At 56.5% G+C, this 230686-nt stretch carries 204 protein-coding genes, 2 tRNA genes, 1 other RNA gene and 1 pseudogene (1 of these 208 running past the window's edge); 120 read left to right on the top strand and 88 right to left on the bottom strand.

Going from position 1 to position 230686, the window contains the following annotated elements; translation table 11 throughout:
* Positions 1 to 45: 45 nt before the first annotated feature.
* Together OQV00_RS01295 and OQV00_RS01290 are read left to right on the top strand one after the other, a co-directional pair.
* Positions 46 to 1698, top strand: a complete 1653-nt coding sequence (locus tag OQV00_RS01295; RefSeq protein ID WP_004868695.1) for an alpha,alpha-trehalase — start codon at positions 46 to 48, stop codon at positions 1696 to 1698.
* Positions 1699 to 1766: 68 nt separating this feature from the next.
* Entirely contained in the window at positions 1767 to 2306 is a 540-nt protein-coding gene (locus OQV00_RS01290; protein WP_004868697.1) for a GNAT family N-acetyltransferase, read from the top strand.
* Between the two features lie 42 nt (positions 2307 to 2348).
* On the opposite strand, the gene OQV00_RS01285 is transcribed toward OQV00_RS01290, so the two are convergent.
* Entirely contained in the window at positions 2349 to 3107 is a 759-nt protein-coding gene (locus OQV00_RS01285; RefSeq protein WP_004868698.1) for an SDR family NAD(P)-dependent oxidoreductase, read from the bottom strand.
* 119 nt (positions 3108 to 3226) lie between these two features.
* On the opposite strand from OQV00_RS01285, the gene OQV00_RS01280 reads away from it, so the two are divergent.
* The 3 genes from OQV00_RS01280 (at position 3227) to OQV00_RS01270 (ending at position 6871) form a co-directional block, all read left to right on the top strand.
* Positions 3227 to 4126, top strand: coding sequence for a LysR family transcriptional regulator (locus tag OQV00_RS01280; RefSeq protein ID WP_004868701.1), 900 nt, complete (start codon positions 3227 to 3229; stop codon positions 4124 to 4126).
* Positions 4127 to 4246: 120 nt separating this feature from the next.
* Positions 4247 to 5278, top strand: a complete 1032-nt coding sequence (gene yhjD, locus OQV00_RS01275; RefSeq protein WP_004868703.1) for an inner membrane protein YhjD — start codon at positions 4247 to 4249, stop codon at positions 5276 to 5278.
* 270 nt (positions 5279 to 5548) lie between these two features.
* Positions 5549 to 6871, top strand: a complete 1323-nt coding sequence (locus OQV00_RS01270) for an MFS transporter (protein WP_266279717.1) — start codon at positions 5549 to 5551, stop codon at positions 6869 to 6871.
* 47 nt (positions 6872 to 6918) lie between these two features.
* Here OQV00_RS01270 and OQV00_RS01265 read toward each other — a convergent pair whose 3' ends face one another.
* Positions 6919 to 8970: an AsmA family protein gene (locus OQV00_RS01265; protein WP_075808165.1), complete on the bottom strand. Its 2052-nt coding sequence runs from the start codon at positions 8968 to 8970 to the stop codon at positions 6919 to 6921.
* Between the two features lie 194 nt (positions 8971 to 9164).
* Between OQV00_RS01265 and kdgK the strand changes: the two genes are divergently transcribed.
* On the top strand, positions 9165 to 10094 hold the full coding sequence (gene kdgK / locus OQV00_RS01260) for a 2-dehydro-3-deoxygluconokinase (protein WP_183114476.1): 930 nt from the start codon (positions 9165 to 9167) through the stop codon (positions 10092 to 10094).
* Between the two features lie 52 nt (positions 10095 to 10146).
* On the opposite strand, the gene OQV00_RS01255 is transcribed toward kdgK, so the two are convergent.
* The 9 genes from OQV00_RS01255 to bcsR all read right to left on the bottom strand — a co-directional run bounded on the left by OQV00_RS01255 (position 10147) and on the right by bcsR (position 26123).
* A complete protein-coding gene (locus tag OQV00_RS01255) occupies positions 10147 to 11640 on the bottom strand; it encodes a M16 family metallopeptidase (protein WP_004868711.1) in 1494 nt (497 codons plus the stop codon).
* A 220-nt stretch (positions 11641 to 11860) separates the two neighbouring features.
* Entirely contained in the window at positions 11861 to 13147 is a 1287-nt protein-coding gene (locus tag OQV00_RS01250) for a dicarboxylate/amino acid:cation symporter (protein WP_004868713.1), read from the bottom strand.
* Positions 13148 to 13304: 157 nt separating this feature from the next.
* A complete protein-coding gene (gene hmsP / locus OQV00_RS01245; protein WP_004868715.1) occupies positions 13305 to 15314 on the bottom strand; it encodes a biofilm formation regulator HmsP in 2010 nt (669 codons plus the stop codon).
* Between the two features lie 308 nt (positions 15315 to 15622).
* A complete protein-coding gene (bcsC, locus tag OQV00_RS01240) occupies positions 15623 to 19102 on the bottom strand; it encodes a cellulose synthase complex outer membrane protein BcsC (RefSeq protein ID WP_143959078.1) in 3480 nt (1159 codons plus the stop codon).
* Entirely contained in the window at positions 19084 to 20193 is a 1110-nt protein-coding gene (gene bcsZ / locus OQV00_RS01235; protein ID WP_004868720.1) for a cellulose synthase complex periplasmic endoglucanase BcsZ, read from the bottom strand. The genes bcsC and bcsZ overlap by 19 nt, the downstream gene beginning before the upstream one ends.
* A gap of 3 nt (positions 20194 to 20196) precedes the next feature.
* Positions 20197 to 22560 (bottom strand): cellulose biosynthesis cyclic di-GMP-binding regulatory protein BcsB, encoded by a 2364-nt coding sequence (gene bcsB, locus OQV00_RS01230; protein WP_032718368.1) that lies wholly within the window; start codon positions 22558 to 22560, stop codon positions 20197 to 20199.
* Between the two features lie 10 nt (positions 22561 to 22570).
* On the bottom strand, positions 22571 to 25189 hold the full coding sequence (bcsA, locus tag OQV00_RS01225; protein WP_004868725.1) for a UDP-forming cellulose synthase catalytic subunit: 2619 nt from the start codon (positions 25187 to 25189) through the stop codon (positions 22571 to 22573).
* Complete coding sequence (gene bcsQ / locus OQV00_RS01220; protein ID WP_004868727.1) at positions 25186 to 25923, bottom strand: cellulose biosynthesis protein BcsQ; 738 nt, start codon at positions 25921 to 25923, stop codon at positions 25186 to 25188. The genes bcsA (OQV00_RS01225) and bcsQ overlap by 4 nt, the downstream gene beginning before the upstream one ends.
* Before the next feature lie 11 nt (positions 25924 to 25934).
* Positions 25935 to 26123, bottom strand: coding sequence for a cellulose biosynthesis protein BcsR (bcsR, locus tag OQV00_RS01215; RefSeq protein WP_004868728.1), 189 nt, complete (start codon positions 26121 to 26123; stop codon positions 25935 to 25937).
* 170 nt (positions 26124 to 26293) lie between these two features.
* Here bcsR and bcsE point away from each other — a divergent pair, with 170 nt between their 5' ends.
* The 5 genes from bcsE (at position 26294) to map (ending at position 30900) form a co-directional block, all read left to right on the top strand.
* Positions 26294 to 27850 (top strand): cellulose biosynthesis protein BcsE, encoded by a 1557-nt coding sequence (gene bcsE / locus OQV00_RS01210; RefSeq protein ID WP_015585555.1) that lies wholly within the window; start codon positions 26294 to 26296, stop codon positions 27848 to 27850.
* Entirely contained in the window at positions 27847 to 28044 is a 198-nt protein-coding gene (gene bcsF, locus OQV00_RS01205) for a cellulose biosynthesis protein BcsF (RefSeq protein WP_266279711.1), read from the top strand. Before bcsE ends, bcsF begins: the two co-directional genes overlap by 4 nt.
* On the top strand, positions 28041 to 29711 hold the full coding sequence (gene bcsG, locus OQV00_RS01200; RefSeq protein WP_015585554.1) for a cellulose biosynthesis protein BcsG: 1671 nt from the start codon (positions 28041 to 28043) through the stop codon (positions 29709 to 29711). The genes bcsF and bcsG overlap by 4 nt, the downstream gene beginning before the upstream one ends.
* A gap of 210 nt (positions 29712 to 29921) precedes the next feature.
* On the top strand, positions 29922 to 30140 hold the full coding sequence (locus tag OQV00_RS01195; protein ID WP_004868736.1) for a ParD-like family protein: 219 nt from the start codon (positions 29922 to 29924) through the stop codon (positions 30138 to 30140).
* Positions 30121 to 30900, top strand: coding sequence for a type I methionyl aminopeptidase (gene map, locus OQV00_RS01190; protein WP_004868737.1), 780 nt, complete (start codon positions 30121 to 30123; stop codon positions 30898 to 30900). The genes OQV00_RS01195 and map overlap by 20 nt, the downstream gene beginning before the upstream one ends.
* A 59-nt stretch (positions 30901 to 30959) precedes the next feature.
* Here the strand turns inward: map and OQV00_RS01185 are convergent, their stop codons facing one another.
* From OQV00_RS01185 to OQV00_RS01105, 17 genes and pseudogenes are all read right to left on the bottom strand, one after another.
* Entirely contained in the window at positions 30960 to 31952 is a 993-nt protein-coding gene (locus OQV00_RS01185; RefSeq protein ID WP_015585553.1) for a glycosyl hydrolase family 8, read from the bottom strand.
* An 11-nt stretch (positions 31953 to 31963) separates the two neighbouring features.
* Positions 31964 to 32440, bottom strand: a complete 477-nt coding sequence (gene bcsD / locus OQV00_RS01180) for a cellulose biosynthesis protein BcsD (RefSeq protein WP_160873410.1) — start codon at positions 32438 to 32440, stop codon at positions 31964 to 31966.
* Complete coding sequence (locus tag OQV00_RS01175; RefSeq protein WP_032718371.1) at positions 32440 to 36492, bottom strand: cellulose biosynthesis protein BcsC; 4053 nt, start codon at positions 36490 to 36492, stop codon at positions 32440 to 32442. Before OQV00_RS01175 ends, bcsD begins: the two co-directional genes overlap by 1 nt.
* The gene (bcsB, locus tag OQV00_RS01170) at positions 36489 to 38972 is read right to left on the bottom strand and encodes a cellulose biosynthesis cyclic di-GMP-binding regulatory protein BcsB (RefSeq protein WP_266279707.1); all 2484 of its coding nucleotides are present in this window, start codon (positions 38970 to 38972) and stop codon (positions 36489 to 36491) included. The genes OQV00_RS01175 and bcsB (OQV00_RS01170) overlap by 4 nt, the downstream gene beginning before the upstream one ends.
* Positions 38969 to 41080, bottom strand: a complete 2112-nt coding sequence (gene bcsA, locus OQV00_RS01165) for a UDP-forming cellulose synthase catalytic subunit (protein WP_004868748.1) — start codon at positions 41078 to 41080, stop codon at positions 38969 to 38971. Before bcsA (OQV00_RS01165) ends, bcsB (OQV00_RS01170) begins: the two co-directional genes overlap by 4 nt.
* Before the next feature lie 19 nt (positions 41081 to 41099).
* Positions 41100 to 41892, bottom strand: a pseudogene (locus OQV00_RS01160) (cellulose synthase operon protein YhjQ/BcsQ).
* A 1-nt stretch (position 41893) separates the two neighbouring features.
* A complete protein-coding gene (gene bcsO, locus OQV00_RS01155; protein WP_032718373.1) occupies positions 41894 to 42526 on the bottom strand; it encodes a cellulose biosynthesis protein BcsO in 633 nt (210 codons plus the stop codon).
* Positions 42527 to 43022: 496 nt separating this feature from the next.
* Entirely contained in the window at positions 43023 to 44036 is a 1014-nt protein-coding gene (gene dppF, locus OQV00_RS01150) for a dipeptide ABC transporter ATP-binding subunit DppF (protein ID WP_004868756.1), read from the bottom strand.
* The gene (dppD, locus tag OQV00_RS01145; RefSeq protein ID WP_015585548.1) at positions 44033 to 45016 is read right to left on the bottom strand and encodes a dipeptide ABC transporter ATP-binding protein; all 984 of its coding nucleotides are present in this window, start codon (positions 45014 to 45016) and stop codon (positions 44033 to 44035) included. Before dppD ends, dppF begins: the two co-directional genes overlap by 4 nt.
* A gap of 10 nt (positions 45017 to 45026) precedes the next feature.
* On the bottom strand, positions 45027 to 45929 hold the full coding sequence (gene dppC / locus OQV00_RS01140) for a dipeptide ABC transporter permease DppC (RefSeq protein WP_015585547.1): 903 nt from the start codon (positions 45927 to 45929) through the stop codon (positions 45027 to 45029).
* A gap of 9 nt (positions 45930 to 45938) precedes the next feature.
* Complete coding sequence (gene dppB, locus OQV00_RS01135; RefSeq protein ID WP_004868763.1) at positions 45939 to 46958, bottom strand: dipeptide ABC transporter permease DppB; 1020 nt, start codon at positions 46956 to 46958, stop codon at positions 45939 to 45941.
* Positions 46959 to 47064: 106 nt separating this feature from the next.
* Positions 47065 to 48672 (bottom strand): dipeptide ABC transporter periplasmic-binding protein DppA, encoded by a 1608-nt coding sequence (gene dppA, locus OQV00_RS01130; RefSeq protein WP_004868766.1) that lies wholly within the window; start codon positions 48670 to 48672, stop codon positions 47065 to 47067.
* 839 nt (positions 48673 to 49511) lie between these two features.
* A non-coding RNA gene (locus OQV00_RS01125) (RtT sRNA) lies at positions 49512 to 49643 on the bottom strand.
* Positions 49644 to 49676: 33 nt separating this feature from the next.
* A tRNA-Pro gene (locus OQV00_RS01120) sits at positions 49677 to 49753 on the bottom strand.
* Between the two features lie 90 nt (positions 49754 to 49843).
* The gene (eptB, locus tag OQV00_RS01115; RefSeq protein WP_004868768.1) at positions 49844 to 51535 is read right to left on the bottom strand and encodes a kdo(2)-lipid A phosphoethanolamine 7''-transferase; all 1692 of its coding nucleotides are present in this window, start codon (positions 51533 to 51535) and stop codon (positions 49844 to 49846) included.
* A gap of 363 nt (positions 51536 to 51898) precedes the next feature.
* Entirely contained in the window at positions 51899 to 53101 is a 1203-nt protein-coding gene (locus OQV00_RS01110; protein WP_015585546.1) for an L-lactate MFS transporter, read from the bottom strand.
* Positions 53102 to 53340: 239 nt separating this feature from the next.
* Positions 53341 to 53949 carry a lipase gene (locus tag OQV00_RS01105; RefSeq protein ID WP_015585545.1) on the bottom strand — a complete coding sequence of 203 codons (609 nt, stop codon included), beginning with the start codon at positions 53947 to 53949 and terminating at the stop codon, positions 53341 to 53343.
* A 264-nt stretch (positions 53950 to 54213) separates the two neighbouring features.
* Here OQV00_RS01105 and tag point away from each other — a divergent pair, with 264 nt between their 5' ends.
* A complete protein-coding gene (gene tag / locus OQV00_RS01100; RefSeq protein ID WP_004868774.1) occupies positions 54214 to 54795 on the top strand; it encodes a DNA-3-methyladenine glycosylase I in 582 nt (193 codons plus the stop codon).
* The gene (locus tag OQV00_RS01095) at positions 54773 to 55213 is read left to right on the top strand and encodes an N-acetyltransferase (RefSeq protein ID WP_004868776.1); all 441 of its coding nucleotides are present in this window, start codon (positions 54773 to 54775) and stop codon (positions 55211 to 55213) included. Before tag ends, OQV00_RS01095 begins: the two co-directional genes overlap by 23 nt.
* Here the strand turns inward: OQV00_RS01095 and OQV00_RS01090 are convergent.
* Positions 55182 to 57512, bottom strand: a complete 2331-nt coding sequence (locus OQV00_RS01090; RefSeq protein WP_064356590.1) for a molybdopterin guanine dinucleotide-containing S/N-oxide reductase — start codon at positions 57510 to 57512, stop codon at positions 55182 to 55184. The two genes, OQV00_RS01095 and OQV00_RS01090, sit on opposite strands and share 32 nt — an antisense overlap.
* A 168-nt stretch (positions 57513 to 57680) precedes the next feature.
* Between OQV00_RS01090 and OQV00_RS01085 the strand changes: the two genes are divergently transcribed.
* The 6 genes from OQV00_RS01085 (at position 57681) to ghrB (ending at position 63646) form a co-directional block, all read left to right on the top strand.
* Complete coding sequence (locus tag OQV00_RS01085) at positions 57681 to 58343, top strand: OmpA family lipoprotein (RefSeq protein WP_004868780.1); 663 nt, start codon at positions 57681 to 57683, stop codon at positions 58341 to 58343.
* 123 nt (positions 58344 to 58466) lie between these two features.
* Positions 58467 to 59483, top strand: a complete 1017-nt coding sequence (locus OQV00_RS01080; protein WP_266279704.1) for a LacI family DNA-binding transcriptional regulator — start codon at positions 58467 to 58469, stop codon at positions 59481 to 59483.
* Positions 59484 to 59593: 110 nt separating this feature from the next.
* Positions 59594 to 60343 carry a sugar phosphate isomerase/epimerase family protein gene (locus OQV00_RS01075; RefSeq protein ID WP_004868783.1) on the top strand — a complete coding sequence of 250 codons (750 nt, stop codon included), beginning with the start codon at positions 59594 to 59596 and terminating at the stop codon, positions 60341 to 60343.
* A gap of 3 nt (positions 60344 to 60346) precedes the next feature.
* Complete coding sequence (locus OQV00_RS01070; protein WP_004868786.1) at positions 60347 to 61285, top strand: sugar kinase; 939 nt, start codon at positions 60347 to 60349, stop codon at positions 61283 to 61285.
* A gap of 84 nt (positions 61286 to 61369) precedes the next feature.
* A complete protein-coding gene (locus tag OQV00_RS01065) occupies positions 61370 to 62650 on the top strand; it encodes an MFS transporter (RefSeq protein WP_004868788.1) in 1281 nt (426 codons plus the stop codon).
* Positions 62651 to 62674: 24 nt separating this feature from the next.
* Positions 62675 to 63646 carry a glyoxylate/hydroxypyruvate reductase GhrB gene (gene ghrB, locus OQV00_RS01060; protein ID WP_015585542.1) on the top strand — a complete coding sequence of 324 codons (972 nt, stop codon included), beginning with the start codon at positions 62675 to 62677 and terminating at the stop codon, positions 63644 to 63646.
* Between the two features lie 57 nt (positions 63647 to 63703).
* Here the strand turns inward: ghrB and OQV00_RS01055 are convergent, their stop codons facing one another.
* Positions 63704 to 64414: a DUF3053 domain-containing protein gene (locus tag OQV00_RS01055; RefSeq protein WP_104897008.1), complete on the bottom strand. Its 711-nt coding sequence runs from the start codon at positions 64412 to 64414 to the stop codon at positions 63704 to 63706.
* Positions 64415 to 64854: 440 nt separating this feature from the next.
* Between OQV00_RS01055 and OQV00_RS01050 the strand changes: the two genes are divergently transcribed.
* From OQV00_RS01050 to cspE, 3 genes are all read left to right on the top strand, one after another.
* On the top strand, positions 64855 to 66213 hold the full coding sequence (locus tag OQV00_RS01050; protein ID WP_004868795.1) for an MFS transporter: 1359 nt from the start codon (positions 64855 to 64857) through the stop codon (positions 66211 to 66213).
* Positions 66214 to 66455: 242 nt separating this feature from the next.
* Positions 66456 to 66746 carry an HTH-type transcriptional regulator gene (locus OQV00_RS01045; protein WP_004868797.1) on the top strand — a complete coding sequence of 97 codons (291 nt, stop codon included), beginning with the start codon at positions 66456 to 66458 and terminating at the stop codon, positions 66744 to 66746.
* Between the two features lie 261 nt (positions 66747 to 67007).
* A complete protein-coding gene (gene cspE / locus OQV00_RS01040; RefSeq protein WP_004868803.1) occupies positions 67008 to 67220 on the top strand; it encodes a transcription antiterminator/RNA stability regulator CspE in 213 nt (70 codons plus the stop codon).
* A gap of 101 nt (positions 67221 to 67321) precedes the next feature.
* Here the strand turns inward: cspE and OQV00_RS01035 are convergent, their stop codons facing one another.
* Positions 67322 to 68941 carry an ABC-F family ATP-binding cassette domain-containing protein gene (locus tag OQV00_RS01035; RefSeq protein ID WP_266279701.1) on the bottom strand — a complete coding sequence of 540 codons (1620 nt, stop codon included), beginning with the start codon at positions 68939 to 68941 and terminating at the stop codon, positions 67322 to 67324.
* 378 nt (positions 68942 to 69319) lie between these two features.
* Between OQV00_RS01035 and OQV00_RS01030 the strand changes: the two genes are divergently transcribed.
* A complete protein-coding gene (locus tag OQV00_RS01030) occupies positions 69320 to 69529 on the top strand; it encodes a YdgH/BhsA/McbA-like domain containing protein (protein ID WP_004868808.1) in 210 nt (69 codons plus the stop codon).
* A gap of 75 nt (positions 69530 to 69604) precedes the next feature.
* A complete protein-coding gene (locus OQV00_RS01025) occupies positions 69605 to 69793 on the top strand; it encodes a hypothetical protein (RefSeq protein WP_004868809.1) in 189 nt (62 codons plus the stop codon).
* A 98-nt stretch (positions 69794 to 69891) separates the two neighbouring features.
* On the opposite strand, the gene glyS is transcribed toward OQV00_RS01025, so the two are convergent.
* The 3 genes from glyS to OQV00_RS01010 all read right to left on the bottom strand — a co-directional run bounded on the left by glyS (position 69892) and on the right by OQV00_RS01010 (position 73319).
* Entirely contained in the window at positions 69892 to 71961 is a 2070-nt protein-coding gene (glyS, locus tag OQV00_RS01020) for a glycine--tRNA ligase subunit beta (RefSeq protein WP_004868810.1), read from the bottom strand.
* 9 nt (positions 71962 to 71970) lie between these two features.
* Positions 71971 to 72882: a glycine--tRNA ligase subunit alpha gene (gene glyQ / locus OQV00_RS01015; RefSeq protein WP_004126458.1), complete on the bottom strand. Its 912-nt coding sequence runs from the start codon at positions 72880 to 72882 to the stop codon at positions 71971 to 71973.
* A 137-nt stretch (positions 72883 to 73019) separates the two neighbouring features.
* Positions 73020 to 73319 (bottom strand): YsaB family lipoprotein, encoded by a 300-nt coding sequence (locus OQV00_RS01010; RefSeq protein ID WP_004868812.1) that lies wholly within the window; start codon positions 73317 to 73319, stop codon positions 73020 to 73022.
* Positions 73320 to 73504: 185 nt separating this feature from the next.
* Here OQV00_RS01010 and OQV00_RS01005 point away from each other — a divergent pair, with 185 nt between their 5' ends.
* A complete protein-coding gene (locus OQV00_RS01005) occupies positions 73505 to 74500 on the top strand; it encodes an acyltransferase (protein ID WP_015585539.1) in 996 nt (331 codons plus the stop codon).
* A 40-nt stretch (positions 74501 to 74540) separates the two neighbouring features.
* Here OQV00_RS01005 and xylB read toward each other — a convergent pair whose 3' ends face one another.
* A complete protein-coding gene (gene xylB, locus OQV00_RS01000) occupies positions 74541 to 75998 on the bottom strand; it encodes a xylulokinase (RefSeq protein WP_004868816.1) in 1458 nt (485 codons plus the stop codon).
* 87 nt (positions 75999 to 76085) lie between these two features.
* On the bottom strand, positions 76086 to 77408 hold the full coding sequence (xylA, locus tag OQV00_RS00995) for a xylose isomerase (RefSeq protein ID WP_004868817.1): 1323 nt from the start codon (positions 77406 to 77408) through the stop codon (positions 76086 to 76088).
* Between the two features lie 375 nt (positions 77409 to 77783).
* On the opposite strand from xylA, the gene xylF reads away from it, so the two are divergent.
* From xylF to xylR, 4 genes are all read left to right on the top strand, one after another.
* Complete coding sequence (gene xylF / locus OQV00_RS00990; RefSeq protein WP_004868818.1) at positions 77784 to 78776, top strand: D-xylose ABC transporter substrate-binding protein; 993 nt, start codon at positions 77784 to 77786, stop codon at positions 78774 to 78776.
* Positions 78777 to 78840: 64 nt separating this feature from the next.
* Positions 78841 to 80382 carry a xylose ABC transporter ATP-binding protein gene (locus OQV00_RS00985; RefSeq protein ID WP_064356585.1) on the top strand — a complete coding sequence of 514 codons (1542 nt, stop codon included), beginning with the start codon at positions 78841 to 78843 and terminating at the stop codon, positions 80380 to 80382.
* Positions 80360 to 81541 (top strand): xylose ABC transporter permease XylH, encoded by a 1182-nt coding sequence (gene xylH, locus OQV00_RS00980; RefSeq protein WP_266279698.1) that lies wholly within the window; start codon positions 80360 to 80362, stop codon positions 81539 to 81541. Before OQV00_RS00985 ends, xylH begins: the two co-directional genes overlap by 23 nt.
* A gap of 125 nt (positions 81542 to 81666) precedes the next feature.
* The gene (gene xylR / locus OQV00_RS00975) at positions 81667 to 82845 is read left to right on the top strand and encodes a D-xylose utilization transcriptional activator XylR (protein ID WP_004868824.1); all 1179 of its coding nucleotides are present in this window, start codon (positions 81667 to 81669) and stop codon (positions 82843 to 82845) included.
* A gap of 53 nt (positions 82846 to 82898) precedes the next feature.
* Here xylR and OQV00_RS00970 read toward each other — a convergent pair whose 3' ends face one another.
* Positions 82899 to 83717 carry a protein bax gene (locus tag OQV00_RS00970; protein ID WP_071824661.1) on the bottom strand — a complete coding sequence of 273 codons (819 nt, stop codon included), beginning with the start codon at positions 83715 to 83717 and terminating at the stop codon, positions 82899 to 82901.
* A 315-nt stretch (positions 83718 to 84032) separates the two neighbouring features.
* On the opposite strand from OQV00_RS00970, the gene OQV00_RS00965 reads away from it, so the two are divergent.
* Both OQV00_RS00965 and avtA read left to right on the top strand, forming a co-directional pair.
* Positions 84033 to 86066: an alpha-amylase gene (locus OQV00_RS00965; RefSeq protein ID WP_004868828.1), complete on the top strand. Its 2034-nt coding sequence runs from the start codon at positions 84033 to 84035 to the stop codon at positions 86064 to 86066.
* A gap of 175 nt (positions 86067 to 86241) precedes the next feature.
* Positions 86242 to 87501, top strand: a complete 1260-nt coding sequence (gene avtA / locus OQV00_RS00960) for a valine--pyruvate transaminase (RefSeq protein ID WP_004868832.1) — start codon at positions 86242 to 86244, stop codon at positions 87499 to 87501.
* An 82-nt stretch (positions 87502 to 87583) separates the two neighbouring features.
* Here avtA and OQV00_RS00955 read toward each other — a convergent pair whose 3' ends face one another.
* Both OQV00_RS00955 and yiaJ read right to left on the bottom strand, forming a co-directional pair.
* The gene (locus OQV00_RS00955; RefSeq protein ID WP_004868835.1) at positions 87584 to 88072 is read right to left on the bottom strand and encodes a 4Fe-4S binding protein; all 489 of its coding nucleotides are present in this window, start codon (positions 88070 to 88072) and stop codon (positions 87584 to 87586) included.
* Between the two features lie 117 nt (positions 88073 to 88189).
* A complete protein-coding gene (gene yiaJ / locus OQV00_RS00950; protein WP_004868836.1) occupies positions 88190 to 89008 on the bottom strand; it encodes an IclR family transcriptional regulator YiaJ in 819 nt (272 codons plus the stop codon).
* A gap of 223 nt (positions 89009 to 89231) precedes the next feature.
* Between yiaJ and OQV00_RS00945 the strand changes: the two genes are divergently transcribed.
* The 12 genes from OQV00_RS00945 (at position 89232) to araD (ending at position 101533) form a co-directional block, all read left to right on the top strand.
* Positions 89232 to 90752: a sugar ABC transporter ATP-binding protein gene (locus OQV00_RS00945; protein WP_004868839.1), complete on the top strand. Its 1521-nt coding sequence runs from the start codon at positions 89232 to 89234 to the stop codon at positions 90750 to 90752.
* Positions 90753 to 90765: 13 nt separating this feature from the next.
* Positions 90766 to 91836, top strand: coding sequence for an ABC transporter permease (locus OQV00_RS00940; protein WP_044023579.1), 1071 nt, complete (start codon positions 90766 to 90768; stop codon positions 91834 to 91836).
* A gap of 63 nt (positions 91837 to 91899) precedes the next feature.
* On the top strand, positions 91900 to 92967 hold the full coding sequence (locus tag OQV00_RS00935) for an ABC transporter substrate-binding protein (RefSeq protein ID WP_048756834.1): 1068 nt from the start codon (positions 91900 to 91902) through the stop codon (positions 92965 to 92967).
* A gap of 1 nt (position 92968) precedes the next feature.
* On the top strand, positions 92969 to 93832 hold the full coding sequence (locus OQV00_RS00930) for an SMP-30/gluconolactonase/LRE family protein (protein ID WP_004868844.1): 864 nt from the start codon (positions 92969 to 92971) through the stop codon (positions 93830 to 93832).
* Between the two features lie 112 nt (positions 93833 to 93944).
* A complete protein-coding gene (gene yiaK, locus OQV00_RS00925; protein ID WP_004868847.1) occupies positions 93945 to 94943 on the top strand; it encodes a 3-dehydro-L-gulonate 2-dehydrogenase in 999 nt (332 codons plus the stop codon).
* An 11-nt stretch (positions 94944 to 94954) separates the two neighbouring features.
* Entirely contained in the window at positions 94955 to 95422 is a 468-nt protein-coding gene (locus tag OQV00_RS00920; RefSeq protein ID WP_004868849.1) for a NanQ anomerase/TabA/YiaL family protein, read from the top strand.
* A 45-nt stretch (positions 95423 to 95467) separates the two neighbouring features.
* A complete protein-coding gene (locus tag OQV00_RS00915) occupies positions 95468 to 96403 on the top strand; it encodes a DUF4862 family protein (protein WP_044350498.1) in 936 nt (311 codons plus the stop codon).
* Between the two features lie 53 nt (positions 96404 to 96456).
* A complete protein-coding gene (locus tag OQV00_RS00910; RefSeq protein ID WP_088402348.1) occupies positions 96457 to 97776 on the top strand; it encodes an MFS transporter in 1320 nt (439 codons plus the stop codon).
* A 47-nt stretch (positions 97777 to 97823) separates the two neighbouring features.
* Positions 97824 to 99329 carry an FGGY-family carbohydrate kinase gene (locus tag OQV00_RS00905; RefSeq protein ID WP_266279695.1) on the top strand — a complete coding sequence of 502 codons (1506 nt, stop codon included), beginning with the start codon at positions 97824 to 97826 and terminating at the stop codon, positions 99327 to 99329.
* Complete coding sequence (gene ulaD, locus OQV00_RS00900; RefSeq protein ID WP_071359838.1) at positions 99326 to 99988, top strand: 3-keto-L-gulonate-6-phosphate decarboxylase UlaD; 663 nt, start codon at positions 99326 to 99328, stop codon at positions 99986 to 99988. Before OQV00_RS00905 ends, ulaD begins: the two co-directional genes overlap by 4 nt.
* Positions 99981 to 100841, top strand: coding sequence for an L-ribulose-5-phosphate 3-epimerase (locus OQV00_RS00895; RefSeq protein WP_004868862.1), 861 nt, complete (start codon positions 99981 to 99983; stop codon positions 100839 to 100841). The genes ulaD and OQV00_RS00895 overlap by 8 nt, the downstream gene beginning before the upstream one ends.
* Positions 100835 to 101533: an L-ribulose-5-phosphate 4-epimerase gene (gene araD, locus OQV00_RS00890; protein ID WP_004868864.1), complete on the top strand. Its 699-nt coding sequence runs from the start codon at positions 100835 to 100837 to the stop codon at positions 101531 to 101533. The genes OQV00_RS00895 and araD overlap by 7 nt, the downstream gene beginning before the upstream one ends.
* Positions 101534 to 101575: 42 nt before the next feature.
* Here araD and OQV00_RS00885 read toward each other — a convergent pair whose 3' ends face one another.
* On the bottom strand, positions 101576 to 102391 hold the full coding sequence (locus OQV00_RS00885; protein ID WP_266279692.1) for a helix-turn-helix domain-containing protein: 816 nt from the start codon (positions 102389 to 102391) through the stop codon (positions 101576 to 101578).
* A 252-nt stretch (positions 102392 to 102643) separates the two neighbouring features.
* Between OQV00_RS00885 and OQV00_RS00880 the strand changes: the two genes are divergently transcribed.
* Positions 102644 to 104044 carry an MFS transporter gene (locus OQV00_RS00880; protein ID WP_004868866.1) on the top strand — a complete coding sequence of 467 codons (1401 nt, stop codon included), beginning with the start codon at positions 102644 to 102646 and terminating at the stop codon, positions 104042 to 104044.
* A 10-nt stretch (positions 104045 to 104054) separates the two neighbouring features.
* A complete protein-coding gene (locus tag OQV00_RS00875) occupies positions 104055 to 106016 on the top strand; it encodes a glycoside hydrolase family 127 protein (protein ID WP_004868869.1) in 1962 nt (653 codons plus the stop codon).
* 126 nt (positions 106017 to 106142) lie between these two features.
* Here the strand turns inward: OQV00_RS00875 and selB are convergent, their stop codons facing one another.
* The 5 genes from selB to OQV00_RS00850 all read right to left on the bottom strand — a co-directional run bounded on the left by selB (position 106143) and on the right by OQV00_RS00850 (position 111961).
* Positions 106143 to 107984: a selenocysteine-specific translation elongation factor gene (gene selB, locus OQV00_RS00870; protein ID WP_152292503.1), complete on the bottom strand. Its 1842-nt coding sequence runs from the start codon at positions 107982 to 107984 to the stop codon at positions 106143 to 106145.
* Positions 107981 to 109369, bottom strand: a complete 1389-nt coding sequence (gene selA, locus OQV00_RS00865; RefSeq protein WP_266279689.1) for an L-seryl-tRNA(Sec) selenium transferase — start codon at positions 109367 to 109369, stop codon at positions 107981 to 107983. Before selA ends, selB begins: the two co-directional genes overlap by 4 nt.
* Positions 109370 to 109475: 106 nt before the next feature.
* Positions 109476 to 110084 carry a glutathione S-transferase gene (locus OQV00_RS00860; RefSeq protein ID WP_015585527.1) on the bottom strand — a complete coding sequence of 203 codons (609 nt, stop codon included), beginning with the start codon at positions 110082 to 110084 and terminating at the stop codon, positions 109476 to 109478.
* A 381-nt stretch (positions 110085 to 110465) separates the two neighbouring features.
* Positions 110466 to 111602, bottom strand: a complete 1137-nt coding sequence (locus OQV00_RS00855) for an HlyD family secretion protein (protein WP_004868880.1) — start codon at positions 111600 to 111602, stop codon at positions 110466 to 110468.
* A gap of 2 nt (positions 111603 to 111604) precedes the next feature.
* A complete protein-coding gene (locus tag OQV00_RS00850; protein ID WP_004868882.1) occupies positions 111605 to 111961 on the bottom strand; it encodes a DUF3302 domain-containing protein in 357 nt (118 codons plus the stop codon).
* A gap of 664 nt (positions 111962 to 112625) precedes the next feature.
* Between OQV00_RS00850 and OQV00_RS00845 the strand changes: the two genes are divergently transcribed.
* From OQV00_RS00845 to mtlR, 3 genes are all read left to right on the top strand, one after another.
* Positions 112626 to 114545: a PTS mannitol transporter subunit IICBA gene (locus OQV00_RS00845; protein WP_075808152.1), complete on the top strand. Its 1920-nt coding sequence runs from the start codon at positions 112626 to 112628 to the stop codon at positions 114543 to 114545.
* A gap of 122 nt (positions 114546 to 114667) precedes the next feature.
* Positions 114668 to 115816, top strand: coding sequence for a mannitol-1-phosphate 5-dehydrogenase (mtlD, locus tag OQV00_RS00840; RefSeq protein ID WP_048022810.1), 1149 nt, complete (start codon positions 114668 to 114670; stop codon positions 115814 to 115816).
* Positions 115813 to 116412: a mannitol operon repressor MtlR gene (gene mtlR, locus OQV00_RS00835; protein ID WP_015585526.1), complete on the top strand. Its 600-nt coding sequence runs from the start codon at positions 115813 to 115815 to the stop codon at positions 116410 to 116412. The genes mtlD and mtlR overlap by 4 nt, the downstream gene beginning before the upstream one ends.
* Here mtlR and OQV00_RS00830 read toward each other — a convergent pair.
* Complete coding sequence (locus tag OQV00_RS00830; protein WP_044346788.1) at positions 116401 to 116625, bottom strand: hypothetical protein; 225 nt, start codon at positions 116623 to 116625, stop codon at positions 116401 to 116403. The genes mtlR and OQV00_RS00830 overlap by 12 nt on opposite strands.
* Before the next feature lie 275 nt (positions 116626 to 116900).
* Here OQV00_RS00830 and OQV00_RS00825 point away from each other — a divergent pair, with 275 nt between their 5' ends.
* The 5 genes from OQV00_RS00825 to trmL all read left to right on the top strand — a co-directional run bounded on the left by OQV00_RS00825 (position 116901) and on the right by trmL (position 121783).
* A complete protein-coding gene (locus OQV00_RS00825; RefSeq protein ID WP_004868892.1) occupies positions 116901 to 117263 on the top strand; it encodes a YibL family ribosome-associated protein in 363 nt (120 codons plus the stop codon).
* A 342-nt stretch (positions 117264 to 117605) separates the two neighbouring features.
* On the top strand, positions 117606 to 119261 hold the full coding sequence (gene lldP / locus OQV00_RS00820; RefSeq protein ID WP_004868894.1) for an L-lactate permease: 1656 nt from the start codon (positions 117606 to 117608) through the stop codon (positions 119259 to 119261).
* On the top strand, positions 119258 to 120031 hold the full coding sequence (lldR, locus tag OQV00_RS00815; RefSeq protein ID WP_004868896.1) for a transcriptional regulator LldR: 774 nt from the start codon (positions 119258 to 119260) through the stop codon (positions 120029 to 120031). The genes lldP and lldR overlap by 4 nt, the downstream gene beginning before the upstream one ends.
* Positions 120031 to 121215, top strand: a complete 1185-nt coding sequence (lldD, locus tag OQV00_RS00810) for an FMN-dependent L-lactate dehydrogenase LldD (protein ID WP_004868899.1) — start codon at positions 120031 to 120033, stop codon at positions 121213 to 121215. Before lldR ends, lldD begins: the two co-directional genes overlap by 1 nt.
* Positions 121216 to 121309: 94 nt before the next feature.
* A complete protein-coding gene (gene trmL, locus OQV00_RS00805; RefSeq protein WP_004868901.1) occupies positions 121310 to 121783 on the top strand; it encodes a tRNA (uridine(34)/cytosine(34)/5-carboxymethylaminomethyluridine(34)-2'-O)-methyltransferase TrmL in 474 nt (157 codons plus the stop codon).
* Positions 121784 to 121960: 177 nt separating this feature from the next.
* On the opposite strand, the gene cysE is transcribed toward trmL, so the two are convergent.
* The 5 genes from cysE to OQV00_RS00780 form a co-directional block, all read right to left on the bottom strand.
* Entirely contained in the window at positions 121961 to 122782 is an 822-nt protein-coding gene (gene cysE / locus OQV00_RS00800) for a serine O-acetyltransferase (protein WP_004106845.1), read from the bottom strand.
* A gap of 80 nt (positions 122783 to 122862) precedes the next feature.
* Positions 122863 to 123879, bottom strand: coding sequence for an NAD(P)H-dependent glycerol-3-phosphate dehydrogenase (gene gpsA, locus OQV00_RS00795; RefSeq protein ID WP_004868903.1), 1017 nt, complete (start codon positions 123877 to 123879; stop codon positions 122863 to 122865).
* Complete coding sequence (gene secB, locus OQV00_RS00790) at positions 123879 to 124346, bottom strand: protein-export chaperone SecB (RefSeq protein WP_004868904.1); 468 nt, start codon at positions 124344 to 124346, stop codon at positions 123879 to 123881. Before secB ends, gpsA begins: the two co-directional genes overlap by 1 nt.
* Before the next feature lie 58 nt (positions 124347 to 124404).
* A complete protein-coding gene (gene grxC, locus OQV00_RS00785) occupies positions 124405 to 124656 on the bottom strand; it encodes a glutaredoxin 3 (RefSeq protein ID WP_004868906.1) in 252 nt (83 codons plus the stop codon).
* Positions 124657 to 124765: 109 nt separating this feature from the next.
* Complete coding sequence (locus OQV00_RS00780) at positions 124766 to 125197, bottom strand: rhodanese-like domain-containing protein (RefSeq protein WP_004868909.1); 432 nt, start codon at positions 125195 to 125197, stop codon at positions 124766 to 124768.
* 245 nt (positions 125198 to 125442) lie between these two features.
* Between OQV00_RS00780 and gpmM the strand changes: the two genes are divergently transcribed.
* Genes gpmM through OQV00_RS00765 form a run of 3 tightly spaced genes read left to right on the top strand, consistent with a single transcriptional unit; the run spans position 125443 to position 129222 of the window.
* Positions 125443 to 126987 (top strand): 2,3-bisphosphoglycerate-independent phosphoglycerate mutase, encoded by a 1545-nt coding sequence (gene gpmM / locus OQV00_RS00775; protein ID WP_128319003.1) that lies wholly within the window; start codon positions 125443 to 125445, stop codon positions 126985 to 126987.
* Positions 126988 to 126996: 9 nt separating this feature from the next.
* Positions 126997 to 128268, top strand: a complete 1272-nt coding sequence (gene envC, locus OQV00_RS00770) for a murein hydrolase activator EnvC (protein ID WP_104896412.1) — start codon at positions 126997 to 126999, stop codon at positions 128266 to 128268.
* 3 nt (positions 128269 to 128271) lie between these two features.
* Entirely contained in the window at positions 128272 to 129222 is a 951-nt protein-coding gene (locus OQV00_RS00765) for a divergent polysaccharide deacetylase family protein (RefSeq protein ID WP_044346796.1), read from the top strand.
* Here the strand turns inward: OQV00_RS00765 and OQV00_RS00760 are convergent.
* The 3 genes from OQV00_RS00760 to kbl form a co-directional block, all read right to left on the bottom strand.
* Complete coding sequence (locus OQV00_RS00760; protein ID WP_004868916.1) at positions 129219 to 130016, bottom strand: glycosyltransferase family 2 protein; 798 nt, start codon at positions 130014 to 130016, stop codon at positions 129219 to 129221. The genes OQV00_RS00765 and OQV00_RS00760 overlap by 4 nt on opposite strands.
* Before the next feature lie 193 nt (positions 130017 to 130209).
* Positions 130210 to 131235 (bottom strand): L-threonine 3-dehydrogenase, encoded by a 1026-nt coding sequence (tdh, locus tag OQV00_RS00755; protein WP_004868917.1) that lies wholly within the window; start codon positions 131233 to 131235, stop codon positions 130210 to 130212.
* Between the two features lie 9 nt (positions 131236 to 131244).
* Entirely contained in the window at positions 131245 to 132438 is a 1194-nt protein-coding gene (kbl, locus tag OQV00_RS00750) for a glycine C-acetyltransferase (protein ID WP_004868920.1), read from the bottom strand.
* A gap of 212 nt (positions 132439 to 132650) precedes the next feature.
* On the opposite strand from kbl, the gene rfaD reads away from it, so the two are divergent.
* The 5 genes from rfaD to OQV00_RS00725 all read left to right on the top strand — a co-directional run bounded on the left by rfaD (position 132651) and on the right by OQV00_RS00725 (position 137802).
* Positions 132651 to 133631: an ADP-glyceromanno-heptose 6-epimerase gene (gene rfaD / locus OQV00_RS00745; protein WP_004868921.1), complete on the top strand. Its 981-nt coding sequence runs from the start codon at positions 132651 to 132653 to the stop codon at positions 133629 to 133631.
* 79 nt (positions 133632 to 133710) lie between these two features.
* Entirely contained in the window at positions 133711 to 134769 is a 1059-nt protein-coding gene (gene rfaF, locus OQV00_RS00740; RefSeq protein ID WP_004868923.1) for an ADP-heptose--LPS heptosyltransferase RfaF, read from the top strand.
* Positions 134770 to 134772: 3 nt separating this feature from the next.
* The gene (rfaC, locus tag OQV00_RS00735; protein WP_128319004.1) at positions 134773 to 135744 is read left to right on the top strand and encodes a lipopolysaccharide heptosyltransferase RfaC; all 972 of its coding nucleotides are present in this window, start codon (positions 134773 to 134775) and stop codon (positions 135742 to 135744) included.
* On the top strand, positions 135744 to 136652 hold the full coding sequence (locus OQV00_RS00730; RefSeq protein ID WP_004868927.1) for a hypothetical protein: 909 nt from the start codon (positions 135744 to 135746) through the stop codon (positions 136650 to 136652). The genes rfaC and OQV00_RS00730 overlap by 1 nt, the downstream gene beginning before the upstream one ends.
* Positions 136630 to 137802 (top strand): O-antigen ligase family protein, encoded by a 1173-nt coding sequence (locus OQV00_RS00725; protein WP_032718394.1) that lies wholly within the window; start codon positions 136630 to 136632, stop codon positions 137800 to 137802. Before OQV00_RS00730 ends, OQV00_RS00725 begins: the two co-directional genes overlap by 23 nt.
* A 46-nt stretch (positions 137803 to 137848) precedes the next feature.
* Here OQV00_RS00725 and OQV00_RS00720 read toward each other — a convergent pair whose 3' ends face one another.
* Both OQV00_RS00720 and OQV00_RS00715 read right to left on the bottom strand, forming a co-directional pair.
* The gene (locus tag OQV00_RS00720; RefSeq protein WP_004868932.1) at positions 137849 to 138931 is read right to left on the bottom strand and encodes a glycosyltransferase family 9 protein; all 1083 of its coding nucleotides are present in this window, start codon (positions 138929 to 138931) and stop codon (positions 137849 to 137851) included.
* Between the two features lie 20 nt (positions 138932 to 138951).
* Positions 138952 to 139914, bottom strand: a complete 963-nt coding sequence (locus OQV00_RS00715; RefSeq protein ID WP_004868934.1) for a polysaccharide deacetylase family protein — start codon at positions 139912 to 139914, stop codon at positions 138952 to 138954.
* Between the two features lie 111 nt (positions 139915 to 140025).
* Here OQV00_RS00715 and rfaQ point away from each other — a divergent pair, with 111 nt between their 5' ends.
* The 7 genes from rfaQ (at position 140026) to coaD (ending at position 146958) form a co-directional block, all read left to right on the top strand.
* Positions 140026 to 141102 (top strand): putative lipopolysaccharide heptosyltransferase III, encoded by a 1077-nt coding sequence (gene rfaQ, locus OQV00_RS00710; protein ID WP_044346800.1) that lies wholly within the window; start codon positions 140026 to 140028, stop codon positions 141100 to 141102.
* Positions 141099 to 142226: a glycosyltransferase family 4 protein gene (locus OQV00_RS00705; RefSeq protein WP_004868936.1), complete on the top strand. Its 1128-nt coding sequence runs from the start codon at positions 141099 to 141101 to the stop codon at positions 142224 to 142226. Before rfaQ ends, OQV00_RS00705 begins: the two co-directional genes overlap by 4 nt.
* A gap of 2 nt (positions 142227 to 142228) precedes the next feature.
* Positions 142229 to 143323: a glycosyltransferase gene (locus OQV00_RS00700; protein WP_004868939.1), complete on the top strand. Its 1095-nt coding sequence runs from the start codon at positions 142229 to 142231 to the stop codon at positions 143321 to 143323.
* Positions 143324 to 143353: 30 nt separating this feature from the next.
* Positions 143354 to 144343, top strand: coding sequence for a glycosyltransferase (locus tag OQV00_RS00695; RefSeq protein WP_004868941.1), 990 nt, complete (start codon positions 143354 to 143356; stop codon positions 144341 to 144343).
* Positions 144344 to 144434: 91 nt separating this feature from the next.
* A complete protein-coding gene (waaA, locus tag OQV00_RS00690) occupies positions 144435 to 145709 on the top strand; it encodes a lipid IV(A) 3-deoxy-D-manno-octulosonic acid transferase (protein ID WP_004868944.1) in 1275 nt (424 codons plus the stop codon).
* On the top strand, positions 145709 to 146479 hold the full coding sequence (locus tag OQV00_RS00685; protein ID WP_004868946.1) for a glycosyltransferase family 2 protein: 771 nt from the start codon (positions 145709 to 145711) through the stop codon (positions 146477 to 146479). Before waaA ends, OQV00_RS00685 begins: the two co-directional genes overlap by 1 nt.
* Before the next feature lie 2 nt (positions 146480 to 146481).
* On the top strand, positions 146482 to 146958 hold the full coding sequence (gene coaD / locus OQV00_RS00680; RefSeq protein ID WP_004868947.1) for a pantetheine-phosphate adenylyltransferase: 477 nt from the start codon (positions 146482 to 146484) through the stop codon (positions 146956 to 146958).
* Positions 146959 to 147047: 89 nt separating this feature from the next.
* Here the strand turns inward: coaD and mutM are convergent, their stop codons facing one another.
* The 4 genes from mutM to radC form a co-directional block, all read right to left on the bottom strand.
* Complete coding sequence (mutM, locus tag OQV00_RS00675; RefSeq protein WP_004868948.1) at positions 147048 to 147857, bottom strand: bifunctional DNA-formamidopyrimidine glycosylase/DNA-(apurinic or apyrimidinic site) lyase; 810 nt, start codon at positions 147855 to 147857, stop codon at positions 147048 to 147050.
* A 147-nt stretch (positions 147858 to 148004) separates the two neighbouring features.
* Positions 148005 to 148172: a 50S ribosomal protein L33 gene (gene rpmG, locus OQV00_RS00670; protein ID WP_003024094.1), complete on the bottom strand. Its 168-nt coding sequence runs from the start codon at positions 148170 to 148172 to the stop codon at positions 148005 to 148007.
* Between the two features lie 20 nt (positions 148173 to 148192).
* Positions 148193 to 148429, bottom strand: coding sequence for a 50S ribosomal protein L28 (rpmB, locus tag OQV00_RS00665; protein WP_002436699.1), 237 nt, complete (start codon positions 148427 to 148429; stop codon positions 148193 to 148195).
* Positions 148430 to 148645: 216 nt separating this feature from the next.
* Positions 148646 to 149311 (bottom strand): RadC family protein, encoded by a 666-nt coding sequence (gene radC, locus OQV00_RS00660; RefSeq protein WP_004868949.1) that lies wholly within the window; start codon positions 149309 to 149311, stop codon positions 148646 to 148648.
* 173 nt (positions 149312 to 149484) lie between these two features.
* On the opposite strand from radC, the gene coaBC reads away from it, so the two are divergent.
* The 3 genes from coaBC (at position 149485) to slmA (ending at position 151854) form a co-directional block, all read left to right on the top strand.
* Positions 149485 to 150696 carry a bifunctional phosphopantothenoylcysteine decarboxylase/phosphopantothenate--cysteine ligase CoaBC gene (gene coaBC / locus OQV00_RS00655; RefSeq protein ID WP_032718458.1) on the top strand — a complete coding sequence of 404 codons (1212 nt, stop codon included), beginning with the start codon at positions 149485 to 149487 and terminating at the stop codon, positions 150694 to 150696.
* Positions 150674 to 151132, top strand: coding sequence for a dUTP diphosphatase (gene dut, locus OQV00_RS00650; RefSeq protein WP_004868951.1), 459 nt, complete (start codon positions 150674 to 150676; stop codon positions 151130 to 151132). The genes coaBC and dut overlap by 23 nt, the downstream gene beginning before the upstream one ends.
* Positions 151133 to 151257: 125 nt before the next feature.
* Positions 151258 to 151854, top strand: coding sequence for a nucleoid occlusion factor SlmA (gene slmA / locus OQV00_RS00645; RefSeq protein WP_004868952.1), 597 nt, complete (start codon positions 151258 to 151260; stop codon positions 151852 to 151854).
* Positions 151855 to 151893: 39 nt separating this feature from the next.
* Here the strand turns inward: slmA and pyrE are convergent, their stop codons facing one another.
* Positions 151894 to 152535 carry an orotate phosphoribosyltransferase gene (gene pyrE, locus OQV00_RS00640; RefSeq protein WP_004868953.1) on the bottom strand — a complete coding sequence of 214 codons (642 nt, stop codon included), beginning with the start codon at positions 152533 to 152535 and terminating at the stop codon, positions 151894 to 151896.
* Positions 152536 to 152710: 175 nt separating this feature from the next.
* Positions 152711 to 153427, bottom strand: coding sequence for a ribonuclease PH (gene rph, locus OQV00_RS00635; protein ID WP_004868954.1), 717 nt, complete (start codon positions 153425 to 153427; stop codon positions 152711 to 152713).
* A 239-nt stretch (positions 153428 to 153666) separates the two neighbouring features.
* On the opposite strand from rph, the gene OQV00_RS00630 reads away from it, so the two are divergent.
* Together OQV00_RS00630 and OQV00_RS00625 are read left to right on the top strand one after the other, a co-directional pair.
* Positions 153667 to 154530: a YicC/YloC family endoribonuclease gene (locus OQV00_RS00630; protein ID WP_004868955.1), complete on the top strand. Its 864-nt coding sequence runs from the start codon at positions 153667 to 153669 to the stop codon at positions 154528 to 154530.
* Between the two features lie 207 nt (positions 154531 to 154737).
* Positions 154738 to 155355 carry a trimeric intracellular cation channel family protein gene (locus tag OQV00_RS00625; protein WP_004868959.1) on the top strand — a complete coding sequence of 206 codons (618 nt, stop codon included), beginning with the start codon at positions 154738 to 154740 and terminating at the stop codon, positions 155353 to 155355.
* A gap of 5 nt (positions 155356 to 155360) precedes the next feature.
* Here OQV00_RS00625 and ligB read toward each other — a convergent pair whose 3' ends face one another.
* Positions 155361 to 157040, bottom strand: a complete 1680-nt coding sequence (gene ligB / locus OQV00_RS00620; protein WP_048022788.1) for an NAD-dependent DNA ligase LigB — start codon at positions 157038 to 157040, stop codon at positions 155361 to 155363.
* 256 nt (positions 157041 to 157296) lie between these two features.
* Between ligB and gmk the strand changes: the two genes are divergently transcribed.
* The 7 genes from gmk to fpr all read left to right on the top strand — a co-directional run bounded on the left by gmk (position 157297) and on the right by fpr (position 165424).
* Entirely contained in the window at positions 157297 to 157920 is a 624-nt protein-coding gene (gene gmk, locus OQV00_RS00615) for a guanylate kinase (protein ID WP_004868963.1), read from the top strand.
* A 54-nt stretch (positions 157921 to 157974) separates the two neighbouring features.
* Positions 157975 to 158250, top strand: a complete 276-nt coding sequence (gene rpoZ, locus OQV00_RS00610; RefSeq protein ID WP_004868966.1) for a DNA-directed RNA polymerase subunit omega — start codon at positions 157975 to 157977, stop codon at positions 158248 to 158250.
* An 18-nt stretch (positions 158251 to 158268) separates the two neighbouring features.
* Complete coding sequence (spoT, locus tag OQV00_RS00605) at positions 158269 to 160389, top strand: bifunctional GTP diphosphokinase/guanosine-3',5'-bis pyrophosphate 3'-pyrophosphohydrolase (protein WP_004868967.1); 2121 nt, start codon at positions 158269 to 158271, stop codon at positions 160387 to 160389.
* Between the two features lie 172 nt (positions 160390 to 160561).
* Positions 160562 to 161323, top strand: a complete 762-nt coding sequence (trmH, locus tag OQV00_RS00600) for a tRNA (guanosine(18)-2'-O)-methyltransferase TrmH (protein ID WP_015585515.1) — start codon at positions 160562 to 160564, stop codon at positions 161321 to 161323.
* Complete coding sequence (recG, locus tag OQV00_RS00595) at positions 161324 to 163405, top strand: ATP-dependent DNA helicase RecG (protein WP_004868972.1); 2082 nt, start codon at positions 161324 to 161326, stop codon at positions 163403 to 163405. It begins immediately after the preceding gene.
* 67 nt (positions 163406 to 163472) lie between these two features.
* The gene (glpX, locus tag OQV00_RS00590) at positions 163473 to 164483 is read left to right on the top strand and encodes a class II fructose-bisphosphatase (protein ID WP_004868975.1); all 1011 of its coding nucleotides are present in this window, start codon (positions 163473 to 163475) and stop codon (positions 164481 to 164483) included.
* A 194-nt stretch (positions 164484 to 164677) separates the two neighbouring features.
* Positions 164678 to 165424: a ferredoxin--NADP(+) reductase gene (gene fpr / locus OQV00_RS00585; protein WP_004868977.1), complete on the top strand. Its 747-nt coding sequence runs from the start codon at positions 164678 to 164680 to the stop codon at positions 165422 to 165424.
* On the opposite strand, the gene OQV00_RS00580 is transcribed toward fpr, so the two are convergent.
* Positions 165425 to 165853 (bottom strand): DUF805 domain-containing protein, encoded by a 429-nt coding sequence (locus tag OQV00_RS00580; protein ID WP_004868978.1) that lies wholly within the window; start codon positions 165851 to 165853, stop codon positions 165425 to 165427.
* 112 nt (positions 165854 to 165965) lie between these two features.
* On the opposite strand from OQV00_RS00580, the gene OQV00_RS00575 reads away from it, so the two are divergent.
* Positions 165966 to 166565: a DUF1454 family protein gene (locus OQV00_RS00575; RefSeq protein ID WP_004868981.1), complete on the top strand. Its 600-nt coding sequence runs from the start codon at positions 165966 to 165968 to the stop codon at positions 166563 to 166565.
* A 110-nt stretch (positions 166566 to 166675) separates the two neighbouring features.
* Positions 166676 to 167443, top strand: coding sequence for a triose-phosphate isomerase (tpiA, locus tag OQV00_RS00570; RefSeq protein WP_015585511.1), 768 nt, complete (start codon positions 166676 to 166678; stop codon positions 167441 to 167443).
* Positions 167444 to 167555: 112 nt separating this feature from the next.
* Here the strand turns inward: tpiA and OQV00_RS00565 are convergent, their stop codons facing one another.
* The 4 genes from OQV00_RS00565 to zapB all read right to left on the bottom strand — a co-directional run bounded on the left by OQV00_RS00565 (position 167556) and on the right by zapB (position 171211).
* Positions 167556 to 168860, bottom strand: a complete 1305-nt coding sequence (locus OQV00_RS00565) for an SLC13 family permease (RefSeq protein ID WP_004868985.1) — start codon at positions 168858 to 168860, stop codon at positions 167556 to 167558.
* A gap of 108 nt (positions 168861 to 168968) precedes the next feature.
* Complete coding sequence (locus OQV00_RS00560) at positions 168969 to 169724, bottom strand: CDP-diacylglycerol diphosphatase (RefSeq protein ID WP_004868986.1); 756 nt, start codon at positions 169722 to 169724, stop codon at positions 168969 to 168971.
* 91 nt (positions 169725 to 169815) lie between these two features.
* On the bottom strand, positions 169816 to 170805 hold the full coding sequence (locus tag OQV00_RS00555) for a sulfate ABC transporter substrate-binding protein (protein ID WP_004868989.1): 990 nt from the start codon (positions 170803 to 170805) through the stop codon (positions 169816 to 169818).
* A 160-nt stretch (positions 170806 to 170965) separates the two neighbouring features.
* Complete coding sequence (gene zapB / locus OQV00_RS00550) at positions 170966 to 171211, bottom strand: septal ring assembly protein ZapB (RefSeq protein WP_086815662.1); 246 nt, start codon at positions 171209 to 171211, stop codon at positions 170966 to 170968.
* Between the two features lie 557 nt (positions 171212 to 171768).
* Between zapB and OQV00_RS00545 the strand changes: the two genes are divergently transcribed.
* The gene (locus OQV00_RS00545) at positions 171769 to 172614 is read left to right on the top strand and encodes an MIP/aquaporin family protein (protein ID WP_004868993.1); all 846 of its coding nucleotides are present in this window, start codon (positions 171769 to 171771) and stop codon (positions 172612 to 172614) included.
* Positions 172615 to 172635: 21 nt separating this feature from the next.
* Positions 172636 to 174141: a glycerol kinase GlpK gene (gene glpK, locus OQV00_RS00540; protein ID WP_004868997.1), complete on the top strand. Its 1506-nt coding sequence runs from the start codon at positions 172636 to 172638 to the stop codon at positions 174139 to 174141.
* 178 nt (positions 174142 to 174319) lie between these two features.
* Here glpK and gltS read toward each other — a convergent pair whose 3' ends face one another.
* Positions 174320 to 175522, bottom strand: coding sequence for a sodium/glutamate symporter (gene gltS, locus OQV00_RS00535; protein WP_004868999.1), 1203 nt, complete (start codon positions 175520 to 175522; stop codon positions 174320 to 174322).
* Between the two features lie 286 nt (positions 175523 to 175808).
* Here gltS and OQV00_RS00530 point away from each other — a divergent pair, with 286 nt between their 5' ends.
* From OQV00_RS00530 to OQV00_RS00515, 4 genes are all read left to right on the top strand, one after another.
* Complete coding sequence (locus OQV00_RS00530; RefSeq protein WP_004869002.1) at positions 175809 to 177200, top strand: nucleobase:cation symporter-2 family protein; 1392 nt, start codon at positions 175809 to 175811, stop codon at positions 177198 to 177200.
* A 153-nt stretch (positions 177201 to 177353) separates the two neighbouring features.
* Positions 177354 to 179069, top strand: a complete 1716-nt coding sequence (locus OQV00_RS00525) for an AsmA family protein (RefSeq protein ID WP_064356574.1) — start codon at positions 177354 to 177356, stop codon at positions 179067 to 179069.
* Positions 179070 to 179296: 227 nt separating this feature from the next.
* Complete coding sequence (locus tag OQV00_RS00520) at positions 179297 to 180856, top strand: PTS transporter subunit EIIC (protein ID WP_015585509.1); 1560 nt, start codon at positions 179297 to 179299, stop codon at positions 180854 to 180856.
* A 13-nt stretch (positions 180857 to 180869) separates the two neighbouring features.
* Positions 180870 to 182249 (top strand): family 4 glycosyl hydrolase, encoded by a 1380-nt coding sequence (locus tag OQV00_RS00515; protein ID WP_004869008.1) that lies wholly within the window; start codon positions 180870 to 180872, stop codon positions 182247 to 182249.
* A gap of 92 nt (positions 182250 to 182341) precedes the next feature.
* Here the strand turns inward: OQV00_RS00515 and OQV00_RS00510 are convergent, their stop codons facing one another.
* Positions 182342 to 183079 (bottom strand): MurR/RpiR family transcriptional regulator, encoded by a 738-nt coding sequence (locus OQV00_RS00510; protein ID WP_004869009.1) that lies wholly within the window; start codon positions 183077 to 183079, stop codon positions 182342 to 182344.
* A gap of 337 nt (positions 183080 to 183416) precedes the next feature.
* Between OQV00_RS00510 and OQV00_RS00505 the strand changes: the two genes are divergently transcribed.
* The 3 genes from OQV00_RS00505 (at position 183417) to OQV00_RS00495 (ending at position 185823) form a co-directional block, all read left to right on the top strand.
* Positions 183417 to 183511 (top strand) — tRNA-Sec (locus OQV00_RS00505).
* A 162-nt stretch (positions 183512 to 183673) separates the two neighbouring features.
* On the top strand, positions 183674 to 184846 hold the full coding sequence (locus tag OQV00_RS00500) for a tyrosine-type recombinase/integrase (RefSeq protein WP_048979341.1): 1173 nt from the start codon (positions 183674 to 183676) through the stop codon (positions 184844 to 184846).
* Between the two features lie 14 nt (positions 184847 to 184860).
* On the top strand, positions 184861 to 185823 hold the full coding sequence (locus OQV00_RS00495; RefSeq protein ID WP_048979340.1) for a HEPN domain-containing protein: 963 nt from the start codon (positions 184861 to 184863) through the stop codon (positions 185821 to 185823).
* Positions 185824 to 185926: 103 nt separating this feature from the next.
* On the opposite strand, the gene OQV00_RS00490 is transcribed toward OQV00_RS00495, so the two are convergent.
* From OQV00_RS00490 to OQV00_RS00475, 4 genes are all read right to left on the bottom strand, one after another.
* Entirely contained in the window at positions 185927 to 186988 is a 1062-nt protein-coding gene (locus tag OQV00_RS00490) for a hypothetical protein (RefSeq protein WP_048979339.1), read from the bottom strand.
* 667 nt (positions 186989 to 187655) lie between these two features.
* Entirely contained in the window at positions 187656 to 188222 is a 567-nt protein-coding gene (locus OQV00_RS00485; protein ID WP_266279674.1) for a phage polarity suppression protein, read from the bottom strand.
* Between the two features lie 17 nt (positions 188223 to 188239).
* A complete protein-coding gene (locus tag OQV00_RS00480; protein WP_004185270.1) occupies positions 188240 to 188485 on the bottom strand; it encodes an ogr/Delta-like zinc finger family protein in 246 nt (81 codons plus the stop codon).
* The gene (locus OQV00_RS00475; RefSeq protein WP_266279671.1) at positions 188482 to 189219 is read right to left on the bottom strand and encodes a glycoprotein 3; all 738 of its coding nucleotides are present in this window, start codon (positions 189217 to 189219) and stop codon (positions 188482 to 188484) included. Before OQV00_RS00475 ends, OQV00_RS00480 begins: the two co-directional genes overlap by 4 nt.
* A 560-nt stretch (positions 189220 to 189779) precedes the next feature.
* On the opposite strand from OQV00_RS00475, the gene OQV00_RS00470 reads away from it, so the two are divergent.
* The 10 genes from OQV00_RS00470 to OQV00_RS00425 all read left to right on the top strand — a co-directional run bounded on the left by OQV00_RS00470 (position 189780) and on the right by OQV00_RS00425 (position 199524).
* On the top strand, positions 189780 to 190046 hold the full coding sequence (locus OQV00_RS00470) for a helix-turn-helix transcriptional regulator (protein ID WP_023339334.1): 267 nt from the start codon (positions 189780 to 189782) through the stop codon (positions 190044 to 190046).
* Entirely contained in the window at positions 190043 to 190591 is a 549-nt protein-coding gene (locus tag OQV00_RS00465) for a host cell division inhibitor Icd-like protein (RefSeq protein WP_266279669.1), read from the top strand. The genes OQV00_RS00470 and OQV00_RS00465 overlap by 4 nt, the downstream gene beginning before the upstream one ends.
* Positions 190588 to 190815, top strand: coding sequence for a hypothetical protein (locus tag OQV00_RS00460; protein ID WP_064152985.1), 228 nt, complete (start codon positions 190588 to 190590; stop codon positions 190813 to 190815). The genes OQV00_RS00465 and OQV00_RS00460 overlap by 4 nt, the downstream gene beginning before the upstream one ends.
* A complete protein-coding gene (locus OQV00_RS00455) occupies positions 190812 to 191132 on the top strand; it encodes a DUF5375 domain-containing protein (protein ID WP_014837515.1) in 321 nt (106 codons plus the stop codon). Before OQV00_RS00460 ends, OQV00_RS00455 begins: the two co-directional genes overlap by 4 nt.
* Before the next feature lie 13 nt (positions 191133 to 191145).
* Complete coding sequence (locus OQV00_RS00450; RefSeq protein ID WP_266279666.1) at positions 191146 to 193479, top strand: primase-helicase zinc-binding domain-containing protein; 2334 nt, start codon at positions 191146 to 191148, stop codon at positions 193477 to 193479.
* A gap of 373 nt (positions 193480 to 193852) precedes the next feature.
* Entirely contained in the window at positions 193853 to 194962 is a 1110-nt protein-coding gene (locus OQV00_RS00445; RefSeq protein ID WP_023339338.1) for an HNH endonuclease, read from the top strand.
* A gap of 748 nt (positions 194963 to 195710) precedes the next feature.
* Positions 195711 to 196598, top strand: a complete 888-nt coding sequence (locus tag OQV00_RS00440; RefSeq protein WP_227499890.1) for a hypothetical protein — start codon at positions 195711 to 195713, stop codon at positions 196596 to 196598.
* Between the two features lie 340 nt (positions 196599 to 196938).
* Positions 196939 to 197946 carry a zinc-binding alcohol dehydrogenase family protein gene (locus tag OQV00_RS00435; RefSeq protein ID WP_015585507.1) on the top strand — a complete coding sequence of 336 codons (1008 nt, stop codon included), beginning with the start codon at positions 196939 to 196941 and terminating at the stop codon, positions 197944 to 197946.
* A gap of 1 nt (position 197947) precedes the next feature.
* The gene (locus tag OQV00_RS00430) at positions 197948 to 198247 is read left to right on the top strand and encodes a putative quinol monooxygenase (protein WP_004869015.1); all 300 of its coding nucleotides are present in this window, start codon (positions 197948 to 197950) and stop codon (positions 198245 to 198247) included.
* Positions 198248 to 198474: 227 nt separating this feature from the next.
* Positions 198475 to 199524 (top strand): NAD(P)-dependent alcohol dehydrogenase, encoded by a 1050-nt coding sequence (locus OQV00_RS00425; protein ID WP_004869018.1) that lies wholly within the window; start codon positions 198475 to 198477, stop codon positions 199522 to 199524.
* Here OQV00_RS00425 and OQV00_RS00420 read toward each other — a convergent pair.
* Positions 199521 to 200474: a GlxA family transcriptional regulator gene (locus OQV00_RS00420; protein ID WP_004869020.1), complete on the bottom strand. Its 954-nt coding sequence runs from the start codon at positions 200472 to 200474 to the stop codon at positions 199521 to 199523. The genes OQV00_RS00425 and OQV00_RS00420 overlap by 4 nt on opposite strands.
* A 26-nt stretch (positions 200475 to 200500) precedes the next feature.
* Complete coding sequence (locus OQV00_RS00415) at positions 200501 to 201280, bottom strand: MBL fold metallo-hydrolase (RefSeq protein ID WP_004869022.1); 780 nt, start codon at positions 201278 to 201280, stop codon at positions 200501 to 200503.
* Between the two features lie 168 nt (positions 201281 to 201448).
* Between OQV00_RS00415 and OQV00_RS00410 the strand changes: the two genes are divergently transcribed.
* A complete protein-coding gene (locus OQV00_RS00410; RefSeq protein WP_004869023.1) occupies positions 201449 to 202003 on the top strand; it encodes an NUDIX domain-containing protein in 555 nt (184 codons plus the stop codon).
* Here OQV00_RS00410 and OQV00_RS00405 read toward each other — a convergent pair.
* The 3 genes from OQV00_RS00405 to OQV00_RS00395 all read right to left on the bottom strand — a co-directional run bounded on the left by OQV00_RS00405 (position 201995) and on the right by OQV00_RS00395 (position 204911).
* On the bottom strand, positions 201995 to 202855 hold the full coding sequence (locus OQV00_RS00405; RefSeq protein ID WP_004869025.1) for a DMT family transporter: 861 nt from the start codon (positions 202853 to 202855) through the stop codon (positions 201995 to 201997). The genes OQV00_RS00410 and OQV00_RS00405 overlap by 9 nt on opposite strands.
* A 24-nt stretch (positions 202856 to 202879) precedes the next feature.
* A complete protein-coding gene (gene nlpA / locus OQV00_RS00400) occupies positions 202880 to 203689 on the bottom strand; it encodes a lipoprotein NlpA (protein ID WP_015585503.1) in 810 nt (269 codons plus the stop codon).
* A gap of 316 nt (positions 203690 to 204005) precedes the next feature.
* Positions 204006 to 204911, bottom strand: a complete 906-nt coding sequence (locus OQV00_RS00395) for an AraC family transcriptional regulator (RefSeq protein ID WP_064359687.1) — start codon at positions 204909 to 204911, stop codon at positions 204006 to 204008.
* Positions 204912 to 205028: 117 nt separating this feature from the next.
* On the opposite strand from OQV00_RS00395, the gene OQV00_RS00390 reads away from it, so the two are divergent.
* Positions 205029 to 205565 (top strand): carboxymuconolactone decarboxylase family protein, encoded by a 537-nt coding sequence (locus OQV00_RS00390; RefSeq protein ID WP_004869032.1) that lies wholly within the window; start codon positions 205029 to 205031, stop codon positions 205563 to 205565.
* A 17-nt stretch (positions 205566 to 205582) separates the two neighbouring features.
* Here OQV00_RS00390 and OQV00_RS00385 read toward each other — a convergent pair whose 3' ends face one another.
* Both OQV00_RS00385 and OQV00_RS00380 read right to left on the bottom strand, forming a co-directional pair.
* Positions 205583 to 206053 carry a nuclear transport factor 2 family protein gene (locus tag OQV00_RS00385; protein WP_266279662.1) on the bottom strand — a complete coding sequence of 157 codons (471 nt, stop codon included), beginning with the start codon at positions 206051 to 206053 and terminating at the stop codon, positions 205583 to 205585.
* Positions 206054 to 206055: 2 nt separating this feature from the next.
* Positions 206056 to 206682: a pyridoxamine 5'-phosphate oxidase family protein gene (locus OQV00_RS00380; RefSeq protein WP_004869035.1), complete on the bottom strand. Its 627-nt coding sequence runs from the start codon at positions 206680 to 206682 to the stop codon at positions 206056 to 206058.
* Positions 206683 to 206784: 102 nt separating this feature from the next.
* Between OQV00_RS00380 and OQV00_RS00375 the strand changes: the two genes are divergently transcribed.
* On the top strand, positions 206785 to 207699 hold the full coding sequence (locus tag OQV00_RS00375; protein WP_004869036.1) for a LysR family transcriptional regulator: 915 nt from the start codon (positions 206785 to 206787) through the stop codon (positions 207697 to 207699).
* On the opposite strand, the gene OQV00_RS00370 is transcribed toward OQV00_RS00375, so the two are convergent.
* Positions 207696 to 209189, bottom strand: coding sequence for an MDR family MFS transporter (locus OQV00_RS00370; protein ID WP_004869040.1), 1494 nt, complete (start codon positions 209187 to 209189; stop codon positions 207696 to 207698). The two genes, OQV00_RS00375 and OQV00_RS00370, sit on opposite strands and share 4 nt — an antisense overlap.
* A gap of 80 nt (positions 209190 to 209269) precedes the next feature.
* On the opposite strand from OQV00_RS00370, the gene OQV00_RS00365 reads away from it, so the two are divergent.
* On the top strand, positions 209270 to 209917 hold the full coding sequence (locus OQV00_RS00365; protein ID WP_004869043.1) for a TetR/AcrR family transcriptional regulator: 648 nt from the start codon (positions 209270 to 209272) through the stop codon (positions 209915 to 209917).
* Between the two features lie 28 nt (positions 209918 to 209945).
* Here OQV00_RS00365 and OQV00_RS00360 read toward each other — a convergent pair whose 3' ends face one another.
* Positions 209946 to 210362 (bottom strand): GNAT family N-acetyltransferase, encoded by a 417-nt coding sequence (locus OQV00_RS00360; RefSeq protein ID WP_004869045.1) that lies wholly within the window; start codon positions 210360 to 210362, stop codon positions 209946 to 209948.
* Positions 210363 to 210562: 200 nt separating this feature from the next.
* Between OQV00_RS00360 and OQV00_RS00355 the strand changes: the two genes are divergently transcribed.
* The 11 genes from OQV00_RS00355 (at position 210563) to OQV00_RS00305 (ending at position 222658) form a co-directional block, all read left to right on the top strand.
* Entirely contained in the window at positions 210563 to 211132 is a 570-nt protein-coding gene (locus OQV00_RS00355) for a TetR/AcrR family transcriptional regulator (protein WP_004869046.1), read from the top strand.
* A 135-nt stretch (positions 211133 to 211267) separates the two neighbouring features.
* Positions 211268 to 212392, top strand: a complete 1125-nt coding sequence (locus tag OQV00_RS00350) for an efflux RND transporter periplasmic adaptor subunit (RefSeq protein WP_004869049.1) — start codon at positions 211268 to 211270, stop codon at positions 212390 to 212392.
* The gene (locus OQV00_RS00345; protein ID WP_004869050.1) at positions 212392 to 215499 is read left to right on the top strand and encodes an efflux RND transporter permease subunit; all 3108 of its coding nucleotides are present in this window, start codon (positions 212392 to 212394) and stop codon (positions 215497 to 215499) included. Before OQV00_RS00350 ends, OQV00_RS00345 begins: the two co-directional genes overlap by 1 nt.
* 3 nt (positions 215500 to 215502) lie before the next feature.
* Positions 215503 to 216867: an efflux transporter outer membrane subunit gene (locus OQV00_RS00340; RefSeq protein WP_004869053.1), complete on the top strand. Its 1365-nt coding sequence runs from the start codon at positions 215503 to 215505 to the stop codon at positions 216865 to 216867.
* A 47-nt stretch (positions 216868 to 216914) separates the two neighbouring features.
* Complete coding sequence (locus OQV00_RS00335) at positions 216915 to 218078, top strand: multidrug effflux MFS transporter (protein WP_004869055.1); 1164 nt, start codon at positions 216915 to 216917, stop codon at positions 218076 to 218078.
* Between the two features lie 164 nt (positions 218079 to 218242).
* Positions 218243 to 219145, top strand: coding sequence for an N-acetylmuramic acid 6-phosphate etherase (gene murQ, locus OQV00_RS00330; RefSeq protein ID WP_064359684.1), 903 nt, complete (start codon positions 218243 to 218245; stop codon positions 219143 to 219145).
* Between the two features lie 24 nt (positions 219146 to 219169).
* Positions 219170 to 220603, top strand: a complete 1434-nt coding sequence (murP, locus tag OQV00_RS00325) for a PTS N-acetylmuramic acid transporter subunit IIBC (RefSeq protein ID WP_266279658.1) — start codon at positions 219170 to 219172, stop codon at positions 220601 to 220603.
* Between the two features lie 105 nt (positions 220604 to 220708).
* On the top strand, positions 220709 to 220945 hold the full coding sequence (locus tag OQV00_RS00320; RefSeq protein WP_004869059.1) for a type II toxin-antitoxin system CcdA family antitoxin: 237 nt from the start codon (positions 220709 to 220711) through the stop codon (positions 220943 to 220945).
* Between the two features lie 2 nt (positions 220946 to 220947).
* Positions 220948 to 221256: a CcdB family protein gene (locus OQV00_RS00315; protein WP_048025274.1), complete on the top strand. Its 309-nt coding sequence runs from the start codon at positions 220948 to 220950 to the stop codon at positions 221254 to 221256.
* A gap of 115 nt (positions 221257 to 221371) precedes the next feature.
* Positions 221372 to 222274 carry an EamA family transporter gene (locus tag OQV00_RS00310; RefSeq protein ID WP_015585496.1) on the top strand — a complete coding sequence of 301 codons (903 nt, stop codon included), beginning with the start codon at positions 221372 to 221374 and terminating at the stop codon, positions 222272 to 222274.
* A 93-nt stretch (positions 222275 to 222367) separates the two neighbouring features.
* On the top strand, positions 222368 to 222658 hold the full coding sequence (locus OQV00_RS00305; RefSeq protein WP_004869061.1) for a YicS family protein: 291 nt from the start codon (positions 222368 to 222370) through the stop codon (positions 222656 to 222658).
* A 94-nt stretch (positions 222659 to 222752) separates the two neighbouring features.
* On the opposite strand, the gene OQV00_RS00300 is transcribed toward OQV00_RS00305, so the two are convergent.
* A complete protein-coding gene (locus OQV00_RS00300; RefSeq protein ID WP_015585487.1) occupies positions 222753 to 223694 on the bottom strand; it encodes a LacI family DNA-binding transcriptional regulator in 942 nt (313 codons plus the stop codon).
* A gap of 294 nt (positions 223695 to 223988) precedes the next feature.
* On the opposite strand from OQV00_RS00300, the gene OQV00_RS00295 reads away from it, so the two are divergent.
* The 4 genes from OQV00_RS00295 (at position 223989) to OQV00_RS00280 (ending at position 227690) form a co-directional block, all read left to right on the top strand.
* Positions 223989 to 224303, top strand: a complete 315-nt coding sequence (locus OQV00_RS00295; RefSeq protein WP_004869063.1) for a PTS sugar transporter subunit IIB — start codon at positions 223989 to 223991, stop codon at positions 224301 to 224303.
* 11 nt (positions 224304 to 224314) lie between these two features.
* A complete protein-coding gene (locus OQV00_RS00290; protein ID WP_266279656.1) occupies positions 224315 to 225640 on the top strand; it encodes a PTS sugar transporter subunit IIC in 1326 nt (441 codons plus the stop codon).
* 134 nt (positions 225641 to 225774) lie between these two features.
* Positions 225775 to 226077, top strand: coding sequence for a PTS lactose/cellobiose transporter subunit IIA (locus tag OQV00_RS00285; RefSeq protein ID WP_015585486.1), 303 nt, complete (start codon positions 225775 to 225777; stop codon positions 226075 to 226077).
* A gap of 227 nt (positions 226078 to 226304) precedes the next feature.
* Entirely contained in the window at positions 226305 to 227690 is a 1386-nt protein-coding gene (locus tag OQV00_RS00280; RefSeq protein ID WP_004869066.1) for a carbohydrate porin, read from the top strand.
* A gap of 89 nt (positions 227691 to 227779) precedes the next feature.
* On the opposite strand, the gene phnV is transcribed toward OQV00_RS00280, so the two are convergent.
* The 4 genes in view from phnV to phnS are tightly spaced (at most 5 nt apart) and all read right to left on the bottom strand, a layout consistent with a single transcriptional unit that may run on beyond the window.
* The gene (phnV, locus tag OQV00_RS00275) at positions 227780 to 228577 is read right to left on the bottom strand and encodes a 2-aminoethylphosphonate ABC transport system, membrane component PhnV (protein WP_015585484.1); all 798 of its coding nucleotides are present in this window, start codon (positions 228575 to 228577) and stop codon (positions 227780 to 227782) included.
* A 2-nt stretch (positions 228578 to 228579) separates the two neighbouring features.
* Positions 228580 to 229440: a 2-aminoethylphosphonate ABC transporter permease subunit gene (gene phnU / locus OQV00_RS00270; protein WP_123629312.1), complete on the bottom strand. Its 861-nt coding sequence runs from the start codon at positions 229438 to 229440 to the stop codon at positions 228580 to 228582.
* A gap of 2 nt (positions 229441 to 229442) precedes the next feature.
* A complete protein-coding gene (gene phnT / locus OQV00_RS00265; protein ID WP_004869069.1) occupies positions 229443 to 230552 on the bottom strand; it encodes a 2-aminoethylphosphonate ABC transport system ATP-binding subunit PhnT in 1110 nt (369 codons plus the stop codon).
* A 5-nt stretch (positions 230553 to 230557) separates the two neighbouring features.
* Positions 230558 to 230686, bottom strand: the 3' portion of a protein-coding gene (phnS, locus tag OQV00_RS00260; RefSeq protein WP_015585482.1) for a 2-aminoethylphosphonate ABC transporter substrate-binding protein. 885 nt of this gene lie beyond the right edge of the window; only the last 129 of its 1014 coding nucleotides appear in the window; its start codon lies beyond the right edge, outside the window — the gene reads right to left on this strand; it ends in the stop codon at positions 230558 to 230560.

Raw genomic sequence — 230686 nt, 5'->3', positions numbered from 1 at the left:
AGGCCCGGCGCCCTGAACTGACGCGAACCGGAGGTCCGTATCACTATGTCCAGCCAGACACTACGCAACGATAATGGCGATGAACCGAAGATCGGGCGCGATCTGTGCTATGAAGCCGATCCGTATGAGTTAAAACTGGATGAAATGTTCGATGCCGAACCGGAGCCGGAGATCATCGAAGGCCTGCCGGCCTCTGATGCCCTGACGCCCGCCGACCGCTATCTGGAACTCTTTACGCATGTGCAGAAATCACGCATCTTTGCCGACAGCAAAACCTTCCCCGACTGCGCGCCAAAGCAAGACCCGCTGGATATCTTGATCCACTATCGGCGGGTGAAGCACCAGCCTGGATTCGACCTGCGCCAGTTTGTTGAAGAGCACTTCTGGATGCCGGACAACCGCACTGACGACTACGTGTCAGATCCCCGGCGATCGCTGAAAGAGCATATCGATCACCTCTGGCCGGTTCTCACCCGCGAGCCGCAGGATCATATTCCCTGGTCATCGCTGCTGGCGCTGCCGCAGTCGTATATCGTGCCCGGCGGGCGCTTTAGCGAAACCTACTACTGGGACTCCTACTTTACTATGCTGGGGCTGGCGGAAAGTGGCCGCGAAGACCTGCTGAAATGTATGGCGGACAACTTCGCGTGGATGATTGAGACCTACGGCCATATTCCTAACGGTAACCGCACCTACTATCTCAGCCGCTCGCAGCCGCCGGTGTTTGCCCTGATGGTAGAGCTGTTTGAAGAGGATGGCGTGCGCGGCGCGCGGCGCTACCTCGATCATCTGAAGCTGGAGTACCAGTTCTGGATGGACGGCGCGGATTCATTAATTCCCAATCAGGCCTATCGCCACACGGTACGTATGCCGGACGGGTCGTTACTCAATCGCTACTGGGACGACCGCGATACGCCGCGGGATGAATCGTGGCGGGAAGATGTGGAAACGGCAAGACACTCGGGCCGCCCGGCCAACGAAGTCTACCGGGACCTGCGCGCCGGTGCGGCCTCCGGCTGGGACTATTCCAGCCGCTGGCTGCGTGATATCACCCGGCTGGCGAGCATCCGTACCACCCAGTTTATTCCGATCGATTTAAACGCCTTTTTATTCAAACTGGAAAACACCATCGCCAATCTTTCCGGCCTGAAAGGCGACCGGGAAACGGAAGCGGCTTTTCGCCAGAAGGCCAGCGATCGCCGGTCAGCGGTAAACCGCTATTTATGGGATGAAGAGGGCGGTTGTTTTCGTGATTACGACTGGCGACGCGAACAGCAGGCGCTCTTCTCCGCCGCCAGCATCGTAGCGCTGTATGTCGGCATGGCCACGCACCAACAGGCAGAACGGCTCGCCGATGCGGTACGCGCTCGTCTGCTGACCCCCGGCGGCATCATGGCCACCGAATATGACAGCGGCGAACAATGGGATAAGCCCAACGGCTGGGCGCCGCTACAGTGGATGGCGATCCAAGGCTTTAAACTGTACGGCCAGGACCCGCTCGGCGACGAAATTGCCCACAGCTGGCTGCAAACGGTGAACCATTTCTACAAGCAGCACCATAAGCTGATTGAGAAGTACCACATCGCCGGCGGTGTTGCCCACGAAGGCGGTGGCGGTGAATACCCGTTACAGGATGGCTTCGGCTGGACCAACGGCGTGGTGCGCCGGCTGATAGGGCTGTACGGCGAACCCTTATAACCAGGTGCTGTTCCGACAATTCATGTCCTGCTATGGTCATAGCATCTCATTCCGCAGGAATTGTTTTCATGACCGAATTGCTTACGCCACGGCTGCACTGTTCACAGCTGAAGCAGGAGGACTGGTCTTTTTTTCTCGCTCTGCAGAGAGATCCGCAGGTGATGCTTTATATAGCCGATTCACGTCCGCTGTCTGAAATACGCGAGGCCTTCGATTCGCGTATTTCACCGTGGTCGCCAGGGGCAAAACAGTGGCTGTGCCTGGTCGTGCGCGACAGGGAAACCCGCATACCGCTGGGTCTGACCGGCTACCTGCACCATGAAGGCGGCTGCGCCGAAGTGGGCTTTTTATTTACCCCGGCCGCGCAGGGGCGCGGCTATGGTTATGAGTCCCTGCGTGCGCTCTGTGATTTTGCCTTCAGCGCCGGAGGCGTACGTCGGCTGACCGCCACGGTCACCGCCGGAAATATAGCCTCGCGAAATCTGCTGCAGAAAACCGGTTTCCTGCAGGAGGGTGAGCTGCGCGAATGCTACTGGCTGAACGGACGCTGGCATAATGACTGGCTGTTTGGCCTGCTGCGTCGCGATTATCACACGCTGAAGATATAAGCTGAACGCGGCGCCTCTCCGCAGACGGAGAGGCGATTACGATTACAGGAACATGCCGCCGGAAACTTCCACGCGCTGCGCGTTCATCCATCTCAGGTCATCGCTCAACAATGCCGCGATCGCATCGCCGATGTCATCTGGCAGCCCTACCCGACCCAGCGCCGTTTGCGCCGCAATATGCTGATTAACCTGAGCATTATCCCGTACCACCCCACCACCAAAATCGGTTTCTATCGCTCCTGGCGCGATAATATTAACGGAAATCCCGCGCCCTCCCAGCTCCTTGGCCTGGTAGCGCGTCAGCACCTCCATCGCCCCTTTCATCGCCGCATAGGCGGCATAGCCCGGCAGCGCGAAGCGGGCCAGCCCGCTCGACACGTTGAGGATACGTCCCTTATCCGCCAGCAGCGGCAGCAGGCGCTGGGTCAGGAAGAACGGTCCTTTAAACTGGATATTCATCAGCTCATCAAATTGTGCTTCGCTGGTCTCTGCAAAGGGGACGTTTAAACCGATCCCGGCATTGTTTAATAAATAATCAAAGGTATCGCGCTGCCAGCGCTGTTGCAGCAGCTGAGCCACATTCTGAGCGAAAGTGTCAAAGCTCGCCGTATCACCGACGTTCAATGCCAATGCCGCGGCTTTCACCCCTTTTTGCTCAATTTCATCCACGACGTCCTGGGCAGCCTGCGGGTTGCTATGCCAGGTGAGAATAATATCGGTTCCCTTCTCTGCCAGCTTCAGCGCTGCATTTTTTCCCAGTCCACGGCTGCCGCCGGTCACTAAAGCGATACGTTGTGTCATCAGAAAACCCCTTCTCAGTTGCGTTTGTCTGGTGAAAGAGCTTATTAGCTGCCAGCGAAACAATAAATGCGCTAAATTACGTTTTACTGTTCCAGTATTAACAACAATAGGGTTTCGGTATGGATAAAATTCACGCAATGCAGCTGTTCATCCGCGTCGCGGAGCTGGAGAGTTTTTCCCGCGCCGCCGAAACCTTAAGCCTGCCTAAAGGGAGCGTCTCGCGCCAGATTCAGGCGCTGGAAAACCATCTGGGGGTGCGCCTGCTGCACCGCACTACGCGCCGGGTTCAGCTCACCCAGGACGGGATGGTCTATTACGAACGCGCCAGAGATCTGCTCAGCAATCTCGATGAGCTGGACGGCATGTTTCAGCACGATCCGGCCACCATCAGCGGCCGCCTGCGGGTGGATATGCCGGTCGGGCTGGCCAGGAAACTGATCATTCCGCGCCTGCCGGCTTTTTTACAGCAGTACCCGGGGATTGAACTGGAGCTGAGCAGTAGCGACCGGCTGGTGGATGTGATTCGCGAGGGATTTGACTGCGTGGTGCGCGTCGGCACGCTGAAAGACTCCGGCCTGATCGCCCGTCCGCTGGGTAAGCTGACGCAAATTAACTGCGCCAGCCCGCAGTATTTATCACGCTTCGGCTACCCGACCACGCTCGACGATCTGGCCGGTCATGCCCTGATCCACTATGCCAGCACCCCCGGCGCCCGGCCGCTGGGGTTTGAGGTGATGAGCGATGGCGTCGTCCAGTGGGTGAAAACCGGCGGCACGCTTACCGTCAACAGTACGGAAACCTATCAAGCCGCCTGCCTGGCCGGACTGGGGATTATCCAGGTTCCACGTACCGGCGTCCGCGAAGCGCTGCGCACCGGCGAGCTGATTGACATCCTGCCGCAGTATCGCGCGGAACCGCTGCCGGTATCGTTAATCTATCCGCACCGACGCAACCTTTCCCGCCGGGTACATCTGTTTATGGAGTGGCTGGGGAGCGTGATGAAAGAGTACGTCGATTAGGCGACGCCGCCCTTTATCCGCCGGGTCCCAGGCTGTCGTGCGGACGCTTCACAGGTCGATGAAGGATTTTACGTATATAATTTTGAAGAATCTCGCTGTAAATAAAGGAAGAAATCACTCATGACATCGGAAAACGACGCGAAACGCCCGACCCAGGATCCGGGCCAGCCGCCGGAAAAAAGTAAAAGCCCGCTGGCCGCCATCAACGACTCAGCCGTGGCGCAGAAGGCGAATCAGGCGTTAAAAACCGTCACCGGAACAGCAGAAAAAGTTCAGAGAAACCCGATTATTGCGCACCTGCTGCGCGCAACCGAACGTTTTAACGACAGAATGGGAAACCAGTTCGGCGCCGCCATCACCTACTTCTCGTTTCTGTCGATGATCCCGATTCTGATGGTCTCCTTCGCCGCCGCCGGTTTTGTGCTGGCCTGGCACCCGACGCTGCTGCAGGATATTTTCGATAAAATCCTGCTGAATGTCAGCGACCCCACGCTGGCCGCCACGCTGAAAAACACCATTAATACCGCCATCCAGCAACGCACCGCCGTTGGCCTGGTCGGTCTGCTGGTCGCGCTCTATTCCGGTATTAACTGGATGGGCAACCTGCGGGAGGCGATTCGCGCCCAGTCGCGCGACGTCTGGGAGCGAGCGCCGCAGGACCAGGAAAAGATCTGGATGAAATACTTCCGCGATTTTATCTCGTTGATCGGCCTGCTGGTGGCGCTGGTGGTGACGTTATCGATAACCTCCGTCGCCGGTTCCGCGCAGCAGATGATCATCTCCGCGCTCTATCTCGATAATATTGAGTGGTTAAAACCGGCCTGGCGGCTGATCGGCCTTGCTATCTCCATCTTCGCCAACTATTTGCTGTTTTTCTGGATCTTCTGGCGTCTGCCGCGCCACCGCCCGCGGCGCAAGGCGCTGATTCGCGGCACCCTGATTGCGGCTATCGGTTTTGAAATCATAAAAATGATCATGACCTGGACGCTGCCCGCGCTGGTGAAATCGCCTTCCGGCGCCGCCTTTGGCTCCGTATTAGGCCTGATGGCCTTCTTCTATTTCTTCGCCCGCCTGACGCTGTTCTGCGCGGCGTGGATCGCCACGGCCGACTACAAAGATGACCGTCGGATGCCGGGCAAAGCCCACGATTGACGCCCTTTCGGGCTGAAGAGAGGTACAAAATTCAGCCCGAATCATCATTTCAGCAGATAAATCCAACGTGTAACTTTTATTTAACTCAAAACTGGTTTTATCTACTATTTTTTTATTTATGTGAAGCATTTCATAGAAGTTATTTTTCCGGCACACAAATTATCCGCTTTTTGGCCATTTTTTCACCGACAGCGCCCTCTGTTACAGATTGAAATGTCCCTTTTGCTGTGGCTATATGACCTTTCGTTCGCTAAAAAATAAGAAAGATCTATGCAAGCCACAGCCACCACACTCGACAAGCCGCAGGAAACCGCTCCGGTTAACTCGCGCAATAAAGTCGTCGTCGCCTCCCTCATCGGCACCGCCATTGAGTTCTTCGACTTTTATATCTATGCCACCGCCGCGGTGATCGTCTTCCCGCATATTTTCTTCCCGCAAGGTGACCCGGCCGCAGCTACGCTACAGTCGCTGGCGACGTTTGCCATTGCCTTTATCGCCCGTCCGATTGGCTCTGCGCTATTTGGCCACTTCGGCGATCGCGTTGGCCGTAAGGTCACGCTGGTCGCTTCGCTGCTGACCATGGGGATCTCCACGGTGGTTATCGGCCTGCTGCCCGGCTACGAGAGCATTGGTATTCTTGCACCGATGCTGCTGGCGCTGGCGCGCTTCGGCCAGGGTCTGGGACTGGGCGGCGAATGGGGCGGTGCGGCGCTGCTGGCGACCGAAAACGCCCCTCCGCGCAAACGCGCGCTGTACGGCTCTTTCCCGCAGCTCGGTGCGCCTATCGGCTTCTTCTTCGCCAACGGCACCTTCCTGCTGCTCTCCTGGCTGCTGACCGACCAGCAGTTTATGGCATGGGGCTGGCGCGTACCGTTTATCTTCTCCGCTGTGCTGGTGATTATCGGGCTGTATGTGCGTGTGTCGCTGCACGAGACGCCGGTGTTCGCCAAAATCGCCGCCGCGAAGAAACAGGTTAAAATTCCGCTGGGAACTCTGCTGACCAGGCATGTGCGCGTCACCGTTCTGGGCACCTTTATCATGCTGGCAACCTATACCCTGTTCTATATCATGACCGTCTACTCCATGACGTTCAGTACCGGCACCGCGCCGGTGGGTCTCGGCCTGCCGCGGAACGAAGTGCTGTGGATGCTGATGATGGCGGTGATTGGCTTCGGCGTGATGGTGCCGGTGGCGGGCCTGCTGGCCGACGCGTTTGGTCGTCGTAAGAGCATGATCGTGATTACCTCGATGATCATCCTCTTCGCGCTGTTTGCTTTCAAACCACTGCTGGGCTCCGGTCAGCCGGTGCTCGTCTTTGCCTTCCTGCTGTTGGGCCTGAGCCTGATGGGGCTGACCTTCGGCCCGATGGGAGCGCTGCTGCCGGAGCTGTTTCCGACGGAAGTTCGCTACACCGGCGCCTCGTTCTCGTATAACGTTTCGTCGATTCTCGGCGCCTCCGTCGCACCGTATATTGCCGCCTGGCTACAGGGCAACTATGGTCTGATGGCGGTCGGCCTCTACCTCGCGGCCATGGCCGGGCTGACGCTGATTGCGCTGCTGTTGACCCACGAAACGCGCCATCAGTCGCTGTAATCCCTTACTGCCCGGCGCGCCGCGCCGGGCACGCGTCCTCCGTCCGCTTACTTTTTCATCTGCGATAAAATCGCCCGGCACTGATTGGCATCCCCTTCCGCAGGCGATACCAACGCCAGCAGGGCCGCCGCCGGCGTGACTAATGTCGCCAGCGCCGCCGCTACCGCGCCGCGCGCAATCAACGGCCCCGCCTTCACCCCGGCATTCGGCGATTGAAAGGTCCCGCGCACGTACAGCGGAGAACGTAGGGTAATAATACGCAGCCCCTTACTCTCCGGATCAATGGTCAGATCGAGCTGTTCCGAAGCAAAGCTGGCGGTACCGGTCACGTTAATCAGCGCATTTTCGGTATCAAAGGCAAAAATCTGCGGCCGCGCCACGCCGTTAGTTACATTGATGTTTGCCGCCGCGCAGTTCACCCGGACCTCATCATCACCAAATATCTGCCCGATAACGTAGTTACCCACGTTCAGGCCGAGGATTTCCATCAGGTTGCGGCTAATCAGACCGTCGTTCATCAGCAGCTTGAGATTCCCGTTGCTGTTGCCCAACAGCGCCGCCACCGAATTACCGCTCCCGCGTAGCTGTACGTCGCCATTCATCTCCCCGAGCGTCTTCTGCATCATCTCGACTTTCGGCATCAGGGCCTTCAGCTTCAGACGCCGCGCCTGCAGGTTGGCTTCCCCCTGCAGCGGTTTCTTATTGCCCTGCAGATGGAGGCTGCCGGCAATGGTGCCGTTCGCCAGACCAAAGCGCAGCGGCTGCAGACGCAGGTCACCTCGTTGCAGGATCACATGGGTAGAAAGGTCGCTAATCGGCAAGCTGCCGCCGTGCTCAATTCGCCCGCCTTTAAAGCGCACATCGGCGTCCATCAGCTGCCATTTATCGGTGTCAAAGCGATCGTAGGGCAGCACTTTCCCGGCAGGCTGCGCTGAGGCCGTGCCTTTACGTTGCTCGCCTCCGGCGGCTTTTGTGCTCGCATTCACGCCAATGAGCGGGCCGAGATCCGCCAGCCGTAGCTGTCGTGAAGCAACATCGCCCTCCAGCTTCGGCCGCGGTTTGCCGGTGCTGTAGGTCAAGGAACCGTGGATATCACTCTCGCCAATCCGCCCGTTAAAATCACGATAGGCGAAACGTGCGCCTTGCGGATCCTGAAAAGTGGCCCGCAGATGGCCGTCGGTCGAGAAGGCCGGCGTATCCGGGAGCACGACGCCGGTCAGGTCGTACAGGTCCCGCAGCGACGCCCCGGAGAACTTCAGGCGCAGATCCACGCCCCCGAGATTGAGGGGATCGCTGACCGTGCCGCTAAAGGCGACCCGGGTATTTCCGGAGCGAAAGTCCCCCTGCAGCGGGAACGGCTCCCCCTCGCTGCGCAGCGCCAGCATGCCGCCGATTTTACCGCTGCCCTGCAGCGGCTGCCCGTTATAGGTCCCCTTCGCCTGCAGACCAAAAATATAGTCTCCGGCTTTTTCCGCCCCCTCTTTGCCCTTCTCGCCGCTCACCTCGCTGAAGGGCAGCGGCTTGCCGAGGGGATCGACCAGGATCGTGATATCCGCGCGCGTCACCTTGTCATCAATGGCGATCCGTCCGCGATCGAACAGAATATTATCCAGGCGGAAAGACCAGCCGGAAGAGGCGGAGTGCTCAGTAGACGCGGTGTCGGAGGCCAGCGTAAAGGTCCAGTTATTATTTTTTTCCGACAGCCGAATCAGGCGGGCATCGGGCTGTTCCAGCTTAATCCACGGCAGATAAACGGTTCTGGTAAGCAGCGCCAGCGGCGCCAGGGTGGCTTCAACTCGCGGCAGATGCACCATAGTGACCTGAGGGATCGCCGGCGGGTTGCCGAGAACAATATCTTCGGCATGGACGTGCGGCCAGGGGATCCAGCGCCGCCAGCCGCGCTCGCCAGGCTGGCGCTCCCAGACAACGCCGAGGTCGCCGCGAATCGCAAACGGACGATTCAGCTCGGCTGAGACCTTCTGGTTGATCGTCGGTTTCAGGCGATTCCAGTCAAAGGTCGCCAGCACGATGAAAAACAGAACGATCGCTACAAGTATCGTTCCCGAGATAATGGCAATCGTTTTACGGGTTCTGGTCATCCCCTCTCCGCTCCTTTTGCGTCTCGTCAGTCCTGAATATAGTTGAAAAGCACATCTTTCTCTGACAAATGCGCTTTTCGTCACATTCCACGCGTCAGGTCAAAAAAATAATGGAACATTGTTTTAATATAATTGACCATAAAAACGGCGCGGCGCACACTGGCGCGCATTCGATTCCATCTCAGGTCATGATTATGTCTAAAAAAATTGCCGTCATTGGCGAATGTATGATTGAGCTGTCAGAGAAAAACGCGGCGGTAAACCGCGGATTTGGCGGCGATACCTTAAACACTTCCGTCTATATTGCGCGCCAGACCGATGCCAGCGCACTTGCCGTCCACTACGTTACCGCGCTCGGTACGGATGGATTCAGTCAGCAGATGCTGGACGCCTGGCAGCAGGAGAATGTCCACACCAACCTGATTCAGCGTATGGCCGACCGCTTACCCGGGCTGTACTACATCGAAACCGACGATACCGGCGAGCGCACCTTTTATTACTGGCGTAACGAGGCGGCGGCAAAATTCTGGCTGGAGAGCGGGCAGGCAGCCGCAATCTGCGAAGAGCTGGCCACCTTTGACTATCTCTATCTCAGCGGAATCAGCCTGGCCATCCTCAGCCCGACCAGCCGCGACAAGCTGCTGACGCTGCTGCGCAAATGCCGCGCTAACGGCGGGAAGGTCATTTTTGATAATAACTACCGCCCGCGCCTGTGGGGCAGCCAGGAAGAGACTCGCGAGGTCTATCAACAAATGCTGGCCTGCACCGATATCGCCTTCCTGACGCTGGATGACGAAGATGCGCTGTGGGGTGAAAAGCCGGTCGATGAAGTGATTGCCCGTACTCATGCCGCAGGCGTGCAAGAGGTGGTGGTGAAGCGCGGCGCGGATTCATGCCTGGTGGCGATCGCCGGCCAGCCGCTGCTGGACGTACCGGCCGTGAAACTGGCAAAAGAGTGCGTAGTGGATACCACCGCGGCAGGCGATTCGTTTAGCGCCGGCTATCTGGCGGTGCGTCTGACCGGCGGTGATGCGGAGTCTGCCGCCAGACGCGGCCACCTGACGGCCAGCACGGTCATTCAGTATCGTGGGGCGATTATCCCGCGCGACGCGATGCCGCAGTAATCCCGGAAAGAGCGTTACGCTTCAGCCCGGGAACTCCCGGGCTGTGGCTGCATTACTGCGCTGAGGGGATATCCGAGGCATCGTTATGCACGTCAGCTGCGCCGCCGCTGGTTGCCGCAGCCGGGGCTGGCATCATCAGCCTTTCCCATGTCGCCTTCAGATCCTTCATATTGTATTCCGGCTCACCCTGCGGTTGCTGCAGTACCAGCGCCATATCCTGCGACAGCTGCTGGCGCAGATACTGGTTCAGCATATCCACGGTCAGAGAGTCCAGAAACTCCTGACGCAGCTTCTGATACTGCTCCGGCGCGATGTCCACCACCTGGTTTTGCAACGAACGGATACGCTGGCTAATCAGAATATCGGTATCGGTGCGCGCGTAGGTGGCGAACAGCTTTTGCAGCTCCAGATTTTTCTGCGCAATCAGCGCATCAAACTCTTCTTCCGGCAAGCCGTTATCGCGTACCTTCGCCAGTTCGCGGGAGACGGCGGTCAGGTTTGCGTTGAGTTTGTTGCCCGGTGATTCAATATTAATGGCGCACTGAGCACGCTGATACAGCACCCGGCAGTCAAAGCCGAGGTTAACGTCTTTCGCGTTGCTCCTGCTCAGGCTCTGTTGCACATGCCAGAACAGCGCCTCACGCGCCAGATCGTCACGCCAGTAGCGCTGCAGAGCCACCGAGTCGCGAATCGGCTGCCACGGGGAATCCCACATGATCGACAGCTTATCCTGACGCACCGTCCTGGTCATGATGCTCACCGGTGTCGTCGGGAGCGGCGCCAGCGTCGGCACCGCCGCCGGCGTTTCGCGTTTGCCCTTCAGCTCGCCAAAGGTCTTGTTGATCTGCTCCGCCACGCTGCGGCTATCGACGTTCCCCACCACGATCAGCGTCATGGCATCCGGGGTATACCATTTCTGATAGAACGCCTTCAGCTGGGCAATATCGACCGGTTTTTTCAGCGGGGCGCCTGGATCATGTCCCAGCATCGTGGAACCTTTCAGGCGATAGCGCCACCAGCCATCTTTCGTGTCCAGCGGCCAGGTCGCCACCATGTCATCTCCCTGCAGGGCATGATTCACCGACTCTGGCGTCACGACCAGCTTTCCGCTGGCATCCGACAGCCAGCTCAACGCCTCTTTCAGCAGATCGTTGCGGTTATTCGGCAGGCTGAGATTAAACATGGTGTAGTTATACGAGACAAGCGCGGGCGGCATCGGACGATTGGGGTCAATGCTTTGCTGCCATAGCGAACGCGCCTGCATTGTCGGCAGACTGCCGCTCTGCGTCAGCGCCAGACGAGGAATAAAGTGGCTAAAGCCGCTCTGCTGAGTGCTTTCGCTCAGCGAGCCAATATTTACGAACAGACGGACTTCAATACGATCGCTAGGGCGCTGCGGCGTGGCTAAAACCTGCCACTGAAGTCCATTAGCGAGAGTCCCCTGTTGCCAGGCCGGGTCCGGCTGGAGCGCTTCTGCTTGCACATAACCGGCTGCTGCCATCATCAGCAAACCACCCGTTAACAGTCGAATTTTTGTGCCCTGCATGTGAACCCCTGATGAACATTCCTGGTTACAAAAGCAACCCGCGCACGGGCTGCCAAAAAATATGGTGAACGAAGTACGTCGGTTAGACCACGCGGAGATGAAAATGTCGCACGGAGACGTAAAATAATCATTTCGTATCATTCCCCTGCGGCGGGGAATGATACCTAATTATGCGCAGGAGCCCGGAGTCCAGCAAGGACAACGGGCCTAACAGAAGGATTTAAGAGGATAATTCGTGCGATTTGTTGGTCGGCTCGCGATTATTCAGGACATCATCCAGCTGCTTGCTGTCCAGTTCTTTCACCCATTTTGCCACCACGATAGTCGCCACACCGTTGCCCACCAGGTTGGTCAACGCGCGTGCTTCAGACATAAAGCGGTCAATCCCGAGGATTAGCGCCAGACCGGCGACCGGTAAATGCCCGACCGCAGAAATCGTTGCCGCCAGAACGATAAAGCCGCTCCCGGTCACCCCCGCCGCTCCTTTTGAGGAGAGCAACAGCACGACCAGCAGGGTAATCTGGTGGAAAATATCCATATGGCTGTTCGTCGCCTGGGCAATAAACACCGCCGCCATCGTCAGATAGATCGAGGTCCCGTCAAGGTTAAAAGAGTAGCCGGTTGGAATCACCAGCCCCACGACCGATTTACGACAGCCCAGCTTCTCCATCTTGTCCAGCATACGCGGCAGCGCCGATTCGGACGAAGAGGTCCCAAGGACAATCAGCAGCTCTTCACGGATGTAGCGGATGAACTTGAAAATGCTAAACCCGGTCACGCGGGCAATCGAACCCAGTACCACCACCACGAACAGGATACAGGTGATATAGAAACAGACGATCAGCTGGCCCAGTTGCACCAGGGTGCCGACACCGTATTTCCCGATGGTGAAGGCCATGGCCCCGAAAGCACCGATTGGCGCAAGGCGCATAATCATATTGATGATGCCGAAGATCACCTGCGAGAAACTTTCGATGACGTTAAAAATGAGCTGGCCTTTGCTCCCGAGACGATGCAGCGCAAAGCCAAACAGCACGGCAAACATCAGTACCTGAAGGATATTGCCGCTGGCAAAGGCGCCGATGACGCTGCCGGGGATAATATCCAGCAGGAAGGCGACAATGCCCTGTTCTTTCGCCTGCTCGGCGTAGACCGCTACAGCATGGGCATCCAGGGTCGCCGGGTCGACGTTCATTCCGGCGCCGGGTTGCACCACGTTAACAATAATCAGGCCGATAATCAGCGCAGCGGTACTGACCACTTCGAAATAGAGTAGCGCCACCGCACCGGTACGGCCGACGGCTTTCATACTTTCCATCCCGGCAATGCCGGTCACAACCGTACAGAAAATAACCGGCGCGATAACCATTTTTATCAGTTTAACGAAGGCATCGCCGAGAGGTTTCATCTGCGCGCCCAGTTCCGGGTAGAAATGGCCCAGCAGAATACCGATCGCAATGGCCGACAAAACCTGCACATAGAGGCTTTTGAAGAGAGAGGTTTTCATAGGGTGTCCTTTGGGTAAAACCACAGACCTTGAAGGGGTATAGGCTGTCTGTGGCTTAAAAGTAACACCAGGGAAACATTTCAGAAATAACTAACCGCAAAAATGCAACGGAATTGTTAAAAACTTTGAGCTGACACGCACAAGTTCACCACCCGCGTTACAAGCTTGCACCCCCTTCATTCTTGCCGCGCAAGAACTGCGTCATAAAGGCCTCCTGCGACAAAGCGCAACCAAACAGGAACCCCTGAACAACATCCACACCGGCCGCCTGCAACCAGTGATACTGCGCTTCTTTTTCCACTCCTTCCGCCACGATGCGCAGATTAAGGCCGCGTGCCAGCTGGATAATCGCCGGAACCATGCTGGTATCCTCGGGCAGCATATCGATAAAGGCTTTATCGATTTTCAGGATATCGACCGGCAGCGATTTCATATGCTGGAGCTGACGCAGCCCGGCGTAGCCCATCCCGAAATCATCCAGCGCAATCCGCACGCCCGCCTCACGCAGCGGACGCAGCAGCGACACCACCGTCTGCGGGTCGTCCAGATGACGGCTTTCCGTAATCTCCAGCACCAGCGTCCCAGGCGCGATGCGATAGCGATCCAGTAATGTCAGCATCTCGGTACCGCGATCGTGGTGCAGCAGCTGCAGCAGCGAAACGTTCACCGACAGCGGCAACATGATGCCCAGGCTTTGCCATGCGGCCAGCTGGCGGCAGGCTTCTTCCATCACCCAGTAACCCACCGGCACCATCAGCCCACAGGCTTCAATGCGTTCAATCAGATCCGTAGGGAGCGACCAGCTTCCGTCGGGCTGGCGTTGTCGCAGCAGCACTTCCGCTCCGCAGACCTCACCGCTGGCGGCATCAACCTGTGGCTGGAGCCAGATAGCGAACTGATGATTATCCAGCGCGGTAAGGATGTCGTGTTCTTCCATCAGCCGACGCTGGGCTTTTTCCATCTGGGCCGGATCGAAGAATTCAATCTGGTTTTTACCTTTATGCCGCGCGGCGATAGCGGCAGAAAATGCCCGACGATAGAGCTGTTCCGCGCTCAGTTCGCCGTTAAACATCGCAATACCCACGCTGGCGCAGGGGCGCAGTTGAATACCCTGCAGCGGCAGCCGTTCATTTATGACAGTGAGCACTTGCTTACTTAATGTCACCGCGTGCCACGGCTCGCTCATTCCGTGGGCCAGAATGGCGAAGTCATAGCCGCTAATCTGAGCCAGCACCATCCGCGGCGGGATGATCCCCCGCAGCTTCTCCACCAGCGTCAGCAGCAGGATCTCGCGCTGGGTCTCTTTCAGTACTCCCGCGGTGTCCTGCAATGTTTCACAGGCGATAACCAGCAAAGCTGAGCTTTGCGGCCGGGCGACGGTCTGCTCCAGCAGGGCCATCAAAAAGGCCTTATTCGGCAGCTCGGATACCGGGAAGCGGGTGGACTGTAAGGTCAGCTCATCGTGCTGACGCAGCAGGGTCTGCTGGTTTCGGTTATAGCTGCGCACCAGCAGGCCGATTTCATCATCATGGTGCAGACGCGGCAGCGTCAGCTGGTGCCCGAGCCGGTCCTGCGGCGCAACATCATTGAGCTCACGAGCCAGCTTACGCAGCGGACGGACGATCAGACGGTTGATACACCATGTGATAGCCACCGTCAGAATAAGCACCAGCAAGAAGTAAGCAGTCACTAACGTAGAAAGTACGCTCATGACGAATTTGTAGGTCTGCCAGGAGTCGGCCTGCAGCACCAGATAGGCTATCGGCTGCGGGTTGGCTGGCCTCTCCAGGGAGTAAATCGGCAGGGAGATCTGTACCGGGAGTTCGAAAACGCGGGTCACCATCACCGGTACCGGACGCTCCGGGATAAACCGCATCCGCAGCGCCTGAAATTGATTGGGCAACACCACATCCGCCCGGCTGACAATACCAGCAGGCTGGATACGCCCCAGAATGGCTTCCGCCTCGGGGATATCCGCTTTCAGGATAGCCGCCGACAGGGGTTCGCGAACGGAACGAGCGATACTTTCTAATTGCGTGGCCGTAATGAAGCGACTCTGTTGCACAAAGTGAAACAGCAAAATAGAACAAAATACCAATACAAACGCCATGGACACGCCCGCGACCATCGCCATCTGTTTAATTGTAAGTGAGCGGCTGACGCGCAACTGGGTTCTCCACTGATACTTAACACCTACCCGGTTTCATTCCATCAAAACCGGTCGTTTTCAGGCTGATTATATACTTAAATCCTTCGCCCACGTCCGCAAGGGGTGACGCGACGTCTGCGGGTTATTTTCCCGGATTGCCGCTGCCCCCTTACCGGAGCCAGGCGACAGCATGGGTCTCTCTCCCCGATAAGCGTAGCGCCACCGAGGGAAAGACGGCCAGAATGAACAAAGACGGGCGAAGTTTGACGAGTATACGCGAACCGGCGGCTGGAGTGACGCCCGATCGCGTAATTCAGGCTATTCTGCTACCAGTCCGCGTAGGGTACCAGCGGCTGCGGCGGCATATCCATATCACCCTGCCAGCCGGCGGCCGAATAGCGCACGTAGAGCAGCGCATGGCTCGGGGTATAATCCTTCGCCTGTTGAATATCCACCGCCGCCCCCACGAACCAGTTGCCGGTAACTCGTCGCTCAACCAGCGCCCGGGCGGTGTAACCAAAGCCCTGACTGCTGCTGCCTTGCTCCGTCAACTGACTGGCATCGGCCCGATAGTCTGAGGGAATCAAATTCAGCAGCGGGTAGCGCGGCATGGTTTTGGTACGCGAGTGCGACCAGGAGACGGATCCCCCCAGTTCCCATGACCAGTTTTCCGTCCGCTGCCGCCAGGTGACCGGTACCGCGAACGAGATATACTCCTGCGGGCTATAGTAGCCGCCCTGGCCGAGGGTATAGCCGCTCAGGTCTTTGTCATAGTGCCAGAGCATATTGTTCAGGCCCACCGTGACGCGGCGGTTATCTTCATTGATGACTTTATAGTAGTAACCGGTCATCCAGCGCACGCGCCAGTTGTCGGCCACGTTTTTTCCCGTGAGTTGATCGACGCCCAACGAAGACCAGACGCCGTTGGCCTCGCCCTTATCGTAGCTCATGCTCACGCCGCCGCCGTCAGCCCGGACGCCGCCCCAGGTTGTCCCGGTATGGCTGCTGCTGTCTTTCTGTCCGCCAAAGGCAAGCAGCGAGCTGGAAATCGGCCGGCGATGCATATTGAGGGTGTAGCCGATCGGCCCGAGATCGTTGCTGTAGCTCAGGCCGCCTACCACATCCACCACGTTAAAGCCCATCGGAGTGGTACCGATATCCGCGCTCCAGGTCTCGTTCTTCCAGCCCACCGCAACGCTGGCGCCACCGTCGGTCTGGTTTTTGCTACCGCTGGTGCAGGCAATTTCACCGCAGGTCCCCCAGTTTGGCGAATAGCTACCGTCGCTGTTCGTTGAGAAGCTGCCGGCATCCATATTGACCAGGTCGGTACGGAAGAACATGCGTCCGTCGGCGAGCGGCGCATCCACATGCAGCATCGTGGTGTGCGCTTTGAGATCGGAATAACCGCCGGTGCCGCTGGATCCCCAGAAATCATGCTCCAGGGTGACGTTAAGATCCTGCTGGCGATAGAGATCCGCGGCGTCGCTGCGGATCCCGCGCTTCAGCCAGTCATCGCTGCTGTCGTTGCGGGTCAGGCGGGTAAAGGCATCGTTATCCTGCGGGCGGACCGGGGTCACGCCAGAAGCCACCATGGCATCTTTATAACTCTCCAGCGCCATCTGCGGCTGGCCGTTCTGGGTCTGGAACCGGGCCGCATCGCGCAGCACCAGCGCACTTTCCATTGACGGAGGCTGCGCTTTCGCCTGCGGGATAATACGGTTAAAAATCTGCTGTGCCTGGGCTGTATCGCCAAACCCCGCATTCGCCAGGGCCACCCGCCGCTGCATATTGATGGAATCGGTCTCTCCGCCTTTCAGCTGGCTGACCTGCGCGCGCGCGGCATTTTTATCGCCTTCGGCAAGATAGACTTCCGCCAGTCCCAGACGGGCATCACCGTTGTCGGCCTCCTGACTCAGCACCGCGTTGTACTGCGCAATCGCCGTCTGGCTATCGCCGCGCTGCTGCGCCCAGTCCGCAAGCGTAAGCTGGTAGCGAACCAACGGCGGCTGCTGTTGAATGAGGGCGATAGCCTGTGTTTCCCGGCCGCTGTCGCGCAGCTGGTTAGCCTGGCGTATCACCTTATCGCTCTGTAAGCGCGCATCCAGCTCACGAATGTTATCCGTCCACTGGCCGCGCGGCAGAGTAGCGAGCTGCGCCAGCGCCAGATCGTCCTGATTATTGCCGGATAAATAGAGACCCCAGGCATAAACCCGCTCGGCATCCCCCGGCTTACGGCTGACCATATTACGCATCAGCGTATCGGCCTCCGCCTGTTCGCCTGCGCTGACTAAATCACGGGATAAACGATAGGTAATCCACACGCTATCCGGGTCAAGCGCCAGACGCCGACGCTGGACCTCCGCCGCCTGCGCCCAGTTGCTTTGGCTCTCCAGCGCTTCGGCTTGTTTTTCCAGTCGTTCATTGGTCAGGCTGCGCTCGATATCATCAATGCTGCGCCGCTGGGCAGGCGACAGACTGGCGATATAGGCGCTGGCTTTTTCCGGCGATTGCGCACGATAAAGATTAGCCAACCCGCGAACCGCCAGGTTGTTGCCGCGATCCATCCGCAGGGTACGCTGATAATAGCGCTCCGCTGCCGCATTATCTTTGCGCGCTGCCGCCACATCCCCCAGCCCAAGCACCGCATAGCTATCGCTACTGTCGACCCGCTGAGCCTGCGCATAATAGTTTTGTGCCCGATCCAGCTCGCCGGCCTTCAGCGCATTATCGCCCTGCTTGATCAACAACCAGTAGCGGTTCGTCTGTAGCAGGCTGTCCCATTTATCGCGATTCGGGCTTTTCGGATCCATCGCGATCGCTTTGTTCAGCTGTGCGACGGCACGGGCTCTGTCGCCACGCTGCGAATAGGCCTGGCCCAGCGCGCCCACGGCGTCGCTGTCCCTGGCATCGGCCCGCACGGCCTGCTGTAAATTGGCCACGGCCTGGGCGGGGTTGTCATTTTTGACCGCCGCCAGTCCTTCGGAACGCACGCGAAATGCCGGATCCTGAAGCTGCGCCTGCTGCTGAGCCAGCAACACGCGAGCATTCGCTGCCGATTCACCGGTGGTGAACAGGACCAGAAAACGCTGCAGTTGCTGCACGCTGGCCCGGCTGACCGGTATATCTTTGATTTCGCTAAGCCACATATCGGCCGCAGCGCCGCGACCGGCGGCCGAACGCGACATTTGTTCTAAATAGGCAAACCCTTCCGCCGGTTTATCGTCAGCAAACATCTGTTTGGCCAACGCCGCCTGCAGGTCGGCATTGCCCGGGGAGCTAGCATCCAGCTTCTTCAGCTGAGCAACGGCTTCTTTATGTCGCGCCGGGAGGCGCGCCACCAGCGCCCAGTATTCAATCGCGAGGGTCTGATCGGGCGGCACGCCGCCGAACAATTTTTCAAAGGCGGCCACCCCCTCTTCTACACGTCCCGACACTCCCAGCAGGCGCGCCTGCTGCAGCTCCTGCCTCCCGTCGCCGGTGTTGAGGTTCATTTCGCTACGGGAGGATTTCAGTTCTGCGGAATCGGGGGCCAGTTTTGCCAGCCTGTCGAGCTGTTTTTTGGCGCCGTCGGTGTCGCCCTGGCGCAGCAGGTAACGCATTCGCGCGGCAATTAATTGCGGATTATTCGGGTCAATCAGCTCCAGGCGATAGAGGGATTGCTTAACCAGATCTTCACGATGGCTCGCTTCGCCCAGCCGGACCTGCTCCAGCAGATGCTCCTGGGCAGGGGTTGTCGCCGCCTGCGCCAGCGGCAGCAGGGCGATCCCGAGAGACAAGGTGATAATACTTAATCTGAACTTACGCATTCCTGGTCCCAGTCAGGTCGTAATTCGCCACCCGCAGTGAAACGAAAACGATGTTGATCCCATCCCTGGCCAAAAAGCGTCAGGACCGCACTATAGTAGGCATCGGCGCCCGGATAGTGGTCTGCGACGCGCTGGCGCTGTATCGCCCGGGCGTCGTCATTTTGTAAAAACGGCAGCATCGACGCTGAAAATCCGACTGGGCCGTTGCCGGTCGTTTTCCCGGTTGCGATATTCGCTTTTTCCGGCGGTACGCCCTGGCGAATCGTCTGCGCTTCCATCGGTTTAAAACGCGCCAGCAGTCGCGCTTTCTGTTTATCCCCATCATCCAGCATCCCGACCCACAGATAGACGCGAATCGCGTCGTAGCTGCCGATTATCGGTTTGTCCGCATTCAGCTGCCAGCCTTGTCCTTTTTCGTAACGCACCCAGTCAGGAGAAAAACCTTTGGGCGCCGTCTCCAGCAGAAAACGCAGGTTGCTGTCGCGCAGTTTCGGCCACGGGGCGCCAAACCGGCTGAAGTAGCTGGCAAGCTGTGGCGGAAGGTAGCTGGGGTTAAAGCGCCAGCCTTTATCGTCGACAAAGCCAACTTTACCGGGGAGCACCATCGGTCCGAAACCCGGCACATCCGTCACTTCTTCATCGGCGATACGTGACAAGAGCGCCTTGCCCACCTCGGTGTACTGCGGCATCTGCCACAACCGCCCGGCTTCCAGCAGCGACCAGGCTATCCATAAATCGGAGTCGGACGCGGAGTTGCTGTCCAGCAGCGTCCACTCCTCATCGCTCTTTTTGCCCCACAGCCAGCCCGGCAGGTGCGCACGCAGATCGCCCGCCGCCAGGTTGTTCTGGGTCCACTGGAACAGCTTGCCGAAAGCGTCGCGATCGTTTGCCGCCAGCGCGAAGAACAAGGCGTAGCTTTGCCCTTCGGAGGTGGTGATTTTTCGCGAATCGGCGGGATCAACCACCCGCCCTTCGGTACTCACATACTCTTTTTTAAATTGCTCCCAGGCCGGCCACTGGCAGGCGGCGCTTACCTGTGCCGCCGCCAGCATCAGAACCGACAGGATGACTCCGCGAATCGGGTTCATCATCGCTTACTCATCATCAAGGTGGAGACGACGACGGCTGACAATACGCAGCATGCGCCACAGCACCCAGGCCAGAAGCACAATGCTCACCGCAGCCAGAATGGCCAGCAGCACCGGGTGGCTGGACAGCGCAAACCAGATTCGCTCAAACCACGGCAGGTGTCCGACATAATAGACGTCGCCCACCCGCAGGCTGTTCACTCCGGATTCACGAATCACCGCAGCGGAACCAAACATCGCCGCCCGCTTGCCGCTGTCGTTCAGCGCACCGTTCAACAGCTCGTTACCGCGTGGGCTGTCCGCCAGCAGCGCCACGACGCTGCGTTGATCGTAATACGGCGACTGGAAGCTGATAATGGCCGCCATTGGCCCGGAGGAGGTGATATCCGTGCGCGTATTGGGCGTTCTGGCCTCATCATCCGGATAGATGCTCGGCAGATCGTAATGGCGCATCGGCATCTTCACCCAGCTCTTTGTCGCATCGACCAGCAGGCTAATTTTGGTCTCATCTTTCAGCGCTGGCGGAATCGCGCCAATCAACAGCAGGTCGGCGTCTTTATCCTTAATTTTGCTGCCATCATCGGTGACCTGCACATTGATAGCCGCCAGACCAGTCTGCGCGCCGATACCGCCAACGGATTCCAGCAGCGTCGCCACCTGACCCTCAGTCGGTGCGGATGGCACTACAATCAGCGTGTCAGCAAGATCGGCCATCCGGCTATACGGGAAGCCCGCATTGGCAAACACGCGCAGATCCGGCATGGCAATAAAGTGGTAATACTTCGAGAAGTCGATGGTTGAATCGTCACCAATCACCACGTGGTTCTGTACCGGCTGGAAGGTAATACAGTTATCGATAGAGCCGCCCGGCATCGGGTTCATGTACTGGAAATCAAAACGCAGCTGGTTCATCGCCCCGAGGCGCAGCGCCGGGATACTGACGTTCGTCTTACCATCCAGCAGCCCCTGCAGTACCGGCAGACGCAATATCAATTTATTCACGTCCTGAGAGCTGTTCAGGCTGAAGGATTGCAGGAACTGGTCGTTGAGGCTGATATCCATGCGCGAACTGTCTTTGATCGGCGGCATGGTGTAGCGATAGTTCAGCCTCATGTCGATGCCGTTGGCACGCAGCAAATAGAGATCCGGCGGCAGACTCAGCGCCACGTTAATGGAATCCGGCACCAGACCGCTGGACTGCAGCTGCTGTTCGTAGGTTTTCAATTCGCCGAAGGTGACTTCACGATCGGTACGCACCCAGTTCGGCGCATCATAGGGTTTGCGCGCCTGCAGCTCTTTGACGTCGTCGACCACGACGCTGCTGCCGCGGAACAGAATATTGCCCTGCGCAATCCCCCTCGCGGCCAGCAGCAGGTCTTTGTCATCGCGCCCAAAGACCACCAGCAGCTTGACGTAAGGGTTGTCCGGATGGTTAATCATTTCGATGGTCGGCGCCTTCACCGGCGGATGTTCACGCAGGAAGTCCGGGCGCTTATCGTTGGTCGCAAACACGATGGCGTTGCGATCCGGCAGTTTGTTAAACAGTACCGGGAACGCCTGGCCGCGCCAACCGGCTTTGCTGCCGAACCAGGAGGCCACAATCGCCGCCGCCTGCTGCTGCTGCGCATCCGGTGAGGAGGCGAAAACCATCGGCAGCGTCAGCGAACGGTTGTCCCGGGGATCGTAGAACGGCACCGGGAAATGGGACAGATCGTTACGCACCGCCAGCGCCTGATAGGTCAGGTCCAGGTTACTGTCACGCCCGACGTCCAGCCATAACGTACTGCTGGCCGGGTTCTCACACACATCGCGATAATGGCCGACGAACACCAGACGCACGCGGTTAAAGTCGGTGATATACAGGGGATCGATAGGGATCTGCGCGCTGACTTTTTTACCCAGCTGCTCTTTGGTAACCGGCAGGACGCCCATCAGCTCATCATTGAGGTACACCTTCAGCTGCGACTGCACCGGCAGCAGCGAAGGGGACGGCGTATAGTCGAGATTCAGCAGGGCTTTCGTCACGACCTCATCGCTGCGCATACCAAACTCTACCGAGCCGTCGGGATGCGCCCCGCGCAGTATCATACTGCCCGGAGCCGGGGCGATACTGGCGAAAGAGAGCTTCACGTCGCGGGACGGAACATTCTCCATGACCACCGCAGGCGCCGGCGGCGCGGCAAGGGTTGCCGTCGGCTGGCTGTCGGCAATGACCGGGGCCGGAGCCGTCAGGCCCCCGGCTAGCGGGTCCGTCGCCGCAGGCGCTGGCGCCGCAGCCACGGCTGTCGCCGGCGCCGCAAAAGAGGCGAAGGATGACCAACCAGCCATTCCCACTGCCACTGCACAAATCAAGGAGAGTTTTCTTTTCATCGCATTATCATCATTGTTGAGCCATTTCTGGTTCTGAAGAGAGTATCGCCGCGGCACGTTCAGGCCGACGGGGAACAAACGAGACTATCCAGGCAACCAGCATGGTGAGCGAGCGGAAAATAACCTTCACCGACGGCGGCGAGAACTCCGCCAGGTGACGATATCCACGGAACCCCAGCTTCAGGATATCCAGCAGGCTTTCCATCGGTTTATCTTCCGGGAAGCTATCCTGCCAAAGCGCCCACGTATCAGCACGGGCAAACGTACACTGTACAAAATCAATATGTTGTTGATTGGTCAACGGCATCAGCTGCAAACCGACTTCGCTGCCATTCACGCGCGCAACCCGGACCGGGAAGGCATATTCCTGCTGTCCGCGTTTGAGCAGCAGATTCACCTTTTGCCCTTCCAGCACCTGCGCCTTACCGTGAATTTTTATCCCCAGCCCGCCATCGGAATAGTCATGTACGGTACAGGAGAACAGGTGGCCATCTTCGCGCGCAATTGCCGCCGGCATGCTCATTTCGACGCGATGCGAGCGACGGACCTGTTTACTTTCCACCGACACCGCCACCGCGCCGCCAAGGATAATCAGGTTATAGAACACCCAGACGATGCTGACCCAAACGGTCAGGATCTCATTTTCCGGGCCGTAGAGGTGACGCCAGATCCCCGCCGCCACGCCCACCAGGTTCAGCAGCACCAGATAGATATAGGGACGGGAAATGACCCAGTCGACATATTCGTCTTCCACCAGTCCCCCTTTCGCCGTCACGTTGAACTTCCCTTTATGCGGGTTAATCAGCGCGACAAAGGTCGGTGGCGCGATATACCAGGCCAGCGTCGTTTCGTAGATTTCGCTCCAGAAAGAGTGGCGATATTTGCCCTGAATCTTCGAGTTCGTCAGGCTCGCATGAATCATATGCGGCAAGACGAAGAGCGCGATCATCAGCGCCGGCGCATAGATGATATAGGCGTGCAGCAGTAAAAATGCCAACGGCGCGACGAGGAAAATCAGCCGGGGAATGCCGGATAAAAAGTGCATCATCGCATTGACGTAACAGAGCCGCTGCGCAAACTTAAGCCCTTTACCAAACAAGGGGTTATCGAGGCGGAATATCTGCACCATGCCACGCGCCCAGCGAATACGCTGGCCAATATGCGCCGAAAGGCTTTCGGTCGCCAGGCCCGCGGCCTGCGGAATACGCATATAGGCGGACGTGTAGCCGCGACGGTGCAGACGCAGGGAGGTGTGGGCATCCTCGGTCACCGTTTCCACAGCGATACCGCCAATCTCATCCAGCGGGGCACGACGAATGACCGCGCAGGATCCGCAGAAGAAGGTGGCGTCCCACATATCGTTACCATCCTGCACCAGACCGTAAAACAGGGTCCCCTCGTTCGGCGTTTTCCTGAAACGTCCCAGGTTGCGTTCAAACGGGTCGGGTGAGAAGAAATGGTGCGGCGTCTGCATCATCGCCAGCTCTTTCTCTTTCAGGAACCACCCCATGGTCATCTGCAGGAAGGAGCGTGTCGGCACGTGGTCGCAGTCGAAGATCGACACAAATTCGCCTTTGGCGTACTTCAGCGCGTTGTTGATATTCCCGGCTTTGGCATGCTCGTGGGTGGTGCGGGCGATGTAATGCACGCCGACGTCTTTGGCGAACTGACGAAACTCTTCGCGCCCGCCGTCATCGAGGATCCAGATATTGAGCTTATCTTTCGGCCAGTCGATACCTTGCGAGGCATAAATGGTGTTTTTCACCACGTTAAGATCTTCGTTGTAGGTGGGAACGAAAATATCCACCGTCGGCCATTCGGCCATATCTTTAGGTAACGGAACCGGCTGGCGATTCAATGGCCATATCACCTGGAAATAGCCCAGCACCAGCACCAGCCAGGCATAGGTTTCAGCAAACAGCAGCACAATGCCGCACACCAGGCTGACAGGATCGTCCCAGTTCAGCGTCGAGGTATAGCGCCACCAGATGTAGCGGCAGGAGACGGTCAGCGAGAGGACAATCAGCATCAGGGCCGAAAAACGGCCGGGAATACGGCGTACCAGCAGCGCCACGCCCCACAGCAACATCAGGAAAATAAACTGTGAAAGCGGGTTAAAGGGCTGGGTAATACACAGCAGCGACAGCACCAGCGAGAAAGTGACGACCACGCCAAGAATCGCCTTGCGCAGTTTCGGACTGACGTGCGCCAGCTCTTTGTGTTTATTCAGATGGGCTGTGCGGCTGTTCGTCCGTTCGGGAAGCGTATCCAGCCACTGGGTATAGCGCCCGTGAACCCCTTTGATGGCGGCAAACGAACGCCAGTTCGCCTTTTTATCCGCCCCGGGTACATGCGTCACCAGCAGCCACAGGGACTGCAGCAGATAGCGCAGCGGATCCAGCAGCCGCGGGCGATGGGGATTAATATGCGGGAAGTAGTCATGATGGTTGTTCAGAATCGCCTGCCAGCGCGGTGTTTCCAGCGGCATCAGCGCCCAGACCAATGACGCCCACAGGCAGCCCAGCGATGCGGACAGCCACGATGCGCCGTGGCGGCGATAATCGCTGTAGCGTTCGCTCAGACGTTCCGCGACCGGCGGCGCCAGTAGCAGGGTACTCAGGCGCATCATTGCGCCCCCTTGCCGGAATAGTGCAGCAAACACCAGTTGGCGAGGGTCAGGATCTCTTCGGCGGCCAGCGAATCAGAACGATATTCCCCGAGCGGCTGCTTCGCCGCCAGACACTCCGCCATCGCCTCATCACGATGGACCGTGACCGGCAAAATACGGCGCTGGCTCTCCAGCCACAGCTGGTATAAATCTTCCTGTAGCTGGCTACCGACGCGCAGATCGTTAATCAGAATATCGCCTTTTGCCGGCAGCGCCTGTTGATGCAGGCGAATATGGCTGTTGCCGTCCGGATGCACCACCACCAGCGTGCGATCGCAGGCGCTAAGCAGTGAACGCGTCAGCGGGGAATAACCTTCCGGTAAATCCAGCAGCAGCCAGCGATGATCGCCCTGCTGCTCCAGCTTCTCCACCATGCCGACAAAAGATTCCAGCATTGGATAGAGCTTATCAACGTTCTCTCTTTCACCGGGCGAAAGCAGACCAAAAGGCAAAATATCAATATGCGAGGTATAACGGATGCCGGCGTCGCGCCAGTCGCCTCCGTCAATTAACGAACGTGCCCAACCGTCGCGATGCGTCGCATCAACGTTGAAAAAATAGCGCAGCATATTATCCGGGCTGGCGTCGATCGCCAGAACCGTTTCCCCGAGGAGCTGTAATGCCCAGGCGAGCGCGGCGGTAATCGACGTGGTGCCCACGCCACCGCGGATACCCTGTAATCCAAGAATAGCCATCGACGGCGTCCTTACTTTTTCTCTGCGAGTTCCGCCAATAGTGGCCAGCGTTTCAGCGCCGCGGCTAACTGCTCGCGCCGGGAAATGTCGTGGTAATCAATTTCGGGCAGGGAAAATGCCCGGCTTAACGCCAGGAAATCATTTTGAAAGGTATAACCCAGCGTTGCATCTGAGGGTACTGAAGGCTCTTTTCCCGGCATTTCGCTGTCCATTCAAAAAAACACATAAATAAAACCCGATGTATAATAGGCTCAGTCTTAACTCACCTATATATGCTAAAACTGATACCCTTTAAATTCAATGTTAGGTTTACTCTGACGCTTTCGCTAGTAAACTGATCCAGTATGAATCAGGGCTGACGAGGAACGACGTGAATATCGTTTATACTTTAGGTATTTCATCATTATGGGACGAGGTCTGTCATATGCCCGTCGGGGGCGTGTGGTGGCTTAACGTCGATCGCTATCCTGACGCGGTAAGCCTGCTCAATCAAACCCTGGCGGCCCAGGATAAAGAGTGCAAAGTCGCCGCCATCGTCATGGGTGAGAAACCAAATAAAATCATATCATTAAAAAAAGATTGCGGCCCGGAAAAAGTGGCATTATTCAGCATGCCTGACCTGACGGCAGGGCTGGAAGAAATGCATCGTGATTTACTCTGCTCGGTCGATCCGGCCAATTACTTTTTTATTTTGCTGTGTGCCGAAAATGCATGGAAAAACATAAAAAGTGAGAAAATAAGCGCATGGGTTGAAAAATCTCACCAATGGGCTAAATATCATAAGTGTTCGTTATTAATTCTTAATTCCGATAATGATATAGACAAGCAGCTTTCGCCATTATTACACGAGTACCGCGCCCTTTCCGGGCTGGCGAGCATTCGTTATCAGGGCGATAGTTTTCTGTTTGATATTGCCTGGTGGGGCAGCGAAAAAGGAATGAGCGCACAGCAGCAGCTGACGGTAATCCAGGATGACGACGGCTGGCGACTGGCAGAAGAAGAAGAGGCCACGGTGCAGCCGCGCAGCGATGAGAAGGTTATCCTGAGTAACCTGCGAGTCCTCGAAGGCGCGCCTGCCCTGTCTGAATACTGGACGCTGTTTGATACCAATGACGGCGTGTTTAATGCCGCCCGCACCGCGCAGGCGGCAACGTTGTTATTTTCCGTGACCCAGAACGAACAGATTGAGCAGCTGGGTCGCTATATTCATACGCTGCGCCGGCAACGCGGCAGCGCGTTGAAAATTGTGGTGCGCGAACAGCTCCCCAGCCTGCGTACCACCGATGAGCGACTGCTGCTCAGCAGCGGCGCGAATATGGTGATCCCCTTCAGCGCACCGCTTTCCCGCTGCCTGACGCTAGTGGAAAGCGTGCAAAAACAAAAGTTCACCCGCCATATTCCGGAAGAGTTCGCCACCCTGCTGACCTGGAGTCAGCCGCTCAAACTACGCGGCTACCAAAAGTGGGGGGATTTCTGCGCCGCGGTACATAACATTATGGCCAACACCATGCTGCCTGCGGACAGCAAGGGCGTGATGGTGGCGCTGCGCCCGGCGCCGGGGCTGCGCGTCGAGCAAGCGCTGACCCTGTGCCGGCCGAACCGTATGGGCGATATCATGACGATCGGTAACAACCGATTAGTACTGTTCCTGTCGTTTTGTCGCGTCAATGACCTGGACACCGCGCTAAACCATATTTTCCCGTTGCCCACCGGCGATATTTTTTCCAACCGCATGGTCTGGTTTGAAGATAAACAAATCACGGCGGAAATTGGGCTGATGCGGGGTATTTCGCCGGCGCAGTGGAACACGCCGCTGCCTATTACGATGGAGAAAAACAACCCCATTAACGCGGCCCATGACGGACGCAGCTGGCGACGCATTCCGCAGCCGCATCGTTTGTCTACCGACAGGGAGAAAACGTCATGATGTCCATCAGTGATATTCTTCAGCTGATCATACTCTGTGCCCTGCTGTTTTTTCCGCTGGGATACCTGACGCGCCATTATCAGCGTCGAATTCGCACCACCTTACGCTTAATGTTCTTTAAACCTCGTTATGTCAAACCGGCTGGCGTATTACGCCGGGAAGCAACAACTCAGCAAGGCAAACTGAATAAATGACGAATCCAAAAACAAATGCGACGCCGCTGCCGCTTTGGCAATACTGGCGTGGCCTGGCCGGTTGGAATTTTTACTTCCTGGTGAAGTTTGCGCTGCTTTGGGCGGGATATCTTAATTTTCATCCCATGCTCAACCTGGTCTTTCTCGCGTTTTTACTGGTCCCGCTGCCGAAATATAAACTGCACCGTCTGCGGCACTGGATTGCTATTCCGATCGGCATCGGATTGTTCTGGCATGATACCTGGCTACCGGGGCCGGAAAGTATTTTCAGCCAGGGTTCGCAGCTTGCTGGCTTCAGCGCCACCTATATCTGGGACCTGGTCACCCGCTTTATTAACTGGAATATGGTCGGCGCCTTCTTCCTGCTGCTGGTTCTGTGGATGTTCATCAGCCAGTGGCTGCGCGTCACGGTAGTGGTCTCCGCCATTATGGTGTGGCTGGCGGTCAGCCCACTGCTTCCGGCCTTTACGTTATGGCCTGCGGGCCAGCCGACGGCAGCGGCGACCACCGTGAAGACCACGACCACGACGGCGGCCCCGGCGGGCACCTCTGCCGCCAGCGGCGATATTCCGGCACAGACCGAACCGCCCACCTCGGCGAATTTGACCAACTGGCTGAACGCGTTTTACGCCGCAGAGCAGAAGCGCAAAACGCCGTTCCCGGATCGGCTTCCGGCCGATGCCCAGCCGTTTGACCTGCTGGTTATCAACATTTGCTCGCTGTCGTGGTCCGATATCGAAGCCGCCGGGCTGATGGATCATCCGCTGTGGAAGCATTTTGACATTGTGTTCAAAAACTTTAACTCGGCGACCTCCTACAGCGGCCCGGCGGCGGTACGGCTGCTGCGCGCAAGCTGCGGCCAGCTGTCGCATTCGAACCTCTATCAACCGTCGGGCAACGACTGTTACCTGTTCGAAAATCTGGCCAAACTCGGCTTTACCCAACAGCTGATGCTCGGCCATAACGGTCAGTTCGGCGACTTCCTGAAAGAGCTGCGTAGCTTAGGCGGGATGCAAAGTCCGCTGATGGATCAAACGGGGCTGCCGGTCAGCCTGCAGGCTTTTGATGGCTCGCCGGTCTATGACGACTTAGCGACCCTCAACCGCTGGCTGGAAACCGAAAATAAACAGGGTAACGCCCGCAACGCCACCTTCTACAACATCCTGCCGCTGCACGACGGCAACCACTTCCCGGGCCAGAGCAAAACGGCGGATTATAAAGTTCGCGCGCAGAAACTCTTCGACGAGCTGGATAACTTCTTTACCGAGCTGGAAAAATCGGGCCGTAAAGTGATGGTCGTGGTCGTACCGGAGCACGGCGGCGCGCTGAAGGGCGACAAAATGCAGGTTTCTGGCCTGCGCGATATCCCGAGCCCGTCCATTACCGACGTGCCGACGGCGGTGAAATTCTTCGGGATGAAGGCACCGCATCAGGGGGCCCCGCTGATTATCGACCAGCCGACCAGTTACCTGGCCGTGTCGGAGCTGGTGGTTCGCGCGCTGGACGGCAAGATGTTTACCGAAGATAACGTGGACTGGCAGCAGTACACCGCCAACCTGCCGCAAAGCGCCGCGGTATCGGAAAACGCCAACGCCATCGTTATGCAGTACCAGGGGAAACCTTACGTTCAGCTGAACGGCGGAAGCTGGGTACCGTACCCGCAGTAATCCCGCCAATGGCCGCAGGGGCGTTCCCTGCGGCCATGATACGCCAGCAGGTCAACTGCCCCTCGCGAATTCCCCGCTGAAAACTCCAATCACCACCCAGGGTCGCTATCTCTGATGGCGCACTCCGGACGACCGCCGCCGGCAAAAACGCCGTGACAGCGTCCGCCCGGGGATATACGATATATATATGAATCATTACGGAACATATATATGGGAATCGTAAAAATCTCCGACCTGCTGCATGACGACATCCGCGACGCCAGCAAGGCCATGTCACGCTCAGTGAATGCTCAGGCGGAATACTGGATTCGGCTGGGGATGATGAGCGAACTCTACCCGGAGCTTAACCACCAGCAAATCAAGATGATGATGCTTAAATCGGGATCCGATCGTTTACTGGAGGTGATCAATGCCATCAATTCCCATTAAAACGGCGGACGAATTAGCCCGACAGCGCCGGGCAGGCGCGCTGCTGGCCTCGGTGTTCGACATGCTGGATAAACATATTCAGCCCGGCATAACCACCATGGAAATCAACAACCTGGCGGAAGATTTTATCGTCAACCAGCTCCATTCCCGACCGGCCAGCAAAGGGCAATATGATTATCCTTTCGTCTTAAATACGTCGGTGAATGAAGTGGTGTGCCACGGCATGCCAAAAGAAACGGAGCATCTGAAATCAGGCGCGATCGTCAACGTCGACATTACGCTGGAAAAAGATGGCCTGATTGCGGACTCCAGCAAAATGTACTTAATCGGCGACGTTTCGCCGCTGGCCCGTAGACTGGTGAAGAAAACGTACGAAGCGATGTGGAAAGGTATCAAGGTGGTCAGGCCCGGCGCCACGCTGGGTGATATCGGCCATGCGATTCAGAGCTATGTCGAAAGCAACGGCTACAGCGTCGTGCGGGAGTATTGCGGTCACGGTGTCGGGCAGGAGATGCACGAAGAGCCCCAGGTGCTGCACTACGGCAAGCCGGGTGAAGGCGCCGTGCTGCGAGAGGGGATGGTTTTTACCATCGAACCGATGGTCAATCAGGGCGATAGCCGGACAAAAATCAAGAAGGATGGCTGGACCGTAGTGACCCGCGATAAGAAGCTCTCGGCGCAGTGGGAACACACCGTCGCCGTTACCGCCGACGGCGTAGAAGTCCTGACGCTACGCCAGGACGAAATTATCCCGTTCTGAGCCGTTCCGCTGTCGATATCGCCTTCAGCAAGCCATAGCGCCTGGCGAAGGCGCTAAAATTACCGATCGCGCCCTGCCAGCCAGACCAGCAGTTTCAGGCTGGCGGAGTAGTAATCATCCTGGGCGGTAATTTGCGGATCCTCCGGCGTCTCGCCCATGGTCAGATCGCGCACCGCCAGCAGGCCGCCGGTCATAAACCACGGAGAGACGTTATTGGTGCTGACGTTAATCCACGCCGGCGTTTGCAGCCGCGGATAGCTCTGGAACCAGTTTTTCCACGGCGTCAGCAGCGGGCTCTGTGGATTGGCCCAGGTGAGATACAGCGGGATACGAATCGCGTCATAGCTCATCCGCGGCGGCCACTCTTTCGCCGGCTCCATCTTACCGTCAGCTTTCAGCGCAACCCAGTCGGTAGGGAGCTGGGTTTTGCCCCATGCCATTTTGCCCAGCAGCGCCTGAGCGTCGCTTTGCAGCTTACGCCAGGCGATCAGATGCGTGCGCGCGGCAAACGCCTGCCATGCCGGGAAGATAAAGTAGGAGGGGTTAAGATTGAGATGGTCGTTGCGGTTGAAGCCTTTGGCGCCAGGCAACATGACCTGATAGCCGGCAAAGGTCACCACCGTATTTTTCAGCAGCGATGCGGTAATGGCATCAGACGCGTTACCGTAGGATTTGTCCCCCCACTGCTGCTGTGCGCGCAGCAGCGCCCATGCAATCAGGGTATCGCCGTCGGTGGCATCGTTCTTATCGGCAATAGGGTCCGGCGCCACAGGGTTATAGCGCCAGTAAAAGAGCCCGTTGTCTTTATTGCGTAGCGTTTTATCGGTCCATTGCCATAGCTTGTCGAAGGCCGGCCGATCGTTTTTCGCCACCGCCAGCAGCATCGCGAATCCCTGCCCCTCGGTATGCGAAACGTTACCGTTGCCCGTATCCACAATGCGCCCGTCAGCCATCATAAAACGCGATTTATAGCTTTCCCAGGCGGTGTCTGCCCACGCGCGGGGCAGCAGCACCATCGTCACCATGACTGCGATTACAACACGCAAAGACATATGTTCACCCGTTATGGATGGAAGTAGAGGAACTGAACATCAGACACCGAGAACAACCGCTCACGCTGTAACACCACATGTGCACCGCCCCCTTGTCCCTGTAGCCAGCGAGAATAAAGCCCCTCGAGTATGGCACAAAATGCATTGCACCAGCGCACGCGGCGCGCATCGTCACGACTCACCGGCAGCGCGCGATGACGTAAGCGCAGGCCGTCATCGCCCACATCCACGCTGACGACGCCCCACTGAAAGCGGCTGAGCAGCTGGTTGATATTGGCCTCCAGCTGACCGACGGTTTCTGACTCGGGCAGCGGGTAGCGATCGGCCAGGGCTTCACCCATCTGACGTAAAAATGGCTGGCTCTCCAGCTCGCCGGCATTGTTCAGCATCCCGTCAATCATAATGAGCAGCAGATCAAACCATCCCGCGGGGGTTTGCTGCTGTTGAAACCAGGCCATGACTTCCGCGTTGTTTTTGTCCGTCATGATCAGTTATCTCCCAACATATAGCGGATATAGAGACCGGCGGTACTCTCGTTGTAATCACCGAAGGTGTCGTAGCCAATCTGGCCGCCCAGCGTCATCTGTTTGTTCACCTTGTAATCCGCCCCGGCGCGCAGCGTGTAGCCGATGCCGCTCTTCGAGGTCGCTGAATAGTACGCCTCTTTGGCAAAACCGTTGGCTACCGCGGTCTCCAGGGTCTGCTGCCATTCGGAATTGGTCGGGAAGTAGGCGCTCTTATCCTGACTATAGGATTGATACCCCACCGAGCCACCGAGCTTCATGGTCCAGTTGTCATACTTCTCGGTCAGGTTAACCGGCAGCGAAACGCTCACGTAGTTTTGCGGGCTGAAGTAGCCCCCCTGACCATAGGTGAAGTAGCTCAGGTTCTTCGAGTAATCCATGTAGCTCATACTCAAACCGGCCTGCAGCTGGCGATATTCATCATGATAAGGCCGCAGATAGACCCCGGCATTGGCGTTGACACTGGTGTTGCTGGCCACATCGCTGCCAATGTAGCTGTAGCCCCCGCCGCCGACGTAGAAACCGGCGTCGCCATCATCGTAGCTGAGCTGCAGGGTGCCGCCGTTTTTCGTCACCTGCCCCCAGGTTTTCCCGGAGTAGCTATCTTTCAGCCCCACGTAAGAGAGCAGGCTGTCGGTCAACGAACGGCGCTCACCGGTGAAGATCAATGACAGGTAGTTGGTGAGTTTCGGCGACCATTTCACCCCCCCGACTACGGTGTTGAGATCCTGGCCCAACGGCGTGCTGCCGATATCCACGCGATAATCATCGCCGCTCAGCGCCAGGGCTAATTCGACGCCATTCGCCTTCTGCGAATCCGTCGAACCGCTGGTCTGATCGACATTCGGTTTCAGGCTGGAAGAGGCCAGATAGCTGGCGACCTGTCCGGAGTCATAGGCGCCAAGTTTCGCCAGATTCTCCATCCCGCTGCTGGTCGTGGCGTTAAAGTCTGCCGCATTCAGCGTCCCCAGCGAACTTAAGGCTTCGGCCCCCGGATTGCTGGCAAAGTACGCCGTGCGCTCCGTATCCGTCATCGCCGCAATCGCCGCCTGTTCGCTGGTGGCAGTGGAAATCATGTTGGACACCGCATTGGAGAGCGGATTCGCGCCGTAGCGCCGCCAGGCGTCGCCGCTGGCGGTGCCGGCATTCAGCGAAATCGGCGTCACGGTAAAGTCAAAACGCGAGTCGCCAAACGGCGATGAAGACCAGGTCAGCGGCGTTTTCATCTCGGTCAGCTTACTTGTCCCGGATTCACCGTCGCGCCCACGCACCTCCATTCCCCCCTGGAGCCAGGTGCCGGTTTTCTCCTGCAACGACTCCATCATGGTATCGACCTGACGCAGCATGCGGGTTTGCGCGGTCTCCACCGGAAGATCGGGACGTTGGATGCCGGGCAGCGTGGTTCCGCTGCCAGTTGACACCTGGGCAACCTGCCATGGCATATACTGGCCGTAAGCCGATGCCGTTCGCGTCGTGGACGGCGTGCGGGAGACGCCCACAAAGGGGTTATCCGCCGCCAGCACGCCGCCAACGGTGGGCGTTTGTGCGCTGTTGCTGCTCTGCAGCCCCAGCAGTTTGCCGCGCGCGCTGCGCAGATACGTCATCGCCTGCTGATGGTGTCCCTGCGCTTCCGCGACGCGCGCCAGCAGCAGCAGGCGATCCGGTGTATTGTCCTGACGCAATCCGCCGGCCAGCTGTTCCGCCCGGTCGTTATCGCCGGACGACAGCGCAACATCGATAGCGCCGGATCGCGCCGCCTGATCCGGCGTATCGCGGGTCATCAGGTAGTCATAGACCACCCCGGCTTCTTTGTTCATTTTGCCGCTCTGGTAGAGGCGCGCCATCGCGAACATCAGATCGGTATTCTGCGGATCGCTTTGCATCGCCCCCATCAGCTTGTCATACGCCGCGGCGTAGTTGCCCTGCTCCCGCAGTCGATCGGCTTCGTTGATCACATAGCCGTTGCGGATACTCGCCAGCTGCGTTGGCGTGCTGCCGGCCTGCAGCTGCGGGTTCGACAGCAGCGTCTGCGCTTCATTGGTCAGCCCCGCCTGGTTGAGGACCGCCACCTGATCGGCATAGTCGCCGGCGTTCCCCGTGATTCCGCCGCTGATATTGTTGCGCACCAGCGTTACCGCCGTGGAAACATCGCCGCTCTGCGCCAGCAATCGCGCCAGTTTCCCCACGTCAGCCGGTGATTTTGGCGGCGTGGCCGACATCGCTTTCAGGGTATTGGACGCCGCCACCGTATTGCCCTGGGCGAGATAATCTTGCGCGGTGGTCAGCTGCAGGTTGTAGTTTACCCGCTGACGCAGGTCGCGCATCTGGCTGGTCTGGCTGGCGGCGGGAATCCGCCCCAGCAGCGTCTGCGCCTGCTGCCAGCCGCCGTTCTCACTGGCAAACAGCGCGGCGGCATAGAGGGCGTTACTGCTGGCGCCGGGACGATAGGCGGCAGCCATCGTTGACGCGGCCTCGCTGTCATTGCCGGATTTTTGCAGTAGCCGGGCTAAGTCGAGGCGCATCCAGGCGTCATCCGGATAGCGGGAGACCCCCTGGCGCAATGTCGCGATAGCGCCGCTGACGTTGCCGCTGTTGGCCTGCTCCTGCGCCTGGCGACGAAGCGAATCTCCCGGCATACCGGTCACGATGCGCGGCTGCAGTTTTTGCTGCAAACTCTCCGGCAGCGTGCGTAACATCGCCTGCGCTTCCGCCGTTTTATTTTGCTCGCGCAGGATGTAGTAAAGGTTCTCGCGCGCCGGGCCATTTTGCGGCTGCTCGCTGAGCAGCGAGCGCAGCGTTTGTTCGGCCTGAGGGAGATCTTTGTTATGACGCAATACATCGGCACGGAACAGTTTGGCCGATGTGCCGCGCGTCCCGCTCTGCTGAGCCAGCGGAGCAGAGAGCGCCAGCGCCTGGCTAATATTGCCCTGCTTGTACGCCTGCTGAGCCTGGGCCAGCTGCCCATAGAATAGCGCGTCCGCCGCCTGCTGACGGCGCGCCGCTGAATCATTACCGCCGAGATCCGCCGCCCGGCTTAAATATTGCGATGCGGCCTGGAAGTCACCGTTGCGCTGGGCGATATATCCCATCCCGGCCAGCGCGTCCGCATCCTGCGGGTTGGTTTGCAGCACTTGTTCAAACTGCTGCTTCGCCGCCGCGGTATTGCCGCTATTCAGGTTAACGAACCCCTGACCGCGCGCCTGGCCGCTTATCCGCTGACGATAGTAATTCTGTACTTCGGTATCCTGCGGGTGACGCTGCATCCAGGTATCGTAAAACGCCCGATCGCCCTCCTGCGGCCCCAGCCACAGCAGCGCCTGGCGTAGACCGCTGTCGGCATCTTTACTGCCGCTGGCCATCGATTCCAGCATTGAAATCCCTTCCCGCCGGGTATCTTCCCGCCAGGTCAACGCCTTGCCTAAAGCCACGCGCGGGGCGTTCTCCTGCGGATACCGCGCCACGTACTGACGCAGTTCGCTGACCGCCTGGGGATAGAGCGCTTTGTCGCTGGCCATGGTCATGTAGTACTCACCGGCCAGCCCCGGTGGCGGGGTGTTGCCGTTGAACATGCTGCGCCAGGTCGTCAGCGCAGCCGGAATATTGCCGCTGCGCGCCTGCTGTCTGGCCAGACTCAGCTGCCCCTGCGGCACCTGCGCCATTTTTTTGGCATTATCCAGCTCCTGCAGGTTTGGGCTCTCTGGCGACACTTTCGCCAACCGCGCCCGCCACTGGGCCGCCGCCTGAAGGTCGCCGCCCTGCTGTGCCCACAGCGCCATCAGATACATGGCCTGCGTGTTATTGGCATCAACCAACAGAACTTTCTGCAGCGATTCCATCGCCAGCTCATCGTGCGATTTTTCGTGCCAGTAGTTCGCCTGGGCAAACAGCGCCTGCAATGCGGCATCATTCCCCGCAGCCATGGCATCACCGAGGGTGCCGAGGGTCAACGCGCCGGACAGGCAAAACGTGGATAATCTGCGGGTCGCCCTGCTGTTCATTTTAATGGCTCGTTTCATTGGCTATCCCCCGAACTCAGACGCTTGCGTGCATGGCGTTTAAACATGGCGGTAAGCGCCAGGCCGATGATCGTTGTCGCAAGCAGTCCCAGCAGCGCAAGCAGACCGGAGTGCTGGTTGGCATACCAAACGGCCATCATGTACCACGGCATCTGCCCGCTCGGGAATGGCGTACTCACCTGGAAGCTGCGAACCCCATTATCGCTGGTGATAACCGCCGTATCGCCGCGGATACCGGCGTTGATTCGCGGTGAATCAAGGTCGCTTTTCAGCTTCGTCAGCTGATCATCGTTGCTGGCCATCGCCACCACCACCGTGCGCTGTGGATTCCACGGTGAACGGTAGCTGATAAAGCCGCGCCAGGCGCTGCTGGAAGAGAGATAGCGATCGGCATCCAGGCTGGCGGATGTCCAGTCGCCGGCCAGCCACCGCTGTACTTTTGAACTCAGTCCCGACTCGCGTACGCCCAGCTGATTATCCGCCTGATAATAAGGAGAATCTTCTAACAAGCGCTGGTTAAACGTTTTCTGATCGAGGGCGCTGACCGCCAGCACATCGCGATTGTGCAGGTACTGAAGGCCGGCGCCACCGCTGGGGATGCCTAAAACAACGCGGTTGTTCGCCAGCGCCATGCCGGTGGCATTACCCGATCGGGCGGCGAGGTTTAACAGCGTAGCGACCTGCGTTTCCGACGGTTTTTCCGCCAGCAGCAGCGTGGTTTGTGAATAGTCCGCCAGCCGCGAGAACGGGAACGAAGCGCCGACGAAATAGGAGAGATTCGGCAGCAGCGAGAAGTGTCGCGTATTGCTCAAATCAATCCACGAATCATCGGTAATCCGGCTCTTGATATTGTTATTAAGCACCACCGAACAGGGGGCGTTTTGTTTCGGCACCACGTTGAAATAGAGCGACAGCTGGTTATCCCCGTAAATCAGATACGGCGCCAGCGGAATGGTAAACCGCTCCTGACGCACGTCGCCGCCCAGATGACGCCATAATTTCTCCAGCGGCCCCTGCTTGTTCAGCGGCAGGTTGTGCAGGAAAGTGTTATTGAGCGTTACGCTTAATAACGACTGCTCCTCATTAATCCAGTTTTCCGACGGGAAACGGTAGCCAATCTGCAAGGGAATCGTTTCCCCGTCCCACAGATAGAGGTCCGGCGCCGCGCGGAAAGCCACGCGCAGCGGTTCATGCCAGACGCCGTTTACGGTCATACTCTGATCTTTACGCAGCAGCTCGCTGATTTTTACCGGCCGATCGGTTGGGATCCAGCGCGGGGCATCATACGGCTTGCCGATCGGGATCGCCTGCGGATCCACGCTCAGGCTCGCGGTCTGCGCGGCAATATTACCGCGGGTCAGCCGCCAGGCTGCCGCACGCAGCGCCGCATCATTCTGCCCGACGATCAGCAGCAGTTTGTAGGTGGGGTTACCCGGGTTATCGACAATCTGCAGCAGCGGTTTATCGGTTTGCGGCAGCGTCAGCCCGCCGACCTGGTCACCCGGATGGCCGATAATAATACCGTGACGCTCCGGTAAACGGTCGCGCAGCGCGCTAAAAGCAATCCCGCGATAATCCGCCTGAATACCCAGCCACGACGAGAGCAGCGCTGCGGCGCTGAAGATATCCGCTCCCGATTTCTCCGGGTAGGCCACCGCGATGTCCGCCGGGGTCATCTGCATGCTGTCGAAGAATGGACGCGGGAAGTGACTCAAATCGTTGCTGAGATTCAGCGGCTGGCTTTCCCAGTTAAAACGCGAAGCCGGTAAAATCGTGACGCCCGACGTGTCATGCATGTTGAGCTGGCACTGCATGTTGTCGCCATCATTCACCTTAAAGCTCAGGTTGTTGCTGGAGACCATTAGCGCCGCCGGAATATCCAGCTGATAGTGAGAAACGTCCGCCCCGTCGGTGCCCAGCGGCACCGTGCCTAAAGGCTGGCCGTTGAGCATCAATTGCAGCGTGGCGTTGCGGGTGGCCATATCCGGCGAGACCTGAACATCCAGCATCAGCTCGGCATGGGTCACCACCTGGTCTGAAGGCAGCGTAAACCCCGCGCCGCCCTGCTGTTGGCCGCCGCTGAGGATAATGCCATCCGGCATCCCCATTTGAGCCAGATTAAGACTGCCCCCGACCACCGGCGTTAACGGCGCCACATCCGGCATTGCCGTATGAGTCGGCGGTGGCATGACGGGGAGCGAGGCGCCCGGATCCGCCGCCGCGGGTTCTGCTGTCGCGGGTGTCGATGCGATCGACGACTCGGACGCGACAGCGGGTTCTGAGTTCACCGGAACCTCCGCTGCGGCCGACGACTCCGCTGCGGCGGTCGACGCCGACTCATCGGCGGGAAGGCCGCCCGTGGTCGCGCCTGGTAACGGGAAATTCAGCGGCGCAGAACGATCGGCCGGCGCCTCTTCACCGTGCAGCGCCGGTATGGAAAACATGCCGGCCAGCAGCGCAAGCGTGGTTAATCGCTTCATAATTGGCCATCCTCCTGCGCGGTACTGGCGACAGGTTTCTGCTGGCGACGGCCGCGTCGTGTTTTCCAGCTCAGCCAGAACAGTTCAAACACGCAGCGTAAGATGGTGAAAAATGACCGGAACGGGTTGTCCTGCGGACGCGGCGGGTTAATCCATGCATCGGCGCGCGCCAGCACCACTCGCACCAGTTCACGGCGCAGCGAGAGGGGAATATTTTCATCAAACTTGAGGCGAATAAAGTTTTCATCCGCGGTCACCTGTTCGGCGGGAATACAAATCGCACCAGATTGCAGGATCAGCTCAATCTCTTCGATATCATCCTGCAGATGGCGATCGTCCGGGACCGCGATGCGGCATCCGCCCATCGACAGGTCTGCGGTGTGGCTACGCGACACGATGCCGCTGGCGTAGTGAATCAACACCGGAATATTGACGTCGATACGGATCGTTTTCCGCACCTGGCGGGTTTCCCGCGCGACGGCAATCGCCGCCAGCAGGAAGATCAGGCTGTACAGCCCCCAGCCAACGTTCAGCGCGATAACGTTAGGATCCGAGCCGAAATAGTCATGGCCAATGGCCCTGACAATACCGACAATCACGCCAACCGCGAGCAAACACGCCACCACCAGATGCGGCCTGACGACGGTAAAGTCGAAGTAGCCCACATCCAGCAGCCCCCCTTTGTCGGTCACGTTGAATTTACCGCGTTTGGGGAAAATCATCGTCACCAGCGTCGGCAGCACCAGATGGAATGCCAGCACGATGTCATAGATTTCCCCCCAGAAGCTGTAGCGATAGCGGCCGTTCATCCGCGAGCCGACATAAATCGCAAGGAACAGATGCGGGAGCGCATACGAGACAATCAGGCTCGCTGAGGAGTAGATAATATTCAGGTTAAACAACAGATAAGCTAACGGTGCGGTGACAAACACGACCCGTGGCAGGGCGAACTGATAGTAGAGCATGGCGCTGAGGTAACACAGGCGCTGCTGGAAGGTCAGCCCGCGGCCCAGGAGCGGGTTATCGAGGCGGAAGATTTGCGTCATCCCACGCGCCCAGCGGGTCCGCTGAATGACGTGCACGACTAAACGTTCGGTGGCTAAACCCGCTGCCAGCGGAATATCGAGAAACGACGATTTCCAGCCCAGGCGCTGAAATTTAAGCGCGGTGTGCGCATCTTCGGTCACGGTTTCCACCGCAAAACCACCGATATCATCCAGCGCTTTACGGCGAATCACGGCGCAGGAGCCGCAGAAGAAGGTCGCATTCCAGTTATCGTTGCCCTGCTGAATCGGGCCATAGAACAGCATCCCTTCATTGGGGATGTTGCGGCCGACGGAGAGGTTGCGTTCAAACGGGTCCGGCGAATAGAAATAGTGCGGGGTCTGCACCAGCGCCAGCATCGGGTCTTTGAGGAAGCCGCCAACCGTCGCCTGCAGGAACACGCGGGTCGCCACGTGGTCACAGTCGAAGACGCAAATCAGCTCTCCCTGAGTCAGGGTCATCGCGTGGTTCAGGTTACCCGCTTTGGCGTGTTTATTATCATTACGGGTGATATAGCCGACGCCGACATCGGCGGCGAACACCGCAAATTCGCTACGTTTCCCGTCGTCCAGCAGATAGATTTTCATTTTATCCGCCGGGTAATCGATACACTGCGCAGCCAACACGGTATCGCGCACGACTTCCAGCGGTTCGTTATAGCTGGGAATATAAATATCGACCGTCGGCCACGTGCTCATATCATCGGGCAGCGGGACGATTTCTCGCTTCAGCGGCCAGACCGTTTGCAGGTAGTTCAGCAGCAGCATTACCCAGATATAGACTTCCGCCAGAAACAGCCCCATCCCCAGCACCGTCTCAATGGTGGAGTTAAAATGCAGGGTCTGCGTCAGGCGAAAATACATATAGCGGGTAGACATCAGCAGCGAAGTCACGACCATAATGACCGAAATACTGCGCTTTTTGCTAAATCCCATTAAGAACAGAATACCGATACTTAACAGACCAAAAAGATACTGCTTTTGGCTGTCCATCGGCGTAATAATGACCAGAACGGCAATCGGCGACAGCACCAGTGCCAGCAACCAGAAAAGAGACTTTTTCATTCAGCAGCCCTGCAATAAGTTAAAGCCCTGACATACGAGGCTGGCTGTGCACCGTGCCGTCGCCAATTTTAATACCCAACAGCGCAGAGATTTTTTTTGCCATAATTTCAATATCAAAGGCGGCTGCAGAGGAAGAGCTAAAGTCGAGAATCGACTTCTGGGAAGCATTCGCTTCAACGACGCTCTCATCACGATGGATAATACCCAACAGACGATCGCCCAGTTTATCCTCCATCAGAGCGGTGACGTCACGGCTGACCTGACGGCGGTTATCACTCTGATTCAGCACGAAAAAGTGCCCAAGTTTGTGGTTTAGCTTACCGCCGGTTAAACGCTGCTTTTCGACGTGCGACAGGGTCGACATCGAGGCGGTGTCCGCCAGCAGCGGCACCAGGTGCAGATCGGCCAGCGGCGTTAAGGCCGTCAGCGCCGGTGAAGGGCCGGGTGGCAGGTCGGCGATGATAATTAATCCGGGATAATTCAATAATGCCGCCAGCCCGCGGGTGAGGAAATGGGCGTCCGTGGCAAGGTGTTCATCAAAAGCCTGATGCTGCGCCTCGCTGACGTCGCCATACGGCAGGACAAAAATATTGCTGCCCGCGCTCAGTACGCACTGGCTCCAGTCATGAAGCTCCAGCGCTTTCGCAACATAGCCGCGCTCATCGCTAAGAGGGACGCCAAAATGCAGACGCAGCGCATTTTGCACGTCAAAATCGATCGCCAGGACTTTGCTGCCTGCGCGAGCTAATGAATAGGCCAGATTTGCCGCGAGGGTCGTTTTTCCTACGCCGCCTTTGGGAGAACACACGCAGATCAACGGCATGTCGCAATCCTTTCTAAAAGTGATTTCAGCGGCTGATCTTTATTTTTCGCCACCGGTTCAACGGCTTTTGCCGCAAATAAATGAGCATAGCCTTCCGCCGCCTGTGCAGACGGCACGACCGGGCGAACCGCTACCGGTGGTGCAGGCGCAACGGCTGGTGCGGGCGCAACGGCTGGAGCAGGCGCAACGGCTGGAGCAGGCGCAACGGCTGGAGCGGGCGCAGCGGCTGGAGCGGGAGCAGGCGTATGGGGTACGGCCATTGCCGGCACAGATTCTGCTGCCCACGTATGTTCTGCAACCGAAAGGGGGTCATGTGGCGCTGAAACGGAGACAGGGGGTGGCATGACCGGAGCCGGGGCTGCAGGTGACGTTGGTTGCGGCGTGTGCGCGGATTCTGCCTCGACCCAATGAAACATATCCGTCGGCACCGGCTGCGGTATCGGTAACGATACCGATCCTCCCATGGCCAGCGAGGATTCTTTTTCTTCCCCAGGAGAGAGCTGATTGAGAATAACCCAATCTCCCTGTTCTCTGGCGGCTGCGTGTGATGAAAGGTCCTTGAAATCCAGACTTTGCGTACGAGTCTTTTCCTTGAAGCGCTGCAAATCATCATAATGGTTCATGGATAACCTCATGATTCTAATAAATAATATTTTAGCTGTTTTTATTTTGATACTACGCCTTTAGAGCATAGTTTATTTTATTGTTTTTCATCAACTTAAGTTGGTCAGAATGACCAACAATACAATGACGTTGTAGAGGAGTATCGTTCAAGGTGGCGTAAATCACTGATAATTTTGCGGTTACCCTATCATTTCTTATAAGAAATGATAGCTCCATTTTTTAGGAGGTCCTGTGATCCCACCAAACCTGAGCTCAGCGCCCCCTTAAAATAACCAGGTTTTTCTCTAATTGATCTTTAGATAATGCGCAGAACAAAATAACTATGATGCGTGATGGAATATATTTTAGACTTTTTATATCGTTGTATAAATAGGTCAAATTAATTATTTAAGTCGAAAAACAGCAGTCAGGTACTTTCTCAAGCCTGACTCTTCTCCGGGCATAATAAGCGGCTGCTGCCGAAAGTTTTGACGCCTTCGACAGCAGCAGGGAACATCAGGCGAGCTGTTTTTGCTGATTTTCATCCTGGTCAACGGCAAAACAGGCGACCAGCTGACCCCGGTAATCTTTCAACTGCGGCTGTAGCTGGGTACACGGGCCGAAACGACGGCGGCAGCGGGCGTTAAACGCGCAGCCCGGCGGCGGATTCAACGGGCTCGGCAGTTCGCCGGTCAGCTTAATACGTTCGCGGCGATCGTCCGGATTCAGGCGTGGCGTGGCCGACAGCAGAGCCTGAGTATACGGATGCTGCGGATTGTTGAAGATCTGATCCTTGGACCCTTTCTCCACGCAGCGGCCGAGATACATCACCATCACTTCATCCGCAATGTGCTCCACGACCGACAGGTCATGGGAGATGAACACATACGACAGCCCCATATCCTGCTGCAGATCCATCATCAGGTTCAGCACCTGCGCGCGGACCGACACATCCAGCGCGGAGACAGGTTCATCGGCAATCACCACATCCGGGTCCAGCATCAGACCACGGGCAATCGCGATGCGCTGCCGCTGACCGCCGGAGAACATGTGCGGATAGCGATCGTAATGCTCCGTTTTCAGCCCGACCTTCGCCATCATCGCCAGCGCTTTTTCACGGCGCTGTTCTTTGCTCAGCGACGTATTGATCTGCAACGGTTCTTCCAGAATCTGACCCACTTTCTTACGCGGATTCAGCGAGCCGTAGGGGTTCTGGAACACAATCTGGATTTTCTGCCGACGCAGCTTTTGCGCCGTGGCATCTGGCTTTAATAAGTCCTGACCCTGATAGTAAAGCTCGCCGCCGGTCGGGATCTCAATCATCGTCAGCAGACGGCCCAGCGTCGATTTTCCACAGCCGGACTCGCCAACCACCGCCAGCGTTTTCCCGCGTTCGAGGGTAAAGGAGACCCCGTCCAGCGCCTTAACCAGCCTTTCCGGCGCAAACAGCCCCTTCTTCACCGGGTAATATTTTTTCAGATCAATGGCCTGCAACAAGAACTGTTGCGTGGTGGCCTCATGGGTACTCATAGCGTAGGCCTCCCGGCATCATCCAGTGGGTAGTGGCATTTCGACTGACGGGCGCCGTCGACGCGGTTCAGCTCAGGCTCCTCGCTGCGGCACTTATCCGTGGCATAGGGGCAGCGCGGGTTTAACAGACAGCCGTTGGGGCGGTCATATTTCCCTGGCACGACGCCCGGCAGCGACGCCAGCCGCGCTTTATCCTGGGCAAACTCCGGCAGCGCGCGCAGCAGCGCCTGAGTATAAGGATGGCGCGGTGCGCGGAAGATATCCTTCGCATCGCCCGTCTCCACAACCTGACCGGCGTACATCACAATAATTTTGTGTGCCGCCTCAGCCACCAGCGCCAGATCGTGGGTGATCAGGACCAGCGCCATGTTCTCTTTTTGCTGCAGCTCCAGCAGCAGCTCAATGATCTGCGCCTGGATGGTCACATCCAGCGCGGTGGTCGGTTCATCCGCAATCAGCAGCTTGGGCCGGCAGGCAATCGCCATGGCGATCATCACGCGCTGGCTCATCCCGCCGGAAAGCTGGTGCGGATAGACATCAAGACGCGATGCCGGGTCAGGGATGCCAACCAGCGTCAGCAGATCGATCGCCCGCTGGATACGGGTTTTCTTATTTCCGCCCTGATGTACTTTAATGGCTTCCATAATCTGATAGCCGACGGTGTAACACGGATTCAGGCTGGTCATCGGGTCCTGGAAGATCATCGCCACTTCCGCCCCCACCAGCTGGCGGCGCTCTTTTTCTGAGATACGCTTCAGATCGCGGCCATTAAATTCCAGCTTATCCGCCATCACGCGGCCGGGATAATCAATCAGCCCCATGATCGCCAGTGAGCTGACCGATTTACCTGAGCCGGACTCGCCGACAATGCCAACCACTTCACCCTGGTTCACGCTGTAACTCACGCGGTCTACCGCGCGAAACGGTGTCCCTTCGTCGCCGAAGTGCACCGATAATTTATCCACATTCAATAACGCCATCTCGAACCTCTTACTGCTTCAGTTTGGGATCGAGCGCGTCACGCAGACCGTCACCCATCAGGTTAAATGCCAGCACCGTCAGCAGAATCGCGACACCCGGGAAGGTGACGACCCACCAGGCACTCTGCGCGAACTGCAACACGTCGGAGAGCATCGTGCCCCACTCCGGTGTCGGCGGCTGCGCACCCATGCCAAGGAAGCCAAGAGCGGCCATATCGAGAATGGCGTTAGAGAAGCCCAGCGACGCCTGAACAATCAGCGGAGCAAGGCAGTTAGGAAGAATGTTGATGAACATCTGACGGATTGCCCCCGCGCCTGCCACCCGTGAAGCGGTGACGTAGTCGCGGTTCACTTCCACCAGCACCGCCGCACGAGTCAATCGCACGTAGTGCGGCAGGGCGACAAAGGTGAGCGCCAGCGAAGCGTTCACGATCGAGGGGCCGAAGATAGCCACCAGCACCAGCGCCAGCAGCAGGCTCGGCAATGCCAGCATGATATCGACAACACGCATGATGATGGAGTCGATCACCCCGCCGAAGTAGCCGGCAATCAGGCCCAGCACCACGCCGAGAATCAGCGACAGCACCACGACCAGACAGCCAACCAGCAGCGACAAGCGCGCGCCGTACATCAGTCGCGACAGAATATCGCGGCCCACGTCATCGGTCCCCAGAAGATGCGCAAAGCTTCCCCCCTCCTGCCAGGCCGGCGGCGCCAGCAGCACGTCGCGGAACTGATCCGCCGGGTTATAAGGGGCGAGGAAGTTAGCGAACACGGCGATAATAATCATAATCGCAACGTAGACCAGGCCGACAACCGCCCCTTTGTTGCGTTTGAAATAGTGCCAGAACTCCTGCAAAGGGGTCATTGGCACCGGTGCGGCGACAACTTTATTTTCAGTAATTTGTGACATGATGGCCCCTTACTTCTTATGCCGAATACGCGGGTTCACCACGCCGTACAGCAGATCGACCAGCAGGTTGACGAGGATAATCATCGTCGCGACCAGCAGTACCCCACCCTGAACCACCGGGTAATCACGGCGTTGCAGCGCATCGATCAGCCAGCGCCCTAAACCAGGCCAGGAGAAGATGGTTTCGGTCAGAATGGCGCCCGCCAGCAGCGTCCCTACCTGTAGCCCAATCACCGTGACCACCGGCAGCATAGCGTTACGCAGCGCGTGGACCACGATGACGCGCATCCGGGTCAGCCCCTTGGCGCGCGCGGTGCGAATATAATCTTCGCCCAGCACTTCCAGCATCGAGGAGCGGGTCATACGCACGATAACGGCCAGCGGAATGGTGCCCAGCACCACGGCTGGCAGAATCATGTGCATTAAGGCATCAATAAAATCGCCCGGCTCGCCCCAGATAGCGGTATCGATGAGCATAAAACCGGTCAGCGGCAGGGTATCGTCAAGGAACACGGTATCGCTGATACGTCCGGAGACTGGCGTCAGGTTGAGCTGGACTGAAACCAGCATGATCAGCATCATTCCCCACCAGAAGATCGGCATGGAATAACCGGTCAGCGCGAGGCCGACGGAGGTGTGATCGAAGATAGAGCCGCGTTTGACCGCCGCCAGTACGCCCACCGGAATACCGACGATAACGGCGAAAATCATCGCGCACACGCCCAGTTCCATCGTGGCTTTAAAGCGCGGCACGAACTCCTGCCACACGGGAATACGGCTTTTCAGCGAGATGCCTAAATCCCCATGCAAGACACCCCAGATATAGTGGGCATACTGCTGCCACATCGGCTTATCAAGGCCCATTTCAGCCAGCAGCTGAGCGTGACGTTCAGGGGAAATACCACGTTCGCCCGCCATAATCATCACCGGATCACCGGGAATCATATGCACAAAGGCAAAGGTGAGAAGGGTAATACCGATAAATGTCGGGATGACAAGTCCCAAACGTCGGAGGATGAACTGCAACATAACCCGGATTCTCTATAGTGACGCCCCGCCTGGTGACAGGACGTCTGTATTGCTCACAAATGAAATCCCCCCTCCCCTTTAAGGGAGAGGGGAAACATACTGTTTATTATTCGACAGAGACGTTTTCGAAGTGGTGCTTGCCTAACGGGTCAACCACGTAGCCTTTGACTTCTTTACGCACCGGCTCATAAACGGTGGAGTGAGCGACGATCAGCGCCGGAGCCTGGTCATGCATCACAACCTGAGCCTGCTTATAAAGCTCGATACGTTTGTTGTGGTCATCGGTGGCACGTGCCGGCTGAATCAGATCTTCAAACGGCTTGTAGCACCAGCGAGAGTAGTTCGAGCCGTCTTTTGCTGCTGCGCAGCTGAACAGGGTAGCGAAGAAGTTATCCGGATCCCCGTTGTCGCCGGTCCAGCCCATCATCACGGTCTGGTGCTCGCCTGCTTTCGCACGCTTCAGATACTCGCCCCATTCGTAGGTGACGATCTTGGCCTGGACGCCAATTTTGGCCCAGTCAGCCTGGATCATCTCAGCCATACGGCGCGCGTTCGGGTTGTACGGACGCTGTACCGGCATTGCCCACAGATCGATGGAGAAGCCTTTTTCCATGCCGGCTTCTTTCAGCAGCGCTTTCGCTTTTTCCGGATCGTAAGTGTAGTCTTTAACGTCGTCGTTATAGCCCCACATGGTCGGCGGAATCAGGTTTTTCGCGGACTGGCCAGCGCCCTGGTAAACGGCTTTGATAATCGCTTCTTTATTTACCGCATAGGTCAGCGCCTGGCGGACTTTCACGTTATCCAGCGGTTTCTTCTCGGTGTTGAAGGAGAGATAGCCGACGTTCAGGCCCGGCTGTTCCAGCAGGTTAATGTTCTTATCTTCTTTCATGCGCGCGATGTCGGCCGGGTTCGGGTACGGCATCACCTGGCACTCATTCTTCTGCAGTTTGGCATAGCGCACGGAAGCATCAGGGGTAATGGAGAAGACCAGGCGATCGATCTTCGGCTTGGTGCCCCAGTAGCCCGGGAAGGCTTTATAGAGAATACGAGAGTCTTTCTGGTATTGCAGCAGCTGGAACGGCCCGGTACCGATTGGGTTCAGGTCCACTTTTTCCGGCGAGCCGGCTTTCAGCATATTGTCGGCATACTCTTTGGACAGAATAGAGGCGAAGTCCATAGCCAGGTCAGCGAGGAACGGCGCTTCCGGGCGGGTCAGCACAAACTGGACGGTTTTATCGTCGACTTTCTTCACTTCGCTAATCAGGTCAGGGAGGCCCATCCCTTCGAAGTATTCATAGCTGCCGCCGGACACTTTATGGTACGGGTTTTGCGCGTTTTTCTGGCGATCGAACGAGAATACAACGTCGTCGGCATTCAGGTCGCGAGTGGGTTTAAAGTCTTTATTATCCTGCCACTTCACGCCCTGACGCAGGTGGAATGTATAGGTTTTGCCGTCCTCGCTCACTTCCCATTTTTCCGCCAGCCCCGGAATAACTTCCGTAGTACCGGTTTTGAATTCAACCAGGCGGTTATAGATGGGCACCGAGCTGGCGTCATAGGTTGTACCAGAAGTGAATAGCTGTGGGTTAAAGCCTTCCGGCGAACCTTCAGAACAATAAACCAGGGTCTTAGCCTGAACGCTTGCTGCAACGGTCAGGGCGACCAGGCTCAGACCAAGCTTCAGCATCCCTGACTTTTTCAAGGAAATACTCATTATTCTGCTCCAAATGTGATGTTGTTTGCATATATCCGCCAGGCCTTTATTTATTTTTTACCCGGTCTGGTCGGTGGTGCCCGAAGGCCTGGATGAGAGATGGGGATTCCTTTCACAAAAACGCCTGAGTTGCAGTGCGGATTCTCCATGAAATGCCCCTCATGCCCTACAATCTGTCAACAGAATGCGTAAACGTCAATACAGCCAACCGGGTTTTACATCCGGGGTGAGAATCAGCAGGCAAAGATTAAAAAAACTTCAAGACGCTATTTTCAGCAGAGAAATTTATGCTAGCGGCGAGCAGGCAGCATAAATGTCTTAATACTTCTTAACAGCTAGTGATAAGCAATTCTGGTAAATGGTGAAAATTTATTACGATGTGGCCAATATGTGAGCGATTAATAGCGCGAACGTTAAAACGCACAGCGGAAAATGCTGCAGTTATCCATAAGCTTCGCGAAAAAAGAACCTTAGATATATAAAAAAATACAATGGAAGATGTCACAAAATAGTTAACAGACAACATGAAACAAGGATTCGTGCTTTTTTTGTGACTTTGGTTAACTATCACACTCCGACATCGTGGCGCCCGGCGCGCTGCTCAACGCCATTGATGGAAGGGATCTCATTTTTACGGTGGTTTGGGCAGAGGTCTGTTTTTCCTGCCGGCAGAGGGAGACTGGCAAATAGGCCTGAGGGGCGTTAAGCCAGCTAAAAATTGCTGAGGTACACATGACCGGTCAGGGCCGCAGGCATCGTCGAACCTCTGCCCCCGGAGGTTCTCATCCTCACCGGCTTCAGATGCAAAAAAGCCTGCTCAATGAGCAGGCTTTTAAATTTGGTCGGTGATAGAGGATGACTCACCACTACGTGGCTCGCCCTGCGGGCCGTTGCTAAAGCAACGTTCCCTCGCTACGCTCGGGTCGAACCTCTGCCCCCGGAGCTTCTCATCCTCACCGGCTTCAGATGCAAAAAAGCCTGCTCGTTGAGCAGGCTTTTAAATTTGGTCGGTGATAGAGGATTCGAACCTCCGACCCCTTCGTCCCGAACGAAGTGCGCTACCAGGCTGCGCCAATCACCGAATGCGGGCGCATCTTACTGCTGAGACTCACACCCGTCAATGCCTTATTTGGAAAAAATAGCTCAAGCGGCGAGAAACTCGCCACTCCCGCTATTTCGCCACGGTTTTCCCCGCATCGGCAACGCGGCACCAGTTGTTATGCTCATTAATTCCACCGTCCGGCGAGGTGTAGCCCAGACAACCCATGATGGTGTCATACAGCTCAACATGACGACGCGGAACTTTCATCGCCGCCTGCTCTTTGAGGCGGGCAAACGAAGCAGCATGATCCGGCGCGGCCAGATATTTATCCGACATCCACACCATCATCGGCACACGGAACTGTTCCGGCGGCGCCATCTTACGTGGCGTACCGTGCAGGTGTTCATGCTCGTTGATTGACTCCCCGTGATCGGCGGCATAGAACACAATCGCCTTCTTATCACGCAGCTGGTCCAGCACGCTCACGATAAAGTGATCGACATAGGTCACGCTATTATCGTAAGAGTTGATCAGCTCCGCTTTCGAGCATTTACTGTCCACGCCCACACACTCCGGCTGCCACTGCGCAAAGCTGCGCGGGTAACGCTGGGTATAGTTAAAGTGCGAACCTTTGGTATGGAGAATAATCAGGTGTTTACCATGGTCATTCTTCATCAAAGAGCGCTTAACCTCATCCACCAGCAGCATGTCGTCCACGCTTTTGCCGCGGTTACGCGGTTCAGCGCCAATCTGCTCACGATAGGCAATGCTGTTCGCCATGGTATTGCTGTAGAACCACATCTCGCTCTGCATCGCATACAGGTCGCCGGTAAAGCCGAGCTGGTGCAAGACAGCAAAGACGTTTTGCTCTTTCAGCGTTCGCTGCGGGTTGTCTTCCGCCCCACCCTCACGCACAAACATGCAGCGCAGAGAGAGTTTGGTCGCGGTATCGCAGGAGTAGCCGCGGAAGGCCACCAGGTTTTTCTCCTGAGCCAGCTTCGGCGTGGTATTGCGGTTATAACCCAGGATCCCCATATGGTCCCAGCGGGTGGTTTCACCGATAATGAACACCACGTAGGTATCATCCAGGCCCTGCGGCTCGACATAGGTGAATTTTTTGGCAGGGTTTATCAACGACTTGTTATCTGAGGACTCATCCACCTGCGCCCAGGCGTACAGCCCCAGCGCGGAAAGCCAGTTCGATGGCAGATACGAGTTGGCAATCACCCCGCCGTAGCTCGGCATATCGACTTCAGAGCTACGCTCAACATCCTTCTGCCGCAGTTCGAGCAGGCGAATCGGTCCCCAGACCATTAACCCGGCGAGAGCAACGATGGCGATATTTTTTACCCGCTGGCCCGGCGTCCGAATTTGCCGCAGCAGAGTATGCTGGCAGCGGTTACTCCAGATAAGCAGCAGCGGCGGAGCGCTGACCAGCGCCAGCCACAGAATCAAATACCAACCCACCACCTCCTGAGAGAGGTCGATATCCGTGGTCATCACCGACGCAATGATGCCGTAGCCAATCACCACGTTCAGGAAGGTCATGTAATAGCTGGCGGCAGCGGAGAAAATCACCACCAGCGTGGCGAGTATTCGCCAGACGCGCCGCCCCAGCAGCGACAGAACACGTAGCAGGAAAAACGTCACCAGCACGGTGGCAACCAGTTCCACAATCCCGGAAAGCCCTTTCCAGAGGGTAAATTCCTGCGCATAACCATCAAGGCGACGGAAAAGCACAGCAACGTTCATAAACCAGCCGATGTACAGCGCCAGCCAAAGGCTGACTTTCTGCTGTGTCATCGTTCTAATATAATTCATGCATGAAACCTGGAAAAAGAAGAGATAAAACCACCTGACTTACGCGATATAAGCGGGCAGGTTAATAGGGTGCGTTCAGGTTGATTAACTACTCAAACCCATTCGAGATGCCTTGAGGCGACGGGCTCGTGAATCCTCTGGAGCTTACTCAAGTAAGTGACTGAGGCGAACGAGCGCAGTCAACAATAAGGCAGTTTGAAGGACGGAGAGTATAAGAAACCTCTACAAAGCGCGCTAAGTAGACCACAGAGAAAGGAAAAAGTACCAGGTGGGAGTGTGATCCAACCAAACATTTACAAAACATTTGGTTGGACAGGCACAAATAGCTCAGGAATATCGGTATGACGCCGCAAAGAGGGCGTATCAGGCGTGGGCTTCGCTGTAAACTTCACCTTTCGGCTGGCGAATCGTCGTCGAGAGCGCCAGGGAGAGAATCAGCAGGGCAAAGATAACGCAGAAGGTCACGTAGAACCCACCGAACAGCGAGGCAATCAGCGATCCGCAGATGCTGCCGATACCAAAGCCCAGATAGATGACGCCGTAGTTTTTTGCCAGATTATTCAGACCGAAAAATTCACTGACCAGCGACGGGAACACGGTAATCGTTCCACCGAAGTTAAAGGCGACGCAGGCAATCGCGGCAAAGAAGGTTGTGGCGTTCAGCGGCGCGAACAGCAGCGCAGCCATGCCGACCAGGGAAACCACCTGACCGATAGTAATGACGCGGATACGGGAAATTTTATCCGACAGAATCCCCAGAACCAGACGTCCGCTCAGGTTGGCGATAGAGATAACGGTGACCGCATTCGCCGCCGTCGCGACATCCAGATGCACCATCCCTTGCGCGATATCTTTCGCGACGCCAATAACATACAGACCGCTCATGCAGGCCGTCAGGAACATCACGGCGAGCATCCAGTACTGCGGTTTACGCATCGACTCGGCCAGCGTGAAGTCATTCTCCACCACGCCATTATGCGAGGCGGCGGTATGATTCGGCGCATCTTTCATTAAGGTGGCGCCGAAGACAATCATCACCAGGACAATGGCGCCCCAGATAATAAAGGTTTTCTCCAGCCCGACGGTGGCCAGCAGGTGGCTATCGATAAATTTGAACCCGAGGCTACCGAGGCCATAGGAACCGATGGAAAAGGCGGAAATCAGCCCTTTACGCTCCGGGAACCACTTCACGCAGTTGGAGAGCGTCAGTAGATAGCCCGCGCCGTCCGCCAGGCCCACCAACAGGCCTGCGCTGAGCCAGAGCATCATCAGGCTGTTGGCGTGAGCGGTCAGGAAAAAGCCGAGCCCCAGCAGAACACCGGATGCCATCGTGACGCGTCTGACGCCAAAGCGTTCCTGCAGTTTACCGGCGACAGAAGAGGATAGCGCCAGACCGAGGCTTAACAGACCGAAGGAGAAAGCCACCTGGCTTACCGGTTCGTCCAGTTTTGCGGAAAGGGAACTGTTGAACAAACTCCATGTATAAACCGATCCCAGCGCGAATTGTGTGACGATCGTGCCGGCCAGCGTAAGCCAGCGGGTATATTGACTGTTTGCAGCGTTCATAGCAGATATCCTGAATAATTAACTGCCGCCACAATAGCGAAGTCACCTGAACGCCAGGGTAAAAAAGGCATGAAATGCCATCAGCAAGGAATGAAATGCATGTGAGCCGGAATGAATGACATTGAAAAAGGCAGGCGCATGACCGCAGCAGAAATAAGTTAGTGACCACTATCTTACAACAATGCGCCATTACTGTGTTTTTTAGGTAACAAGAACGTTTCACGCATGCTAAATAAAGGCTAAAAGTTAGCGCTCACCCCCATCACATAGAGATAGTTGGCGCCCGTTGTCGTATTCTCCGCCTGCGATAATGCCGCCCAGGCCGCAAGGTGTGAATTGAGGGCCATATCCGCCCCGAAGGTGACATCGCGCCAGGCGCCATCCTGACCGCGATTAGGGCCAATCAGATCCGAAGAGAGCGGCTGGTTGTAGCTCACCTGCGCCCACGGATGGACGCCCCATAGCGCCTGATAATCCATACGCCAGCCAAGCGTATTCACGTAGGGGTTGTCTGGCGCGCGGCGCGCGGGTGCGGTCGATATCACTTCGCTACGCAAACTCGCCACCGGGCCGGAAGTGACGCCGTTGGCCAGGGTAAAATTCCATCCCACGCTCATCCCGCGGCCGCTATCCGGCGGCGCCACCGCCTGATTCAGCGCAATACCGGGAAGATCGCCGGACGCATTCATCCGCTCCGCCAGAATATCTTCATAGCGGGGTTGGTGATCGCTATCCCACGTATAGCGTTCAGGGGTATTACTTTTGGTATCGATAGCGATATATTCCTGTTGCCAGGCATTCGCGCCACTGATAAACGAGACCCAGACAACTGCGCACGCCGGGAGCATAATCCCCCGAAGGCCATTGCATTTCTTTATTATCATTAATGCGACTCCAGAAAAGAGCCAAACCGGCATTATTGCTGTGTTTTTATGGGACGGGCTTCCCTGAATACCCTGAATTATGTGATTGGGCGAACGAATGCAGCCAATGCACATGCAACCTGAATAATGGCGGGTATATTTGAGAGTGGTATCCCTGTATTAACTATTATCTTTATCTTTCAGCCGTCAAGGCGAACGCGTAAGTTTTATTGCTAAAGGGAGAGAGACATGCAGCGCTGCGGTTGGGTAAGCCAGGACCCGCTTTACATCCAGTACCATGATAACGAGTGGGGCGTTGCGCAAAGAGATGCCCGCAAACTGTTCGAAATGATCTGCCTTGAGGGCCAGCAGGCCGGTCTGTCGTGGATTACGGTGTTGAAAAAGCGTGAAAATTATCGCCAGGCCTTTCATCAGTTCGATCCGGTTCGCGTCGCCGCCATGAATGAGGCAGATATCGAGCGCCTGCTCCAGGACGCGGGAATTATTCGCCATCGCGGGAAAATTCAGGCCATTATTGGCAACGCCCGCGCCTTCCTGACCATGGAAGAGAGCGGCGAATCGTTTAGCGACTTTGTCTGGTCTTTCGTCGAGAATCAGCCACAGATCTCCCATGCCGCCACCCTGGCGGAGATACCCACCACCACACCGGCCTCCGACGCCCTCTCAAAGGCGCTGAAAAAGCGCGGTTTTAAGTTTGTTGGTTCCACCATCTGCTACTCCTTTATGCAGGCCTGCGGGCTGGTCAACGATCACCTGACGAGCTGCTTCTGTCACCCGGGAGGCGATGATGATCCGCAAGTGGGACGCTAAAGAGACCCGGCCGCTGCTCACGCTGTGGCTGGAAAGCACGATTCATGCCCATCCCTTTATCAACGAAACGTACTGGCACGAGAGTGTCGCCGTTGTACGCGATGTCTACCTGCCTGCCGCCAGCACCTGGGTGTGGGAAGAGAACGCGACGATAAAAGGTTTTGTCAGCGTGATGGAGTCCCGCTTTATCGGTGCGCTGTTTGTCGCGCCGGACGCAATTCGCCGCGGCATCGGCAGCGCGCTGCTGGACGAGGTCAAACAGCATTACCGCTGGCTTAGTCTCGAGGTTTACCAGAAAAACGTTCAGGCGGTGAATTTCTACCATGCGCAAGGCTTCCGGATAGAAGACTGCGCATGGCAGGACGATACGCTACAGCCGACCTGGATTATGCATTGGCCGGCGGATCAAACGCCGTAAGCGTCAGCGCAGGGCCGTCATATTTTTCCAGCCACGCCAGCGCCGTATTCCCGGCGCAGCCGTTGCCCAGCCGCGAAGTCGGAATATCTTTGGTCAGAACATTCACCGCGCCGTTTTTGCAGATACCGGCCTGCGGGTCGATATCAGGCCAGGCCCCTTCGTGTAAACAGATAACCCCTGGACGAATACCTTCCGTCACCACGGCACCGGCCAGCACCTGGCCGCGGGCATTCCACACCCGCACGACATCGCCGTCAGCAATATTGCGCGCCTGTGCGTCCAGCGGATGAAGGGTTAATGGCTCACGACCGGCAACTGCGTACTTTTCTCGCAGCGACGTATGGTTCAGCTGGCTGTGCAGACGATGCGCCGGATGAGCGGACAGCACCTGCAGCTGGCCGGGCTGAGCATTGCCGTGCCACTCGTCCGGTTCCAGCCACATTGGATGCGGTGGACAGTCCGGGTAGGCAAAGCCGGCAATCGTTGGAGAGTGAATTTCAATTTTGCCGCTCGCGGTTTTCAGCGGACTGGCCTGCGGATCGGCACGAAATGCCGCGAAACGGGCAAAACGGGCATTTTCCGGATTTTCCGGCATTTCTATCAGCTGGTTAGCCTGCCAGAACTGGTCAAATGGCGGTAGCGTCACCTGCTGGCTCGCCCCGCGTTGCGCGGCAATCTGATAGAAGGTCTCCAGCCACTGTAGATCGGTTTTCCCTTCGGTAAAACGCGCGCGCCCTCCCTCTTCCCAGCGCTCGCTGAGATCGGCAAAAACGTCAAAATCATCCCGGGCTTCATCGCGCGGCGCGACCACGCGCTTCATCGGCACCAGGTGCTGGTTACTGTAATCGCCGGTCATGGTCATATCGTGACGTTCAAACGAGGTTGTCGCCGGCAGGACAATATCGGCATGGCGGGCGGCGGCGGTCCAGAAGCACTCCGAAATGACGATAAGCTCCGGCTTCTGCCAGGCCCGAATCAAGCGGTTAGTATCCTGATGGTGGGTAAAGTTCGCGCCGCCGCACCACCAGACGAAGCGAATATCCGGAAAATGCCGGTCCATTCCGTTGTGTTGATACGGCGCGCCGGGGTTTTCCAGCGCTTCCACAATACGCGCCACCGGTATTTTTTCGACCGCCTCGGTACCGCCCGCCACGCAGCCTTGCATCGAAGCCAGCACCGCCGCCCGGCGGGTCGGGTTGCCGCCGTTGGCGAAGTGGTAGGAAAGGCCAAAACCGCCGCCGGGGGTACCAATCTGCCCCAGCATCGCGGCAAGCGTCACCAGCATCCAGTGCTTCTGCTCGCCAAACTGCTGGCGCTGCATCCCCCAACCAGACATCAGCATGGTGGTATTGTCATGGAATAGCGCTGCCAGCTCGCGGAGCTTATCCGCGCTGACGCCGCAAATCTCCGCCGCCCACTCTGCGGTTTTCGGCGTGCCATCGCTTTCACCGGTCAGATAGCGGGCAAAAACGTCATAGCCGCTGGTACAGCGGGCGAGAAACGCCTCATCCTGCCAGCCGTTTTCCACCAGCGTATGGGCAATGCCGAGCATCATCGCGACATCCGTACCCATATGCGGAGCGATCCATTCGCCCGCCTCGCCAAAGAATTCCGCCGTTTCCGATCGCATCGGATCGATGCAGATCACCCGCTTCCCGCTTTTGCGCAACCGATCGAACCATGGGATCCCCTGCTCATCGGAAGCGTTCCAGGCAATTTTTAGCGTATTCAGCGGGTTGGCGCTCCAGAGTACCACCACATCGCTATGTTCCAGTACCATCGGCCAGCTGGTCTGCTGCTGATAAACCTCATTGCCGCCAACCACATAGGGCATGATCGCCTGTGCCGCGCCGGTGGAATAATCTCCCAGATGTCCGGTATATCCGCCAGCCAGGCTCATGTAGCGCTGCAGCAACGTCGCCGCCTTGTGGAGTACGCCGTTAGAACGCCAGCCGTAGGAGCCGGCAAAAATCGATGCCGGGCCGTAGCTTTCCCGAATCCGCCGATGCTGTGCGTGGATAAGATCCAATGCCTCCTGCCAGCTCACCCGCACAAACTCGTCCTGGCCACGCACGCCCTGCGGACTATCCGGCGAAGCAAGGAAACCTTTACGTACCATCGGATAGCGGACGCGGGTTTTGCTGTGTACCTGCTCGCGCACCGCGGTTTGCAAGGAGTTGGCGAAAGAGGTCTCCAGCGCACCGCGGGAAGAGAGGACATTTTCACCATCCGTTTCAACCAGCATAGGCCCCCAGTGAGCCGCGGTTAAGATGGTTTTGGTTGCAGATGAGGTTGGCAAAGCGAGCTCCTGGTCAACGAATGCAGGTGTTGTGACGGTCAGTGACACTGACCGTTCAATGTTATTTACAAAAAGAGAGCCGGTCCGGGGAATTTTCTACGTAATTGGGCGTCATAATCAACCGTCACGCGCGCTGTGACAAAGAATAAAAAGGATTAAGGAAATAACATGAAAAAACGCGTACTCATGATTGCGGCTGTGGTTAGCGGCACCCTGGCGATTTCTGGCTGTACCACCAATCCGTATACCGGCGAACGCGAAGCGGGGAAATCCGGCATCGGCGCCGGGATCGGCTCGCTGGTCGGCGCGGGCGTCGGCGCACTCTCCTCGTCGAAAAAAGATCGCGGCAAAGGCGCGCTGATTGGCGCAGCGGCCGGGGCGGCGCTGGGCGGCGGCATCGGTTATTACATGGATGTGCAGGAAGCAAAACTGCGCGAGAAAATGCAGGGAACGGGCGTCAGCGTGACGCGAAATGGCGATAACATCGTGCTGAACATGCCAAATAACGTCACCTTTGACAGCAGCAGCGCCAACCTGAAACCGGCCGGGGCGAACACCCTGACCGGCGTGGCCATGGTGCTGAAAGAGTATGAGAAAACCGCGGTTAATGTCGTGGGTTACACCGACAGCACCGGCGGTCAGGATCTGAATATGCGCCTGTCGCAGCAGCGCGCCGACAGCGTTGCCAGCGCCCTCATCACCCAGGGCGTGGCGGCAAACCGTATTCGCACCAGCGGCATGGGCCCGGCGAACCCCATCGCCAGCAACACCACGGCGGAAGGGAAAGCGCAAAACCGTCGCGTAGAGATCACCCTGAGCCCGCTCCAGTAAGTCCGGCGGTCGACCCCGACCACCGCATCCTTCGCCCGGTAAGCGCCGCTTGCCGGGCAAAATGCTTGATATAGCAGATTTTCGCGCTAAGGTGTTCTCCAGATTTCAGCAAAGGAAGCCATCATGGCGAAAGCGGCGCGAGCAACCATTAGCGATGTGGCGAAAGCCGCAAAGACCGGAAAAACCAGCATTTCACGCTACCTCAATGGCGAAAAGCACCTGCTTTCCGACGACCTGCTGGCGCGCATTGAAAAAGCGATTGCCGAACTTAACTACCGCCCCAGCCTGATGGCCCGTGGCCTGAAACATGGCCGTACCCGGCTGATTGGTCTGATCATCGCCGATATCACCAACCCCTACTCGGTCAATGTCCTCAGCGGCATCGAAGCGGCCTGTCGCGAAAAGGGCTTTACTCTGCTGGTGTGTAATACCAATAACGAGCTCGACCAGGAGCTGCACTATCTCGACCTGCTGCGCAGCTACCAGGTTGAGGGGATCGTGGTCAACGCCGTCGGGATGCGCGAAGAGGGGCTGAATCGCCTGCAGCAGTCGGCGCTGCCGATGGTGCTCATTGACCGCAAGATTCCGGACTTCGCCTGCGATGTCGTCGGTCTGGACAACACCCAGGCCGCGACGACCGCCACAGAACATCTGGTGGAGAAAGGGTTTGAAGCCCTGCTGTTCCTCAGCGAGCCGCTCGGTTCGGTGAACACCCGTCGCGAACGTCTGAGCGCGTTTCGCGCCACCCTCCAGCGCTACGCCGGCATCGTCGCGGAAAACGCGGAAGTTCCGCTTAACGACGGCGCTATGCTCGATACGGTGCTGCGCCAGTTTCACTCCCGCCACCGCGGCATGCGCAAGGCGCTGATTTCCGCCAACGGCGCCCTGACGCTACAGGTTGCGCGCGCGCTCAAGCGAATCGACCTGGTTTGGGGCAGCGACATCGGCCTGCTCGGCTTCGACGAACTGGAGTGGGCGGAGCTGGCGGGCGTGGGGATTACTACGCTCAAACAGCCCACGTGGCAGATTGGCTATGCCGCGGTTGAGCAGGTGGTGCGCCGAATTGAAGGCGCTAACGACCCCATCTGCGAGCGGGTCTTCTCCGGTGAACTGATCGTGCGCGGATCGACCTCCCGATAACTCTCCTTCGTGATGGTGATCATAAATCAGACATCCTCTCCTTTTCTTTGGAACCGGTACCATCTAGCGTAATAGAGTGATTTGCTACAGCGCTACCGGGAGTTTGTCAGATGGCCAGAAAAATTATTGTCGTGACCGCCGCCTATGGTCATGATTGCATTAAAGAACTTGGCGGGCAGTCCGCCGTACTGCCGTTTATCGCCGGCTCCGGCGCCGACGGCGTGGAAATCCGCCGTGAGTTATTCAGCGCTGACGAGCTCAACCAGCTGCCGGCGCTGGCCGCTACCATCGAGCGCCACAACCTGCTGGCCTGCTACTCTGCGCCGGAAGCCCTGTTTGAAGCGGATGGCGCCCTTAACCCGCGCCTGCCGGCGCTGTTGCGCGAAGCGCAGACCCTCAACGCCCTGTGGTTAAAACTGTCGCTCGGCCATTTTATCCATAACAACGAACTCGAATCGCTGCGCCGCATCCTGCAGGAGAGCGGCATGGCGCTGGTGGTGGAAAACGACCAGACCGACTGCGGCCAGCTGGCGCCGATGCAGCGCTTTAAAGCCTCCTGTCGGGTGAATCAGCTGCCGGTTACCTTAACTTTCGATATGGGTAACTGGCTGTGGGTCGGCGATTCGCCGGAAGAGGCCGCACGGCATCTGGCCCCCGCCGTCAGCTATATCCATGTCAAAGCCGCAGAGCCGCATCATGCGCACTTTCGCGCCGTCCCGCCCGATGAAGCTCCGGCACGCTGGCTGGCGCTGCTCGACAACCTGCCCGCCGATGCCCCGCGCGGTATCGAATTTCCGCTGGTGGGTCACGATCTGACGGCCGTAACCCGTCGCTATGTGAATTTGTTACGCGAGGAGTAAGCCATGGAAAACGCATTAGATGTCATCACCATCGGAGAAGCGATGGCGATGTTTGTCGCGACGGAAACCGGCGATCTGGCCGCAGTAGAACACTTTATGAAACGCGTAGCCGGCGCAGAGCTGAATGTCGCCACCGGCCTGGCTCGTCTGGGGCTGAAAGTCGGCTGGGTTAGCCGCGTGGGTAAAGACAGCTTCGGCCGTTTTGTGCTTCATTCGCTGGCCAAAGAAGGGATTGATGCGCGCGGCGTCAGCGAAGACAGCCGCTATGCAACCGGCTTCCAGATGAAATCTAAAGTTGAAAATGGAACCGATCCCATTGTGGAATACTTCCGCAAAGGTTCTGCCGCCAGCCATCTGTCGCCCGAAGACTTTCGCGCCGAATACTTCGCCAGCGCTCGCCACCTGCACCTTAGCGGCGTGGCCGCTGCGCTGTCGGAGAGTTCATACGCCCTGCTGGAGCAGGCGGCCACCACGATGAAGGCCCAGGGGAAGACCATCTCGTTCGATCCGAATCTGCGCCCGGTGCTGTGGAAAAGCGAAGCCGAGATGGTGGAAAAACTTAATCAGCTGGCGTTTCAGGCCGACTGGGTTCTGCCGGGTATCAAAGAGGGCATGATCCTCACCGGCCAACGGACCCCGGAGGGGATTGCCGATTTCTATCTCACGCGCGGCGTTCAGGCCGTGATCATTAAAACCGGCTGCGACGGCGCCTGGTACAAAACCGCCGCGGGCGAACAGGGCGCAGTCGCAGCCATCAAAGTCGATAACGTCGTGGATACCGTGGGCGCCGGCGATGGTTTTGCCGTCGGCGTGATTAGCGCTCTGCTCGAGGGCAGAACGCTGCAGCAGGCGATACGGCGCGGCAATAAAATTGGTTCGCTGGCCATTCAGGTCCAGGGCGACAGCGAAGGATTACCCACACGCGAGGCGCTGGGCGAATAGCCTGGACCCGCGTCATAATAACGGCCTCCTCTGTACCCTACATACGGCGGCGGCGTCATGAACCTCAACTTTAGAGGCAAGCCTATGAACAGCTCTACCAATGCAACGAAACGCTGGTGGTACATCATGCCTATCGTGTTTATCACGTATAGCCTGGCGTATCTCGACCGCGCAAACTTTAGCTTTGCTTCGGCAGCGGGCATTACGGAAGATTTAGGCATTACCAAAGGCATCTCGTCGCTCCTTGGCGCCCTTTTCTTCCTCGGCTATTTCTTCTTCCAGATCCCGGGGGCGATTTATGCTGAACGCCGTAGTGTACGTAAGTTGATTTTCATCTGCCTGATCCTGTGGGGCGCCTGCGCCTCGCTGACCGGGATGGTGCACAATATCCCCGCGCTGGCGGCGATCCGTTTTATTCTCGGCGTCGTTGAAGCGGCCGTTATGCCAGCAATGCTGATTTACATCAGTAACTGGTTTACCAAATCAGAACGTTCACGCGCCAACACCTTCTTAATCCTCGGTAACCCGGTCACGGTACTGTGGATGTCGGTGGTCTCCGGCTACCTGATTCAGTCCTTCGGCTGGCGTGAAATGTTTATTATTGAAGGCGTGCCGGCCGTCCTCTGGGCTTTCTGCTGGTGGGTGCTGGTCAAAGATAAACCGTCGCAGGTGAACTGGCTGTCGGAAAACGAAAAAGCCGCGCTGCAGGCGCAGCTGGAGAGCGAGCAGCAGGGTATTAAAGCCGTGCGTAACTACGGCGAAGCCTTCCGCTCACGCAACGTCATTCTGCTGTGCATGCAATATTTTGCCTGGAGCATCGGCGTGTACGGTTTTGTTCTGTGGCTGCCGTCCATTATCCGCAGCGGCGGCGTCAATATGGGGATGGTGGAAGTCGGCTGGCTCTCTTCGGTGCCTTATCTGGCCGCGACTATTGCGATGATCGTCGTCTCCTGGGCTTCCGATAAAATGCAGAACCGTAAACTGTTCGTCTGGCCGCTGCTGCTGATTGGCGGACTGGCTTTTATTGGCTCCTGGGCCGTCGGCGCTAACCATTTCTGGGCCTCTTATACCCTGCTGGTGATTGCCGGAGCGGCAATGTATGCCCCTTACGGCCCGTTCTTCGCCATTATTCCGGAAATGCTGCCGCGTAACGTCGCCGGCGGCGCAATGGCGCTCATCAACAGCATGGGGGCATTAGGGTCATTCTTTGGTTCGTGGTTCGTGGGCTACCTGAACGGCACCACCGGCAGCCCTTCAGCCTCATACATTTTCATGGGAGTGGCGCTTTTCGCCTCGGTATGGCTTACTTTAATTGTTAAGCCTGCTAACAATCAAAAGCTCCCCATCGGCGCTCGTCACGCCTGACTTTTACAACTTACGGAGATCCGCATGAAGCCGTCCGTTATTCTCTATAAAACGCTTCCCGACGACCTGCAGCAACGTCTGGAAAAACACTTTACCGTCACTCAGGTGAAAAACCTGAGCCCTGACACCGTCCAGCAGCACGCGGAAGCCTTTGCCCAGGCGGAAGGTCTGCTGGGGTCGAGCGAAAAAGTTGATGCCGCGTTACTGGAGAAAATGCCCAGGCTTCGTGCGACCTCCACGATTTCCGTCGGCTATGACAACTTCGATGTAGAGGCGCTGAATGCACGCAAAGTGCTGCTGATGCATACGCCGACCGTGCTGACTGAAACCGTAGCCGATACGGTGATGGCGCTGGTGCTCAGCACATCCCGTCGGGTGGTGGAGGTCGCCAACCGGGTGAAAGCCGGGGAGTGGACGAAAAGCATCGGCCCGGACTGGTTCGGCAGCGATGTGCACCATAAAACGCTGGGGATCGTGGGCATGGGCCGTATCGGGATGGCCCTGGCGCAGCGCGCGCACGCCGGTTTTGGCATGTCGATTCTGTATAACGCCCGCAGCCGTCACCCGCAGGCGGAAGAGCGCTTTAACGCGCGTTACTGCGATCTGGATACGCTGCTGCAGGAAGCCGACTTTGTCTGTCTGATCCTGCCGCTGACCGCCGAGACTCATCACCTGTTCAACGCGGAAAAATTCGCGAAAATGAAGCCCTCCGCCATCTTTATTAATGCGGGCCGCGGCCCGGTTGTCGACGAAAAGGCGCTGATCTCGGCCTTGCAAAAGGGCCAAATCCACGCGGCCGGTCTGGACGTTTTCGAGCAGGAGCCACTGGCGAAAGAGTCGCCGCTGCTCACGCTACCGAACGTCGTCGCGCTGCCGCATATCGGTTCGGCCACTCATGAGACCCGCTACAATATGGCGGCGTGTGCGGTCGATAATTTGATTGATGCGCTGAATGGTCAGGTCGAGAAGAACTGCGTCAATCCGCAGGTGAAGTGAAGGTAAGCTGAAGTCACCCGGGTCGAGGTCAATACCTGACCCGGGTTGACGAACCGGTTAACGCGTTGCGTTAACTGCCGCCGTCCACGCCTGGTTGAAAGCCTGATGCTGGGCAGCCAGCGGGCCAATCAGAGCGTTATACTGGCTGGCCTGCTGCGAGGTCGGGAACTGAATCCCGTTTGCCACGAAGCTCACCTGAGTATTTTGCTGAGCGATAAAATCACCCACCTGCACCAGCTGCTGAGTAAAGACCTGCGCGGCTGGAATCAGCGGCTGCAGCGCGTTTGCCGGTGCGGTCACGACTTTATTGTAAACCTGGTCAAAGACCGGTTTCAGATCGTCACTCTGCTTCAGCGCGCTATGTGCGCCATCGGCCTGCATTTTCGCATTTTCCAGCTGCTGGCTCAGCACGCCCAGCGCGCCGTTTGCCTGGCGCAGCGGTTCACGCTGAGTCATATAATCCTGCGGAACGCGAATCGCATTCACGCTGTCTACGACCGGACGCAGACCCGCATCCATCGCCTGACTTACCTGCTGTGAGTAGCCGTAAATCACCGCGTAATCGGAAACAAAAGGACCGAACTGTTTTTTCTGATCGGCTGTCAGCGTCGGCAGACGTTCGCCGCTACGCATTGCCGTATTTTGCAGGAAGTCGATAAACGCTTTGCGCTGATCGCCTTCTTTATCAAAACACCCACTCAGGCTAACCACCATTAATAAGGCCGCAATAGCCGCAAACCAGCGAGAGCAGGACTTTCCTGTCGCCATTTTTTTACTCCTTTCAGCCAAAAAAAGCGCACACAGACACACACGTGCCAGACGCTGACAAGGATAGTCCAGGTCGGCCTTGCAGGATACTCTTTCCTGACAATCTTACGCAGGAAAAGTACCGTTCGCGGCGTTTGACGGGTGAACGCGGGCGTCTGTTAAGCCCATCACAATTAACGCCATAACTCGCCCGCGAAAAATGACCAGCAACAAATTGATTTCATTATAAATAAAATCATTATTGCGGACCTAACCCGTGAAAGCGAACGATAATCGCACGCTTCCTGGGCCGACTGCGTTGCCTGAAGCCAGGTTCAGTGATTTGATAAATGAGCGATTAACGGCGATACGTTCGATTATCGCACACATCACATTAACGACAGCGAGGGAGGCGATAATCGCCCGGCTCCGTCCCCCGCTCTGGCTGCCAGGAATGCTGTATGCATAAAACAACCATCGATATTCAGGCTTTTATCAACGAACATCCGTTTACGAAGTACCAGTGGATGATTCTGGCCCTGTGTTTTATCACCGTCGCGATGGACGGGTTTGATACCGCCATCATCGGTTTTATTGCCTCCGACCTCGTGCAGGAATGGGGCGTGGAAAAATCCGCATTAGGCCCGGTGATGAGCGCTGCGCTCGTCGGTCTGGCGGTGGGCGCGCTGACCGCAGGCCCCTTGGCCGACCGCATTGGCCGAAAAAAAGTGCTGCTTATGTCGATTGTGGTTTTCGGTAGCTTTAGTCTGTTAACTGCCTTCGCCACCAGCCTGAATCAACTGACGCTGTTGCGCTTTCTGACCGGCCTCGGGCTGGGTGCCGCCATGCCAAACGCGGCAACGCTGATGAGCGAGTATGCGCCGGAACGCCGTCGCGCGTTGCTGGTCAATCTGATGTTCGTCGGGTTCCCGATGGGATCTTCGCTGGGTGGATTCCTCTCGGCCTGGATGATTCCGCATTACGGCTGGCAAAGCGTGCTGATACTGGGCGGCGTGATGCCTCTGCTGCTTGCCGTCGCGCTGGTGTTCTTACTGCCGGAATCGGCGCGCTATCTGGTGGTCAAGCGCCAGCCATCGCAGCGCATTGCCGCCATTCTGCGCCGTATTGCCCCGCTGCCTGACCAGGTTGAATTCGAGCTGCGCGAAGCCGGCCAGGTGAAAGACAAATCGGCCCTTGCGGTTATTTTCTCCCCCCGTTATCTCGTCGGTACCCTGATGCTGTGCATGACCTACTTTTTGGGGCTGCTGATTTTCTATTTATTGACCAGCTGGCTTCCGCTGCTGATTCGCGAAACCGGCGCGTCAATGAGCCAGGCTTCGATTATCACCGCGCTGTTCCCGCTGGGCGGCGGCATCGGGGTGCTGATCCTCGGCGCCCTGATGGACAAGATTAACCCCAATAAAGTGGTCGCCGTAGGCTGGCTGCTGACCGGCGTTTTCGTCTTTCTGGTCGGCTTCTCAACCAACAGTCTGGTGCTAATGGGCGTGATGGTCTTTATTGCCGGCAGCATTATGAACGGCGCGCAATCATCAATGCCGGCCCTGGCCGCCGGATTTTATCCCACCCAGGGCCGGGCGACCGGCGTCGCCTGGATGCTGGGCATCGGCCGGTTTGGCGGGATCCTTGGTGCCTTCAGCGGCGCCTTCCTGATGCAGGCGCAGCTCTCCTTCGTGACCATCTTTACCTTGCTGTCGATTCCGGCGTTTTTATCCGCCATCGCGCTGCTGGTGAAATATAAGACCAGCAAGAGCCAGCCGATATCTGCGCAGGCGAAAGCCGACAATATGCAAAAAGCCTGACCCTCAGGCCAGCGGGCAACCGCTGGCCTGGCAGATTTCTTCTCTGTTTACAAAAATTTTCTCTTGCGACACGTCTGATGATTAATCATCACCTTATCTGCCGTTTTCATCCCCGAATACCCGTTCAGACGATAGGCTGTCTGCACATAATCACCCCCGTGACTATTTTTTGCGTTTTTTCTGACTATTCTTAATAGGCTTCACTAAATATCTCTTTTGCTGTGTGACAGAAGGAGTTCTCAATGGAATATAAAGATCCCGTGTTTGAACTGCTTAGCAGCCTGGAACAAATTGTTTTTAAAGATATTTCGCAAACGATCGCCCAGCCTCGTAAGCAGACCGCATGTAGCGAGTTTGAACAGCTTCGCAAAGGCACTGGCCTGAAAATTGATGATTTTGCCAATGCCATGGGCGTCAGCGTGGCGATGGTACAAGAGTGGGAGTCAAGACGGGTGAAGCCCTCACCCACGGAACTCAAATTAATGCGCCTGATTCAGGCAAACCCGCAGCTTTCAAGGCAGCTTATTGACTAAAGTTCTATAATAAGAATCAGGTCTGGTTACGGTCCTTATATCGGGACCGTTTTTATTTCTGTGAAAAAAGGTTTGCTATCGCACCGCAAAAATGAGTTAATGCTCGCAGGTTTGATGTACAGACCACAGAGCATTAGTATAGAGTAGTCCTTGAGCGGTTATCATAGATACCCCGGTAGTGAACTTTCCCTTTATAGCTTCAAATCTGTAGTCCAGACCGTATCGCCGAAAGGTTCATTTATTATTTAAAGGTATTTCGCTATGTCCGGTAAAATGACTGGTATCGTAAAATGGTTCAACGCTGACAAAGGCTTCGGCTTCATCACTCCTGATGACGGTTCTAAAGATGTATTCGTACACTTCTCCGCTATCATGAACGATGGCTACAAATCTCTGGATGAAGGTCAGAAAGTTTCCTTCACCATCGAAAGCGGCGCTAAAGGCCCGGCAGCTGGTAACGTAACCAGCCTGTAAGCTTAAATTAAGCTCAGAATTTAAGATCCCTGCCTCGCGGCGGGGATTTTTTTTATCTGCTAATAAAAAACCGCCGCTCATCAGAGGGCGGTTTTTTGTCTTTAAAGCGCTGAGAAATGCCAGCCATCCTCCTGCCACGCCAGAGAGTGGGTCAGCCGCAGGCCGCGCAAAAAATCCTCATCATGAGAGACGACAATCATCGCGCCAGGAAAGGTGGCTAAAGCCGACTCAATAGCCCGAACGGAAGCCAAATCAAGATGGTTTGTCGGCTCATCCAGCAGCAGAAGCTGCGCCGCTTCACGCCGCCACAGCACGCAGGCCAGCGCGGCTTTGAGCCGTTCGCCGCCGCTTAAAGCCGACAGCGGCAGATTAATTTTATCCGCGCCCAGCTGCAGCCGGGCAAGGCGGCTGCGTAATACACCCGCCTCCAGCGGTGTGTCATCAAGATTAAGGTGCGCCATTACCGACAGCGACAGGTCCAGCTGCGTGAGATGCTGATCCAGCCAGGCCGCCTGCACCGACACCCGGCACTCGCCGGATAGCGGTGATTCCAGACCGACCAACGTTTTCAGCAGCGTGGTTTTCCCGCAGCCGTTGGGGCCACGTAACGCCACGCGCAGCGGCCCGTCAAGACGCCAGTCGAGTGGCGGCATGGCAGAGAATGCCAGCTGCAAAGCTTCCAGGACCAACACCTGTTTGCCAGCGGCAACCTGGCTTCCCGGCAGAGTGAACATCACCGCGGCGTCCTCCTCCACCCGCTCACGAGCCTGAACAACCGCGGCATTCAGCGCGCTATTTTGCTCCCGGTGCTGGCGATGCAGTGTGCCAGGCCGCTCCTTCGCCGCCCCTTTATATTTTACCCGTTCAAAAGAGGCGATATTCAGCGTATCCACCACGCGCAGCGTCTGAGCAGAACGCCTCTGGCTGGCATCGTGTTCTTTTTGCATCCGCGCGCGCGTGCGACGACGCTCGGTGGCGGCATGGTCTAGCGCCGCGCGCGCCGCCTGCTGCTCCGCATCGCGCTGCAGTTGATAATCGGCATAGTTACCGCCGTAGCTTCGCAACGCACCGGGCGTCAGTTCGAGTATGCGCGACATGCGGGCCAACAGCGCGCGATCGTGACTGGCTATCAACGCCCCGCCAGGCCAGCATTCAAGCTGGTAATACAGCCAGTCGCGCCCCTGCCTGTCCAGGTGATTGGTTGGCTCATCCAGCAGCAGGTAATCGGCCGCGGAGAGAAAGGCGCCGCACAGCAGAGCTTTCACCCGCTCCCCGCCGCTCAATGATGATGCGGGTCGGTCAGGATCGAAATCCGCTAAACCGGCCTGGCGGAAACCTGCACTCAGGCGATCCGGGAGATTCCAGAAACCTTCGAGGCAATCGACATCGTCAGCCAGGGCCTCACCGCGCCCGAGGCGCTGCAAGGCAGCAAAGTGTGGTCCGTAGCCCAGCAGTGCGGCTAACGTGGTCTGCGGGGTTATCGTGTGCTGCTGAGCAACACAGGCCAGAGAAACGGGCCGTTCAATATGTCCGCCAGAAGGCGTATCGATACCGGCCAGCAGGCGCAGAAGGCGGGTTTTCCCGACGCCATTACGCCCGACCAGGCCACAGAGGGAATTTTCCAGCGAGACATTCAACGGGCCAAAAAGCGTTTCTCCCGTCGCAAACTGACAGGTGACCTGATGCAAAATAAAAGAGGGGGATTGGGCACAATGGGCCATAAGCACTCCTGAATGAAATTCATACTTCCCCTACAGACGCAGTGCGCCAGCAAGGACCGAATTCAGCAGGTGTGTTTATCCATTTTCAGTGTGCTCTCTGTGAGACGAGGGGTTCGTCGGGGCACAGGATAGCCATACTCGCCCCTTCATTTCAAGATGAATTTTTCAGCAAACGCGTTCGGGCTGAGCGGTTCTCCCGCAGCAGGAACGTCAAACGGCCTCGAAATAACCCCGTTTTACACGCTTACTTTTCATTCTATTTTTTTGAATGAGATGCGCAAATTGTTCCAATTTTAATCGATCGATAATCGTTCTATTATTTATCACATCAGAGCAACAACGCTCTATATCAAACAAAATCATTTAAGGAATACGACCATGAAATCCATCAAAACTTTCGTTGCAGTTTCTGCTCTTTCTCTGATGTCTTTCGGTGCTTTCGCACAGAGCGTCAGCTCCACCGCCTCCACGCTGGATCGCGCTGAAGCAAAAATTGCCGCCCAGGCCGCAGAACAAGGTGCCTCTTATAAAATTACCAGCGCCCAGTTCAATAACCGCGTGCACATGACCGCAGAACTGACCAAATAACGCAATCTGCTCTGCCGGGCCGCCGAAGGTTAACCAGACAGGCGACAACGACAGCACGATGAAAAGGAAGATAAAATGAAAAATCTCAGCGCGATCGCTGCCCTGTTTCTGGCCGCTTCATTGTCATCCGGTGCCATCGCCGCAGAGCATCGCCCCGCGCAGCCGGAAGCCGGGTCCAACATGGATACCTCAGTGCATCAGAACCGTATTAACGTCAGCCACGCTTTTGATAAAGAGAGTCTGACCGCGGGGAATTTGCAGTAAATCTGGCCGCCGAAAGGCGTCCGGGTGGGCGAGAGAGTCGCTTACCGGCATAAAAAAACCTGCCCCAGGGCAGGTTTTTTGTTATGCAAAACAGGCGATTATTGCAGCAGGGAAATATCCGCCACCTGCAGGAACAGGTCACGCAGTTTCGACAGCAGCGTCAGACGGTTGATACGGACCTCTTTGTCTTCCGCATTGACCATCACGTTTTCGAAGAACTCATCTACCGGTTCACGCAGGGAAGCCAGTTCGATCAGCGCTTCCTGATAACGGCCTTCGGCGAAGAACGGCTGCAGTTTGTCGCGCAGTACCACCAGATGGGTCGCCAGCTTGATCTCTGCGGCTTCTTTCAGCACGGAAGCGTGGACGGCGTCGTTCAGCGTCTCTTCGGATTTCGCAAGGATGTTGGACACGCGCTTGTTGGCTGCTGCCAGCGCGGCCGCTTCTTCCAGCGTACGGAAGTGAGACACCGCTTTCATGCGCGCGTCGAAATCAGCCGGACGAGTCGGACGACGTGCCAGTACCGCCTGGATGGTGTCGACCGTGTAGCCTTCATCCTGGTACCAGGCGCGGAAACGACCCAGCATGAAGTCAATGACGTCATCGACTACGTTGGCGTTCGTCAGCTTATCACCGTACAGACGCGCCGCTTCTTCGGTCAGCGTTTGCAGGTCCAGGTTCAGGTTCTTCTCAACGATGATACGCAGCACGCCGAGCGCGGCACGACGCAGCGCAAACGGGTCTTTATCGCCCTTCGGATGCTGGCCGATGCCGAAGATGCCCGCGAGGGTATCCATTTTATCGGCGATCGCCACGGCGCAGGCGACAGGGTTAGACGGCAGGTCATCACCGGCAAAGCGCGGCTGATACTGCTCGTTCAGCGCCACCGCCACATCTTCGGCTTCACCATCGTGACGCGCGTAGTGCATGCCCATGATGCCCTGGGTGTCGGTAAACTCGAACACCATGTTGGTCATCAGGTCACACTTGGAGAGCAGGCCCGCACGCGTGGCGTGGTTCACGTCTGCGCCAATTTGGCCCGCAATCCAGCCCGCCAGGGCCTGAATGCGGTCAGTCTTGTCGCGCAGCGTACCCAGCTGCTGTTGGAACAGCACGGTTTGCAGACGCGGCAGATGATCTTCCAGACGCTTTTTACGGTCGGTGTTGAAGAAGAACTCGGCATCCGCCAGACGCGGACGAACCACTTTTTCGTTCCCGGAGATAATCTGCAGCGGATCTTTCGACTCGATGTTGGTGACGAAAATAAAGTTCGGCAGCAGTTTGCCGTCATTGCCATAAACCGGGAAGTACTTCTGGTCGCCTTTCATGGTGTAAACCAGCGCTTCTGCCGGTACCGCGAGGAATTTCTCTTCGAATTTCGCGGTCAGCACCACCGGCCATTCCACCAGAGAGGCCACTTCTTCCAGCAGGCTTTCGCTCAGATCGGCGTTGCCGCCAATTTTGCGCGCCGCTTCTTCGGCATCGGCCTTAATTTTGGCTTTACGCTGCTCGTAGTCAGCAATGACTTTGCCGCGCTCAACCAGAATTTGCGGGTATTGATCGGCATTGTCGATGGTGAATTCCGGTTCGCCCATAAAGCGATGGCCGCGAATCACGCGATCGGAGGCAATGCCCAGAATGGTTGCCGGAACGACTTTGTCGCCCAGCAGCAGGGTCACGGTGTGAACCGGACGCACGAACTGCACGTCGGACGCGCCCCAGCGCATCAGTTTCGGGATCGGCAGTTTTGCCAGCGACGTCGCCACCATGTTCGGCAGCAGCGCTTCCGCGCTTTCGCCCTTCACATGCGCACGATACAGCAGCCATTCACCTTTGTCGGTGACCATGCGCTCGGCCTGGTCAACGGTGATACCGCAGCCACGCGCCCAGCCTTCGGCCGCTTTGCTCGGTTTGCCTTCCGCGTCGAACGCAGCAGAAACCGCCGGGCCGCGTTTTTCGACTTCGCGATCGGGCTGAGCCGCCGCCAGGCCAGCGACTTTCAGCGCCAGACGGCGAGGAGCAGCGAACCACTCGACGTTGCCGTGAGCGAGGCCAGCGTTATCCAGCTCCGCGGTAAAGTTCGCAGCAAAAGATTCCGCCAGGCTGCGCAGGGCTTTTGGTGGCAGCTCTTCGGTGCCGATTTCCACCAGGAAAGTTTTTTCAGACATGGCCGCCTCTTATTTATTCTTGTTGCACATCGGGAAGCCCAGGGCTTCACGGGAAGCGTAATACGCTTCTGCCACGGCTTTGGTCAGAGTGCGAATGCGCAGAATATAGCGCTGACGCTCGGTGACGGAGATGGCTTTACGCGCGTCCAGCAGGTTGAAGCTGTGGGCGGCTTTCAGAATGCGCTCGTAGGCAGGCAGCGGCAGCGGGTTTTCCAGCGCCAGCAGCTGCTGCGCTTCTTTCTCATACTGCTCGAAGCAGGAGAACAGGAAGTCGACGTCTGCGTATTCAAAGTTGTAGGTGGACTGCTCCACTTCGTTCTGATGGAACACGTCGCCGTAGGTGGTTTTACCCAGCGGACCGTCGCTCCAGACCAGGTCGTAAACGCTGTCAACGCCCTGAATGTACATCGCCAGACGTTCCAGACCGTAGGTGATCTCGCCGGTCACCGGCTTACACTCCAGGCCACCGACCTGCTGGAAGTAGGTGAACTGCGTCACTTCCATCCCGTTCAGCCACACTTCCCAGCCGAGACCCCAGGCACCCAGCGTCGGGTTTTCCCAGTTATCTTCCACGAAGCGGATGTCGTGAATGGTCGGATCCATACCCAGCTCTTTCAAAGACCCGAGGTACAGCTCCTGAATGTTGTCCGGCGAGGGCTTAATGACCACCTGGAACTGATAGTAGTGCTGTAAGCGGTTCGGGTTTTCGCCGTAGCGGCCGTCGGTCGGGCGACGGGAAGGCTGCACATAGGCAGTCGCCATCGGCTCTGGCCCCAGCGCACGCAGACAGGTCATTGGATGAGAGGTGCCGGCGCCAACTTCCATGTCCAGTGGTTGAACAATGGTGCAGCCCTGACGAGCCCAGTAATCCTGTAAGGTCAGGATCAGGCCCTGGAAGGTCCTGGTATCAAACTTTTGCATATTATTTCGTGCTGGATACGTGTGGATTTAAAGGAAGGGATCAGTATACCCGCTGGCTGCGAGATATACAGTACGAAACGGCGCTGTTTAAATAAAATTGCGGAAATTAACGCCATCACGCGGCATCAGGGGCCGATTTAGCGCATAGAAAGATGTAAAAACTGCCCGTCTGGATCGAAAGAACAGATAAAGTGCTCATTCTGCGATGTCAGCCCCGATAGCTCGTAGCTCCCCTGGAACTGCTCGAAGCGGCTAACGTCGACCATGCGGGGCCCCGTGCTGTAGCGTTTTGCCGCCTGATCCTTGCAAAGTTGCTCCATGTTCAGGGTAATTTGCGGCGTAATCCGCGCACGTTGCGCTTTCTGCACCGGCTGAGGCGGCTGTTGGCTGCAGCCCGCCAGCAGGAGCAATAACAGTCCAGAAAAGAAATATTTCATCACTATTTTCCTCAACCGCCTTGTTAGCAAATTGTTATCGTGCAGGTTACGTGAAATTACCGGGGCATTGTGCGAATCTCTCCGCATCTCTACAAGAGCGTCGCGGCAAACTCGGAATTTTCCATTGCGACGTGGCCGGCCTGGAGGAGTCAGACCCTCTTTAAGAAGGAGCAACTGAGGTACCGATGCAGGAAAAAATAAACTGGATAACAAGTTTGCGCGGCATCGCATGCCTGATGGTGGTGATGATTCACAGCACAACCTGGTATATCACTCACCCTCATGCCATCAGCTTGCTGAACTGGGACATCGCCAACCTGCTTAATTCGGCTTCCCGCGTCAGCGTTCCGCTGTTTTTCATGATCTCCGGCTATCTGTTTTTCGGTGAGCGCAGCGCCCAACCGCGACATTTTCTGCGGATCGTACTGTGCGTGGTGTTTTACAGCGCCCTGTCCCTGCTCTACATCACGCTGTTCACCCATATCAACGTGGTGCTGTCGCTGAAGCATTTGCTGCAAAAACCGGTGTTCTACCATCTGTGGTTTTTCTTCGCGATTATCGTCATTTACCTGCTCTCACCGTTGCTGCAGGTTAAGCAGGTCAGCGGCAAGATGCTGCTGATTCTGATGCTGGTAATTGGTCTTCTGGCAAACCCCAACATGGTGTCGGTTAAGGCTGGCGGCATCGAATGGCTACCGCTCAATCTCTATATCAACGGCGATACGTTTTACTATGTTCTGTATGGCGTGCTGGGGCGGGCGATCGGCATGATAGATACCGATAAAAAGTGGCTCACGCTGCTGTGCGCCGCGCTTTTCGCTACCGCGGTGTGGGTCATTTCCCGCGGGACACTGCATGAGCTGAAGTGGCGCGGCGACTTCGGCGATACCTGGTACTTGTATTGCGGGCCGGCGGTTTTTGTCTGCGCGATAACCCTGCTCACGCTGGTGAAGAATACCCTTAATACACGTCCGCTTCCTGCCCTGGCGCTGATTGCGCGCCATTCGCTGGGGATCTACGGATTTCATGCCCTGATTATTCATGCGTTACGCGCCAGCGGGCTGGAGCTGACGCGCTGGCCGCTGCTGGATATCTTCTGGATTTTCGGCGCAGCGTTGGGAGGCAGCCTGCTGCTGTCGATGCTGGTACAGCGCCTGGATAGTCGACGCCTGGTCAGCTAGCGCGGCGTAAAAGTTAACCCGCCCCTTCCGGGGCGGACGTTTATGACGACATCAGAGGCAGCAGCTGCTGATAAATCTGCCGGAACGTTTCGCGGCGCGGCGCATAGCGAGCAACACGCCCGGCATCCGGTCGATGAGCCTGTTCCAGCGGCAGCTGCGGCAGCAGATCTGAAAAAGCCGCCTCTTTGTGCTGCGCCAGCTGCGCTAACCGGGCGGCCCCAAGCGCAGGTCCAACGTCGCCGCCGGTACGGTAATCCAGCTGCTGGCCGCTGATATCAGCCAGCATCTGCCGCCACCAGGCGCTGCGGGCGCCGCCGCCAATCAGAGTGATGCTCTGCGGGGTCACGCCGCAGGCATGCACCACATCCATCCCATCGGCTAATGCGTAACCCACCCCTTCCAGTACCGCACGCGCCAGTTCTGCCGGGCCGTGCTGATGCGTCAGGCCAAAAAACACGCCTTTAGCATGAGGGTTGTTATGCGGCGTGCGCTCGCCGGAAAGATAGGGCAAAAACCAGATGGGATCGGCATTTTCACTCGCCGATTCCGCCGCCGCCAGCAGCGCAGGCACCGTACCGAGACCGGTCAGTTTTGCCGCCCAGTCGAGGCAGGAAGCGGCGCTCAACATCACCGACATCAAATGCCAGCGTCCCGGCAGGGCGTGGCAAAAGCTGTGTACGGCGCTTTCAGGTTTGCTGAGAAAACCATTGCTGACGGCAAAATAGACCCCGGAGGTTCCCAGGGACAACATCGCCTGTCCGGCATCCGCCATGCCGACGCCTACCGCACCGGCAGCATTATCGCCGCCGCCAGCGACCACCAGCGCCTGTGGCATATTCCACGCCTGGGCGATAGCGGGGCGCAGTGTTCCCGTCACTTCACAGCCTTCAAATAACGCCGGCATATTATCGCGGCTCAGGCCGCAGGCGGCGAGCAGCTCATCGCTCCAGTCGCGTTTGGCCACATCCAGCCACATCGTCCCGGCGGCGTCCGACATATCGCTGGCAAACTCACCGGTCATGCGCAGGCGGAGATAATCTTTCGGCAACAGCACCTTATCCACCTGGCGGAAGATATCGGGTTCATGGTGCTGCACCCAAAGTAATTTTGGCGCCGTAAACCCCGGCATCATCAGGTTACCGGCAATTTGCCGCGAGCGGCTTACCGCTTTTTCCAGCTGGACACACTCGTCGCCGCTGCGGCCGTCATTCCACAAAATAGCCGGGCGCAGCACCCGCTGATGTTTATCCAGCAGCGTTGCGCCGTGCATCTGCCCGGCGATCCCTACCGCTTTTACATCGCGCAGAGCGTGCTGTTCACCCAACGCTTTCATTGCGCGGTCCGTCGCCTGCCACCAGTGCTCCGGGTCTTGCTCGGACCATAGCGGGTGTGGGCGCGATACGGTGAGGGGCGCAGTGTGCGAAGCCAGCACCTCACCTTGCTCATTGAGCAAAATGGCCTTGACGCCCGAGGTGCCCAAATCAATCCCGATGTACATACGGTCTCTCCTTAACAGTGCGCCACGGCTAACCGTGGCGCAAGAAAGCGTGCTCTCACTCATACCCGGCAACGCCGGGTATCCTTATTACTTATCAAAGAGATAATGGTTAACCAGGTTTTCCAGCTGCTCCTGATGGCCGCTCTGATGCTGGGGAGCCAGATTATGCTGCGCCGCGTACTGCGCAATCTCCGTTAGCGTCATCTGCCCTTTCAGGATTTGCTGACCCAGGTCGCCATTCCAGCCGGCATAGCGTTTCGCGACCCGCTTATCCAGCTCGCCCTCTTCGATCATACGGGCCGCCACTTTCAGCGACAGCGCCATCGTATCCATCGCCCCAATATGACCATAGAACAGATCGTATTTATCGGTGCTCTGACGACGAACTTTGGCATCAAAATTCAGGCCGCCGGTGGTAAAGCCACCGGCTTTAAGAATTTCATACATCACCAGGGCATTCTCTTCCACGCTGTTCGGGAACTGATCGGTATCCCAGCCCAGCTGCGGATCGCCGCGGTTGGCATCCACGGAGCCGAACAGACCCAGCGCAATAGCGGTCGCAATCTCATGGTGGAAGGAGTGTCCGGCCAGGGTCGCATGGTTCGCTTCGATATTCAGTTTGATCTCTTTTTCGAGGCCAAACTGCTTGAGGAAACCGTAGACGGTAGAGGCATCATAATCGTACTGATGTTTGGTCGGTTCCTGCGGTTTTGGCTCAATCAGCAGCGTGCCCTGGAAGCCGATTTTATGTTTGTGTTCCACCACCAGCTGCATAAAGCGACCAATTTGCTCGCGCTCCTGGCGCAGATCGGTATTGAGCAGGGTTTCGTAGCCTTCGCGGCCGCCCCACAGAACATAGTTTTCCCCGCCCAGTTTGTGTGTGGCATTCATGGCGGTCACCACCTGAGTCGCCGCCCAGCTGAAAACCTCTGGATCCGGGTTGGTTGCCGCTCCAGCGCCGTAACGCGGGTTGGTAAAGCAGTTTGCCGTCCCCCACAGCAGCTTCACGCCGCTCTGTTCTTGCTTCGCCGCCAGGACATCGACCATCCGGGCAAAATTGTCCAGATACTCCTTCAACGACGCCCCTTCCGGAGAGACATCCACATCATGGAAGCAGTAGTACGGCACATTAAGCTTATGGAAAAACTCAAAGGCGACGTCGGCTTTACGTTTCGCCATTTCCAGCGCCTCGCCCGGCTGCTGCCACGGACGATTGAAGGAGCCCACGCCAAACATATCTGCCCCGTTCCAGCAGAAGGTATGCCAGTAGCAGGCGGCAAACCGCAGATGCTCTTCCATGCGCTTGCCCAGCACCATCTCGTCCGGGTTATAGTGACGGAACGCGAGCGGGTTGGTGGTTTTTGGGCCTTCATAACGAACGCGATCGAGTTGATCGAAATAGGTTTGCATAATGAACTCCATATTCAGGGAATGCGGCGGGTAACAAGTCATAAGCCAATATAGAATTCATGTTTTACTTTCCTCAATTACGTTATTTCACACCGCGATTGAGAGAATCCACAAACGTGCGCCAGATCGCACAACTGAATATTATCAACGCCCTCTCCACCATCCTTTCAATGACATATCAACGATATAGCTGTTTTATTTATTTTTAAAAACCAGATCGCGGTCATAAATCAGAAAACAAACTAAATTTCGTAATCCCAAAATAAGCACAGATAATTGCCAGTCCTCCGTTCACTGTTAAGAATCTACTACGTATCAGGCCGTTTCTTTACCCCGTTCGTCTTATCCTGCACTTTACAAAAAAGGCTGATTATTATGAAGATAAAGAACCTTTGCCTCACGCTCTGTGCTTCGCTCCTGCTGACCAGTATGGCGGGGATTGCGAAAGAAGTTAAGATTGGTATGGCCATTGACGATCTCCGCCTTGAGCGCTGGCAGAAAGACCGCGATATATTTGTCAACAAAGCCGAATCATTAGGCGCGAAAGTATTTGTTCAGTCCGCCAATGGTAATGAAGAAACACAAATGTCGCAAATTGAAAATATGATAAACCGCGGCGTTGATGTTCTGGTTATTATTCCCTACAACGGTCAGGTCTTAAGCAATGTGATTAAAGAAGCGAAACAGGAAGGTATTAAAGTTCTGGCCTACGACCGTATGATAAACAACGCAGATATTGATTTCTATATTTCCTTTGATAATGAAAAAGTGGGCGAAATGCAGGCCCAAAGCCTGGTGGATAAAACCCCTCAGGGAAATTACTTTCTGATGGGTGGTTCTCCGGTGGATAATAACGCCAAGCTGTTCCGTGCCGGACAAATGAAAGTCCTCAAGCCTTATATTGACGAAGGTAAAATTAAGATCGTTGGCGACCAGTGGGTTGACGGCTGGCTGCCGGAAAATGCATTAAAAATTATGGAGAACGCCCTCACCGCTAACAATAACAAAATCGATGCGGTTGTCGCTTCCAACGATGCTACCGCCGGCGGCGCGATTCAGGCATTAAGCGCGCAGGGTCTGGCGGGGAAAGTCGCCATTTCCGGCCAGGATGCCGACCTTGCTGGCGTGAAGCGCATTATTTCCGGCACGCAGACCATGACCGTCTATAAACCGATTACCACCCTTGCCACCACCGCCGCTGAAATTGCTGTCGAGCTCGGCAATGATAAAGCGCCGCATGCTGATACCTCGTTGAATAACGGACTTAAAGATGTCCCGTCCCGCCTGCTCACCCCGATCGAAGTGAATAAAGACAATATTGAACAGACGGTCATCAAAGACGGTTTCCACAAAAAGAGCGAATTATAATTCCTGACGCCCCTCGCCGGGGCGTCATTCTCGTCCAGCCGGATATCGCTTATGCGGAGCATCTATGTCCTGGTTACTAGAAATGAAAAATATCACCAAAACCTTCGGGACCGTGAAGGCGGTAGACAATATCAGCCTGCGGCTTAACGCCGGAGAAGTTGTCTCACTTTGCGGCGAAAACGGTTCTGGTAAATCCACGCTCATGAAAGTCCTGTGCGGAATTTATCCGCACGGCAGCTATGACGGTGAAATTATTTTCGCCGGTGAAACGCTTAAGCCCAATCATATTCGCGACACCGAACGCAAAGGTATCGCCATTATTCACCAGGAGCTCGCGCTGGTTAAGCACCTGAGCGTTCTGGAGAATATTTTTCTTGGCGCGGAAATCTCCCGCTATGGTCTCCTTGATTATGAAACCATGACCCTGCGCTGTCAGAAGCTGCTGGCGCAGGTGAATTTAACGATTTCACCCGATACCCGCGTCGGCGATCTCGGGCTGGGGCAGCAACAGCTGGTTGAAATTGCCAAAGCGCTCAATAAGCAGGTGCGTTTATTAATACTTGATGAACCCACCGCCTCATTAACCGAGCAGGAAACGGCCATTCTGCTGGATATCATTCGCGATCTGCAGGCCCACGGCATCGCCTGTATTTATATTTCCCACAAGTTGAATGAGGTGAAAGCCATCTCAGACACCATCTGCGTCATTCGCGACGGCCAGCATATCGGCACCCGCGACGCCAGCGGCATGAATGAAGATGATGTGATAACCATGATGGTTGGCCGCGAACTCACCGCCCTCTACCCGAACGAGCCGCACGACTGCGGCGACGAAATTCTACGCGTCGAGCATTTGACCGCCTGGCATCCGGTCAACCGGCACATTAAGCGGGTCAACGATATCTCTTTTTCACTGCGTCGCGGTGAAATCCTCGGCATTGCCGGACTGGTCGGCGCCGGGCGTACCGAGGCCGTACAGTGCCTGTTTGGCGTCTGGCCGGGACGCTGGGAAGGGAAAGTGTTTATTGACGGTCAACCGGTGGCTATCCACCACTGCCAGCAGGCTATCGCCCACGGTATTGCCATGGTCCCTGAGGACCGCAAGAAAGACGGGATCGTGCCGGTGATGGCGGTAGGTAAGAACATCACTCTGGCGGCGTTAAGTCAGTTTACCGGCCCGCTGAGCAGCCTGGATGACGCCGGGGAGCAGCACTGTATCCAGCAATCTATCCAGCGGCTGAAAATCAAAACGTCATCGCCAGAGCTGGCCATTGGCCGCCTGAGCGGCGGCAATCAACAGAAAGCGATTCTGGCCCGCTGCCTGTTGCTGAATCCGCGCATCCTGATTCTCGATGAACCCACTCGCGGCATCGATATCGGTGCGAAATACGAAATCTACAAATTGATTAATCAGCTGGTGCAGCAGGGGATCGCCGTCATCGTCATCTCATCAGAGCTGCCGGAAGTTCTCGGGTTAAGCGATCGGGTGCTGGTCATGCATGAAGGCAAGCTGAAAGCCAATTTAGTCAATCATCATCTGACCCAGGAGCAGGTGATGGAAGCCGCGTTGAGGAGCGAACACCATGTCGAAAAACACGTCGTCTGAGATAAAAATCATCCCGCCCGCCCCTGCCGGTCTGTCTGGATTCAAAGGGCTGAACCTTCAGGTTTTTGTGATGATCGCCGCGATTGTGGTGATTATGCTGTTCTTCACCTGGGCCACCGAAGGCGCCTATTTAAGCGCGCGAAACATTTCTAACCTGCTGCGGCAGACGGCGATCACCGGCATCCTGGCGGTCGGGATGGTGTTCGTCATTATTTCCGCCGAAATCGATCTTTCCGTGGGCTCGATGATGGGGTTGCTCGGCGGCGCGGCGGCAATTTTTGACGTCTGGCTCGGCTGGCCGCTGCCGCTGACCATTGCGGTCACCCTGGTGATGGGGCTGGTACTCGGCGCCTGGAACGGCTGGTGGGTCGCCTACCGTAAAGTCCCGTCGTTTATCGTCACCCTCGCCGGAATGCTGGCGTTCCGCGGTATTCTGATCGGGATAACCAACGGCACCACCGTCTCCCCCACCAGCCCGGCCATGTCGCAAATTGGACAAAGCTATCTGCCTGACGGCCTGGGTTTCGGTATCGGCGTCATTGGTATGGCGGCCTTTATTGTCTGGCAATGGCGCGGTCGCCTGCGTCGTCAATCCCTGGGATTAACCACACCAGCGCCAACCTCGACGGTGGCACGCCAGAGCATTACCGCGGTTATCGTGCTCGGCGCCATCTGGCTATTAAACAATTATCGCGGCGTCCCGACGCCGGTTCTCATCCTGGCAGCTCTGCTGCTGGCGGGGATGTTTATGGCCACCCGAACGGCCTTTGGCCGGCGAATTTATGCCATTGGCGGTAACCTGGAAGCGGCACGCCTGTCGGGGATTAGCGTTGAACGAACCAAGCTGGCCGTTTTCGCCATCAATGGTCTGATGGTGGCCATCGCCGGTCTGATCCTCAGTTCGCGTCTCGGTGCCGGTTCGCCTTCAGCCGGTAACATCGCCGAGCTGGATGCTATCGCCGCCTGCGTTATCGGCGGCACCAGCCTCGCCGGCGGGGTAGGCAGCGTCGCCGGCGCCGTCATGGGGGCATTTATCATGTCGGCGCTGGATAATGGTATGAGCATGATGGACGTCGCCACCTTCTGGCAGTACATCGTCAAAGGTGCCATTTTACTGCTGGCGGTATGGATGGATTCGGCGACAAAGCGCAGAACGTAAGCCCGCTTAATGGAAGAATGCCCGAATTCTATGCGCTACCACCAGATTTACGCATAAGACGCTTGTCATGATTCGGGCATTGGCCGGTATTGTATGGCCAGAAAGAGAGACCAGGAAAAGAGACTATGTTTGCAAAGCGCCACCGTATTACGCTGCTATTCAATGCCAACAAAGCCTACGACCGACAGGTGGTCGAGGGGGTAGGAGAATATTTACAGGCATCGCAACAGGAATGGGATATCTTCATCGAAGAGGATTTTCGGGCGCGTATCGAGAATATCAGGGAGTGGCTGGGCGACGGCGTGATTGCTGATTATGACGACCCGGAAATCGAAAGACTGCTGGCCGACGTCGAGGTCCCGATTGTCGGCGTCGGCGGCTCCTACCATCGCCCCGAATGCTATCCCCCGGTGCACTATATTGCGACGGATAACGCCGCGCTGGTCGAAAGCGCCTTCCTGCATCTGAAAGAAAAGGGCGTCCAGCGCTTCGCTTTTTACGGGCTGCCCACTTCCAGCGGAAAACGCTGGGCTGTCGAGCGCGAACACGCGTTTTGCCAGCTGGTCGCGAAGGAGAAATATCGCGGCGTGGTTTACCAGGGGCTGGAGACCGCGCCGGAAAACTGGCAACACGCGCAGAACCGTCTCGCGGACTGGCTGCAAACGCTCCCCCCGCAAACCGGAATCATCGCCGTGACCGATGCCCGCGCTCGCCACGTGCTTCAGGCCTGCGAGCTGCTGCATATTCCGGTGCCGGAAAAGCTGTGCGTCATCGGTATTGATAATGAAGAGCTGACCCGCTACCTGTCGCGCGTGGCGCTCTCCTCCGTCGCGCAGGGAACCCGGCAGATGGGTTACCAGGCGGCCAAGCTGCTGCATCGACTGCTGGATAAAGAGCCGCTGCCGCTGCAGCGCCGGCTGGTGCCACCGATGCGCGTCGTTGAACGACGCTCTACGGACTATCGTTCGCTCACCGACCCGTCGGTGATTCAGGCGATGCACTACATCCGCAATAACGCCTGCAAGGGCATCAAGGTCGAGCAGGTGCTGGATGCCGTCGGCATCTCCCGCTCTAACCTCGAGAAGCGCTTCAAGGAGGAGGTCGGCGACACCATTCACTCCATCATTCACAGAGAGAAACTCGAAAAGGCCCGCAGTCTGCTGGTCTCCACCACGCTATCGATTAATGAAATTTCGCAAATGTGCGGCTATCCGTCGCTGCAATATTTCTATTCGGTATTTAAGAAAGAGTACGACGTGACGCCGAAGGAGTACCGGGATCGGCACAGTGAAGTGATGATGTAGGGCCGGTGAGATGAAAAGAAAATGCCCGGGGCTTACGCTCCGGGCATTCGCTATTACATATGGGCAGCGATCAGCCGCTGGTTGTCCTGATACATCGCGAAGAGATAGTTGTTGTAGCTCGACCCTTTCGTCGAATAGCCCTTCAGCTTATGAATCATGGTGCTGGCCGTCACTTCCTGATCCGTTTTACGCAGCTGCGCACGGGATTTACGGAAGGACTTGTATGCCGGATGCGTGTTCAGGTTCGTCACATAAGCCTGTACAGACTCCTCCACGGAATCAAACTGGGAGTAGCCTTTCATCGCACCGCGGCAGTTTCCGCCGCCGCATTTCATACCAAACAGATTGTTGTTCATCCGCGCCAGTTTGGACGTCCCCCAGCCGCTTTCCGCCGCCGCCATGGTCGCCACCATACTGTTCGGAATGATGTCAACGCGTTCCATCAGCGTGTTCCAGGGAATATGGCGCGTATTACCAGACCATTTCACCTTATAGCGTGCCGTAATATCCTTCAGACGCGTGCGCTCTGTCGGTGACCAGCGCGAGTCGTATTGCTTGGCAACAAGCCAGTTACGATCGGCGGTAATCACCTGATTCTGTTTAGTAATATAAGGCATTACTGTCCGGAGAAACGCTTTTTTCCTTGGGGTTCCGGAAGGGTATTTTCGCAAATCAGGAAGTGAACTACTCTTTACACTATTGCGAGAATACTCTTGTTTACTGCTTACCTTAACTTGACTACTTTTCTTTACTTGTGAGGCTTTATGACTCGTTGTTGCTGTGTGGGTTGTTGCCAACACACTACCTGAAAATATGCAGGTAAGTAACATGAGTATCGCAGCCCCATATCGTCGCATGGGAATCGATATCATTAGGTCTCCTGGTCGGATTTAATCATTCCAACACCTTGTTTTACGCAAAAAAACGTTAATTGAGTCGCGAATAGTATCAAAAATACCCAGTGAGAGCACTAACAGAAATAGTCCAATTCCTAAAAGCTGTCATCTGAAATCGGTTTCCGCACCGTCATCAGGGGGCAAAAATGCTAGCGCCGTCTCATTTTTTGCCTGTTTTTTGACCGCTGTCACTCACCCCTTTTTGTCATCCCTGCAAAAGCGCAGATGGGATGAGTTCATTACCCGCTTTGCCGGGCAAACTGAACAAAAAACCGCTCACAGGACTCCAGAATGAAACTCGCTGCGCTAGCGTCGCTCTTGTTGCCAGGAATGGCCTTCGCCGCCTGGACCACCGCCGATTTTCCGGCCTTTACCGAAGAGGGCACCGGCAGGTTTATCAGTCAAAACGAGGTGGCGAAGGGTACACGTCCGCTACAAATTAATTTTGACCAACAGTGCTGGCAGCCCGTCGGCGCCATCAAACTCAACCAGATGCTCTCCATGGAACCCTGCCGCGGCACCCCTGCACAATGGCGGGTCTTCCGCGAAGGTCGCTACACGCTTGAAGTCGATACTCGCTCCGGTACGCCGACGCTGATGCTTTCTCTGGAGGAAAAAGAGGCGGCGACAGCTTCCGCGCCGCAGCTGCGTCAGTGTCCAAAATGGGATGGTAAGCCGCTGACGCTGGATGTCAGCAAGACCTTTGCCGAGGGCAGCAAAGTCCGTGATTTCTACAGCGGCAATGTCGCCACGGTCAGCGCCGGGAAAATTACGCTGCAGCCGGCCCCCAACAGCAATGGTTTACTGCTGCTTGAAAGTGCGGAAACCACCGCCGACGCGCCTTTCAACTGGCATAACGCCACCGTCTATTTCGTGCTGACCGACCGTTTCGTCAACGGTAACCCGGCCAACGACAACAGCTATGGACGCCACAAAGACGGTATGCAGGAAATCGGCACCTTCCACGGCGGCGACCTGCAAGGGCTGACCAGCAAACTCGACTACCTGAAAGCGTTGGGCGTTAACGCACTGTGGATAAGCTCGCCGCTGGAACAAATTCACGGCTGGGTCGGCGGCGGAACCAAGGGCGATTTCCCGCATTACGCCTACCACGGCTACTACGCCCAGGACTGGACAAAGCTGGATGCCAATATGGGTACTGAGGAGGATTTGCGTCGCCTTGTCGATGAGGCGCACAAGCGCGGTATTCGCATCCTGTTCGATGTGGTGATGAACCACACCGGCTACGCCACCCTCGCCGATATGCAGACGTTCAAATTCGGCTCGCTGTATCTGCAGGGCGACGAACTGAAAAAAACGCTCGGGGAACACTGGACCAACTGGAAACCCGGCCCGGGACAGACCTGGCACAGCTTCAACGACTACATCAACTTCAGCGATAAAGCCGGCTGGGAAAAATGGTGGGGGAAAAAATGGATTCGTACCGATATCGGCGACTACGACAACCCAGGCTTTGACGATCTGACCATGTCCCTGGCTTTTCTGCCGGATCTGAAAACCGAATCAACCGCCCCTTCCGGGCTGCCGAATTTCTATCAACAAAAGCCTGATACGGCGGCAAAAGTGATTCCAGGCTATACGCCGCGCGATTATCTGACCCACTGGTTGAGTCAGTGGGTACGTGATTACGGCATTGACGGCTTCCGCGTCGATACCGCCAAACACGTCGAGCAGGCTGCCTGGCAGCAGTTGAAAACCCAGGCCACTGCGGCGCTGGCGGAATGGAAAAAGGCCAATCCGGATAAAGCGCTGGATAACGCGCCTTTCTGGATGACCGGTGAAGCCTGGGGTCATGGGGTAATGCAGAGCGATTACTACCGCCACGGTTTTGATGCGATGATTAACTTCGACTACCAGGATCAGGCGGCGAAAGCGTCAGGCTGTCTCTCCAGTATTGACCTGACCTGGCAGCAGATGGCGGATAAACTGCAGACGTTTAACGTTCTGAGCTACCTCTCCTCCCACGACACGCGCCTGTTCCGCGAAGGCGGCAGCACTGCGGCAGAACTGCTGCTGCTCGCACCAGGCGCGGTACAGCTCTTCTATGGCGATGAGTCCGCGCGGCCATTCGGACCTACCGGCTCAGATCCGTTGCAGGGGACACGTTCGGATATGAACTGGCAGGACGTCGAGGGTAAAGCCGCGCTCAGCGTCACCCACTGGCAGAAACTCGGCCAGTTCCGCGCCCGCCACCCGGCAATCGGGATGGGTAAACAAACCACGCTCTCTATGCCGCAAGGTTACGGTTTCGTCCGTGAAAACGCCGATGACAAAGTCATGGTGGTATGGGCAGGCCAACGATAGCCCCGCTTCTGATGGCTCCCCGATCTCTTTGGGGGAGCCTTTGCAGAATAAAAAACTAATTCCCATCGATAATCCAGCATAAAAATGAAATCTTCGACTTTCCTGCCGATTTGCACCGCGTCGAGGCTGGCGTTATGGTTATCCACTTTCCAGGAAGACCGATAGATTATCCGCAATGACATTTTCACTTTTCGGCGACAAATTCACCCGTCATTCAGGCATCACCCGCTTGATGGAAGACCTCAATGACGGCCTGCGCACGCCGGGCGCAATCATGCTGGGCGGCGGTAATCCCGCGCAGATCCCGGAAATGAACGAATACTTCCAGAACCTGCTGGCTGACATGCTCGCCAACGGCAAAGCCCTTGATGCGCTTTGTAATTACGACGGTCCGCAGGGAAAAAGCGAGCTGCTGACCGTGCTGGCGCAGATGCTGCGTGAAGAGCTGGGCTGGGAGATCGAACCACAGAATATTGCGCTAACAAATGGCAGTCAGAGTGCGTTTTTCTACTTATTTAACCTCTTTGCCGGGCGCCGTGCGGATGGCACTACCCGCAAAGTCCTGTTCCCGCTGACGCCGGAATATATCGGCTACGCCGACTCGGGCCTCGAAGAGGATCTGTTTGTCGCCACCCGCCCGAATATCGAGCTGCTGCCAGAAGGCCAGTTTAAATACCACGTCGATTTCGAGCATCTGCAGGTCACCGAAGAGACGGGGATGATTTGTGTCTCTCGCCCGACCAACCCGACCGGTAACGTGATTACCGACGAAGAGCTGATCAAACTGGATGCGCTGGCCCACCAACACGGCGTCCCGCTGGTGATTGATAACGCGTATGGCGTGCCTTTCCCGGGAATTATTTTCAGCGACGCCAGGCCGCTCTGGAACCCGAATATTGTGCTGTGTATGAGCCTGTCCAAGCTGGGCCTGCCGGGCAGCCGCTGCGGGATCATCATAGCCAATGAGAAAATCATTACCGCCATCAGCAACATGAACGGGATTATCAGCCTTGCGCCGGGCGGAATGGGGCCGGCGATGATGTGCGAAATGATCAAACGTCATGACCTGCTGCGCCTGTCGGAAACGGTCATCAAGCCGTTCTACTATCAGCGCGTACAGGAAACTATCGCCATTATCCGTCGCTATCTGCCGGAAGATCGCTGCCTGATTCATAAACCTGAAGGGGCGATTTTCCTCTGGCTGTGGTTTAAAGATCTGCCGATCTCCACCGAACTGCTGTACCAGCGGCTGAAAAAACGCGGTGTATTGATGGTTCCGGGCGACTACTTCTTCCCGGGGCTGGATAAACCCTGGCCGCACACGCATCAGTGCATGCGTATGAACTACGTGCCGGATCCGCAAAAAATCGAAGCGGGCGTGCAAATCCTCGCCGAAGAGATTGAGCGGGCCTGGAGTGAACAGGGCGCCGCGTAACCGGCTCATCGCCATCGGCCAACCCGTAGCCCGGACAGGCGCGCCAGCGCCGCTTCCGGGGAACACGCCGCAAGCATCATCGCTACATCGCCAGCGCCATGCGCTGGCGACGCTCGGCGCTAAGTCTTTCCAGTTCGCTCGGTTCCATGCAGCGCAGCGCCTGGGTCGGACAGGCCGCCACGCAGGCCGGGCCTTCGTCGGTGTGGCTGCATAAATCGCATTTCAGCGCCTGCACCCCTTCCCCGGTCATCATCACGCTCATCGCCCCGTACGGGCAGGCCACCATACAGCTTTTACAGCCAATACAGCGCCGCTGATCGACGCGCCAGACCCCACGGTCGCGCTGGATAGCCTCAACTGGACAGACATTGGCGCAGGGTGCGTCTTCACATTGCCGGCACAGGGTGGCCGTAGACAGCGCATCGCTTTTCACCACCCGGATACGGGGCGCAAACTGAGTCGCAGAAACCGTCGAACAACTTTGGTCGTGCTGATGGGAGACCACGCAGGCCACTTCACAGGTACGGCAGCCAATACACTTCTGGGCATCCGCGATGATAAAACGGTTCATCCACTGCTCCATTGGGGATAAAACGGCAGCGTGCCAGAAATATCCTCCTGCGCGCCTTGATCCTGAATGGAGTCAGCGGTTTTTTTCCGTTACGTCAGCGGAATTTGGTCATCTGCCTTAGCTTTCCCGTACGGCAAAACCCAGCTCACGTGAAATCGCCTCTGCGGTATCGCGCAGCGGTTTCAGCAAGTTCTTTTCGCCCACCTGCTTCAGGCGCGAGGTCGACAGGGAGATAGAAATTGCATAAGGCACCCGACGATGGATATCAAACACCGGGACCGCCAGACAGGAGACGCCTAGTTCGTTCTCTTCCCGGTCCATCGCCATATTGCGCTCGCGGATCTGCGCCAGCTCATCATGCATTGCGGGCAGCCCGGTGATGGTATTCCGGGTCAGTGGCTGAATAATATCCTGGTGAGTTTCCCAGTAGTTCTCGACATAGTCAGGGTGCCCAAAGGCCATGTAGATCTTGCCCATCGCCGAGCAGTACAGCGGCATATGCTGGCCGATATAGGCCCGCGTGCGCAGCATCCCGGTGGTGGGTTCCAGCTTGTAAATCAGAATGGCGTGGTCATCTTCCCGACTGGAGAAGTTCACCGTTTCGCCGGTAACCAGGTTCAACGTCTCGAGATGCGGCGCGGCAACGTGGATGATATTCAGCGAGGAGAGCGCTTTTTGCCCCACCGCAATGAACTTGGTGGTCAGCCGATAGCTACCGGCTGCGGGTGCGGGCGTCACATAGCCGCAGGATTGTAGCCCCTGCAACAGGCGATGGACGGTGCTTTTATTCAGGCCCGCCAGCTCCGAAAGGTGCGCCAGCGGGCAACCGTTCGGATAGTTACTGAGGATTTCAATCAGCATCAACCCGCGGAACAGGCTCTGGCTTCCCGCAGGCCTTTCTTTGTCTTGCGTCATTTCTCTCTCTTTTGTGTCCATCGCGTCAGCTCCCCTTTTCGACCCGCACTGATGGTAGCGCAAAGTGTGTTTCACTTCACGATCTGAACAGAAATTTTGTAATTGACTGATTTTATTGAATTTCAAAAACAACCTCTTCGATTGCTTTGTGAAATCATGATCGATATATTTGAAATCAGATTTCGCATAGTGAAATTTATAGCGTGCAAAACGTTCTTTCCCACACGGCGGGAGGTCACCTTAAATGGCAGAAGCAGCAGTGTTGTCTCCGTTGTTATCCATGCGCCACATTATCAAGCGCTTTGGTGGAAATGTGGCGGTCAATAACGTCAGTCTGGATATTTATCCGGGCCAGGTTGTGGCACTGCTGGGAGAAAACGGTGCCGGTAAATCGACGCTGATTAAGGTGCTGGCGGGCGTCTATTCCCGCGATGGTGGCGAGATCCTGTTTCGCGGTCAGCCGGTGGATTCCGCCGCCGCGTTACGTCAGGGTAACGAACAGCCTATCGCCTTTATTCATCAGGATTTAGGCCTGGTAGAGTGGATGACCGTCGCCGAAAACATGGCGCTGGTGATGGGTTTCCCCCGTCGCTTCGGCCTGATTGACTGGGCGGCCACCAAACGCCAGGCGCAAAAAGCGCTGGAAGATATCGGCATTCAGCTCGACCCGGATGACCGCGTGTTTGACCTTTCCCGCACCGAAAAATCCCTGCTGGCGATTGCCCGCGCGGTGGCAGTTGACGCCTCGGTGCTGGTGCTCGATGAACCGACAGCCTCACTGCCTGCCGACGATGTCCGCCACCTGTTCCGCGTGATGAACATCCTGCGCGAGAAGCAGGTTGGCATGATTTACATCACCCACCGCCTGGATGAGGTGATGGAGATGGCGGATACCGTTTGCGCGATGCGCGACGGCTGCTACGCCGGGGGCGGCGATATCGCTCGCTATAGCTTGCGTGGTCTGGTCGAGCTGATTGTGGGCGAAAGCCTCGGCGGCGATCGGCGTCAGGCCTTACCCGATGCCAGCGCGCCGGTGCTGTTGAAAATGGACAACGTCAAAGTGGGCGATACCGGGCCGGTCTCCTTTGAGCTGCGTGCCGGTGAGATGGTGGCACTCGCCGGTCTGCGGGGTGCCGGTCAGGAAGAGATTGGACGTTTACTGTTTGCCTGCAGGCCGCAGGAGAGTGGACAAATCACGTTAAGTGGCGTGCCGTTTACGGCGACAACACCAGGGGAAGCGATGTCCGCAGGCATCTCTTTTGTCGCCGGCGACCGTCTTCATGAAAGCCTGATTCCGGGCATGATGGTGCGTGAAAACCTGTTTATGAACCCTTGTAAACACGGCCATGCGCTGTTTTCCCGCTATAACGAAAAAAGCGAAGCGCCGCTGAGCCGGGAGAAAATCCGCCAGTTCGACGTGCGCCCTGCGCAGATAAATATTGAAATCAGTGCGCTGTCGGGCGGCAACCAGCAAAAAGTAGTCATGGCACGCTGGCTCTCGCTCAATGCCCCGCTGCTCATCCTGGAAGATCCTTCTGCTGGCGTTGATGTAGGCGCACGCGCAGAAATTTACGATTTACTCAATCAGGCGCTGCAAAACGGCGTTGCCATTCTGGTCATCTCCAACGACCTGGAAGAGGTAGCGCACATCTGTAACCGGGCATTGGTGTTTAACCGCGGGCAGATCGTCGGCGAACTTCTCAACCAGGATGTCACCTTTGCCAGATTGCTTGAGCTGGCATCAGGCAGCGGCACCATACATTAAGTCGGAGTGCGTTATGGCTAAAACATCAATGAAATCGACGGCCCTGGAATCACGCGTATCACTTCATGAACACGGTGCGGCTACCTGGCTTGGACAATTGACCACGCGTTACGGTTTACCCGCGATCTGCGTGGTGCTGGTTATCGTTTTTTCACTGACAACGCCTTCGTTTGCTTCCCTGTTGACGCTGCAGGCCATTCTCGATAGCAAATCGAAAATTGCCCTGCTGGCGCTGGCAGCAACCATCCCGATGATTGTTGGCAAAATCGACCTGAACGTCGGCTTCGGCATCGTGCTCTGGCACATCCTCGCCATTACTTTGCAGGTTGAATATGGTTTCTCCTGGCCCGTCGCTGTGGCGATCGTGCTGGTGCTCTCTGCGCTCTACGGTTTGCTGAACGGTATTCTGGTGGCGCTGGCGGATATCGACAGCTTTGTTGCGACCCTGGGTTCCGGTACGGTGCTGTACGCCATCGCGCTCTGGCACTCTGGCGGTCGGCAGATCGTCGGGGACTTACCGGACGCCTTTATCGCCCTGCATCACTCCGACCTGTTCGGCATTCCGGTGGTGGCCTTCTACGTCCTTTTTGCCGCCGTGGTGTTGTGGATCATCACCGAACATACCCCGATTGGTCGCTGCATGTATGCGGTGGGCGGCAACCCCGTCGCCGCAGCGCTCAACGGCATTTCCGTTAATCGTTACATCATCGGGGCATTTATGACTTCCAGCACCTTAACCGGCTTTACCGGGGTGATCATCGCCGCCGAGCAGGGTGTGGGCCAGGCCAGCGTCGGGATGGATTATCTGCTCCCGGCTCTGGTGGGCGCCTTCCTTGGCAGCACTACCATTCGTCCTGGCCGGGTGAACGTCTGGGGCACGGTGGTCGGTATTGCGGTGCTGGCGATAGGTATTGCGGGTATCCAGCAGTTCGGCGGCGCGTTTTGGGTCGAACCACTGTTTAACGGCGCGACGCTGCTGCTGTCGATTACCCTGGCAGGCTACGCCCAACGCCGTCGGGCATTAAATAAAAAACTGGTGCAGCGGGCACAATCGCCAGCATCAGGCTCCTCCGTTACCCAATGACTCTCGCGTAAGGAACTGAAAATGAATAAAAAAATAGTTCAATGCTGTCTGGCTGCCGGGTTGATGATGGCAAGTGGTTTCAGCCTCGCCGACGATGCCTTTGTTCAGCAAGCGAAAACGGCGATTGCCAAAGCGACCGCACCAGTCACCACATGGGACGGCCCAACCCAGGGTCCGGCGCTGCAGCCGAATAAGAAGATCATTTTCATCGCCTCGGACATGAAAAACGGCGGCGTGCTGGGCGTTAAAGAGGGACTGGAGGAAGCGGTGAAAGCCGCAGGCTGGCAGCTGGATGTACTGGATGGTGCAGGTTCGGTGAAAGATCAACTGGCGGCGCTAAACCAGGCAATCGCCCGTAAACCGGACGGTATCGTCATTGGCGGCTGGAACCCGAACGTCGCCAAAATTCCGCTGAAAAAAGCCGTGAAAGAGGGCATCGTGCTGACCGCATGGCACGCGGTTCCCGCGCCTGGCCCGGTTCCGGCTTACAACATTTTCTACAACGTGACCTCCGACTCGAACGAAGTCTCGCGCATGGCGGCGCTGTATGCGGTGGCGAAATCCAACGGCACCGCCAAGGTGCTGATTTTCACCGACTCGCTGTACCAAATCGCGCTGGATAAAGCCAACGCGATGAAGAAGGTGATTGAGCAATGCAGCGGTTGCCAGGTGGTGGAGTTTATCGATACCCCGCTGGCCGATACCTCCAACCGCATGCCGGGCATGACCTACAGCCTGATCCAAAAATATGGCGATAAATTCGAATACTCGCTGGCGATTAACGACCTGTACTTCGACTTTATGGCCCCTGCCCTGCAAACCGCGGGCAAAGGCAGCGGAGATAAACCACCGTACAACATCTCCGCTGGCGACGGTTCCGTCACCGCCTACCAGCGCGTACGTGAAGGCAAAGCGCAGATCGCAACCGTACCAGAACCGTTGAAACTGCACGGCTGGCAGCTGCTGGATGAATTTAACCGCGCCTTCGCGGGCAAAGCGCCGTCTGGTTATGTCACCCCGGCGCATCTGGTAACCAAAGAGAACATCGCCGCCGACGGCGGCCAGAACAACGAATTCGACCCGGACAACCATTATCGCGATCGCTACAAAGCCATCTGGGGCGTGAAGTGAAATGTTAGCCGTCACGGGAAGTATTGAACGCCTGTGCTCACCGGCGATCTGGGCGGAAGGCCCGGTGTGGCTGGCAGACCAGCAGTGCCTGATTTTCAGCGATGTGAAAGGCAACAGAATGTTCCGTTGGGATGCGCAAAATGGCGTCAGCGTGTTTCGTGCCGAATCCCACTTTGCCAACGGCAACGCGCGGGACTTACAAGGGCGCTTGTTAACCTGCGAGCACGGTCGGCGCGGGATCAGCCGTACCGACGCCGCAGGCAATCACACCCTGCTGGTGGATAAAGTCGATGGGCTGCGTTTTAACTCCCCCAACGATATCGCGGTGCGCCAGGACGGGTCGATTTGGTTTACCGATCCGCCCTACGGCATCGTCGGTGACGAAGAGGGCTATCGCGCCGCAAGTCAGGTCATTGGCTGCTACGTCTATCGCTTTGATGAAGCGCGTCACCAGGTCGCTATTGCCATCAGCGATACCCAGCGCCCCAACGGGCTGGCCTTTTCGCCAGATGATAAATGGCTATACGTGGCAGATATGTCGGTTATTGATTTTCCGAGCCAGGGTCGCCGGGAAATTCGTGCTTACCGTCTTGAAGGCGATAACGCGCTATTTTCCCACGTTGTAACCCAGGTCAAACCGGGTATTCCGGACGGATTTTGCGTCGACCAGGACGGGAATATTTACTGCAGCTGCGAAACGGGGATTTTGATTTTCTCCGCCGCAGGCGAATTACTGGACACCATTGCGGTCCCCGAGCGCGTCTCTAACTGCACCTTTGGTGGCCCCGACGGGAATGCGCTTTTTATTACGGCGACGACATCGCTGTACCGGGTGACCTTCACCCCGTCCCGCCTTCAGGGATAAACCAGAATCACACCGACACGCACCGGTCCTGCCGGCGTGTTTTTGCAACCCGACACTATTTAGTGGAACCACATTCCACTATGTGAAACATAAGATGTAATGGAGAAAACGTATGTTATTGAGTTTTTCTGACCTTAAAAATGAGTTTACCCGTGTCCTGCTGGCACGCGGCGTGGCGGCTGAAACTGCCGATGCCTGTGCAGAAATGTTCGCTCGCACCACCGAGTCAGGGGTCTATTCACACGGCGTAAACCGTTTCCCGCGCTTTATTCAGCAGCTGGAAAACGGCGATATCATCCCGGAGGCCCTGCCAAAACGTACCGCTTCATTGGGGGCAATTGAGCAGTGGGATGCCCAGCGTTCAATCGGTAACCTGACGGCGAAAAAAATGATGGATCGGGCTATTGAACTGGCTTCTGACCACGGTATTGGTCTGGTTGCGGTACGCAACGCCAACCACTGGATGCGCGGCGGCAGCTACGGCTGGCAGGCGGCGGAAAAAGGCTACATCGGTATCTGCTGGACCAACTCCATTGCCGTGATGCCGCCGTGGGGCGCCAAAGAGTGCCGCATCGGGACGAACCCACTGATCGTCGCTATTCCGTCGACGCCGATCACCATGGTGGACATGTCAATGTCGATGTTCTCCTACGGCATGCTGGAAGTGAACCGTCTGGCGGGCCGCCAGCTGCCGGTTGACGGCGGATTCGATGACGAAGGCAACCTGACCAAAGACCCGGCACCCATCGAGAAAAACCGCCGTATTCTGCCGATGGGCTACTGGAAAGGTTCAGGCCTCTCCATTGTGCTGGACATGATCGCCACCCTGCTCTCCGATGGCGCTTCCGTTGCTGCAGTAACTGAAGACAACAGTGACGAATTCAACATTTCGCAAGTCTTTATCGCTATCGAAGTGGACAAGCTGATCGACGGAGCCACTCGCGACGCCAAGCTGCAACGCATCATGGATTACATCACCAGCGCCGAACGTGCCGACGAAAACGTGCCGGTCCGTCTGCCCGGTCATGAGTTTTCCCGTCTGCTGGAAGAGAACCGCCGCAACGGCATCACCGTTGATGACAGCGTGTGGGCAAAAATCAAAGCGCTGTAAGGAATATCATCATGATTTATGGACATATTTCCCAACCCAACGCCTGCCGGTACCCGGCGGCGATTGAAAAAGCACTGGATTTTTTGCGCACCACGGACTTCAGCAAGCTGGAGACCGGGGTGGTCGAAATCGAGGGGCGCACGATCTTCGCGCAGATCCTCGACCTGACCACCCGCCCGCACGATGAATTGCGCCCGGAAGTACACCGCCGCTACCTGGATATCCAGTTTTTATATTCCGGTGAAGAGCAGATCGGTGTTGCTATCGATACCGGCAATAATGTCGTCAGTGAAGAATTACTTGAGCAGCGGGATATTATTTTCTATCACCACAGCGAAAATGAATCGTTAATAGAAATGAGGCCGGGGAACTACGCCATATTTTTCCCGCAGGATGTTCACCGACCAGCCTGTAATAAACACCGGGCAACGGCAATCAGGAAAATAGTGGTTAAAGTTGCTATTTCCGCTTTAGATTAATCCGTAATTTATTTGTCGCACGACGATAAATAAAAGGAGTGAAAAATGGAAAGAAATGACGCCGGTTATATCATCGGCGCATACCCTTGTGCGCCCTCATTTCACCAAAAGAGCGAACAAGAAGAGACGGAATTCTGGCGCTTACTCGCGGACACGCCCCACATCCGTGGGCTCGAGCAGCCATGTCATGAGAACTTTCACCCCTATGGCGATGAGTGGTTGCTCCAGCATACGCCGCAGGAGTGGCAGATGGTGGTGACTGCCATCCCGGAAACCATGCGTCGCCGTGGCGGCGGCAACACGGCTTTCGGCCTGGCCTCCAGCGATGAAGAACAGCGCCTGGCATGCATCGAATTCCATCGTCATTTACACAACAAAATCAATGCGCTAAACAAACGTTTTGCTGGCAAGGTGATCGCCCTGGAACTGCAGGCAGCGCCGCTTGCAGGCAATGCGAACGTAGAGCAGGCAACCGATGCTTTCGCCCGCTCAATCAAAGAGATTGCGGCCTGGGACTGGTCATGCTCACTCGTACTGGAACATTGTGATGCCATGAACCAGCCGGCGCCACGCAAAGGCTTTTTGCCGCTGGAAAACGTGCTGGAGGTCCTGGCAGGTTACCGCATTGATATCTGTATCAACTGGGCGCGGTCGGCGATTGAAGGGCGTAACGCCGCCCTGCCGCTGACGCACGCTCAGGCGGTACATGCCGCAGGAAAACTGGGGGCGCTGATGTTCTCTGGCACCGCGACCGAAGGGCCGTATGGCGAATGGACTGACCTGCACACACCGTTCGCCCCGTTCTGCCCGCACAGCCTGTTAACGGCGGCGCACGCCAAAGAATTATTTAATGTGGCTGATTCAGCAAAATTACAGTTTGCCGGTATTAAGTTACTGGAAATTGATGAGAATGCTGATGCGAATCATCGCATAGCCATATTACGCGATGGCATTAACGCGTTAAACATAGCCCAACAATAAATATAAAGCGTCAATTTAATCGCAACGTCAGTTACTTTAAACACGAGATTAATATGAACACTTCCTCTTACGCTACAACCGCGGATATTCCGCGCCAACGCTGGTTAAGAATTATTCCCCCTATTCTTATCGCGTGTATTATTTCCTATATGGACCGGGTCAACATTGCCTTTGCTATGCCCGGCGGGATGGATGCCGAACTCGGTATTTCCGCCACCATGGCAGGGCTTGCGGGCGGGATATTCTTTATCGGCTATCTGTTTTTACAGGTGCCGGGCGGGAAAATCGCGGTCCACGGCAGCGGCAAGAAGTTTATTGGTTGGTCGCTGGTCGCCTGGGCGGTCATTTCGGTCCTGACCGGGTTAATCACCAACCAGTATCAGCTGCTGGTCCTGCGTTTCTTACTGGGTGTCGCCGAAGGGGGCATGCTGCCCGTGGTGCTGACGATGATCAGCAACTGGTTCCCGGATGCTGAACGTGGCCGCGCCAACGCGATTGTGATTATGTTTGTCCCGATTGCCGGCATTATCACCGCCCCGCTCTCCGGATGGATCATTACCATCCTCGACTGGCGCTGGCTGTTCATTATTGAAGGCTTGCTCTCAGTGGTGGTATTAGCCCTGTGGGCCTATACCGTCTACGACCGTCCGCAGGAAGCCCGGTGGATTTCTGAAGCCGAAAAGCGCTACCTGGTCGATACCCTCGCCGCCGAACAACGCGCCATCGCCGGAACCACCGTCAAAAATGCGTCTCTCAGCGCTGTACTGGCCGACAGAACCATGTGGCAACTGATCGCCCTGAATTTCTTCTATCAGACCGGTATTTACGGCTACACCCTGTGGCTCCCCACCATTCTCAAAGAGCTGACGCACAGCAGCATGGGGCAGGTTGGGATGCTCGCTATCCTGCCGTACATCGGGGCGATTGCCGGGATGTTCCTGTTCTCTTCCCTCTCTGACCGTACCGGAAAACGCAAACTGTTCGTCTGCCTGCCGCTGGTTGGCTTTGCCCTGTGCATGTTCCTGTCGGTGGCGTTGAAAAACAACGTCTGGCTGGCCTATGCCGCGCTGGTGGGTTGTGGCTTCTTCCTGCAGTCCGCGGCGGGGGTGTTCTGGACCATTCCGGCCCGCTTGTTCAGCGCTGAAATGGCCGGCGGCGCCCGTGGCGTCATCAACGCCCTCGGCAACCTCGGTGGCTTCTGCGGCCCCTACGCGGTGGGCGTACTGATCACCCTTTACAGCAAAGACGCCGGCGTTTACTGCCTGGCGATCTCCCTGGCGCTGGCTGCGCTGATGGCCCTTCTGCTGCCGTCGAAATGCGATACCGGCGCAGCCCCGGTAAAGACGATGAGCCCACGTAAACACGCGGCGTAACCCCTGCCGGGGGGTCTGCGCCTCCCGGCAACAAAGAGAATGCAAAGATGAGTGAGAAAAAGACCTTCTGGCTCGGTATCGACTGCGGTGGTACCTATCTGAAAGCCGGTTTATATGACGCCAAAGGTCATGAGCATGGCATTCATCGGCAATCGCTGCAGACGGCGTCGCCCCTGCCGGGCTATGCCGAACGCGACATGCACCAGCTCTGGCAACAGTGCGTGGCGACCATTGCCGGGCTACTACAACGCACCGGCGTCGTGGGCGAACAGATTTCCGGGATCGGTATTTCGGCGCAGGGCAAGGGGCTGTTTCTCCTGGATAAACAGGATCGGCCACTGGGCAATGCCATGCTCTCCTCCGATCGCCGGGCGCTGGATATCGTCCAGCGCTGGCAGCAGGACGGCATCCCTGAGCAGCTGTATCCGGTCACCCGCCAGACGTTGTGGACCGGGCATCCGGCCTCGCTGCTGCGCTGGGTAAAAGAGCATGAACCTCAGCGTTACGCGCAAATCGGCAGCGTCATGATGGGCCACGACTACCTGCGCTGGTGCTTAACCGGCGTTAAAGGCTGCGAGGAGAGCAACATCTCCGAGTCCAACCTCTACAACATGGCAACCGGCCAGTACGACCCACAGCTGACCCGCTGGCTGGGCATCAGTGAAATCGATAACGCCTTACCGCCCATCGTCGGTTCAGCAGAAATATGCGGGGAAATCACCGCTCAGGCAGCCGCTATCACCGGTCTGGCGGCGGGAACTCCCGTCGTCGGCGGTCTGTTTGATGTGGTTTCCACCGCACTCTGCGCGGGTATCGAAGATGAGTTTACCCTCAATGCGGTAATGGGGACCTGGGCGGTGACCAGTGGAATAACCCACGGCCTGCGCAATCACGAGGCCCACCCTTACGTCTACGGTCGCTACGTCAATGACGGGCAGTACATCGTTCATGAAGCCAGCCCAACCTCTTCCGGCAATCTTGAATGGTTCACGGCCCAATGGGGCGACCTCTCTTTCGATGAGATCAACCGGGCCGTCGCCGGGCTGCCGAAAGCCGACGGCCAGCTCTTTTTCCTGCCGTTTCTCTATGGCAGCAACGCCGGGCTGGAGATGACCTGCGGGTTTTACGGCCTGCAGGCGCTGCACACCCGCGCCCATCTGCTGCAGGCGGTCTACGAAGGAGTGGTCTTCAGCCATATGACCCACCTGAACCGCATGCGTGAACGCTTTACCGATGTTCACGCCCTGCGCGTCACCGGCGGCCCGGCGCACTCTGACGTCTGGATGCAGATGCTGGCCGACGTCAGCGGTCTGTGCATCGAATTGCCGCAGGTCGAGGAGACCGGGTGCTTCGGCGCGGCGCTTGCCGCCCGCGTCGGGACAGGCGTCTACCGCACCTTCCAAGACGCCCAGCACGATTTACAACATCCGGTACGCACGCTGCAGCCCGACATGGCCGCGCACACGCGTTACCAGCACAAATACCAGCAATACCAACATTTGATTCAGGCACTGCAGGGCTATCACGCCCGCATTAAGGAGCACGCACTATGAGCCGTCCATTACTGCAACTGGCGCTCGACCATACCCATCTTCAGGCGGCACAGCACGATGTCGCCCTGTTACAGGACCACGTCGATATCGTCGAAGCCGGCACGATCCTGTGCCTTGCCGAAGGGCTGCGCGCGGTGACCGCCCTGCGCGCCCAGTGTCCGGACAAAATTATCGTCGCCGACTGGAAGGTGGCCGATGCCGGCGAAACCCTCGCACAGCAGGCGTTTAACGCCGGCGCCAACTGGATGACTATCATCTGCGCCGCCCCGCTCGCCACGGTAGAGAAAGGCCACGCCGTGGCGCAGGCCTGCGGCGGAGAAATTCAGATGGAGCTGTTCGGCAACTGGACGCTGGAGGATGCCCGTGGCTGGTATCGCACCGGGGTTCGTCAGGCGATCTACCACCGCGGACGCGACGCCCAGGCCAGCGGGCAACAGTGGGGTGACGCCGATCTGACGCGCATGAAGGCGCTGTCGGATATTGGCCTCGAACTGTCGATTACCGGCGGGATCACCCCCGCTGACCTGGCGCTGTTCCGTGATATTAACGTTAAAGCGTTTATTGCCGGACGTGCATTATCAGGCGCCGCCCACCCGGCACAGGTTGCCGCCGAATTCCACGCACAGATTGACGCCATCTGGGGAGAACAGCATGCGTAATCATCCGTTAGGTATCTATGAGAAAGCGCTGGCCAAAGATCTCAGCTGGCCGGAGCGGCTGGTGCTGGCAAAAAGCTGCGGGTTTGATTTTGTCGAAATGTCGGTAGATGAGACTGACGAACGCCTGTCACGCCTCGACTGGAGCCCCGCTCAGCGCGCCTCGCTGGTGACCGCCATGCTGGAGACCGGAGTAGCCATTCCGTCGATGTGCCTCTCCGCCCACCGCCGCTTCCCCTTTGGCAGCCGCGATGAGTCCATCCGCCAGCGGGCGCGGGAGATCATGACCAAAGCCATCCGTCTGGCGCGCGATCTGGGCATCCGCACCATTCAACTGGCGGGCTATGACGTCTACTACGAGGAGCACGATGAAGGCACCCGCCAGCGCTTTGCCGAAGGGCTGGCGTGGGCAGTGGAACAGGCCGCAGCTGCACAGGTGATGCTGGCGGTGGAGATCATGGATACCGCCTTTATGAACTCCATCAGCAAGTGGAAAGCGTGGGATGAGATGCTCTCTTCCCCATGGTTCACCGTTTATCCGGACGTCGGCAACCTCAGCGCCTGGGGCAACGACGTGGCCGCCGAACTCAAACTGGGTATCGATCGCATCGCCGCCATCCACCTGAAAGATACCCAGCCGGTCACCGCGCACAGTCCCGGACAGTTTCGTGACGTGCCGTTTGGCGAAGGTTGTGTCGATTTTGTTGGCATTTTCAAAACCCTGCACGAACTGAACTATCGCGGATCGTTTCTGATTGAAATGTGGACGGAGAAAGCCAGCGAACCGGTGCTGGAAATTATCCAGGCACGTCGCTGGATTGAATCGCGGATGCAGGAAGGAGGATTTACATGTTAGAACAACTCAAAGCCGAGGTCCTGGCTGCCAACCTGGCGCTGCCGGCCCACCAGCTGGTGACGTTTACCTGGGGCAACGTCAGCGCGGTCGATGACACGCGCACGCTGATGGTCATCAAACCTTCCGGTGTCGAATATACGGTAATGACCGCCGACGATATGGTGGTGGTGGAGTTAGCCAGCGGCAAGGTCGTTGAAGGCAGCAAAAAACCGTCGTCCGATACCCCGACCCATCTGGCGCTCTATCGCCGCTATCCGCAGATCGGCGGGATCGTGCACACCCATTCCCGCCACGCGACGATCTGGTCGCAGGCGGGCATTGACCTGCCGGCATGGGGCACCACCCATGCCGACTATTTCTACGGCGCCATTCCCTGTACCCGTCTGATGACCGTGGACGAAATTAACGGCGAATACGAATATCAGACCGGCGAAGTGATCATTAAAACCTTTGAAGAGCGCGGGCTGGATCCGGCGCAAATTCCGGCGGTCCTCGTCCACTCACACGGCCCGTTTGCCTGGGGCAAAGATGCCGCCGATGCCGTGCATAACGCGGTGGTGCTGGAGGAGTGCGCTTACATGGGGCTGTTCTCGCGCCAGCTGGCCCCGCAACTGCCTGATATGCAGTCTGAACTGCTCGATAAACACTATTTGCGTAAACACGGCGCCAATGCCTATTACGGGCAAAACTGACCACCCTACCACCGCGCCTTCTCCGCCCGGAGGAGGCCGTTCCTACGCCGAATTCACGTGCTCCTTACAGTAGCGACGCTTCCATGCCGCCGGGGTCAGACCGGTGTGCTTGCGGAAAATTTTGCGGAAATAGCCCACATCATTAAACCCGCATTTCGACGCCACGTCGGTCAATGACAGCGAATCGCTGATCAGCAGCTTTTCCGCCGCCCTCACCCGCTGGCGATGCAGCGCTTCGGTTAGCGTCAGCCTGAAAGCATGGCGATAGACGCGCCCGAGGTAGTCCGCGTTGCAGTGCAGCTCCTTCGCCAGCGTGGAGGCAGAAATGGGCAGATGAAACCGGGTGAGGATGATTTGCTGCGCTTTCCAGGCCAGCGCGGTGCCGGGACTATCGGCAGGCTGTTCGCTGGCCGCCGCCGCAATCTGCTGCAAAATCAGCAGCAGGATCAGCTCCAGCGCGACGCTACGATGAATATTTTCCTGTTCGTGCAAGAATTGCCTGAACAGGGAGATAATATATTGCGGCTCACTCACCCGCATGTGCTGGGGCACCGCCAGCAGCGCTTCGGGCGGCGAGGCGGCCTCGTCTGCTACCACTTCGAAATGCAGCCAGTAGAATTTTAAATCCGCCGGAAATTGCCCTACCCCGACATGCAAGCGCTCTGGCCACAGCAGCAAACTTTCCCCGGCATTCACGCTAAATACCTCGTTATCTTCGCGAATCGTTAATGTCCCTTTTTCAACGAAGATAATTTCCCAGGAACGAAGCTGTCGTGCCGGATGGCTACCAATACCGCGAGAAATAAATAACCCGCCATTTTGGACTTTAATCGGTAAAGACATGGATAATTCAAGCATAGATATGAAAATCTCCGCTATTTGCATCACCAGATATTCGCTTTACCTTTGATTATTCACGATAAAACAGCATGATTCAGGATCGCAATCACACTTTTATCATGAAGTCGGAATCGTCACCTTTTTATACTTTTCCCTTCCCTTGTTAGCCCAGGTATTTAGTGCAGAATAAATAACGTACTTTGCAAATGACAAATAAAAGCCCGCACTTCAGCGGGATATTATTCCGCACATCATCTCCGGGAGTTATTTATGACTTCGGCTCCGATTACCACAAGTGATTTAGCACAACGCACTCAGGACGATTCCCTCACGCTCCGTGAAAAAATCGGTTACGGCCTGGGCGATGCGGGCGGGACGGTCATTACCTGCCTGATCATGAACTTTTTAACTTTCTTCTATACCGACGTGTTTGGACTGACGCCGGCGCTGGTCGGGACGCTATTCCTGGCACTGCGCGTGTTTGACGCCATCTCCGACCCGATCATGGGCGTGTTGGCCGACCGCACCCAAAGCCGCTGGGGACGCTTTCGCCCGTGGCAGCTATGGATAGCGTTGCCCATCGGCATTATCGGCGTACTGACCTTTACCGTGCCGGATGCCGGTATGGGCGTAAAAATCGCCTGGGCTTTCGGCACGTATCTGCTGCTGTCGGTGAGCTATACCGCGATTAACGTGCCCTACTGCGCGCTGATTAACACTATGACCACGCGCCACAGCGAAGTGATCTCGTGCCAGGCGTGGCGTTTTGTCTTGTGCGGCGTGGCAGGATTCCTTGTATCCGTTGGGCTGCCGTGGCTGGTGAAGGCGCTCGGTCAGGGCAACACCGCACAGGGCTATCAGTATGGCGTCGGCGTACTCTGCGCCATTGCGGTGGTGATGTTCCTGTGCTGCTTCTTCTGGGTTCGCGAACGCGTCTCGTTGGACATGATGGGGAAATTCACCCTGCGCGAACATATCGCCGGACTGCGCCAGAATGACCAGCTGTTGCTGATGCTGGTGATGTCGTTCCTGCTGATCAACGTCTTTAATATCCGCGGCGGCGGCTACATGTACTTCATCACCTACGTGTTGGGCGGCTCGACCGGCTATACCTCGCTGTTCTTCACCATGGTGACCTTCGCCTCGATTGGCGGCTCGGTGATTATCAACCTGCTGTCGCGCCGCTTTGATACCGTCAAACTCTATTACTACACCAACCTGGTGTTAGCCGCGATCGCCTTCGCGATGTGGTTTTTACCGACCGGCCCGGCCTACCAGACCTTATGGCTGGTGGTGATCCTCAGTAACGGCATCATTCTCGGCTTCACCCTGCCGCTGCACTTCTCGCTGATGGCCTTCTCCGACGATTACGGTGAATGGAAAACCGGCGTGCGCTCTTCCGGCATGAACTTCGCCTTTAACCTGTTCTTCATCAAGCTGGCATGGGCCTCCAGCGCCGGCATTATCAGCCTGGTGTTTATCTATGTGGCCTATCAGCCGGGCGCGGAAAACCAAACCGCATCATCGCTGGCCGGCATCTCCAGCATGGAGACCCTGTTGCCGGCCCTGTTCCACCTGCTGCTGGCCTTCACCATTCGCGCCTGCAAGCTTAATAATCCTATGATGGCGCGCATTGCCAGCGACCTGCGCACGCGTCACGTCCAGTCTTAAGGAGTCCGTTATGTCTGTTATGGAAGTCGATCTGCACAAACTGAAAATCAACGACCCGTTCCTCGGCCAGTACCAGCAGCTGGTGCGCGATGTGGTGATCCCGTATCAATGGGATGCGCTAAACGACCGTATTGCCGAGGCGGATCCGAGCCATGCAATCGAAAACTTCCGGATTGCCGCAGGGCAGCAGGAAGGAGAATTTTACGGCATGGTCTTTCAGGACAGCGACGTGGCTAAATGGCTGGAAGCCGTTGCCTGGTCGCTATGTCAGAAGCCGGACGCCGAACTGGAAAAAACCGCTGACGAGGTGATTGAACTGGTGGCGGCCGCCCAGTGCGAAGATGGCTACCTGAACACCTACTTCACGGTCAAAGCCCCGGCGGAACGCTGGACTAACCTTGCAGAATGTCATGAGCTGTACTGCGCGGGCCACATGATTGAAGCGGGCGTCGCCTTCTTCCAGGCCACCGGCAAACGCCGCCTTCTGGAGGTCGTTTGCCGTCTTGCCGATCATATCGACAACGTGTTCGGCCCCGGCGACAACCAGCTGCACGGCTACCCTGGCCACCCGGAGATCGAGCTGGCGTTAATGCGCCTGTACGACATTACCCAGGAGCCGCGTTATCTGGCGCTGGTGAACTATTTCGTTGAAGAGCGCGGCACGCAGCCGCACTTTTACGATATCGAATATGAAAAGCGTGGCAAAACCTCCTACTGGAATACCTACGGCCCGGCCTGGATGGTGATGGATAAGCCCTACAGCCAGGCGCACCAGCCGATTTCCGAACAGCCTGTCGCCATCGGCCATGCGGTACGTTTTGTCTACCTGATGACCGGCGTCGCCCATCTCGCCCGCTTAAGTCAGGACGAGGGCAAACGTCAGGACTGCCTGCGCCTGTGGAACAATATGGCTCAGCGCCAGCTGTATATTACCGGCGGCATTGGTTCGCAGAGCAGCGGCGAAGCCTTCAGCAGCGACTATGACCTACCAAACGACACGGTCTACGCGGAAAGCTGCGCGTCTATCGGACTGATGATGTTTGCCCGTCGGATGCTGGAGATGGAAGCCGACAGCCAGTATGCCGATGTGATGGAGCGTGCGCTGTATAACACCGTGCTGGGCGGGATGGCGCTGGATGGTAAACACTTCTTTTACGTTAACCCGCTGGAAGTGCACCCGACATCGTTAAAATTCAACCATATCTATGACCACGTGAAGCCGGTGCGTCAACGCTGGTTTGGCTGCGCCTGCTGCCCGCCAAACATAGCCCGCGTACTGACCTCGCTGGGGCACTATATCTACACGCCGCATCAGGATGCGCTGTACATCAACCTGTACGTGGGTAACAGCGCGGAGATCCCGGTGGGTGATGAAACCCTGCGCCTGCGGATCAGCGGTAACTATCCGTGGCAGGAGCAGGTGAAGATAGCTGTCGACTCACCGACGCCGATCAATCACACCCTGGCGCTGCGCCTGCCGGACTGGTGCGATAACCCGCAGGTGACGCTCAACGGCAAGCCAGTGGCCCAGGATGTACGCAAGGGGTATCTGCATATTAGCCATCGCTGGCAGGAAGGCGACACGCTTCTGTTAACGCTGCCGATGCCGGTGCGCCGCCTTTACGGTAATCCGCTGGTGCGTCATCAGGCCGGCCAGGTCGCTGTCCAGCGCGGTCCGCTAGTGTACTGCCTGGAGCAGGCGGATAACGGCGAGCAATTGCATAACCTGCAGCTGCCGCGCAACGCCGGGTTCAGCGCCTTTGAAGGGAAAGGGATTTTTGCCCACAAGGTGATCCTGCAGGCGCCAGGTTATAAGCAGACAGCGGAAGACGCCGGCCAGCAGGCGCTATGGCATTATGATCGTGCGCCGACAACCCGCCAGCCGCAGACCCTGACCTTTATTCCGTGGTTTAGCTGGGCCAACCGTGGCGAAGGCGAGATGCGCATTTGGGTAAAAGAAGCAGAGGAATAAGCGCGAAGGTTGTCGCTGAACCACTGGCGGATTCAGATTTCCCGGTAGCGCTGCGCTGAGCGGGCTACCGGGTCGGTCTGGTAGCCCGGACAGGCGGGTCAAGCACCGCCTCCGGGATTTCCCTGGCTACAGGAACAGTGCCTTATCACGCAGGATATGGTCGTTGCCACGTCGGCGGGTAAAGCCAATCCGGTCGAAATATTCAAGAATCTGAATCGCCAGCTTGCGCCCGACGTTCAGGGTATCGCGGAAATCGGCCGCACAGGTGGATCCACGAGCCAGATCCAGTTCGCGGATCATTCTGGCAAAGGCCACGATCCGATCGTTGCGGTAATAACGATCTTTGACGATCGCGGTAATCATCCCCTGCTGCGCCGCCTGACGCAGCACCGCGCGCATCAGCGCCTCTTCAACGCCCGCCTCTTTCGCCAGGTCACGTACCCACCAGGGCTCGTCGGCAAACAGGTCGGCAACCCGCAGCCAGATGCTCTGCTGTTCTTCGGTAAAGCCCGCTTTGTGTTCCGGCAGATGTAACCATCCGTGATGGCTATCGATAGTCCCGCTGGCGCGCATCTGCTCAATCAGCAGCAGTACCAGCGCTTCGTCCTCCATCGGCAGCGCAATACGCCGCAGACGTTCGCGGCCCGGTCCAGGCTCGTCGCGATGCTGATCGTGGTAGCGCGCCAGGGCATCAAGCAGCTTGCGCTGCCAGCGCGCGGCCAGCGGAGCGCTGAGCAGACTGTTGCCCGCCTGCAGGTAATCCGGGCGGTTAATCAACACGTTCAGGCCTTCATCGCTGAGCTGGCGCGCCCAGGCAAAATCATCGAGACGGACGGCATCGCGTTGCAGATGAATATCCAGCGCCTGAGCATCATCCCCCTGCGACGCGGCTAACGCCGCCAGCCATTGTAAATATTCAGGCTTACGCTTGCCGCGCCGCGGCGGATTTAGCGTCACCACGCGGGCACCCGCCAGGGTAACGCGAGCGGAGATATCGCGCAGCACCAGGCGGTCGTTATCTGCCAGCCACAGCGGAGTATCGAGTACCAGTTCGGCGAGATCCCCCTCCAGCAGCGATACGCGTCCGGTAATATGGCTGGCGGCATGATGGATATGCAAAGATTGCCATTGCGTCAACGGCGTGTGGCACTGCAACTCAACGATCACCCGTTCAGAAGCCTCCGGCGGCCGCACCGAGAGCAGCCAGTCGCCGCGATTCAGCGCCTCTTTTTGCGCATCGCCAACAATATTCAGGGCGATACGCTGGCCTGCCCAGGCCTGCCCGACGGCCTGGTTCTGGGCGTGCAGACCGCGCACGCGCATCGGTTTATCGACCCCTGTCAGCCACAGCGTATCACCCACATTGACCTCTCCCGACAGCGCCGTTCCGGTCACCACCAGCCCGGCACCTTTAACCGTAAAGGCCCGGTCGATCGCCAGGCGAAAACGCTGGTGCTGCGGGTGCGCACGGGCGGACAGCTGCAGTAAATGCTCGCGCAGTTCGGCGATCCCCTGGTTTTCAGTGGCCGCGGTGGCAAACAACGTGGCGTCGGTAAAACCAAATTCTGCCAGCACCGCCGTCACGTCGCCACGCACCTCTTCAACGCGCTGCGCCTCGACGCGGTCCGCTTTGGTCAGCGCGATGGTCAGCGACGGCTTTCCCGTCAGCTGCAGGATGGCCAGATGCTCGCGGGTCTGCGCCATCACGCCATCATCGCAGGCCACCACCAGCAGCGCGTGGTCAATGCCACCCACGCCCGCCAGCATGTTAGACAAAAACTTTTCGTGGCCAGGCACATCGATAAACCCCAGCACGCGACCGTCGGGCTGCGGCCAGTAGGCGTACCCCAGATCGATCGTCATCCCGCGTGATTTCTCTTCCGGCAGGCGGTCAGCATTAACGCCGGTAATCGCCTGCAGCAGCGTTGTTTTACCGTGGTCAACATGTCCGGCGGTGGCAATAATCATTGTAATAACATCTCCATAAACCGGGGTTCATCTTCAAGACAGCGCAAGTCCAGCCACAGACGCCCATCGTAAATCCGTCCGATAACCGGGATCGTCAGCCCGCGCCAACGGGCCGCCAGCGCCTCCAGCTGACTACCACGACCATCGCGCGGCGTAAAGGTCAGCGCCGCCCCAGGCAGACGGTCTACCGGTAGCGAACCGCTGCCAATTTGCGACTGACATGGCTCCACCCGCACCTCAAACTGCGTGTAGTGCGCGGCCAGCAACGGCTGCAGGCGCAACCCCTGCGCCTGAATCGCCTCCGCCGTGCGGGTCAGCAGGCGCAGGGTGGGCAGCCGATCGGCCAGCGTTTCCGGATGCAGATAGAGCCGCAGAGTGGCTTCCAGCGCGGCAAGGGTCATTTTATCCGCTCGCAGCGCGCGCTTAAGCGGGTGCTGCTGCAGACGGGCAATCATCGCCTTCTCACCAACGATAATCCCCGCCTGCGGACCACCCAGCAGCTTATCGCCGGAGAAGCTCACCAGACTGACTCCCGCCGCGATCATCTCCTGCGGCATCGGCTCTTTCGGCAGACCATACTGGCTCAGGTCAACCAGCGAACCACTGCCCAAATCAGCCACCACCGGAATCCCCGTTTCGCGGCCAATCGCCGCCAGTCCGGCCTCATCGACGGCCGTCGTGAAGCCCTCGATGCTGTAATTGCTGGTATGGACCTTCATCAACAGCCCGGTATTCTCATTCACGGCCTGACGATAATCTTTCGCATGGGTGCGGTTGGTGGTGCCGACTTCATGCAGGATACAACCCGCCTGGCGCATCACATCGGGAATACGGAATGCACCGCCGATCTCCACCAGCTCGCCGCGCGAGAGCACCACTTCTTTACCGCCGGCGGTGGCCGCCAGCATCAGCAGCACCGCCGCAGCGTTATTGTTGACGATGCAGGCATCTTCCGCGCCGGTTATGCGGCACAGCAGCTCCGCCAGCGCCCGATCGCGGTGGCCGCGCCCGGCATCATCCAGGCTGTACTCCAGCGTGACCGGCGCACGCATCGCCTGTGCAACTGCGTCAACCGCCGCTTCTGCCTGAATTGCGCGCCCCAGGTTGGTATGCAGCACCGTGCCGGTGAGATTGAACACCGGGCGCAGCGCGCTTTGCAGCGTTTGCGCCAGCCGTCGCCCGGTTTCCTGCGGCCAGTCATCGCACCAGGCCGGCAGCGCCTGCTGCTGACGAATGTATTCCCGCGCCTCCTCCAGCATCTGGCGCAACAGCGCCACCACCTGAGCATGGCCATAGCGGGCCAGCACAGCAGAAAAAGCGGGATCGCGAAGCAAACGGTCGGTGGCCGGCAGCCGGGTGTAAAGCGCACGAATATCGGTAGTCATGAATGGACCTGGCGGTAAGTTATTTACCCCCCTCCCGACGGGAGAGGGAGTCAACAAATCAGCGGTGATTGTAACGTCTCCGGGAGGAAACTGTTACCTGCCTGGGTCAAGTCCTTGGCGGTTCGGTACGGGCAAAACTGGCGCGCTGGAAAAGCGCATCGACCAGCTTAATCAGCTGAGGCCGCGTCGCGCACCAGCCGGGCGCAACCCGCCGAAAGTTGAGATAGGCAATCGCGCACGCCGCTGAAATCGTGGCCAGATTGACCTCGTCGATACGCAGACTGCCATCGGCGACATAGGCTTCCAGCGCATCGAGTCCCCGGGTCACTTTCTCCCGCTGGCGCAGCAGCTCGCTTTCTGACTGCTGCGCAGCCGGACGGCTCTTTTCGCGCACCAGCGCCTGCGCCGCCTCCATTACGCCGTCGGCCAGCGCCTCCAGCTGACGCATTTTCAACGCCGCTTTCGGGTCCGCTGGCACCATTGCCGGCGCAGCGCCGAGTTGATCAAGGTATTGCGCGATAATGGGGGAGTCATACCAACATTCGCCGCCGTCCGTGACCAGCACCGGCACCTTACCCAAGGGATTGTATTTCCCGACGCCGTTCACGTCCTGGTAGGGAAATTCATTGACGAATTCGAAGGGGAGGTTTTTCTCCAGCAGAATGACGGAGATTTTACGCACAAAGGGACTGGTGTAGCTGCCGATCAGTTTCATTACCTGCTCCTTTCGCCAACAAAAAAGTAGAAGCCTGATGGGACAGGCTCTATAGCCAAAATAGTTCGAGTTGCAGGACCACAACGCTTTCGACGTTGTTGAACAGCGTTTACGCTGCCCCCACAGGGGCGAGGCCGAAGGCCGAGTAACGCGGCGACGCAGAGAATCCCCAGTCACTTACTCAAGTAAGTGACTGGGGTGAACGAGGACAAATTCGTCAGGAACGAATTTGAACGCTGTTCGCAGCGCCCGTAGGGCAAGGCCCAGGGATGGGCCGAGTATTGCCAACGACCATGCAACTTGAAGTATGACGGGTATAAGTATGGTTCAGGCGCAGGCAAAAGGCAGGTCAGACTTAACGTCAGCCTGCCTTCATCGCAATTAATGATCCAGGTAGAGGTAGTGCATCCAGCTGGTCATGCGCAGCAGGACCTTTCTCATGACCGATACATGGCTGAAGTGGTCGGAATAGACCGCCACCTGAGCATAAATACCGTCCGGCAGCGAGTCGACATCCGCGTTGGGATCCAGCTCAATTGTCGCCAGTACGCCATCGGTTCCCGGTAAGACCGTCAGCGACTGTAATGCCCCTTGAGCCTGGTAAGATCCACCCGGGACCACCGGAAGAATATTGGTCAGCTTGCCATGGAATACCTGGCCCGGCAGCGCGTTAAAGACCACTTCGGCATCATCGCCTGGCTTCAGTCGCAGCAGCGAGTTTTGGCGGAACTGAGCAACAATCTGCCGTTTTTGTTCCGGGATAAAGACCATCACCGGGCGCAGCGGCAGCGCTGCCGCATAGGTGCCGGGACGGATCAGCACCTGGGTAACATAGCCGTTGCTTGGCGCGCGAATAACGGTCTGGTCGAGGTTATATTTCGCCTCCGCTAACTGCGCGCGCAGACTGACAACCTGCGACTGCTCACCGCCCACCATGCTGTCCAGTTGACTCTGAATCTGTGCCTGCTCGGCAACCGATGCTTTTACTAACGCATCCTGCGCCAGATAGTTTTGCCGGGCATTATCGATATCGCTTTCTGAGAACGGGTTGACCCGCGCCTGGCTGCCTTTCAGGTAGCGTTGGTAGTCTTTGTAGAGCCGATCGCGCTCGGCGGAAACACGCACCGTGTTTGCCTGCGCTTCTGAAAGCTGCGCCTTCAGAGTGTTGATGCTGTGCAGCGCGGTCACCAGATCGGCCTGCAGTCTATCTACCCGGGCCTGATAGCGCACGGGATCAATCGTAAACAGGACATCACCCTTATTAACACGTTGATTCGTTTTATCCGTCACGGTACTGACGATACCGGTCACCTGTGGCGTAATGGGAATCGAAATAACCGCCTTTTGTGCAGTAAATGTATAAGGATGGTTATAGTTCATTAATAAAATAAGGGCGCTGACGAGAAATATACCGCCTAATGCCGCCGTGGCGAGAGTCCACTGGTTAACCGGAATGCGAAATATCTTAAAAACCGCCCATGCAATCGCCACATAGGTCAATACAATTAACAGATCCATGATTAGCGCTCCGGGGTCTCTTTATCTGCGGATGATGGCACCGCACCCAGTCTTTTTTCCAGCTCGGCAACACGTTGTGAAAGCCGATCGATATCGGGATCGCGTTCAGATGGAGGAAGATGAGATTTCATTCCCCACCCGCGCTCAGGCTGATAGAGAGTGGCCCAAATCCACAGGAATGGCCAGATAACATGCAGCGTAAACAGGCTCACCCACCCGGCGGTATGGATGGCATCAGCGTGGGGATGATTACGTTTTTTAGCCATTAAATAGGGAATATCATGAATCGCGATAATTCCATAAAAGAGAACCAGAAAAACGAAGATCAATACACCCAGCGCAAAATAGTTGAGAAACATATGTGCCTCACTAAACACGACGTCAGCTCATCAATGATATAAAATGGTAAGCAACCAAATTAATTAATGAAATTTAAGTAAAAGGAAAATGCACTTATAATTTAAGGCCGGGGAGTATTGTTTTTAGTTATTCTCCTTGCAAGTTTTTAAGCGTGACAAAATATATCCTGAAGAACTATAGACTTATCTTTACATGTTGAGCTTAAGCCACATTCTGACTTTTTTCCATACGGTACGCCGATGATGTTTTTTCATTCTGCAGCCTGTTTACCGACGCCGGCCGCAGTGCGAGCGAACAGAGTTTGCCGGCGATCACATCCGCAAAATTCAGCGAATTATTTTTTGTGAACAAAGTCACAATATCGAGACAAACTGAAAACAATATTATGTGATGCGATTCACATTAATTAGCCTAATCAGGCGAATTTTGACCCATTGTCTTTTTTTTGCACACCCATTTTGTGATACACGTCACTACAAATACCTGCCAGATACCTATATTCATGTGATCAGAATCACACTAAAACCCACCGACTGGACAGTTTAACGATTCAGTGCCAGATTCGCTTTATCAATCAGGGTCCGGCGACCTCTGCCGCCATATTCACAACAAGCCTCGGGCTTTTAGCCTACGCGATAAGCAAAACAGAAGAAGGGGTGTTTTATGTCATCCGATATCAAGATCAAGGTGCAAAGCTTTGGTCGTTTCCTCAGCAATATGGTGATGCCAAACATCGGCGCGTTTATCGCGTGGGGTATCATCACCGCATTATTCATACCGACAGGGTGGTTACCGAATGAGACGCTGGCGAAGTTAGTCGGCCCGATGATCACCTACCTGCTGCCGCTGCTTATCGGCTATACCGGCGGTAAGTTAATTGGCGGTGAGCGTGGCGGCGTCGTCGGTGCCATTACCACCATGGGCGTCATCGTCGGCGCGGACATGCCGATGTTCCTCGGCGCCATGATCGCAGGTCCACTGGGCGGCTGGGCGATTAAACATTTTGATAGCTGGGTAGACGGTAAGATTAAGTCCGGTTTCGAGATGCTGGTGAACAACTTCTCCGCCGGTATTATCGGGATGATCCTCGCCATTCTGGCATTCCTCGGCATTGGCCCGGCGGTTGAAGTCCTGTCCAAAATTCTGGCGGCGGGCGTTAACTTCATGGTTGTCCATGACATGCTGCCGCTGGCATCTATCTTCGTTGAACCGGCGAAAATCCTGTTCCTGAACAATGCTATCAACCACGGCATCTTCTCGCCGCTGGGTATTCAGCAGTCTCATGAGCTGGGCAAATCAATCTTCTTCCTGATTGAAGCCAACCCGGGCCCGGGGATGGGCGTACTGCTGGCATACATGTTCTTTGGTCGCGGTAACGCGAAGCAGTCTGCAGGCGGTGCGGCAATCATCCACTTCCTGGGCGGTATCCACGAAATCTACTTCCCGTACGTACTGATGAACCCGCGTCTGATCCTTGCCGTTATTCTCGGCGGTATGACCGGCGTGTTCACCCTGACTATCCTCAACGGCGGTCTGGTTTCTCCTGCTTCCCCAGGTTCTATCCTTGCGGTGCTGGCGATGACGCCGAAAGGGGCGTACTTCGCTAACATCGCGGCCATTATTGCCGCAATGGCCGTCTCCTTTGTGGTCTCCGCCATTCTGCTGAAAACCAGCAAAGTGAAAGAAGAAGATGATATCGATGCTGCGACCCGTCGCATGCAGGATATGAAAGCTGAATCCAAAGGCGCGGCTACTCCGCTGTCTGCAGGTACCGTGGCTAACGATCTGAGCCACGTGCGCAAAATCATCGTGGCCTGCGATGCCGGCATGGGTTCCAGCGCCATGGGTGCCGGGGTGCTGCGTAAAAAAGTGCAGGATGCGGGGCTGGGCAATATCTCCGTCACCAACTGCGCCATTAACAACCTGCCGCCGGATGTCGACCTGGTGATTACCCACCGCGATCTGACCGAGCGGGCGATGCGCCAGGTGCCGCAGGCCCAGCACATTTCGCTGACCAACTTCCTCGACAGCGGCCTGTACACCAGCCTGACCGAGCGTCTGGTTGCGGCGCAGCGCCATACTGACAACGAAGAGAAAGTCCGCGGCAGTCTGAAAGACAGCTTCGAGGCCGCCGATACAAATCTGTTTAAGCTTGGCGCAGAGAATATCTTCCTCGGTCGCAAAGCGGCGACCAAAGAAGAGGCGATCCGCTTCGCGGGCGAGCAGCTGGTGAAAGGCGGCTACGTTGAGCCTGAATATGTCCAGGCGATGCTGGATCGTGAAAAACTGACCTCCACCTATCTGGGCGAGTCCATCGCGGTACCACACGGCACGATTGAAGCTAAAGATCGCGTCCTGAAGACCGGCGTGGTGTTCTGCCAGTACCCGGAAGGGGTTCGCTTTGGCGAAGACGAAGATGACGTAGCCCGTCTGGTTATCGGTATCGCGGCACGCAATAACGAGCACATTCACGTGATTACCAGCCTGACTAACGCGCTGGATGATGAGTCGGTGATTGAGCGCCTGACCCGCACCACCAGCGTTGAAGAAGTGCTGGCGCTGCTGAAAGGCACCAAAGCGTAAACGGTCCCGGCCACGCCGGGAGACGAATCACCCTCTCTCTCTGACTGGAGAGAGAGGGTTCGGGTGAGGGGCAAGCCTCACCCGAACCCTCTCAGGTAAAAACATTAATGAAGGTTAATACTATGAATGCATTACATTTTGGCGCAGGTAATATCGGACGTGGCTTCATCGGCAAATTGCTGGCTGACGCGGGGATCGCGTTAACATTCGCCGATGTGAATCAGGTGGTACTTGACGCCCTGAATGCCCGTCATAGCTATCAGGTTCACGTCGTCGGCGAAAACGAGCAGGTCGATACCGTTTCCGGCGTCAATGCCGTCAGCAGCATCGGCGATGAAGTGATTGACCTGATTGCCCGCGTTGACCTGATCACCACCGCCGTCGGCCCGGTTGTGCTGGAGCGCATTGCGCCGGCTATAGCGCAGGGGCTGGCGAAGCGTAAAGCGCAGGGACTTACCGCCCCGCTAAACATCATTGCCTGTGAAAACATGGTGCGCGGAACCACACAGCTTAAAGGCCACGTGTTTAACGCTCTGGCGGAAGAAGACAAAGCCTGGGTAGAAGCCAACGTCGGCTTTGTCGATTCCGCCGTTGACCGTATTGTTCCCCCGTCCGCCTCTGCGACGCATGACCCGCTGGAAGTGACCGTGGAAACCTTCAGCGAGTGGATCGTCGATAAAACTCAGTTTAAAGGCACTTTGCCGGCGATCCCTGGCATGGAATTAACCGACAACCTGATGGCATTTGTCGAACGTAAGCTATTCACCTTAAACACCGGACATGCTATAACCGCCTACCTCGGAAAACTGGCCGGGCACCAGACGATCCGCGACGCGATTCTCGATGAGAACATTCGCGCCGTGGTGAAAGGGGCGATGGAAGAGAGCGGCGCGGTACTGATCAAGCGCTACGGCTTTGATGCACAGAAGCACGCCGCCTACATCCAGAAAATCCTCGGCCGTTTCGAGAATCCGTACCTGAAAGATGACGTTGAGCGCGTAGGTCGTCAGCCGCTGCGTAAACTGAGCGCGGGCGATCGTCTGATTAAGCCGCTGCTTGGTACGCTGGAATATGCTCTGCCGCACGTCAATCTGGTCAAAGGGATCGCTGCGGCAATGCACTTCCGCAGCGAAGAAGACCCGCAGGCGCAGGAGCTGGCAGCCTTGATTAACGAGAAGGGCCCCCAGGCTGCGCTGGCACAGATTTCTGGTCTGGATGCAGCAAGTGCCGTGGTGACCGAGGCCGTTAACGACTACAACGCCACCAAATGAGGCAAGACCTGGCGCGGTACGAACCGCGCCCATTACTACTCCTGTCAGATATGCAGGCAATAATGGAAGAAACACAGGCATTTGAAAACCGCGTGCTTGAGCGTCTGAATGCTGGCAAAACCGTACGAAGCTTCCTGATCGCCACCGTCGAGCTACTCACGGAAGCGGTCAATATTCTGGTGCTTCAGGTGTTCCGTAAAGACGACTACGCGGTGAAATACGCAGTGGAGCCATTGCTGGATGGCGATGGGCCGCTGGGGGACCTTTCTGTACGCCTGAAGCTGATTTACGGCCTTGGGGTGATTAGCCGCGCCGAATACGAAGACGCCGAGCTGCTGATGGCCCTGCGTGAAGAGTTGAATCACGACGGAAATGAGTACAGTTTTACCGATGATGAGATTCTTGGGCCTTTTGGCGAACTGCATTGTGTGACCGCCCTGCCGCCGACGCCGCTGTTTGATGACAGCGACGAAGAACTGCTGGCAATGCAGAAGCTGCGCTACCAGCAGGTTGTACGTTCAACAATGATGCTGTCTCTGACCGAGCTGATTTCCCGAATCAGCTTGAAAAAAGCCTTTCAGAAATCAACGCTCTGACCCGGATTCCACCTGGTCACAAGCCGGCCGGTAAAGCTGCCTGTAATACTCCAGACGACTCAGATACAGCGCCTCTTTGTTCTGCGGAATTTCCCGCGGCACGTGCTGCAAACGCGGGGATTTTTTCAGATACTCCATAAAAGCCTGGCTTGAAGCCATAAAATCAACTGTCTTGTCGATAATACGCGGTACGCCGTCACCGATTTTTGCCATCTCGCCCTCCAGTTTTCAGGGATCATCCTGTAAAGGATTAGCGAAAAGCGAGGTCAGGGTTGAGGAAAACGTGCGGTATAGACGACAGACTTCACAGAGATGAAAAACAGGCCACTCTTAGTCATAATATTATTAACATTCATATAATTAGAAATCATTACCTCTGAGACTTCCGCGGAAAAAACGCCGGATTGTGGATAAATGACTACCCACAACAGAAGTCACAGCACATACTATATGTTGTCGAAATCCCTTTATTAATAGATTAAGTCATCATGAAAGAAGTCGAAAAGAATGAAATCAAGCGTTTGAGCGACCGCCTCGACGCCATCCGCCACCAGCAGGCAGACCTGTCTCTGGTGGAAGCTGCGGACAAATACGCCGAGCTGGAAAAAGAAAAAACGACCCTCGAAGCCGAAATTATTCGCCTGCGCGAAGTTCAGGGCCAGAAGCTGAGCAAAGAAGCGCAGAAGCTGATGAGCCTGCCGCATCGCCGCGCGATTACGAAAAAAGAGCAGGCCGATATGGGCAAGCTGAAGAAAAGCGTTCGCGGACTGGTGATTGTTCATCCGATGACCGCCCTCGGTCGCGAGATGAACCTCAAAGAAATGACCGGCTTCGCTAAAACCGAGTTCTAATCTTTTAGTCCCGAGGCCTCCCCGGTGGCGCTGCGCTGACCGGGGCTACGGAAACACATTCGCTGCCAGCCGCTGGCCGGACAAGCGCTGATTCACCTGTCATTCACATCCATGATCTTTCTCCCTGCCCTATTGGCCCTACCAATTATTTCTTAAACCACTCAACGGTTCACATATCCATCATTTTTAGTCACAGATATATTGCCTGCCAATAACATTTGGTTAACCATTCGTTGTCGTTAACCCTACAACTCAATTTTGGCTGGGCCAGTTTTACAAAAGATGTGATCTGCAAGGAGCGCAGACTCAGCACCACATCTTTGCGGCCCGATGGAGACCTGCATGAACCTCTGGCAACAAAATTACGATCCGGCCGGTAATATCTGGCTCTCAAGTCTTATCGCCTCGTTACCGATTCTGTTTTTCTTTTTTGCCCTGATAAAGCTCAAGCTCAAAGGGTACCTGGCGGCGACATGGACCGTAGCCATTGCGCTGTCGGTCGCGCTGCTGTTCTATAAGATGCCCGTTGACCGCGCGCTGACTTCCGTGGTCTACGGCTTCTTTTACGGCCTGTGGCCCATCGCATGGATTATTATCGCCGCGGTTTTCGTCTATAAAATTTCGGTCAAGACCGGACAGTTCGACATTATTCGCTCGTCGATTCTCTCGATTACCCCTGACCAGCGCCTGCAGATGCTGATTGTCGGCTTCTCCTTCGGGGCTTTCCTCGAAGGTGCGGCCGGCTTTGGCGCTCCGGTGGCGATTACCGCCGCGCTGCTGGTCGGCCTGGGCTTTAACCCGCTGTATGCGGCGGGGCTGTGTCTGATTGTCAACACCGCGCCGGTGGCCTTTGGTGCGATGGGCATTCCGATTCTGGTCGCCGGCCAGGTCACCGGTATCGACAGCTTTGCCATCGGCCAGATGGTCGGTCGTCAACTGCCGTTCCTGACCATCATCGTCCTGTTCTGGATTATGGCGATTATGGACGGCTGGCGCGGTATCAAAGAGACCTGGCCGGCGGTCATGGTCGCCGGTGGCTCGTTCGCCATCGCGCAGTACCTCAGCTCTAACTTCCTTGGCCCGGAACTGCCGGACATCATCTCCTCTCTGGTGTCGCTGGTTTGCCTGACCCTGTTCCTCAAACGCTGGCAGCCGGTTCGTATCTTCCGCTTCGGCGATATGGGCGCCGCCCAGGTCGATCAAACGCTGGCGCGCACCCATTACAGCGCCGGGCAGGTCGTCCGCGCCTGGTCGCCGTTCCTGTTCCTGACCGCCACCGTGACTTTGTGGAGCATCCCGCCGTTTAAGGCCCTGTTTGCTCCCGGCGGGGCGATGTATGACTTCGTCATCAATATCTCCGTGCCATTCCTCGATAAAATGGTGGCCCGCATGCCGCCGGTTGTCAGCGCAGCCACCCCTTACGCTGCGGTGTATAAGTTCGACTGGCTGTCTGCCACCGGCACCGCCATCCTGTTTGCGGCTATACTTTCCATCGTCTGGCTGCGTATGAAGCCAAAAGATGCGCTGGTCACCTTTGGCAGCACGTTAAAAGAACTGGCTCTGCCGATTTACTCCATCGGTATGGTGCTGGCGTTCGCCTTTATCTCAAACTATTCCGGGCTATCGTCGACGCTGGCCCTCGCGCTGGCGCACACCGGCCACGCGTTTACCTTCTTCTCGCCGTTCCTCGGCTGGCTGGGGGTGTTCCTGACCGGTTCAGACACCTCGTCTAACGCGCTGTTCGCCGCGCTGCAGGCAACCGCGGCACAGCAGATCGGCGTCTCCGATATTCTGCTGGTCGCGGCCAACACCACCGGCGGCGTCACCGGCAAAATGATTTCGCCGCAGTCCATTGCCATCGCCTGTGCGGCGGTAGGCCTGGTGGGGAAAGAGTCGGACCTGTTCCGCTTTACCGTAAAACACAGCCTGATCTTTACCTGCATGGTTGGCGTTATTACCACGCTACAGGCCTATGTCTTAACCTGGATGATCCCATGATAGTGATGCCCCGGCGCCTTGCAGACGATGTAGCCCGTCGTGTGCGGGCGCTGATTGAAGAACAGAAGCTGGAGGCGGGCATGCGACTGCCCGCCGAGCGCCAGCTGGCCGCCCTGCTTGGCGTATCGCGCAACTCGCTGCGCGAAGCGCTGGCGATGCTGGTGAACGAAGGCCTGCTGGTCAGCCGCCGCGGCGGCGGGACTTTCGTGCGCTGGCAGCACGAAGCGTGGTCGGAACAGAATATCGTTCAGCCGCTAAAAACGCTGCTTGCCGACGATCCCGATTACAGCTTTGATATTCTGGAAGCCCGCCACGCCATCGAAGCCAGCACGGCCTGGCATGCGGCGATGCGCGCCACCGACGCCGAAAAAGAGCGCATTCGCCTGTGCTTTGAAGCGACCCAGAGCGAAGACCCGGACCTGGCCTCGCAGGCTGACGTTCGCTTTCATCTGGCGATTGCCGAAGCCTCGCACAATGTGGTGCTGCTACAAACCATGCGCGGCTTTTTCGATCTCCTGCAATCCTCGGTCAAACAGAGCCGCCAGCGGATGTACCTTGTCCCGCCGGTATTCGCCCGTCTGACTGAGCAGCACCAGGCCGTGATGGAGGCCATTTTCGCCGGTGACGCCGAAGGCGCGCGTCAGGCGATGATGGCGCATTTAGGCTTTGTCCACGCCACGATTAAACACTTTGATGAAGACCAGGCCCGCCAGGCGCGAATTACCCGCCTGCCCGGTGACCACAATGAAAATGCCAGGGAGAACCCGTGATGATTATTTCAGCCGCCAGCGACTATCGCGCAGCCGCACAGCGAATCCTGCCACCGTTCCTGTTCCACTATATCGACGGCGGCGCCTATGCCGAGCACACGCTGCGCCGCAACGTTGAAGACCTGTCTGATGTGGCGCTCCGCCAGCGGGTACTGAAGAATATGTCGGACCTGAGCCTGGAGACGACGCTGTTCAAAGAAAAGCTCTCCATGCCGGTGGCGCTGGCACCGGTCGGGCTATGCGGGATGTACGCTCGCCGCGGTGAAGTACAGGCGGCAGGCGCCGCGGATGATAAAGGCATTCCGTTTACCCTCTCCACCGTTTCCGTGTGCCCGATTGAAGAGGTCGCTCCGACCATCAAGCGCCCGATGTGGTTCCAGCTGTATGTCCTGCGCGATCGCGGCTTTATGCGCAATGCGCTGGAGCGCGCCAAGGCTGCGGGCTGTTCAACTCTGGTCTTTACCGTTGATATGCCGACGCCGGGCGCCCGCTATCGCGATGCCCATTCCGGCATGAGCGGCCCGAATGCGGCGATGCGCCGCTACTGGCAGGCGATGACCCACCCGCAGTGGGCATGGGACGTTGGCTTAAACGGCCGCCCGCATGACCTCGGCAATATTTCCGCCTATCTGGGTAAGCCGACCGGACTTGAGGACTACATTGGCTGGCTGGCCAACAACTTCGATCCGTCCATTTCCTGGAAAGACCTTGAGTGGATCCGCGAATTCTGGGACGGCCCGATGGTGATCAAGGGGATCCTCGATCCGCAGGATGCGCGGGATGCGGTGCGCTTCGGCGCCGACGGGATCGTGGTCTCCAACCACGGCGGCCGCCAGCTCGACGGCGTTCTCTCCTCAGCCCGTGCGCTGCCGGCCATCGCCGATGCGGTAAAAGGCGATATCACCATCCTCGCCGACAGTGGTATTCGTAACGGTCTCGATGTGGTGCGCATGATCGCGCTGGGCGCCGATAGCGTGCTGCTGGGCCGCGCCTATCTGTACGCGCTGGCTACCCACGGTAAGCAGGGCGTAGCCAACCTGCTGAATCTGATCGAGAAAGAGATGAAGGTGGCGATGACCCTGACCGGAACCAAAACCATCGGTGAAATCAGCCGCGACTCTCTGGTTCAGAACGCCGACGCGCTGCAAACCTTCAATGCGATTAAGCAGGGTAACGCTGCGTAATCCCCCCCGCCCGGCGCTCACCCACAGGGATGAGGGCCGGGCAAATATCTGCTATTCTGCCCGCGCGATTAAGAGCCTAATGAGACAGGGCAGCATGCTGAACATTGTACTATTCGAACCTGAGATCCCGCCAAATACCGGGAACATCATCCGCCTGTGCGCCAACACCGGCTTCAATCTGCATATTATTGAGCCGATGGGTTTCACCTGGGACGATAAACGCCTGCGCCGCGCCGGGCTGGATTACCATGAATTTACCGCCGTTCAGCGCCATCGTGATTATGCTGCCTTCGTGGAAAGCGCCAGGCCGCAGCGCCTGTTCGCCCTGACCACGAAAGGTACACCGGCTCACAGCGCGGTCAGCTATCAGGATGGCGATTTTTTGATGTTTGGCCCGGAAACGCGCGGCCTGCCGGCCAGCATTCTTGATGCCCTGCCGGCACAGCAGAAAATCCGTATTCCGATGATGCCGGACAGCCGCAGTATGAACCTGTCAAATGCGGTGTCGGTGGTGGTGTACGAGGCCTGGCGCCAGCTGGGGTATCCGGGCGCGCTATTGCGCAGTTAGCCTGAGTCATTCCCGGATTGCGGCGCGCTGCGCCTTATCCGGGCGACCCGATGTCACGGGTCCGTAGCCCGGCTAAGCGCCAGCCGGGGGAAAGCAGTACGGCAGCGGATTCCGCGATAGCGGCGCAGGCGCCCGATCCTCGCTACGCAGGCAGCGCGTTATCGGGATAGCCCGCTTCTAGATACCATCGCCGTACTCAAAGGTATGGTGAATACCATTAAAGTGCTGATCCATATCCATCGCCGGCTTGTCGCTCTCTGGTTTACCGACGATACGCGCCGGTACGCCGGCAGCGGTGGTGTGCGGCGGTACGGGCTGTAGCACCACGGAACCGGCGCCAATTTTCGCCCCCCGACCCACTTCGATATTGCCGAGGATCTTCGCGCCGGCGCCAATCATCACGCCTTCACGGATTTTCGGGTGACGATCGCCGCTGGTTTTACCGGTACCGCCGAGGGTCACGGACTGCAGAATCGACACGTCGTCCTCAATCACCGCCGTTTCGCCAACCACAATACCGGTAGCGTGATCGAGCATAATCCCACGGCCAATTTTCGCCGCCGGATGGATATCCACCTGGAAAGAAACGGAAACCTGATTTTGCAGGAAAATCGCCAGCGCCCGGCGCCCCTGATTCCACAGCCAGTGGCCAATGCGGTAGGCCTGCAGCGCGTGGAAACCTTTCAGGTACAGCAGCGGCGTGGAGTACTTATCAACCGCCGGGTCGCGGGTGCGCACGGCCTGAATATCGCAGGCGGCGGAGGCGATCATCTCCGGATCGGCGGCATAGGCCTCTTCCACCACCTCACGAATGGCGATGGCGGGCATAATCGGCGACGCCAGCTTATTCGCCAGCATATAGCTCAGGGCGCTGCCCAGATTTTCGTGCTTGAGGAGCGTTGCGTGGTAAAAACTGGCGAGCATAGGCTCACAGTCGGCCAGAGCCCGGGCTTCGGCTTTAATATTGTTCCAGACGATATCCAGTTCTTCACACGGCATTGCTGACTCCAGGCGATAGCAGAATGACCGGCCAGTTCTACGCTGACCGGGTCATCGAGGTGACAAAGGTTCCTTTAAGATTAATTGCTGCGCTCGTCCTTGCGTGCGCGGCCTAATAAAGTCAATGCTGCCTCGCGCGCAATTTTTCCGCAATACAATACCTGATAAATTTCCTCGGTTATTGGCATTTCGACACCTAAACGCTGTGCCAGAACGCGAACTTCCTTGGTATTGCGATAGCCTTCAACCACCTGGCCAATCTTATCCTGCGCGCTTTGCACATCCATACCCTGGCCGAGCATCATGCCAAAACGGCGGTTACGCGATTGGTTATCGGTACAGGTCAGCACCAGATCGCCCAGCCCCGCCATCCCCATAAAGGTTTCCGGATCGGCGCCCAGCGCGGTACCGAGACGCGACATTTCAACCAGACCACGGGTTATCAGGGCCGTACGCGCATTGGCGCCAAAGCCGATGCCGTCAGACATCCCGGCGCCAATGGCGATGACGTTTTTCACCGCCCCGCCAAGCTGCACGCCGATAAAATCCGGGTTGATATAGACGCGGAAGCTTTTACCGCAGTGCAGCAAGCGCTGCAGGTCGTCGGCAAATTGCGGCTCCGTGGATGCCAGCGAAATGGCCGTCGGCAGCCCTGCCGCCAGCTCTTTGGCGAAGGTCGGGCCGGAAATAACCGCCAGCGGGATCGTGTCGCCCAGCGCTTCGCGCGCGACATCCTGCAGCAGGCGACCGGTTTCAGCCTCAAGGCCTTTCGTCGCCCAGACCAGGCGCGCATCCGGACGCATCAGCGGTTTAATCTGTCGCAGAACCTCACCAAAGACGTGGCTTGGCACCACAACCAGAATGTCGCGGCTGGCAGCCAGCGCGGCAGACAGATCGCTTTCAAGATGCAGCGTGTCAGGGAAAGGGACGTCAGGAAGGAAAGCGGCATTGCAGCGGTCATGTTGCAGCGTCGCGATATGTTTCGGGTCATGGCCCCAGAGCACAACATCGTGGCCATTTCTTGCCAGTGTGATGGCAAGAGCGGTGCCGTATGAGCCGGCACCGATCACAGTCATTGCAGCATTAAGTGCGTTCATCAGGCATCCTGATGTTGTTCGGCACCTTCGCCAGCTTGCTGCTGCAGATAGTTCATGAACAGCGCATCGAAGTTCACTGGCGCAAGGTTCAGTTGCGGGAAGGTACCGCGAGACACCAGGCTGGTAATGCACTCACGAGCATACGGGAACAGAATGTTCGGGCAGTATGCGCCGAGGCAATGCGCCATCTGGTTGCCGTCAATGCCGTCGATAGAGAAGATGCCGCCCTGCTGTACTTCACACAGGAACGCGGTTTCTTCGCCCAGCGCAGCGGTTACGGTTACGCGCAGCACCACTTCGTAGACGCCTTCAGCCAGCTGGCTGGAAGCGGTGTCCAGATCAAGTTTAACTTCCGGCTGCCAGTCTTTCTGGAAAACTTGCGGCGCATTTGGCGCTTCAAAGGAAATATCCTTGGTATAGATACGCTGGATCTGGAAAGTCATTTCGGTGCTGTTTTGTTCTGACATAGTAAAACCCTTTCGTGTTGTCCTTAAATACGCCTACCCGGCCTGGGTGGACGCAAAATTAGCGCAGCAGGGGATCAAGTCCACCACGTGAATCAAGCGCATACAAGTCGTCACAGCCGCCAATGTGCTGCTCATCAATAAAAATCTGCGGAACCGTCGTGCGACCGCTGCGTTGAATCATCTCTTCACGCTTCGCGGCATTGCCATCAATCGGCAGTTCATTGAACGTTACGCCTTTGCTGTTCAGCAGTGCTTTCGCACGGATACAGAACGGACAGGTCGCTTTGGTGTAGATATCAATATTGGCCATGACTTCACTCCTGTTTTTACCCGCAGGATGTTACGCCGCAGACAAGGCTGCCCCCAACGGATCGCCGCAGCGGGGGAAACCTGACTACGTCATAAAGACGTGGGTAAATTTATTTGCCGCGTACCAGCGGAAGGTTTTCGCCGCTCCAGCCAGCGATGCCTTCTTTCAGTACAAAGACCTTTTCGAATCCGGCTTTATTCAGCGCGCTGGCAGGCTCTTGCGCCTGCATACCGGAACCGTCTACCACTATAATGGGTTGTGCTTTGTGTTTTTCCAACTCACCAACGTTATTTGCCTTGATTTCGGTCGGCAGCAGGTTGATGGAGCCCGCGATATGGCCTTTACGGAAGTCGTCACGCTGACGCAGGTCGACAACCACGGCATCTTCTTTGTTGATCAGACGCGTCGCTTCACCACGGGTAATGACTTTAACTTTCGACATCAGCCCCTTAAAGGTGGTGAACAGCACCGCCACCAGCAGCGCGATCCACGCGATGCTCAGGACGGGGTGACGGCCGACGAATTGCATAATTTCTTGCATGGGGGGTTACAACTCCCGACTAAGTGATAAAAAAACCAGGGAAGGAGTATACCTGTGCATTGCGGCAAATACAGCCAGTGAGCGCGATGTAATGTATTTTCTGCGGCCCGTCACGAAAAAATCCCCTTCCGACGACTTTCGTGCGGGCCCGACGCTCTCTTTCTTTGATCTTTTACGGTGCTTTGAACGATTCAGCTGTAGTAAAATTACGCAAATTTTCTGTCTTTGAGCATGAGGTTGTCGCAATGTCGAATTCTAAAAAGCCGATGGTACTGGTCATTCTTGATGGCTATGGCTATCGTGAAGACCAGCAGGATAACGCGATTTATAGCGCGAAAACGCCAGTCATGGACGCATTGTGGGCGAAACGTCCCCATACGCTGATTGATGCTTCTGGCCTGGAGGTTGGTCTGCCGGATCGCCAGATGGGCAACTCTGAAGTGGGTCACGTTAACCTCGGCGCCGGTCGTATCGTTTACCAGGATCTGACCCGTCTTGATGTCGAAATCAAAGAACGCACGTTCTTTGCAAATCCGGTGCTGACCGCCGCGGTCGACAAAGCCGTTGCTGCGGGTAAAGCCGTGCACATTATGGGCCTGATGTCCCCTGGCGGCGTTCACAGCCACGCAGACCACATTATGGCGATGGTAGAGCTGGCCGCCGAGCGCGGAGCAGAAAAAATCTACCTGCACGCTTTCCTCGATGGCCGCGACACGCCGCCGCGCAGCGCTGAAAACTCACTGGCGAAATTTGAAGAAAAATTTGCCGCTCTCGGTAAAGGCCGCGTGGCTTCCATTATTGGCCGCTACTACGCCATGGACCGCGACAATCGCTGGGACCGCGTTGAGCAGGCATATGATCTGATGACCCTGGCGAAGGGCGAGTTCCAGGCCGACACCGCCGTTGCCGGTCTGCAGGCCGCTTACGCTCGCGATGAAAACGATGAATTCGTGAAGGCGACCGTGATCCGTGCCGAAGGCCAGGCCGATGCCGCGATGGAAGACGGCGACGCGCTGATTTTCATGAACTTCCGTGCTGACCGCGCCCGTGAAATCACCCGCGCCTTCGTCAACGCCGATTTCGACGGTTTCGCCCGTAAGAAAGAGGTCAAACTCGACTTCGTGATGCTGACCGAATATGCCGCCGACATTAAAGTCGCCTGCGCATACCCGCCGGCGTCCCTGGCCAATACCTTCGGCGAGTGGATGGCAAAGAACGACAAGACTCAGCTGCGCATCTCCGAAACCGAGAAATACGCGCACGTGACCTTCTTCTTTAACGGCGGCGTTGAAGAGCCGTTCAAAGGCGAAGATCGTATTCTGATTAACTCGCCGAAAGTCGCAACCTACGACCTGCAGCCGGAAATGAGCTCCGCCGAGCTGACCGAAAAACTGGTTGCTGCTATCAAGGGCGGTCAGTACGACACCATCATCTGTAACTATCCGAACGGCGATATGGTCGGTCATACCGGCGTCATGGAAGCGGCAATTAAAGCCGTTGAAACGCTGGACAACTGCATCGATCAGGTTACCAAAGCGGTAGAATCCGTCGGCGGCCAGCTGCTGATTACCGCCGATCACGGTAACGCTGAACAGATGCGCGATCCGGCAACCGGCCAGGCCCACACGGCCCACACCAACCTGCCGGTACCGCTGATCTACGTTGGCGATAAAGCCGTGAAAGTCGCCGAAGGTGGCAAGCTTTCCGATATCGCGCCAACCATGTTGTCGCTGATGGGAATGGAAATCCCGCAAGAGATGACTGGCAAGCCGCTGTTCATCGTGGAATAATCCTTCCCCATGAGGGGAAAGGCGACTTATTCAAATACATGGATCGCAACGGCTGTTCGATCCGTCCTTTACGCCAGCGCACTCAGCGCTGGCGTATTGCTGTGCGCCGCACCTGCTCAGGCGGATGACCGCGACCAGCTCAAATCTATTCAGGCCGATATCGCCGCAAAGCAGCGGGCGATCAAGCAACAGCAACAGCAACGCGCCTCCCTGCTTGCCCAGCTCAAAGTACAGGAAGAGGCCATCTCTGCCGCCGCCCGCAAACTGCGTGAAACCCAGGATACCCTGAACCAGCTGAATAAGCAGATTGACGAAATGAACGCTTCAATCGCAAAGCTGGAACGTCAGCGCGCCACTCAGGAGCGTAACCTGTCGGCGCAGCTTGATGCCGCGTTCCGTCAGGGGCCGCATACCGGGATGCAAATGATCCTCAGCGGTGAAGAGGGTCAGCGTAACCAGCGCATGCAGGTTTACTACGGTTATCTTAACCAGGCCCGCCAGGAGACCATCGCCCAGCTGAAACAGACGCGTGAAGAGGTCGCCGCGCAAAAGGCGGAGCTGGAAGAAAAGCAGAGCCAACAGCAGACGCTGGTTTACGAGCAGCGCGCACAGCAGGCAAAACTGGAACAGGCGCGGAACGAACGTAAGAAAACCCTTTCAGGCCTTGAATCGTCTATTCAGCAAGGTCAGCAGCAGCTGGGCGAAATGCGGGCCAACGAATCGCGCCTGCGCGGTCGGATCGCGCAAGCAGAAGCCGCAGCGAAGGCCCGCGCAGAGCGAGAAGCTCGCGAGGCTCAGGCCGTGCGCGATCGTCAGCAGGATGCATCCCGTAAAGGTACCACCTACAAACCGACCGAAAGCGAGCGTTCGCTGATGTCCCGCACCGGCGGTCTGGGCTCTCCGCGCGGTCAGGCCTACTGGCCGGTTCGCGGAACGTTGCTTCATCGTTATGGCGAACAGCTGCAAGGTGAACTACGTTGGAAAGGGATGGTTATCGCTGCGTCTGAAGGTACCGAGGTCAAGGCAATTGCCGATGGCCGGGTGATTCTCGCCGACTGGCTACAGGGCTACGGCCTGGTTGTGGTCGTTGAACACGGTAAAGGCGATATGAGCCTTTACGGCTATAACCAAAGCGCGCTGGTCAGCGTCGGCACTCAGGTCCGGGCGGGCCAGCCGATTGCTCTCGTAGGCAGCAGCGGCGGTCAGGGCCGTCCGTCGCTCTATTTCGAAATTCGTCGCCAGGGTCAGGCGGTCAATCCACAGCCGTGGTTGGGAAGATAAGTTTTGCTTCAATTTCGCAGAATTGCATTCGCGGTAGCCGGTACGCTGGCTATGGCATCGCCGGCATTTGCCGGTAAACTCTCCATTGTTATTGACGACTTTGGCTATCGTCCACAGACTGAAAATCAGGTACTGGCGCTGCCAGCGACCATCTCCGTCGCCGTCTTACCCAACGCGCCACACGCCCGTGAAATGGCGACTAAAGCGCACAATCTCGGCCACGAGGTGCTTATTCACCTGCCGATGGCGCCGCTCAGCAAGCAACCGCTGGAAAAAGATACGCTGCGCCCGGAGATGAGCAGCGACGAGATCGAGCGCATCATCCGCGACGCCTATGGCAAAGTGCCGTACGCCGTGGGCCTGAACAATCATATGGGTAGCGCGATGACCTCCAGCCTGTTCGGAATGCAAAAGGTGATGCAGGCGCTTGAGCGCTACAATCTCTATTTCCTCGACAGCGTTACTATCGGCAACACCCAGGCCATGCGCGCGGCGCAGGGTACCGGGGTGAAGGTGATCAAGCGTAAGGTGTTCCTCGATGACACGCAGAATGAGGCCGATATTCGCGTGCAGTTCAACCGTGCCATCGCGCTGGCGCGCCGCAACGGTTCCGCCATTGCTATTGGTCATCCGCACCCCACCACGGTGCGCGTCCTGCAGCAAATGGTCTATAACCTGCCGCCGGATATCACCCTGGTGCGTCCGAGCAACCTGCTGAACGAGCCGCAGGTCGATACCTCAAGGCCCGACAGCGGGCTACCGCCGTCGAAAACGACGCCGCCAACATCGCCGCGTAACCCGTTCCGCGGCGTGAAGTTCTGTAAACCGAAGCATCCGCCGGAGCCGGTATACGCCAGCCGCTTCTTCAGCATCCTGAGCGAAAGTATCCGCCAGAGCCCTCTGGTGCAGTACTACCAGCTGAAATGGCAGGGCTGGGACAACCCAACGAACTAAGCGGATCGGGAATCTGTTCGTTTTTCAGCGGCAGATTCCCGTTTATCTTCAAAGGCATACCAGGCTTTAAAATACTTCATAAAACTGTACAGGGTTGCATATAGCCCGGTCACGGCCCCCACCTTCCCATTCCGCCATGCCCCGCTAAACAGATACCACTTAAAAAAGGCGCCAATCGCGCTGATGATCCCGCGGCCCAGAGAGGGCCTGATCTTCTGATGTTTCACCAGCCGGGTGGTATAACTATTGAGCTTACTAAAGACTTCGTGCAGCGAATAAAAGGTATCGTGACGCACCCGACCCGGGAGTTTGAGGGATCGGGCGTGACCAACCACCTGATCGTCAACCGCGCGGTTGTTAAAGGCCGCCGTAGTACGATTGAATAAGCGAACCGGATAATCCGGCGATGAGACGGGATAAATAGTCCTGACGGGTTCGCCAAGCACATACCAGTAGCGCGGCAGGCGCCAGGCACAGGCGGGGTCGAGATCCTCGCCGGCTTTAAGCCTCAGAATCTCAGCGACAACCTCATTATCGAGAATTTCATCGCTATCCATGCACAGCACCCAGTCATGGCTGGCCAGCGTCGTCGCGTAGTTCATCTGCGCCCCGTGAGCGGTATAGGGGTGATGATGTACCGTCAGCCCAAACTGGCGACAGATATCCAGCGTCGCATCGGTGCTGCCTGAATCCACAACAATGCACTCATCCGCCACCTTCAGGAGCGGAGGTAAAACCTGGCCTAGCAGGCGGGCAGAATTACAGGTCAGTAAGCATACAGAGAGTTTAAGCATGGTGTTTATAAAATTAAACGGTAGTTAAACGAACTGTATAAACGAATAGGCCAAAAATCGATTTAGAAAAAGTGCGTTCACGATGAAGGATCTGTGAAATGTTATCCAAATCTAAATAAAAAAAAGCGCCCGCAGGCGCTCAGCGTATCTCAGCATAAAACCCGGCCGCAGCCGGGCTGCCGTTTTATCAGATTTAATCCCAGCTCAGCACCACTTTTCCGGACTGGCCGGAGCGCATCGCATCAAAGCCCTGCTGGAACTCATCGATGCCAAAACGGTGGGTAATGATCGGTGACAAATCCAGCCCGGACTGGATCAGTGCGGCCATCTTGTACCAGGTCTCGAACATTTCCCGGCCATAAATCCCTTTGATAAACAGCCCCTTGAAAATAACTTTTGTCCAGTCGATGGACATATCCGACGGCGGAATACCGAGCATCGCAATACGACCGCCGTGGTTCATGGTATCCAGCATGGTGCGGAATGCCGGCGGCGCGCCGGACATTTCCAGGCCCACGTCGAACCCTTCGGTCATCCCCAGTTCGGCCATCACATCGGTCAGGCTCTCTTGCGCAACATTCACAGCACGCGTCACGCCCATTTTACGCGCCAGACCCAGTCGATATTCGTTCACGTCAGTAATAACCACATTACGTGCGCCGACGTGTTTCGCGACCGCAGCCGCCATGATCCCAATCGGGCCTGCGCCGGATACCAGTACATCTTCGCCAACCAGATCGAACGAGAGCGCCGTGTGGACCGCGTTGCCAAACGGGTCAAAAATCGACGCCAGATCGTCAGAAATATTGTCCGGGATTTTGAAGGCATTGAAAGCCGGAATGACCAGATATTCCGCGAAACAGCCCGGACGGTTCACGCCTACGCCGATCGTGTTACGACACAGATGTGTACGGCCAGCACGGCAGTTGCGGCAGTGGCCGCAGGTAATATGCCCTTCGCCGGAAACGCGATCGCCAATCTTAAAGCCGCGTACTTCCTGGCCGATACCCACGACTTCACCCACGTACTCATGCCCTACTACCATCGGCACCGGGATGGTTTTTTGCGACCACTCATCCCAGTTATAAATGTGTACGTCGGTACCGCAAATCGCGGTCTTGCGGATTTTGATCAGCAGATCGTTATGGCCGACTTCCGGTTCCGGTACGTCGGTCATCCAGATGCCTTCTTCCGCTTTCAGTTTGGATAACGCTTTCATCTCACGCCCTCAGGCAATCACGCCCAGTTGTTTACCGATGCGGGTAAAGGCTTCTACCGCACGTTCAATTTGTTCAGGGGTATGCGCCGCAGACATCTGGGTGCGAATACGCGCCTGGCCTTTTGGTACCACCGGATAGAAGAACCCGGTGACGTAAATCCCTTCTTTTTGCAGCTCGCGCGCAAAGTTTTGCGCAATCACGGCTTCGCCCAGCATAACCGGGATAATCGCGTGGTCGGCACCGGCCAACGTAAAGCCCGCGGCGGTCATTTTTTCGCGGAACAGGCGCGCGTTGGACCACAGGCGATCGCGCAGTTCAGCACCGGATTCCACCATCTCCAGCACTTTGATAGAGGCAGCAACAATCGCCGGGGCCAGCGAGTTGGAGAACAGATACGGACGCGAACGCTGACGCAGCCATTCAACGACCTCTTTACGTGCAGCGGTATAGCCGCCGGATGCGCCGCCCAGCGCTTTACCTAATGTCCCGGTGATGATATCGACACGGCCCATCACATCGCAGTATTCATGAGAGCCGCGGCCGTTTTCACCGACAAAGCCGACGGCGTGGGAATCGTCGACCATCACCAGCGCATCGAACTGATCCGCCAGATCGCAGACGCCTTTCAGGTTGGCGATCACGCCGTCCATGGAGAATACGCCGTCGGTGGCGATCAGCACGTGGCGTGCGCCGGCTTCACGGGCCTCTTTCAGACGTGCTTCCAGCTCCTGCATATCGTTGTTGGCATAACGGTAGCGTTTTGCTTTGCACAAACGCACGCCATCAATGATGGAAGCGTGGTTCAGGGCATCAGAAATAATGGCATCTTCCGGGCCCAACAAGGTTTCAAACAGGCCGCCGTTGGCATCGAAACAGGAGGAGTAGAGAATCGCATCTTCCATGCCGAGGAACTCAGCCAGCTTCTTCTCAAGCGCTTTGTGGCTATCCTGCGTACCGCAAATAAAGCGCACGGAAGCCATACCAAAACCGTGGCTGTCCATCCCCGCTTTCGCGGCGGCAATCAGCTCCGGATGGTTAGCCAGACCCAGATAGTTATTGGCGCAGAAGTTAATCACGTTGCTGCCGCCGACGGTAATATCCGCCTGCTGCGCCGACGTAATAATGCGTTCTTCTTTAAATAACCCTTCCGCGCGAGCGGTCTCGAGGCTATTGGTCAACTGTTCGTAAAAATCACCACGCATTGCAACTCTCCAGATTTGGCAAAATTTGGCACATATTACCCAAAGCTATACGCTGATACGAGATGATGCATGCCTGGATGAATTATTTGCAGCATAAATCACGCTCGCCAACCGCTTTTCGGCGAATGGCTGAAGCCTGCTCCATGTGGTGATATGATATGAGTATTCATGTCCGGATTGTCTCTGGACTCCATACTTCAAAGGTTACAGTTATGATCATCGTTACCGGCGGCGCAGGTTTTATCGGCAGCAACATCGTTAAAGCCCTGAATGACAAAGGCATTACCGACATTTTGGTCGTAGATAATCTGAAAGACGGCACCAAGTTTGCTAACCTGGTAGACCTGGATATCGCTGATTACATGGATAAAGAAGACTTCCTGATTCAGGTGATGGCCGGGGAAGAGTTCGGCGAAATTGAAGCCATATTCCACGAAGGCGCCTGCTCTTCCACCACGGAGTGGGACGGCAAGTACATGATGGATAACAACTATCAGTACTCCAAAGAGGTGCTGCATTACTGCCTGGAGCGTCAGATTCCGTTCCTGTACGCCTCGTCGGCGGCAACCTACGGCGGCCGCACCAGCGACTTTATCGAATCCCGTGAATATGAGCAGCCGCTGAACGTTTATGGCTACTCCAAATTCCTGTTCGACGAATACGTCCGCCAGATCCTGCCGGAAGCCGACTCGCAGATCGTTGGCTTCCGCTATTTCAACGTCTACGGGCCGCGCGAAGGGCACAAAGGCAGCATGGCGAGCGTGGCTTTCCACCTCAACACCCAGTTGAATAACGGCGAAAGCCCGAAACTGTTCGAAGGCAGCGATGGCTTCAAACGCGATTTCGTCTACGTAGGCGACGTGGCCGCGGTAAACCTGTGGTTCTGGGAAAACGGCGTATCCGGCATTTTCAACCTCGGCACCGGCCGTGCGGAATCTTTCCAGGCGGTAGCCGATGCCACGCTGGCATACCATAAGAAAGGCAGCATCGAATACATCCCGTTCCCGGAAAAGCTGAAAGGCCGCTACCAGGCATTTACCCAGGCGGATCTGACCAACCTGCGCGCTGCGGGCTACGACAAGCCGTTCAAGACCGTTGCCGAAGGCGTAACGGAATATATGGCCTGGCTCAATCGCGAAACTGACGCCGGTTCACAAAATCATTCAAGCGATAGCAAGGCGGCAACGAAGTAAATCTCCGGGGGCTTACTAAAGTCAGTGACCGGGATGAACGCAGGCAGCCAACGCAGAGATGGCTTGAAGGATGAAGTGAATGAAAATATTGGTGGTTGGCCCGTCATGGGTGGGCGACATGATGATGTCGCAAAGTCTCTATCGCACGCTCAGAGCGCGCTATCCCCAGGCAATCATCGACGTGATGGCACCCGCATGGTGCCGTCCGTTGCTGTCACGAATGCCGGAAGTCAACGAAGCCATCCCGATGCCGCTCGGCCATGGCGCGCTGGCGATAGGCGAGCGCCGTAAGCTCGGACACAGTCTGCGCGAACGACGCTACGACCGCGCCTACGTGCTGCCGAACTCATTTAAATCGGCGCTGGTTCCCTTCTTCGCCAACATCCCGCACCGCACCGGCTGGCGCGGTGAGATGCGCTACGGTCTGCTGAACGACGCGCGGGTGCTGGATAAAGACGCCTGGCCGCTGATGGTTGAACGCTATGTCGCGCTGGCCTATGACAAAGGGGTCATGCTCAGCGCCAAAGACCTGCCGCAGCCGCTGCTGTGGCCGCAGCTGCAGGTTTTTGACGGGGAAAAATCGCAGGTCTGCAACGCATTCAACATCTCTGCCGACCGTCCGATCATCGGCTTCTGCCCCGGAGCGGAGTTTGGCCCGGCAAAACGCTGGCCGCACTACCACTACGCCGAGCTGGCAAAGCAGCTTATCGACGAGGGGTATCAGGTGGTTCTGTTCGGTTCGGCCAAAGACCATGACGCCGGCAACGATATCCTTGCCGCGCTGAATACCCGGCAGCAGGCATGGTGTCGCAATCTGGCCGGAGAAACCCAGCTTGAACAGGCGGTCGTCCTGATTGCCGCCTGTACGGCCGTCGTCAGTAACGATTCCGGTCTGATGCATGTTGCCGCGGCATTGAACCGCCCGCTGGTGGCGCTGTATGGCCCAAGCAGCCCCGACTTCACCCCGCCGCTGTCCCACAAAGCGCGGGTGATTCGCCTGATTAGCGGCTACCACAAAGTCCGTAAGGGCGATGCCGCGGAAGGTTATCATCAGAGCCTGATCGATATTACGCCGCAGCGCGTACAGGAAGAGCTAAACGCGCTCCTGCAGGAAAAAACCGATAAAGAGGAAGCGTAGCGGATGCGGGTATTGATCGTAAAAACCTCGTCCATGGGCGACGTCCTGCATACGCTGCCCGCGCTGACCGATGCTGTGCAAGCTTTTCCCGGCATTCGCTTTGACTGGGTCGTCGAGGAGGGGTTCGCACAGATCCCGTCCTGGCATGAAGCGGTCGATCGGGTGATTCCCGTCGCCATTCGTCGCTGGCGTAAAGCCTGGTTTTCTGCCCCCATCAGGGGCGAACGCCAGGCCTTTCGCGATGCCGTACGGGCACAGAAATATGACGCGATTATCGATGCTCAGGGTCTGGTCAAAAGCGCCGCGCTGGTCACCCGGCTGGCGCACGGCGTGAAGCACGGTATGGACTGGCAAACCGCCCGCGAGCCGCTGGCCAGCTTGTTCTACAATCGCCGTCACCATATCGCGAAGCAGCAGCATGCCGTTGAGCGCACCCGCGAACTGTTCGCCAAAAGCCTGGGCTACACCCGGCCGGAGAGTCAGGGAGATTATGCCATCGCCCGCCACTTTACCCGCCAGGATGCCGCCTCTGCGGTGCCGTATCTCGTCTTCCTCCATGCCACGACCCGCGATGACAAACACTGGCCAGAAAGCCACTGGCAGGCGCTTATCGCTCTGCTGGCCGACAGCGGCCTGCAGATTAAGTTGCCGTGGGGCGCCCCGCATGAAGAAGCGCGGGCCAAACGGCTGGCGGATGGCCACGACTTTGTCGAAGTACTGCCGCGCATAAGTCTGGAGCAGGTCGCTCAGGTTCTGGCGGGCGCCAGAGGCGTGGTTTCCGTTGATACCGGCCTGAGCCATCTGACCGCCGCGCTCGATAAAGCCAATTTTACGTTATATGGTCCCACCGACCCGGGGTTGATTGGCGGTTACGGTAAAAATCAGTATGTCGTACGTCCGGAAAGCGGCAACAGTACCGGGGATATTTCCGCCGCCCGTATCGCGCAGCTGCTGCAATCTCAGGGGCTGATTTAATGGGTTCACTGTACAAGCAAATTTACCGCTACACGCGTCCGCGGGCTTTTCGCCATAACGAAAATCTCTGGCCGTATACCAAAATCACCCGTGCCGAAAGCGGTGAAATCCGCACGCTGCAGTACAAAGGTCAACACGTTCCGCTGGTCAGCCTGAGCGCGTTAAAAAACAGCGCGCATGGCGAGGTTTTGTTGACGGCGACCGGCCCCTCCACCCGCCGTATTGATTTTTCACGGCTGCCGGAGAGCGTGCCGGTGATGGGTGTCAACGGCGCCTGGTTTCTCTCTGATACGCTCAGGTTTTCGTTCTACACCATTGTCGATATGGAGTTTTACGACAAGCAACCCGACATTATTCGCTCGGTGATCGGCCAGCCCGATCTTGTGCTGTTTACCACCATGCACGGGATCGCCAAAATCTACGATCGCTATCCGGCCGATCTGCGCTGCCGCCTGGCGCTGATTGAAGACGGCTGCTATAAAATTTACCAGCCTAAAGTCGCCAGCAGCATGATGCGGCAAACCTATCAGCATATCGAAGCGCTGCGCTTCCACCCTGAGCGCCAGGATATCTGCTTTAGCACCGATATCCGCCACGGGGTCTTTGATGCCGGCACCGTGGTCTACTGGTCCTTACAGATCCTCGCCTGGCTGGGGTTCGACACTATTCTTATCAGCGGGCTGGACATGAATAATTTCCACGAACCGCGGTTCTACGAAACACAACAGAATAAACTGCCTTCCTACCTGGCAAACAAAGTGGATGACCTGGTCATGCCGTCCTTTTCGCACGCCGCTTGTGTGCTACAACAAAACCATATTCGGGTCATCAATTTCTCCCAGGAGAGCGCGGTGCCGGAATCGATTTTTGCAAAGGTTTCTTTTGATGCGTACTTTAAAAATAAGTAACTATGCCATTCAGGGTTACTCCATTTTCTTTCCCTTATTTTTATTTTTCAGCGCTATTTTTTGCATCTCCACCCGGACGAATAACCTGCTCCACCTGTCGATTCTGCTGTTCCTGCTGTCTTTACTGAACAAAGACCATCGCCAGGCGCTGGCGGAGAGCACCCGCCAGCAATGGCTGACCTATGCGCTGCTGGTGGTCTTCTTTGTCTACTATGCGCTCAGCAATCTCTGGGGGCATACGCCGCAACATATTGACTCGCCGCTGACTCACGGCACCTACCTCATCTTCTACCTGCTGCTGCTCACCACCCTGATGGGCCATCCCCGCACCCGGCATCTGGCGCTGCTCAGCGTGGTTGCCGGAGTCACCGTGCTGTCTGTCTGGACGCTGGCGATAGACCATACGCTGGTTCTGACCTTACGCGAAGTCTCAGCGGAAAACCCAGGCCCGACCAACGTTATCGACCTGGCAGGATACTGTGGCATCGCCATCTTAATTTGCTGCCTGCTGTTGCAAGAGAAAGCCAGTCATTATCTCTATGTGCCGATCGCTATCCTGCTGGTGATGATGGTCTTTACCCAGAGTCGCGGGCCGATTATCGCCCTGGCGCTGGCCTTCTGCTGCACGCTGCATCTGCAGGTGTTTACGCGCCGTAATTTAGCGATCGTCGCCACGCTGGCGGTGGTGCTCGGGCTGGTCTTCTTCCTGACGCCGGTTGGCGACCTGCTGTTAGCCCGCTTTGAGGAGATGGGGACACAGAGTGGTCTACGTTTCAGTATCTGGCGCCATACGCTGGCGGAAATCGCGGACCATCCCTGGCTGGGTCGGGGGTTCGATTATGGACTCGAATTCATTAACTACAGCGGTGAACACATCACCACCACCCACAGCGTCTATCTCGGCTCGCTGCTGAAAGGCGGCATCATTGGCCTGCTGCTGCTGCTGGCGGTCATCGCCAGCGGATTATGGCGGGCATGGTGCAAACGCCGCGGCGACAGCCGATACAGCCTGGCGATTTTCATGTATGCATTGATTTTTATGGCGTCGCAGGGGATGTTTATCGTCAGCAACCCGCGAGAAACCTGGGTGCTGTTCTGGTTACCGCTCGGGATTGCGTTGAGCAACAGCCTGACGGCGAAACGGCCGTAAGGCCGTCGTGAAAGCGTAACCGAAAAGGGCCCGTCCGGGCCCTTTTTTATTGCCGCAAACGCGTGGCAACCAGACTATCAGCCTGCTCCTGGATCATCGGCCATATGGCGTCAATCGGGACATCCGCCACGTTCTCTTCCTCGCAGACAATCTGCCTGGCCTTAGCATAACCCGGAGCCCAAATGGTATAACCCGGCAGGCCAGTATCCTTGAGCTTGCGCTTGTTATAGACCGCCACCATCGGCTTATCAAACACCCTGGCAATATGCACAATGGAAGTGTCAGCGGTAATCACCAGATCGCAGCAGCGGATAACTTCTACCGCCGAGTTGATATTGCTGTCAGCCAGATACAGAGCCATATCCAGCCCAAGCTGACGGATTTTCTCGCTGCGACCGACCATCACCACGCTCACTTTATAGGGGAGCTGACGGAGCCGTTCAATGAGCGCGGCGACCTGATGACGGCAGAAATCCTTATCTGTTGAGGCGGTAAAAGGATTGATGGCCACGCATAGCTGTCTGTCACTTTCTGTCGCCAGTAACTTTTCCACTCGCTGGCGCTCGCGTATATCGCCGGGAACGTGATAATGATAGTGCTCATCTCTCACGCCAAAAAGCTTAACCACCTGTTTATAGCGGGCGGAAATATGGCTTTTGCTATCATAAAAGGTGATTGACTGGTCATACAGCTTATATTTCTCTTTATTAAAACCAATGACGCAGGGCGCGCGTAAATCAGAGAGAAACTTAAACCGTTCATAGGTTTTCACGTCATCAAAATCTATAACCGCATCAAAATTAAGTGCGCGTAACGCCGCGAGTGACATGCGCGGTTTATACAAATATACATTCTCAAGAAATATTGAGCCTGCTAATATTTGCATGCATACAGGACCGGTGAGGACAGAAACTTTATAGCCGTGCTCGGCGAGAAGTCTGGCACAGCCGGTGGTTACCACCATGTCGCCGACTTTATCATCCAGACGCAGTAATAAAATGCGCTTCACCTGAGCGGGATTGAACGGCTGGCGCTCAGCTTTATTTCTATAACGAAAATTAATTAAATTAAATTTAATGTCGCGGAAAAAAGCATTTTTCTTCCGCGTCAGTTGTTTAAGGATACGCATACGGTACCTTAGGGTGCCTTTTATCGCTGTGTGTGTTTCCGCTGGTAATATTCTGCCAACGTCATCCCCTTCACCTGCGGCGCCAGCCAGTTAAAAAATGCTTCCAGGTCGACATATAACTGCTCGATATCCTGTTTATTTTTAAATGTTGGGCTGCCGCCAGGCATATACTCAGAAGAGTGCAGCATATATTCGACGTAATCATTACCCTGAGTCAATGTCTGCTGCACCACTTTCTTCATGGTGTCGACATTTCCCCCCATCGGGCGCAGCCAGTGAACGGAAGGCGAACGCACTTTGCCGCGCAAGCGATCGTAGCCCTGCTTCACGCTGTTCATCCAGCCGGAGTGCTTATATTGAATGCTCATCGGCACTTCCAGCAGCGAAGAGCCGCCTTCGCGACTGATATCGTTCTCGTCAAGGAAATAGGCATGCTGCGGGAAACGACGGTAATCGGTACCACCGTCCCCCTGCGGGGCGCCTTTCGCCGTCTTCCAGTTGACCCGCGGCGTGACCGAGCAGTCAACCAGATAGCCATGCTCCACCAGCAGGCGGGCGTAGCGCTCATCAAACGCCCAGCGTCCGGCGCGATGGCTGACCATTTTCGTCTGGAAAGTGTCTTCCAGCAGATGCGTCATGTAAGCGACTTTTTCGCGCATCGCCGCATCGGAATATTCAATCAGATAGGGTTTATGACGCCAGTCGTCATCGGTCAACGGGTCCGTCGGCGGGCTGTTCCAGGCATGGAGGTGCATGCCGATTTCCGCCGTCCCGCGGGCAATCACATCTTTGGCGAATTCGATATAAAAGGGATCGATCGCCATTTCATAGTTGGTCAAATAGACCGGTTTAAAACCATACTTTTCGCAAAGCTGCTGAAAACGCGGTAAATAGCGCGCATTCTCGGTGGTAATGCTGTCATGTTTTTGCCAGAGGTTATCGCCCTCTGTATCAATCGTGATGAGAAATGCGGGATTGTGCACGAAAACGTCCTCAGAGCATACGTATCGGGTCATGGTAGAGCAATACAACGCTTCTCTCAATCAGTCTGATCCCCTAGAATCGGAAACCTGATATTGAATGAAGAACAGAGAATGACGCCTGAAACCCGCTCTTCCGGCCCTGTGACCCCGACGCGAATCCTGGTTATTAAGCTGCGCCATCATGGCGATATGCTGCTGATCACGCCGCTCATTCACGCCCTCAAACAGCAATATCCCGCGGCCAGCGTTGATGTCCTGCTGTATGAAGAAACCCGGGATATGCTCGCCGCCAATCCTGATATCAATCAGATTTTCGCCATTGATCGGCGCTGGAAAAAACAGGGCACCGGCCACCAGCTCAAGATGGAGTGGCAGCTGATTCGTGCGCTGCGCCAGCAGCGCTACGATATGGTGCTCAATCTTGCCGATCAGTGGCCAAGCGCAATTATCACGAAACTGACCGGCGCGCCAATCCGCATCGGCTTTGACTTCCCGAAGCGTCGTCACCCGGCATGGCGTTTTTGTCATACCGCTCTCGCCTCAACACAGCAGCATAACCAGCAGCACACCGTGCAGCAGAATCTGTCGATTCTGGCGCCGCTTGGGCTGGAGATGAATGACGCGCCGGCGAAAATGGGCTACAGCGAGCAGGACTGGCACGTCAGCCTCGCGCTGCTGCCGGAAGGATTTCAGGACAACTATATCGTCATTCAACCGACCTCCCGCTGGTTCTTTAAGTGCTGGCGCGAAGAGCGAATGAGCGCCCTGATTAACGCCCTCTCTGACGCAGGCTACCCGGTCGTGCTGACCTCCGGTCCCGATGCCAAAGAGAAGCAGATGATCGATACCATTATGGCGGGCTGCCCCAATGCTCGTTTACACTCCCTCGCCGGTCAGCTGACTCTGCGCCAGCTGGCATCCGTCATCGATCATGGCCGCCTGTTTATCGGCGTCGACTCCGTACCGATGCATATGGCCGCCGCGCTGGGTACGCCGCTGGTGGCGCTGTTCGGCCCCTCCAAACTCACCTTCTGGCGTCCATGGCAGGCTAAAGGTGAGGTGATCTGGGCAGGTGATTTCGGCGCTATTCCCGACCCGGATGATATCGACACCGGCACAGACGAACGTTATCTCGATTTAATTCCCACCGACGCGGTTATCGCGGCGGCGAAAAAGGTACTGGCATGAGCAAATTCAGGCTGGCCCTGGTGCGACAGAAATATCGCCCGGACGGCGGCGCGGAGCGCTTTGTCTCCCGCGCGCTGGAAGCCCTTGATAGCAGCAATCTTGAACTGAACGTCATTACTCGCGAATGGCAAGGGCCGGTGAAACCCGACTGGAATATTCATATCTGCAACCCGCGTAAGTGGGGGCGGATCAGCCGCGAACGCGGTTTCGCCGACGCCGCCCGCCGGCTGTGGCAGAGCGAACATTTCGATCTGGTGCAGAGCCACGAACGCATTCCCGGCTGCGACCTGTACCGCGCCGGGGACGGCGTGCACCGCCGCTGGCTACAGCAGCGCTCGCGCATTTTGCCCGGCTGGAAAAGCCGCCTGCTGTTTGCCGACCGCTACCATCGCTATGTCATGCAGGCTGAGCGCGAAATGTACCAGGACTCGCACCTGCGCGGCGTCATCTGCAACGCGGAGATGATAAAACGCGAGATTATTGAAGACTTCGGCCTGCCGGCGGAGAAAATCCACGTTATCTATAACGCCATTGATAACCAGCGTTTTCTGCCGCCTACGGAAGCGGCCTTTGTTGCGCTACGTCACCAATGGAATCTGCCGCTGCAGGCGACCTGCCTGATCTACGTCGGCTCCGGCTTTGAGCGCAAGGGGCTGGATGCGGCGATCCGCGCCATCGCCCCCACCGATCGCTATCTGCTGGTCGTCGGTAAAGACAAAGATCAGAATCGCTATCAGTCGCTGGCGAAAACCCTCAACTGCGAGGAGCGGGTCCGCTTTTTCGGCATGCAGTCGGAAACCCTGCCGTTCTATCAGATGGCCGACGGCCTGCTGCTGCCGACGCTGTACGATCCGTTCCCCAACGTTATTCTCGAAGCGATGGCCTGCGGCCTGCCGGTCATTACCACCACCGGCTGCGGCGGCGCGGAGTTTATCGTTCAGGGCAGCAATGGCTACGTTTGCGATGCGCTGGATATCCCGGCCCTGCAGGAGTCGGTTAGCGCCCTGCCCGCCCGGGCGTTAGGCTCTGCGGAAGGGGAGCGCGCCCGCGAGCGCATCATGACCTGCACCAGCGAACGACTCTCGACGCAGCTGCTCTCCCTCTATCAGGATCTGGTGAAATAACGATGCGTATACTGTTTGTGATCGACGGCCTGCCCGGCGGCGGGGCGGAGAAGGTCGTGCTGACCCTGGCTGAGCATTTTCTGCGCCAGGGCGAACGGGTCTCACTGTTTTCTCTGCGCGACGTCTGCGATTATGCGCTGCCGGAAGGGCTGGATTATCAGGTTGTGAGTGACCGCAGCCGGACACCCTGGCGCAAAATCACCGAACTTTCGCGCCGCGCCCGCCAGCTGGATGCCGCCATCGTCACAGCCGAACAGCAGGGTGAATTCGATCTGGTGCTCTCCAACCTGCATAAAACCGATCGCATTGTCGCCCGCAGCCGGTCGCTGAAAAACCGGAACGTCTGGTTCTGCCTGCATGGCGTCTTTTCCACATCATATCTGGGCCATCGCACCGGATTTGATCGCTGGATGAAACAGCAGAAGATTAAGCGTGTCTATCAGGGACGCAACGTCATTACCGTCTCCGATGCGGTAGGTCAGGATCTGGTCGAACAGTTCGCCATCCGCCCGGCACAGTTAAAAACCATTTATAACCCGTTCGATATTCCCGCTCTGCGCGCCGCCGCCGATGCGCCTGGCGAGCAGCCTGCGGGGGATTATATTATTCACGTCGGTCGGTTCCACCCGGGGAAACGCCACGATCGCCTGATCGAAGCCTATGCGCAAAGCGGAATCACCGCGCCGCTGGTGCTGCTGGGTCAGGGTAAACCGGAGCAGGAACAGCGCCTGCGCCAGCTGGCGCAGCAGCTACAGGTTGCCGATCGTGTTCTGTTTAAAGGCTTTCAGAAAAACCCGCTGCCGTGGATTAAGCATGCGCGGATGCTGGTGCTCAGCTCCGACAGCGAAGGCTTTGGTAACGTGGTGGTTGAGGCGCTGCTGCTAAATACCCCGGTGGCCAGCACCCGCTGTCCTGGCGGGGTGACGGAAATTCTCACCGGCGAATTAGCCAGCGGCCTGGCCGATCTGAACAGCCCGGCGCTGGCCCGGACGATGCAAAGCATTTACCATAACCCACCAGCTATCGAACCTTCCGCACTGGAAAAATTCAGCGTGGATACGATTTGTCAGCAGTACCGTCAGCTGCGTCGCGGCTGACGCCGCTATTTAACCAGGATCGAATGATTTATGAGTCAAACGCCTTTACTGAGCATTGTGGCTGCCGTTTATAACGGCGAAAAATTCCTTGCGCAATTCTTTGAGTGCATTGAACAACAGCAGCTGGAAAGCTATGAGCTGATCCTGGTCAACGACGGTTCGACGGACGGTAGCCTGGCGGTTATCGACGAATGGAAAGCGCGCTTACCCCATATTATCGTGCTGGAACAGGAAAACCAGGGCGTCTCGGTCGCGCGTAATACCGGCCTGGCGGTGGCAACCGGCAAGTACCTGGCCTTCCCGGATATTGACGATAAGCTTTATCCCGGGATGTACCGTACGCTGCTGGAGATGGCCGAAAAGGGCCGCCTTGATGTCGCCACCTGTAACGGCCGCTACGTTTACGAAACCCGCAAAGATATCCACCCTATTCTTCCACCGGACCGTCTGCCGTCGACCGGCATCCTGCCAGGCCACGTCTGGCTTAAACAGGCGCTGGATTCGCGCAAGTTCCTGCACGTGACCTGGCTGAATATCTATCGCCGCGAATTTATCATGCAGCACAAGTTCCACTTCGAGCCCGGATTACGTCATCAGGACATTCCGTGGACCACCGAAGCGCTGCTGGCGGCTGAACGCGTGCAGTACACCAGCGAACAGTTCTACGATTACTATATTCACTCGGAATCGGTGTCGCACAAACCGGACAATGACGATACGTTGATGCGCTCGGCGCGCCACTACATGAAAATTCTGGAGATGCTGGAGGCCATCAACCAACGCTATCCTGATAAGGTGCGTCATATTTCCGCCTGCCGCTGGCAAATTGCCAAAGAGGGGCTGGGAATTATTCATACCTTTGATAGCATGAAAGATGAGTCAAAAAAGCATATTATCATTAAAGAATTCTTTGACCGCGGCATCTGGCGTCTGATCTGGAAAAATGCGCGTACCTTCCGTTTACGCTGGCGCCTTGGCCGACGCTATTTGCGCATTAAACGCTATCGCGACGCGACCTGACTCTGAATCCCGTTGTTTCCGCCAAAGAGATAGCTTTACGCGGGCTAAATGCTTAGAATTTGCCCGCTAAAACATAAATCGGATAAATCGCTTGGAATTGCTTTATACCACCCTACTCTATCTTATTCAGCCGCTGGTATGGCTGCGACTGCTGCTGCGCAGCCGTAAGGCCCCTGCCTACCGAAAGCGCTGGGCTGAACGTTATGGCTTCTGTCAGAACAAGGTAGCGCCGGATGGGATTCTGCTGCATTCCGTTTCCGTGGGTGAGACGCTTGCTGCTATCCCGCTCGTGCGCGCGCTGCGCCACCGCTACCCCTCGCTGCCTATCACCGTCACCACCATGACGCCGACCGGCTCAGAACGCGCCATGTCCGCCTTCGGCAAAGATGTTCATCATGTCTATCTGCCTTACGATTTGCCCTGCGCAATGAACCGCTTCCTCAACACGGTGCAACCGAAGCTGGTTATCGTGATGGAAACCGAGCTGTGGCCAAATATGGTCGCCGCGCTGCACAAACGTAAAATCCCGCTGGTCATCGCCAACGCCCGTCTGTCGGAGCGTTCCGCCAAAGGCTACGCGAAACTGGGGAAATTTATGCGTCGGCTGCTCAGTCGCATCACGCTGATTGCGGCGCAGAATGAAGAAGACGGCAATCGCTTTCTGGCTCTGGGCCTGAAGCGCAACCAGCTGGCGGTCACCGGCAGCCTCAAATTTGATATTTCCGTGACGCCAGAGCTGGCCGCGCGCGCAATTACCCTCCGCCGCCAGTGGGCGCCGCACCGCAAAGTCTGGATAGCCACCAGCACCCACGACGGTGAAGAACAAATTATCCTGCAGGCGCACAGGAAGCTGCTCGATACTTTCCCGGATCTGCTGTTGATTCTCGTCCCTCGTCACCCGGAGCGCTTCGCCGATGCACGAGAAATGGTGCAGAAAGCGGGGATGAGCTTCACGCTACGCAGCACCGGCGAAATCCCGTCGAACAGTACCCAGGTGGTGATCGGCGATACCATGGGCGAGCTGATGCTGCTGTACGGCATTGCCGACCTCGCCTTCGTCGGCGGCAGTCTGGTCGAACGCGGCGGTCACAACCCGCTGGAGCCGGCGGCACACGCCATCCCGGTACTGATGGGCCCGCACACGTTCAACTTCAAAGATATTTGCGCCAAGTTGCAGCAGGACGATGGTCTGATTACGGTCACCGACGTCAGTTCGCTGGTCACCCAGGTCTCCAATCTGCTCACCGATGAAGACTATCGTCTGTGGTACGGCCGCCACGCGGTGGAAGTGTTGCATCAAAACCAGGGCGCGCTCTCGCGTCTGCTACATTTACTGCAACCCTATCTGCCGCAGCGGAGCCACTAATGTCGACCCGACTGTCCGTCGTAATGATCGCCAAAAATGCGGCGGATCTGCTGGCTGATTGCCTGGCCTCGGTAGCGTGGGCCGATGAAATCGTGCTGCTGGACTCCGGCAGTAGCGATAACACCGTCGAACTGGCCCGTCGCCTCGGCGCAACGGTCTACATCAACAGCGACTGGCAAGGCTACGGTATTCAGCGTCAGCGCGCCCAGGACTACGCGACCGGCGACTATGTGTTGATGATTGATACCGATGAACGCGTGACGCCGGAGCTGGCCTGCTCACTTCGCCGTGTACTGGAGGCGCCCCAAAAAGGTGCCGTCTACAGCATCGCCCGGCGTAACTATTTCCTTGGCCGCTTTATGCGCCATAGCGGCTGGTATCCCGACCGCGTCATGCGTTTGTACGAACGCAGCCGTTTCCGCTATAACAATAATCTGGTGCACGAATCGCTCGATGCCAAAGGCGCGCAGGTTATCGAACTGTCGGGCGATTTACTGCATCTGACCTGCCGCGACTTCTCCGGCTTCCAGCAAAAGCAGCTGGCCTATGCCTCTGCCTGGGCACGGGAGCGCCACCAGAAGGGGAAGAAGACCTCTCTGGCGAGCATTTTCGGCCATACGCTGGGGGCTTTTGTGAAAACGCTGCTGCTACGCGGCGGCGTGCTGGATGGTAAACAGGGCTGGCTACTTGCCGTGGTCAACGCGCAGTATACGTTTAATAAATACACCGAGCTGTGGGCGCTGAGCCGCGGCTACTCAGAGAAAGTGTAATTATGAGCACAAAAGCGATCTATCCGGGCACCTTCGACCCCATTACCAACGGGCATATCGATATCGTCACGCGTGCCGCCAGCATGTTTGACAAGGTGCTGCTGGCCATTGCCGCCAGCCCGAGCAAAAAACCGATGTTCACCCTCGACGAGCGTATTGCGCTGGCGGAGCAGGCAACGGCGCATCTGGTCAACGTCGAGGTGGTTGGTTTCAGCGATCTGATGGCGAATTTTGCCCGCGCGCAGCAGGCGAATATCCTCATTCGCGGTTTACGTGCGGTGGCGGACTTCGAATATGAGATGCAGCTGGCACATATGAACCGCCACCTGATGCCAACCCTGGAAAGCGTCTTCCTGATGCCCTGCAAAGAGTGGTCGTTTATCTCTTCATCGCTGGTGAAGGAAGTGGCGCGCCACCAGGGCGATGTTTCCCACTTCCTGCCGGCCAACGTACACCAGGCGCTGCTGAAAAAGCTGTAATCTTGCGCCGTCCGGGCTACCCGCCAGCAATCGCGTGAACCCGTACCCGGCTGGCGAGGCGTCACCGGGATCGTGGTGACATCAGCACCTTACTTCTGACACTGGCGGCAATAAAATGTTGCCCGCTGAGCATGTTTGCTGGCTGTAATCGGCGTGCCGCAAACGCGACAAAGCTCGCCCTTGCGGCCATAAACCTGCAGCTCCTGGGCGAAGTAGCCCGGCTTGCCATCACTTTGCAGGAAATCCTTCAGCGTCGTGCCCCCCTGCTCAATCGAGCGTAGCAGCACCGCTTTAATCACTTTTACCAGCCGTTCACACTCTTCGCGTGAAAGCGAAGACGCCAGCCGATCGGGATGGATCCCGGCCGAAAACAGCGATTCGCTGGCGTAGATATTGCCGACCCCGACCACCAGTTTGTTATCCATCAGCCAGGGCTTAATAGCGGTTTTCTTTTTCGCGCACTTCTGCTGCAAATAGTCGGCATTAAAATCATCGCTCAAGGGCTCTGGGCCAAGATGTGCCAGCGCAGGATGCCCTTCCAGCGAGCGGGTCCACAGCCAGGCGCCAAAGCGGCGTGGGTCGGTGTAGCGCAGGACCTTGCCATTACTCATCACGAGGTCAACATGATCGTGCTTTTCTGCGGGCAGCTCTTCACTCAGAATTCGCAGACTTCCCGACATCCCAAGGTGGACGATAATCCAGCCGCCGGGCAGCTCGAGCAGCAGATATTTGGCACGGCGCTGCACGCTCAGCACCGGTATGTCGCTCAAACGATAGATTTCTTCACTGACCGGCCAGCGCAGACGCCCGTTGCGAATAACGGCGTGCAGAATGGTTGCGCCCACCAGGTATGGTTCGATGCCACGCCGGCTGGTTTCTACCTCAGGTAATTCAGGCATTCGTTTTCCTCCGTTAACCCAGAGTATTGTGCTGCAGCAACAGACGACAGGGAAGCAAATTCCCGGCAGGGTTTATCCGACGGGTTCTGCCGGACAAAAAACAAAAAACCCCGCCGGAGCGGGGTTTTCTTTACAAGGAAACTAAAATTATTTGATTTTAGCTTCTTTGTATAAAACGTGCTGACGGACAACTGGATCGAATTTTTTCAGTTCCAGTTTTTCCGGCTTAGTACGTTTGTTCTTCGTGGTGGTATAGAAGTGACCAGTACCAGCAGAAGAAACCAGCTTGATTTTCTCACGAATACCTTTAGCCATGATTTATTTCCTCTTAGTACTTAGTACTTTTCGCCACGGGCACGCAGTTCAGACAGAACTGTATCGATGCCTTTCTTATCAATAACACGCATACCTTTAGCAGATACACGCAGGGTGACAAAACGCTTTTCGCTCTCAACCCAGAAACGGTGAGAGTGCAGGTTCGGCAGGAAACGGCGTTTGGTCGCGTTCAGTGCGTGGGAACGGTTGTTACCGGTCACCGGACGCTTGCCAGTAACTTGGCAGACTCGGGACATGTCTATTCTCCAAAAATCAAATTAGCTCGAGCTTCGTATGGGGTATCGGCGCCTCGTCAGGCTTTACAGCCCGGTCATCGCAGTTCTAAGTGAACCATCGATTGCCAGGCCCAAATGCCAAACCCGAGATTCTCAAAGGTGGCGTAGTATACGCTGACTCGGCGATGTGCTCAAGTCCCGAACAGACAAAGATCCCGCTGGATCGCGTGATCGGGGCTAAATCCAGCCGCGTTCGGCAAAAGATACGTACGCACCGCGGCCGATTACAAGATGATCGAGTACTCGTATATCCATGAAACCACAACACTTTACCACACGTTCGGTCATCAGTCTGTCGGCCTTACTCGGCTCGGGACTACCGGACGGATGATTATGTGCAAGGATCACCGCAGCGGCGTTCACTTTGATGGCTTCGCGTACAATTTCTCGCGGATGCACCTCTACGTGGCTAAGAGTACCAGAAAAAAGCCGGCTATGTTTCAATACCCGGTTCTGATTATCTAAAAAGATCACGATGAAGATCTCCCGCTCTTCATCGGAGAGATGGCTTTGCAAAAACTCCAGCGTCATCATCGGCGTGACCAGAGAGGGCTCTTCAACCAGCCGCAGGCTAAAATAGCGCCGCGCCAGCTCAGCCACTCCTTTTAGCTGAGCATATTTCGCCAGGCCAATCCCGTCGACCGTCTCAAACTGTGCTTTATTCGCTGACAGCAGGCCATACAGCGAACCAAAACGCTGTAACAGGTCATGCGAGTACGCCATGACATCTTTGTCCCGCGTCCCGGTGCGTAAAAACAGCGCCAGCAGCTCAACGTCCGACAACGTTTCAATGCCGTAAAGCCACATTTTTTCCCGTGGCATCAGGGGTTCCGGTGCATCCATAGGGCCTCTCCTTTCTCGTGCCCCCATCCTGGCACAGCCCGACGGTGCTGCCGACTGCCGTATCTACCTGTTGCGTAGCGCCTCGCAAAGTGAATGCCTGGCAGTCACGCGACGGCGACGGGATTGTGGTAATATGCGCGGATTCTGGTGTACTGCAACAGGAAAGAATCATGATGAGTCTGGCTGGTAAAAAGATCGTTCTTGGCGTGAGCGGCGGCATTGCTGCTTATAAAACGCCGGAACTGGTGCGCCGCCTGCGTGACCGTGGCGCGGATGTGCGTGTTGCCATGACGGAAGCCGCCAAAGCCTTCATTACGCCACTGAGCCTGCAGGCGGTGTCTGGCTATCCGGTCTCCGATAGTCTGCTCGATCCGGCAGCGGAAGCGGCGATGGGTCACATAGAGCTGGGCAAATGGGCGGACCTGGTTATCCTCGCCCCGGCAACCGCCGATCTGATTGCCCGCGTTGCGGCCGGTATGGCCAACGATCTGGTTTCTACTATCTGCCTCGCGACCCCCTCTCCGGTTGCCGTTGTCCCGGCGATGAATCAGCAAATGTACCGCGCAGCGGCCACGCAGCATAACCTCGAGGTACTCGCCTCACGCGGCCTGCTGCTCTGGGGGCCGGACAGCGGTAGCCAGGCCTGTGGCGACATTGGCCCTGGCCGCATGCTGGATCCGATGACGATTGTTGATTTAGCCGCTGCGCATTTTTCGCCTGTCAAAGATTTGCAACATCTCAACATCATGATTACCGCGGGCCCCACGCGTGAACCTCTGGATCCGGTGCGTTATATTACTAACCACAGCTCCGGCAAGATGGGGTTTGCCATTGCCGCCGCGGCCGCAAGCCGCGGGGCAAACGTCACGCTGGTGAGCGGGCCGGTTGCATTGCCGACGCCGCCGTTTGTACAGCGAATCGATGTAACGACCGCGCTGGAAATGGAAGCTGCGGTCCAGCAAAATGCCCAGCAGCAGCAGATTTTTATTGGTTGTGCCGCCGTAGCAGACTATCGTGCCGTCGCCATCGCTGAAGAAAAAATTAAAAAGCAAGGTGATGAACTCACCCTCAAAATGGTCAAAAATCCGGATATTGTTGCCGGGGTGGCGGCACTCGCGGCTAATCGGCCTTTTGTCGTAGGGTTTGCCGCCGAAACGAATAATGTGGAAGAATACGCGAAGCAAAAACGCGCGCGCAAAAATCTCGACCTGATTTGCGCTAACGATGTTTCGCAGCCTGATCAAGGCTTTAACAGCGACAGCAACGCATTACACCTTTTCTGGCAGGATGGAGATAAGCGCTTGCCACTTGAGCGTAAAGAACTCCTTGGCCAATTATTACTCGACGAGATCGTGACCCGTTATGATGAAAAAAATCGACGTTAAGATTCTGGACCCGCGCGTTGGCCAGCAATTTCCGCTGCCGACCTATGCCACCTCCGGCTCCGCCGGACTTGACCTGCGAGCCTGTCTCGACGACGCCGTAGAGCTGGCGCCGGGTGCAACCACGCTGTTGCCGACCGGTCTGGCTATTCATATCGCCGATCCCTCTCTGGCGGCGGTGATTCTGCCGCGCTCCGGGCTGGGCCATAAGCACGGCGTGGTTCTGGGCAACCTGGTTGGTCTTATCGACTCCGACTATCAGGGGCAGCTGATGGTTTCCGTCTGGAACCGCGGCCAGCAGAGCTTTACGATTGAACCTGGCGAGCGCATCGCTCAAATGGTCTTTGTACCCGTCGTACAGGCGGAATTTAACCTGGTGGAAGATTTTGACGCCACCGAACGTGGCGAAGGTGGCTTTGGTCACTCAGGGCGCGCATAAGCCCGACCACATCGAATCCGCATCCCAAAGTGCACTAATGCAATAACATCGCCGCAAACGACCGTTTGCGGTCACTTTGTGGATGTCTGCCTGACAAGTGCTTATTTTCAGGGGTATTTTAAAACATGGCAGAAAAACAAACTGCGAAAAGGAATCGTCGCGAAGAAATACTTCAGTCTCTGGCCCTGATGCTTGAATCCAGCGATGGAAGTCAGCGCATTACCACAGCGAAACTGGCGGCGTCTGTCGGGGTATCCGAAGCGGCGTTGTACCGCCATTTCCCCAGTAAAACCCGCATGTTCGATAGCCTGATCGAGTTTATCGAAGACAGTCTGATTACGCGCATCAATTTGATTTTAAAAGATGAAAAAGACACGTCGGCGCGCCTGCGTCTGATTGTGCTGCTGATTCTTGGGTTTGGTGAGCGTAATCCTGGGCTGACGCGAATTCTGACCGGCCATGCGCTGATGTTCGAACAGGATCGTCTCCAGGGGCGGATTAACCAGCTGTTTGAGCGTATCGAGGTTCAGCTGCGCCAGGTCATGCGTGAGAAGAAAATGCGGGAAGGTGAAGGTTACACCATCGATGAGGCGCTGCTGGCCAGCCAGCTGCTGGCATTTTGCGAAGGCATGCTGTCGCGTTTTGTTCGCAGCGAGTTTAAATATCGTCCGACGGATGATTTTGACGCCCGCTGGCCGCTGGTCGCCGCTCAGCTGCAGTAGCGGAAATCCCGGAGGCATATCGCCTCCGGGGCTTTCGACTTATACACCAAACTCTTCGCGGTAAGCACGTACCGTCGCCAGATGTTCAGCCATCTCCGGCTTCTCTTCCAGATAGGCAATCAGGTCTTTCAGCGTCACGATAGAAATCACTTTGCAGCCGTAGTCACGCTCGACCTCCTGAATCGCCGAGATTTCGCCGCGGCCGCGCTCCTGACGGTCCAGAGAGATCAGCACGCCGGCCAGTTCCGCGCCGTGCGCCTGGATAATTTCCATCGACTCGCGAATCGCGGTACCTGCGGTAATGACATCATCAACCAGCATGACGCGCCCCTGCAGCGGGCTGCCGACCAGATTGCCCCCCTCACCGTGGGTTTTTGCTTCTTTGCGGTTAAAGCAGTAAGGCAAATCCAGGTCATGGTGCTCCGCCAGCGCAACCGCGGTAGTCGTCGCGATAGGAATCCCTTTATAAGCCGGCCCAAACAGCAGATCGAAATCAATTCCGGAATCGACCAGCGCTTCGGCGTAGAAACGGCCTAACAGTGCCAGATCGCGCCCGGTATTAAACAGGCCGGCGTTGAAGAAATAGGGGCTCTTACGCCCGGATTTCAGCGTAAATTCGCCAAACTTAAGTACCTGCTTGTTAAGCGCAAACTCAATAAACTGGCGCTGATACGGTTTCATGGATTCGCTCCTTATCTTACTTTTCATCATTTAGGTTTACGCCAAATTCTTCACGCGTCATCAGGCGGCACAGATACGTCGATAACGCTGCGAGCCGGTCGCGTGCGGCAGCCGAGAAAGACCGCATGAAGAATAAAACGTAAAAAAAAGGGCGACTCATCAGCCGCCCTTAAAATTAATTTTCTAATGCCGCTTTCTGCGTCGCGACAATGGATTCGATACCCCCGCGGGCCAGCGCCAGCAAGGTGAGTAGCTCTTCGTGGGTAAACGGCTCGCCTTCCGCGGTGCCCTGTACCTCAATGATGCGACCATCTTCGGTCATCACCACGTTCATATCGGTTTCCGCCGCTGAATCCTCGACATATTCCAGATCGCACAGCGCTTCGCCATTGACGATACCAACGGAAACCGCGGCGACCATCCCTTTCATTGGATTGCTTTTCAGCTTGCCGGCCGCCACCAGCTTATTCAGCGCATCGGCCAGCGCCACGCAGGCCCCGGTAATGGATGCGGTACGGGTGCCACCGTCAGCCTGCAAAACATCACAATCGAGAGTAATGGTGAATTCGCCCAACGCTTTCAGATCGACCGCCGCACGCAGCGCACGGGCAATCAGACGCTGGATTTCCATAGTACGGCCGCCCTGTTTCCCTTTCGCGGCTTCACGCGCGTTACGGGTATGCGTTGCACGCGGCAGCATGCCATATTCTGCCGTGATCCAACCCTGGCCCTGGCCTTTCAGGAAGCGCGGCACGCCTTCATCGATCGATGCGGTGCACAACACTTTAGTGTCACCAAATTCGACCAGCACGGAGCCTTCTGCGTGTATTGTATAGTTACGGGTCAGGGTGACGGGACGCACCTGATTAGCGCTACGACCTGCTGGACGCATAATGATCTCTCCGGCTTGAAACGAATGTGGCGCGCATTATACACAAAATCATGCGGGATGCATGAGGTGACGCGCCTCTGACGGCGTAGATAACTGGCGCTCAGGGCTGAGCGATGCCGCCAACAGAGGGGCTGCCAGAAGGATAACGTGTATATACGGATAATGCTCGCTTATTCCTATCCTGATAAGGCCCTGAAAGCTATAATCCACCTCACTCTCCTTTAAAAACAGGAACGTCTATGATCCGCAGTATGACCGCCTATGCCCGGCGTGAAATCAAGGGTGAATGGGGCAGCGCCGCATGGGAACTGCGCTCGGTAAACCAACGATATCTGGAAACTTATTTCCGTCTGCCGGAGCAGTTCCGTAGCCTGGAGCCTGTCGTGCGCGAGCGCATCCGTTCTCGCCTGACCCGTGGCAAAGTTGAATGTACCTTACGTTTTGATCAGGATCCCAGCGCCCAGGGCGAGCTGATTCTGAACGAAAGCCTTGCAAAACAGCTGGTCAATGCCGCCAACTGGGTCAAGATGCAGAGCGACGAAGGCGAAATCAACCCGGTTGATATTCTGCGCTGGCCTGGCGTAATGGCTGCTCAGGAACAGGATCTCGATGCGATTGCCGCCGATATTCTGTCGGCCCTGAATGGTGCGCTGGATGATTTTATCGTTGCCCGCGAGACCGAAGGTCAGGCGCTGAAAGCGCTTATTGAGCAGCGTCTGGAAGGCGTCACCGCCGAAGTCGCCAAAGTGCGCGCCCATATGCCGGAAATCTTACAGTGGCAGCGCGAGCGCCTGGTTTCCCGACTGGAAGATGCGGAAGTGCAGCTGGAAAACAACCGTCTCGAACAAGAGCTGGTGCTGATGGCGCAGCGTATCGACGTCGCCGAAGAGCTGGATCGTCTGGAAGCGCACGTAAAAGAGACCTGGAACATCCTGAAGAAGAAAGAAGCCGTTGGCCGCCGTCTTGACTTTATGATGCAGGAATTTAACCGCGAGTCGAACACGCTGGCATCGAAATCCATTAATGCCGAAGTGACCAATTCCGCCATCGAACTGAAAGTCCTGATCGAGCAAATGCGCGAGCAAATTCAGAACATCGAGTAATCTCTTTTGCTGGCTCCTCTTGTTGTGAGCCAGCATTACTTTTACTTATCTGTTTTTATCATCCGTCGATCAACATCTCCCTGCACTACTGCTAATAAAACACCTCTCACATTAGTTTTTCCTGGGGAAAATGATTCACCTTAGAAAATCTCAATCGTGATCTTACGCACAAATCGCTAATCTGCCCGACATCATTGTGGGGGATTTATGCTGCTTCATATTCTGTATTTAATCGGTATTACTGCGGAAGCGATGACCGGCGCTCTGGCGGCCGGTCGCCGCCGGATGGACACTTTTGGAGTCATCATCATTGCTACCGCCACCGCGCTGGGCGGCGGCTCAGTCCGGGATATTCTGCTGGGCCACTACCCGCTGGGGTGGGTAAAACATCCGGAATACGTCATTATCGTCGCCGTCGCGGCAGTGTTAACGACTATTGCTGCGCCGGTCATGCCCCATCTACGCCGTCTGTTTCTGGTTCTGGATGCCCTGGGGCTGGTGGTGTTCTCAATTATCGGCGCGCAAATCGCGCTGGATATGGGAGAAGGACCGGTGATCGCCTCTATCGCCGCCGTGATTACCGGCGTATTTGGCGGCGTACTGCGGGACATGTTCTGCAAGCGCATTCCGCTGGTTTTCCAGAAGGAGCTGTATGCCGGCATCTCGTTTGCGGCCGCAATTCTCTATATTGCCCTGCAGCATTACGTCAGCAGCCACGACGTGGTGGTGATCTCCACCTTGCTGTTTGGCTTCACCGCTCGCATGCTGGCGCTGCGCTGGAAGCTGGGGCTGCCCGTCTTCCACTACAACCATAACGCCCACTGATCCTCTCAAAACCCGGGTATATGTTGCCCGCTGAGCCACTGCGCCAGCGCGGCAACATCCGGGTGCTGGAGAAAGGCAACCAGCTGCCTCGCTCTCCCTGCCCCCATGCCCGGCAGACGCTGCCACTGTTCTTCAGAACGTTCTCGTAGCTGCTGCCAGTTTTCCCTCGCCAGACCGGCAAGCGCCGCCCGGGGAATCGGTACGCCAATCGCCTGGACCCAGCGCAGAAAGGGCTGCTCGCGCGCCAGGTTAAACTGGTGCCAAAGCCGCTGCCCGCGCCCGGAGGTTATCCCCGGAATCCCCTGCAGCTGCGCTGGCGTCAATGCCAGCCACGAGAACAGATGCGCCAGCGGGCGCGCATGTTGCACCGTGCGCCATACTGATTCACCCACGCCATCAAGATTCAGAACCGGTTTTGACGATAGCCAGATAAGCCTTGAGAGAAACTGCGCATCACACCCCGGCGTGGTGAAATAGCAGGTCAACGGGGTAAACCGTTCCGGGGGAGGCTGCGGTTTCGTACGCTGCGCCGATCGCCATACTACGCTGTCGAGGCGCGGAATGCCCTGGCCCGCCAGACTGATTTGCAGCTGATCGCCGAGGCCAATATCCAGGCGCTTCCAGCGAGAAAGCGAGCCAATACTGACTTGCTTAACCCGTTTGTCGTCAAGGCGCTGCGGCTCCAGCAGAGCGACGACGGAAATTTTGCCGCTGCGCCCGACCCGAAAGCGAATGCCGCGCACTTCCATTAACCGCGATGCCGGCGGATATTTCCACGCAACGACCCACTCACCCTGTCCTGGCGACCACAATCGCCCGCCGGGTTCGTGGCCGCGGCGCACGACCACGCCGTCGGTAGTAAAAGGCAGAGGCGAGGTTAACCAGCGCTCTCGCCACCGTGCCACCTGCCGCGCATCCGTAACGGGCTGCGTAAAAGAGGCGCTGTGGAGAAATCCACTCTTGCGCAACAGAGCCAGACGCTGGCGCATGTCCTGAGGGCCATCTGGCCATGCCCAGATAAAGATCCCCAGTTCCGCAAGCTGCGCCGGGGTATCGAGGCGCATCAGAGTACCGGCCACTTTCGCCCGGGCATTCATTCCCCCCATTTGCTTCTGCACATGCCCGTCGCGCTGCAGAAAAATCTCTCCCTGCAGCACGCTGTTCGCCAGCTCGCCCTCCGTCATCTTCGGCACGGCCGGAATCAGCCTCACCCTGGCGGTCCAATCCTCCCCGGCTCGACCATCGCCACGGCTAATGGCCTGTGCCAGCCGCCCGTGGCGATACACCAGCGTCACGGCGACACCGTCCACTTTCGGCTGCACCCAGAGATCCGTTTTATCGCGCATCCACCGCGCAATATCCGATTTATCGGCCAGTTTACGCACGCCGGTATGGGCAACCGGATGCCTGACCTCTCCGGTAGCGGGCGGCACATCATCGTTATCCGCAGGCGATAGCAGCGAAAAACAGCGCCGCCACTGCATAAGTCGCGCCGAAAGCTGGTCGTATACTTCATCACTGACCCCACTGCTCCCCTGTCGCCAGTACGCATTGTTCCAGGCCGTCACCTGTTGATTGAGACGATGTACCTCCTGCCGGGCCTGTGCCTGCGGCCATTCAGGACAGGTAGCCTGTCCGTATCCAGCCACCGCCCACGCGCCAATCATCCAGATCCATTTATGCATGACTCCACCTCCTGTTTACCCGCAAACATTCTGCAGGAGAGCGGTTTTATTCGGCGACGAGGGATTTATCACGCTGCGATCGGACATCCAGACTTTGTTTGCCTGCTGCGCAATACACGGCGAAATCAGGGAAACGGCTGGCAAAATGAAAGAAACAGAAGCAAAAAGTGTGACAGGGACTGCGTCACGGTGCGGCGCCGTGTATAATAGGCTCGTATGTAGTATCTCTTTCGACAATCACATACAAAAGACTCTCATGGCTCAAGGCACGCTTTATATTGTTTCCGCCCCAAGTGGCGCGGGTAAATCCAGCCTGATTCAGGCTTTATTGAAAACCCAACCGCTGTACGACACCCAGGTCTCTGTTTCACATACCACGCGCGCGCCGCGTCCGGGTGAAGTGCACGGCGAACACTATTTCTTCGTTAATCACGACGATTTCAGGGCGATGATTAGCAGAGACGCATTTCTTGAGCACGCGGAAGTTTTTGGCAACTATTACGGCACCTCGCGCGAAACCATCGAGCAGGTACTGGCAACCGGCGTCGACGTCTTCCTGGATATCGACTGGCAGGGCGCTCAGCAAATCCGTCAAAAAATGGCTGGCGCGCGCAGCATCTTTATTCTGCCGCCGTCAAAAGATGAGCTTGACCGTCGCCTGCGTGGCCGCGGCCAGGACAGCGAAGAGGTGATCGCAAAACGTATGGCTCAGGCTGTTGCAGAAATGAGTCATTACGCGGAATATGATTACCTTATTGTGAATGATGATTTTGATACCGCCCTGAGCGATCTGAAAAACATTATTCGCGCCGAACGTCTGCGCATGAGCCGCCAAAAGCAGCGACATGGCGCTTTAATCACCAAACTGTTGGCAGACTGAACCCACATTCAGTATCATGCCCAGTCATTTCTTCATCTGTGGAGCATTTTAAGTATGGCACGCGTAACTGTTCAGGACGCTGTAGAGAAAATTGGTAACCGTTTTGACCTGGTACTGGTCGCCGCGCGTCGCGCTCGTCAGATGCAGGTTGGCGGAAAAGATCCGCTGGTACCGGAAGAAAACGATAAAACTACCGTTATTGCACTGCGCGAAATCGAAGAAGGTCTGATCAACAATCAGATCCTCGACGTCCGCGATCGTCAAGAGCAGCAAGAGCAGGAAGCCGCTGAATTACAAGCCGTTACCGCTATTGCCGAAGGCCGTCGTTAATCACGCAGTGGGTAGCCCTTGTATCTGTTTGAAAGCCTGAATCAGCTGATTCAAAATTACCTGCCGGAAGAGCAAATCAAGCGTCTTCGGCAGGCATATCTCGTTGCACGTGACGCTCACGAGGGCCAGACACGTTCAAGCGGTGAACCTTATATCACGCACCCGGTAGCGGTAGCCTGCATTCTGGCCGAGATGAAACTCGACCATGAAACGCTGATGGCTGCGCTACTGCATGACGTGATTGAAGATACCCCTGCCACCTACCAGGATATGGAGCAGCTCTTTGGCAAAAGCGTTGCTGAGCTGGTAGAGGGGGTATCGAAACTTGATAAGCTCAAGTTCCGCGATAAGAAAGAGGCGCAGGCCGAAAACTTTCGCAAAATGATTATGGCGATGGTGCAGGATATCCGCGTCATCCTGATCAAACTTGCCGACCGCACGCACAACATGCGCACCCTGGGCTCACTCCGCCCGGATAAACGCCGCCGCATTGCCCGCGAAACGCTGGAGATCTACAGCCCGCTGGCCCACCGTTTAGGTATCCACCACATCAAAACCGAGCTCGAAGAGCTGGGCTTTGAAGCGCTGTATCCCAACCGCTATCGCGTCATCAAAGAAGTCGTCAAAGCAGCGCGCGGCAACCGTAAAGAGATGATTCAAAAGATCCTCTCTGAAATCGAAGGGCGTTTACAGGAAGCGGGAATCCCCTGTCGCGTCAGCGGTCGCGAGAAGCATCTGTACTCCATCTACTGCAAAATGGTGCTGAAAGAGCAGCGTTTTCACTCGATTATGGATATCTACGCCTTCCGCGTGATTGTGCATGATGCTGACACCTGCTACCGCGTGCTTGGCCAGATGCATAGCCTTTACAAGCCTCGTCCTGGCAGGATGAAAGATTACATCGCCATTCCCAAGGCGAACGGCTATCAATCTTTGCACACCTCGATGATCGGCCCTCACGGCGTCCCGGTTGAAGTACAAATTCGTACCGAAGACATGGACCAGATGGCAGAAATGGGGGTTGCGGCGCACTGGGCCTATAAAGAGCACGGCGGCGAAAGCAGCACCACCGCACAAATCCGCGCCCAGCGCTGGATGCAGAGCCTGCTGGAGCTGCAGCAAAGCGCAGGCAGCTCGTTTGAATTTATCGAGAGCGTCAAATCCGATCTGTTCCCGGATGAGATTTACGTTTTCACCCCGGAAGGGCGCATTGTCGAACTCCCCGCTGGCGCCACGCCGGTGGACTTCGCCTACGCGGTACATACCGATATCGGCCATGCCTGCGTTGGCGCACGCGTCGACCGCCAGCCGTATCCATTGTCCCAGTCGCTTTCCAGCGGCCAGACGGTGGAAATCATCACCGCACCGGGCGCACGTCCGAATGCCGCGTGGCTGAACTTTGTCGTCAGCTCAAAAGCGCGCGCCAAAATTCGCCAGCTGTTGAAAAACCTTAAGCGCGATGACTCCGTCAGCCTGGGTCGCCGTCTGCTCAACCACGCCCTCGGCGGTAGCCGTAAACTGGCTGAAATCCCGCAGGAGAGCATTCAGCGTGAGCTGGAACGCATGAAGCTGGCCAGCCTTGACGATCTGCTGGCGGAAATTGGCCTCGGCAACGCGATGAGCGTGGTGGTAGCCAAAAACCTGCAACAGGGCGAGACCGTCACCGCACCGGCGCAAGGCGCCTCTTCAGGCCATGGTCATCTGCCGATTAAAGGCGCTGACGGCGTTCTGATTACCTTTGCGAAGTGCTGCCGTCCGATTCCCGGCGACCCGATTATCGCCCATGTCAGCCCTGGCAAAGGCCTGGTCATTCACCATGAGTCCTGCCGTAACATTCGTGGCTATCAGAAAGAGCCAGAGAAGTTTATGGCCGTCGAGTGGGATAAAGAGACCGCGCAGGAATTTATCACCGAAATTAAGGTGGATATGTTTAACCACCAGGGTGCACTGGCGAACCTCACCGCGGCCATTAATACCGCCTCTTCTAATATTCAGAGTCTGAATACCGAAGAAAAAGATGGTCGCGTGTACAGCGCGTTTATCCGCCTGACGGCGCGCGATCGCGTACATCTGGCGAATATTATGCGCAAAATTCGCGTTATGCCGGATGTAATAAAAGTCACCCGTAACCGAAACTAGCCTTGCGCACAAAATCATTCGCGTTTTGCACCGCACGGGTACCGTTCCCGAAGGGGCGGGCGGTCAGCCGGATCGCGCGGCGAGCGAATGAATTACCCGTCCCGTACAGGAGTACGTAACCGGGGGTAATGAGTACGGCTAACGCCGAGGCAATTTGAAGGATGAAGTGTTTATGAATCCACAGCGTTATGCGCGTATCTGCGAGATGCTCGCCAGGCGCCAGCCTGACCTGACGGTCTGCATGGAGCAGGTCCATAAACCTCATAACGTCTCTGCGGTGATTCGTACCGCAGACGCCGTTGGCGTACATGAAGTCCACGCCATCTGGCCCAGCAGCCGCATGCGCACGATGGCCTCAGCCGCCGCCGGCAGCAATAGCTGGGTGCAGGTTAAAACCCACCGCTCAATTGACGATGCCGTCAGCCATTTAAAGGGCCAGGGCATGCAGATCCTGGCCACTCACCTCTCTGACAAAGCCGTCGATTTCCGTGAAATCGACTATACCCGTCCTACCTGCATCCTGATGGGGCAGGAAAAAACCGGCATTACCCGGCAAGCTCTGGCGCTGGCCGATCGGGACATCATCATTCCGATGACTGGCATGGTGCAGTCGCTGAATGTCTCCGTCGCCTCGGCTCTGATTCTGTATGAAGCCCAGCGCCAGCGGCAAAATGCGGGGATGTATAAGCGTGAGAACAGCATGCTGCCGGAAGAAGAACAGCAGCGCCTGCTGTTTGAAGGCGGGTATCCGGTACTGGCCAGAGTGGCAAAACAAAAAGGTCTGCCTTACCCCTACGTGAATGCGCAGGGCGAAGTCGAAGCCGATGACGCGTGGTGGGCAACCATGCAGGCTTCCGGTACCGCTCACGGTAGCAGGCGCGACAATCGTGCCGAAGCAGGCCAGACAAGATGCAGTCTGAAGGATGAAGGGTAAATGGCCGGTCGCCTGTTAGATGCCGTCCCGCTCAATTCGCTCACCGGCGTTGGAGCGGCGCAAAGCAACAAACTGGCGAAAATCGGCCTGCATACCGTGCAGGATCTCCTTCTGCACCTGCCGCTACGCTATGAAGACCGCACCCATCTTTATCAGATAGGCGAGCTGCTACCGGGCGTTTACGCCACCGTTGAAGGTGAAGTTCTCAGCAGCAACATCACCTTCGGCGGCCGCCGAATGATGACATGCCAGATCAGCGACGGTTCCGGTATTCTCACCATGCGCTTTTTCAACTTCAACGCCGCCATGAAAAACAGCCTGGCGACCGGCCGGCGCGTGCTGGCCTATGGAGAAGCCAAACGGGGGAAATACGGGGCGGAGATGATTCACCCGGAATACCGCGTGCAGGGTGACATGAGCACCCCCGATCTCCAGGAAACGCTGACGCCGGTTTATCCCACCACCGAAGGCATCAAGCAGGCGACGTTGCGCAAGCTCACCGATCAGGCGCTGGAATTACTGGATACCTGTGCCATCGCCGAGCTGTTGCCGCCCGAACTGGCGCAGGGAATGATGAGCCTGCCGGAGGCGCTACGCACATTACACCGTCCGCCGCCGTCGCTGCAGCTCAGTGACCTGGAAAGCGGTAAGCATCCGGCGCAACAGCGCTTAATTCTGGAAGAACTGCTGGCGCATAACCTGAGCATGCTGGCGCTACGCGCCGGCGCCCAGCGTTATCATGCCCTGGCACTCGGTGCGAACGACACATTCAAAAACCAGCTGCTGGCCTCCCTGCCCTTTAAGCCAACCGGCGCACAACAGCGAGTTACCGCCGAAATTGAACGCGATATGGCGCTTGATGTGCCGATGATGCGTCTGGTACAGGGCGACGTCGGCTCCGGTAAAACGCTGGTTGCCGCCCTCGCAGCGCTGCGGGCGATCGCTCACGGCAAACAGGTAGCGCTGATGGCGCCGACCGAACTGCTGGCGGAACAACACGCCAATAACTTCCGCCAGTGGTTCGCGCCGCTGGGCATCGAAGTAGGCTGGCTGGCCGGCAAACAGAAAGGGAAAGCCCGCCAGGCGCAGCAGGAGGCCATTGCCAGCGGCCAGGTACAGATGATCGTCGGCACTCACGCCATTTTTCAGGAACAGGTGCAGTTCAACGGTCTGGCGCTGGTCATTATTGATGAGCAGCACCGCTTCGGCGTTCACCAGCGTCTGGCGCTGTGGGAAAAAGGCCAGCAGCAGGGCTTCCATCCCCATCAGCTGATCATGACCGCTACCCCGATTCCACGAACCCTGGCGATGACGGCTTATGCCGATCTTGATACCTCGGTTATCGACGAACTGCCGCCGGGCCGGACGCCGGTCACCACGGTGGCCATCCCCGATACTCGTCGCCACGATATTATTGATAGGGTTCGCAACGCCTGTACTCAGGAAGGGCGTCAGGCCTACTGGGTCTGCACCCTGATTGAAGAGTCCGATCTGCTGGAAGCGCAGGCGGCAGAGGCGACATGGGAAGAGCTTAAGCTCGCGCTGCCGGAGCTGAATATCGGCCTCGTACATGGCCGGATGAAACCGGCAGATAAACAGGCGGTTATGCAGGCCTTCAAGCAGGGCGAACTGCACCTGCTGATCGCCACCACGGTTATTGAGGTTGGGGTCGACGTACCGAATGCCAGCCTGATGATTATCGAAAACCCGGAACGTCTGGGGCTGGCGCAGCTGCATCAGCTCAGAGGGCGCGTCGGGCGCGGCGCGGTCGCCTCCCACTGCGTGCTACTCTATAAATCACCGCTGTCAAAAACGGCGCAGAAACGCCTGCAGGTTCTGCGCGACAGCAACGACGGTTTCGTTATTGCCCAGAAAGACCTGGAAATCCGCGGCCCCGGCGAGCTGCTCGGCACCCGACAAACCGGCACCGCCGAGTTTAAAGTCGCCGATCTGCTGCGCGATCAGGCCATGATCCCTGACGTTCAGCGCATTGCTCGCCATATTCACGAACGTTATTCTCAGCAGGCCCAGGCGCTTATTGAACGCTGGATGCCGGAAACCGAACGCTATTCCAACGCCTAGCGTCGACTCTGTCCCGCAGGGCCAGACCAGGACGCTTCGCGCAATTTATCTTCACAACGAGTGGATTATGAAACGAGAACTGGCCATCGAATTTTCGCGTGTCACCGAGGCTGCCGCGCTGGCGGGCTATAAATGGCTGGGCCGCGGCGATAAAAATACCGCCGACGGCGCCGCCGTCAATGCCATGCGCATTATGCTCAACCTGATTAATATCGACGGCACCATCGTCATTGGCGAAGGTGAAATCGATGAAGCGCCGATGCTGTATATCGGTGAGAAGGTCGGCACCGGCAACGGCGATGCGGTGGATATCGCCGTTGACCCTATCGAAGGGACGCGCATGACGGCCATGGGCCAGGCCAATGCGCTGGCGGTGATGGCGGTCGGCGATAAAGGCTGCTTCCTGAACGCGCCGGATATGTACATGGAAAAACTGATTGTCGGCCCAGGGGCAAAAGGGGCGATTGACCTCAATCTGCCGCTGGCGGAGAACCTGCGTAATGTCGCCGCGGCGCTGAATAAACCGCTGGCCGAGCTGACCGTCACCATTCTGGCCAAACCGCGTCACGACGCGGTGATTGCCGAACTCCAGCAGTCGGGCGTTCGCGTCTTCGCCATTCCGGATGGCGACGTAGCGGCGTCGATTCTGACCTGCATGCCGGACAGCGAAGTAGACGTCCTGTACGGCATCGGCGGCGCGCCGGAAGGGGTAGTTTCTGCCGCAGTGATCCGCGCTCTGGACGGCGACATGCAGGGTCGCCTGCTGGCTCGTCACGATGTAAAAGGCGATACCGCAGAAAACCGTCGTATCGGCGAGAACGAACTGGCGCGCTGCAAAGAGATGGGCATCGAAGCAGGCAAAGTGCTGCGCCTGGACGAAATGGCCCGCAGCGATAATGTGGTGTTCTCCGCAACCGGGATCACCAAAGGCGATCTGCTGGATGGCATTACCCGTAAGGGCAATATGGCCACCACCGAAACGCTGCTGATCCGCGGTAAATCCCGTACGATTCGCCGCATTCAGTCCATTCATTATCTCGACCGTAAAGACCCGGATATTCAGCTGCATATTCTGTAAGCCTCCGATCGCGCGTGCGGATTGCACGCTGGCGCCAGGCCCAGGGACGGGCCGAAAACGGCTGCCGCCAACGCACAGGCAATTGAAGTATGACGAGAATATTTGATCAATAGAGCTTTTCGGCGCCGTCAGGCTGGAAATCTTTGCCGCGTGCAACGAAGATAAGGCAACGCTTTGCGCAACGGGAGAAGATGATGGCGGACTGGGTTAACGGTAAAGTAAAAAAAATAGAGTTCTGGACCGATACGCTGTTCAGTTTGTACGTCCACGCGCCGGTTCACCCGTTTACCGCCGGGCAATTTACCAAGCTCGGGCTGGAAATTGACGGGGAGCGCGTTCAGCGCGCCTATTCCTACGTTAACGCACCGGGCAATCCCGATCTGGAGTTCTATCTGGTCACCGTCCCGGACGGTAAGCTCAGCCCACGCCTTGCGGCGCTCAAACCGGGCGATGACGTTCAGCTGGTCAGCGAGGCCGCGGGATTCTTCGTTCTGGAAGAGGTACCTGACTGCGAGACCTTATGGATGCTGGCGACCGGCACCGCGCTCGGCCCGTATCTGTCAATTCTGCAGGAAGGTAAAGACCTTGAGCGCTTCAAAAATCTGGTGCTGGTCCACGCCGTGCGCTATGAGGCCGATTTAAGCTACCTGCCGCTGATGCGCGAATTAGCACAGCGCTATGGCGGCAAGCTGCGGATTCAGACCGTCGTGAGCCGTGAAACCGCCGCCGGTTCGCTGACCGGACGGATTCCGTTTCTTATCGACACCGGCGCCCTGGAAGAGGCCGTTGGCCTGCCGATGAACGCCGATAATAGCCACGTGATGCTGTGTGGAAACCCGCAGATGGTGCGTGATACCCAGCAGCTGTTGAAAGAAACCCGGCAGATGACGAAACATTTACGCCGCCGGCCGGGCCACATGACCGCCGAGCAATACTGGTAATCAGGGCTCCGCCTTCCAGCGAACATCCTGCGTATCTTTACCAAATTTATTCTCGCCCTGGGTACCGACAAACGCGCCCAGGTCGATGAACATCATGACGATAATCAGCGTCGGCACAAACCGCCCGACAACCCATTGCCAGACGCCAGGCAGCACCGACCAGTTCCCCGCCAGCAGCATCCACGCCAGAATCATCAGCAGCGCCCAGATCCCCGATTTACCGCGATCGTGCAGGCGTTTGATCGTCACCGCCGCCGTCGGCCACAGCAGGCACACCAGGATAAACGCAGCGGTCTGCACATTGAGCAAATTGGTGCCGGCCAGGGTAAAGAGCACGCTCATGGCAAGAACCCAGATGGCCATCCAGATCCAGAAGTCACGGCGCCCGATACGCCCCTTAATTGAGAACATCCACTGCTGTAGGGTCATGTTTTATTCCTTATCATCATCATTCGCGTAGTTTACCCTGAAGCCGTCACTTTTTGACAAGCGCGACGGTTCCCGTTTTAATCGTCTGCAGGCAAAAAAAGGAAAGACCGGCATGAAGACGTGGATGACTGTATGTTTTATTGGGCTGACGGCCTTATCCGTCGGCCCGAAGGCGTTGTCCGCGGTGCCCGAATCCTCCGCCACGGCCCCTTATCTGCTGGCGGGCGCCCCTACCTTTGATATGTCTATCAGCGACTTTCGGGAAAAATTCAACGCGGCGAATCCGAAGCTTCAGCTGAATGAATTTCGCGCCATTGCCTCCAGCCGCGACAGAGAAAATCTGACGCGTGCGGCGAGCAAAATTAATGAAAATCTTTACGCCTCCACGGCGCTGGAGCGCGGCACCCTGAAAATAAAATCGATGCAGGTGACCTGGCTCCCTATTCAGGGGCCCGAGCAGAAAGCGGCGAAGGCCAAAGCGCAGGAGTATATGAGCGCCGTGTTACGCATGTTCGCGCCCACCTTAAGCGTGGCTCAGAGCCAGCAAAAACTGCAGAAAATGCTCGCCGCCGGCAAGGGAAAACGTTACTTCTCTGAAACGGAAGGCGCGATACGTTATGTTGTCGCAGACAACGGTGAAAAAGGGCTGACCTTCGCTGTTGAACCGATTAAGCTGGCGCTATCTGAAACGCTGGAGAGCAATAATAAATGACAAAAAGCAAAGCCTTTCCAACGATGAATCTCTATACTGTTTGACAGACCATGCTGCCCTGACGGGTGGCTATATTCCTTAATTCGCTTAACGTAGCGTGGAGAATTAAAATGCGACATCCTTTAGTGATGGGTAACTGGAAACTGAACGGCAGCCGCCATATGGTAAACGAACTGGTTGCTAACCTGCGTACCGAACTGGCTGGCGTTTCTGGCTGTGCCGTTGCAATCGCTCCGCCAGAAATGTACATCGATCTGGCTAAGCATGCGGCAGAAGGTAGCCACATTCACCTGGGCGCGCAGAACGTTGACCTGAACCTGTCCGGCGCATTCACCGGTGAAACCTCTGCTCAAATGCTGAAAGATGTCGGTGCTGAATACATCATCATCGGTCACTCTGAGCGTCGTACTTACCACAACGAGTCTGACGAGTTCATCGCTAAGAAATTCGCGGTTCTGAAAGAACAGGGTCTGATTCCGGTTCTGTGCATCGGCGAAACTGAAGCAGAAAACGAAGCGGGCAAAACGGAAGAAGTGTGCGCACGTCAGATTGACGCCGTTCTGAAAACTCAGGGCGCTGCGGCATTCGAAGGCGTGGTTATCGCTTACGAACCGGTCTGGGCAATCGGCACCGGCAAATCAGCGACTCCGGCACAGGCTCAGGCGGTGCATAAATTCATTCGCGATCACATTGCGAAAGCAGACGCGAAAGTGGCCGAGCAGGTCATCATCCAGTACGGCGGTTCCGTTAACGCATCTAACGCAGCAGAACTGTTCACCCAGCCGGACATCGACGGCGCGCTGGTTGGCGGCGCCTCCCTGAAAGCAGACGCTTTCGCAGTGATCGTGAAAGCTGCTGAAGCAGCGAAAAAAGCGTAACCTGCGCTAAGCCCGGCCCCGGCGGCGTACCGCTTACCGGGGCGAAGGAATAACGCAATACGAGGAGCCCGGACAACGCGCGCAGGCGCCGCATCCGGGCTTTTTTATGCCGCTACAATTTCCCCAACGCTTGATACCACAGATAGTCCAGCGGCAGCAGAATCAAATAGCTCACCGCCGCCAGGGCGATACACAGCAGCATTCCCGCCCGTGCCGGCACTTTCCCTAACCCCATCGCCACGACAATCGGCGACGCCTGATACGGCAGCAGCGGCGTGGAATAGCCCAATACCTGAATCATAATCACGCTGAGCAGCGGGAAACCGGTGGCATCGGAAAAGCTCTGGGCAAACGTGGTGTATAGCGCGGGTACGCCGTTGGCGGTCATAATAAAGTTCAGGGCGCTGGTCATGCCGGTTAATGCCAGGAAGCTGGTGAACGGACTCTCTTTGTCGAGCGGCATCACGTGCAGCAGCGCATTGCCGACCACCTCACCGATGCCGGTTTGGGTCACGGTAATCGCCAGTCCGAGGATCCCGGCGACGTAAATGCAGGTACGAATATTCACCCCGCTGGAAAACTCCTCGCCGCTGATAAAGCCAACCCGCGGCAGCAGCGTGACGACTGCCGCTGCCAGCCCCGTCCAGGCGGGCCCGATACCGTGCCAGCTCTCGCTCACCCACAGCACCAGCACCACGGCCAGCAGCCAGGCCAGGCGCTTCTCGTCCCGACTCATCGGCGGAAGCGGGATCAGTTCGCGCGGCGGATGCGGTTTGCCAGGAAACAGCCAGCAGATCAGGGCAATTAATACTCCCCCCTTTAGCCAGCCCAGCACCGGCGTGTGCAGCAGCAGATACGGCAGGTAGTTAAGGTGGATCCCGTAAGAACCTTCGGCCGCGCCGCTCATCACCAGGTTCGGGACGTTGGCGGGCAGAATGGTCGCCGACAGCTGAAAGGTCCCAAAACCCACCGCCAGCGCCAGGCCATACCAGGCCCGCGAACCGTCTGCGATACCGGCCCGTTTCGCCATCGCCGCCACGATGGGCATCAGCAGCGCGATGCGTCCCATATTCGACGGCATCACGAAGGCCAGCGCATAGCTGAGTAGCACGACGCTACCCACCATCAACGGCCAGGAGTCCGTCAGTCGCGCCGATAGCGCCTGTGCCGCTCTGTCCGCCAGCCCGGTTTTACGAATCGCAATCCCGAGAACGAAGCCGCTGAATACCAGCCAGAATGCCGACGAGGCAAACCCGCCAAAGATCGCTTCCGGCGGCGCAATTTTGGCGATCATCGCCGCCGCGAAAAACAGCAGCGCGGTCATAAACTCCGGCAACAGCGAGGTCGCCCACAGCACAATGGTTATCGCGATAATCAGCGAGGGAAGAAACAGAGGGTGAGAAAACCAGAGCGACATGCCTGTCTCCTGTCGTTTTTTCAGCAAGAATACGATCGGGGGCGAGGCAGGTAAACCTATCAAAAAATAGCCAGCCATGCAGGAACCTGCATGGCTCAGCAATAAAGGTTATTTCAGAATCAAGCAGCGATGGTCCTGGATCTCTTCAGCAGAGGCGCGATTCAGGGTCAGCAGGTTGCGCTCGGTTGCCAGCAGCACCAGCGAGCCATCGCTCTGCTTCGCCATCGCCAGCGCAAAGCGCCCCATATGTTCACGCGCCTCCGGCACCTCTTCCGCCAGCATCAGAAACGGGCTACGCTGCGCCAGCTCGGACTCAGTGACTCGCCGCGCGAGATATTCATGGCCGAGCAAACCACCGGGAAGCGGCAGCCATCGGCTGCTGATAGCGGCGGCATCGTTATCCAGCCGGGCGCGCACATCTTCGCGTAAGCAGGAGATATGAATATGGAAATGGTTTTGCGTGCGTCCGCTGCGGGAGTTAATGGCTAATGATACGGCGTTATCCGGTACCGCTGAACCGCGGCGTTCGCTCATGATGTCGCGCCCCTGCCATGCCTGCCAGAAGAAGTTCGGCGTTAACGGGTCGAGCAGCAGCGGGCTCTCGGTGCCGTTAATTCGATAGGTCGGCATCAGCAGATACTGCAAGGGCCCGTTGCGATCTTTAAACAGCACGTAGCCGCCCTGCAGATTGACGTCGGCACACGGCGAGGGAGTTTGGTGCTGCTGTTGATTAGGAACGCATTGCTGCAAAACAATCTGTCGCAGCGCGTCAGGGTTACCGGAATGCAGCCAGTACCAGCCGCCGGCCGCCGCTGCCAGTACAAGCACCAGCAGCAGCCATAAAAGGTATCGTACTCTTCTCATCATCTTTTCCTGTCCAGCCAGAAACGGAAGAGTAGCGTAGTTTGATGACTAAATAAAAACGCCCGGTTATTTAACCGGGCGTTCGGAACGATTAACGCTGACTGATTTGGTCGAAAGTACCGCCGTTTGAGAAGTGCTCTTTCTGTGCCTTCGTCCAGCCACCAAACTCCTGGTCGATGGTGAACAGCTTCAGTTTCGGGAACTCATCGGCATATTTCTTCGCGACTGCCGGGTCACGTGGGCGGTAGAAGTTCTTCGCCGCAATCTCCTGGCCTTCCGGCGAGTAGAGATACTTCAGGTAAGCTTCAGCTACCTGGCGGGTGCCTTTTTTATCGACCACTTTATCAACCACGGAAACGGTCGGTTCAGCAAGAATCGATTCGCTCGGAGTCACAATTTCAAACTTATCTTTGCCCAGCTCGTTGGCCGCCAGCAGCGCTTCGTTCTCCCACGCAATCAGCACATCGCCGATCCCGCGTTCAACAAAGGTATTGGTCGAACCGCGCGCGCCGGAGTCCAGCACTTCGACGTTTTTATACAGCGCCTTCACAAACTCCTGGGCTTTTGCCTGGTCGCCGTGATTCTGGTGCAGGGCATAGCCCCAGGCGGCCAGGTAGTTCCAGCGTGCGCCGCCGGAGCTTTTCGGGTTTGGCGTAATCACCGACACACCCGGTTTAATCAGGTCGTTCCAGTCATGAATCTGTTTTGGGTTGCCTTTACGTACAAGGAACACGATGGTGGAGGTATACGGCGCGGAGTTATCCGGCAGACGTTTCAGCCAGTTTTTATCGATACGGCCGCGTTCCGCGATCGCATCAACATCGTAGGCCAGCGCCAGCGTCACGACATCGGCTTCGATACCGTTGATCACCGACGTCGCCTGTTTGCCGGAGCCGCCATGCGACTGACGAATCACCACATTGTCGCCGGTTTCTTGTTTCCAGTGCGCGCTGAATGCCTTGTTGTACTGTTCGTACAGCTCGCGCGTTGGATCATAAGATACGTTTAATAACTGAATGTCTTTGGCCAGAACGCTGGCGGATGCCAGCAACAGAGTTAACCCAACGCCCCACTTGTTCATCGCACCGCTCTCTTTATGTCGTGTTGTGATGAGTTAAGCGTGCCAGAAAGCGAAACAATGATTAAAGAATAAAAAAAGATTGGCTATAACTTGCGAGTATATGTAAACCGGAGGGGAATGCTTACCCTCTCCAGGAGAGGAGAGGGTGAGGGCGAGAGGGTTACACTTCTTCCATGCGACCCAGCAGCGCCTGCAGACGATCCTGCCAGCCCTGCAGCTGTTCTCTCAGCTGACCGTTTTCACGCTCCAGCTCTTCACGACCGTGCTGTGCGCCCTGAACTTCCTGCGCCAGCGTGTTGTTCTTCTCTTTCAGCTCTTCGATTTCCATCTGCAACAGAGTGATGGTATCAATCGCCTGCTGTACTTTTGATTCTAATTTCTCAAACACTTCTAATGACATCGTCATACCTCTCCTGAACTTGCAAGGCGTTGATAGAGTACTATCCCGTACACGTCGTCCTTCAAGCTGCTTCTGCGTTAGCGGGTTCTTCCCGAACACTTACCGAAGTAAGCGGCGAGGATTCATTCGCTTGCCGTTTTGACACATCCCGAATGATGTTGTGTACCTACGCGGTGACGCCTTAACGAAAATAAGCGCACTACAGTGGTCATGCAGTCGATTGTATGAATCCCCGCCTTCCCTGTCCAGCGACAACCCGCGCAGATTGCGGTTTGCAACACTTTTCAGTCTTTACCTGGCGCATTCGGCGCGTTTCTGTGGAAGTTATCCGGCAATTGTTAATCAATGGGTTAACAAAATCCGCCGGAAATGCGGGGCAAATGTGTCACAACACGCGTTTATGGCGCGAAAACGCTCATTTTCTTGACGCAGCACACACATTTATATTTCGATATTTCTCGTTTTTGTTCGTTAACGATAAATTAACACTATGCCTACAAGGCAGCGTGGTCGTCTACGACCTTCATACATACAATAATCACCACTTCGCTTCAGGATTCGATATGAGCCAAACATCAACATTAAAAGGCCAGTGCATCGCAGAGTTCCTAGGTACCGGGTTGTTGATCTTTTTCGGCGTTGGGTGCGTCGCGGCGCTCAAAGTTGCGGGAGCCAGCTTCGGTCAGTGGGAAATCAGCATCATCTGGGGTCTGGGGGTGGCCATGGCTATCTACCTGACCGCGGGCGTATCCGGTGCACACCTTAACCCGGCGGTCACTATCGCATTGTGGCTGTTTGCCTGCTTCGACGGGCGTAAAGTTGTTCCTTTTATCATTTCTCAATTCGCAGGCGCCTTTTGCGCAGCGGCGTTAGTTTACGGGCTTTACTACAATCTTTTCTTCGATTTCGAACACAGCCACAATATGGTGCGCGGCAGCGTCGAAAGTCTTGAGCTGGCCGGTATTTTCTCCACTTACCCGAACCCACATATCAATTTTGTGCAGGCTTTCGCGGTAGAAATGGTGATTACCGCTATCCTGATGGGCGTTATCCTGGCACTGACTGATGACGGTAATGGGATTCCGCGTGGCCCGCTGGCGCCGCTCCTGATCGGCCTGTTAATTGCGGTTATCGGCGCATCTATGGGACCGCTGACCGGATTTGCCATGAACCCGGCTCGCGACCTTGGACCAAAAACGTTCGCCTGGCTTGCCGGCTGGGGTGACGTCGCCTTCACCGGCGGTAAAGATATTCCTTATTTCCTGGTGCCGCTGTGCGCACCGGTGGTGGGCGCCGCGCTGGGCGCGTTCAGCTATCGTAAGTTGATCGGCCGCCATCTGCCTTGCGACACCTGTGTCGAGGAAGAGAAAGAAAGCACCTCGACTACGCAACACAACGCTTCGCTGTAATCTGACTACGGGACTCATACTATGACCGACAAAAAATATATCGTTGCGCTCGACCAGGGCACCACCAGCTCCCGGGCCGTTGTGATGGATCACGATGCCAATATCGTCAGCGTTTCTCAGCGAGAATTTGAACAAATTTATCCGCATCCAGGCTGGGTTGAGCATGACCCGATGGAGATCTGGGCGTCGCAAAGCTCCACGCTGGTTGAAGTGCTGGCAAAAGCCGATATTAGCTCCGACGAGATCGCCGCAATCGGGATCACCAACCAACGTGAAACCGCCATTGTGTGGGAGCGGGAAACCGGTAAACCGATCTATAACGCTATCGTCTGGCAGTGCCGTCGTACCGCAGAGATCTGTGAACAGCTCAAACGTGACGGCATGGAAGAGTACATTCGCAAGGCCACCGGCCTGGTGGTTGACCCGTACTTCTCCGGTACCAAAGTAAAATGGATTCTCGATCACGTGGAAGGCGCCCGCGAGCGGGCAAAACGCGGCGAACTGCTGTTCGGAACCGTGGATACCTGGCTGGTATGGAAAATGACCCAGGGCCGCGTCCACGTGACCGACTACACCAACGCCTCGCGTACCATGTTGTTCAACATCCACGAGCTGGACTGGGACGACAAAATGCTGGAGGCGCTGGATATTCCGCGCGCGATGCTGCCGGAAGTGCGCAAGTCTTCCGAGGTATACGGTCAAACCAACATCGGTGGTAAAGGCGGCACGCGTATTCCTATCGCCGGTATCGCCGGTGACCAGCAGGCGGCGCTGTTTGGCCAGCTGTGCGTCAAAGAAGGGATGGCAAAAAACACCTACGGCACCGGTTGCTTTATGCTGATGAATACCGGGGAAAAAGCGGTAACCTCAACGCATGGCCTGCTGACCACTATCGGCTGCGGCCCACGTGGGGAAGTGAACTATGCGCTGGAAGGCGCAGTATTCATGGCCGGCGCCTCGATTCAGTGGCTGCGCGATGAAATGAAGCTGATCAACGACGCCTTCGATTCCGAATATTTTGCCACTAAAGTGAAAGATACCAACGGCGTGTATGTGGTTCCGGCCTTTACCGGTCTCGGTGCGCCTTACTGGGACCCGTATGCGCGCGGCGCCATCTTTGGCCTGACCCGCGGGGTGAACGCCAACCATATTATTCGCGCCACGCTGGAGTCTATTGCCTATCAGACACGCGATGTACTGGAAGCTATGCAGGCAGATTCAGGGATTCGTCTGCACGCCCTGCGCGTCGACGGCGGTGCCGTGGCCAACAACTTCCTGATGCAGTTCCAGTCCGATATTCTCGGCACCCGCGTAGAACGTCCGGAAGTGCGTGAAGTGACGGCGCTGGGCGCCGCTTACCTCGCAGGTCTGGCCGTTGGCTTCTGGCAAAATCTGGATGAGCTGCAGGAGAAAGCGGTGATTGAGCGCGAGTTCCGCCCGGGTATCGAAACTACCGAGCGTAACTACCGCTACAACGGCTGGAAAAAAGCGGTGAAACGCGCGCTGGCGTGGGAAGAACACGAGTAACCGCGACTGCCCGGTGGCGCAACGTTGACCGGGCGACAGACCTTTATCCGGCAATCCCCAATGGATTTCGGGTCACAGGAAGGCGACAAGTGCATGCATCCCCGGTCACATAGATAACGATGTGACCGGGGCAAGCAAAGGCAGTCAACGCACCTGTGGCCTGAAAGACGGCGGGGATTCAGCCGAATATCGGCAACAGCAGATACAGCTTAATCACCAGCGCATTCACGATATCAATAAAGAACGCGCCGACCATCGGCACCACCAGAAACGCCATATGAGACGGGCCAAAGCGGTCGGTAATGGCCTGCATATTGGCAATCGCCGTCGGCGTCGCCCCGAGACCAAAACCACAGTGCCCGGCAGCCAGTACCGCGGCATCATAGTTTTTCCCCATCATGCGATAGGTTACGAAGATGGCATACAGCGCCATCGCCACCGTCTGGACCGCGAGGATCGCCAGCATCGGCAGCGCCAGCGAAGCCAGCTCCCACAGCTTCAGGCTCATCAGAGCCATGGCGAGGAACAGCGACAGGCTAACGTTGCCCAGCACCGATACCGCACGCTCAAACACGCGATAGAAACCTAACAGCGCCAGACCGTTGCTGAGGATCACCCCGATAAACAGTACGCAGACAAAAGTGGGCAGTTCAAAGACGGTGCCCGTCAGCAGTTGCGCAACCACCCTCCCTACCGTCAGGCAGATGGCGATTAAGGCGATGCTCTCAATCAGCACCAGCGAGGTGATCATGCGGCCCATATCCGGTTTTTCGAAGGCGGTTGGCGCCAGCTGATCATCCGGCGTTCCGTCCGGTGAAGAAGAGTGTTTAACCAGATAGCGCGCCACCGGGCCGCCAATCAACCCCCCCAGCACCAGACCAAAGGTGGCGCACGCCATTGCGACTTCGGTGGCGTTGGCAAAGCCGTAGCGTTCAACAAACAGCTTACTCCACGCGGCGCCGGTGCCATGGCCGCCAGACAGGGTAATGGAGCCAGCCAGCAGCCCCATCAGCGGGTCCAGTCCTAACAGCTTCGCCATCCCGATGCCGAGGGCGTTTTGCAGCAGCAGCAGTCCCACCACCACAATCAGGAAGGTACCCACCACTTTGCCGCCGGCCCGCAGGCTGGAGAGGTTTGCGTTCAGACCGATGGTCGCAAAGAACGCCATCATCAGCGGGTCTTTCAGACTCATATCAAAGTCGATTTCCCAACCCATGCTTTTTTTCAGCACCAGCAGCGCCAGCGCCACCAGCAGGCCGCCCGCAACGGGTTCAGGGATGGTGTATTTTTTCAGGAAGGGGACATTCTGCACGAGTTGTCTGCCCAACAGCAGCACCAATGTTGCGGCAACGAGCGTCGATAAGGTATCGAGATGAAACATAAAAAGAGCTCCTTAAAGGCGCATGATCCATTCACACGCGTCGGTATTCCCGGTGTCGATTACTTCTCATCTTGAGGAATCGGACGGGGATTTTAAGCAGAACCGCGCAAAAAATGACAGGAAAAGATATTTTGTTTTGATATTGATGCGATCAAGCATACAAAATGTTAATTAATGTTCCCCCCCGGTTAGTTGTATAAATATTTCTCAGCAAACGCTGGCAAACGTTTGCTTTTGTACTACAGTCCGATAAAATTCCCGCTTTGCCACCTTGGGATTGTTTGTGATGTCCGTTAACACCGCCGAGTCAGAAGCTGCGCAACCGGTTGCGCATAAAACAACCAGCGAATTAATCTACCGCCTCGAAGACCGCCCGCCGCTGCCGCAAACCCTGTTCGCCGCCTTTCAGCATCTGCTGGCGATGTTTGTCGCGGTCATCACGCCGGCGCTGTTAATCTGTCAGGCGCTGGGCCTTCCGGCTCAGGACACTCAGCACATCATCAGTATGTCGCTGTTCGCCTCCGGTGTGGCATCCATCATTCAGATTAAAGCCTGGGGACCGGTCGGTTCCGGGCTGCTCTCGATTCAGGGCACCAGCTTTAACTTCGTCGCCCCGCTGATTATGGGCGGTACCGCGCTGAAAACCGGTGGCGCCGACGTGCCGACGATGATGGCCGCGCTGTTCGGCACCCTGATGCTGGCAAGCTGCACGGAAATGGTCATCTCGCGCGTCCTGCACCTGGCCCGACGGGTTATTACCCCGCTGGTCTCCGGGGTCGTGGTGATGATTATCGGCCTGTCGCTGATTCAGGTCGGGCTGACCTCCATTGGCGGTGGCTACTCGGCCATGGCCGACCATACCTTCGGCGCGCCGAAAAACCTGCTGCTGGCGGGTATCGTTCTGGCGCTAATCATTATTCTTAACCGCCAGCGCAACCCGTATCTGCGTATCGCGTCGCTGGTGATCGCCATGGCGGCAGGTTATCTGGCGGCCTGGCTGCTCGATATGCTGCCGGCCAACAGCGCACCGGCGAACGACAGTCTGATTACCGTGCCCACCCCGCTCTATTACGGTCTGGGCATCGACTGGAGCCTGCTGCTGCCGCTGATGCTGGTCTTTATGATCACCTCGCTGGAAACCATCGGCGATATCACCGCCACGTCTGACGTGTCGGAACAGCCGGTCTCCGGTCCGCTGTATATGAAGCGCCTGAAAGGCGGCGTGCTGGCTAACGGCCTGAACTCCTTTGTCTCCGCCGTCTTTAATACCTTCCCGAACTCCTGCTTCGGCCAGAATAACGGCGTGATTCAGTTGACCGGTGTCGCCAGCCGCTATGTCGGCTTCGTGGTGGCGCTGATGCTGATCGTGCTGGGCCTGTTCCCGGCGGTCAGCGGCTTTGTCCAGCATATTCCGGAACCGGTGCTCGGCGGCGCAACGCTGGTAATGTTCGGTACTATCGCCGCATCCGGGGTACGTATCGTCTCCCGCGAACCGCTGAACCGCCGTGCGATTCTGATTATCGCCCTGTCGCTGGCAGTGGGCCTCGGCGTCTCCCAGCAGCCGCTGATCCTGCAGTTTGCCCCCGACTGGCTGAAGAACCTGCTCTCCTCAGGGATTGCCGCCGGCGGTATTACGGCGATTGTGCTGAATCTGGTCTTCCCGCCAGAGAAAAGCTGATCCTCCCCCGCTCCCCGGTCGCGCGCGGCCGGGGCAGCCTGAAGTCTGACCCTCCTGGCACCCTCACATCATCTGATTACACAATTCCTGTCTTGAGGATTGCGCATAATTCGGGCATAACAGCCTTATGTGCCTCGCTCAGGATGTAAGACCATGAAATTTCCTGGAAAGTTGATTCTCTGGCTGCTGACCGCCCTGCTGGTCGTCATCGTTGCCGCCTGGTTCCTGCTACAGACCCACTGGGGCTCGCGTCAGGCCAGCGCCTGGCTGAGCGAGGGCACCGGCTGGCAGGTCTCCTTCGACGCGATGGATCACAGTTTCTCTTCACCTCTCCACCTGCAACTGCAAAATGTCACTTTCGGGCGCGACGGCAAACCGCCGACGCTGGTCGCTAAAACGGTGGATATTGGCTTCAGTACCCGCCAGTTCAGCGATCCGCTGCACGCCGACGAGATTGTGCTGAGCGACGGGACGTTAAATCTCTCGCCGTCCTCCGCTTCTTTACCCTTTGCCGCCGATCGTCTGCAGTTGCGCAATATGGCGTTTAACAGCCCGGAAACCGGCTGGGACCTGAGCGCGCAGCGGGTAACCGGCGGCGTCAGCCCGTGGGCGCCGGAAGCAGGCAACGTACTGGGGAAAAAAGCGCAGATTCAGATGAGCGCAGGCTCGCTGACCCTGAACGGCGTGGATGCCAGTAACGTGCTGATCCAGGGAAGCCTTGATAATGGTGAAGTGACGTTATCCACGCTGGGCGCCGATATTGCCCGCGGAACGCTCACCGGCAACGCCAAACGCAGCGCCGACGGCAGCTGGCGGGTTGATAATCTGCAGCTCAACGAAATTCGCCTGCAGAGCGATAAATCGCTGACAGAATTCTTTACCCCGCTGACCAGCGTCCCTTCACTGCAAATTGGCCGTCTCGACGTGACCGACGCCCGTTTGCAGGGGCCGGACTGGGCGGTGACGGATCTCGACCTTAATCTGCGCAACCTGACCCTGAGCCAGGGCGGATGGCAAAGCGATGACGGCACGCTGTCGATGAACGCCAGCGAATTTATTAACGGATCGCTGCATCTGCTTGATCCCATCGCCAATGCCGAATTTTCCCCACAGGGCATCGCGCTGCGCCAGTTCACCTCACGTTGGGAAGGCGGAATGGTACGGACTTCTGGCAACTGGCTGCGCGCGGGTAACGCGCTGGTGTTGGATGACACCGCCTTTGCCGGACTGGAATATACCCTGCCGGAAAACTGGAAACAGCTGTGGATGGAGTCGCTGCCCACGTGGCTGGAAAGCCTGACGCTGAAGAAATTCAGCGCCAGCCGCAACCTGGTTATCGATATCGACCCCACGTTCCCGTGGCAGATCACCGCCCTTGACGGTTACGGCGGCGAGCTGCAGCTGGTGAAGGATCGACGCTGGGGCGTATGGAGCGGCAGCGCAACGCTGAACGCCGCCGCCGCCACGTTTAATCGCGTTGACGTCCGGCGCCCGTCGCTCAAGCTCAGCGCCAACGCCTCAACGGTCAACATTACCGAGCTTAGCGCCTTTACCGAGCGCGGTATTCTGCAGGCCACCGCCGCGGTGTCGCAGCTTCCCCAGCGCCAGGTCACGCTGAGCCTGAACGGCCGCGGCGTACCGCTGAACATTCTGCAGGCCTGGGGCTGGCCCGCCCTGCCGGTTTCCGGCGACGGTAATTTCCAGCTGACCGCCAGCGGCAGCGTGCAGGCCGATGCACCGCTGAAACCGACGGTTAACGGCCAGCTCAGCGCGGTGAATATGGAGAAACAGCAGGTTGCGCAAGTAATGCGCAACGGCCAGCTAAACAGCGAGCCGGCTCAGCCGATCGCTCCCCCGCCAGCACCGTAATCGCCCTCCGCCCTCTCTTCGCCGGAGAGAGGGCCTCGCTCTGCTCTTCGTCCATCGGCCCCTCAGGCACTCCTTTCTCTCTGCGAAACCTGTGTGCATTTTGCGGCTATCTGTACCTATTTCCCGCAACCTGTTTCTTTCAAAGATCGGAGTTGCTATAAACAAAATACTGGAAGTAGAGATAACAATTAAAAACCCTATGTAAATATAAAAATAAAGGAACGACTATGTCCGCAATACGTCAACGTATTCTGGAGAATATGCAAAAATTCTCCAGAGCAATGATCGGTGCAGTCTTGTTCTTGCCCGTCATTGGCCTGATTCTGGCACTCAGTTCTGTCTTAACCAACCCGACATTAATTTCTGAAACCAGTTTTTTACATCAGCTAGGACAATTACTCGGTGATACGTTCTGGCCGCTGTTTGGCAATCTTGGATTACTTTTTTGCGTCGGTATTAGTTATGGACTGGCGAAAGATAAAAAAACAGAAGTCGCACTGGTTTCAGTGATGTGTTTTATTATGTTTCTGGGCGCCAACCATTCGTGGCTGGAACATACCCACGGCATCGCCGAAAAAATTAATGGCGAATATTACGGCACCGGTCAGACGCAACTGCTCGGTTTTGTGGTCGTCGATATGGGGGTGTTCCTCGGCATTATCCTCGGCTGTACCATCGCCTGGGTGCATAACAAAGTTTCGAACATCGAACTACCCGGCGCGCTGTCAATGTACGGCGGCGCCAAGCTGACCCTGGTCGCCATGACTCCGGTGGTGATTTTCTATGCCATCGCCTTCACCTGGATCTGGCCGTTTATGACCCACGGTATTGGAGCGTTAACCGGATTTATGAAAAATGCCGGCGTGGCGGGGGTTTTCGTTTATGGCTTCTTCGAAAAATTCCTCATCCCCACCGGCCTGCACCATTTTGTCTGGTCACCGTTCCAGCTCACGCAAATCGGCGGTACGCTAAACGTTGACGGGCAGGTCGTTTCCGGTACCCAGGCGATTTTCCTCGCCTATATGCGCCACCCGGATCTGACCCCGGTCATGAACGATGCGCTACGTTTCTCGCAGCAGGGGATGACCACGATTTTCGGCCTCGCTGGCGCATCGCTGGCCTTTTATCACACGGCGAAACCGGAGAAAAAAATGATGGCTAAGGCGATTCTGCTGCCCGCCATTATTACCTCAATGCTCACCGGTATTACGGAGCCGATTGAGTTCACCTTCCTGTTCGTGTCGCCGCTGCTCTGGGTGATTCACGCCACCCTGACCGCCGCGTCACAAGCGGTTTGTGACATCTTTACCGTTCGGCCGTGGGGCGCATCCGGGCTTATCGAATTCCTGATTTACAACCTGCCGCTGCCGGTCTCATTAACGCGCTGGCCTGGGTATGTACTTATCGGTATCGGTCAGTTCGCCGTTTATTACGTTATTTTCCGCACCCTGGTGGTGAAGCTGAATTTAAAAACACCGGGCCGTGAAGACGACGATAACGTGAAGCTCTACAGCAAAGCAGATTATCGTAAAAAGGTCGGTAATCCGCAGTCGGTGACCGATGAGATTATTAGTGGCCTCGGCGGCAAAGAAAATATTATTTCGGTCGACAACTGTTTCACTCGCCTGCGCGTGGTAATTAAAAATATGGATTTGGTTGATGATCTCATATTGAAAAGCACCGGTGCTAATGGCGTCGTACGAAATCGTAATGAAGTTCAGGTTATTTATGGCGTCAAAGTGGGACAGGTTCGTTCCCGAGTTGATAGCTGGCTGGCAGAAAATTAATTGGGAGTGATGTATGAAATTAACCGTATTAGGCGGGGGCGGCGTTCGCTCTGCATTTCTGGCGAAATCTCTGGCTTATAATGCCCACCGCATAGGTTTAACGGAAGTCGTATTTCTGGACAGCTCGGAAGATAATCTGGCCCTGTTTGGTGAAATTGCCCGTTACGTGTTTAATACGATTCGTCCGGATATTGCGTTCAGTACGACCACCGATCCGGTCGCTGCGCTGAAAGGCACAAATTATGTGATTACCACCCTGCGGGTTGGCGGCGATGAGAGTCGTATTCGCGATGAGCGTATTGCGCTTGAGCATAATACCTTAGGCCAGGAGACTACCGGCGCGGGCGGCTTTGCCATGGCGATGCGTTCGATCCCGGCGATCCTCAACTACTGTCGCCTGATCGAAGAGCATGCCGCCGAGGATGCGATCCTGTTTAACTTTACCAACCCATCGGGGCTGGTCACCGAGGCGATCATCAAGTCCGGCTTTAAGCGCCGGGTGTACGGTATTTGCGATGCGCCGTCGGAGCTGATTCGCGAACTGCCCGAGATTCTCGGCTGCGACGAGCGCGATCTCAGCGTCGAGTGCTACGGGCTGAACCATTTTTCCTGGTTTACCCACATTACCGTGCGTGGGGAAGAGGTGACCGAACGCCTGATCGCCAACCCGGATTTATACCGTAAAACGGCGATGCAGTATTTCTCGCCGGAGCTGGTTCAGCTGTGTGATAAGCAATTACTCAACGAGTACCTCTATTATTACTATTATCGCGAAGTGGCGTTAAAAGCGATTCAGGACGCGGACGAAACACGCGGCGAGCAGATTGCCCGTATCAATCGCGATATGCGGGACGCGCTGCGCGGCATTGATGTGAAAGCCGATCCGCAGGCGGCGTTTTCTCTGTGGATGACGCACTACCTGCGCCGGGAAAATAGCTACATGCAGAACGAGTCACAGCAGGAGAAATTCCATACCCGCGAACCGTTAACCCTGCGCCAGTTTATCGAGGAGCCGGATACCGGCGGCTACGCCGGGGTAGCGCTGGATATTCTGGAGGCGGTCAACAGCCGCACCACCAAACGAATCGTGGTCTCTATGCCCAATAATGGCACTCTCGATTTCTTGCGTCCTGACGATGTGATTGAGATCAGCTGCGATCTGAGCAGAGACGGCTTAAAACCGGTGACGCCAGCGCACGTACCGACAGCGCAGAAGAACATGATTGCCAGCGTGAAAGAGTATGAGCGGCTGGCAGTGGCGGCCATTTTGCAGCGCGATAAATCCCTGGCGATACGCGCATTAATGGCGCACCCGCTGATCGGCTCTTTTTCGCTGGCCAAAGCCCTTGTCGAGGCCTATCTCGACGAGGCGCAGTTCGCCGACTGGCAATAGTCGGTAACGAAGAAAACCTGCACTTGCCCGGGAACATCGGCTCCCGGGCTTTCCCCGCTTTCTCTCAGCGGGGCGCCTGAATCAATGGCCAGTCATACCGGGGGAGTCAGCGTCTCTTTTCGCATTTCGATGAACCACATCTTCAGCAATCGTTCAAAACCTAATATGCAGTAGCCAAAAAACGGGTTGCTCCAGTAAATATCATCGTCGAACTTCTGCGGGTCATGAATAATAAATGCGGTATCCGCCGCCTGCGCCAACGGGCTTTGATAATCGCCGGTAAAGCAGACCAGATTAATCTCTTTCCCTTCCAGCGCCTTAACCCAGTTCAGAGCCGAGCTGCTGCGCCCGGATTTTGAGACGATCCAGATGGAGTCAAATTTGGCGGCGTTTTTTTGCTCGAGAATTTCATAATCCGGCCACAGCGCGAGGCTGGCGTTTACGCCGGTCACCAGAAACTTATTATAAATATATTGCGCGATCAGCTGCGAGAAGCCGCTGCCGTGAACCAGGATGCGGTGCTGCTGCAGGCTTTCCAGCAGCGGCGCCAGCCGCTCTGTCGGCTGAATACTCATGTAGTCGATGTCGTTGGTGACATCGAGTTTCGGCATGGTGATATTGAATTTAATAAAATAGACCAGCTCCAGCCAGCCGCTGAACTTCAGTTTCTTCGCCAGCCGCACCAGCGAGGAGGGGTTGCTATAGCAGCGCTCAGCGACGCTGCGGATACCTTCCCGCACACACTGCTCAGGGTCATTCTGGATAAAACGCAGCACGGTCATTTCCGTTTTGCTCAGCTTGACGTCACGAAAGATATTTTCTAAGTCCATGGCGGGCTCCTCTCAGCGGCAGATTACGCTACCACCAAACGGCAAGAGTGTCTGTGGGGGAACTCACTGGCAGGAAAGGGCGAATAGCGACATGGCATGCATGCGCCCTGCTGGCTGAGACGTAAGGTGGCGGCTGCGTATCTCTCCAGCGTCGTTTTTTCCTGCCAGATCGCCCTCGCAGAAAAAATATAAAAGTGTAACCCGCGGATTTTACGAGGGTTTGTGTCAGACTGTTCTGTAAAGTCCAGTTTTAACAGTAAAAAAGTGCGTTCAGGTATGTGGTAAATGCCTGAAAGTAGCTATAATGCGCCCCGCCTCCATGTAGCAATCGAGGCGCGGAAGATCGTCATCTCCGGTGAGGTGGCTGGACTTCAAATCCAGTTGGGGCCGCCAGCGGTCCCGGGCAGGTTCAACTCCTGTGATCTTCCGCCAAAATTGCTCCGCCGCTATCCGAGAATGTCTAAAAATCCCTTTATTTTCAAAGTACATAGTGAATCACTCATCCGTAACTGTCCGACAAGTTCTCCCTGAATCCATGAAAAATATGTATAGTGATGTGTATAGATTTTTTATACACATTTTTGACTTATACACATGGCACTGACAGACATACAAATCAAACGAGCAAAGCCCCAAGACAAGCCATATACATTGAACGATGGGCAAGGCCTGTCATTGCTTATTAATCCCGATGGTTCGAAGGGCTGGCGGTTCCGTTTCCGCCTTGCTGGGAAAGCGCGGTTAATGTCATTTGGCAGCTACGACTTGATAAGCCTCGCTGAAGCTCGTGAAAAGCGCGAGGTCGCCCGCAAGCAAGTTGCTACTGGCATTGATCCGGTTGAGGAACGGAAAGCGCAAAAACTGGCACAGCAGCTTTCAACAGAAAACTCATTCGAAGCCATAAGCCGCGAATGGCATGCAAACAAAGCCGACCGCTGGACAGTGGCATACCGTGACGAAATCATTAAGACTTTCGAACAAGATGTTTTCCCGTTCATCGGCAAACGTCCTATCGGTGAGATCAAACCTTTAGAATTGCTTGAAGTGCTGCGACGAATAGAGAAACGTGGAGCACTGGAGAAAACACGCAAGATACGCCAGCGGTGTGGAGAGGTTTTTCGCTACGCGATCATAACTGGCCGAGCTGAATACAACCCTGCCCCTGATTTAGCTATCGCATTAGCCGTGCCGAAGCAAAAGCATCATCCTTTTTTATCCGCCGAAGAATTGCCTCATTTTATCAGAGATCTTGAAGCCTATACCGGCAGCATCATCACTAAAAATGCGACTAAGATAGTCATGTTAACTGGTGTGAGGACGCAGGAAATGCGCTTTGCTACGTGGGATGAAATCGATTTAGAAAAGGCAATTTGGGAAATCCCAGCAGAAAGGATGAAAATGCGTAGGCCTCACATTGTCCCTTTATCTACTCAAGTGATTGAACTCTTTAAGCAGCTCAAGCCCATTACCGGTCATTATTCTTACATTTTTATCGGCAGGAATAACCGCAGTAAGCCAATTTGCAAAGAAAGTGTGACTCAAGTGATTGAGTTACTTGGTTACAAAGGGCGTGCAACAGGCCATGGTTTCAGGCATACCATGTCGACTATATTGCATGAAAAGGGTTTTAATAGTGCATGGATTGAAATGCAATTAGCTCATATGGATAAAAATACTATTCGCGGAACATATAACCACGCTCTTTACCTAGAGAAAAGAAAAAACATGATGCAGTGGTATTGTGATGAATTATACCCAAGAAAATAACATGGTGGGAAATTATGCATTTTAAATTTTACACAACATTGAGATTCATGCATGTTACGGGCGATAACTTTGATGATTTTGATCTCCTTCCCGGTGTAACACTGATAAGAGATCGAAAGAAAATAAGAAAAATACTTAATAAAGAAATTAAATCCTTTACAGGCATTATTGAATACGAGCATTTATATAATGCAAACCACATAATTTATGCCGACCTTCAAGATGATTTTTTTTCCCCATCAACATCAAGTGGTGATGCAGTGATGAGTTGGCTTTTATGGATAGACATGCTTGTTAGTACCTCTTGGCTGATTAAAGATAATGGTATGCTTTGCGAGATAGCATACTGCAATAAAACTGATCGTAAAACATTCTCTGAATGGTCTAATAATAGTTTATTAAGCCTGTTTACGTTAGCTGGGGGAAATAGACATACTGATATTGAGTTTAGCAGAGATGATTTAATTAAATGGGAAGATACAAATCACAAAATTCAAACTCATCTATACAAAAATAATTCTACTGTGTTTAATTCCTTTGTGGATTCAAAATATTCTCGATATGGTAGAGCTTTCAGTTTCATTAAGTCAGCAAAACGAGAATTTGATCCTGCAATGAAAATATCGCATTACTGCAGTGCACTAGAGAGTTTATTTTCAACAGATAACTCTGAACTCTCACACAAATTATCTGAGCGCGTTTCTATTTTCTTGAAACCATATGATTATGATCCCATCAAGACATTTGATGATATTAAATCATTCTATAATATTCGCTCTAAAGTTACCCACGGTGATAGTTTGAAGTCTGATAGAGTAGGGAAATTACCAGAAGAAAGCATTAAACTAGATAATTATCTTAGAGTAATCATGAATATAATATTAGATTCCGATGAACTTATGACAATATTTAACGGTAACAAAGATAGCTTTGAAAAATATTTCAAGGAAAAATTATTACTTGGCGTTCAAGTATAGTAGTTGTGTTACTAGAAATGCGTTCGTCACCTGACCGCCTCATTGGGCGGGCAGGTGCTGAAGTGCTAAATTATTGAAGCCAACGAATTATAGCTTCACAATTTCACTCATATTTAAGTTCACCAAAAAGACCGACCATCAAGTCATCCTCAAGAATGTGAAACGGCAACTCAACATACTCGCTAGGATGTCGAGGTTTAGCTTTTCCATCATGAGGGGCATTTTTAGTATGTCCCTGAACTTTTTCTCCATTTTCTTTAATGTATGGGAAAACTACGATCCTTCCATGGTTTTTTGATATAATTGTCCCATCATGCCAAATGCTTTCACCATTTTTGATCGATTCATTGCTATTAGTAGTTTTTACTGTCCATCCAATATCACCATTTTCCTCGTACCAAAATACATATCCCCCTGCCATTAAAACTTTATGCCCATGAGAATATGCCTCTGCAAGCATTCTTTTTACACTCGCAAGTTGTAAAAGCTCATTTGCTCGTGGTAATAGTTTCAGTCTAATTTCAGACTTAACTTTCCCCCAGTGCTCACGGCCTGAAAAACCGAAAGACCTTGAAATCTTTTCTCTAAATGCTACTTGGGTGGTCCGTTCGTTGTAATAGAGATAACGCCCCCACTCACCTTTTTCATTTTTTCCAATAACCATCCTGTTTTCTTTCAAATGAGCAATTTCAATTAAGGGGTTAATTTTAATCTCTTTTAGCAATTCATCTTTTATGGAAATATCTGCTCGCCTATATGCATTAATTTTAATAATGACTTCACTATCTTTAGGTCGCGGCAACGAAGAAGTAATTCTTAACGCTTCATTAAACATTAGATCTTCTTCATTTTTGAGTCTCCCCCTAGACATTATTGCCTTTTCAGCCCTTAAAAAATATGAGTGCTTAATTTCTTGAGGAGCGTCTAGTTGGTTAATTGCATCTCGAATCACTTTATTTATTTTATCGGCTGCACTTAATGCTTCTTGATAAGTACTAAAAACTAACCCATAGTCAAATGGCTCAAAAAAATCCACCTTTTTTTTCCATCTAAAAGGCTCTTTATGTTCACTTATATACGTATGCAGAATCCAATCACTATTCAAATACCTCGGATATGGATGAACTGCAATCACTATACCATGGGGGTATTCATTATTACGCATATTCTAATCCCTCATCGTGATGCTTTGATTATCACTGATTTCAAGCTAAACCAGCTTCCCAGATACCCTATCAGGATATTTGTACCCCAGATCTTGCGGAAGCACAAACTACGAAAGGCTCATACATATTCGGCCTATTCCTCGTCAGTCAAGTTATGACATTAGCGCGCAATACTCTCCCCGCCAAGCCCGCTTCATGCGGATGTAGGGAGGTTACATGCCGCTACAGGCACATAAAGATCAGGAAAGTATTGAGCCGCTTCATAGCCCTCACCTGAAACACCGAAATGACTAATTTCCCTCATCCTCCTGACGGCCTTTTCTTGCACTTCACCTGACCGCCTCAGAGGCTCGCCACGCCCCCGAACAGCACCGCACCACCCACCGACACTCCCGTGAACCCGCGCAGCGCAGCGACGCGCTCAGGCCGCGAAATTAAATATCATTAAATAAATACTTTACCGCTGGCGCGCAGTGCTTTCCCCGCCTCGCCTGCCCGCTTCGTGGGTCGGTTTTCATGCAGGTGCATCCGGGGGCTCAGGCCGCGCCGGGACAGGGCTGCGAAGGAAGTGACGGGACGGGAAAGCGCATGCAAAACCATGCACCCTGTGGATGCATGGCTTAATTCGGGAAAAATAGCGGTATTTTCGGGGATTTTTTGCGGGGGCTACTTACTGGCCAGTTCCGTGCGCCGGCGGGCATAAATCAGGCTCTGTGCGGGGGTGTATTTTTCCTGATTATCCACCCGCGAAGCCGCGTCAGGCCTGAATCCGATGGCCGTTAAAATATCACTGTCTTCTGCCGCATAATGAATTTCTTCACCGGTACTCAGCCACACGGACAGGGCTTCGCGCAGGTAATGCGCCGAACGGTCGAGCGCATGACCGGTCAGGAGTGCGGGCTGCTGGCTGAGTCCCATCAGCTCCGGGGCAAGCGTGGCCGCCAGTTCAGCGCCGTGTGCCTGCATAAAGTCATTCAGCCGGTTGCGGATACTGATGCGCTGCACCGCTTCATGGGAGCGGATATAGCGTCCGGCGGCCTGATTTATCTCCCATTTTTTGACATCGATAATGTCGCGCAGTGTCTGCATTCTGCCCGGTATACGCTCATCCCCGGCCAGCACCTGTTCCTGATATTCCTGCTCTGCGGCCGCCAGTTCGGCTTTACGGTTCAGCCAGGCGGTTTCGTTCTTCTGACAGGCTTCAAAGGCCTGCTGTAGCGTGAGGGTGGTCATGGTCAGTTCTCCCCTGATTAATGGCGGTATGGCGAGCTGTAGCAGCCCTGCACTTTACGGGGTGCCGGGGGTGTGACCGGCTCCGCGACAGGCGGCGCTTTCTCCGCCGGAGGACGTATAACCTCGTCGATGGCTTCAGTGGTGCGGAACGTCGCGGAGCACTCAATATTGGTGCACTGGTGATAGCGCTGTTTGACGTTCTCCGACAGATAGCGGGAGGTGCGGGCATGCGCCGACTTTTTGCAGAACGGACAGTGCATCATGGCAGCAGCCCCCGCGCTTTCAGGTCAGCCTCGCGCTGACGGATTTTCTCCTGCCAGACTTTTAGCTGGCCAGGTGTGCTGGCGGCGTCGTGGTCCATGTGCGGAAGCGCGACGGCCGGGAAGCCGGTCAGGGAGAGCACCGGCTCATCCGCTGGCGTGACGGAGAAGTCGCTCACTTTCCTGGTCAGGAAGGTCACCACCTGATGCATGACCTCTTTCTCCGGCTCGATATACCCCTGATGGCCGATGGTGTTGGCGAGCGGATTTGCCATCACATCCGCTTTCAGCACCATCGCCCGCACCAGTGGCCCGAGGGTGTCGTTCAGCGCGCGGTCGAGCTCTTCCTTAGCGTATTCAGACAGTACGGCATGATGCGCCTGGCGGAATGCCTTTGCGGTGCTGTTGCAGGCGACTTTCAGCAGGTCACGTTCAAAGGCCAGCACTTCGGTCAGATTGTCACATTCCTGAGCCAGCTCACGGCGGGCCACGCGTTCGATATGGCCGCTTTTCAGCTCATCGGTCAGCATGGCACCCCCGGCACGGAAAGCGGCGCGCCAGGTGCGGGTATCGCTGCCGTTATCCTGCTCCAGCTCCGCTTTCTGCTCCTCCGCGCGGGTGATGGCCGTCAGGGTGTCCTCCATCAGGCGGGCCTGTTCAAGATGGGCCGCTCTGGCGGCGGCCAGTCGCTCCAGCGCCGGTTTCAGGTAATCAGGGATAAAGGTGGTGTCGGTCATGGCAGGTTTCCTCGTGATTTCAACATGAGGTGATTCTGCCGGGGCACACACAACAACACGACCTGTTGCGGTTGTGGCAGTGCTGGCACAAACAGGACGTCAACACCCGGCTTGCCAGAGAAAGGTCTCAGGAAAACCTGACTCTCCGTTTGTTTTTTTACTGTTAACTATTCACTACTGTTCACTTTAAATAAAAAAATAAGTAATACAGTAAGTTAAGTGGTGAACAGTTGAGGTCAGAAGTGTTCACCGACTGTTCACTACTGTTCACTTTTCTTTGTGACAGGACGGGAAGAAAAAAGGTTTATTAAATGTTTCTTCCTGTTAATTACCCCGTTATTCATTGATATTAATGATTTTACTTTCTCAGGATGGGCGAGGATGTACCATATTGCATTATATTGCCCTTTATTTACCATGTGGGTGTTTTTTGACCTGCGTTGTGTCAGTGACAGGCACATCCCGCCTTGTTGCAATGCCCCGTTTTATGCTGAAAATAGAGCGCTACCTGAAGCCGGACGGACACGACCGGCACTGTATGGACTTTATGAGGTAGCCCGATGCACACCGCTTTTTCTTCCCCGTCTTCTGCCCCTGTCGCGCCGCTGATGCCGGTCTCTGACGCCGTTCAGGAGCGTTTTATCCGCCTGCCCGAAGTGATGCACCTGTGCGGGCTGTCCCGCTCCACGATTTACGACCTCATCAGCCGCGAGGCTTTCCCGAAACAAATCTCCCTCGGCGGGAAAAACGTGGCGTGGGCGCAGTCGGAAATCACCGGGTGGATGGCTGACCGTATTGCCGAACGCAACCGGGGCTATGACGCATGATGATGTCCGTTCTGCAAAAAGCCCCTTTTTCTGGCTTGCTTCCCTTCGCCGTTTCCAGGTATAGTCTTATCGCTGTCGCAAAATCGGCAGCCGGGCGTGAGAACCCGAGTTACTTCAAGGCGACACCAGACGCGCCATGCGTCTTTTTTTGTGTCTATGCCTATGTGCACCTGTTGTTTACGCATCGGTTCTTAAGCCGTTGCTGTATCTGCGTAATGGTGGCTCAGGCGGGGCAGCCTTCGGGCTGGCCGGTTCCCTTGAAGGCCGGTTTCTCACCCCCGTCTGGGCTACCACCCGAGCGTGAGAACTCCGGTGGTGGCGATAACCGCTACTTCAAGGAGGTTGCCCCTATGGCTACGCCCCTCACCCCGTCACACCCGCAGTTTGTCTTTGTGTTTGCCGCCGTTCGTCGCGCAGACCGTCAGCCCCGTATCTGCATGCTCCGCGCCGTCGCCGGTGATGAACACGCCGCACGCCTTTCCCTCGTTCGCGATTACATCCTCTCGTTTGCCGGTCGTCTGCCGGTGGCGGAGGTGTGCTCATGAAACAGCCCGTTATCACCGTCAAAGACCTCGAATGCCTGGAGCACCTGCGTAACGTCGGCCAGTTCGTCGGCGAGCTGATGCAGGTGCAGGACTGCACCTCCCTGCGTCGTGACCCGACTCAGCAGTTACAGCTCACCTCCGTGATTTACCTCATGACGGCCCAGCTCGACGGCGTGGTCGAGCGCTGCAATCACCGCTGGTTCACCGGGGAGGGCAACGTATGAAAACGCCTCTGCCGCCTGTATTGCGTGCCGCCCTGTATCGCCGCGCCGTGGCCTGTGCCTGGCTGACCCTGTGCGAACGCCAGCACCGCTATCCTCACCTCACCCTCGACGCGCTGGAAAGCGCCATCGCCGCCGAGCTGGAGGGCTTCTACCTGCGCCAGCACGGAGAGGAAAAAGGCCGTCTGATTGCCTGTGCGCTGCTGGAAGATTTGATGGAGGCCGGGCCGCTGAAAGCCGCCCCGTCGCTGTCCTTCCTCGGGCTCGCCGTGATGGATGAGCTCTGTGCCCGCCATCTGACATCGCCTGTACTGCACTGAGGGAGAAAAAACCATGAAAATGAACGTAACGGACACCGTAAAACAGGCGTGCGGCCACTGGCCGCGCATTCTCCCGGCACTGGGAATGAAAGTGATAAAAAACCGCCATCAGGCCTGCCCGGTGTGTGGTGGCGCTGACCGTTTCCGCTTTGACGATAAAGAGGGGCGCGGCACATGGTTCTGTAACCAGTGCGGCGCCGGTGACGGCCTGAAACTGGTTGAGAAGGTGTTCGGCATATCGGCATCCGAGGCCGCCGGGAAGGTGGACGCCGTCACCGGCCACCTGCCACCGGTGGCCCCGGAGGTAATGGCGGCCGCAGAGGCCGGAACGGAGGCCGACCGCAAAGCGGCCATTGCGCTGGCCGTCAGACTGCTGGAGAAAACCCGCCCGGCCACCGGCAACGCCTACCTGACCCGCAAGGGCTTTGCCGGTCGTGAGTGTCTGACGCTGACCGCGTCGCACAAAACCGGCGGCGTGGCCTACCGCGCCGGTGATGTGGCGGTGCCGCTGTATGACGAAACCGGCGCGCTGGTTAACCTCCAGCTTATTAATGCTGAGGGGCTCAAGCGCACCCTGAAGGGCGGGCAGGTCAAAGGGGCATGCCATCTCATCGACGGGCAGAAACAGGCCGGAAAACGCCTGTGGATAGCGGAGGGTTATGCGACCGCGCTTACCGTGCATCACCTGACCGGAGAAACCGTCATGGTGGCGCTGTCGTCCGTGAACCTTCTTTCTCTGGCGAGCCTGGCCCGTCAGAAACACCCGGCCTGTCAGATCATCCTCGCCGCCGACCGTGACCTGAACGGCGACGGCCAGACAAAAGCCGCTGCGGCCGCAGCAGCCTGCGAGGGCGTTGTTGCCCTGCCGCCGGTGTTTGGTGACTGGAATGATGCGGTGATGCTCAGAGGCGAAGACGCCACGCGGAAAGCCATTTATGCCGCCATCCGGCCAGCGGCCCAAAGCCCGTTCGATACCATGAGCGAGGCGGAATTTACCGCCATGAGCGCCAGTGATAAGGCGATGCGGGTGCATGAGCATTACGGCGAAGCGCTGGCCGTGGATGCCAACGGCCAGCTTCTGTCCCGCTATGAAAGCGGCATCTGGAAGGTGATAACGCCGTCTGACTTTGCCCGCGACGTGGCCGGGCTATTCCAGCGCCTGCGCGCCCCGTTCTCATCGGGGAGAATTGCCTCGGTGGTGGAGACCCTGAAACTGATTATTCCGCAGCAGGAGGCACCGGCACGCCGTCTGATTGGTTTTCGCAACGGGGTGCTCGATACCAGCTCAGGTATATTCAGCCCGCACAGTAAATCGCACTGGCTGCGCACCCTGTGTGACGTGGATTTTACCCCGCCGGTGGAAGGCGAAACGCTGGAGACCCACGCGCCGAACTTCTGGCGCTGGCTCGACCGGGCGGCCAGTGGCAACCCGACAAAACGTAACGTGATTCTGGCCGCACTGTTTATGGTGCTGGCGAACCGCTACGACTGGCAGCTTTTTCTCGAAGTCACCGGCCCCGGTGGCAGCGGGAAAAGTATTCTCGCCGAAATTGCCACGATGCTGGCCGGAGAGGATAACGCCACGTCAGCCGATATCGACACGCTGGAAGACCCCCGTAAGCGCGCCTCCCTGATTGGCTTCTCGCTCATTCGTCTGCCTGACCAGGAGAAATGGAGCGGTGACGGTGCCGGACTCAAGGCCATCACCGGCGGCGATGCTGTGTCGGTCGACCCGAAATACCAGAACCCGTACTCGACGCATATTCCGGCGGTGATTCTGGCCGTGAACAATAACCCGATGCGCTTCACCGACCGCAGCGGCGGCGTGTCACGTCGCCGGGTAATCATCCACTTCCCGGAGCAGATAGCCCCGGAGGAGCGCGACCCGCAGCTCAGGGATAAAATCGCCCGCGAGCTGGCCGTGATTGTGCGCCAGCTGATGCAGCAGTTCAGCGACCCGATGAGTGCCCGCGCCCTGCTCCAGTCGCAGCAGAACTCCGACGAGGCGCTCAGCATCAAGCGCGACGCTGACCCGACGTTTGATTTTTGCGGCTATCTGGAGGCACTGCCGGAGCCAGACGGGATGTATATGGGGAACGCCAACATTATCCCGCGCCAGCCGCGCCTGTATCTGTATCACGCCTATCTGGTGTACATGGAGGCCCACGGCTACAGGAATGCACTCAGCCTGACCATGTTTGGCAAAGGGCTCTCTGCCATGCTGAAAGAGTACGGACTGAATTACGATAAACGCCGCACAAATCAGGGTATGCAGACCAATCTCGCCCTCAGGGAGGAAAGCAACGCCGACTGGCTGCCGAAGTGCGACGAACCCACCGCAACATAACCTACCCGGACCGGCATTGCCGGTCTTTTTTTGCCTGCTCACCGGCCAGAGTGAACAGTAAAGTGTTCACTGTTCACTGAGTATTCACCCGCTAACATCATGAAAATAAAAAACAAAAACACCGAGTGAACAGTATGAACAGTTTTTCCAGAAAAAACTTTTTACCTTCAAACGTTATCAGACTGCTCGGTGCCAGAAGCGGATCCGGCTAATTTATGTATTGCTAACTTGTGGGGAGTCAGTCGGAAATGTTTTACAATCTGACTTACAGCCACAAAGGTGGCCACTAAGTGTTCATAACGCCTCGCAGTGAGGATAGCAGTTGTTTGCAGAAATGAGCTCACTCTAGGCTGAAGATGCATAAGGATTAAAAATGAGTCAAAGAACTATAAACGCTCTCCTTTCTAGAGGCATAGATAGTGAGTTAGCAGAAAATCTTTCTGCTAAAGGGTTTACTCTGAAGTTCTTAAAACAAATGAACGCTGAAATGCTTTCACGAATTGGTTTATCTAAGCTTGATATAAAGCAGCTTCATTCGGGTGAACGACCTCCTATACCTGAAAGTACACTGATAAATTTACTTTGGCACAACCGCAGAACTTGTTGTGTTTGCCGTAAACAGCACAAGTCAATCATCGTTCACCATATAGAGGAATGGTCTGTTTCACGAGACCATTCTATAGAAAATTTGGCTGTACTTTGCTTAGATTGTCATGATCTAGCTCACACAAAAAAGTCTTTAAGTCAAAACCTGAATCCAAAAGAGCTTAGAGAATATAAGAAAAGGTGGGAGATGATTGTCAGAAAAAATGATATCCAGACTCTTTTCAATCTAAAAACCGCCCGAAGCTCTGCTCGTTGGGATTGGATAAATTGCCGTCGTGTTTTTGAGCTTTTTGAAAAGTTAGGTTTCACTATAGGTGACCTTGGTGAATTCAATAATCTAAAAGAAGACGGATTTATTGATGATCGAGGATTTATTACAAATGATTTGAAATGGAATATTGATAAGAGCAGAAGATTTTATTTCCTTGATTTTGGTGGCGCATTTCATATTGCAAGTTATCTCGGCTCAATCCTTGATATTGTGTTAAAAAACACTCCGGTTATCGACATAACACCAATACTCAATAAAAGGAATGACCTTAGAGCGCTCGTTGAAATGGGAAGTTTCATTTCAATACAAGCACCCTTCTACTTTTCGACTATCGAAGGTGGTCTTAATGATGTTGACGAGGTAAAAAAAGCATATTACCGAGGTTATAATTTAAGAGTGGAATTCACATTTCAACCTTGGTATTGCACGAGTTCTAGCGCGAAGTTCGGAGCTATGACTGGACGTCATGTTCAGACTGTGTTTGGATTTGTCCGCGACATCTCTACTTACGATGATGAACTTATAATCTCTCTCTCTTGTCTGGGCGCGGGAACAGGTTTCAAAAGGCATGAAAATAGAGTGAAATCAATCTTTGATATGTACTAATATTTATTTTATAGAGATGAAAAATAAATCTATACAATCACAGGGAAGTGGATTAATAACTCAACGGCATACTTTTAAACTACACATGCAGTGATGGTTGCAGTTGCATTAAAGAGCGAGCTTCCGTTCCTCACTCACAGCAGACTATAGCGCTTGTACCTATAACCTGTGGAGGTGAACAGTAAAGTGTTCACTGTTCACCAACTATTCACCACATAACCGCATGAATAATAAAGATAAAAATGCGTAGTGAACAGTGTGAACAGTTTTTCTAAAAAAAAGTTTTTTAGATAAGAACGGTCACTGGTGCTTTATCTATAGATAGCTTGTCAGTCAAACAAATGTGTATAAGCATATGTATAAAAAATAAATATATATTTATAAATTCAAATAAAAACAACAACATAAAAACAAAATATCACTCCTGTGATCTTCCGCCAAAATGCTCCCCCGTTAGTCACTTTCTCATTAAAAAATACGCGAAGAAAACTATCGTCCATAGGCGACCATCGATGGTTGCTGACATCCGCGCAAAAAATACACCATCATCTGCAACGCTCGCCAAACCCAGAACAGGATGTCGCGCATTGCCTTCGTTCCTGGTGATGAATCGTATTATTTGATGCGTTCTTCCTTCATTGCCGGTTATAGGATTCGTCTAGAGATTGCGTTGTTTTTTGATCAAACCGACCTTATCCAAAAAATTTAAAAGCGTAAAATGCTGTAAAAATATATCCCAACCATATAAATGAAAAGAATAAAGAAACTTATTAGCTCTGCACTTCATAATAGTAGTGCCAATGAAGCAGCCACCGCCTTAAAAATGGCGGCAGCAAATATGCAAAAACTCGGGATTAATCCTGCTGATTTGCTGCGTCTGAAAGTCGATGAAGACGAGGATCGGCATGCGGATAACACAGCAGAAGTTAACGGGCTGAAGCGTAAAATTAACGCTCTTGAAGACGATCTCCACCAGACTAAACGTGTTGCGATACAGTGCAAAAGAGAAGCCGATCTGAATGCGTTAAAACTCTCAAACTTACGCGATCAATACGCCATCGCGACTAACAATCTGAAGGCAGCAAATAAGAGCATAGAGGCTTTAGCGACGGTCCAGGTAGAAAGCCGGGAATTAGCCAGAGAAGTTCTTAACCTGAATGCAAAGGTGAAAGAACAACAAGCTAAATTAGAGAAAGCGGGCAATAGATTTTGGCTACAATCCATCATTACGCTTGCTCTCTTTCTGGCCATTGGCTCCATCTGCTACGACAATGGTAAACATTCTGGCGCTGCGCTGGTCAGAAATCAGCAACTGAGCCCCCAAACACCAACCCCGCCAAAACTCACTCCTGCAGACCCGACCAAAATAACACTGGATAATAAGGCGGTTTGCTATAGCGATTTCAGGACAGCTCAAGGCAAAGTATTGGCAAAAATTACCTATAACAATCATGAGTTGTCTTTCTATGCCAGAAAACTGAAAGATAAAGCATGGATAGATATTAGCCCGCAGGTGTTTAAAGACGAGCAAACAAGGCAAGTGCCATATGATGCGCAGGGCTTTATTGAAGTCAGCAAGAAAGATGCCGCGGAGATAAAATCAAAAGTTGAATGTACATTAGGTGCAATAAGCTGATATTGGAAAAGGGCATTCTCATACTGGTGAGAATCCCTGATTGCTGCGCATACTCATCGTCTTACCTTTCTCACATCGGTCTGCTCTTGATGTTAGCGTCTCACGGCTTCAAACATCAGGAGATGCCTGAGGTCGAATAAATTCTAATGAATGCATCAGGGCAGAGTGGTGCGATTTCCAAACGACTCAGTCATTCTGGCAGGAAGTTCAAAATCTATCCCCAAACCGATTTTCAGCTTTTCAATATAACTCTTATCGCCCAGGCCCCGTTTTTCCCTTCCCATCAGGGGTCTACCATTAATGGATTCCCACAGAAATCCCATTTAAAACCGGAGAGTATATGAAAGCGATTGCCATTACCCGCGCCGCTACCGCAGGCAGTAACGTCCCATTTTTAAGCGCCATCGAGCTGCCGGTTCCGGTTGCTGCAGGGCATGACCTGCTCATTGAAGTGAAGGCGATTTCCGTGAATCCGGTGGATACCAAAGTCCGCGCCGGATTTACCGGCGATACCCCGCGCGTGCTGGGCTGGGATGCGGTTGGCGTCGTAAAATCGGTTGGCGAGGCGGTCACGCTGTTCGCGCCGGGCGATGAAGTCTGGTATGCCGGTGCGCTGGGGCGCGCGGGAAGTAATAGCGAGTTTCAGCTCGTCGACGAACGGATCGTCGCCCTGAAGCCGCGCTCGCTGGATAACGCCTCTGCCGCCGCCCTGCCGCTGACCGCCATCACCGCATGGGAATTGTTGTTCGACCGTCTTGGCGTGCAGGAAGGCGGCAACGCCGGGGATGTGCTGCTGATTGTCGGCGCGGCGGGCGGCGTCGGCTCCATTCTCACGCAGCTGGCGCGCAAACTGACGCGTATGACGATCATCGGCACCGCTTCGCGCCCGGAAAGCCAAAAATGGGTACTTGATGCCGGAGCACACCATGTTATCGATCACAGCAAGCCGCTCAGCGAAGAACTGGCGCGGATTGGGGTAAACGCCGTGACGCACGTCGCCAGCCTCAACAGTACTGAACAACATTACGCGCAGCTGATTGCGGCCCTCGCCCCACAGGGCAAGCTGGCGTTGATTGACGATCCGGAAACCCTCGATGCCCGCCCGCTGAAGGCCAAAAGCATTTCGCTGCACTGGGAGTTTATGTTCACTCGTTCGATGTTTGAAACACCGGATATGCTGGCCCAGCATCAGCTGCTGACCCGGGTGGCGGCCCTGATTGACGATAAGACCATCAAAACGACCCTGGGCGAGCATTACGGTCCAATCAACGCCAGTAACCTGCAGAGAGCGCACACCCAGCTGGAAACCGGGCGCGCGGTCGGCAAAATCGTGCTGGAAGGGTTTTAAGATGACGAGCGACACGGTATCTGCCATTGCGGTTCTGAAAGCCAAACCGGGAAAAACGGCCGATCTGCGGCAGGCGCTGAAAGCGCTGTTACAGCCGACCCGTCAGGAAGCGGGTAATCTGGATTACGCCCTGTTTCAGCTGCGCGATGCGCCGGACACCTTCTACATGCGCGAGTCGTGGCGTGACCCGTCCGCGCTGGAGGCGCACATCGCCCTGCCGCACTTTCAGGCCTTTATCGCGCAAATGGACAGCCTGCTGGCTGAACCGCTGCGCCTGGATTATCTGACACCGGTTGAATAATCGCCTCAACGCTGCGGGTTCCCTGTCAGGCAGGGATCCCGCCTCTTTTACCCCCTTCCTTTTTTATCCCGTCTTTTTTACCCCGTCTCTTTTTCCCTTTTCTGTTTAACACTCTGAGCTAATCGCCCCACGCCCCGCGCTGGCCAGGCTACGCTTACCGTTGCCGCCAAAAAGCAGGTCATCCCCTCCGAATCATCCAGCACGTTCATTCAGAAAGAGGTTTCGCTATGCAGATCAATGCTATTGGTACGTACTCCGCCACCCAACCGCTGAAATCGATGGCTATCTCCCGCCGCGACCCGGGCCCCCACGATGTGCAGATCGCCATCGATTACTGCGGCGTCTGCCACTCCGACCTTCATCAGGCGCGATCTGAATGGGCCGGTACGCTCTATCCTTGCGTGCCGGGGCATGAAATCGTCGGCCAGGTGACCGCCATCGGCAATCAGGTCTCGGGGTTCAACGTTGGCGACCTGGTCGGCGTCGGCTGTATGGTCGACAGCTGTAAACAGTGTGAAGAGTGCGAAGCAGGACTGGAAAACTACTGCGACCATATGATTCTCACCTACAACGGCCCCACGGCAGACGCGCCCGGACACACCCTCGGCGGCTATTCGCAGCAGATTGTGGTACACGAGCGCTACGTGCTGCATATTCGCCATCCGAAGGAACAACTCGCCGCCGTGGCGCCGCTGCTCTGCGCGGGGATTACCACCTACTCTCCGCTGCGTCACTGGAACGTCGGGCCGGGGAAAAAAGTCGGCATTGTGGGTATTGGCGGGTTGGGACATATGGGAATTAAGTTGGCCCACGCCATGGGCGCCCACGTGGTGGCCTTTACCACCTCAGAATCGAAGCGGGAAGCGGCAAAAGCGCTGGGCGCGGATGAGGTGGTTGTCTCACGCAACGAGGATGAAATGGCCGCCCACGTGAAAAGCTTCGATTTCATCCTCAACACCGTAGCGGCGCCGCACAATCTCGATGCCTTCACCACGTTACTCAAACGCGATGGCACTCTGACCCTGGTCGGCGCGCCGGCCAGCCCGCATCCTTCGCCGGAAGTGTTTAATCTGATATTTCGCCGTCGTGCGATTGCGGGCTCGATGATAGGCGGGATCCCGGAAACTCAGGAGATGCTCGATTTCTGCGCCGAACACAGCATCGTCGCCGATATTGAGCTGATTCGCGCCGATCAGATCAACGAAGCCTGGGAGCGTATGGTCAAAGGCGATGTCAAATATCGCTTCGTGATCGACAGCGCGACGCTCGCCGGTTAAGTCCCGCGGCGGAAGGTGCGCCGCCACTCCGCCGGGCTGACGCCAAAGCGGGATTTAAACTGCTGGCGCCAGGTCACGGCGGAGCGGAATCCAACGCTTTCCGCCACCTGCTCGACGGGCATATTCCCCGTTTCGAGCAGGAGCTGACTGCGCCGCAGACGTTCAATGGTCAGCCAGTCGGCAATGCTCATGCCGGTGGCCCTGGTGAAGTGACGAGTCAGCGTGCGCCGGCTCATTGCTACCACCTGCGCCAGCGAGTCGAGGTTGTGCGGTTCGGCGATATGCTGCTGGAGATACTCCAGCAGGCCGTTAATCCGCGCGTCGCGGGTATTTTTCGGTACCGGCTGGGCGATAAACTGCGCCTGGCCCCCTTCACGATGGGGCGGCACGATCATACGTCGGGCGATCTGATTCGCCGCGAGGCTGCCGAAACGCTGGCGAATGATATACAGGCAGCAGTCGAGCGCCGCCGCGGTGCCCGCTGAAGTGATGATCCGCTGGTCATCGACGTACAGCGCATTGATATCCAGCCGCACCTCGGGAAACTGCCGCTGAAACGCCTGCTCAAACTCCCAGTGGGTCGCCGCCCGTTTGCCATCCAGCAGCCCGGCATAGCCGAGAACAAAGGCGCCGAGGCATAGCCCGACGATTTCAGCGCCGTTCTCCCTTGCCCGCACCAGGCTATCCAGCAACGACTGGGGCGGACGCTGATGCACCGCTCCCCAGTAAGGCACCACCACGATATCAGCCTGCTCAAGGGCGGTGAAATCCGCGCTGGCGTTGAGCGCAAAGCCGTCGGGCGCGGTCAACAATCCCGGCCGTTCGGCGCAAATCTGCAGCTTAAAACGTTTCGTTTCCGAGACGCTATCGCCAAACAACATGCAGGGAACCGAGTAGTGAAAAGGGCTGAACCCGTCCACGGCAACAATTGCGACATCGGTTAATTTCATCATCCTCTCCGTTCCCCGCGGCGGGCTTAAAAGATCATACTTTCCCCATCCTGCGGGATGCTGACAGAATCGGCAATCTGATTGTCCGCCACGTATTCGCGCAGCTCCTCGCGGCTCAGCAGGCAGTGATTGACCGCTTCAAGATGGATAGCGACAATTTTCGCCTCTGGCAGGGTAAAATGGGCTTTCAGCACATCTTCTTTGCCCATGATAATCGGCCCGAATCCAATCACGTGCGCGTAGCCGGCATTCAGCACCACCACATCGGGACGCAGCCGTAGCATATCGGCCTCAATTTCAGGGCGCCAGATGGTATCGCCCACCAGCCACAGCGTCTTCTCCTGCGGATGGCGAAACACCACGCCGCAGGCTTCGCCCAGGCGCTCCGCCATAGCCGGCACGGCATAGGTGCGGTCGCTGCCATGCTGCCCGGAAGTAGTTTTCTGTAAGCGGATGCCGGCAAACTCACTCTCTTCCGACAGCAGGCGGACATCCTGAAATCCCTGTCCACGCAGCAGTCCGGCATCACCGTCATGCTGGACAAAAACCGGCAGCGTCTTCGGGATCGCGGCGATCGCCGCCTCATCCCAATGATCATCATGCGTATGGGTGACGATCGCCGCATCGACATCAATAATAGTTTCAAGGGAAAAAGGCAGCCCGACCAACGGGTTACGCAGCTCTGCGCGGGCGGTGCCCGGGAATCCCGGCCAGGCGCCACGATCCGCCAGCATCGGGTCAATCAGGAACTTTTTTCCTGCATATTCAATAATCTGAGTTGAGTTACGGATATGGGTCATTTTCATGATGTTCACTCCTCTTCGCGGTTATCTGGCGAACATCGTACGTCCCACCAGCCTGGCGCAATATGGGCATTTGGGCAATGATCGATGAGATTGGGCCAACTTTCTGCAGTTGCTATCCGCCTCTGGCTATGATGTCCTGAACGCTCGTTTTCTGAGGAAGTGGCTACGATGAAAAAGAGACTGACCGTCGCCGATATGCACGACGCCGAAGTGATTGCGCACACTCCGTGGTTCAGCATGCGTAAGGTGGCCATCGACGTCACCGACGCCGAGCGCCGCGATTTTTACTCTGTCCATTATCCGCGCCCGGCGGTAGGGATTGTCGCCATGCAGCAGGACAAAGTACTGCTGATCCGCCACTATCGGTATCTGATCGATAAGGTGGTATGGGCTATTCCGTCCGGCGGTATTGATGAAGGGGAAGAGCCGCGCGCGGCGGCCCTGCGCGAGCTACGGGAAGAGACCGGCTATCAGGCGAAACAGGCCGAAGAAATTATCCGCTACAACCCCTCCTATGGCAGCAGCGACCAGCTGTTTATCACCTGGCTTGCCCGCGATCTGACGTATGTCGGAATGGATGAGGATCAGGATGAGGTGATGGAAACAGGCTGGTTTACCTTCGCCGAAATTAGCCAGCTGATCGCCCGCGGCGAGATGCCTGACGGGCTGTCGCTGGTGCCGCTGCTGCATCTGATGGCGCAGCAGCATCACGGTTTAGCGTAACGGCCTGAGCATCCGCCAGCGAAACCACAGCTGGGCCACCAGGATTAACATACCGCCAATAATCTTTTGCAACGGCAGCTGTTCGCCGTACCACAGCGCGGCGGCAATAACCGTCAACAGCGGCTCCAGCACCATGATAATCGCCGCGCTTGCCACCGCCGCGTACTTCTGCCCCTTCATTTGCAGGCCGAAGCGCAGACTGGTGGCGATAACAATACTGGCCAGCAGCCAGCCGAAAGTGGGTAGCGTAAACGGCTGGTCCCAGGTTTCGACGGCGGCGGAGATCCCCAGCCCGACGAGCCCGGTAATCGCCAGCTGCACGGTGGTCAGCGGGATCAGGGGCACATCGCGGGCGCAGCGGCTGGTGTAGCAAAACCAGATCGACTGCACCAGCGCGGTCAGCAGAAACCAGCCCTGGCTGGGGTGGAAGGCAATCGGCATATGCAGACTCAGCAGCCCGAGGCCGACGATCGCGACCGGCAGGCACTCCCAGTATGCCCGGGCCGGGCGTGTTTTCATCATCACCCATGCGGTGAGCGGCACAAACAGCATCGACAGGCTCATGATGAACGCCCCCTCGCCCAGCGAGGCGGTGGTCGAGACCGAGTAGATCCACAGACACAGGTTCAGCGCAAACCACAGCCCGCCGATCGTCATCTGCCGCCAGTGTCGCCTCTCCACGTGGAAGCCGCGACAAAACGGCAGCAGCAGCAGCGCCGCAAAAAAGAAACGCAGCCCAAGGAAGGCGAAAACCGGCATCCCCGCGATGGCTTCGCGAGAAAATATCCACCCACATGCGGCGATAACCGTAGCGGCTACCAGCAGTAAATCCGCCTGACGCTGCCGGACCATATTCACCTCTCCTTGTGTTGACGATTACCAGCCGGGAACCGCACCACCGTTAAAGATAGTCTCTGCCGCCCTGGCGACTTCCGGCGACTGATAGGACTGCATAAATTCCTTCACGTTTTCCGCGTCTTTATTCTCTTCGCGGGCCACGATGATATTCACGTACGGCGAGTTTTTATCTTCAATAAAAATCCCGTCATGCACCGGCGAGAGACCGGTTTGCTGAAGATAGGTGGTGCTGATAATCGCCACATCCACTTTCGGGTCGTCCAGCACGCGCGGCAGCTGCGCCCCTTCCAGCTCCATAATGTTCAGGTGACGCGGGTTGGCGGTGATATCGACCGCCGTAGGCAGCAGGCCAGTCCCCGCCTTCAGGGTAATCAGCTGCTCTTTTTGCAACAGCAGCAACGCGCGCCCCAGGTTGGTGGGATCGTTCGGAATGGCGATAGTCGCCCCGTCTTGCAGATCGGCCACCGATTTTATTTTGCGTGAATAGCCCGCCATCGGGAACACGAAGGTGTTGCCGACCGCCACCAGATGGTAGCCGTGCGCTTTGTTATCCTGCTCCAGGAACGGCCGGTGCTGGAAGACGTTAGCATCCAGATCGCCGGCGTTCGTCGCTTCGTTAGGCAGAAGCGAACCGCTGAAGCCCACCAGCTCGACATCCAGGCCATATTTCTCTTTGGCGACCTTTTTAGCCACTTCCGCGACATCCTGTTCCGCGCCGTTGATGACGCCGACTTTAATGTGTTTCGCATCGCTACCTTGCTGGTCGCAGCCTGCCAGCAGCAGACCAGCCAGCACCACGGCGGCGGCTGTCCGTAAACGCAATTTCATCATTTTTACCCTGTCAGTCCATAGAAGTCGTTATTATTTTTCGTCCAAAACTATAACGACTTTATGGTCAGGTTTTAAACTGCAAAAACAGCAACCGGAAATAAAATCATCTACCGGTGGTTGGCTTCATGCGCCAGCAGCACAGGCGTCGCCTGTTGCTGTTGTTGTGCGAAATCCATCAGTCCTCCGGTTCGCTGGTGATACGGCGGATTCTGGCCCGCGCGTGCCGGGCGTCACAATCGAAAACCGGACGACTATTTTTTGTTTACGCCTCTGGCGGCACCGGCCGCCACGAGGATCATCGGCGACAAGCCGCTTACCGACGCCGCCACTCGCCGGGCGTCACGCCATACAGTTTTTTAAACGCCTTCGAGAACGAGGCCTGCGACTGGAACCCACAGCGCCCGGCAATCACATCAAGGTTGGTCTGCCGCTCCACGCGCAGCAGACGCGCAGCCATTGCCATCCGCAGCTGTGAAAGCCAGGCCTGCGGCGTAAGGTGATACGCGCGGGCAAAATGCCGGGCGAAGGTGGCGCGCGACAAAAAAGCGCGGGCGGCCATACTCTCCAGCGTCCAGGGCTGCTCCGGCGTTTCCAGCACCGCGAAAACAGCGGGCATCAGTCGTTCATCGCTCATCAGTCGCAGTAGCCCTGCCGGCGGCGCTTCGCTACCCAGTAGCGTGCGCAGCAGCAAAACCAGCAGCGTGTCGCCGAGGCTACGCACGATAGCCCCGCCGCCGGGGCGCGCCATCAGGCTCTCCCGTACCAGCACGTTAAGCAGCAGCTCCAGTTCCGGGCACTCCGCCCGCTCGTCGGTGTGCAGATGAATCAAGTCCGCCGGTTCTGCAAACAACCAGCTGACGTGCGGGCCGAAGTAAAATTCGCCGCACAGCATCTCCAGCGCATCCTGGTCGGTACCGGTTCGGACCTCGGTCAGGGTCCCGTTAAAGCGGTGGGCGACAGGCAGGATCTGCCCCCACTCCACCAGGCTTTCCATCAGGTGCGGCGAGCCGTGCGGGAGCAAGATGACATCGCCCGCCCGCATCTGCCGGGTCTGTTTGCCGACCGTCAGTCGCCCCTCGCCACGCAACACAAAATGCCAGGGTACCACGCCGCTGCGCATCTGCTCATGCCCGGCCTGCCAGCGACCGCCAAACCGGCAGTGCAGATTCACTTCGCAGCGCGGCGCCAGCAGCGCCAACAGATGACTGAGACTGTCCATGCCACTCCTGAGACGATAAGACTAAAAAATGAGACGAAGAGCCTCAGTCTAGCACGCCGCATATCCCTAAGATGTCGCCATTGCCACATCACACCCTCACAGACACAGGAGCACACCATGAGCCGTTTAGCTGATATTCGTGAACAAGACGTCACCGGTAAAGCCGCAGAAATTTTCGGGGCGATCAAAAAAGCGATGGGTAAAGTGCCCAATGCCTATTTGACCATCGGCGGTCATTCACCGGCAGCATTGCAGCAAGCGCTGGCGCATAACGCGATGTTGAGTAAAAGCAGCCTGAATGCCAAAGAGCTGGAAGCGATTAACCTCGCCGTGAGCGAAGCCACCGGCTGTGATTACTGCCTGGCGGCGCATACGTTAATGGCCAAAAAAGCGGGTTACAGCGGCGAGCAAATCCATGCCCTGCGCCGCGGCGAGTTTGCTGAAGATGCCCGTCTCGACGCGCTGGTCAAGTTTGTCCAGACCCTGGTGCGCACTCGCGGCACGCTCCCGGAAGCCGACGTCAGCGCACTGCGTAACACCGGCTTCGGCGACCAGCAGGTGATTGAGATTATCAGCGCGGTGAGCGCCATTCTGTTCACCAATATGGTGAACCGGGTGAATGATACGGTCGTCGACTTCCCGAAAGCCGATTAACCCGTAACATCGCCTGTTTATAGCCCCAGCTCGCTCAGTCCCGGATGGTCATCGGGGCGGCGCCCCTGGGGCCAATGGAACAGGCGATCCTGCGCTTCAATTGGCAGATCGTTAATGCAGGCGTAGCGGGTATGCATCAGGCCATGCTCATCAAACTCCCAGTTTTCATTGGCATATGAGCGGAACCAGCTGCCGCTGTCGTCACACCATTCATAGGCGAAACGCACCGCAATACGGTTATCGTTCCATGCCCACAGCTCCTTAATCAGCCGGTACTGCTGCTCCTTTTGCCATTTTCGCGTCAGGAAGCCGATGATTTCCGCGCGTCCATGGACAAACTCACTGCGATTGCGCCACTGGCTGTCGGCCGTATAGGCCAGCGCCACTTTTTGTGGGTCGCGGCTGTTCCAGCCATCTTCGGCGGCGCGAACTTTTTGCAGCGCGCTTTCCCGTGTAAACGGCGGTAGCGGCGGGCGAACTTCGGTCATGGTCACTCTCCTTTTAGCGTTAACTGTTGTTGTAGCTGTAGGTTTTCCTGCTCCAGCGCCTGGATACGCTGCTGCAGCGTCTGGCTATACTCCGCCACCTGCCGGGCGCTGTAGCGCGGCGTAATGTGCTGCGGACAGTTCCAGTCAAACGCCTGCAGATGAAAGCGAAACAGGCGTTCCACCCTGGCGCGGTAATTGTCCGGCGTGACCCGAGCCAGCAGCCCCGGATCATCGTCCTTCGCCAGCACCTCGACGGTGGCATAGATTTTCAGCCTGGCGCGGCGCGGGTAATCCATCAAAAACAGGCAGGCACGGTCGCTGCCGCGCAGGTTGCCGGTGGTGATGTACTGCCGGTTACCGCCAAAATCCGCCATCGCCAGCGTGGCGTCATCCAGCAGATGGAGAAAACCCGGCGGCCCGCCGCGATGCTGAATATAGGGCCAGCCGGTTTGCGATAGCGTTGCCAGATAAACACTGTCGCGGGTGGCGATCATCTCCTCTTCACTGGCGCCGAAACGTTCTCCCCTGCGCTGGCGATACGGCGACTGCCACAGACCATCGCTCCCCATTTCATGTTGAACGTCCATCACATCAGGCGTGATGGCAATATCGAGAAAGTCCCCCGGCATAGATCCTCCGAACGCGCGATTACTGCGCTCATCATGGACTCTGCCGCCATAAATGATAATACTGCGATACTGACAATCATCTTTCCGGAAAACGGGATAATTATGGATCGCTTGAGCGCCATGGCGCTGCTGGTAAAAGTCACTGAACTGGGCAGCATGTCGGCGGCAGCACGGGCGCTGAATATGCCGTTGACCACCGTCAGCCGCCATATTGCCGAGCTGGAGAGCACGCTCGGCGTGCGCCTGCTGCTCCGCACCACCCGCAAGCTGACGCTGACCGACGCCGGCATCGATTATGTCGCCGCCGCACGGCGGATTCTCGAAGAGGTTGACCTGGCCGAACGCCAGGCGGCGGGGGAATATCAGCAGCCGAAGGGCGAGCTGACGATCGCGGCACCGACGATGTTTGGCCGACAGCATGTTTTGCCAGTTGTCACCGCGTTTCTCGCACGTTACCCGCAAATTCGCGTCCGTTTACTGCTCAGCGATCGTAATGCCGATCTGCTCGACGAGCATATCGATCTCGCGGTGCGCATTGGTCCGCTGCCGGATAGCGGAATGGTTGCCACCCGCCTGGGCGAGATGCGTATCGTCACCTGCGCCCACCCGACGCTGCTGGAAAAACACGGACACCCGCAGCGCCCGCGTGAGCTGAGCACGCTGCCGGCCATTCGTATTGAATCACCGATGCCCTATCGCGGCTGGCGGTTTAAGGCGGCCATGGCGGAAGACCGGCACGTGGTGCTTCAGCCGGTGCTCTGCGTGACCACTCCGGAAAGCGCCGCCGATGCCGCGCGACTGGGGGCCGGCGTAGCGCGCCTGCTGCACTACCAGGCCATCGCTGGTCTGGCGTGCGGTGAACTGACGCTGATACTGGAGGCGATGGAACCGGAGCCTGCGCCGGTACACCTGCTGTATACCGCCCGCGGGCTGGCACCTCTTAAGTTGCGGAAATTTCTCGATTTCGCCACGCCGATGCTGCGCCAGGCGCTGACGCGCATCGCGGCAACCGGCTAGTTCGCCACCTTTTTCAGCGGCGCCTCTTTCAGCAGCCATGAGAGCAGAAAGGCCACCGCCATGATGCAGGCCGCCATCAGGAAGGCGGCATGAATCGCCGAGCCAAAGGCATCGAGATAATCAAGGCGGATCTCCGACGGCAGGTTATGCACCGCGGCCGGATTCAGCGCCCGCGGCAGCTCCGTCCCTGCCGGCAGCAGACGCTGCAGGTTGTTTTGCAGAACATGGGTGAACACCGCGCCGAACAGCGCGACTCCGATGGAACCGCCGATCGAACGGAACAGCGTCACGCCGGAGGTCGCCACGCCATACATCTGCGCCGGCATGGCGTTCTGTACCGCCAGCACCAGCACCTGCATCACCAGTCCCAGACCCATTCCCAGCACGGAGGTAAACAGATACAGCTGCCACATCGGCGAGTAAATGGTAATGCGCGTCAGCAGCACCATCCCTACCATCCCTGACAGCGTGCCAAGAATCGGGAACATGCGATACCGGCCGGTGCGGCTGATAATGCGCCCGCTAACGATCGACGTCAGCAACAGCCCGCCCATCAACGGAATGAGCTGCATCCCGGCTTCGGTCGGCGTCGCCGCCTTCACCACCTGCAGATAGAGCGGCAGGAAGGTGACCGAACCAAACAACGACATCCCGATGACAAAGCCAATCAGGCTGCACAGCAGAAAGCTGCGATTGCGAAAGAGGGAGAGCGGGATAATCGGCTCCGCGGCGATCCGTTCTTCATAAATAAATCCGATAACCCCCACCACGCCGAAGGCGAGTATGCACCAGAGCTGCGGGTCGTTCCACGCACGCACGCTGCCGCCTTCAGAGGTGAAGAGAATGATACACAGCAGCGCCATACTCAGGTAAATCGCGCCCAGCCAGTCGACCTGGTGCTGGCTGCGTTTATTGCTGCTGTGGAAAACCGCGCCGATCACCAGCAGCGCAAACAGCCCCAGCGGCAGGTTGATATAGAAAATCCAGCGCCATGAGGCGTGCTGCACCAGGAAGCCGCCGATGAGCGGCCCGATCACCGTCGCCAGGCCGAATACCCCGCCGAACAGCCCCTGATAGCGGCCGCGGTTGGCCGGGGGGATCACATCGGCCACCGCCGCCATACTGATCACCATCAGACCGCCGCCGCCCAGCCCTTGTAACCCGCGCATCAGCACCAGCTGAGTCATATTCTGCGCGACGCCGCACAGCGCGGAACCGACCAGGAACAGCACGATTGCCACCTGGAGCACAATCTTGCGACCGAAGAGATCGCCAAATTTACCGTACAGCGGTACGACAATCGTCGAGCTGAGAATATAGGCGGTGACCACCCAGGAGAGCTTATCCAGCCCGCCGAGCTCACCAACAATCGTGGGTAGCGCCGTCGACACAATGGTCTGATCCAGGGCCGACAACAGCATAACCAGCATCAGCGCGCTAAACAGCAGACGGATCGACGGTGCCGGTTGGGTCGCGACTTGAGATGTCATCACATCACTCGCTTGAAATTAATTAAATGTATAATTAATATTTAGGGAAATGATGAATCCCGTCAAGAGAGGATGAAGAAATGGCCGCACAAAAAGACAATGATGTCCCTCGTCGTCCGGGCCGCCCGCGGGGTAAAAAGCCCGGCACGGCCAGTCGCGAGCAGCTTATGGATATTGCGCTGATGCTGTTTGCCCGCCAGGGGATCGCCCATACTTCGCTCAATGCGATTGCGAAAGAAGCAGGCGTGACGCCGGCGATGCTGCACTACTATTTCAGCTCGCGGGAAGCGTTAGTGGACCAGTTGCTGGAAGAGCGCTTCATGCCTTTGCGCAGTGAGATAGGCCAGATTTTTATCGACCATCCGCAAGATCCGGTGACCGCTTTCACCTTGCTGATCGAGGCGCTGGGGACGCTGGCGGAGAAGCACACCTGGTTTGCGCCGCTGTGGATGCAGGAGGTGATTGGCGAAATGCCGATACTGCGCCAGCATATGCACGCGCGCTTTGGCGAAGATAAATATCACCGGATGCTGACAACGGTGAAGCGCTGGCAGGAAGAGGGCAAACTCAACCCGGCCCTGTCGCCGGAGCTGCTGTTCACCACCCTGATTAGCCTGGTTCTGGTGCCATTCTCCCGCCTGCGTAGCGACACACGCTTAACCTCCGTCACCCGACAGACCATTGTCAGCCACGCGCTGACGCTGATCCGCCGGGGAATTGCTGGTTAAGCCACGCGCTGTCGGCTGCCCGCCGGGGCTACAGCGCTTTTGACAGGTAGTGGCGCGCCATCCCGACGTGCGGAAAATCAGGGAGCGACATCTGCAGCTGATAGCCCTGCTTTTGATAAAACGGCAGGGCCTGGAAGCTGAAGGTATCGACCAGAACATGGCGACAGCCCTCCTCGCGCGCCTGCTTTTCCGCCGCGCGCATCAGTTCTCCGCCCAGCCCGCTGCCGCGCGAAGCTTCGCTGACCCACAAATACTTAATACAGAGCCAGTTGGCCTTTCTGTTGGCAATCAAACCGCCCAGCATGACCCCGGCATCATCACGGAGGTACACGCCCAGGTCAGCAAACTGCGTCGCATCCAGATAGCGCAGGTTGTATTCACGTAATCCTGCCAGCAACTCTTCCTGATCCGCGGGGTTAATACTTTTAGTTATAATCAATGCCATCTGTATTCTCCTTAATTCAATATTATGAAGATATCTCTGCGCTTACTTTCACAAAAAATACTTATTTTCTCCATTATTTCCTGTCTAAATTTTCCGTGCTTATTTTTAATTAAAAAAACCTTTCCATCATCCGCTGGAAACGTATAATGAAGGAAAAATGAGAATGATCATTCTCACTTTATGACACCACGGAGAAAACCATGAGCAACGCACTGGCCGCCCGGCAAAAGATCCGGCAGGATGAAATCATCGCTGCCGCACGTCACTGCTTTCGTCGTCATGGTTTTCACGGAGCCAGCATGGCCCAGGTCGCCAGCGAAGCGAAGCTGAGCGTCGGGCAAATCTACCGCTACTTCGCCAATAAAGACGCCATCATCGCGGAAATGATCCGCCGCATCATCGATTATCGTATTGCCGAGATGGACGGAAAAACGCAGACCGACCAAATTCCGCGGCTGCTCGCCTGGCGACAGACCCTGGATGAAGATGATGACGCGCTGATGCTGGAAATGGCCGCCGAAGCGACCCGCAACCCGCAAATCGCCGCCATGATGGTGGAAGCCGACAAGCGCATGTTTGCCAACGCCTGTGCGCATATACGCAAAGCGCATCCGCATCTGAGCGACGAACGCATCCGCTGCTGCGTTGAGATCACCGCGGTGATGATGGAAGGGACGATTTACCGGCGTCTTGTTCCACAGACGGTGGCACCAGAAGTCCTCGAGAAACTTTATCGGGAAATAACCGCTATGTTGCTAATGGATAAATAATTAACTGCAATTAATAAACAGGGAATTTTAAATTCCCTTTTTGTCGTTTCCGTTTATCGGAAATGCGTCATCAGCTGGCCTGAACCCTGCTATTTAATTAGCAGGGAGGACGTCGTTCATCCTGAGAAAAATATAATGAAATATACCATGCTCCCCATCGCAGCGGCCTTATTCATCCTGAGCGGATGCGATAATGCCCAAACATCAGCCCCGCCACAGGTGACGCCGGAAGTGGGCGTTGTCACGCTGAAAAGCCAGCCCGTGTCGGTGATCAGCGAACTGACCGGTCGTACCACGGCTTCACTCAGCGCCGAAGTGCGCCCGCAGGTGGGCGGCATCATTCAAAAACGCCTGTTCACCGAGGGCGATATGGTGAAAGCCGGCCAGGCGCTGTATCAAATCGACCCGTCCAGCTATCGCGCGGCCTATAACGAAGCCGCCGCCGCCCTGAAGCAGGCGCAATCTCTGGTGGTATCCGACTGTCAGAAAGCTCAGCGCTACGCGGCGCTGGTCAAAGACAACGGCGTATCTCGTCAGGATGCAGACGATGCGCTGTCGACCTGTAATCAGGACAAAGCCAGCGTGGAGTCGAAAAAGGCGGCGCTGGAGAGCGCGCGTATTAACCTGAACTGGACCACCGTTACCGCGCCAATTGCCGGACGTATCGGGATCTCTTCCGTCACCCCCGGCGCACTGGTTTCCGCCGACCAGGATACCGCCCTGGCGACGATCCGCGGGCTGGACACCATGTATGTCGATCTCACTCGCTCCAGCGTCGATCTGCTGCGCCTGCGCAAACAAGCGCTGGCGACCAACGACAATACGCTTAGCGTGTCCCTGACCCTGGAAGATGGCAGCACCTACAGCGAAAAAGGGCATCTGGCGTTGACCGAAGTGGCGGTGGACGAATCCACCGGCTCGGTCACGCTACGCGCAGTCTTCCCGAACCCGCAGCATGTCTTGTTACCGGGAATGTTCGTGCGCGCCCACGTCGATGAAGGGGTGATGGACGACGCGATCCTGGCGCCGCAGCAGGGCATCACCCGTGATGCCAAAGGCAATGCCACCGCGCTCGTCGTCGATGGCAACAGCAAAGTAGAACAACGGGAAGTCGAAACCGGTGACGCATACGGCGACAAATGGCTGGTAGTGAACGGCCTGAAAAGCGGCGATAAGCTGATCGTTGAAGGCACCAGCAAAGTCGCTGCGGGTCAGCAGGTCAAAGCCGTCGAAGTCAACAATGACGGAGGCAACGCCTGATGTTTTCCCGCTTCTTTGTGCGCCGCCCGGTTTTCGCCTGGGTTATCGCCATTCTGATCATGCTCGCCGGGGTGCTCGCCATCCAGACGCTGCCGGTGGCGCAATATCCTGACGTCGCCCCTCCGGCGGTAAAAATCTCGGCCACCTATACCGGGGCCTCTGCGGAAACCCTGGAAAACAGCGTCACTCAGGTCATTGAACAACAGCTGACCGGGCTGGATAACCTGCTCTATTTCACCTCCACCAGCAGCTCTGACGGCTCGGTAGATATTACCGTCACCTTCGAGCAGGGGACCGACCCGGATACCGCCCAGGTGCAGGTACAGAACAAGGTCCAGCAGGCGGAATCGCGTCTGCCGAGCGAGGTGCAACAGTCCGGCGTCACGGTAGTGAAATCGCAAAGTAACTTCCTGCTGATCCTCGCGGTGTACGATAAAAATAACAAAGCCACCAGCTCCGATATCTCCGACTGGCTGGTCAGTAACATGCAGGACCCGCTGGCGCGCGTTGAGGGCGTCGGCAGCCTGCGCGTTTTCGGCGCAGAATACGCGATGCGTATCTGGATGGATCCAACGAAACTGGCCTCCTACGCGCTGATGCCTTCCGATGTACAAACGGCGATTGAAGCGCAGAACGTGCAAATTTCCGCGGGTAAAATCGGCGCGCTGCCATCATCCAGCGCGCAGCAGCTAACCGCCACCGTCCGCGCCCAGTCGCGGCTGCAAACGGTCGATCAGTTCAAAAATATTATCGTCAAGAGCAAGTCAGACGGCTCGGTGGTGCGGCTGGGCGACGTCGCTCGTGTTGAGATGGGCAGCGAAGATTACACCGCCACGTCAAACCTCAACGGCCACCCGGCCGCCGGTATCGCGGTGATGATGGCCCCGGGTGCCAACGCGCTGGATACCGCCACGCGCGTGAAAAGTAAAATTGCTGAATATCAGCGTCAGATGCCGCAGGGCTACGATATCGCCTATCCGAAAGACAGCACCGAGTTCATTAAAATCTCGGTTGAAGATGTTATTCAAACGCTGTTTGAAGCCATCATTCTGGTGGTTTGTGTGATGTACCTGTTCCTGCAAAATTTCCGCGCCACGCTGATTCCGGCGGTGGCGGTGCCGGTGGTACTGCTGGGGACCTTTGGCGTGCTGGCCCTGTTCGGCTACTCCATCAACACCCTGACCCTGTTTGCGATGGTACTGGCCATCGGCCTGCTGGTGGATGATGCCATCGTGGTGGTGGAAAACGTCGAGCGTATTATGCGCGACGAGGGCCTGCCCGCCCGCGAAGCCACCGAAAAATCGATGGGAGAAATCTCCGGGGCGCTGATCGCGATTGCGCTGGTGCTGTCGGCAGTCTTCTTACCGATGGCCTTCTTTGGCGGCTCGACCGGCGTGATTTATCGCCAGTTCTCGGTGACGATTATCTCGGCGATGATGCTGTCGGTGGTGGTGGCTCTCACCTTAACGCCGGCGCTGTGCGGCGCGCTGCTCTCCCACTCTAAACCGCATACCACAGGATTCTTCGGGGCGTTTAACCGCCTGTGGGGCCGTACCGAACAGGGCTACCAGCATCGCGTGCTCGGCGGGCTACGCCGTTCTGCCATGATGATGGGCGCCTTTGTGCTGATTTGCGGCGCCATGGCGCTGGCGATGTGGAAGCTGCCGGGGAGCTTCCTGCCGGTAGAGGATCAGGGCGAAATCATGGTCCAGTACACCCTCCCGGCTGGCGCCACCGCCGTGCGTACCGCCGAAGTACGTCGCCAGGTGACCGACTGGTTCCTCAGCAAAGAAAAAGCCAATACCAACGTTATTTTCACCGTCGATGGCTTTAACTTCAGCGGCAGCGGACAAAACGCCGGGATGGCCTTCGTGTCGCTGAAAAACTGGTCTGAACGTAAAGGCGCCGAGAACACCGCCCAGGCGATTGCCCTGCGCGCCACCCAGGATCTAAGCAGCATTCGCGACGCCTCGCTGTTTGCCATGACCCCACCGTCGGTGGACGGCCTGGGGCAGAGCAACGGCTTTACCTTTGAGCTGATGGCCAGCGGCGGTACCGATCGCGATAGCCTGATGAAAATGCGCAGCCAGCTGCTGGCTGCCGCCAGTCAAAGTCCGGAACTCCAGTCGGTCCGCGCCAACGACCTGCCGCAAATGCCGCAGCTGCAGGTCGATATCGACAATGACAAAGCCGTTTCCCTGGGACTGTCGCTGAGCGATGTCACCGACACGCTCTCCAGCGCCTGGGGCGGCACCTACGTGAACGACTTTATCGATCGCGGACGCGTGAAGAAGGTTTACATTCAGGGAGAAAGCGACGCCCGCGCCGTACCGTCCGATCTCGGTAAATGGTTCGTACGCAGCAGCAATGACAGCATGACGCCGTTCTCCGCCTTTGCCACCACCCATTGGCAATATGGCCCGGAAAGCCTGGTGCGCTACAACGGCTCCGCCGCCTTCGAAATCCAGGGTGAAAATGCCTCCGGCTTCAGCTCCGGCGTGGCTATGGAAAAAATGGAAGCGCTGGCCAACAGCCTGCCGGCAGGCACCACCTGGGCGTGGAGCGGCATGTCGCTTCAGGAAAAGCTGGCCAGCGGGCAGGCCATGAGCCTGTATGCCATCTCGATTCTGGTGGTGTTCCTGTGTCTCGCCGCGCTGTATGAAAGCTGGTCGGTCCCCTTCTCGGTGATCATGGTGATCCCGCTGGGCCTGCTCGGCGCCGCGCTGGCGGCGTGGATGCGCGATCTGAGCAACGATGTCTACTTCCAGGTCGCACTATTGACCACCATCGGCCTGTCGTCGAAGAACGCCATCCTGATCGTTGAATTTGCCGAAGCGGCGGTGGATGAGGGCTACTCGCTGTCACGTGCCGCACTGCGCGCTGCGCAAACCCGTCTGCGCCCCATCGTGATGACCTCGCTGGCGTTTGTCGCCGGGGTCCTGCCGCTGGCGGTAGCGACCGGCGCCGGCGCCAACAGCCGTGTGGCGATCGGGACCGGTATTATCGGCGGCACCCTGACCGCCACGCTGCTGGCGGTGTTCTTCGTTCCCCTATTCTTTGTGCTGGTGAAGCGTCTGTTCACCCGCCAACGCCCTACTCAGGAGTAAGTTATGTTTCGTTTGACCCTGGTTTTTGTTGCGCTCCTGACCGCAGGCTGTGTTTCCCTCGATCCGGACTATAGCCGCCCGGCGGCGCCGGTTCCCGCGACGCTCCCTGGCGCTCACGGCGAAGCCACTGCGGTGGTCGGCAGCTGGCAGCAGGTTGTCAACGATGCGCGGCTGAAAAAAGTGGTCAGCATGGCGCTGACCAGCAACCGCGATCTGCAGAAAGCGATTGCCGACATTGAGGCCGCTCGGGCGCAGTATGGCGAAACTCGCGCATCGCTGTTCCCCACCGTTGACGCTGAACTTAGCCATACCCGCAGTAAAACCGTCGCCAGCGGCCTCACCTCATCCGCAGAGGCCGACGGTGCGGTTTCCAGCTTCGAGCTGGATCTGTTTGGTAAGAATCAGAGTTTATCGCGGGCGGCACGGGAGACCTGGCTTGCCAGCGAATACACCGCGCAGAATACGCGCCTGACGATGATTGCCGATCTGACCACCGCGTGGGTCACGCTCGCGGCGGATAACAGCAATCTGGCGCTGGCTCAGCAGACCCTGGCCAGCGCTGAGAACTCGCGCAAAATTGTCGCCCGCCAGATGGCGGTAGGCACCGCTTCCGCGGGCGACCTCAGCGATGCCGAAAGCGTTTACCAGCAGGCGCGTGCCAGCGTCGCCAGCTATCGCACCCAGGTGGCGCAGGACAAAAATGCGCTCAATTTACTGGCCGGTGAAACCGTCCCCGACAGTCTGCTGCCCGGCACCCTGGAAAGCCTCGGCGACCACAGCATTCGCCTGGTACCGGCCGGCGTATCCTCGTCGGTGCTGCTCCGCCGCCCGGATATTCAGGAGGCAGAGCATAATCTGAAGAGCGCCAATGCGGATATCGGCGCGGCGCGGGCCAACTTCTTCCCGACTATCTCTCTGACCGCCAGCGCTGGCGTGGGCAGCGATGCGCTCTCTTCCCTGTTCAGCCACGGAATGCAGGTGTGGTCGTTCGCCCCATCGATCAGTCTGCCGCTGTTTACCGGCGGCAGCAATCTGGCCCAGCTACGCTATGCGGAAGCGGAGAAAAAAGGACTGATCGCCACCTATGAGAAAAGCATTCAGAGCGCCTTCAAAGACGTGGCCGATGCGCTGGCGCGCCGGGAAACGCTGAGCGAACAGCTGGATGCCCAGCGGCAATATGTCGCCGCCGAGCAGACGTCGCTGGACATTGCGCTGAAGCGATATCAGACCGGCGTTGGCGATTATCTGTCGGTCCTGACCGCCCAGCGCACGCTGTGGTCGGCGCAGGCCACGTTAATTTCTCTGCAACAAACCGATTTGGAAAACCGCATCACGCTCTGGCAGTCGCTGGGAGGCGGTGCCAGCTAAATCAATATCAACCGGGCGGCAACGCCCGGTATGCTAAAGGAGTTTTTATGCCGCGCATCTCCCTCTCCTGGGCGTTAATTCTCGGTCTGTTAACCGCCATCGGCCCGCTGTGCACCGATTTCTATCTGCCCGCGCTGCCGGATATAACCCAGCAGCTGAACGCCAGCGGCACGCAAACCCAGCTCTCGCTGACCGCAGCGCTGATTGGCCTTGGTCTCGGTCAGCTGTTTTTTGGTCCACTGAGCGACCGCATCGGGCGCAAAAAACCGCTGGCGCTCTCGCTGCTGCTGTTTATTTTTTCGTCGGCGATGTGCGCCGCGACCTACGATATTCATATGCTGATCGGCTGGCGTTTTCTACAGGGCTTTGCCGGGGCTGGCGGTTCAGTGCTCTCCCGATCGATTGCTCGCGATAAATATCAGGGCACTCAGCTGACCCAGTTTTTCGCTCTGTTGATGACCGTCAACGGCATCGCCCCGGTGGTGTCGCCGGTGATTGGCGGCTACATCATTACCGCGTTCGACTGGCGAATTTTGTTCTGGACGATGGCCGCTATCGGCGGCGTACTGCTGCTCCTGAGCCTGACGGTACTGCGCGAAACGCTGCCGGGTAAAAGTCCGGCCGCGACACAGCAGCAAAGCGACGGTCCGGTGCTGAAAAACCGTCCCTTTATGCGCTACTGCCTGATTCAGGCCTTTATGATGGCCGGGCTGTTCTCATACATCGGCTCGTCGTCGTTCGTGATTCAGAGCGAGTACGGCATGACGGCCCTGCAGTTCAGTCTGCTGTTCGGCGTAAACGGCATTGGACTGATTATCGCCGCGCAGATCTTCTCCCGCCTCTCGCGCCGCTATAGCGCCGATACGCTGCTGCGCGGGGGACTGAGTCTGGCGGTGCTCTGCGCAGTCATCACCCTGCTTCTCGCCTGGCAACACCTGCCGCTGCCGGCGCTAATCGGCCTGTTCTTCACCGTGTCGTTCATGAGCGGGATCAGCACCGTTGCCGGATCAAAAGCGATGAGCGAGGTCAGCCGTGCGCAGTCGGGTACCGCCTCGGCACTGATGGGGACCCTGATGTTTGTCTGCGGCGGCATCGCCGCGCCGCTGGCCGGGCTCGGTGGTGAAACGATGTTGAAAATGAGCCTCGCGATGACCATCAGCTATCTGATCGCCCTGTTCTTCGGCCTGCAAAAAAACCACCCGACCCGTTAAGAACGAATGCAGTAATAAAATATTCCAATTCTATTACTGCATCGCTTCCCGACCTGCCTACAAATCTCTTATTATCCGTTGAGTGTTAATCGTGATAACCTTCACATGATTGGAATAATTAATTCCTTAGAATCTGGCTTAACTGTGATTGAAGAGGTTTGTGTATGAGTATCGACCTGAGCGCGCTGCTGACCGAGCGCCGCAATGCCAATAGCGCCAATATAGACACCCTGTCCACCGTCGAGATGCTGACGGTCATTAACCAGGAAGACCAGCAGGTGGCCCACGCGATCGCCCCCTATTTACCGCAAATCGCTCAGGTCGTAGATAAAGTGGCCGCGGCGATACAAGCCGGCGGACGCCTGATTTACATTGGCGCCGGGACCTCCGGTCGCCTGGGGATCCTCGATGCCAGCGAATGTCCACCGACTTTCGGTACCCGTCCGGAGCAGGTGGTCGGGGTGATTGCCGGTGGCCAAAAAGCGATTCTGAGCGCCGTCGAAAACGTCGAAGACAACAAAGCGCAGGGCGCCCTGGACCTGCAAAATCTTAACTTCAGCAACCGCGATGTGCTGGTTGGCCTGGCCGCCAGCGGACGTACGCCGTACGTCATTGGCGCCATGGAGTATGCCCACAGCCAGAACGCCTTTGTCGCCATCGTCAGCTGTAACCCACATGGTGAAATGGCCCGTCTGGCCGATGTGGCCATCACCCCGGTCGTGGGTCCGGAAGTGGTCACCGGGTCTACCCGTCTGAAGGCGGGAACCGCGCAGAAGCTGGTGCTGAACATGATCTCCACCGGCGCCATGATCCGGGTTGGTAAGGTTTACAGCAACCTGATGGTTGACGTTGAAGCGACCAACGCGAAGCTGATTGAGCGTCAGGTATCGATCGTTATGGAAGCAACCGACTGCGATCGCGCCACCGCGCAGGCCGCGCTGGACGCCTGCGGTCGCCACTGTAAAACCGCCATTGTTATGGTGCTGGCGAATCTGAGCGCTGCAGAAGCAAAATCCCTGCTGGCGCAAAATAACGGTTTTATCCGCAAAGCGCTGAGCAACACCTAAGCGCCGACAACCAGGTAACGTGCAATGGCAAAAATAAATAAAGAGATGATAGCGCGGATCCTTACGCATGTTGGCGGGGCCGGAAACGTCGCCCAGGCGGGGAACTGTATGACCCGCCTGCGTTTAACCCTACGTGACGAGCAGCTCGCCGATAGCGCCGCCATCCGCCAGATTGAAGGGGTGATGGGGGTTATCGTCAGCGATGAGCAGTTTCAGGTGGTGCTCGGCCCCGGTAAAGCGCAAACCGCCGCGGAAATGATGAACCTACTGCTGGAAGAGGCGCCGGCCGACGCGCCGTCTCTGGCGGCGGTGGCGGCAGAGAAAAAACAGGCGCTGAAAAGCAAGCAAACCAGCGGCGTGCAGAAGTTTCTTGCCAAATTCGCCACTATTTTTACCCCGCTGATTCCCGGTTTTATCGCCGTCGGCCTGCTGCTCGGCTTCGCGACGCTGGCAGAACAGATGTTCGTGCTGGAGAACGCCCATCCCAGCGCCTCGCTGGTAGCGCTAATCGGCTACATGAAAGTCTTCAGCAAGGGGATGTTCACCTTCCTGAGCATCCTGATTGGCTATAACGCGCAGAAAGCGTTTGGCGGTTCCGGAGTCAACGGCGCCATTATCGCGTCGCTGTTCGTCCTCGGCTATAACCCCGAAGCCACCAGCGGGTTCTTCTCCGGCATCACCACCTTCTTCGGTCACGGCATCGACCCGCGCGGCAACATTATCGGCGTGCTGATTGCCTCGATTCTCGGCGCGTGGGTGGAAAAGCAGGTACGCCGCGTGATGCCGGCCAACCTCGATATGATCCTGACCTCGGCAGTCACTCTGCTGATTATGGGCGCGGTGACCTTTACGGTGATTATGCCCATCGGCGGCTGGCTGTTTACCGGGATGTCGTGGCTGTTCCTCCATCTCAACGGCAACCCGTTTGGCTCCGCGGTGCTCGCCGGTCTGTTCCTGCTGGCGGTGATGTTCGGCGTCCATCAGGGCTTCGTACCAGTCTATTTTGCGCTGGTCGATGCGCAAGGATTTAACTCGCTGTTCCCGATTCTGGCGATGGCAGGGGCCGGGCAGGTCGGTGCCGCGCTGGCGCTGTACTGGCGGGCGAAGCACGGCTCGATGCTGCGGACCCAGATTAAAGGGGCGATCATTCCCGGCTTTCTCGGTATCGGCGAACCGCTGATTTATGGCGTAACCCTGCCACGCATGAAGCCGTTTATCACCGCCTGTATCGGCGGTGCCTGCGGCGGCTTTTTCCTCGGTCTGATCGCGTGGCTGGGCCTGCCGGCGGGGCTGAATACGGTCTTTGGCCCTTCTGGCCTCGTGGCACTACCGCTGATGACCTCCGCGAGCGGGATCTACGCCGGCATGGCGGTTTACGCCGCAGGTCTGGCGGTGGCCTATCTGTGCGGCTTCATCTGCACCTGGCTGTTCGGCAGCAAAAACGTCGATTTGAGCTAGCGCGCGGATCGGATATATCAGGGAGTACATTATTTAACCCGCCACATGGCGGGTTTATTTTTTTCCGTATAATCTACACGTGTTACTAACACCTGGAGATTCCCCATGCCAGCCGTAAAACACAATAAGCAGAATGTCAGCGTGACGCTGGATCCTATACTGGTCAAACAGGCTCGTGAGATCGGCATCAATCTTTCTCAAACGTTGACGAGCGCTCTAAAAAGCGAAATCCACAGCATCGAAATGGCACGCTGGCAAAAAGAAAATGCCAGGGCAATCGACTACCTCAATGATTTAACAGAGGAAAATGGACTTCTCTCTGACGAATACAGGACGTTTTAACGATACAGTATTACGTTTATAAAAATACCGGTCGAATTACTGTGTATCCTTATCTCCTTGATGTACAAAGTGACATTATTGGAATGCGCAATACCCGGGTCGTGATCCCACTATTCCCGCTGAGAAATTACAAAGGTCCGCGCGCCGATCGTTTAACACCGGTTGTCACCGTAGAAGGGGAAGAATACGTCGTGATGACTCACGAACTCGCCAGCATCCCACAACGCGTTCTGGGGGAAGAGGTTTGTCATCTCAATCACCAACGTGAAGTCGTTAAAGCATCAATAGATTTTCTTTTTGACGGGATTTAACTTCTCCTGCCACTAAGCCCCATGCAGTTTGCTGCCCGACTACCATTTCCTGCCCGTTGCTCCTCGCTGGCTCATGCTATGATGCGTCCTTTGCGCTATTTCATTCGAGGAAAAGATGGGCTCCAGCAAAAAAGGGATGCTGAACGTATTGATAGCCGCGGTGCTATGGGGCAGTTCCGGCGTTTGCGCACAGTACATTATGCAGCAAAGCCAGATGTCATCGCCGTTTCTGACCATGACGCGTCTGCTGTTCGCTGGCCTGATTCTCCTGATGCTCTCCTTTGTGCACGGCGACAAAATTTTCCGCGTCCTGCAAAACCGCAAAGATGCCTTCAGCCTGCTGTTCTTCTCGCTGTGTGGCGCGCTGACCGTGCAGTACACCTTCCTGATGACCATCGAGAAATCGAACGCCGCGACCGCGACGGTGCTGCAGTTCCTGTCGCCGACCATTATCGTCGCCTGGTTTGCGCTGGCCCGCAAAACACGACCGGGGCCGCTGGTGCTGGCCGCCATCGGGACATCGCTGGCAGGCACGTTCCTGCTGGTAACCCACGGCAATCCCACCACGTTGTCCATTTCGCCGTCGGCGCTGCTCTGGGGAGTGGCGTCAGCATTTGCCGCCGCGTTCTACACCACCTGGCCGTCAACGCTCATCGCCCGATACGGCACCCTGCCGATCGTCGGCTGGAGTATGCTGCTGGGAGGGGCAATGCTGCTGCCGTTCTACGGTGGCCAGGGTACCCACTTTGTCGTCAATGGCCGTCTGCTGCTGGCTTTCTTCTATCTGGTGGTGATCGGCACTTCGCTGACCTTCAGCCTCTATTTAAACGGGGCACAGAAAATTGGCGGCGCGAAAGCGGGGATTCTCAGCTGCGCCGAACCGCTGAGCAGCGCGCTGCTGTCGCTCATGCTACTGGGCATCACCTTTACGCTACCGGACTGGCTCGGTACTCTGCTGATTCTTTCCTCCGTGGTGCTGATCGCCGTGGATTCCCGACGCCGGGTTCGGGTAGCATAGATCTGATTTTAAACAACTTAACTTCCTGATAATTTGCGTGTTTCGCATCCTGCGCATATAGTTGACTGAAGCTACTATTTGAGGAGAAGCACCATGAAAGCGTGTTGGATATTGTGCCTGGTTACCACCCTCAGCGCGACGGCGGCCTGGGCCGAATCACCGCTGAAGAGCCTGCAGTTCGAGCAACAAAAGCAGCTGGTGTTGAAAGCGGTGAAAGAGAAATGCGCACCAAAAACGACCCTGAGCGATACCGATTTTGCCAATAAAATCCTCGCCTCTCAGGCAAATCAGGAATATGTCCGGGAAGCCACGCTGGCGAAAGAGCGAAATAACCAGAAGGGTTATCAGGCAGCCATCGATAAAATCAGCTGCCCGGAAACATAATCGCCTCAGCTTTGCCGCCAACGCTTTGCCGTCGAACGGTGCCAGCGCGGCGGCCCCCCTGAAAAGTGCACGCGGCAGGATTCAGGAAGGGCGCTCAGCGCTTCGGAATAATTAAATCACCGCGCAACATGCTGCCGCCGAGCATCTGGGTTTTTTCCGTCAGCCAGCTGACGATGCGCGCCGCCATGGCGTCCATCGAATACTCAATCGCCGGAATGGTCGGAATACCGGGCAGCTGTAACGATCCGGCCAGGCTGAATACCATGACTTTTTCCGGCACCGCCCGGTTGAACGCCAGCAGCTGCGGCACAATGTGCTGAGCCTGTTGCTCATCGGCAACCAGTAACGCATTGAAATTCAAGGTTGTCGCATTGTTCACCAGCTCCTGCACCGCCACCGACGGCGAGGTGCTGTCGAGGAATACCAGGTTGCGATTAAACGGCAGGAAATTTTTTTCCAGCGCATGTTTGTAGCCGAGCAAAACCTGGTCGGCAAAGCCGCTCCCTTCAGGATGAATTAACGCAATCTGTCGGCGCCCCTGGCTAATCAGGTAGTTACAGGCCGTTTCCGCCGCAAATGCGTGGTCAAACTGAATATTGTTCACCCCTTCGCTTTCCAGGCAGTCAATCAGCGCCACATCCGGCCGGTCAATATTTAATGGAAATCGCGCGCCGATAATCAACACATCATCACACAGGCCGCAGCTGAGCTCTTCGAGGGCGCTCATCACGCCGGCGCGCGTGTTGGCAAAGCGGAGCAGCAGATGCTTCTGATGCAGGCTCAGCTGTTTTTCCAGGGCATACAGATAGCTGGTCGTTTGATTAATATTATCCTGAGCACAAATCACGCCGATACAGCCGGTGCTCTGGCTAAGCAGCGACTGGGCTATCATATTGGGCCGGTAATTGAGTTCTTCTGCCGCCTGCAGTACCGCCTGACGGCTGGCCTCTTTGACTCCGCGCGAACCGCTCAATACCCGAGAGACAGTGGCTTTGGACACCCCTGCTAAACGTGATACATCATTGATTGTAGACATCATTATCCCCTGACAGGGCCCGTCCGATCCCTGTACATCCCCGGCCCTGAATCGCTTCAATTATAACCATCGCCAGTATATCCGTTTCCATTTTCATTTGGAAACCGATTTTCCGTTTCATGGAAAAACAGCGCCAAACCGGCCGAAATCTGTGAGCAAAATCCAATTAATTAGCGCTATAAGGAGAAGATCTTGACAGTCATCACAGTTCTGTTTTTTATGAATGGAAACCGGTTTCCGTCTGATATCAAATCATCCACGCAATAACTTTTTACATTTTGAGGATGAGTGTCGATGTTCAAGATTATGCTGTGCTGCTCTGCCGGGATGTCCACAAGTTTACTGGTCAGGAAGATGGTCGACGTGGCGAAAGAACGTAACCTGCCGGTGCAGATTGACGCCTACGGCGTTTCCGAATTTGACATGCAGTTTCCGCAGTACCAGGTGGTGCTTCTCGGCCCGCAGGTGAAATACATGTTGAAAACGTTGTCAGAAAAAGCCGCCTCCCTGAATATTCCGGTCCAGCCCATTAATGCCATGGACTACGGGATGCAACGGGGAGATAACGTCCTGGATTATGCGCTGTCGCTGATTAATCCGGCGCAATAAGAGGTGTGCAAATGAGCTCTCTGTATCAGTCCATGATTGCCGTGATCGAGCAATCTATTACTCCGCTGGCAGGACGCCTTGGGCAGCAGAAGTACGTTATCGCTATTCGCGATGGCTTCACTGCCGCATTGCCGTTTATGATCATCGGCTCTTTCATGCTGGTATTTATCTTTCCCCCCTTTTCACCGGACACCGCCAACGGTTTTGCCCGCGGCTGGCTGGATTTCTCGCAGCAGTACCGCGAACAGCTGATGCTGCCGTTCAACCTGAGCATGGGGGTGATGACCTTCTTTATCTCCGTCGGTATTGGCGCCAGCCTGGGACGCCAGTTTCAACTCGACCCGGTGATGTCCGGCCTGCTGGCATTTATGGCCTTTTTACTGGTGGCGGCCCCTTATGCTGACGGTAAAATCTCGACGCAGTACCTGTCAGGTCAGGGAATTTTCACCGCGCTGATTACCGCCATTTACTCCACCCGCGTCTACGCGTGGCTGAAACAGAACAACATCACCATTCGCCTGCCGAAAGAGGTGCCAACCGGCGTCGCCCGTTCGTTTGAAATTCTCATCCCGGTACTGGTGGTGATTGGTACCCTGCATCCGCTGAATCTGTTTATTGAAGCCCAGACCGGAATGATTCTGCCGCAGGCGATTATGCACCTGCTGGCACCGCTGGTCTCCGCTTCCGACTCCCTGCCCGCGATTCTGCTTTCCGTGCTGATGTGCCAGATTTTCTGGTTTGCCGGGATCCACGGCTCGCTGATTGTCACCGGCATTATGAACCCGTTCTGGATGGCAAACCTGTCGGCAAACCAGGCGGCTCTGGCAGCCGGTGCCGCCCTGCCGCACGTTTATCTGCAAGGTTTCTGGGACCACTATCTCCTGATTGGCGGCGTCGGGTCGACCTTACCGCTGGCGTTTCTGCTGCTGCGTAGCCGCGTGGCGCACCTGCGGACCATCGGCAAAATGGGCATCGTGCCGAGCTTCTTCAATATTAATGAGCCGATCCTGTTTGGCGCGCCGATCATTATGAACCCGATGATGTTTATCCCGTTCGTTTTCGTCCCGATGATCAACGCTATCCTGGCCTATGGCGCCACCCGTCTCGGCTGGCTGACACAGGTTGTCTCGCTGACGCCATGGACCACGCCAGCTCCTGTCGGCGCCTCATGGGCGGCTAACTGGACATTAAGTCCGGTCATCATGTGCCTCATTTGCATGGTGATGTCAGCGGTTATCTACCTGCCGTTCCTGCGCGCCTATGAACGCTCTTTAATGAAAACTGAAGTAGAAAAAGCAAAAAATAACGTACCGGTTGCCGAAACCGTTAGCCAGTAATCAGGGGAAATACCGCTGGCGGCCTGTTTTCCGTAAAATTTAAATAATAAAACATCACCATTCCCGGAATAATGCGAAAAAGGAATTTTCGCTATATTCTTTTAATAATAAAGTTAATCACCTCAGGTAATATTATGATTGATCTAGAAGAAGCGGTAATGGAAATTATCGTGAATGCGGGACAGTCACGCTCATTATGTTTTGAAGCGTTACATGCCGCCCGTAGCGGAAATATTAATGAAGCCAAATTACTCCTGAATGAAGCCGACGGCTATGCCCGCCGCGCACACCTGATGCAGACCCGGCTCATCGAGCAGGACGCCGGTGAGGCGCGCCAGCCAATGACGTTAATTATGGTGCACGCTCAGGATCATTTAATGAATTCACTGCTGGCGCGTGAATTTTCAGAAGAATTAATTCATTTATACCAGCGTTAATTTATATAAATACTTAACAACTGCGCCCGAAATAAATACACCAGCTAATCCTGGCGGGATGGCTATTATCTGAATATATCCGTCATATTTCAAGCTGCATGTGCGTTGGCTGCGCTCGCTTACCCGAATCACTGACCAAAGTAAGCTCATCGGGATTCACTCCCTTGCCGCCTTCCTGCAACTCGAACTATTTAGGATATATATGAATTATTAAAAGCGAGATAATTATGAAAACTGTAAAAATGCTGCCATTAGCAATGGCGGTCGTCGCCGCGCTGTGTCCAATTTCTGTACTTGCACAAGATTTTACTCAGGAACAAATTGACGCCATTGTGGCGAAAGCCGTCGATAAGGCGCTGGCGGATCGTCAGACTAAAATTGATGCCGCCGCCAATAAGAAAGTGGACGTCATGACCAACCCGCAAACCACCGCCGCTTCGCCGGATATGGCGATTCCGTTCGGTCTGAAGTTTAGCGGCTACGCCCGCTACGGCGCCCAGTTCCAGAGCGGCGATCAGAAGTTCGTTGGCGTCGATGGCTCCTATAACGGCGCCTCGGCGATTGGTCGTCTGGGTAACGAAGGCAACGGCGGCGAGTTCCAGATTACCAAAGCCTTTAAGAGCAGCCAGGGCGCCATCTGGGATATCAACGTGATGTTCGACCACTGGAGCGACGAAGTTAACCTCAAGAAGGCCTATGTTGGCGTCACCAACGTGCTGGCATCCAATCCCGGCGCCTATATCTGGGCCGGTCGTGACTTCCACCAGCGTCCACAGCAGGGGATCAACGACTACTTCTGGATGAACCACGACGGCCAGGGCGCCGGGGTGAAAAACTTCGATATCGGCGGCGTTCAGTTCGATGTCGCCGCGGTTTCGCAGGTCGAGTCCTGTAGTCCGGAAGTCATGGCCGATGAGTCTAACCCGTCGCGCATCACCTGTACCGGCGGCTCCGGCACCGGCGACGACGGTCACTATGCGCTGACCACCAAAACCCACAACATTAAGGCCGGCCCCATCGATGTCGAGGTCTACGCCAACTACGGCTTTGACTCCAAAGCGGTGGACAACGACGCGCAGATTGATGCCTGGCAGGGCGGCCTGCTGTTGAGCCACGCCAACAGCGACGACAGCGGCGTGAACAAAGTTATCCTGCGCTATTCCGATAACGCCGATAACAGCGTTTACAACAAAACGGACGGGTTGACCACCGTCTACGCCAGCTTCGAAGGTAACTATAAGTTCACCCGGCAGGCGCAGGTCGAATACCTGTTGGCCTTCCATGACTATGACAACAGCAAGGACAACACCGACAACCGCAAGAACTACGGCGCCATCGTCCGTCCGATGTACTTCTGGAACGATGTGCACTCCACCTGGCTGGAAGCGGGCTACCAGCGCGTTGATTACGATCAGGGCGGGGATAACCACGGCTGGAAGCTGACGCTGTCGCAGAACATCGCCATCGGGATGGGGCCGGAGTTCCGTCCGATGCTGCGCTTCTACGTCACCGGCGGTCAGGTCGATAATAACCATACCGCGAAGGTGAACGGCACCCGCGACGAGCAGCTGGACTCCCTGAACGTCGGCGGCATGTTTGAAGCGTGGTTCTGATGCCATAGCTTGCCCCGGAGGCGGCGTGTGACGCCAGTCCGCTTGACAAGGTACTTCCCCCCGGTAAGCGTCACGCTACCGGGGAAATCTTATCTCAGGCTCAATCGGCGAGCGATGCGCTCAAGCTTAATCATCAGCAGCAGCGTCACCCCCGCCAGCACGATGGTCAGCGCCGAGCCATCGGCAATATTCCCGCGATCGGTCAGACTGAAAATGGTGACCGGCAGCGTCGTCCAACCCGGCGGATAAATCATTACCGTTGCCCCCAGCTCCCCCATCGACAGCGACAAACTGAGCGCCAGCGCGGAGATCATCCACGGCGTCATCAGCGGTAACGTCACGTAGCGCAGGCGATACCACGGCGAAGCGCCCAGGCAAGAGGCGACATTTTCGATATCCGGCGAAATACGCGCCAGCCCGGTGGAGACGTTGCTAAAGGTAAATGCCGAAATCAGGACAAAGTGGGCCGCCAGTACAATCCAGAAAGTGCCATTCATCCTTAGCGGTCCCTGACTGAAAGCCACCAGAATCCCTAACCCCACCGACACGGAAGGAATCGCGCTGGGAAGATAAAACGCCAGACCAAGATATTTTTGTAGTCGGGCGCTGAACTGGCGCAGAGACAGCGCCGCCCACATGCCACACAGCAACGCGAACAAGCTGGCGCAAAACCCCACCACCAGGCTTGAGAACAGCGAATCCCAGGCCGCTCCGCGAAACGCATTCACAAAATGCCCGAAGGTAAATCCGGACGGCAGCAGGCCGTTCCACTGCTGACTCAGACTGGACATCAGGATCACCGACAGCGGCAGGAAGAAGAACCCGACAAACAACACCACCGCCAGCGTTCCCGCCGCCGCGCGACCTTTATGCGACCAAATTAACATCGTTAGCTCCTCACGCCGGTACGCGCAGCCGCCAGCCGGTAGAGCATAAACAGCCCCAGCGACAGCAGAATATTAATCAGCGCAATCATGCAGGCCACGCTGTAATCAGACTCAAGAATCGCCTTGCTGTAGACCATCATCGGCAGGGTGTTCACCCCTTTTGCACCGATAAACAGTACGATGCCGAACTCGTTCGTCGTTAACAGCAGACACAGACTGCCCCCCGCCATCAGCGCCGGCAGCGCCGCCGGGAAAATAACCTCAGCAATGACCCGCCACGGGTGGGCGCCGAGAATACTCGCCGCCTCCAGCTGACTTTTATCAATTTGCCGCAGTCCGGCCATCAGCGGACGCATGACCAGCGGCGTAAATACGGTGATTTCCGCCAGAATCACGCCCTGAATCGAATAGAGAAAATCCACCGGCGGCAGCGCAAAATCGAACAGCGACATCAGCGTGCCGTTCAGCAGGCCAGCCGAGCCATAAATAAAGGTGAAGGCGAGGGTGATAAGAAAGGTCGGCAGGGCGATAAAAGTATCAATCACCCGGCTAATCAGCTGGCTACCCGGGAACGGGATAAACACCAGAATCACCGCCATCAGGCTGCCCAGCACCAGACAGCCAAGCGTGGCAAAAACCGCAATTTGCAAAGTATTTAGCAAGGCGCCGATAAAGCGGCGGGACTCCATTACCTGCCAGAACGTCCCGAGGCTCAAATGGCCGCGGGTATCGCGCAACGCCTGTTCGGCGATCAGCAGCAGCGGGTAGAAAAACAGCGTCGCCAGCACCAGCAGCGGCAACAGGAGCCACAGGAAGGGACGCAGGTTCAGCAGCGGGCGCGACAGCGTTAACGTCTGCGACATCATTACACCTCAATCAGGACCGCATCGTTGGGTTCAAAGTAGAGCGCCAGCTTATCGCCCGCGCGCGGCAGCGGATTAACATGCGTCATTACGATACGCACCGATTCGCCGGCCACGTCGCACAGCAGATGGGTCAAATCCCCCTGCCAGTGTACTGACGTCAGCGTGGCATAAAGCCGGTTGCTGGCCGCCGAGCGCGGCGCCAGGCTCATATGTTGCGGGCGAATGCACAGCAGCTTGTTATTACCATGCTGTCCGCCCTGGCTGAAAGCCTGAACCAACCCGCCGCCGCAGCTGGCGCTGACCAGCCCTGGGCCGGAGGTATCCGTCAGCGCCGTGGCCTGCAGAATATTGGCGCGGCCGAGGAATTCGGCACTGAAGCGGTTAGGCGGATAATGGTAAAGCCGATGCGTTTCTCCATGCGCAATCATTGACCCGTCTTTCATAATGCCAATCTTATCCGCCAGGGTCAGCGCTTCGGTCTGATCGTGGGTGACATAAAGAATGGTTAGCTCCGGTAGCTCGCGATGCAGACGGGCTATTTCTTCCACCATGTTGTGGCGAATTTGCGCATCCAGCGCCGAGAGCGGCTCATCGAGCAGCAGCACCCGCGGGCGAACGGCAATGGCTCGCGCAATGGCGACGCGCTGCTGCTGGCCGCCGGAGAGCTGGTGCGGGTAGCGCGTGGCGTACTCGGCCATGCCCACAATTTTCAACGCTTCGGTCACCCGTTCACCGATCGACGCTTTCGGCTGCTTTTGTGCCCGCAGACCGAAGGCGACGTTATCCTCGACCTTCATATGCGGAAACAGAGCGTAGTTTTGTACCACCATGGCAAGACCGCGCTTGTAAGGCGGCAGCCCGGTCACATCCGTATCACCAATCAAAATGCGTCCACCCGCCGGCTGTACAAACCCGGCAATGGCCCGCAGTACCGTGGTTTTTCCGGATCCAGAGGGGCCAATCAGCGCCAGCACTTCGCCCGGCTCAATGGTCAGCGACAGCGGTTTTAGTACCACGTTCCCGTGGTACGCAACGCGCAGAGAATCGAGGGTTATCCCCGAAGTCCCCGTCATTGACGGGGAGTGGGAGGCAGTCGTTTTCATCAACATCAGGCTTACTCGCTGTCGGTCACTTTATGCCAGCGGGCAATATCCGCCGATAGCGATACGGCAACATCGTCCCAGTTCGGTTCCCAGCTTGTCACGCCGTCGAGCGCCGCTTTTGCCGCCCGATAGTTACTGTC

This window comes from Klebsiella sp. DY2415 (genome assembly GCF_026314315.1).
Taxonomy (GTDB): Bacteria; Pseudomonadota; Gammaproteobacteria; order Enterobacterales; family Enterobacteriaceae; genus Klebsiella; species Klebsiella ornithinolytica.
Note: the sequence above shows the minus strand (reverse complement) of the source record. Positions and strands in the feature narration are given on the sequence as shown.

Excerpts from the sequence above, each read along its gene's own strand:
- OQV00_RS01295 (WP_004868695.1), top strand. The coding sequence starts at position 46 with ATGTCCAGCCAGACACTACGCAACGATAATGGCGATGAACCGAAGATC.
- OQV00_RS01290 (WP_004868697.1), top strand. The coding sequence starts at position 1,767 with ATGACCGAATTGCTTACGCCACGGCTGCACTGTTCACAGCTGAAGCAG.
- OQV00_RS01285 (WP_004868698.1), bottom strand. The coding sequence starts at position 3,107 with ATGACACAACGTATCGCTTTAGTGACCGGCGGCAGCCGTGGACTGGGA.
- OQV00_RS01280 (WP_004868701.1), top strand. The coding sequence starts at position 3,227 with ATGGATAAAATTCACGCAATGCAGCTGTTCATCCGCGTCGCGGAGCTG.
- yhjD (WP_004868703.1), top strand. The coding sequence starts at position 4,247 with ATGACATCGGAAAACGACGCGAAACGCCCGACCCAGGATCCGGGCCAG.
- OQV00_RS01270 (WP_266279717.1), top strand. The coding sequence starts at position 5,549 with ATGCAAGCCACAGCCACCACACTCGACAAGCCGCAGGAAACCGCTCCG.
- OQV00_RS01265 (WP_075808165.1), bottom strand. The coding sequence starts at position 8,970 with ATGACCAGAACCCGTAAAACGATTGCCATTATCTCGGGAACGATACTT.
- kdgK (WP_183114476.1), top strand. The coding sequence starts at position 9,165 with ATGTCTAAAAAAATTGCCGTCATTGGCGAATGTATGATTGAGCTGTCA.
- OQV00_RS01255 (WP_004868711.1), bottom strand. The coding sequence starts at position 11,640 with ATGCAGGGCACAAAAATTCGACTGTTAACGGGTGGTTTGCTGATGATG.
- OQV00_RS01250 (WP_004868713.1), bottom strand. The coding sequence starts at position 13,147 with ATGAAAACCTCTCTCTTCAAAAGCCTCTATGTGCAGGTTTTGTCGGCC.
- bcsC (WP_143959078.1), bottom strand. The coding sequence starts at position 19,102 with ATGCGTAAGTTCAGATTAAGTATTATCACCTTGTCTCTCGGGATCGCC.
- bcsZ (WP_004868720.1), bottom strand. The coding sequence starts at position 20,193 with ATGATGAACCCGATTCGCGGAGTCATCCTGTCGGTTCTGATGCTGGCG.
- bcsB (WP_032718368.1), bottom strand. The coding sequence starts at position 22,560 with ATGAAAAGAAAACTCTCCTTGATTTGTGCAGTGGCAGTGGGAATGGCT.
- bcsA (WP_004868725.1), bottom strand. The coding sequence starts at position 25,189 with ATGATGCGCCTGAGTACCCTGCTACTGGCGCCGCCGGTCGCGGAACGT.
- bcsQ (WP_004868727.1), bottom strand. The coding sequence starts at position 25,923 with ATGGCTATTCTTGGATTACAGGGTATCCGCGGTGGCGTGGGCACCACG.
- bcsR (WP_004868728.1), bottom strand. The coding sequence starts at position 26,123 with ATGCCGGGAAAAGAGCCTTCAGTACCCTCAGATGCAACGCTGGGTTAT.
- bcsF (WP_266279711.1), top strand. The coding sequence starts at position 27,847 with ATGATGTCCATCAGTGATATTCTTCAGCTGATCATACTCTGTGCCCTG.
- bcsG (WP_015585554.1), top strand. The coding sequence starts at position 28,041 with ATGACGAATCCAAAAACAAATGCGACGCCGCTGCCGCTTTGGCAATAC.
- OQV00_RS01195 (WP_004868736.1), top strand. The coding sequence starts at position 29,922 with ATGGGAATCGTAAAAATCTCCGACCTGCTGCATGACGACATCCGCGAC.
- map (WP_004868737.1), top strand. The coding sequence starts at position 30,121 with ATGCCATCAATTCCCATTAAAACGGCGGACGAATTAGCCCGACAGCGC.
- OQV00_RS01185 (WP_015585553.1), bottom strand. The coding sequence starts at position 31,952 with ATGTCTTTGCGTGTTGTAATCGCAGTCATGGTGACGATGGTGCTGCTG.
- OQV00_RS01175 (WP_032718371.1), bottom strand. The coding sequence starts at position 36,492 with ATGAAACGAGCCATTAAAATGAACAGCAGGGCGACCCGCAGATTATCC.
- bcsB (WP_266279707.1), bottom strand. The coding sequence starts at position 38,972 with ATGAAGCGATTAACCACGCTTGCGCTGCTGGCCGGCATGTTTTCCATA.
- bcsA (WP_004868748.1), bottom strand. The coding sequence starts at position 41,080 with ATGAAAAAGTCTCTTTTCTGGTTGCTGGCACTGGTGCTGTCGCCGATT.
- bcsO (WP_032718373.1), bottom strand. The coding sequence starts at position 42,526 with ATGAACCATTATGATGATTTGCAGCGCTTCAAGGAAAAGACTCGTACG.
- dppF (WP_004868756.1), bottom strand. The coding sequence starts at position 44,036 with ATGAGTACCCATGAGGCCACCACGCAACAGTTCTTGTTGCAGGCCATT.
- dppD (WP_015585548.1), bottom strand. The coding sequence starts at position 45,016 with ATGGCGTTATTGAATGTGGATAAATTATCGGTGCACTTCGGCGACGAA.
- dppC (WP_015585547.1), bottom strand. The coding sequence starts at position 45,929 with ATGTCACAAATTACTGAAAATAAAGTTGTCGCCGCACCGGTGCCAATG.
- dppB (WP_004868763.1), bottom strand. The coding sequence starts at position 46,958 with ATGTTGCAGTTCATCCTCCGACGTTTGGGACTTGTCATCCCGACATTT.
- dppA (WP_004868766.1), bottom strand. The coding sequence starts at position 48,672 with ATGAGTATTTCCTTGAAAAAGTCAGGGATGCTGAAGCTTGGTCTGAGC.
- eptB (WP_004868768.1), bottom strand. The coding sequence starts at position 51,535 with ATGAATTATATTAGAACGATGACACAGCAGAAAGTCAGCCTTTGGCTG.
- OQV00_RS01110 (WP_015585546.1), bottom strand. The coding sequence starts at position 53,101 with ATGAACGCTGCAAACAGTCAATATACCCGCTGGCTTACGCTGGCCGGC.
- OQV00_RS01105 (WP_015585545.1), bottom strand. The coding sequence starts at position 53,949 with ATGCTCCCGGCGTGCGCAGTTGTCTGGGTCTCGTTTATCAGTGGCGCG.
- tag (WP_004868774.1), top strand. The coding sequence starts at position 54,214 with ATGCAGCGCTGCGGTTGGGTAAGCCAGGACCCGCTTTACATCCAGTAC.
- OQV00_RS01095 (WP_004868776.1), top strand. The coding sequence starts at position 54,773 with ATGATCCGCAAGTGGGACGCTAAAGAGACCCGGCCGCTGCTCACGCTG.
- OQV00_RS01085 (WP_004868780.1), top strand. The coding sequence starts at position 57,681 with ATGAAAAAACGCGTACTCATGATTGCGGCTGTGGTTAGCGGCACCCTG.
- OQV00_RS01080 (WP_266279704.1), top strand. The coding sequence starts at position 58,467 with ATGGCGAAAGCGGCGCGAGCAACCATTAGCGATGTGGCGAAAGCCGCA.
- OQV00_RS01075 (WP_004868783.1), top strand. The coding sequence starts at position 59,594 with ATGGCCAGAAAAATTATTGTCGTGACCGCCGCCTATGGTCATGATTGC.
- OQV00_RS01070 (WP_004868786.1), top strand. The coding sequence starts at position 60,347 with ATGGAAAACGCATTAGATGTCATCACCATCGGAGAAGCGATGGCGATG.
- OQV00_RS01065 (WP_004868788.1), top strand. The coding sequence starts at position 61,370 with ATGAACAGCTCTACCAATGCAACGAAACGCTGGTGGTACATCATGCCT.
- ghrB (WP_015585542.1), top strand. The coding sequence starts at position 62,675 with ATGAAGCCGTCCGTTATTCTCTATAAAACGCTTCCCGACGACCTGCAG.
- OQV00_RS01055 (WP_104897008.1), bottom strand. The coding sequence starts at position 64,414 with ATGGCGACAGGAAAGTCCTGCTCTCGCTGGTTTGCGGCTATTGCGGCC.
- OQV00_RS01050 (WP_004868795.1), top strand. The coding sequence starts at position 64,855 with ATGCATAAAACAACCATCGATATTCAGGCTTTTATCAACGAACATCCG.
- OQV00_RS01045 (WP_004868797.1), top strand. The coding sequence starts at position 66,456 with ATGGAATATAAAGATCCCGTGTTTGAACTGCTTAGCAGCCTGGAACAA.
- cspE (WP_004868803.1), top strand. The coding sequence starts at position 67,008 with ATGTCCGGTAAAATGACTGGTATCGTAAAATGGTTCAACGCTGACAAA.
- OQV00_RS01035 (WP_266279701.1), bottom strand. The coding sequence starts at position 68,941 with ATGGCCCATTGTGCCCAATCCCCCTCTTTTATTTTGCATCAGGTCACC.
- OQV00_RS01030 (WP_004868808.1), top strand. The coding sequence starts at position 69,320 with ATGAAATCCATCAAAACTTTCGTTGCAGTTTCTGCTCTTTCTCTGATG.
- OQV00_RS01025 (WP_004868809.1), top strand. The coding sequence starts at position 69,605 with ATGAAAAATCTCAGCGCGATCGCTGCCCTGTTTCTGGCCGCTTCATTG.
- glyS (WP_004868810.1), bottom strand. The coding sequence starts at position 71,961 with ATGTCTGAAAAAACTTTCCTGGTGGAAATCGGCACCGAAGAGCTGCCA.
- glyQ (WP_004126458.1), bottom strand. The coding sequence starts at position 72,882 with ATGCAAAAGTTTGATACCAGGACCTTCCAGGGCCTGATCCTGACCTTA.
- OQV00_RS01010 (WP_004868812.1), bottom strand. The coding sequence starts at position 73,319 with ATGAAATATTTCTTTTCTGGACTGTTATTGCTCCTGCTGGCGGGCTGC.
- OQV00_RS01005 (WP_015585539.1), top strand. The coding sequence starts at position 73,505 with ATGCAGGAAAAAATAAACTGGATAACAAGTTTGCGCGGCATCGCATGC.
- xylB (WP_004868816.1), bottom strand. The coding sequence starts at position 75,998 with ATGTACATCGGGATTGATTTGGGCACCTCGGGCGTCAAGGCCATTTTG.
- xylA (WP_004868817.1), bottom strand. The coding sequence starts at position 77,408 with ATGCAAACCTATTTCGATCAACTCGATCGCGTTCGTTATGAAGGCCCA.
- xylF (WP_004868818.1), top strand. The coding sequence starts at position 77,784 with ATGAAGATAAAGAACCTTTGCCTCACGCTCTGTGCTTCGCTCCTGCTG.
- OQV00_RS00985 (WP_064356585.1), top strand. The coding sequence starts at position 78,841 with ATGTCCTGGTTACTAGAAATGAAAAATATCACCAAAACCTTCGGGACC.
- xylH (WP_266279698.1), top strand. The coding sequence starts at position 80,360 with ATGTCGAAAAACACGTCGTCTGAGATAAAAATCATCCCGCCCGCCCCT.
- xylR (WP_004868824.1), top strand. The coding sequence starts at position 81,667 with ATGTTTGCAAAGCGCCACCGTATTACGCTGCTATTCAATGCCAACAAA.
- OQV00_RS00970 (WP_071824661.1), bottom strand. The coding sequence starts at position 83,717 with ATGATATCGATTCCCATGCGACGATATGGGGCTGCGATACTCATGTTA.
- OQV00_RS00965 (WP_004868828.1), top strand. The coding sequence starts at position 84,033 with ATGAAACTCGCTGCGCTAGCGTCGCTCTTGTTGCCAGGAATGGCCTTC.
- avtA (WP_004868832.1), top strand. The coding sequence starts at position 86,242 with ATGACATTTTCACTTTTCGGCGACAAATTCACCCGTCATTCAGGCATC.
- OQV00_RS00955 (WP_004868835.1), bottom strand. The coding sequence starts at position 88,072 with ATGAACCGTTTTATCATCGCGGATGCCCAGAAGTGTATTGGCTGCCGT.
- yiaJ (WP_004868836.1), bottom strand. The coding sequence starts at position 89,008 with ATGGACACAAAAGAGAGAGAAATGACGCAAGACAAAGAAAGGCCTGCG.
- OQV00_RS00945 (WP_004868839.1), top strand. The coding sequence starts at position 89,232 with ATGGCAGAAGCAGCAGTGTTGTCTCCGTTGTTATCCATGCGCCACATT.
- OQV00_RS00940 (WP_044023579.1), top strand. The coding sequence starts at position 90,766 with ATGGCTAAAACATCAATGAAATCGACGGCCCTGGAATCACGCGTATCA.
- OQV00_RS00935 (WP_048756834.1), top strand. The coding sequence starts at position 91,900 with ATGATGGCAAGTGGTTTCAGCCTCGCCGACGATGCCTTTGTTCAGCAA.
- OQV00_RS00930 (WP_004868844.1), top strand. The coding sequence starts at position 92,969 with ATGTTAGCCGTCACGGGAAGTATTGAACGCCTGTGCTCACCGGCGATC.
- yiaK (WP_004868847.1), top strand. The coding sequence starts at position 93,945 with ATGTTATTGAGTTTTTCTGACCTTAAAAATGAGTTTACCCGTGTCCTG.
- OQV00_RS00920 (WP_004868849.1), top strand. The coding sequence starts at position 94,955 with ATGATTTATGGACATATTTCCCAACCCAACGCCTGCCGGTACCCGGCG.
- OQV00_RS00915 (WP_044350498.1), top strand. The coding sequence starts at position 95,468 with ATGGAAAGAAATGACGCCGGTTATATCATCGGCGCATACCCTTGTGCG.
- OQV00_RS00910 (WP_088402348.1), top strand. The coding sequence starts at position 96,457 with ATGAACACTTCCTCTTACGCTACAACCGCGGATATTCCGCGCCAACGC.
- OQV00_RS00905 (WP_266279695.1), top strand. The coding sequence starts at position 97,824 with ATGAGTGAGAAAAAGACCTTCTGGCTCGGTATCGACTGCGGTGGTACC.
- ulaD (WP_071359838.1), top strand. The coding sequence starts at position 99,326 with ATGAGCCGTCCATTACTGCAACTGGCGCTCGACCATACCCATCTTCAG.
- OQV00_RS00895 (WP_004868862.1), top strand. The coding sequence starts at position 99,981 with ATGCGTAATCATCCGTTAGGTATCTATGAGAAAGCGCTGGCCAAAGAT.
- araD (WP_004868864.1), top strand. The coding sequence starts at position 100,835 with ATGTTAGAACAACTCAAAGCCGAGGTCCTGGCTGCCAACCTGGCGCTG.
- OQV00_RS00885 (WP_266279692.1), bottom strand. The coding sequence starts at position 102,391 with ATGCTTGAATTATCCATGTCTTTACCGATTAAAGTCCAAAATGGCGGG.
- OQV00_RS00880 (WP_004868866.1), top strand. The coding sequence starts at position 102,644 with ATGACTTCGGCTCCGATTACCACAAGTGATTTAGCACAACGCACTCAG.
- OQV00_RS00875 (WP_004868869.1), top strand. The coding sequence starts at position 104,055 with ATGTCTGTTATGGAAGTCGATCTGCACAAACTGAAAATCAACGACCCG.
- selB (WP_152292503.1), bottom strand. The coding sequence starts at position 107,984 with ATGATTATTGCCACCGCCGGACATGTTGACCACGGTAAAACAACGCTG.
- selA (WP_266279689.1), bottom strand. The coding sequence starts at position 109,369 with ATGACTACCGATATTCGTGCGCTTTACACCCGGCTGCCGGCCACCGAC.
- OQV00_RS00860 (WP_015585527.1), bottom strand. The coding sequence starts at position 110,084 with ATGAAACTGATCGGCAGCTACACCAGTCCCTTTGTGCGTAAAATCTCC.
- OQV00_RS00855 (WP_004868880.1), bottom strand. The coding sequence starts at position 111,602 with ATGGATCTGTTAATTGTATTGACCTATGTGGCGATTGCATGGGCGGTT.
- OQV00_RS00850 (WP_004868882.1), bottom strand. The coding sequence starts at position 111,961 with ATGTTTCTCAACTATTTTGCGCTGGGTGTATTGATCTTCGTTTTTCTG.
- OQV00_RS00845 (WP_075808152.1), top strand. The coding sequence starts at position 112,626 with ATGTCATCCGATATCAAGATCAAGGTGCAAAGCTTTGGTCGTTTCCTC.
- mtlD (WP_048022810.1), top strand. The coding sequence starts at position 114,668 with ATGAATGCATTACATTTTGGCGCAGGTAATATCGGACGTGGCTTCATC.
- mtlR (WP_015585526.1), top strand. The coding sequence starts at position 115,813 with ATGAGGCAAGACCTGGCGCGGTACGAACCGCGCCCATTACTACTCCTG.
- OQV00_RS00830 (WP_044346788.1), bottom strand. The coding sequence starts at position 116,625 with ATGGCAAAAATCGGTGACGGCGTACCGCGTATTATCGACAAGACAGTT.
- OQV00_RS00825 (WP_004868892.1), top strand. The coding sequence starts at position 116,901 with ATGAAAGAAGTCGAAAAGAATGAAATCAAGCGTTTGAGCGACCGCCTC.
- lldP (WP_004868894.1), top strand. The coding sequence starts at position 117,606 with ATGAACCTCTGGCAACAAAATTACGATCCGGCCGGTAATATCTGGCTC.
- lldR (WP_004868896.1), top strand. The coding sequence starts at position 119,258 with ATGATAGTGATGCCCCGGCGCCTTGCAGACGATGTAGCCCGTCGTGTG.
- lldD (WP_004868899.1), top strand. The coding sequence starts at position 120,031 with ATGATTATTTCAGCCGCCAGCGACTATCGCGCAGCCGCACAGCGAATC.
- trmL (WP_004868901.1), top strand. The coding sequence starts at position 121,310 with ATGCTGAACATTGTACTATTCGAACCTGAGATCCCGCCAAATACCGGG.
- cysE (WP_004106845.1), bottom strand. The coding sequence starts at position 122,782 with ATGCCGTGTGAAGAACTGGATATCGTCTGGAACAATATTAAAGCCGAA.
- gpsA (WP_004868903.1), bottom strand. The coding sequence starts at position 123,879 with ATGAACGCACTTAATGCTGCAATGACTGTGATCGGTGCCGGCTCATAC.
- secB (WP_004868904.1), bottom strand. The coding sequence starts at position 124,346 with ATGTCAGAACAAAACAGCACCGAAATGACTTTCCAGATCCAGCGTATC.
- grxC (WP_004868906.1), bottom strand. The coding sequence starts at position 124,656 with ATGGCCAATATTGATATCTACACCAAAGCGACCTGTCCGTTCTGTATC.
- OQV00_RS00780 (WP_004868909.1), bottom strand. The coding sequence starts at position 125,197 with ATGCAAGAAATTATGCAATTCGTCGGCCGTCACCCCGTCCTGAGCATC.
- gpmM (WP_128319003.1), top strand. The coding sequence starts at position 125,443 with ATGTCGAATTCTAAAAAGCCGATGGTACTGGTCATTCTTGATGGCTAT.
- envC (WP_104896412.1), top strand. The coding sequence starts at position 126,997 with ATGAGGGGAAAGGCGACTTATTCAAATACATGGATCGCAACGGCTGTT.
- OQV00_RS00760 (WP_004868916.1), bottom strand. The coding sequence starts at position 130,016 with ATGCTTAAACTCTCTGTATGCTTACTGACCTGTAATTCTGCCCGCCTG.
- tdh (WP_004868917.1), bottom strand. The coding sequence starts at position 131,235 with ATGAAAGCGTTATCCAAACTGAAAGCGGAAGAAGGCATCTGGATGACC.
- kbl (WP_004868920.1), bottom strand. The coding sequence starts at position 132,438 with ATGCGTGGTGATTTTTACGAACAGTTGACCAATAGCCTCGAGACCGCT.
- rfaD (WP_004868921.1), top strand. The coding sequence starts at position 132,651 with ATGATCATCGTTACCGGCGGCGCAGGTTTTATCGGCAGCAACATCGTT.
- rfaF (WP_004868923.1), top strand. The coding sequence starts at position 133,711 with ATGAAAATATTGGTGGTTGGCCCGTCATGGGTGGGCGACATGATGATG.
- rfaC (WP_128319004.1), top strand. The coding sequence starts at position 134,773 with ATGCGGGTATTGATCGTAAAAACCTCGTCCATGGGCGACGTCCTGCAT.
- OQV00_RS00730 (WP_004868927.1), top strand. The coding sequence starts at position 135,744 with ATGGGTTCACTGTACAAGCAAATTTACCGCTACACGCGTCCGCGGGCT.
- OQV00_RS00725 (WP_032718394.1), top strand. The coding sequence starts at position 136,630 with ATGCGTACTTTAAAAATAAGTAACTATGCCATTCAGGGTTACTCCATT.
- OQV00_RS00720 (WP_004868932.1), bottom strand. The coding sequence starts at position 138,931 with ATGCGTATCCTTAAACAACTGACGCGGAAGAAAAATGCTTTTTTCCGC.
- rfaQ (WP_044346800.1), top strand. The coding sequence starts at position 140,026 with ATGACGCCTGAAACCCGCTCTTCCGGCCCTGTGACCCCGACGCGAATC.
- OQV00_RS00705 (WP_004868936.1), top strand. The coding sequence starts at position 141,099 with ATGAGCAAATTCAGGCTGGCCCTGGTGCGACAGAAATATCGCCCGGAC.
- OQV00_RS00700 (WP_004868939.1), top strand. The coding sequence starts at position 142,229 with ATGCGTATACTGTTTGTGATCGACGGCCTGCCCGGCGGCGGGGCGGAG.
- OQV00_RS00695 (WP_004868941.1), top strand. The coding sequence starts at position 143,354 with ATGAGTCAAACGCCTTTACTGAGCATTGTGGCTGCCGTTTATAACGGC.
- OQV00_RS00685 (WP_004868946.1), top strand. The coding sequence starts at position 145,709 with ATGTCGACCCGACTGTCCGTCGTAATGATCGCCAAAAATGCGGCGGAT.
- coaD (WP_004868947.1), top strand. The coding sequence starts at position 146,482 with ATGAGCACAAAAGCGATCTATCCGGGCACCTTCGACCCCATTACCAAC.
- mutM (WP_004868948.1), bottom strand. The coding sequence starts at position 147,857 with ATGCCTGAATTACCTGAGGTAGAAACCAGCCGGCGTGGCATCGAACCA.
- rpmG (WP_003024094.1), bottom strand. The coding sequence starts at position 148,172 with ATGGCTAAAGGTATTCGTGAGAAAATCAAGCTGGTTTCTTCTGCTGGT.
- rpmB (WP_002436699.1), bottom strand. The coding sequence starts at position 148,429 with ATGTCCCGAGTCTGCCAAGTTACTGGCAAGCGTCCGGTGACCGGTAAC.
- radC (WP_004868949.1), bottom strand. The coding sequence starts at position 149,311 with ATGGATGCACCGGAACCCCTGATGCCACGGGAAAAAATGTGGCTTTAC.
- coaBC (WP_032718458.1), top strand. The coding sequence starts at position 149,485 with ATGAGTCTGGCTGGTAAAAAGATCGTTCTTGGCGTGAGCGGCGGCATT.
- dut (WP_004868951.1), top strand. The coding sequence starts at position 150,674 with ATGATGAAAAAAATCGACGTTAAGATTCTGGACCCGCGCGTTGGCCAG.
- slmA (WP_004868952.1), top strand. The coding sequence starts at position 151,258 with ATGGCAGAAAAACAAACTGCGAAAAGGAATCGTCGCGAAGAAATACTT.
- pyrE (WP_004868953.1), bottom strand. The coding sequence starts at position 152,535 with ATGAAACCGTATCAGCGCCAGTTTATTGAGTTTGCGCTTAACAAGCAG.
- rph (WP_004868954.1), bottom strand. The coding sequence starts at position 153,427 with ATGCGTCCAGCAGGTCGTAGCGCTAATCAGGTGCGTCCCGTCACCCTG.
- OQV00_RS00630 (WP_004868955.1), top strand. The coding sequence starts at position 153,667 with ATGATCCGCAGTATGACCGCCTATGCCCGGCGTGAAATCAAGGGTGAA.
- OQV00_RS00625 (WP_004868959.1), top strand. The coding sequence starts at position 154,738 with ATGCTGCTTCATATTCTGTATTTAATCGGTATTACTGCGGAAGCGATG.
- ligB (WP_048022788.1), bottom strand. The coding sequence starts at position 157,040 with ATGCATAAATGGATCTGGATGATTGGCGCGTGGGCGGTGGCTGGATAC.
- gmk (WP_004868963.1), top strand. The coding sequence starts at position 157,297 with ATGGCTCAAGGCACGCTTTATATTGTTTCCGCCCCAAGTGGCGCGGGT.
- rpoZ (WP_004868966.1), top strand. The coding sequence starts at position 157,975 with ATGGCACGCGTAACTGTTCAGGACGCTGTAGAGAAAATTGGTAACCGT.
- trmH (WP_015585515.1), top strand. The coding sequence starts at position 160,562 with ATGAATCCACAGCGTTATGCGCGTATCTGCGAGATGCTCGCCAGGCGC.
- recG (WP_004868972.1), top strand. The coding sequence starts at position 161,324 with ATGGCCGGTCGCCTGTTAGATGCCGTCCCGCTCAATTCGCTCACCGGC.
- glpX (WP_004868975.1), top strand. The coding sequence starts at position 163,473 with ATGAAACGAGAACTGGCCATCGAATTTTCGCGTGTCACCGAGGCTGCC.
- fpr (WP_004868977.1), top strand. The coding sequence starts at position 164,678 with ATGGCGGACTGGGTTAACGGTAAAGTAAAAAAAATAGAGTTCTGGACC.
- OQV00_RS00580 (WP_004868978.1), bottom strand. The coding sequence starts at position 165,853 with ATGACCCTACAGCAGTGGATGTTCTCAATTAAGGGGCGTATCGGGCGC.
- OQV00_RS00575 (WP_004868981.1), top strand. The coding sequence starts at position 165,966 with ATGAAGACGTGGATGACTGTATGTTTTATTGGGCTGACGGCCTTATCC.
- tpiA (WP_015585511.1), top strand. The coding sequence starts at position 166,676 with ATGCGACATCCTTTAGTGATGGGTAACTGGAAACTGAACGGCAGCCGC.
- OQV00_RS00565 (WP_004868985.1), bottom strand. The coding sequence starts at position 168,860 with ATGTCGCTCTGGTTTTCTCACCCTCTGTTTCTTCCCTCGCTGATTATC.
- OQV00_RS00560 (WP_004868986.1), bottom strand. The coding sequence starts at position 169,724 with ATGAGAAGAGTACGATACCTTTTATGGCTGCTGCTGGTGCTTGTACTG.
- OQV00_RS00555 (WP_004868989.1), bottom strand. The coding sequence starts at position 170,805 with ATGAACAAGTGGGGCGTTGGGTTAACTCTGTTGCTGGCATCCGCCAGC.
- zapB (WP_086815662.1), bottom strand. The coding sequence starts at position 171,211 with ATGACGATGTCATTAGAAGTGTTTGAGAAATTAGAATCAAAAGTACAG.
- OQV00_RS00545 (WP_004868993.1), top strand. The coding sequence starts at position 171,769 with ATGAGCCAAACATCAACATTAAAAGGCCAGTGCATCGCAGAGTTCCTA.
- glpK (WP_004868997.1), top strand. The coding sequence starts at position 172,636 with ATGACCGACAAAAAATATATCGTTGCGCTCGACCAGGGCACCACCAGC.
- gltS (WP_004868999.1), bottom strand. The coding sequence starts at position 175,522 with ATGTTTCATCTCGATACCTTATCGACGCTCGTTGCCGCAACATTGGTG.
- OQV00_RS00530 (WP_004869002.1), top strand. The coding sequence starts at position 175,809 with ATGTCCGTTAACACCGCCGAGTCAGAAGCTGCGCAACCGGTTGCGCAT.
- OQV00_RS00525 (WP_064356574.1), top strand. The coding sequence starts at position 177,354 with ATGAAATTTCCTGGAAAGTTGATTCTCTGGCTGCTGACCGCCCTGCTG.
- OQV00_RS00520 (WP_015585509.1), top strand. The coding sequence starts at position 179,297 with ATGTCCGCAATACGTCAACGTATTCTGGAGAATATGCAAAAATTCTCC.
- OQV00_RS00515 (WP_004869008.1), top strand. The coding sequence starts at position 180,870 with ATGAAATTAACCGTATTAGGCGGGGGCGGCGTTCGCTCTGCATTTCTG.
- OQV00_RS00510 (WP_004869009.1), bottom strand. The coding sequence starts at position 183,079 with ATGGACTTAGAAAATATCTTTCGTGACGTCAAGCTGAGCAAAACGGAA.
- OQV00_RS00500 (WP_048979341.1), top strand. The coding sequence starts at position 183,674 with ATGGCACTGACAGACATACAAATCAAACGAGCAAAGCCCCAAGACAAG.
- OQV00_RS00495 (WP_048979340.1), top strand. The coding sequence starts at position 184,861 with ATGCATTTTAAATTTTACACAACATTGAGATTCATGCATGTTACGGGC.
- OQV00_RS00490 (WP_048979339.1), bottom strand. The coding sequence starts at position 186,988 with ATGCGTAATAATGAATACCCCCATGGTATAGTGATTGCAGTTCATCCA.
- OQV00_RS00485 (WP_266279674.1), bottom strand. The coding sequence starts at position 188,222 with ATGACCACCCTCACGCTACAGCAGGCCTTTGAAGCCTGTCAGAAGAAC.
- OQV00_RS00480 (WP_004185270.1), bottom strand. The coding sequence starts at position 188,485 with ATGATGCACTGTCCGTTCTGCAAAAAGTCGGCGCATGCCCGCACCTCC.
- OQV00_RS00475 (WP_266279671.1), bottom strand. The coding sequence starts at position 189,219 with ATGACCGACACCACCTTTATCCCTGATTACCTGAAACCGGCGCTGGAG.
- OQV00_RS00470 (WP_023339334.1), top strand. The coding sequence starts at position 189,780 with ATGCACACCGCTTTTTCTTCCCCGTCTTCTGCCCCTGTCGCGCCGCTG.
- OQV00_RS00465 (WP_266279669.1), top strand. The coding sequence starts at position 190,043 with ATGATGATGTCCGTTCTGCAAAAAGCCCCTTTTTCTGGCTTGCTTCCC.
- OQV00_RS00460 (WP_064152985.1), top strand. The coding sequence starts at position 190,588 with ATGAAACAGCCCGTTATCACCGTCAAAGACCTCGAATGCCTGGAGCAC.
- OQV00_RS00455 (WP_014837515.1), top strand. The coding sequence starts at position 190,812 with ATGAAAACGCCTCTGCCGCCTGTATTGCGTGCCGCCCTGTATCGCCGC.
- OQV00_RS00450 (WP_266279666.1), top strand. The coding sequence starts at position 191,146 with ATGAAAATGAACGTAACGGACACCGTAAAACAGGCGTGCGGCCACTGG.
- OQV00_RS00445 (WP_023339338.1), top strand. The coding sequence starts at position 193,853 with ATGAGTCAAAGAACTATAAACGCTCTCCTTTCTAGAGGCATAGATAGT.
- OQV00_RS00440 (WP_227499890.1), top strand. The coding sequence starts at position 195,711 with ATGAAAAGAATAAAGAAACTTATTAGCTCTGCACTTCATAATAGTAGT.
- OQV00_RS00435 (WP_015585507.1), top strand. The coding sequence starts at position 196,939 with ATGAAAGCGATTGCCATTACCCGCGCCGCTACCGCAGGCAGTAACGTC.
- OQV00_RS00430 (WP_004869015.1), top strand. The coding sequence starts at position 197,948 with ATGACGAGCGACACGGTATCTGCCATTGCGGTTCTGAAAGCCAAACCG.
- OQV00_RS00425 (WP_004869018.1), top strand. The coding sequence starts at position 198,475 with ATGCAGATCAATGCTATTGGTACGTACTCCGCCACCCAACCGCTGAAA.
- OQV00_RS00420 (WP_004869020.1), bottom strand. The coding sequence starts at position 200,474 with ATGAAATTAACCGATGTCGCAATTGTTGCCGTGGACGGGTTCAGCCCT.
- OQV00_RS00415 (WP_004869022.1), bottom strand. The coding sequence starts at position 201,280 with ATGAAAATGACCCATATCCGTAACTCAACTCAGATTATTGAATATGCA.
- OQV00_RS00410 (WP_004869023.1), top strand. The coding sequence starts at position 201,449 with ATGAAAAAGAGACTGACCGTCGCCGATATGCACGACGCCGAAGTGATT.
- OQV00_RS00405 (WP_004869025.1), bottom strand. The coding sequence starts at position 202,855 with ATGGTCCGGCAGCGTCAGGCGGATTTACTGCTGGTAGCCGCTACGGTT.
- nlpA (WP_015585503.1), bottom strand. The coding sequence starts at position 203,689 with ATGAAATTGCGTTTACGGACAGCCGCCGCCGTGGTGCTGGCTGGTCTG.
- OQV00_RS00395 (WP_064359687.1), bottom strand. The coding sequence starts at position 204,911 with ATGGACAGTCTCAGTCATCTGTTGGCGCTGCTGGCGCCGCGCTGCGAA.
- OQV00_RS00390 (WP_004869032.1), top strand. The coding sequence starts at position 205,029 with ATGAGCCGTTTAGCTGATATTCGTGAACAAGACGTCACCGGTAAAGCC.
- OQV00_RS00385 (WP_266279662.1), bottom strand. The coding sequence starts at position 206,053 with ATGACCGAAGTTCGCCCGCCGCTACCGCCGTTTACACGGGAAAGCGCG.
- OQV00_RS00380 (WP_004869035.1), bottom strand. The coding sequence starts at position 206,682 with ATGCCGGGGGACTTTCTCGATATTGCCATCACGCCTGATGTGATGGAC.
- OQV00_RS00375 (WP_004869036.1), top strand. The coding sequence starts at position 206,785 with ATGGATCGCTTGAGCGCCATGGCGCTGCTGGTAAAAGTCACTGAACTG.
- OQV00_RS00370 (WP_004869040.1), bottom strand. The coding sequence starts at position 209,189 with ATGACATCTCAAGTCGCGACCCAACCGGCACCGTCGATCCGTCTGCTG.
- OQV00_RS00365 (WP_004869043.1), top strand. The coding sequence starts at position 209,270 with ATGGCCGCACAAAAAGACAATGATGTCCCTCGTCGTCCGGGCCGCCCG.
- OQV00_RS00360 (WP_004869045.1), bottom strand. The coding sequence starts at position 210,362 with ATGGCATTGATTATAACTAAAAGTATTAACCCCGCGGATCAGGAAGAG.
- OQV00_RS00355 (WP_004869046.1), top strand. The coding sequence starts at position 210,563 with ATGAGCAACGCACTGGCCGCCCGGCAAAAGATCCGGCAGGATGAAATC.
- OQV00_RS00350 (WP_004869049.1), top strand. The coding sequence starts at position 211,268 with ATGAAATATACCATGCTCCCCATCGCAGCGGCCTTATTCATCCTGAGC.
- OQV00_RS00345 (WP_004869050.1), top strand. The coding sequence starts at position 212,392 with ATGTTTTCCCGCTTCTTTGTGCGCCGCCCGGTTTTCGCCTGGGTTATC.
- OQV00_RS00340 (WP_004869053.1), top strand. The coding sequence starts at position 215,503 with ATGTTTCGTTTGACCCTGGTTTTTGTTGCGCTCCTGACCGCAGGCTGT.
- OQV00_RS00335 (WP_004869055.1), top strand. The coding sequence starts at position 216,915 with ATGCCGCGCATCTCCCTCTCCTGGGCGTTAATTCTCGGTCTGTTAACC.
- murQ (WP_064359684.1), top strand. The coding sequence starts at position 218,243 with ATGAGTATCGACCTGAGCGCGCTGCTGACCGAGCGCCGCAATGCCAAT.
- murP (WP_266279658.1), top strand. The coding sequence starts at position 219,170 with ATGGCAAAAATAAATAAAGAGATGATAGCGCGGATCCTTACGCATGTT.
- OQV00_RS00320 (WP_004869059.1), top strand. The coding sequence starts at position 220,709 with ATGCCAGCCGTAAAACACAATAAGCAGAATGTCAGCGTGACGCTGGAT.
- OQV00_RS00310 (WP_015585496.1), top strand. The coding sequence starts at position 221,372 with ATGGGCTCCAGCAAAAAAGGGATGCTGAACGTATTGATAGCCGCGGTG.
- OQV00_RS00305 (WP_004869061.1), top strand. The coding sequence starts at position 222,368 with ATGAAAGCGTGTTGGATATTGTGCCTGGTTACCACCCTCAGCGCGACG.
- OQV00_RS00300 (WP_015585487.1), bottom strand. The coding sequence starts at position 223,694 with ATGTCTACAATCAATGATGTATCACGTTTAGCAGGGGTGTCCAAAGCC.
- OQV00_RS00295 (WP_004869063.1), top strand. The coding sequence starts at position 223,989 with ATGTTCAAGATTATGCTGTGCTGCTCTGCCGGGATGTCCACAAGTTTA.
- OQV00_RS00290 (WP_266279656.1), top strand. The coding sequence starts at position 224,315 with ATGAGCTCTCTGTATCAGTCCATGATTGCCGTGATCGAGCAATCTATT.
- OQV00_RS00285 (WP_015585486.1), top strand. The coding sequence starts at position 225,775 with ATGATTGATCTAGAAGAAGCGGTAATGGAAATTATCGTGAATGCGGGA.
- OQV00_RS00280 (WP_004869066.1), top strand. The coding sequence starts at position 226,305 with ATGAAAACTGTAAAAATGCTGCCATTAGCAATGGCGGTCGTCGCCGCG.
- phnV (WP_015585484.1), bottom strand. The coding sequence starts at position 228,577 with ATGTTAATTTGGTCGCATAAAGGTCGCGCGGCGGCGGGAACGCTGGCG.
- phnU (WP_123629312.1), bottom strand. The coding sequence starts at position 229,440 with ATGTCGCAGACGTTAACGCTGTCGCGCCCGCTGCTGAACCTGCGTCCC.
- phnT (WP_004869069.1), bottom strand. The coding sequence starts at position 230,552 with ATGTTGATGAAAACGACTGCCTCCCACTCCCCGTCAATGACGGGGACT.